Source organism: Cupriavidus gilardii, from assembly GCF_013347325.1.
Taxonomy (GTDB): domain Bacteria; phylum Pseudomonadota; class Gammaproteobacteria; order Burkholderiales; family Burkholderiaceae; genus Cupriavidus; species Cupriavidus gilardii.
In genome coordinates, this window is sequence record NZ_CP054624.1 from 322501 (window position 1) to 545764 (window position 223264).

A 223264-nucleotide genomic window follows, 5' to 3' on the forward strand; every position below is an offset into this window, starting at 1 on the left:
GGCGAACTGAAACATCTAAGTAGCTGCAGGAACAGAAATCAACCGAGATTCCCAAAGTAGTGGCGAACGAAATGGGATGAGCCTTGTACCTTTTAGCAGTGTGGTTAGCAAAACGGGATGGAAAGCCCGGCCATAGCAGGTGATAGCCCTGTATGCGAAAACCGCGTTGTGGAACTAGGGGTACGACAAGTAGGGCGGGACACGTGAAATCCTGTCTGAAGATGGGGGGACCATCCTCCAAGGCTAAATACTCGTGATCGACCGATAGTGAACCAGTACCGTGAGGGAAAGGCGAAAAGAACCCCGGGAGGGGAGTGAAATAGATCCTGAAACCGCATGCATACAAACAGTCGGAGCCTGGAAACGGGTGACGGCGTACCTTTTGTATAATGGGTCAGCGACTTACATTCAGTGGCAAGCTTAACCGGTTAGGGAAGGCGTAGCGAAAGCGAGTCCGAACAGGGCGATTGAGTCGCTGGGTGTAGACCCGAAACCAGACGATCTATCCATGGCCAGGTTGAAGGTGCGGTAACACGTACTGGAGGACCGAACCCACTAACGTTGAAAAGTTAGGGGATGAGCTGTGGATAGGGGTGAAAGGCTAAACAAGTCTGGAAATAGCTGGTTCTCTCCGAAAACTATTTAGGTAGTGCCTCGTGTCTCACCTTCGGGGGTAGAGCACTGTCATGGTTGGGGGGTCTATTGCTGATTACCCCGCCATAGCAAACTCCGAATACCGAAGAGTGCAATCACGGGAGACAGACATCGGGTGCTAACGTCCGGTGTCAAGAGGGAAACAACCCAGACCGCCAGCTAAGGTCCCCAAGATTGGCTAAGTGGGAAACGAAGTGGGAAGGCTAAAACAGTCAGGAGGTTGGCTTAGAAGCAGCCACCCTTTAAAGAAAGCGTAATAGCTCACTGATCGAGTCGTCCTGCGCGGAAGATGTAACGGGGCTAAGCCAGTCACCGAAGCTGCGGGCGCACCTTGTGTGCGCGGTAGGAGAGCGTTCCGTAAGCCTGTGAAGGTGTCTTGTAAAGGATGCTGGAGGTATCGGAAGTGCGAATGCTGACATGAGTAGCGATAAAGGGGGTGAAAGGCCCCCTCGCCGTAAGCCCAAGGTTTCCTACGCAACGTTCATCGGCGTAGGGTGAGTCGGCCCCTAAGGCGAGGCAGAGATGCGTAGCTGATGGGAAGCAGGTTAATATTCCTGCACCGTCGTATGATGCGATGGGGGGACGGATCGCGGAAGGTTGTCCGGGTGTTGGAAGTCCCGGTCCCTGCATTGGAGAAGGCGCTTAGGCAAATCCGGGCGCGTAATTCAAGGATGTGGGGCGAGCGGCCTAGTGCTGCGAAGCAATCGGAAGGGGTCCCAAGAAAAGCCTCTAAGCTTCAGTCATACGAGACCGTACCGCAAACCGACACAGGTGGGCGAGATGAGTATTCTAAGGCGCTTGAGAGAACTCGGGAGAAGGAACTCGGCAAATTGGTACCGTAACTTCGGGATAAGGTACGCCCTGGTAGCTTGACTGGCCTGCGCCAGAAGGGTGAAGGGGTTGCAATAAAATGGTGGCTGCGACTGTTTAATAAAAACACAGCACTCTGCAAACACGAAAGTGGACGTATAGGGTGTGACGCCTGCCCGGTGCCGGAAGATTAAATGATGGGGTGCAAGCTCTTGATTGAAGTCCCGGTAAACGGCGGCCGTAACTATAACGGTCCTAAGGTAGCGAAATTCCTTGTCGGGTAAGTTCCGACCTGCACGAATGGCGTAACGATGGCCACACTGTCTCCTCCCGAGACTCAGCGAAGTTGAAGTGTTTGTGATGATGCAATCTCCCCGCGGCTAGACGGAAAGACCCCATGAACCTTTACTGCAGCTTTGCATTGGACTTTGAACCGATCTGTGTAGGATAGGTGGGAGGCTTTGAAGCGAGGACGCCAGTTCTCGTGGAGCCGTCCTTGAAATACCACCCTGGTTTGTTTGAGGTTCTAACCTAGGCCCGTGAATCCGGGTCGGGGACAGTGCATGGTAGGCAGTTTGACTGGGGCGGTCTCCTCCCAAAGTGTAACGGAGGAGTTCGAAGGTACGCTTGGTACGGTCGGACATCGTACCTAAAGTGCAATGGCAAAAGCGTGCTTAACTGCGAGACCGACAAGTCGAGCAGGTGCGAAAGCAGGACATAGTGATCCGGTGGTTCTGAATGGAAGGGCCATCGCTCAACGGATAAAAGGTACTCTGGGGATAACAGGCTGATACCGCCCAAGAGTTCATATCGACGGCGGTGTTTGGCACCTCGATGTCGGCTCATCTCATCCTGGGGCTGTAGCCGGTCCCAAGGGTATGGCTGTTCGCCATTTAAAGAGGTACGTGAGCTGGGTTTAAAACGTCGTGAGACAGTTTGGTCCCTATCTGCCGTGGGCGTTGGAATCTTGACGGGGGCTGCTCCTAGTACGAGAGGACCGGAGTGGACGTACCGCTGGTGTACCTGTTGTCTCGCCAGAGGCATCGCAGGGTAGCTATGTACGGAAGAGATAACCGCTGAAAGCATCTAAGCGGGAAACTCGCCTGAAGATGAGGATTCCCTGGAGCCTCGAGCTCCTTGAAGGGTCGTTCAAGACCAGGACGTTGATAGGCTGGGTGTGGAAGCGCAGTAATGCGTTAAGCTAACCAGTACTAATTGCCCGTAAGGCTTGATCCTATAACCAGTGCGTTTAGCGCGTTCGACGCGCACCGCTGGTATCCGCATACGTGCCATACAGCACAACCCGACGCTACATCCCAATACGCCCGATTGGCCCAGCCAGTCCGGCAACCCTTTATGCCTGGTGACCATAGCAAGTCGGAACCACCCCTTCCCATCCCGAACAGGACCGTGAAACGACTTCGCGCCGATGATAGTGCGGACTACCCGTGTGAAAGTAGGTCATCGCCAGGCTCTCCTTTGAAAACGCCCCAGATCCTCAAGGTCTGGGGCGTTTTGCTTTGCGGCGGATTGAAATGGAGCAATATCGGCAGCACTTTCCCGCTCCCCGCAAGTGCCTCACAATGCCGGTTTCGCAACCGCGCGCTTCATTCCCCTCCGAAAGTGACCACGCCATCCGACCATTGCTGGTACCTGTACCTGCTCGAATGCGCCGATGGCAGCCTCTATACCGGCATCACCACCGATGTCGGCCGCCGTTTCGCCCAGCACCAGGCTGGCACGGGTGCCCGCTATACGCGCTCGCGCAAGCCGATCGCGATCGCCGCGCAGTTGCGATGCGCCGACCGGGCGGAAGCCTCCCGGCTGGAAGCGCTGGTCAAGCGTCTGCACGTGACGCGAAAACGCGAGTTTTGCGCGATGCTGGAGCTGGACCACGCCGATATGCCCGATTTGCTGGCGTGGCTTCGCGACGGCGGCCGTCCGTCCCTGCCCGCGGTATCGCCCGGAAAACCGTGATTTGGTGGCGACCGGTCGTCGCTTTCCTTCCTTTCTTTCCTTAAGGCTCGTTTAAGTCTCGGCCCCTAGCATGTCCTCGTCGCGCCTTCCTGGGCGCCGAACCAACGAGGAGAACCAGATGATTCGCCGAACTGTTGCTCGTACCGCCATCGCCATTGCCGCCTTGGGCGTGCTGGCAGGCGGGTACAACTATCTCCAGAAGGAAGCGGTGTCATCAAGCTATGCCGCGCCGACTCCGGTGGTCGCGCAGGTCAGTGCCGGGCCGGGCCGCGCGATGGCAACGCCGACCGATTTCTCGGGCATCGTCGACCGTTACGGTCCGGCCGTCGTCAATATCAGCGTGACGGCACGCGCGCAGCGCACTGCGGCGCAGATGCCGCCGGGCATGGATCCGGACGATCCGATGTTCCAGTTCTTCAAGCGCTTCGGCATTCCGTTCCCTTACGGGCCGCAGCCGGACCAGCCGCAATTGGCGCGCGGCCTGGGCTCGGGCTTTATCGTCAGCCCGGACGGCATGATCCTGACCAATGCGCACGTCGTCGATGGGGCGCAGGAGGTCGTCGTCAAGCTGACCGATCGTCGCGAGTTCAAGGCCAAGGTGCTGGGCGTCGACAAGCAGACCGATATCGCGGTGATCAAGATCGACGCGAAGGACCTGCCGACGGTGCAGCTGGGCGACCCGTCGCAGGTTCGCGTCGGCGAGCCGGTCGTCGCCATCGGTTCGCCGTACGGCTTCGAGAACACCGTGACCGCCGGCATCGTCAGCGCGAAGTCGCGCGCGCTGCCCGACGACACCTATGTTCCGTTCATTCAGACGGACGTCGCGGTGAACCCCGGCAATTCCGGCGGCCCGCTGTTCAATCAGCGCGGCGAAGTGATCGGCATCAACTCGCAGATCTACAGCCGCACCGGCGGTTATCAGGGCCTGTCGTTCGCGATCCCGATCGACGTTGCCACCAAGGTTCAGCAGCAGCTGGTTGCGCATGGCAAGGTCACGCGCGGCCGCCTCGGTATCGGCGTGCAGGAGGTCAACCAGGCGTTGGCACAGTCGTTCGGCTTGCCGAAGCCGGCCGGCGCGCTGGTCAATACGGTCGAGCCGGACGGCCCGGCGGCGAAGGCGGGCCTGAAGCCGGGCGACGTCATCGTGCAGATCGGCGACGACACCGTCGATCGTTCGACCGACCTGCCGGAACACGTCGCGGATCTGAAGCCCGGCACCGAAACGACGCTGAAGGTTGTTCGAGAAGGCAAGCCCGTTACGCTGACCGTCAAGGTGGGCGCGGCCAACGAGCAGAGCGTCGCGCAAAAGAGCGAGGGCGCCGAGTCCGGCGGCAAGCTTGGCCTCGCGGTGCGGCCGCTGTCGCCGGCGGAACAGCGCGAGAGCGGCATCGCCGGCGGCTTGGTAGTCGAGGGCGCGTCGGGTCCCGCGGCTCGCGTCGGCATTCAACCCGGCGACGTGATCCTGGCCTTCAACGGCACGCCGATCAAGTCAGTCGAGCAATTGCGCACGATGGTGTCGAAGGCCGGCAAGGAGGTGGCGCTGCTGGTGCAGCGTGACGACACGCAGCTGTTCGTGCCGATCGAACTTGGCTGATCGAACTGCGCGGATAGAGGCCGTGCAAGGGCGTCGCGAACGGGCATCGACAAGCCCGGGCGCGACGCCTTTTTTGTTCGCGGACTCTCGCCCTTCCCGGTGCGCGGCGAGGTGGCTGCCAGGCAGGCGAGCAGATATGCGCGGCAGGTATACGCCCACGTATACGACCCCGTATACCTGCCGTATACGCGCCCATGTATACGGCAGGTATACGTATACGTACCCACCCCGAAATCCTTGCCCAGAGCGGTTTTCCGGGCTGCATAGCCACACAGGAACGCAATCACGGCGTATCATCTCGACTGCGATGCATGACGAGGCATCGGTGCCATCGTCTTGTGGACTCGATCGAAAAGGAAGTCTATGCAGTTGGATCTCACGCGTGCATCTACGGTGACGGCGACCGACCGGGCGCGGCGCATGCCGCGCGCGACGCCGTCGCCCCGTCGTCGCAAGAAGGTAGAGGTCACCTATTGGGAGCGCGGTTATCGCTCCCACTACTACCGCAACGAGCGCGGCGACAAGCTGGGCGAAGTACATCTGTCCGAGCGTGGCGAAGTGCCCGTGGTCTATCGCTGGGCGGCCGGCAACTATTCGGGTGCCGAAGGTTCGCTGGCGCATGCGCGCATGCGCGTCGAAGAGACCGTCGGCTTCGGTATGCGCCAGCTGCCGCTGTTCTGACGACGGCAACGCAGCCGGGCAACACCCTCACACCGACCGCAGCCTCTGCCGCGGTCCCGCGCGGCGCGCTCAATCGAGCCGACGCTGCCACAGCATCGCTGCCGCCGCACACAGCGCGAGCAGCGCGATCCAGCGATACAGATCCTCGCAGGCGATCAGCCTGGCCTGTTGGTCGACCAGCCGCGCCAGCCATGTCAGCGCGAACTGATGCGCATGGGCGGCATCGAGCCCCCGCGCGGCCAGCGTGGCCTCCATCGTGCGCATCCATTGCGCTGTCTGGTCGGGACGATTACCGAGCGAATCGACGATGCCATGGTGAACCGCAAACTGCCGGTTCTGCAGCAGGATCGCGCCGAGCGCCGAGGCGAACGAGCTGGCAATCTGCCGCATCAGATTCTTGCTGCGATAGCCGTGCGCGAAGTCCTCGTGCGATAACGGGCGAAACGTCAGCCCCGCGATCGGGATGATCACCATCACACCGAACAGGCCCTTGCCGACCAGGCCCCAGGCGAGCGCGCCGATGTCGGCGTCGGGCGGCAACCGCCAGAACCACCACGCCGCGCCGGCCATCACGAGCAGGCCCGCGGTCATCAGCGGCTTCTTGCGTGACAAGCGCGGCGCGGCCTTCAGGTAGATCGCAATGCCGGCAAGGCTGACCGCGGCCGAGAACGTGTTGAGCCAGCCGGTCGTCTGCAGCGGCAGTCCCAGTGCCTGCTCGGCATAGATCGGAAACAGGTAGCCGCTCAGGTTGTTGATCAGGTAGTAGACGAAATACATCGCCAGGCCGGTCAGGTAAACCGGATGGCGCAGATTGCGCAGCGCCAGCAGGGGCTTGCCGTGATGCCACTGGTGCCACAGGAACAGCGCCAGCAGCGCGGCACCGCTGGCGGCCAGCGCCCCGAGCCGCAAGGGGTGCGACAGCACATCGAAGCGCGCTTCGCTCAATGCGGCCTGGAGCGCGACGATTGCAACGCCGAACAGCAGCAGCGGCCCGATGGCGGGTGCGTCCGCGGCGGCCGAGCGCTCGGCATCGGGCAACAGCCGCCACGCCGCGAACGCGGCCAGCGCGGCAAAGGGCACCACGCCGTAGAACACATCCTGCCAGACGCCATGCTCGATCAGCGCGGCCGCAAAGGCCGGGGCCAGCGCCGACGCGCCGAAGATCCCCAGCATGAAGATCCGCAAGGCCCGCGGCCGGTCTGCCGGCGAGAACATCAGGTTGACCAGGATGCGGCAGCTGGTAAACAGCGCCCCGCCGCCGAGCCCCTGCAGCAAGCGCGCCGCGGCAAGTTGCGTGACCGAATGGCTGGCCGCGGCGGCCAGCGCCCCGGCAATGAACAGCAGCAGCGCGCCGGTCAGATAGCGGCGATAGCCGAAGCGCTGTGCCAGCCAGGGCTGCTTCAGGATCGTCAGCATGCTGCCGACCGCGTAGGCGGCCTGTACCAGCGCGAAGCTGCGCGGATCGCCATCGATGCCGCCGACAATATGGCTGGCGGCGAAGACGAACATGATGTTCTCGAGGAACTCGACGGCGGTGGACAGCGCCAGCAGCAGCATCAGCAGGGTCTGGCGTTGCCGATGGCCGAGCGGCCGCAGACGGCGCAGGCTGCGATGCAGCGTGGACCTGTGCGGCGCAGCCTGCGGTTTCATGATTGCAGCGTGTCCAGATGCTGGTGCAGCTTCGCGAGCGCGCGAGTCGCACCCGCCAGCCCCGTTTCCCCCAACGGACCCCATGCTTCGCCGTACGCTGCGTGCACCACTGGTGCGGCGCGCTCGACCATGCTGCGCCCCGCCGCGGTCAGCCGCAGTTCGAGGCTGCGCCTGTCCTGGGTCGAGGCGCGCCGACGCAGCAGGCCACGCGCTTCGAGCCCGTCGAGCAGCCGCGTCATCTGCGTGCGCGTCGCATCGAGCGTGTTGCCCAGTTCCGATGGCATGCTGGGCTGGCCTTCGTCGGCGGCCAGCATGCTCAGGCACAGGTATTGCGACATGTCGAGCTCGAACGGCGCGAGCGCCCGGTCGATATGCGCGCGCAGCAGCCGGGCGGTACGCATCAGCAGCCGGGACGCGAGAATCAGGTCGCGTGGCGCTTCGGGATGGGCAGCGCAGAAGCGGTCGATACGGTCTTCAAAGGACATGGCGATGTTACCCAAATAATTACAAATGTAATTATATCGAATGGTATCAATCGCTGCTCGGTAGCGGGGCGCGTCTCGCCAACGTCGTCGCGGCGTGCTGCTTGCGCACGCCGCGCCCGCTTCTGGCATCATCCCGATATTGACGCGCGAAACCGCCCCCTTCGCGCCTGGCTGAACCCGCGGCAAAGCCCATCGCCTCGCCGCCTTGCCCGTCCCGCTGTCGCCATGACGACCCCTGCCGCTCCCCAGAAGCCCGATGCAAACGGCGATGCCGCCGCGCCGCCGGCCACCTCGTCCTTCGATGCACAAGAACTCGAGGCGCTCGCCGCGGCGTTTCACCGCGATGGATTCGTGGTGCTGCGCGGCCTGGCGGAGCCCGCATTGTGCGATGCGATGGAGCGCGTGGCACGAGCCCAGCTCGCCGAGGCGGTCGCGCCGGTCGAATACGAGGCCGAACTGGGCTATCCCGGCGCGCCGTCGAGCCGCGAGGCGGCCGGCGGGGCGACCGTACGGCGGCTGCGCCAGGCCTACGATCGCGATCCGGTATTCCAGCAATGGGCGACCGACCCGCGCGTGGCCACGCTGGTCACCGCGCTGCTGGGCGAACCGGCGCAGCTGACGCTGGCCCACCATAACTGCGTGATGACCAAGCATCCGACCTACGGCAGCCAGACCGGCTGGCATCGGGACACGCGCTATTGGTCGTTCGCCAGTCCGGAACTGGTGACGGTCTGGCTGGCGCTGGGCAACGAGGACGAGCGCAATGGCGCGTTGCGCGTGATACCCGGCTCGCACCGAGCCGCGCTCGAGGCGGGACAGCTCGATGCCGCGGAGTTTCTGGTGGACAGCCATCCGGCCAGCGCGGCGCTGCTGGCGGGAGCGACGCCGCTGTCATTGCAGCGCGGCGACGTGCTGTTCTTCGACAGCCGGCTGTTCCATAGCGCGGGGCAGAACCTGTCCGACGCGGTCAAGCTGTCGGTGGCCTTTGCCTATCTGGGGCTGAGCAACCGGCCGCTGCCCGGCACGCGCTCGGCGCAGCACGGCATGGTGCAACTGCCGGCGCCAATGGCGAGCTGAGCGAAGACAAGGCAACGACGTCGGACGCGCCCTTCAGGTGCGCAGGCTGACCAGGTTGGTGATCTTCTCGGACGCCTCCAGCAGCGGCGGCAGGAAACGGCGCACCATCTCCTCGGCACTGGTGCGATTGGCCTGGCCGCTGATGTTCATCGCGGCGATGACCTGGCCGGCGCGGTTGCGGATCGGCGCCGACAGCGACACCAGCCCTTCCTCGAGTTCCTGATCGTTCTGCGCCCATCCCTGGGCGCGGATGCGCGCGATGATCGCCTTCAGTTCGTCGATATCGGTGACCGTCCGCTGCGTGCGCTTGCGCAGGTCGCTGGCGTGCAGCACGCGGTCGAGCTCCTGGTCGGACAGTCCGGCCAGCAGCACGCGGCCCATCGACGAGCAATAGGCGGGCAGCCGGCTGCCGATCGACAGATTGATCGTCATGATCTTGCGCGCGGGGACGCGCAGCACGTAGACGATTTCCGTCCCGTCCAGCACCGACACCGAGCAGCTTTCGTGGACCTGCTGCGACAGCGCCTCCATGATCGGCTCGGCCAGGTTCCAGAACGGCATCGAGGTCAGATAGGCGAAGCCGAGGTCGAGAATCTTCGGCGTCAGCCGGAACAGCCGGCCGTCGGCCTCGACATAGCCCAGGCCCACCAGCGTCAGCAGGATGCGGCGCGCGCCGGCCCGGGTCAGTCCGCTGGCCTGCGCGATTTCCGTCAGCGTCTGCGCCGGACGCTGGGCGTTGAAGGCCCGGATCACCGACAGCCCGCGTGCGAAGGACTGGACGTAGCTGTCGCTGGGCTTCTCGGCTGCGGTGCCGGCGTTGGCGGCGCTGCCCGGGGTTTCGGCGGCGGACGGCGGGGAATCCTTGGAATCGTTCGGGGCGTGGCTGGCCATCGAGGTATACGGCTGGATGCCGAATGCGCACGGAAAGGCCGAAAGAGTAGTGGAAAAGGCCGCAAACCGCCAGAGGGGCATGCCGCAATGCCCCGTTGTGTCGCGTACCGCGGTGGCAGCGCCCAGCAGTGCCTGCGGCCCCTCTCGCCGCGGTGCGGCGCCTCAGCGGAAACTCTTCTGCACCAGCACGAAGACCGCGATCAGTACGCAGACCAGCGCGAAGCCGTGCAGCAGATCCATGCCGGCCAGCAGCGTGGCCTGGCGGTCCACCTCCTGAGACAGCCGCGCCAGATCGAAGCCAGAGAGCCCGCCGCCCTGCTGCAGCGCGGGCTCGAAGCGCGTCACGTGCTCGATCAGATGGGTGCGGTGCGTGGCCGCGCCTTCCTGCATCCACATGCTGGCCAGCCCGGTGCCCGTGGCCGAGGCGATCTGCTTGCAGACGTTCTTGAACTGGTAGGCGTGGGCGAAGTCCTCGACCGGCAGATCGAGGTAGGTCATCGAGGCGACCTGGATCATCAGCAGCACCGGCGTCAGTCCCTCCAGCAGCACCACCGGCACCAGCGCATAGTCGGGCGCGCCCGGCATCAGCCGCTGCGACAGCAGCATCGCGGCGCAGGCATAGACCACCAGGCCCGCCGCGATCACCCGCCGCTTGCGAAACACCATCGCCATGCACAGCGTCAGCACCACCGCGCCGATCGCCGACACGGTGCCGCTGACCGACAGCAGCATGCTGGTGGTGCGGAAGGTCAGGCCAAGGCCGCTCTGTGTCAGCGTCGGCAGCAGATAGGCCCAGATCGCCGACAGCAGGTAGTACAGCGTGTAGAAGCCGAGCCCGTACAGATAGCGCCGGCCGAGCAGCCGCGACGGATCGATCCACGGATCCTGGTGGCGATGCAGCCGCCAGGCGCAGAACAGCAACAGCGCCAAGCCGGCGGCGGCCATCAGCGGCATGTGCGGCGTGCTGAAGAAGCGCGTGTAGCGCATCTCCTGCAGCGTGTGCAGCAGCACCAGCGCGCCCGCGGCGGCGCTGAGCGCCGCGGGCCAGTCCAGCGTCGATACCGGCGGATGCGGGTCGCGCGGACCGCGGCGCGGGTAGGTCAGCGCCACCAGCGCCAGCACCGGCAGCGCGATCACGGCCTGGAACAGGAACACCGCGCGCCAGCCGATCTCGTCGAGGAAGATGCCGGTCAGCCATGGCGTCACCGCCAGCAGCCCGAACGATCCCAAACCGAAGCGCAGCAGCAGCGCGGCGCGCTCGGCGGGTGCCGTCAGCAACTGCACCAGGATGCGCGAGGCCGCGAACAGGCCGCCGGCGCCCAGGCCCTCGACGGTCTTGCCGACGATCAGGCCGGTGGGCGAGCCCGCCTCCGCGCACAGGATCGCGCCGAGCACGAACACCGCCAGCGACGCCATCGTGAAGCGCTTGTAGGTGATGCGCCGCGCGATCTGGTCGAGCAGCATGTTCATCAGCACGGCGGCGGCGGCATAGGCGCTGACCGCGTACAGGTAGTCGCTCGGCGTCGCATTGACGCCGCCCTGGATGTGCTGGCTTGCCACCGCCATCATCAGCGTCGAGGAGAAGTCGAGCCCGGTGACGAGCCCCAGCGTCAGCCCGAACGCCGACAGCTGCAGCGGTCCCATCTCGGGGTGCGAGGCGAGGCGCAGCGAAGGGGGCGGGGAGGGATTTGGCGCGGGCAGGCCGGCCGGCACAGGTTGGTGGGGCATGGGCGCCAGCTTAGCGGCGCGCGCGTGCGCGAAAAACCGGCTGTGCTGGAAACTTCGTCCGGCTGCCGGAACAATCGGCGCCGGGCGCACCCATGAAAAAACCGGCCCGCAGGCCGGTCTTCATTGGCACGCCGCAGCGCGCGAGGACGTCAGGCGCCCTGGCCGAAGCGGTCGCGGTTGTCCGACACGTGGTCGGCGCGGGCGCCGTCCGTGTAGGCATCGACGCTGCGGGCGCCGTCGGTGTAGGCGTCCACCGTGCGCGCGCCGTCGGTGTACGGGTCGGCCTTGCCGACGTGCATCGACGCGCCTTCGAGACGCAGCACGTCGCGATCGAGCGTGGTGGCGTGCAGCGCGGTGGCGGACAGGGACAGGCCGGCGGCGCAGAGCAGCGCGAAGGCCAGGCGACGGGGTTGTGCAAGAGTCTTCATGGTTTTTTTCCTTTGATCAAAGCGGTGTGGCCGGCATCAGCCGACCACACCGCCCAAATCTACGCCCGTCGATGGCGTGGAAAAAGAGGCTCTGCAGCAACACACTGTTCAGGCATGCGGACAATGGCGGCCAACCCTCGTCCGGACAAGACCGCGCCGGCAGCAGCGGGACAGCGGGGCCTCAGAGCAGATGCCGCAGGCCGAACAGATTGACGCTCAGTCCCGCGATCACCATCAGCAGCACCTGGGCGAGGATGAACAGCACCAGCGGCGAGATATCGAAGCCGCCCAGGCGCGGGACCACGCGGCGGATCGGATCGAGCAGCGGATCGGTCAGTTGCTGGATCACCGGCGTGATCGGCGAATGCGGATTGACCCAGGACAGGATCGCCATCAGCAGCGTGACCCACATCACCAGGCTGATGCCCCACTTGAGCACATTGAGCACCGCGATGCCGAGCACGGCGGGCAGCAGGCCGAGGGGGTTGCCGGCAGTCAGTCCGATGACGGCCAGCAGGAACACCACGGCGGTCAGCCAGGCCGCGACGACGGTGGCCCAGTCGATGCCGCCGACGCCCGGAATGATCCGCCGCAGCGGCCGCACCAGCCAGTCGGTGACCTGGAACACCGCATGCGAGATCGGGTTGCGCGCGGGCAGGCGCGTCAGTTGCATCCACAGCCGCAGCAGCAGCGCCATGCCGAAGAGCGTGAAAACGGTGTCGAGCAGAAAGATGGCGATTTGCGAGAGCATCGGATTTCCGTGGTCGTGACGCAGGTGTCTGCGGACGCACAGATTCTGCCATAGCCCGCATGCCCCGCGTAGCGCAACGGTGGCCCGGGCCGCAGAGGCATGCCGGGGCGCCGCATCGTGCCTGACTGCCTTGCCGCGCACCTATAATGACGGCCGACTCCAGATTGCGGCCGCGCTGCCACGCCGGCCGCGCCAATCGCACGCCATGACCCAGCCCCGTTCCCCGAGCGCCGCCGAGCTTGCCAAGCAGGACTTCGAGGCGTTGTCCGACTTCCGCTACCAGCTGCGGCGCTTCATGCGTTTCTCCGAAGACGCCGTGCGCGAGGAGGGCCTGACCGTGCAGCAGTATCTGTTGCTGCTGCATATCCGCGGCTTTCCCGGGCGCGACTGGGCCTCGATCGGCGAGCTGGCGGAGCGGCTGCAGGCCAAGCAGCACGGTGTGGTCGCGCTGGTCAATCGCTGCGAGGCGGCCGGGCTGGTCAAGCGCAAGACCAACGCGGCCGACCGCCGCGTGGTCCAGGTCCATCTGCAGCCCAAGGGGGAGCGTTGCCTGAATCGGCTGGCGCTGCTGCATCGGACCGAACTCGAATCGCTGCGCCACACCTTCCGCATCTCGCGGTTGACCGCCTTCAACGACGACGGCGTGGCGCGCGGCTAAGGCCAGCGCTCAGGCCAGCGCTCAGGCCGGCTGGGCCAGCGCCTGCGCGAGGAAGGTCAGCGCGCGGCCGTGGGCCAGCACCGCCGACGGCTGGTGATAGGAGCCGCGGGCCCAGCAGTTGAAGCCGTGGTCGGCACCGGGGTAGACGTGGACCTCGGCGCGTGGATTGCCAGCCATCGCGGCGCGCACCTGTTCGACTGCCTCGGGCGGAATATTGGCATCGTGCTCCCCATAGTGGAACTGGATCGGCACCCTTACCGCCCCCGCCTGGTCCAGCCGGCGCTGGATCCCGCCGCCGTAGTAGGGCACCGCCGCGTCGACCAGGCCACGTGCCGCGCCCAGATACGCCAGCAGACCGCCGAAGCAGTAGCCCACCGCGGCGATCCTGCCGTCCGCTCCGATCTGCGCGCGCAGCGCCTGCGCCGTCAGCGCGATGTCGTCGACGATCGCATCGGGGTCGGTGGCCTTGTACAGCGCCATCGCGCGCTCCTTGTCGGCGCCCGTATAGCCGAGCTCGATGCGCGGCGCCTCGCGCCAGAAGATGTCCGGCGCCATCACGACGTAGCCGTCCAGCGCGTACTGGTCGGCCACCGCGCGGATATGTTCGTTGACGCCGAAGATCTCCTGGATCAGCACGATGCCCGGCGTGCCCGGGCGCGTGCCGCCGGGCGGCAGGCTCAGGTAGGCATCGAATGCATGCGAGTCGGTGCCGACGCGGATCCAGCGGCGCCGCGCATCGTTTGCGGACAGGGTTGCGGTCATCGTTTTCCTCCATCGATAGGGCGGACAGGGTAAGGCAAGCGGCGCGCGCTTGCCAAGCGCGCGCGGGCGGTCCCAGCCCCATCGAGGACGCTGCCCACATCGCGTGTAGGCGGATTCCGACAAGCGCCGGGGCCGGCGGCGGACGGCGGTTCGGTGCAGGGGTTGCCATACTGCTGGCGGAGGTCCGCCGGACATCCTGGTCCCGCCGCGCCTCCTTTCGTTTCCGCAGGGATGTCGATGACCGCTGAAGACGCGCCTGAAGACCGGCATGGTGCAGCCGGCGTCGCTCGGACGGAGCGCCGCGATGGCGCGCCGCCCGCCGCCGCCGGACAACGTGCGCCGGCCGCCGCGGCCGAGCCGCTGCTGCAGCCCGGCCGCAATTGCTGGCGCATCGAACGCGCGTCGCGCTTCGCCATGCTGGTCGATGGCGAAGCGTACTTCCGCGCGCTGCGCTCGGCGCTGATCCAGGCGGAACACACGGTCTTCATCCTCGGCTGGGACATCGACAGCCGCTTCGAACTGGTGCCCGGCGGCGCCGACGACGGTTTTCCGCGCGGGCTGCGCGATTTCCTCGACGCGCTGGTGCGCCGCCGCCGCCGGCTGCGCATCTACGTGCTCAGCTGGGACTTCGCGATGGTCTACGCGATGGAGCGCGAATGGCTGCCGGCGGTCAAGCTGGACTGGCAGACCCATCGCCGGCTGTCGTTCCGGCTCGACGCCCGGCATCCGGTGGGCGCCTCGCATCATCAGAAGGTGGTCGTGATCGACCACAGCCTGGCCTTCGTCGGCGGGCTGGACCTGACGCGCTGCCGCTGGGATACGCCCTCGCATGCGCTGCAGGACCCGCGCCGCGTCGATCCGGACGGCAAGCCCTACGGCCCGTTCCACGACGTGCAGGCGGTCGTCGAGGGCGACGTGGCGCGTGCGCTCGGCGAGATGGCCGCGGAGCGATGGCGCCGCGGCACCCGGCGCGAGCCGCGCGCGCCCAACCCCGCCGATGCGCGCGGCCGGCGCTTGTGGCCCGACGGCGTCGCCCCGCTGCTGACCGATGTGCCGGTGGCGATCGCACGCACCGCGCCGGCGTTCGCCGGCGATCCAGGCGTCGGCGAGATCCGCGCGCTGCATCTGGACGCGATCGCCGCCGCGCGCCGGACCCTGTATCTGGAGAACCAGTATTTCAGCTCCGGCGTGCTGGCCGACGCGCTGGCCGCGCGGCTGGCCGAGCCCGACGGACCCGAGGTGGTGCTGGTCTCGCGCCGCAGCGAAAGCGGCTGGCTGGAGGAGCACAGCATGGGCGTGCTGCGCGCCCGCGCGCATCGCAAGCTGCGCAGCGTCGATGGCGGCCATCGCTATCGGCTGTACTACCCGCATCTGCCCGGCGAGGGGGAACCCGGTCCCGACGGCGCCCCGCTGCCCGGCATCAACGTGCACAGCAAGGTCATGGTGGTCGACGACACCTTGCTGACGATCGGCTCGGCCAATCTGAACAATCGCTCGATGGGGCTCGACACCGAATGCAATCTGGTGATCGAGGCGCGCGGGGATGCCCGCGTCGCGGCCGCGATCCGGGCAATGCGCGCGCGGCTGGTGGCCGAGCATCTGGCCTGCGATGCCGACGAACTGGCTGCCGCCCATGCACGCGGCGAGCCGCTGCACGACACCATCGCCCGATGTTATCGGGCCGGCCAGCGGACCCTGCAGGCGTTCGATCCGCCGCTGGTTCCAGAGGTCGACGCGGTGGTGCCGGACGAGCGGCTGCTGGACCCGATCGAGCCGATCGATCCGGACGGGCTGGTCGACGAATTCCTGACGCACGAGGCTCGTCCGCGGGTCATCGGACGGCTGGGCATGGCGATCCTGCTGCTGGTCGTGCTGGCGGGCCTGGCATTTGCATGGCGCTATACGCCGCTGCGCGAATGGGCGGATTTCCGCCGCGTGCTCGATGTGGTCGAGCGGATCCGCGACATGCCGCTGGCGCCGCTGGCGATGCTCGGCGCCTATGTTGCCGCGGGCCTGGTGATGGTGCCGGTGACGCTGCTGATCGTGGTCACGGTGATCGTGTTCGGCCCGCTCAAGGGCGCGCTGTGCGCGCTCGGCGGCGTGGTGCTCAGCGCCGCCACCGGCTACGGCATCGGCCGTTTCGTCGGCCGCGATGCGGTACGGCGCTATGGCGGCAAGCGCCTGAACGCGTTGAGCCAGCAGCTCGGCCAGCACGGCCTGCTGGCGATGGTGGTGCTCCGGCTGGTGCCGGTGGCGCCGTTCACGCTGGTCAATCTGGTGGTGGGGGCCTCGCGCATCCGTTTTCGCGACTGCCTGCTCGGCACGCTGATCGGCATGACGCCGGGCATCGTGATCTCGGCCTCGCTGGTGGACCGCATTGCCGCGGTGGCGCGCAACCCGAATCCGCTGACGGTGGCGCTGCTGCTGCTGGTGCTGCTGATCCCGCTGAGCGTGTTGTGGCTGCTGCGCCGGCGCCGGCGTGCGGATGCCGCCCAGGCGGCGCAGGCGGCCGAGGCCGCGCAGGCCGCCAGGGAGGCTCAGGTCGCGCAGGCGATGCAGCCGGCGCAGACCGCCCAGGCGGTGCACCGCGCTGCCATCGGCGAACCCCGCCATGGAGGGCATGCATGAGTCGGATCTATCCATTCCGTGCCGGCGACGTCGCGGAACCGATGCCGCAGACACCGAGGGAGGCAGCCGCCGCCGCGGCGCCGGCGCAGTTCCTGGTGGCCAGCTACAACATCCACGGCGGCATCGGCGTCGACGGGCGTTTCCTGCCGAAGCGGATCGCCGGCGTGCTGTCGGAACTGCAGGCGGACATCGTCGCGCTGCAGGAGGTCGAATCGCGCAGCACCGGCTTCGACATGCTGGCCTATCTGCGCGACGAAACGGGCTATCACGCGATTCCCGGACCGACGCTGACCCGGCACGACGGCGAATATGGCAACGCGCTGCTGACGCGCTTTCCGCCGAGCCGGGTCCGGCAGATCGATCTGAGCGTGGGCCGGCACGAACCGCGCGGCGCGATCGACGCGACGCTCAGCTGTCCCGACGGCGTCCATGCCGCGCCGCTGCGCGTGATCGCCACCCATCTGGGGCTATGGCCGGGCGAGCGCCGCATGCAGGTGCGCCGGCTGCTGACGTCGCTCGCAGAGCAGCCGGGCGTGCCCACCGTGCTGCTGGGCGACGTCAACGAATGGTTCCTGTGGGGCCGGCCGCTGCGCTGGCTGCACGCGTACTTCGACGGTGCGCCGCATGTGGCCACGTTCCCGTCCCGGATGCCGGTGCTGGCGCTGGACCGGCTCTGGTGCTGTCCGCGCTCGGTGCTGGCCTCGGTGTCGAGCCACCGCAGTCCGCTGGCGCGGATCGCATCGGATCATCTGCCGCTGCTGGCGCGGCTGCACGCGCGGCCGGCCGTGACGGCGGCCCCGTCTTCCGCCGCCGTGGCGGACGAGGAAGAGGACCTGGCCAGGCAGGCCGATCAGCCGTCGCGATAGGCGTCCAGGCGGTTGTACAGCGTCTTCAGGCTGATGCCGAGCGCCTGCGCCGCGCGGCGCTTGTCGCCGTCGAAGCGGGCCAGCGTGGCGAGAATCAGGCCGCGCTGCGCATCGGCCAGCGTGGTGCCGATGCGCACGTTCAGCACGCCGTCGGCCGCGGTGGGCAGCGGCGGCTGGGACGCGATGTTCGGGTTCGGCAGTTCGATCACGCGGTCGGCCAGGATGAAGGCGCGATAGACCGTGTTGCGCAGTTCGCGCACGTTGCCGGGCCAGCCGTACTGGCACAGCCGCTCCAGCGCGCTGGCCGAGAACACCTTGTCGGTGCCTTCGGCGGCGTTCAGCTCGGCCAGGAAGTGCCTGGCCAGCGGAACGATGTCCTCGCGCCGTTCGCGCAGCGGCGGGATATGCAGCGGCACCACGGCGAGCCGGTACAGCAGGTCTTCGCGCAGCACGCCGCTGCGCACGGCTTCGAGCGGATCGCGGTTGGTCGCCGAGACGATGCGCACGTCGCAGACCACCTGGGCGTCGCCGCCGACGCGATGGAAGGTGCGCGTCTCCAGCACCCGCAGCAGCTTGATCTGCATGTCGGGGGCCATCTCGGTGACCTCGTCCAGGAACAGCGTGCCGCCGTGCGCCTGTTCGAAATAGCCGGCCTTCTGCTGCATCGCGCCGGTGAAACCGCCCTTTTCGTGGCCGAACAGTTCCGATTCGATCAGCGTCGGCGCGATCGCGCCGCAATTGACGGCAACGAAGGGCTTGCCGCGCCGGTTGCTGCGCTCATGTATCGCGCGGGCCACCAGTTCCTTGCCAGTGCCGCTTTCGCCGACGGCCAGCATCGGCACATCGGTGGCGGCGACGCGCGGGATCTGCTCGAGCAGCCGGCGCATCGCCGGCGAGGTGCTGCGCCATAGCAGCGCAAAATCGTCGCGCGCGGGCCCGTGGCCGCCATCCTCGCGTGGGTGGTCGCGCGCGGATTCCCGATGACGGGAGCGCGTCGTGTCCGGCAGATCGTTCGAGGTGCTGGTCGACATGTAGCGAAAGGCGGAGCGGAAATAGAGACGACAGTGGAGCCGGGCGGCCGGCGTGCGGTGGACGGGGTGGTGGCAGGCGTCCACGCCTTCGCGAGCGCCGCATCGCGGCTCGCGTAACGCCATGCTAGCCTGCGATCGGGCCCGCCACCATTGCCGTTTGTCCGACAAGCCGGTCCGGCGCGCGCGGCGGCCGATGTCAGACTAACACCGGTATGGCGGCGCTTGCCGCTTGCATAGAATGGGGTCTATTCAGGGCAGCAACGCCCGCCGCGGCGGCAACGGCCGCGGCGCCTGTCTCATTTCCACCATTCCGGTCAAGGGTTTCAGCGGCCGGCATCAGTCAAGCCTATGCCTCACATCCTGATCGTCGACGACGACGAGAACACCTGTGCAGCGCTGGCCGAGATCGCCGCGGCGGAGGGCTTCACCGCAGCTACCGCAGGCGACCTGCGCGAAGCGTGCCTGCAGATCGGCTGGCAGATGCCCGATGCGGTGCTGGCCGACCTGAAGCTGCCCGACGGCGACGGCAAGGATCTGTTCAACGAAGTCGGCTCGGCCGGCGTCGACATCATCCTGATGACCGGCTACGCCAGCGTCGAAAGCGCCGTCGAGGCGCTGCGTCTGGGCGCGACCGACTATCTGGTCAAGCCGATCAACGTGGCCCGCCTGCAGACGGTGCTCAAGCGCATCGCCACCACGGGCGACCTGAAGGCGGAAGTGCGCTCGCTGCGCGGCGAACTGCGCCGCTACGGCCGCTTCGGCAGGCTGCTGGGCAGTTCGGAGGCAATGCAGGCGGTCTATGACCAGATCAGCAAGGTCGCGCCGACCGAGGCCACGGTGCTGCTGGTCGGCGAGAGCGGTACCGGCAAGGAGCTGGCCGCGCAGACCGTGCACGAGCTGTCGCCGCGCCGGCGCCAGCCTTTCCTTGCCGTCAACTGCGGCGCGATTTCGCCGAACCTGATCGAGTCCGAGATGTTCGGCCACGAGCGCGGCAGCTTCACCGGCGCCGAGCGCCAGCACAAGGGCTACTTCGAGCGCGCGGCCGGGGGCACGCTGTTCCTGGACGAAATCACCGAGATGCCGATCGAGCTGCAGGTCAAGCTGCTGCGCGTGCTCGAGGCCGGCACCTTCATGCGTGTGGGGACCAATCGCGAGTTGCGCGCTGACGTGCGCGTGGTTGCGGCGACCAACCGCAACCCGGAGGAGGCGGTCGCCGAGGGCAAGCTGCGCGCGGACCTGTACCACCGGCTCAACGTGTTCCCGATCGAACTGCCGCCGCTGCGCACGCGCGGCGACGATGTGGCGCAGCTGGCCGGGGCCTTCCTCGATCAGCTCAACGCGGAACACGGCACGCAGCGGCGCTTCGGGCCCGACGTGCTGGCCAATCTGCGGCTCCATTCGTGGCCGGGCAATGTGCGCGAGCTGCGCAATTTCGTGCAGCGCGCCTTCATCATGGCCGAGGACGACGTCATCGCCGAATCGCCGGTGCCGCTGCAGGCCGCCGCGTCGCAGGTGCCCGCTACGGCGATCGTCACGGTGCCGGTCGGCATGTCGCTGGCCGACGCGGACCGCGAGCTGATCTTCGCCACGCTCGAGCAATGCGCCGGCGTCAAGAAGCACGCGGCGGAAATCCTGGGCATCAGCCTGAAGACGCTGTACAACCGGCTCGAAGAATATGCGGCCGGCGGCAAGCTGCCGGAGTCGTTCAAGACCTCCGGCAACGGCGCCAGCAATGGGGCCGGCAGCGGCCCCAGCAACGGCCCCAACAACGGCCCCAGCAACGGCGCGCACGAGCGCCCGCCCGCCACCAGCTGACCACACACGAGACTGTCCTGCCCGCCCACCACGACCGAAGCCTCGGGCTGGCCCGAGGTATGCTTCGGCTCGGAAATCCGGCCCGCCGCAATGGCGCGGGCACCCTGAGATGACCCAAACCTTCATGTCCAAGCGACCTCTCCCCTCCAGCCGCGCCGATGCGGAAAACGGTGGCCAGTCCGGCGGGGCGGGCACCGAGCACTGGGTGCCGGCGACTGTCGATGCGACCTCCGAAGTCACGACGCTGATCGACCAGGTGTCGCACGATCTGCGCTCGGCGCTGAACGGCGTCCAGAGCTGGGCCTACGTGCTGGACCATTCGCTGGACGCGCCCAGCGCGCCGGTGCAACGGGCGCTGGCGGGCTTGCGTACCGCGATGCAGCAGCAGGTCACGCTGATCCAGCATATGGAAGAGGCCGTGCGGCTGCTGGCTGACGAAACCGAGCCGCAATGGCAGGCGGTCGATCTCGCGGCCGCGATGGCGCAGGCGATGGACTCGGTCAAGCCGGCCGCAGAATCGCGCCGCGTCACGCTGGCCGATGTGCTGGTGCACGAAGCCCGCGGCGGCCGCGGCGATGTCCTCGTGCAGGCCGACCCGCGCCGGCTCGAGCCGATGCTGCGCCATCTGGTGCTGCATTGCCTGAAGCAGGCGCGCAACGGCGACACCATCGACGCGCACCTGGAACCGATGGATGACCATGTGAAGCTGCGTCTGACCGAGAGCCGCGCGACTTCCGATCGCGTCAGGGAGCGCCTGTCGGTACTGTCCGAGTTCTTCCGGCGCGATGTGGGCAATGCGGGCGCCGCGCCGGCGCGCCAGAGTTCGGCGCTGCTGCTGGCGCGCCGCATGGCGGAGCTGCATGGCGCCACGCTGGGGGCCGAACCATCGACGCAATGCGAGCAGGACGGCGACAGCGCCTGCATCGCGGTGACCTTTCCGCGCCTGCCGCCGGCGGCGGCCGCGGCCGGTCATGACGCGCCGATCGGACCCGCTGCGGGGCCTGCCTGAGGCAGGCTGCAGGCCTGCTGACGCGCGCCGGTTCCCGCGCCGTCCTCGGCTGCCGGATCTGCCCGTTATTTCCGCCCTTCCATTCCTCCCTTCGTCCTCGTCTTCCCCGTCCTTTTCCCCCTTTTCACACGCGCGCGGCGGCCGATTGCGACGCTAGTACTTTTTACGTGCGATGCACTTTGTGCAACGCCGAGTGCTGTCGCATACGCCGCTTGCGCGCCGGTCCCGGCATCTTCGCTTCTGGCCCGTCGCTTGCATCTGTTCCGCTATTCCAAACGAGCAGGAGCCGATGATGCAGAAGGCCAAGACCGGGTCCGCATCCGCCCATGGATCCGCCGCGAAGTCTGCTTCCGCCAGCGCGGCAAAGCCGGGCAAGAAGGTCGACCGGCAGGACGACGTGAAGCAGAGCGACGCGTGTACGTATCAGCAGGCGGTCGACGAATCGGTGGAGATGACTTTCCCGGCGAGCGATCCGATTTCTCCGAGCGCCGCCATGCATGCGGAGAAGGAAACCAGCACCGACGTGGATGACACCGACTGGGAAATCGAACCGGGCAGCGCCCATCAGCCCGAAGGCGCGCGTCCCGCCGCCGAGCGCAAGGGCGCCGCCGACAAGGGGACTACCCGATCCGCAACGAAATCCCCGTCGAAGGCCAGGTCCTGATGCCAGCCTGGCTGGCGTCGCGACCGCGGAACGCCATGCCGAATCCGATTGCCGATCCATCGCTCGCCAGGCGGGTGTCTGCCAACCGATTCGAAGGAGCCAGCATGTCCCTGATCATCGCCGGACGCTTTGATACGTTCGCCCAGGCCGAGGCGGCGGCGGGCCAGTTGTTTGCCCGCGGGTTCGCCGAGGATGATGTGACCCTGTTCTTCGTCAATCCCCCGGGGCAGCATGGACGCTTCCCGATCGGCGGCGACGTCGCCGTCGATGCGGGTACGCGCAAGGCCGGCGCGGGCGCGGGCCGCGGCATCGTGTTCGGCGCCATTGCCGGGGCCGTGATCGGCGCGGTGGCGCTGGCCTTGATGCAGGCGTCCGTGCTGGTGCTGGCGCTGGCCACTGGCCTGGGCGCCTATCTGGGTTCGCTGGTCGGCGCGCTGTCGATGACGCGTGATCCCGACCGCGTATCGAATGCGCCCGATCCCAGTCGCCAGGTCAAGACCGAGCGCGATGCCGGCGTGCTGCTGGCCGTGCATGTCAATCCCGATACGCGCGAGACCGCCGCCGAGGTATTGCGGCAGGCCGGCGCCAAGGACGTCGAACGGGCCTATGGGCGCTGGAGCGAAGGCCGCTGGGTCGATTTCGACCCGCTCGCGCCGCCGGTGCCCGCCAGCCGTCCGTGAGGGGTGCCGTTCCAATGCGTGCCGCGGCGGCAGCGGCGATCAGGGGCGCGCGAGCGCCATTGTGTCAACCGACAACCGAAGCAGGAGTCGCCAATGAACCCACTGGACAGAGACCCGCGCGATCCGCGAGACATCAGAGACCCACGCGATCCCCGCGACCCGCGTGACCTGCGCGATCCCGCGGCGGCACGCGCGCCTGCCGGCGCCACCATCGTCGGCGATGTCGATGCCAATGCCAGCGGGCCCGGCCCCTTCGTGATGGCCGCCGATACGCTGGAAGGCAACAGCGTGATCGGGCCGGCCGGCGAAGACCTCGGCACCATCGACCACATCATGCTGGACGTGCAGGGCGGCCGGGTCGCCTATGCGGTGCTGTCGTTCGGCGGCTTCCTCGGCATCGGCGAGAAGCTGTTCGCGGTGCCGTGGTCGGCGCTGACGCTGGACACGCGGCGCAAGTGTTTCGTGCTGGGCGTCGACAAGGACAAGCTGAAGGCCGCGCCGGGCTTCGACAAGGACCACTGGCCGGCGATGGCGGACCCGCAATGGGCCACCAGCATTCACCAGTACTACGGGACCTCGCCGTATTGGAAGGAGGACTCGTACGATCCGTGGGCCTGATGACGGCTGAGCCCGCCGAGGCGTCCTGGATGCCTTGACCCCTTGATGATGCTGGTGACGCCCCTGACGGCCTTCCGAAGGCCGCCAGGCGGCGTCGAACGACGAGCGCTGAACCGGCAGCGTTGAAGGAAGCGCGTCGCGCTACGCCCGCTTGCGCTGCGGGCTGCGCGACCCGCTGTCGGCCGCGGCACGCTTGGCGGCGGTCTTCTTCGTTGAAGCCGACGCCTTGCCCGACTTGGCCGCGCTGTTGCGGCTGCTTGCCGGCTTGGCTTCCTTGCCGTCCTTGGCTCCGGCACGAGAGGCCGATTTGCGCGCCGTCTTGCGAGCGCCCGTGCTGCGCTTGCGCGGGGGCTCGCGCGGAGCCTCGTCTTCTTCCTGCTCGTCCGCTTCTCCGTCCCGGGCGTCCTCGCCAGCCTCCGCCCGCGCACCGCCGCGGCCGCCACGGCGTTTGATGCTCTCCTTCAGCAGCGCCATCATGTCGATCACCTCGGCGGACTTGCGCGGTTCCTCGCCGCCCGGCTCGGCCGGGGTCAGCAGGTGCGTCTTGCCTTCGGCGATCTTGCCCTCGATGCGCTCCATCAGGTCGTCGCGATAGGTATCGCGATAGGCCTCGGGGTTCCAGTCCTCCTGCATGTCCTCGACCAGCCGCGTCGCCATCTCGATCTCGCGCGCGCTGACTCCCTGCTGCTTGCCGCTGCTCTTGGGCAGCTTCAGCTCGTCCATCGGCAGCACTTCCTCGGCCCAGCGCATGGTGTTGAGCACCAGCGCATCGCCCAGTACCAGCACCGCCGCCAGATGCTGGCGGTTGTGGATCACCACCAGGGCCAGCGCGGCGCGCCCGGTGCGGCGCAGGGTCTCGCGCAGCAGCGCATAGCCCTTCTCGCCGCGCCGGTCCGGCTCGAGGTAGTAGGGCGTCTCGAAGTAGTACGGCGGGATCTGGTCGGCCTGCACGAAGCTGACGATATCGACGGTCTGCGTCGCCTCGACGTTGGCCTGGCGGAAGTCCTCCGGCGACAGCAGCACGTATTCGCCCTTTTCGTACTGGTAGCCCTTGACGATATGGTCCTTGTCGACCGGCTTGCCGGTCTTCTTGTTGATCCGCTGGTAGCCGACCGGCGCCATGTCGCGCTCGTCGAGCCAGTCGAAGTCGAGCGCGTTGTCGCGCGCGGCCGCCTTCAGCACGACCGGGATGTTGACCAGCCCAAACGAGATGGCGCCTTTCCAGATGATGCGCGGCACAGGGCGGCTCCGGTCAGGCGCGCTGCGGCGGAGGCGGCGGCACGTCGCCCGGCGGCGGGTCGATGACCGGCTCGTGCGGATCGATTGGCGGCACCTCCGGTTCGGGCGTCCTGGGCGGCTGGTCCGGGGTTTGATCCGGTTCTGGCGTGGTATGCATGCGTTTCTCCGTGGAAGCGTTCGGACTGGTGGCCGCGTCGGGTCCCGCCGGATGCGCCAATGGCGAATGCAGCGGCGGTGGAGCACCGGCGCCCGCCGTGGCATCCGCGCCGCCATCGCTGCGGCCATCGCCACGGCATTCGTCGAGCAGGCGCGACAGCACCTCCAGGTCGACCGGCTTGGTCAGGTGGTCGTCGAAACCGGCCGCCTGCGTGCGCAGCTTGTCGCCGGGCTGGCCGTAGCCGGTCAGCGCGACCACCTTCATCGCCTGCAGCTCCGGTATCGCCCGCAGCCGCTGCGCGATCTCGAAGCCGTCCATGCCCGGCATGCCCAGATCGAGCAGGACCAGTTCGGGCTTGTACTTGACCGCGCGCACGATCGCGGCGGCGCCGTCGAGCGCGGTGATCACGGTATGGCCCAGCGCTTCGAGCGTCATCGCCATCGCCTCCAGCGCGTCGACGTTGTCGTCGACCACCATCACCGTGCGCGGCTTGCCGGCCGGTGCCTGCCGTCCGCCCAGCGTCGGCTGCCAGCTGCGCCACGGCTGCATCGGCAGCTGCACGATGAAGCTGCTGCCGTGACCGGGTCCGTTGCTTTGCACCGACAGCTGGCCGCCATGCATGCTGACCAGCCGATGGACCAGCGACAGGCCGATGCCCGGGCCGTTGCCGCCGGCCACGGCGATATTGCCGTTGGCGCCGTCGCGCTCGAAGGTCTCGCGCAGGCCCTGCAGCCGTTCGGGCGACATCCCGGCACCGTTGTCGGTGATCTTGATGGTGACCATGCCTTGATCGGCCTGGGCCTCGATCGACAGCAGTCCATCGGGCGGCGTGTACTTGGCCGCGTTGTTCAGCAGGTTGCCGAAGATCTGCGTCAGGCGCACCAGGTCGCCGCGCACCGGCATCGGTCCCTCGGGTACCGACAGGCGCAGCTGATGGTTGCGCGACTCGATCAGCGGGCGGACGGTCTCCACCGCGGTGTTCAGCGCCGAACGCAGCTCGACCAGGTCGTCGCGCAGCGTGATGGTGCCGCGCGTGAAGCGCGAGATGTCGAGCAGATCGTCGACCAGCCGGGTCAGGTGATAGAGCTGGCGGGCGATGATGTCGCGCGCCTTGAAGCTGTCCTCGCGCGAGGGCGCGCAGTGCATCAGCAGATCGGCGGCGCTGCGCATCGGCGCCAGCGGGTTGCGCAGCTCGTGCACCAGCATTGCCAGGAAATCGTCCTTGCGGCGTTCTTCCTCGCGCAGCATCTTCTCGGCGCGCTTCTGCTGCGTGATGTCTTCGCACACGCCGACCACGCGATAAAACTCGCCGCTGGCGTTGTTGACCGGGAAGGCGCGCGCGCGGACGTCGCGCGTCTGGCCATCGGCGTGGATCAACGCGAATTCGAGATCCATATGGCCGTCGCGCAGCATCGCCTCGCAGGCCGTGCGCACGCGCTCGCGATCGGACTCGGCGATCCAGCCGAAACAGGCGCTGCCATGCTGATGCAGGTCTTCCACCGGGCGGCCGGTCAGCGTGACGAAGGCCGGTCCGACGAACAGGAACCTGCGCTCCTGCGGATCGAAGATCCACAGCACGTCGGACAGGTTGTCGGCCAGCTGGCGGAACAGGAACTCGTTGTCGCGCAGCGCCTGCGAGGTACGGTGGTAAGCCTCCTCGGCACGCCGCAGCCGCAGCAGCGCCTTGACGCTGGACACCAGTTCCTCCGGCTCGACCGGCTCGACCAGATAGCTGTCGGCGCCGTGGTCCAGCGCCTCGACCCGGTAGCGCGGGTCGCTGGTCGAGCCCGACGTATGCAGGATCAGCGTGCGGCAGCTTTGGGGGTCGTCCTTGATGATGCGGCAGACGTCGAGTCCGTCGATGTCCGGCAGCTTCAGGTCCAGCAGCACCAGGTCCGGCGCATAGCGGCGCACCAGCGACAGCGCCGACTCGCCGGTCGACGCCTCCAGCACCGCATAGTCGGCGCGGCGCAGGATGCGGCTCTTGATGTAGCGGGAGCCCTCGTTGTCGTCGACCACCAGCACCAGCGGCCGGTTGTCGCGCGAATCGGACGACGTTCTGGTTTCGATCGGACTCATGCTGTCCTCGCCATCGGCAGGCGTGCGGCGTGGTAACGGGGTGGCAGGTCGGTTTTTGCGTTCGGCGCGATGCTGCCGCCCTCGCGCTTTGTAATAATTACCAATCTAGCTCTCCAACACTTGTAGTTGATGCAAAGCCACTTTTGACGAGAAATTCGCCCTGATATGTGGCTTCAGCGGCGCTGCACTTGCCCCGAGTGGGCTTCCGCGCTGGGGGCGGTGCCGCCGTGCGGACCGCTGGGCCGCACCTCGGCCGCTTTCTGCGAGACCTCGCCCGGCGGCGTGGTGCCGGACGGCTGCGCGCCCTTGCCGAAGCGGGCGGCGATCTGGTCCTGCACGCGCGCAAGCGCGTCGGCCTGCTGTTTGGCGACTTCGGCCTCCTTGGCCTTGCGTTCGTCGGCGGCGCGCTGCTGTTCGGCGGTAGGGGCGGGCAGGCGGGCCTGCGCGGGCGCCCAGGCGAGTGCCGTCATCAGCGCCAGGGCGGCATAGTGGGCAATGCGGATCGTGGTCCGAGGGGTTGTCATGGTGGCTCCCGGTTCGTGCTTGCGTCGTCGTTCCGTCACGCGTCCGTCGCTGCAATGCGCGGACGCATGAGTCCGAAGTGGCAAGAACCATGCCCTCGTTTGTCCGACACGGAACCGCCGCATGATGCACGGCGGAGGCGAAGGAGGAGGGCGGGGCGCCGGTCGGGGGGCTTCAGCCGTTGCCGAGGCGCCGGATGGCGGCGGTCAGCGTCTGGCGCGTGCTGCCGTAGTCCGCCCAGGGATCGGCATGCTCGGTCTCTTCGATGCGCGCCAGCGCGTTGGCGATCGTCCATTGCGCGCCCGAGCGCAGCGCTGGCAGCTCGTCCCAGCTGCAGGGGATCGACACACCCAGGCCCGGCCGGGCGCGCGCCGAGAAAGCGGCCACCGTGGTGGCGCCGCGCCCGTTGCGCAGGTAGTCGATGAAAATCTTGCCGACGCGGTTGCGCGGCCCGCTCTTGGAGACGAAGCGCTGCGGGATGGTTTTCGCCATATGGACGACCAGCGCCTGGGCAAAGTCCTTGACCTCGTCCCAGCCGAGCCGGCGCGCGATCGGCACCACCACGTGCAGGCCCTTGCCGCCGCTGGTCTTCAGGAACGCCGTCAGCTCGAGCTCGTCGAGCATGCCCTTGGTCAGCGCGGCCGCCTCGACCACATGCTTCCAGGGCACGCCCTCGCCGGGGTCCAGGTCGAAGATCACGCGATCGGGCTTTTCGATCTGGCGCTTGTCGGCGTTCCACGTATGGAACTCGATCACGTTGAGCTGCGCCGCGGCGACGATGCCGGTCTCGCTGGCGACCTCGATCATCGGCGGGTGGCCCGGCCACAGCGACGGATCGAGGCGGTTGACGCCGGCGATGTTGAAGGTCTCGGCATGCTTCTGGAAGAACAGTTCGCCGCCGACGCCGGACGGGCCACGCAGCACCGCCAGCGGGCGGCCGCGCAATTCCGGCAGCATGCGGGGCGCGACCGCTTCGTAGTAGCGCACCAGGTCGCCCTTGGTCGCGCCGGTCGACGGATCGATGACGCGATCGGCATGGCTGACGCGAACGTTGCCGATCTGCTGGCGGCCGGAGGAGGACTTCGTCGCGGCAGCGGGTTTGGCCGACGGCGGCGTATCGGCGCTCTCAGCCCCGTCGGCGTGGGCCGCCTTCCTGGCGGACTTCGCCGGTTTGCCGCCGGCCTTGTCCTTCCCCTTGCGCGCTGTCGCCGCGGCTTTCGCCTCGCCCACGCTCTTGCCGGGGGCCGGCATCGCCTTTTCCTTGCCGATCGCGCTGGCGCTCTTGTCGGATCGCAAGCCATGGAACACCGCATGGCGGATCAGCCCGTCGCGCGTCCACGAGCCGAACGACACCTCGGCAACCGCCTTCGGCCGAACCCAGATGCCCTTCACGCCCTTGGCGATCGCCGGCATCTTGTCGAACGGCGAGGCATCGGTGCGCAGGGCGTCGAGCTTGGCGCGGATCGTATCGAGCGTCTTCGTATCGAAGCCGGTACCGACCTTGCCGGCATAGATCAGGCGGCCCGCTTCGTCGTGGATGCCGAGCAGCAGCGCGCCCAGGCCGTTGCGCGTGCCCTTGGGCTCGGTGAAGCCGCCGATCACGAACTCCTGCCGCTCGCTGCATTTGAGCTTGATCCAGCTTGGCGAGCGTGCCGAGACATAGGGCGCATCGACGCGCTTGCCGATCAGCCCCTCGAGCCGCAGCCGGCAGGCCGCGCTGAGAATCTCCTCGGGGCCGGCCTCGAAGCTCTCGCTGAAACGCAGGTGCGCCGACACGTTGTGTTCTTCGAAGAGTCGCCGCAGCAGGTCGCGGCGCTCGACCAGCGCGACCTGGCGCAGATCGTGGCCGGCATAGAAAGGGATGTCGAACACGAAGAACTGGATCGCATCGGTGCGCTCGCTGTCGAAGGCGTTCTGCAACGCCTGGAAATCGGTGCTGCCGTCCTTGTCGACGATGACGATCTCGCCGTCCAGCCACGCCGATGGCAGGTTCAGCGTGCCGAGCTCGCGCGCCAGCGTCTTCAGCTTCGATGTCCAGTCGTGCCCGTTGCGCGTGAACAGCTTGACGTCGCTGCCCTCGATGCGGGCCAGCACGCGATAGCCGTCGAACTTGAGCTCGTAGATCCAGTTCTGCGCATCGACGGGCGGGCCTTGCACCAGCGTCGCCAGTTGCGGCGCCAGCGTCAGCGGCAGCGCCGCGCGCCTCGCGGCGCTCGGCAGTTGGATTGCGCCGGCGGCGGACCGGCCTTTGCCGGCCGTCTTGCCGGCGCTCTTCCCAGCTGCCGCCCCCTTGCCCGAAGCCGATCCTGTCGCGGCTTTCGCCGCCGTCCGCGGCGCCTTCCTGGCCGCGGTGCTGGTCGCGCTCTTCGCCGATGCCTTGCGCGCGCCCTCGTCGTCGGCGCTCGGCGTGCCACCCCCGAGCACGCTGTCCGGCATCGCCTCGGTGATGTCGAACTCCGCCGCCGGCCGCGCCGCATCGTCGCGCTCCTTGATCAGCAGCCACGGTTCCTGCCGTTCGTCCCGGCCCCGCATCCGTACCAGCGTCCAGGCGCCATGCAGCTTCTCGCCTTGCAGCTCGAACTTCAGCTTGCCGTCGCGATAGCCCTGATGCGGATCGCCGATCGGTACCCAGGTGCCGCGGTCCCAGACGATCACGGTGCCGGCGCCGTACTGCCTTTCAGGGATCACGCCTTCGAAGTTCGCATATTCGAGCGGGTGGTCCTCGACGTGGACGCTCATCCGTTTGTCGGCCGGGTCCAGGCTTGGACCCTTCGGAATGGCCCAGCTCTTGAGCGTGCCGTCGAGTTCGAGGCGGAAGTCGTAGTGCAGGCGGCGCGCCGCGTGTTTCTGCACGACGAACGACAGCGCTTCGGCGGTTTTCGCCGCGGCACGCTGGGCGACCGCGCGGCCGGCCGGTTCCGCCGTCGTGCCAAAGTCGCGCATCGTGCGATAGCGCTGCAGCGGGTCGGGATTCGCGCCTCGCGCCGCGCGCGGTGCCGCCGGGCGCGCGGCGGCGCGCGACGTCGACCGTGTGGCCGCGCCTTTGGCCGCGGCTGCAGGGGTCTGCTTGCCGGTTCGCTTTGCTGCGGCCTTGGCCGGCTGCTTTGCTGCTCGCTTTGTCGCCATTGCGGCCGCTCCTCGATCGGAACACGCGGAATTGCGTGGCCCTGGTCCTTCGCGTCAAGCGCGGCATTTGAATTGCCGTGATTTCGCTTGAGATTTCGCTTGTTATTTCGCTTATAGGCAATCGGAATGCGGCGATCCATCGGCCACCGTCCTACATCCGGCAATGACCGGAACGATCGCCACCATGGCGGGATAGCGGGGGCGAGCGGATCCGCATGACGAACAGCGGGCATGTTGCCGCGCTATGGGCGCTGCCGCACAGACGCCGCCGTGCACATCCTGCATGGCCGAGTAAAAAGTACGAGCGAGACGCATCGCGAGGCGGGGTTTCGGGCCGCGGCAGCGTGTCGCCGTGGCGCGGCGTCAGGCACTTGCCGCGAGCCCTTGCGTCACCGTGGCGCGCGGCCGAATGTGTCGGCCTCGCGTGGAACGCCTCGCGTTTCTGGCATGTGTTTCGCGTCATCGAGATCGTAGGCCGGGTCCTGCGCGGGGCATCGCCGTGCCGGCAGGACCTGTTCGCGAACCCGCCTGGCGCGGTCGCCGGCGCGCCGCCAATGCGGGCGTTACGTGGCATGCGCGGGCCAGTCTCAGGAGTGAACAACATGACGAAACACCACCTCGTACGCAGCGCCGTCGCGGCGCTGGCGTTGACCGGTTCCTGCGTCGCGCTGGCGCAGGTGCCGGGTGACCGCGGCGCTGCCACCGGCACCGCGCCGGGTACCGCACCGGCGGGCCAATACGATCCCGCCAATCCGGCCGCGGCAGGCACGCGCGATCCGTACAGCAGCGGCGCCCGCGTGGGCGACAAGTTCGATCCGTACACGCAGGGCACCAACCAGCCGACGCAGCAGTATCTGGCGCCGGCGGGCACGCAGCCGATGCCGATGAGCGGCAGCTACGACGCGCGCATGGAGAATCACGACACGCACTATCACGACCTGTCGACGCTGGGCTCGCGCGTCGGCAAGCGCAGCCAGTTCCTCGACGGAGGTTGATCGGCCGGCTGCATCGATTCGAGTACCGGGGATAGCAAGGAGCGCGGCGGGCATCGGCCCGCCGCGCTCCTGTCGTTTCAACGAGGCCGCCACTAAATGCCGTCGATTCGGTGTCCCTCTATCGCAGCGGCGGAAACACGTACCACGAACCGTCGCGATGACGGAAGAACACGATCGACAGCCGTTTCCCCGCGCGTTCGAAGCCGATGCACGCATAGGGCACGCGGCGGCTGCCGGTATGTCCGAAACCGGTGACCCGGCATGGGTGGCTGGCCGACAGCGGCAGCCATTTCTGCGCGGCCTCGCGCAGCGACGTCGTCTTGCCTTGCATCGCACGCTCCCCTTGATGTTGGTCACGCCATGCCGCGCTCGCGAATGCAGCGCGGCGGCGCGATCTTGCGTTCCTGCTTACCAGCGTAGAAGCGACGGCGCGCGCGACACGTCGGCTTGACCCGCAGCGCGGCCTCGGCGATCGGCGGATTGCGTTGTCAGCGAATGACCACAGCGATGCCGTGCGGAATTTTCACGCGTCGTAAGAAGGGGAGGGAAGGGGAGAAAAAAGGGACGCATCCGCGTCCCTTTGCTGCCGACAGAAGGCAGTGCCGATCATCGGCAATTACCGCTCGCGGTTCTGGCCCGACTGTCCGCCCGAGGACTGCTGGCCGGGCTGGCCGCTGGTGCCGGACTGCTGCTGTTGCTGGCCGCCGCTCTGGCCGCCCATGCCGCTTTGCTGACCGCTCTGCCTGCCGCCTTGCTGCTGCTGGCCGCCTTGGCCACCCATGCCGCCCTGCTGGCCGGCCTGGCCGCCGCCTTGCTGCGACTGGCCGCCCATGCCACCCATGCCGCCTTCGCTTTGGCCCATGCCGCCCTGCTGACCGCCCTGGCGACCGCCTTGCTGTTGCTGACCGCCCTGGCCGCTTTGGTTGCCCATCCCGCCCTGTTGGCCGGTCTGGCTGCCGCTCTGCTGATGCTGCTGAGACGATTGGCCACCCTGGCCCATGCCACCCTTTTCGGTGCCGCCTTGCTGCGCCTGCGGTTGCTGTTGCTGTTTCATTGCTGGTCTCCATCAGCGGCGAAATGCCGCGCCTTGGTGCCGTGCAATGGGCGTGCCATCGCGTTGCAACATCAATGAACGCCGGCCGATCGGGCGCGACACGGCGCAGGTATGGCGTTTGCGTGTCATCGATGGTCAACATTCGGTCAGGGAGGGCATATGACCAAGCAACCGACGCATCCGGAACGCGAACCTCGGCAGGGCCAGTCCGGCGGACGGCCACAGGGCGAGACGACCGGAGTCAGGACGGCACAGGGAACCAGCGAGGGGCCGGGACCGCTGGCAGAGCAGTCGCGGCCGGACCCCGGCACGCTGCCGCAGAAGGGTGGCGGCGAACCGATGCCGCGCCTGCCGCACGAGCGCGACGAATCGCATCAGAGCCAGCACACCGGCAGCCGGCCGGTGGGTCGTCAGGCCGCGCGCGATATCGAGCGCGGACTCGAGGAAACCGATCTGTACGGTTCGCGCGGGCGCCGCGGCGGCACGGCCGCGGAGGACAACGATTGAGCCTAGTACGGCAATGACAGCCGATGCCGGCTCTGCCAATTGTCGACGTAGCGCTTGACCAGACGTGCATCGCCGCGAATCAGGATGCCGTTCTCGGTGTTGCGCTCCTCGGCCGATTTGGTGAAGTTGAACGAGCCGGTGAAGACCGCCTCGCCGTCGAAGATCATCACCTTGTTGTGCGCGATCGCGGGGCGCGAGTCGATCATCACCTCGATGCCCTGGTGCTTCAGAAACGTGGCACTGGTATAGCGCTCCGACACCTGGCTCTTGTCGAGGATCACGCGCACATCGACGCCGCGCTTGCGCGCCTGCATCAACGCCTCGGCAATCGGCTTGCTGGTGAACGAATACGCCTGCACCAGCACGCTGCGCCGTGCATGGCGGATTGCGTCGACCAGCATGGCCTGGCAGCTTTCGCCATCGGGCGTGAAGCACAGCGCGTACCTGGCGCCATCGGCGAAGCTGTGCGCGCCGTCAGGGACGGCCATCGGTGCTTCGCCGCTGCGGGGCAGGATGCGTGCGGACGCGGCGGGCGCCAGCACTGTAGAACAAAGCAGAACGGACAACAGGGCGCCGGCGACGATGGCGGGCGCGCGAAACACAAAGGACATGAGACCGCGTGAAGACATTGCCGCGGAGCGCGCCGCTCGCGACAACGGTAGCCAATTGAATAACGAATCGAAATGGAAACGTTGCGAGGCGGGGAAGTTAGCAGCGTGAGCATGCAAAGGCAAGGCGGTTGGAACGGCCCGGCACGGCTGCCTATGATGAAACGCGTGTCGGCACATGCCGACGCCGCTCGGTTATCCCAAACCTGGCGCCAGTAGCGCGGCGCCCAATCCTGGAGGCAAGCGATGTCGAATCACACCTACAAGCTCGTCGAAATCGTGGGCACGTCGCCCGACGGCACCGATGCCGCGATCCGCAGCGCGCTGGCCAAGGCGTCGGAGACCATCAAGAACATGGATTGGTTCGAGGTGGTCGAGATGCGCGGCCATATCGTCAATGGCCAGATTGCGCATTACCAGGTCACGTTGAAAGTCGGCTTCCGCGTCGAATGAGCGTGCCGCACGGTCGGCGCCGCGCATGCCGCGGTGGCCGCCGCCGTGTTCGGTTCTTTCCTTCCGTTCTTCCCTCCGTGCTCTTCGCTGCCGCGCGGCTGTCTTGTGGAAGCGGCGAGCGGCATCCGGTTTCCCGGCCTTTCTTGCGGGCGCCGGGCCACTGCCTTGACCCCACAACCGCACGGGTGTAACCTTTGCACTCGGTGTTCATTCTGCGAATTGCAGTTCGTATGGCGAACACCAGCAAGAACAAGAGTCCGCAAGACGGGCCACCGTTTGACTGCTAGGGCCTTTATGGGCGCCGCCACGGCGCGCCCGGAACCACGCCAGGCAGAACCCTCCGGAGACGACGCTTCCAGCGACCGCCCAATTCTCGGGCGGCGGGCTCCGGCCGGTCCGGCCAGGCCACCTCGACTGGAACGCAATTGATCAACAAGCTCTTCGACTCGGTGGAATCGGCGGTGGCCGACATCCATGACGGCGCGACCATCATGATCGGCGGCTTCGGCCTGGCCGGCATGCCGGCGCAACTCATCGATGCGCTGATCGCCCAGGGCGCGCGCGACCTGACCATCGTCAACAACAACGCCGGCAACGGCGAAACGGGCCTGGCCGCGCTGCTCAAGGCCAAGCGCGTGCGCAAGATCATTTGCTCGTTCCCGCGCCAGGTCGATTCCTACGTGTTCGATTCGCTGTACCACGCCGGCCAGATCGAGCTGGAACTGGTGCCGCAAGGCAACCTGGCCGAGCGCATCCGCGCCGCCGGCGCCGGCATCGGCGGTTTCTTCACCCGCACCGCCTACGGCACGCCGCTGGCCGAGGGCAAGGAAACCCGCATCATCGACGGCCAGGGCTATGTGTTCGAGTCGCCGATCCACGCCGACTTCGCGCTGATCAAGGCCGACACCGCCGACCGCTGGGGCAACCTGACCTACCGCAAGACCGCGCGCAACTTCGGCCCGATCATGGCGATGGCCGCCAAATGTGCGATCGTGCAGGTCAGCCGCGTGGTCGAACTGGGCGAACTGGATCCGGAGCACATCGTGACGCCGAGCCTGTTCGTCAAGCGCGTCGTCAAGGTCGACGCCGCTGCCGCCAACGCCGCCTGACGCGCGGACGCGCCCAACCCGCATCGAAGAGAGAAGCGATATGCAACGCCTGACCCGCGATCAGATGGCCGCCCGCGTGGCCCGAGACATTCCGGACGGTGCCGTGGTCAACCTCGGCATCGGCCTGCCCACCCTGGTCGGCAACCATCTGCCGGCCGACCGCGAAATCCTGCTGCACAGCGAGAACGGCCTGCTGGGCATGGGCCCCGCGCCCGCGCCCGGCGAGGAAGACGGCGACCTGATCAACGCCGGCAAGCAGCCGGTCACGATCAAGCCGGGCGCCTCGTATTTCCATCACGCCGATTCGTTCGCGATGATGCGCGGCGGCCATCTTGACTACTGCGTGCTGGGCGCGTTCCAGGTGTCCGCGACCGGCGACCTGGCCAACTGGCACACCGGCGCGCCGGGCGCGATTCCGGCTGTCGGCGGCGCGATGGATCTGGCGATCGGCGCCAAGCAGGTGTTCGTCATGATGGAACACCTGACCAAGCAGGGCGAGAGCAAGATCGTGCCCGAATGCACGTATCCTCTGACCGGCATCGGCTGCGTGACCCGCATCTACACCGATCTGGCCACCATCGACGTGACACCCGACGGCCTGGCCGCCCGCGACCTGGTCGAAGGCCTGTCGTTCGACGAGCTGCAGCGCCTGACCAGCGTGCCGCTGAAGCAGGCGCAGCCCGCTTGATCCTTCACCCGATGCCCGACCCGATGGCGGCGGATCGCACTGGCCGATACCGCTGCCGCCACCACTGAAACCAAGGACGAGACAACCATGACCGAAGCCTTTATCTGCGACGCGATCCGCACCCCCATCGGCCGCTACGGCGGCAGCCTGTCCGCGGTGCGCGCGGACGACCTGGGCGCGGTACCGCTGAAGGCGCTGATGGCGCGCAATCCGAACCTGGACTGGAGCGCCATCGACGACGTGATCTACGGCAACGCCAATCAGGCGGGCGAAGACAACCGCAACGTCGCGCGCATGTCGCTGCTGCTGGCAGGACTGCCGCAGAGCGTGCCCGGCGCGACCATCAACCGCCTGTGCGGCTCGGGCATGGACGCCACCGGCACCGCCGCGCGTGCGATCCGCGCCGGCGAAGCCGGGCTGATGATCGCCGGCGGCGTCGAGAGCATGAGCCGCGCCCCGTTCGTGATGGGCAAGGCCACCAGCGCGTTCTCGCGCGATGCGCAGATCTTCGACACCACCATCGGCTGGCGCTTCATCAACCCGGCGATGCGCGCGGCCTACGGCGTGGACTCGATGCCCGAGACCGCCGAGAACGTCGCCACCGACTACAAGATCAGCCGCGAAGACCAGGACCTGATGGCGCTGCGCAGCCAGGAAAAGGCATCGCGCGCGCAAGCCGACGGCACGCTGGCGCAGGAAATCACCGCGGTCACGATCCCGCAGAAGAAGGGCGATCCGATCGTCGTCGAGCGCGACGAGCACCCGCGCGCCACCAGCATGGAAGCGCTGGCCAGGCTCAAGGGCGTGGTGCGTCCGGACGGCACCGTGACCGCCGGCAACGCCTCGGGCGTCAATGACGGCGCCTGCGCGCTGCTGCTCGCCAGCGAGGCCGCCGCTCGCCAGCACGGCCTGACGCCGAAGGCCCGCATCGTCGGCATGGCAACCGCCGGCGTGGCGCCGCGTGTGATGGGCATCGGCCCGGCGCCGGCCACGCAGAAGCTGCTCAAGCAGCTGGGCATGACGATGGACCAGATCGACGTGATCGAGCTGAACGAAGCGTTCGCCGCGCAGGGCCTCGCGGTGCTGCGCGAGCTCGGCGTCGCCGACGACGATGCGCGCGTCAATCCGAACGGCGGCGCGATCGCGCTGGGCCATCCGCTCGGCATGAGCGGCGCGCGCCTGGTGACCACCGCGATGTACCAGCTGCACCGCACCGGCGGCCGCTTCGCGCTGTGCACGATGTGCATCGGCGTTGGCCAGGGTATCGCGATGGTGATCGAGCGCGTCTGAGCGGCGCCCGCATCCGCAGCGCCGAGAGGACGCTCGAGCTGCGCAAGCCGCTCGATCCGCTCAAGTTTTGCGGCGCGCCTGCCGTTGACCGAGGCAGGCGCCGACGCTCAGCGCTGCGACAGATTTCCCAACGCAGTTGGTGCGGCTGGGCCGACTGGCTCGCCGGTCCGCCGCACGCTTTCTTTGCGCCCGAATTCGCGCGGCAGTTCCGCGGCGGCATTCGATCGGTTTCCCGCCGCATGCGCTGCTGAACTTTCGCTCAATTCCTGCTGAACCTTCGCAGTACCGGTTCCGTACCGGCATGGAGTAATCGGATGTCTCTTCCCGTTGCCACGCTCGTCACCGGCGCCAGTTCCGGCATTGGCCGCGCCATCAGCGAAATGCTGCTGGCCGATGGCGTGACCCGCGTCGTCAATGTCGACTATGCCGCCCCGGACTGGTCGCATCCCAACATGACCTTTGTCCAGGCGGACCTGACCGATGCCGCGGCCACGCGCGCGGCAGCCGCCGAGGTGACGTCGCGTTTCGCCATCACGCGCCTGGTCAACAATGCCGGCGCAACGCGTCCCGGCACCGCCGATACCGCGACCGTCGAGGATCTGGATTACGTAGTGGGCCTGCACCTGCAGGCCAGCCTGCTGCTGACGCAGGCCTGCCTGCCCGCGATGCGCGCCGCGGGCTTCGGCCGCATCGTCAACATGGCCTCGCGCGCGGCGCTGGGCAAACCCGAGCGCGTGGTCTACTCCGCCACCAAGGCGGGCATGGTGGGCATGACGCGCACGCTGGCAATGGAACTCGGCGGCGACGGCATCACCGTCAACGCGGTCGCGCCCGGCCCGATCGCCACCGAACTGTTCCGCCGCAGCAACCCCGAGGGCAGCGAGCAGACCAGGCGCATCCTGGCCAGCATCGCGGTCAAGCGCATGGGCACGCCCGAGGACGTGGCGCGCGCCACGCTGTTCTTTCTCTCTCCCGAAAACGGTTTCGTCACCGGACAGGTGCTGTACGTCTGTGGCGGTACCACGCTGGGCGTCGCACCGGTCTAGGCGCGGCCCCTATTACAAGTCGTGGCCCGCATGGACGGCCACCGAGGAAACTCCCTGGAGCATACGATGAAGTTCAACTCGCAACCATCGCAGGCGCGCCGCCGCCTGCTGGCCGCCGGCGTCGCGCTGGCTACCACGTTCGCCGGCGTCTCCGGCGCTGCGTTCGCGGACACCTATCCGACCAAGCCGATCACGATGATCGTGCCGTTCTCGGCCGGTGGCACCACCGACATCCTGGCCCGCATCGTCGGCCTGCAGCTGGGCAAGGCGCTCGGCCAGCCGGTGGTCATCGAGAACCGTCCGGGCGCGGGCGGCAACATCGGCGCCTCGCTCGCCGCCAAGGCACCCGCCGACGGCTACACGCTGTTCATGGGCACCATCGGTACCCACGCGATCAACCAGTCGCTGTACTCGAAGCTGCCGTACGACCCGGTCAAGGACTTCGCGCCGATCACCCGGGTCGCGATGGTGCCGAACCTGGTGGTGGTCAACCCCAACGTGCCGGCCAAGAGCGTCAAGGAGTTGATCGCCTACGTGAAGGCGAATCCGAACAAGATCAGCTACGGCTCGTCGGGCAACGGCTCGTCGATGCACCTGTCGGGCGAACTGTTCAACTCGATGACCGGCCTGAACATCCAGCACGTGCCGTACAAGGGCAGCGCCCCGGCGGTCAACGATCTGCTGGGCAACCAGATCGGTCTGATGTTCGACAACCTGCCGTCGTCGTACCAGCACGTGAAGGCCGGCAAGCTGCGTCCGCTGGCCGTGACCTCGGCCAAGCGCTCGCCGGCGCTGCCGGACGTGCCGACCGTCGCCGAAGCCGGCGTGCCGGGCTATGAAGCGACTTCGTGGTTCGCGCTGTACGCCACCGGCGGCACGCCCAAGCCCATCATCGATCGCCTGAACGCCGAAGTGGTCAAGATCCTCGCCATGCCGGACGTCCAGAAGCAGATGGCGGGTCAGGGCGCCGAGCCCAACCCCGAGAAGCCCGAACAACTGGCTGCGTTCATGAAGAGCGAAGCGGCCAAGTGGGCGAAGGTGGTCAAGGCCTCGGGCGCGACCGTGGACTGATCGTCGCCAGGCTTCGCGCGCCAGACGCGCGGCGCCACGACAGAAAGCCGGCCTTCGGGCCGGCTTTTTTCATGGGCGGCACGGCATTCGGATAGATGCCGGCGGGACACTTCCGGGAATGCGGTGTTGACTGCCGGCGCTCGCTACCGGCGGACCGCGCCGGCAAAAAAAAGCTCGCGACTGGCAGCGAGCTCGAGTTCCGGCCCACCCGGGCAGGAGGAGACATCGTTGGCGCACGGGCAGCGGCTGCCGCGGCCTGGGCGTCGGGCGGGTTTGGGTTGGGTCTCGGCTCAGTTCAGGCTGACCTTGACCACCTGTTCCTCGACGCCGACAAAGCGAACCAGCTGGCGCAGCCCGCTGGGATACTCCTTGATGTGATGGCCTATCGGGGTATCCGGCAGGCGGTAATAAATGGCGCTGGACGGGGCGGCGATTCGGCCTTCCACTGCGGAGGGACCGTCGCCTTCCCAGGGAATATCCCGCTCCTCGGCGAGATCATGCGATCCGGGCATGGCGGCTGTTCCTGGTCAAATGCGGCTTTGTCTCCAATGTATTGCAGCACCAGCCGATTTGCTATTTCACCTTTTTTAATTCTGGCCTAGCCATCGGCTCGATTTGTCATATTGCGAGCAATAGGGTGCAGGGCCCAGCCGATGGCTTGCGCGCCGCCTCCATGCGCTAACATTGGCGCTTTGCGCGCACTCCGGCGCGCATTCCGCTCCCATCGCCCGCATGTCGATCCAGCACGCCCTTCTGACCTCGTTGATGGAGAAGCCCTCGTCAGGCTACGAACTGGCGCGGCGCTTCGACAAGTCGATCGGCTATTTCTGGCATGCCACCCACCAGCAGATCTATCGCGAACTCGGCCGCATGGCCGAACGCGGCTGGATTGCCGCGCAGGACGACGAAGGGGACGCGCGCAGCCGCAAGAAGGTCTATCGCGTGCTGCCGGCGGGGCGGGAGGAGCTGGTGCGCTGGGTGCTGTCGCCGACGGCCGGGCTGGACCAGCGCGACGAGATCCTGGTCAAGCTGCGCGCCGACGCGGTGGCCGGCCCGCTCGGACTGGGCGACGAGATGCGGCGGATGATCGCGCTGCACGAGGAAAGGCTGGCGACCTATCGCGCGATCGAGCAGCGCGACTTCGCCGCTCCGCACCCGGACCGCGCCCAACAGCTGCGGCATGCGCTGCTGCGGCGCGGGATCCGTTACGAAGAGGACTGGGTGGCGTGGGGCACGGCGGTGTTGCCGTTGCTGGAGCCGGAGGGCGGGCGGTAGCCCGCGCGGCGATGGCGTTGTTGCCCGCCATCGCCGCACCAGGATGTCGATATGGAATGGGACTCCGCTAACCGATACCGCAAATCGCTGCCACCCGCAGCCGAATCTCTTTGAGTTCCTGTTCGGTCGCGCATTGCCCATCATGGCGGGCACTTCGGGCGATCCAATCCAACGTGGTGATTTGATCCGGCAAGGCCGCGCATTCGCGCGGCATGCCCGATATACGCACTTGCATGCGGGCACGAGCGGTGCCGGCGGGCGCGAGAGAGGTCGTCAGCGGAACCCCGATAAAGCGCTTTGTCGGGCCGTTGATTCCTGCCGGCGACAACACCAGTATGGGCCGGAAGCCCGCTTGTTCATGTCCCTTCGTTGGATCGAGGCTGATCCACCAGATTTCACCCGCTTGGGGAACTCGATGCTGAACGTCGGCCGTTGCGAACGCGCCGATTGCCGTGCCGCTCGTCGTGGTTGATCGCATAGACAATCATCAGTCGTTATCAGGATTGCCCGCGGCACCAAATTCATTGCCTACCGGAGCTCCCCAATCAACGGTAGCCTCGACCTCATGCCCGGCTTGCAGTTCGAGGATGAACTCCTCCAGCGAGAAGGAAGGCTCGGCCTTCTTCTCCAGGACCAATTTCCCCTCAAGTACCGTCGCCTCTATCACCGCGTTCTCAGTGATATTTGCTTCTTCTGCCAAGTACGACGGAATGCGAAGAGCAAGACTGTTGCCCCAACGCTTCACTGTCAATGCGGTCATTAGCTGTTCCTCCACTTTCAAACTTCGCGCGTGAGGAGAGCCCCCCGTGATCTGGTCGTCATGTTCGGGGAGCGGGACCGCAGGCTATATCGCGGACAGCTCCATTCTTTAGCTCCACCGTCAACCAATTCATAACTTTGGTAACGGGACGGCTGCGGTGCGGCGTCCTCACGTATCTACAGTGTAGATACGTGAATAGGGGGTGTCAATCTGGCTCACTGCAATGGAGACGGGGGCCAGGACGGTCCCCCGTCCGGTTTCGCTTACACCAGATCCCTCACCCCAACGCCCGCGCCGACGTCAGCCAGCCCCAGCCGGCGGCGGGCCAGCGCGTATTCCTCGGCGAAGCGGTCGACCAGGTCGGCGGCGGGTACCACGCGCTTGATGGCGCCGACGCCCTGGCCGGCGCCCCAGATGTCCTTCCAAGGTTTGACCCGGTTCGAGCCGAAGTTCATCGCGGTCGGGTCGGAGGCGGGCAGTGCTTCCGGATCAAGGCCGGCGTTGACGATGCTCTGGCGCAGGTAGTTGCCGTGCACGCCGGTGAACAGGTTCGAATAGACGATATCGCCGGCGGTGCTGTCCACGATCATCTGCTTGTAGGCCGGCTGCGCGTTGGCTTCCTCGGTGGCGATAAAGGCCGAGCCGATATACGCGAGGTCGGCGCCCGCGGCCTGGGCCGCCAGGATGCCGTTGCCGCTGGCGATGGCGCCCGACAGCAGCAGCGGACCATCGAACCACTCGCGGATCTCATGCAGCAGCGCGAACGGCGACTGCGTGCCGGCATGGCCGCCGGCACCCGCGGCCACCGCGATCAGGCCATCGGCGCCCTTGTCGATCGCCTTGTGGGCAAACGTGTTGTTGATGATGTCGTGCAGCACGATGCCGCCATACGAGTGCACCGCCTGGTTGACCTCCACGCGCGCGCCCAGCGAGGTGATCACGATCGGCACCTTGTAGCGCACGCACAGCTCCAGGTCGTGCTCCAGCCGGTCGTTGGACTTGTGCACGATCTGGTTGACCGCGAACGGCGCAGAGGGCCGATCCGGATGCCTGGCGTCGTGCTCGGCCAGCTCCGTGGTAATGCGGTCCAGCCACTCCTCCAACAGCGAGGCCGGCCGTGCGTTCAGCGCGGGGAAGGAGCCGACCACGCCGGCCTTGCATTGCGCGATCACCAGATCGGGGTTGGAGATGATGAACAGCGGCGAGCACACCACCGGCAGGCGCAGGCGTTGCAGGAGCGGAGGAAGGGACATGGCGGCCTCGGTTCGAAAAGAAGGGTTGTGGTCGTTGGATGGCTGCGGTCGATGGCTGCATCGATATGCAACCAGTTGCATAGTGAGTCGAAAGTTAGCACGGCCTTCGCCGGCTTTCAATAGCGGCGACCACGGCAATGGCGCGCAGTGGCGCTTGCGCCGGGCGATTACCGTACGGTGCCGCGCATCCGCTGCGTGGGGACGCGGTGGCGCCTTGTCTACAATGTGCCCAATGAATCAGCAGGAGTGCAGGTGAGCGACGATCCTCGACCGGCAACCGGAACCCGCCGCGATCTGTTCGAAGGCAATCTGGCGGACTGGCATGCCGATCCCGAGCGGGCCTTCGATGGCTGGCTGGCGATCCATGGCTTCGGCCATGGCACCGCGGTCGTCTATCGCGCGATGTGGGGCAAGCTGCTGCGCTGGTCGCGCGAGCATGGCGTCGCGCCGCTGTCGTGGTCTGCCGCCCAGATCGGCGCCTTCCTGGATGCCGAGGGGCTGCACAAGCGCCATCGCTATCGCTATACGCGGCTGATCGAGCGCGTCTTTCATTACCTGTCGCTGCAGCAGGCCGGCCTGCATAACCCGGGCAGCCAGGCGGCAAGAGCCCATCTGGCGGATGGCGACAACGATCCGACGCCCTTTCTGTTGCCGGCCGAGCGCGACGCCGTGGTGGCGCGTGTGCTGGAACCGGTCACGATGCCGAACGCGGAGGCGACCCCGAGCCCGACCGCCTGGAAACGCGCGCGGGATGTCGCGGTGGTCGCCGCGATGCTGGGCGCCGGCCTCAAGGTGGGCGAGGTGCGGGCGCTGCGGCTCGACAGCATTGCGGCGGACGCCAGCGAGCTGCGGCTGACCCGTACCGACAACGGCCGCACCTATCGCGCGCCCGTGTTCGACTTTGCCCGCCGGCCGTTGCTGGCCTGGCTGGCGGTGCGAGAGGCGGGCGGCACGCTCGGCACGCTGGTGTTTCCGGCACAGCCCGCGGGGCGGCCGCTGCACGCCGCCTCGCTGTACCGGCGGGTCGAGCAGTTGCTGGACGAGGCCGGCGTGCTGGACGGACGCACCGAGCGCGCTTCGCCGCAGACGCTGCGCAACAGCTATGGCGCGCTGCATTTCGAGGCCGGCGCCGAGCCGGCCACCGTCGCGCAGTATCTGGGCATGCGCGATCTGGAGTCGGGCTGGCGGCTGCACGCGGCGTACACCGCCTGGCAGGCGCGCAGCGGCCAGCTTGCCGCGGCCCGGGCGGGATCGCCGGCCGGGTTACCATAACGCCCCTGACGGCGGCGGCTCGGCCCCGCCGTCCGCATGTTCAATCGATAAAGTTCACGATGCCAGACACTCTGCTGCTGACCGGTGCCACCGGCTATATCGCTTCGCATACCTGGGTTGCACTGCTCGCGGCCGGCTACGATGTGGTCGGGCTGGACAATCTGTCCAACAGCAACCGTGCGGTGGTCGACCGGATCGCCACCATTTCGGGCCAGACGCCGCGGTTCGTCGAGGGCGACGTGCGCGACCGCGCCCTGCTGGACCGGGTGTTCGCCGAGCACAGGATCGCCGGCGCGATCCATTTCGCCGCGCTGAAGGCCGTCGGCGAATCGGTGGCGCAGCCGCTGGCCTACTACGACAACAACCTGAACGGCCTGCTGACGCTGTGTGCGGCGATGCAGGCGGCCGGCGTCAAGACGCTGGTTTTCAGTTCCTCGGCCACCGTCTATGGCAATCCGCATGCGGTGCCGATCCGCGAGGAGTTTCCGCTGTCGGCCACCAATCCGTACGGCCAGACCAAGCTGATGGGCGAGCAGATCCTGCGCGATCTCGAACGCGCCGATCCGCACTGGCGTATCGCCTATCTGCGCTATTTCAATCCGGTTGGCGCGCACGAAAGCGGGCTGATCGGCGAGGATCCGGGCGGTGTGCCGAACAATCTGATGCCGTATGTGGCGCAGGTGGCGGCCGGCCGGCGCGAGCGCCTGATGGTGTTTGGCGGCGACTATCCGACTGCGGACGGCACCGGCGTGCGCGACTACATCCACGTCTGCGATCTGGCCGACGGCCATCTGGCGGCGCTGCGCTATCTGAACGAGCGCGGCGAGGGGATGACGGTCAATCTGGGAACCGGCCGCGGTTACAGCGTGCTCGAGGTGGTGGAGGCGTATCGGCGCGCCAGCGGCAAGCCGATCCCGTATGAAATCGTCGCGCGCCGCCCCGGCGATATTGCCTCGTGCTATGCGGACCCGGCATTGGCACAGCGCCTGCTGGGCTGGCAGGCGCGTCACGATCTGGACCGGATGTGCGCGGACTCCTGGCGCTGGCAGTCGATGAATCCGCTGGGGTTTGCGTCCTGATCTGGGATTGCGGCAACAATGGAAAACCGGGCCCGGTTTGGCCCGGTTTTTTATTGCCCCGCGCAGGCCCCGAATGCCCGGGGCCGCGGGTCGCCGGTGTAGTGACGCCGCAAGGCGTCCCGGCCGATGCTGCGTTTATCGCACCAGGAAGTCGTCGATCGATTTTCCGGAGGCCAGCGCCTGGGTCAGCCAGCCGGGGCGCTTGCCGCGGCCCGTCCAGGTATTGCCAGCGCTGTCGCGATAGCGCACGGGTACTTTGCGCGCGGTTTTCTTGCCGGGTACCGCCTTGCTGCCAAAACCGAGATCTTCGGCGGTCAAGCCATATTCTTCGATTTTCTTGCGGATATCGTCGATTACCGCTGCCTGCTCTCGAGCCTTGATCTCTTCGGCTTGCTTCTGCAATTCGTTGATTTTCTGAACGATTTCCTGATAGGTTGCCATTTTGAGACCTCTGATTACGGTGGGCGAGATGAACGGCATGAATTATAACGGCCTGCGATAGCGATGCAAATGCTGGCGCAGGTTGAAACCGATTTTTGACAAAATCGGTCACGAAACCTTTCATGATGAACTTTTCACACGCCGATCTGTCGCCTGCGTCATCTCTGGCGCCATTCCGGGCGATTGCAGCCTCGCCGGCGCGGTTTTGCGACGCCATCGGCCTGGCTCTTTCGTTTGTCGCATTCGTTTTGAGCAATATGGCGCGGTAAAACGGATGCGATGTTGCCCTCGTCGCGTTTCCATTGCCCGTCGGCGTCGCCGATCACCGCCACGGAGCTGCGCGCCGCCATTCCCCGATTCAAGTAATCCGCCCCGGCGGTCGATATCCCCACAGCATGGGCTGTCGCCCGGCAGGTTGGCAGACTGTCCGCCGCTATTGATCGATCCGAGTCGTCCCATGTCCTTGCGTCGCCCTGTTCCGTCTTCGTCATCGAATGTCCGCGCGCGGCCTGCCGCCGGCGCGAACGAAGCCGGGGGACGTGCGACGGCGGAGGGGCGCCTTCGTTGCAATAAGGTGACGCGGCGTGCACTACGCGCGGTGGCTATGCTAACGTCCCGGGCGGTGCGTGGCCGGCTGCCAACGGCAGTCGGCGCATGCGCTGTGCGCCGGGGTCCCGCACCACGATTCGCCGCGTTCGACGCGGTTCGGCAATACCCAGGGCGTCCCGTCGCCGGCCTTCGGGCCGGATCCTGACGGCGCGCCATCTACACGCATTCCGCAGCGCCCCCTTCGATATGAGTTTTAGCGTTCTGCTGCTCGCCATCCTGCTCGGCATCGCCGTCGGCCTTCGCGCTGCCGGCCGCGGCCGCGATGGGACGGGATGGTCCGGCCGCATGATGGCCCTGACCGCGGGGCTGGTGTCGCAGGCGTCGATCGGCCTGCCGGTCTGGGTCGTGTTGCTGTCCGGCTCGGTGCCGCGTTCGGGAGAGTGGTCGCAGGCGCTCGCCGCGCTGGTTGGCGGCATCGCCACGACGGTGCTGGCGCAATGGCTGCACCGGGCGCTGGCGTACTGGCGCGGTGCCGCGATGCTCGCGACGCTGGCCGGCGCGGGCGTGATCGCCGCGGCCGGGATCGGGCTTGGCCACCAGTGCGGCGGCGCCAGCTCGCGCAGCGCCTGCATCGATGCGGTGAACCTGCTGCATCCGGCCTGGTTCGGCCTTGGCCTGGCCGTGCTGGGCACGGCGGCGTTCGCGCTGTTGTCGTTGCTGGACCGCCGCCATGCGCCGCAGCGCGAGCGCGACGTGCTGCTCAGCGATGCCGGCGAGCCCGAGGGCGAGCGCAGTGGCAGTGCGCCGCCGGGTTTGCCGACGCGCATCGTGCGTCGGCTCAATGGCCGCATCCCCGGCCGGCTGACGGTCCGCCCGGTAGGCCGCGGCCAGGCGACGGTCGGCGAATACAGCGTGGCCACCGACGTGCCGGACCGCGCCGCGTTCGCCCGCTGGCTCGACCAGTCGATCGCCCATGCACGGCTGGCCGAGACCAGCTGTGCGGTGCTGCTGATCCATATCGCCGACTTCCGCGAGGTCGATGAAGTCTTCGAGGTGCGCGCCGACGACATCCTTGCGCAGGACGCCAGCGTGCTGGCCCAGGCCGCGCTCGAGCCGCACGACTTCCTGGCCCGCCTGGCGCGCGACGAGTTCGCCGTGGGCGTGCCGGCGCTGCTGAACTCCAATCGCGCGCACGAGCTCGGTTCGCGCGTGCTGGCATCGATTTCGGAGTTCGTCACCGCGCGCGGCCTGCAGATGCAGATCGGCGTCAATATCGGCATCGCGGTCTATCCGCGCGACGCGCAGAGCTCGGAAGGGCTGATGCAGGCGGCGCGGGTCAGCCTGTCCGAGGCGCGCGAATCCGGCTCGAACCAGGTGCGCACCTTCAACTCCGCCGCCGGCGAGCGCGCCCGCCGCATGCGGGTGATCCGCCGCGATCTGTGGCTGGCGATCCAGGATGACGGCCTGTCGCTCGAGTACCAGCCGAAGTTCGACGTCGACGCGCGCACCGTGGTGGGTGCCGAGGCGCTGTGCCGCTGGCGCCATCCGACGCTCGGTGCGGTCAATCCGGCCGAATTCATCATGGTGGCCGAGCAGTCCGGTCAGATCGACAAGCTCGACGACTGGGTCATCGCCAGCGTCTGCCGCCAGGTGCGCGAGTGGCAGGACGCCGGCCTGCCGGTGGTCCCGGTTGCCATCAACGTGTCGGGGCTGCGTTTTGCCAGCCGCGACTTCCCGCAGTACCTGCTCGAGCAGATCCACCAGCACGACATTCCGCCGTCGGCGATCACGCTCGAGATCACCGAGACGGCGGCGATGAAGGACATCGCGCAGTCGCTGGAGACGCTGACCGAACTGCAGGCGCTCGGCATCCACGTCGCGCTGGACGACTTCGGCAGCGGCTATTCCAGCCTCGGCTATCTGAAGCGGCTGCGGGTCGGCACGCTGAAGATCGACCGCACGCTGATCGGCGGCCTGGAGTCCGATCCGCAAGGCCGCGCCATCGTCGGCTCGATGGTCGCGCTGGCGCACGAGCTGCGCATGCGCGTGGTGGCCGAAGGCGTCGAATCGCAGGCGCAGCTCGACATCCTAGCGCGCATGGGTTGCGACGAGGTGCAGGGCTATCTGCTGGCCCGCCCGATGGAAGCGCCCGGCTTCGCCGACCTGCTGTCCAGCCCGCGCCGCTGAACGCCGCGCGCGGCCACACCGTGCCCTAAAGGAAGCGCGCCGGGCCGCCGATAAGCCTGATTGGCGCACAGCGCCGCGGTATGGGACCGAGCCCGGTCCGATATGGCGGCCCGCGCCGCAGCGATGCGCCGGCAGGGGCCGGCGCCGACCAGCATAGAACACGGATCGACCCGCGCCGGCCGATCCGCCGCCGTTTCGAGGTAGCCGCCATGCCAGCTCAACGCATTCTTGTCGTCGACGATTCGCCCTCCCTGCGCCGCATGATCGCCGCCTGCCTGCGCGCCGGCGGCTACGACGTCGCCGAGGCAGCGGACGGCGACGAGGCGCACGCGGCGGCCGAGGCCGCACCGCCAGCGCAGCCGTTCGACATGCTCGTCACCGACCAGGTGATGCCGGGCATGGACGGCCTGACGCTGATCCGCCGGCTGCGCGCCGCGCCGCGCTACGCGGCGATGCCGATCCTGATGCTGACCACCGAGGCCGACGGTCAGATCCGCGCCCAGGCCCGCGAGGCCGGCGCCAGCGGCTTCCTGCCCAAGCCCTTCGATCCCGACCAGCTGATGCAGTCGGTCGCCGCGCTGCTATCCCCCTCCGAAGAGGGGTAAAAGCGGCCGCTTCCGACCCTTCAGTCGCGCATCGGATCTGCCGATAACCAGCAAGGGGCGGGGCGCGCGGTCAGTGCGCGCCCCTGGAGCCGCGCCATCGCGGCGCCATCGCCATGCAGTTGCCAGGGCAGTGGCCACGCAGTGGTCGATAAAGGCGGTCGGGCCGGCTGGGGTGCACTCCGCCAGCGCGCAACGACGGCCACAACCGGGGAGCGGGAGCGCAAGATGAACGTCAGCAGCAAGACCGAAGGAAGCGGCGAGGAGTTTCTCGCCTTCACGCTGGGCCGCGAGGAATACGGCGTCGACATCCTCAAGGTCCAGGAAATCCGCGGCTACGAGGCGGTCACGCAGATTGCCAACGCGCCGGCCTATCTGAAGGGCGTGATCAACCTGCGCGGCACCATCGTGCCGATCGTCGATCTGCGCATCAAGTTCCAGCAGCAGACGGTCAGCTACGACCAGTACACGGTCGTCATCATCGTCGATCTGAACCACCGCACCACCGGCATCGTGGTCGACGGCGTCTCGGACGTACTGACGCTGACACCCGCCCAGATCAAGCCCACGCCGCAGTTCTCCGGCAATCTCGACACCGAATACATCCGCGGCCTCGGCTCGGTCGAAGACCGCATGCTGATCCTGGTCGATATCGAGAAGCTGCTGGCGACCGAGGAACTGGCCGCAATCGAAGCCGCCGCCGCGGCCTGAGGCGCGCCCCGAACGAATCGAGCAGCACAACGTCATGAGAAACAACCAGCCTGTCACCGCGCGCGAATACAAGCTCGCGCCCAACGATTACCTGATCTCGCGCACCGACCTGAAGGGCCGCATCACCTTCGCCAACCGCGCGTTCATCGAGGTCAGCGGCTTCACCGCCGAGGAACTGCTCGGCGCGCCGCACAACCTGGTGCGCCATCCCGACATGCCGCCAGAGGCGTTCGAGGATCTGTGGCGCACGCTGCAGGCGGGCCGCTCGTGGGTCGGGCTGGTCAAGAACCGCCGCAAGAACGGCGACTACTACTGGGTCAGCGCGACGGTGACGCCGACCCGCGTCGACGGACAGACCGTCGGCTACACGTCGGTTCGCTCGATGGCGAGCGCCGAGCAGATCGAGGCGGCGCAGGCCGCGTATGCGCGCATTCGCTCGGGCAACGCCGCCGGCATCCGCATCCGCGAAGGCGTGGTGGTCCGCCGCGGGCCGCTGGGCTGGGTCGACGGCTTGCGCCGGCTGGGCCTGCGCGGCCGCATCATGCTGTCGCAGGGCGTGGGCCTCGCATGGTTCCTGGCCGCGCTGGCCGCGTTCGAGCTGCTGGCCGAGCCGCAGACGCGCGCGGCACTGCGGCCGTGGCTGTGGGGCGGCTTCGTACTGGCCGGCCTGTCGGCGATGGCCACCGGCGCGGCGCTGATGGCGATGGTGCATCGCCCGATGCGCGAGATGCTGGACTTCGCGCTGCGCCTGGGCGCGGGGGATCTGGCCACGCGCTACGAGTTCTCCAGCAACGACGAGATCGGCGCGCTCGCCAAGGCGATGCAGACGATGCAGCGCAGCCTGCTGTCGGTCGTCCATGAAATCCAGGAAGGCATGAGCGCGATCGCCACGGCGACGCGCCAGGTCGCCGCGGGCAACAACGACCTGTCGCAGCGCACCGAGCAGCAGGCGGCCTCGCTGGAAGAGACCGCGTCGAGCATGGAAGAGCTGACCGGCACGGTGCGGCAGAACGCGGACAACGCGCGCCAGGCCAGCGGCCTGGCGGCCAACGCGTCGGAGACCGCGGTCAAGGGCGGCGAGGTGGTGGGCCGCGTGGTGCAGACGATGGACGAGATCAACGGTGCGTCGAAGAAGATCGTCGACATCATCGGGGTGATCGAGGGCATCGCGTTCCAGACCAACATCCTGGCGCTGAACGCGGCGGTGGAAGCGGCGCGTGCGGGCGAGCAGGGCCGCGGCTTCGCGGTGGTGGCCGGCGAGGTGCGCAGCCTGGCGCAGCGCAGCGCGAACGCGGCCAAGGAGATCAAGGGGCTGATCGGCGATACGGTGGCGCGGGTGGACAACGGCTCGGCGCTGGTGGGCCAGGCCGGCCAGACCATGGGCGAGATCGTGCAGGCGGTCAAGCGGGTGACGGACATCATGGGCGAGATCAGCGCGGCGTCGGCCGAGCAGAGCTCGGGCATCGAGCAGGTGAACCAGGCGGTGGCGCAGATGGACGAGGTCACGCAGCAGAACGCGGCGCTGGTCGAGCAGGCCGCCGCCGCGGCCGGCTCGCTCGAGGATCAGGCCGCGCGCCTGCGCGACGCGGTGGCGGTGTTCCGCGTCAGCCTGAACGCCGAGCCGCGCCCGCTGCGTCCGCGCGCGGGTGCGGCGGACGCGGCGCAGAAAGCAGCGGCGCCGCGACTGGCACGCGCATGAAGATCGGCATTTGACGGGCGATCGGGCACGGACGCCGGCAGGCGCCGGGCACCGATCGCAGCACGGACAGTAGTATCAACCGGCGCGACAACGAAGCCGGAAAGCAAGCCGGCAAGCGCACCGATCGCTGGCGATCGGCGCCGCATCCGGCCGGACGGTCATCCAGAAGAAGAGGTAGTTCTCATGCAATGGTTCAAGCAACTGCGAGTCGCGACGAAGCTGGTCGTCGGCTTTCTGATCGTTTCCGTCATCGGCATGGCGATGGGCCTGCTGGGGGTGGTCAATATGGGCCGGATGACCGAGTGGACCAGCCGGATATACAACACCGACCTGCAGGCGTTGAAGGCCGTGCAGGACGCCAACATCAATCTGCTGTACGCCAGCCGCGCGCAGATCGCGCTGCTGTCGGCCTCGACGATGGGTGAACGGACGACCGAGAAGACGCTGATCGAAAAATCGTTCGGCGTGGTCGACGAGCGCATCAAGCAGGCCCGCAATTCCTTCCAGACCGAACAAGGTCAGGCGCTGATCAAGCAATTCGACGCGATGCTGCCGGCCTATCGCGACCGCATGGCCAAGTACGTCGAGCTGGTCTCGCGTCAGCCGCTCGATACCTCGCAGTTCGAGAGCCAGGTGTTCGAGGAAAGCACGGCGCTGCTCAAGGATGGCCATGCGATCGAAGAACTGATGTTCAACATGGTCAAGCGCCGCGATGCCGGTGCCCGCGCCAACATGGAAGAGGCGCAGGGTGTCTACGAGAGCTCGCGCCTGTGGATGCTGGCGTTGGTGCTCGGCGGACTGGCGGTGTCGTTGCTGCTGGGCGTGTTGCTGGCCCGCGCGCTGTCGCGGCAGCTGGGCGGCGAACCGGCCTACGCGGCCTCGATCGCCTCGCGCATCGCGGATGGCGACTTCTCGACCGAGATCAAGCTGCGCGCCGGCGACCGCGGCAGCATGCTGTACGCGATGAAGCAGATGCAGCTGCAGCTGTCGGGCATGGTGCAGGAGTTCAAGGCCGCGGCCGAGTCGATCGCATCGGCCTCGCGGGAAATCGCCGCGGGCAACAACGACCTGTCGCAGCGCACCGAGCAGCAGGCGGCCTCGCTGGAAGAGACGGCCTCGAGCATGGAAGAGCTGACCGGCACGGTGCGGCAGAACGCCGACAACGCGCGCCAGGCCAGCGGCCTGGCGGCCAACGCGTCGGAGACCGCGGTCAAGGGCGGCGAGGTGGTGGGCCGGGTGGTGCAGACGATGGACGAGATCAACGGCGCGTCCAAGAAGATCGTCGACATCATCGGGGTGATCGAAGGCATTGCGTTCCAGACCAACATCCTGGCGCTGAACGCGGCGGTGGAAGCGGCGCGCGCGGGCGAGCAGGGCCGGGGCTTCGCGGTGGTGGCCGGCGAGGTGCGCAGCCTGGCGCAGCGCAGCGCGAACGCGGCCAAGGAGATCAAGGGGCTGATCGGCGATACGGTGGCGCGGGTGGACAACGGCTCGGCGCTGGTGGGCCAGGCCGGACAAACCATGGGCGAGATCGTGCAGGCGGTCAAGCGCGTGACGGACATCATGGGCGAGATCAGTGCGGCGTCGGCCGAGCAGAGCTCGGGCATCGAGCAGGTGAACCAGGCGGTGGCGCAGATGGACGAGGTCACGCAGCAGAACGCGGCGCTGGTCGAGCAGGCCGCCGCCGCGGCCGGTTCGCTCGAGGACCAGGCCGCCCGCCTGCAGGCGTCGCTGGCCCGCTTCCGTCTGGCGGCCGACGAGCTGTTCGCGCCGTCGCTGCAGGCGCCGCCGGTTGCCAGGCCGATCGCGGCCGCGCCGGCGGCAGCGGCATCGGGGGCGTCCGCCGCGAGCCGCCACGACGAACCGGCGACGGCCGATCGTGCGGCGCGCGACGATCGCGCCGAGCCGGCGCCGGCCAGGTCCGCGCCGCGCCTGTCGGGCCGCCCGGCTCCGCGCGCCGCTGCCGCTGCGGCCACCGCCGGTGCCGACAGCGACTGGAGCGCCTTCTGAACACCCGCCGCGGCGGGGCGGGCGCGGCCGGCATGGCGCGCCCCCGACCATGACAGACGATGAACAGCGAAATCACCCTGTCCCTGCCGCGTGAGGCCGCGGACAAGCTGCGCGGCGAGTTCGATCATTTCGTCCGGCTCTCCACGGGGCTGGACCGGCAGTTCGTGCCGCCGTCGTTCGAGGACTTCCTGCGTGCGCGCGTGATGCACCAGGACGGGCCGCTGACCGAGCGCGCGGTCACGCGCCTGCTGACCGGCGGCGAGTACGCCTGGGCCAAGCGCGTGTTCGACAAGCAGCTGCCGCATGCGCTGGCCAATCTGATGCGCGATGCCGAACGCTTCGGCTTCGGCCTTGCGGTGCGCTCGGAATGGTCGCAATCCGAACGGCTGGCGCAGGCGCGCAAGTGGGCGGTCGAGATTCTCGACCACGCGGGCGCCGATCCGGCGCTGGCCGACACGCTGGCCGAACACATCGCCAACGCGGCGATCGACGTGCGCACGATCGAAGAACAGATGCAGACGCCGGCCTGGCGCCTTGCCGACAGCCTGCGCCGGCGCGTCTACGACCTGCTGTACCTGGTGCAGACCGAGCGCGGCACCGCCGCCGCGCTGACCCGCCTGGGCGAACTGCGTGCGATGGTGGGCCTGGCGCTCGACTACGGCGCGATCGACGCGCAGGAAGCGGGCCGCGTGATGGAGCAGATCGAGCACGCCCGTCCGCATCTGTTCCGCGACGAACCCGACGATGTCTTCGCGCGGCTGGCCGCGTGGCTGCGCCGCGTCTTCAAGCCGATGCCGGCCGCGCCGTCAATGGTGGAAAGCGACAAGCGTTCGCCGTGAACGCGAAGCGTTTTCAGCCACACGGAAAACCCGCCCGAAAACTGCGCTGAATCGCCTTCCAAGTGATTCTCGCAGCATGTCTGCTGTTACAGATTTGATCCAGATCACGTTACAACGTTGTTACATCTGTCGGCGTCGTTTGGGCCATGTATCATCCGTACGACAATGTGCATCCCCAACGTAAGTAGGGATTGGCAGCGGCAGCCGATTGCCGATATAAAGCGGTCAGTCCATTTACATTCCGTAACATTTGTTACCAGATGTGAGTTTTGTAACTGGGCCGGAGTAGTTCCGATCAGATGTAGTACCCGTCGCACACGCACTGAAACGATCTGGACGCCGGAGGTCTGCCACCGGTAAGCGCTGGACAAGCGGGCGAGGGTTTCTTGGTAGCGGGGATAAATTGGAAAGCAGTGAACTTCTGCAGGAGATCAGGGAGGTCAATCTCGCCTATCTGCTGCTCGCGCAACGCCTGGTGCGCGAAAACCAACTCGAAGCCATGTTCCGCCTGGGCGTCAGCAAGGAAATCGCTGACATCCTGGCCAAGCTGACGCCTGCTCAGCTGGTCAAGCTGGCGGCCTCCAACATGGTCCTGTGCCGGTTCCGGTTCGACGATCACGCGTTGCTGTCCACGCTGACGCATACCGCCAAGAGCCACGACATGCAGCAGATCCACGCTGCCATCCTGCTCGCGCGGCAACCGGTGGAGTCGCTCAATTGAGCGCGCTGCTGCAGGTCCAACCGGCCCGGAGCTACACCGCCGCTCCGGCTGCCCCGCGCAAGAGCGTACTGCAGGATGCCAACCAGACCCAGCTCGCCATCGAGCTGATCGGCCTGGGCGCGCGTCTGCAGGTGCTCGAAGCCGAGACCACGCTGTCGCGCGACCGGCTGATCCGTCTGTACAAGGAACTGCGCGGCGTATCCCCGCCCAAGGGCATGCTGCCGTTCTCGACGGACTGGTTCACGACCTGGCTGCCGAACATCCACTCGTCGCTGTTCTTCTCGGCCTACCAGTTCATGGTCGAGCAGGGCGAGGCGAGCGGCATTCGTGCCGTGGTCGCCGCATACCGTCTCTACCTCGAGCACGTCTCGCTGCTCGGCGGCGAAATTGTCTTAAGTTTTACGCGTGCCTGGACGTTAGTACGGTTCTTCGAGAGCAATATGCTGCAGCTTTCCAGTTGCACATGCTGCGGAGGACAGTTCGTCACGCACGCCTACGAGCCGAACGCGAACTTCGTCTGCAGCCTGTGCCGGCCGCCATCGCGCGCGGGCAAGGCAAAGAAGCCCTCGAAGGACGCCACGCCAGCGCAACCCGCCTGATTCACGCCGGGCTTGCGCGGCGAGCCAGACCGAGGCGGCACGGCGCGCAGCTTGCCGTGTCCTTCCGAGGTCCGGCTCGCGCGTGTCCGACGCGTGTTTTTCTGACGGGGAATCGATCGTGCTAGTTGTTCTTGGCTATGTCGTCGTAGTGGCGGCGGTGCTTGGTGGTTACGCCATGACTGGCGGCCACATGGGCGCGCTATATCAACCGGCAGAACTGGTGATCATTGGCGGCGCCGCGGTCGGCGCCTTCATCAGCGCCAACAGCGGCAAGGCCATCAAGGCCACCTTGCGCGCGCTGCCGCAGCTGCTTCGCAGCAGCAAATACAACAAGGCGCTGTACATGGAAGTGATGGCGCTGCTGTACGTGCTGCTGTCGAGGGCGCGCCGCGAGGGCATCCTGTTCCTCGAGAAGGAAATCGCCGATCCGGCCGCCAGCAGCGTCTTCAGCCAGTATCCGCGCATCCTCGCCGATCCGGCGATGATGGAATTCCTGACCGACTATCTGCGCATGATGGTCAACGGCAACATGAATGCCTTCGAGATCGAGGCCCTGATGGACCACGAGATCGAGACCTTCAAGCACGAGGCCGAAGTGCCCGCCCACGCGCTGGCGCGGGTCGGCGATGCGCTGCCGGCGTTCGGCATCGTCGCCGCGGTGATGGGCGTGGTCCATGCGCTGGCCTCTGCCGACCTGCCGCCGTCGGTGCTGGGCGCGCTGATCGCGCATGCGATGGTCGGTACCTTCCTGGGCATCCTGCTGGCGTACGGCTTCGTCTCGCCGCTGGCCTCGCGCGTCGAGCACCAGGTTGCCGAGACGGTCAAGATGTACCAGTGCATCAAGGTCACGCTGCTGGCCTCGCTGAACGGCTATGCGCCGCTGGTCGCGGTCGAGTTCGGCCGCAAGGTGCTGTACTCGAGCGAGCGTCCGTCGTTCCTGGAACTGGACGACCACGTGCGCGAAGTCAAGAGCCTGACGTAAGCGCGTCGTCCAGGCAGTCCGCGAGCCAGTCCATTCGTCCGTCCAACGCAGGCCAAGCATGACCGATCACGCGCGCCCCATCGTCGTCCGACGCGTCGCCGCCCACGACAAGCCGCACGGCAACCACAGCTGGAAGATCGCCTACGCCGACTTCATGACGGCGATGATGGCCTTCTTCCTGGTGCTGTGGCTGCTGAGCACGTCGACGCCGAAGGATCTGGTGCAGGTGGCCGAGTACTTCCGCACGCCGCTGAAGGTCGCGATCGCCGGCGGCCAGAAGACCAGCGAATCGCCGAGCGTGATTCCTGGCGGCGGCATCGATCCGGCCAGCAAGGACGGCGAAACGCGGCGCATGCGCGAGGACGACCCCCAATCGCTGCAGAAGCGCCGCGACCAGCTCGAGACCGAGCGGCTGCGCGCGCTGAAGCAGCGGCTCGAACAGCTGATCGAGAACAACCCGGTGCTGCGCCAGTTCCGTCCGCAGCTGCTGCTGGACATCACCAGCGAAGGGCTGCGCATCCAGATCCTCGACACGCAGAACCGGCCGATGTTCCGCACCGGCAAGGCGGTGGTCGAGCCGTACATGCGCGACATCCTGCGCGAGATCGGCCCGGTGCTCAACGAGATGCCGAACAAGGTCAGCCTGTCGGGCCATACCGATTCGTCGACCTACATGAACGGCGAGCGGACCTATTCGAACTGGGAGCTGTCGGCCGACCGCGCCAACGCCTCGCGCCAGGAACTGGTCGCCGGCGGCATGCAGGAGGGCAAGGTGCTGCGCGTGCTGGGCCTGGCCGCGACCATGCCGCTGGACAAGAACGATTCGCTGGCCCCGGTCAACCGCCGCATCAGCATTGTCGTGCTGAACCAGCGCGCCCAGGCCCGTTTCGAGGCGGAGAACGCCAGCGCGGCCGACGTCGCGGTGCGCGCCAAGGCCGGCGAGTCGGCGCAGGCGCTGCAGCAGGGAATGGACGAGGCGACCGGTGCGTCGGCGGCCAGGGCGCGGCAGTAGCCGGCACTTAAATCAGTAACAAAATTTAATAAGACCGTCGGCGAGGTCGATAACCAGCTGGTAACGGCTCAATGCTTAGCAATCAGTGATTCAGGACGGTCATGTCTGTCGATATCGATATCACGCAGTTCTACCAGACCTTCTTCGAGGAAGCGGAAGAGCTGCTCGTTGAAATGGAGCAGTTGCTGCTCGGCCTCGACATCGAGGCGCCCGACGCGGAAGACCTCAATGCGATCTTCCGCGCGGCGCATTCGATCAAGGGCGGGGCGGCGACCTTCGGCTTCAGCGCGCTGACCGAAACCACCCACCTGCTCGAGAATCTGCTGGACCGCACGCGCCGCCACGAACTGGCGTTGTCCAGGGCCATCATCGATACCTTTCTGGAAACCAAGGACGTGTTGCAAGACCAGCTCAACGCCTACCGCAACGGTACCGAACCCGATCCGCAGACCCTTGCGCGCATCTGTGCGGTGCTGCAGCAGCTGGCGTACGAGACCGGTGGCGAAGCACCGGCCCCCGCGCCGGTAGCGGCCGCTCCGGCGGCGGCCCCGGCTGCCGCCACGGCCGCGCCCGGCGGCGCGCTGAAGGTGCGCCTGCTGAACGTGTCGAAGGACGACCAGGCGCTGCTGCGCGAGGAGCTCGGCAACCTCGGCGAGATCCTCGGCGAGACGCAGAACGACAGCGAGCTGGCGATCGAGCTGGCAACGCAGTGCAGTCCCGACGATATCGTCGCGGTCTGCTGCTTCGTGATCGACGCCGAGCAGATCGTGATCGAACCCGCCACCGGCGCAGCTGCCGCGGCGCCGGCCGCCACCGCCGCGACGGCCGTTGCCGAAACCGTGGCCGCGCCGGCTCCGGCCCCCGTTACCCCCGCACCGGCGGCGGCACCCGCAGCGAAGGACAAGGAGCGCGCCAAGGCCAGCGCCGCGGCCGCCCATCATCAGGAATCGGGCTCGATCCGCGTGCCGACCGAGAAGGTCGACCAGATCATCAACCTGGTCGGCGAACTGGTGATCACGCAGTCGATGCTGGCGCAGACCGCGTCGTCGCTGGACCCGGTGCTGTTCGACCGTCTGTTCTCGGGCATGGGGCAGCTCGAGCGCAACGCGCGCGATCTGCAGGAAGCCGTGATGTCGATCCGCATGATGCCGATGGACTATGTGTTCTCGCGCTTCCCGCGCCTGGTGCGCGACCTGGCCGCCAAGCTCGGCAAGCAGATCGACCTGGTGACCTTCGGAAAGGCGACCGAACTGGACAAGAGCCTGATCGAGCGGATCATCGACCCGCTGACCCACCTGGTGCGCAACAGCCTGGACCACGGCATCGAGACGCCGGACAAACGCGTCGCCGCGGGCAAGGACCCGACCGGCCAGCTGATCCTGTCGGCGCAGCACCATGGCGGCAACATCGTGATCGAGGTCAGCGACGATGGCGGCGGCCTGCGCCGCGACAAGATCCTGGCCAAGGCGATGCAGAACGGCCTGCCGGTGTCCGAGAGCATGAGCGACGAGGAAGTGTGGCAGCTGATCTTCGCGCCGGGCTTCTCGACCGCAGAGGCGGTCACCGACCTGTCCGGCCGCGGCGTCGGCATGGACGTGGTCAAGCGCAACATCCAGGAGATGGGGGGCCACGTCGAGATCAGCTCGCGCCCCGGCAACGGCACCACCACCCGCATCGTGCTGCCGCTGACGCTGGCGATCCTCGACGGCATGTCGGTCAAGGTTGGCGAGGAGACCTTCATCCTGCCGCTGAACTGCGTGATGGAATCGCTGCAGCCGAAGGCCGACGACGTGCGCACCGCCGCCAATACCGAGCGCGTGATGCACGTGCGCGGCGAATACCTGCCGCTGCTGGAGCTGCACCGCGTCTTCAACGTCGAGAACGCGGTGCAGGAGCCGACCCAGGGCATCGCCATCATCCTGCAGGCCGAGGGCAAGCGCTTCGCGCTGCTGGTCGACCAGCTGATCGGCCAGCACCAGGTCGTGCTGAAGAACCTCGAGACCAACTACCGCAAGGTGCCGGGCATCTCGGCCGCGACCATCCTGGGCGACGGCAGCGTGGCGCTGATCGTCGACGTCGCCGCGCTGCAGCGCACCGGCGTGCGGCGCCAGGAGCCGGCGCTGGCTTGAGGCGAAGGCAAGAATCAACAAGGAGCAACACATCATGGCCGGCATCGGACATAGCGACACCCCCGGAAGCGAGGCGGCGGGCCAGGAATTCCTGGTGTTCACGCTGGGCTCCGAGGAATACGGCATCGATATCCTGAAGGTGCAGGAGATCCGCAGCTACGACGGCGTGACGCGGATCGCCAACGCGCCGGACTTCATCAAGGGCGTGACCAATCTGCGCGGCGTGATCGTGCCGATCGTCGATCTGCGCATGAAGTTCCGCCTGGGCAACGTCAAGTACGACCACCAGACCGTCGTCATCATCCTGAACATCGCCGGCCGTGTGGTCGGCATCGTGGTCGATGGCGTGTCGGACGTGCTGACGCTGACCGGCGAGGCCATCAAGCCGGCGCCGGAGTTCGGCGTGTCGGTGTCGACCGAGCATCTGACGGGCCTGGCGACCGTCGAAGGCCGCATGCTGATCCTGCTCGATATCGAACGGATGATGACCAGCCCAGAGATGGAGCTGATCGAAGGCGAGACCGCCTGAGCGGGCGCGAGCCCCCAGCGGCCCGCCGCTCGCGATCGCCAGCCCCGCGCATCATCCTCACCCCGTCGCCACCCTCGCCGATCCACCCGCAGACATGACGCCGCAACGAACCCCCGCTCCCCGCGGCGCGGCCTCCGCCATGCCGCTCGCCACGCTGCGGGACGACGCGCGCGACTTCCTGCTGACCGACCGCGACTTCGACAAGGTGCGCGCGCTGATTCACCGCCGCGCCGGCATTTCGCTGGGCGCGCAGAAGCGCGAGATGGTCTACAGCCGGCTGGCGCGCCGCCTGCGCGCGCTGCATCTGAGCGACTTCGCCAGCTACCTGGCGCTGCTCGAAGCCGACGAGTACTCCGGCGAGTGGGAGTTCTTCACCAACGCGCTGACCACCAACCTGACCTCGTTCTTCCGCGAGGCGCACCACTTCCCGCTGCTGGCCGAACATGCCAAGCGGATCGGCCGGCCGTATTCGGTCTGGTGCGCGGCGGCATCGACCGGCGAGGAGCCGTATTCGATCGCGATCACGCTGGCCGAGGCGCTCGGCGAGCGCGCCGCGACCGTGCTGGCCACCGATATCGACACGCAGGTCCTGGCCAAGGCGCGGACCGGCGTCTATTCGGCCGACCAGGTCGCGCGGCTGTCGCAGGAACGGCTCAAGCGCTTCTTCCTGAAAGGCACCGGGCAGCGTGCCGGCCAGGTCAAGGTCAAGCCCGAGCTCGCCTCGACGATCACGTTCGAGCCGCTGAACCTGCTGGCGCCCGACTGGGGCATCCGCGAGCGCTTCGATGCGATCTTCTGCCGCAACGTGATGATCTATTTCGACAAGCCGACCCAGGGCCGCATCCTGGAGCGCTTCGTCCCGCTGCTCAAACCGCATGGCCTGCTGTTCGCCGGCCATTCGGAGAACTTTTCCTACGTGACGCGCGCCTTCCAGCTGCGCGGGCAGACCGTCTACGAACTGGCGCCGGGCGCGGCCAGGGCCGGAGCCGCCTGATGCAGACGCCGCACCTGCCGGAGGCGATCGCCACCCGCACCTACTTCGACCGCGAGTTCGGCAAGCAGGCGATCAAGCTGCTGCCCAACGAGTACTACGTGACGCGCGACGACGTGGTGCTGACCACGGTGCTCGGCTCCTGCGTGGCCGCCTGCATCCGCGACGAGAAGGCCGGTGTCGGCGGCATGAACCACTTCATGCTGCCGGACGACGAGAACGCCGGGCCCGACCGCGTGCTGTCGGCGTCCATGCGCTACGGCTGCTATGCGCTCGAGGTGCTGATCAACGAGCTGCTGAAGATGGGCGCGCGCCGCGAGCGGCTCGAGGCCAAGGTGTTCGGCGGCGGCGCGGTGCTGGCCAACATGACCACGCTGAACATCGGCGACCGCAACGCCGAGTTCGTGCTGCGCTATCTGAAGACCGAAGAGATCCGGGTCGCCGCGCGGGATCTGCGCGGACCGCACGCGCGCCGGGTCAGCTATTTCCCGCAGACGGGCCTGGCGCTGGTGCGCCGGCTGACGCGCCAGGACGACCAGGCGGTCGTCGAACGCAGCGAACGCGCGCTGGCGCGCGCCATTTCCGCGACGCCGGTACGCGGCGGCGTCGAGCTGTTCGGGCGGCGCGGCGCCGCTTCCACCGTTTCCTGAATTCGAAGGACCCGTTTTCGACATGACCGCCGCCGCCAAGATCAAGGTGCTCTGCGTGGACGACTCCGCGCTGATCCGCAGCCTGATGACGGAGATCATCAATAGCCAGCCCGACATGGAGGTGGTCGGCACCGCGCCGGACCCGCTGGTCGCGCGCGAGATGATCAAGCGCCTGAACCCCGATGTGTTGACGCTGGACGTCGAAATGCCGCGCATGGACGGGCTCGATTTCCTGGAACGGCTGATGCGGCTGCGGCCGATGCCGGTGCTGATGGTGTCGTCGCTGACCGAGCGCGGGTCCGAAATCACGATGCGCGCGCTCGAACTGGGCGCCGTCGACTTCATCACCAAGCCCAAGCTCGGCATCCGCGACGGCCTGCTCGAATACACCGACACCATCGCCGACAAGCTGCGCGCCGCCTCGCGCGCGCGCCTGCGGACGGCGGCGCCCGGCGCCGAGCCCGCGGCGCCGGCGCCGATGCTGCGCACGCCGCTGCTGTCGACCGAGAAGCTGATCATCGTCGGCGCTTCCACCGGCGGCACCGAGGCCATCAAGGAATTCCTGATGCCGCTGCCGCCCGATGCGCCGGCGGTGCTGATCGTCCAGCATATGCCGGCCGGCTTTACCCGCTCGTTCGCACAGCGGCTCGATGGCCTGTGCCGCATCAAGGTCAAGGAGGCCGAACATGGCGAGCGCGTACTGCCGGGCTATGCCTATATCGCACCGGGCGACCAGCACCTGCTGCTGGCGCGCAGCGGCGCCAACTATGTCGCGCACCTGTCGCAGGATCCGCCGGTCAACCGGCATCGGCCGTCGGTCGACGTGCTGTTCGACTCGGCCGCCGTGCATGCAGGCAAGAATGCCATCGGCGTGATCCTGACCGGCATGGGCCGCGACGGCGCGCGCGGCATGCTGCGGATGCGCGAGGCCGGCGCCTACAACCTGGCGCAGGACGAGCACAGCTGCATCGTGTTCGGCATGCCGAAGGAGGCGATCGCCGCCGGCGGCGCGCATGAGGTGGTGCCGCTGTCGGCGATGAGCCAGCGCGTGATGGCACGGCTGGCCACCTTCGGCACCCGCGCACAGCGCGTTTGAAAACCACACGGACGCGCCGCGGCTGCGCGGCGCGCCCCGATAGACGCAATCATCCACAACCGTAATGGAGCCGTAGAGTGGACAAGAACATGAAGATCCTGGTGGTCGACGACTTCCCGACCATGCGCCGTATCATCCGCAACCTGCTCAAGGAGCTGGGGTTCGCCAACGTCGAGGAAGCCGAAGACGGCGCCGCCGGCCTCGAGAAGGTCAAGGACGGCAGCTTCCAGTTCGTGGTTTCGGACTGGAACATGCCCAACATGGACGGCCTGACGATGCTGCAGGGCATTCGCGCCGATCCGGCGATTGCCAAGACCCCGGTGCTGATGGTGACCGCCGAGGCCAAGAAGGAAAACATCATCGCGGCGGCGCAGGCCGGCGCCAATGGCTATGTGGTCAAGCCGTTCACCGCGGCGACGCTGGACGAGAAGATCACCAAGATCTTCGAGAAGATCGCCAAGGAAGGGGCTTGAGGCAGCCGCTATGTCCACCACGTCGAATATCAATATCGAGTCCGCCGAGCAGATCATCCAGCGCATCGGCAGCCTGACCCGCATGCTGCGCGACAGCATGCGCGAGCTGGGCCTGGACAAGGAGATCGAGCGCGCGGCGCAGGCGATCCCCGACGCGCGCGACCGTCTGAGCTACATCGCCAACATGACCGAGAAGGCGGCCGAGCGCACGCTGAACGCGGTCGAGCTGGCGCAGCCGATCCAGTCCGGTCTGGAGAAGCAGGCCGAGGCGCTGGACAAGCGCTGGGAAGACTGGTTCGCGCGGCCGGTGGAACTGGCGGATGCGCGCGAGCTGGTGCTCGACACGCGGGCGTTCCTGACCGAGGTGCCGGCCCAGGCCCGCGCCACCGGCAGCCATCTGCTCGAGATCATGATGGCGCAGGACTTCCAGGATCTGACCGGCCAGGTCATCAAGAAGATGATGGACATGATCCACACGCTGGAGCAGGAGCTGCTGCAGATGCTGATCGACAATGTCCCGGCCGAGCGCCGCGTCGAGACCGGCCCGGCCACGCTGATGAACGGACCGCAGGTCAATCCGGAGGGCAAGCACGACGTGGTATCGGACCAGTCGCAGGTCGACGATCTGCTGGCGAGCCTGGGTTTCTGAGCTTTCGAACCTGTGACTGCCTGAGCGCCTGTACGCCTGTACGCGAACGGCGGTGCGTTCAGCCGATCGTCTTGTCGGCTGCCGGCAGCGTGTCGTACAGCGCCCAGACCCGTTCGCGCCACGCCGTTGCACCAATGCCGCGAAGCAGGCCATGCACGGCGCCGCCGCGCGCTTCGCGGTGCAGCGCTTCGATGGCGTTCAGCAGGGGCGGATACACCGCGTCGACGCCTGTTTCGTCCCGAGCGTCCGCGGCCCAGCGGGCCAGAGCGGTGACGATGACGATCTCGTGCCGCTGCTGGGCGGGCAGCTGGTGGTGCTCGAGCAGTTTGCGAACCTGTGCCAGCAGCCACAATGCGACCTCGGCGTTCCAGGTCCAACGGGTGTACGTGGCCGCTGAAGTGAGGTTGAGCAGGATGGCACCACGCTGTCCCGGCGTCAGCATGTCCAGCAGCCGCTCCAGTTGCTCGCGAACCGCGTCGATGGTGACGGGCTCCCCGTTCCGGACGGCATCGCGCCACATTTCGCCGCTGCCCGACATGACGCCGAACAAGCTCCTGGCCAGGGGCTCCATTGCCTTGTGTCGGACCGGCGCCGGCAAGGCCGACACGCGCGCGAGATGCAAGTTCCAATAGCGGGGATGGGCGCCAAGCGTCTTGATCGCGCCCGCCAGCGCGGACGCCTTGCCGCGGTCGGACACATCCGTGGCCAGCTGCAGATAAGCCGATACCGCGCCCTCCGGATCGGCATGCCATCGGCCCAGGTTGCACACCATCGACGGCAGCAGCGCTTCGCGGACACCCGGCGGCCAGTCCTTGATGAGCCCATGCACCAGGTTCCACCGGCGTGTCGAATCGGCCGGCCGTGTGTCCATCGCATCGACCCGGAAAGCCAGCAGCTTTGCCAATCTGGCCTTGACCGACATGTCGCGCGCCGCATCGGCCAGACGAAATACGGTGGACCAGACGCTCTCCAGCCGCTCAGCCTGGTCCGCGATCGACAGCAGGTGTTCACACAGCTCGACGCACAGCGATGCATCGAGACGCATGGCGCAATCCGCGAGGTAGGCAGCCATGCCGCTGTCCGCGATGGCGCATCGCTCCTCAGGCTCGACCACGTGGGCGACCATGCCGAGAAGCACGCGTGCGGTGTCGGCGGGCCGCAGCCGTTGTACCGCGATGTCGGCCAGCGATCGCCAGCGCGGCAGCGATGTCTCCGGCAGCGGATGCATGGCATCCATTCGCACGCTGCGACCTAGTGCCATCAATACCTCGGCGCATGACTGCGCCGGCAGCCCGGCGGCGCAATGGAGCAGCGCATCCCAGCGCGCCCGGCGATCGGATACCGTCACCCCAAGAAGATCGCCAGGATTCGCCTCCTCCAGGCCAAGCGCCGATGCGCACAGCAGCTTCGTACGAAGCGCGCACGCGGGCTCGCCTCGCGACGCCAGGGCTTGTTGTCGCTCGAACAGGCAGGCCTGCGTCTCGAGCCAGCGCGTGCCCGATGCGCGATCGGGAGCGCTGGCGTAGGTGCCGATGGCAGCCAGCAGCGCGATGGCGTCCTGCTCGTCCGGTGCATCGTCCGCGATGGCCAGCCATTGCCGCAGCGGCATTTCCGCCAGAACGCTGCCCTTGCTGTCGGACACGCAAGTGGCCAGTGCCCGGCTGCAATCGCTCGGCGGGAGGGTCAGCATCTCGGTCACGAAAGCGGGACGACCGGCATGCTGGATGCGGGTGCCAGCGGCCACGGCGGGGCGAAACGGTGCCAGTATGCGGCTGGCTTCGTCGTCCAGGATCCTCCATCGCGTCGTGACGCACTGGAACAGGCGCTCGTGGAGAGCCGCATGCCATGGCTTGGGCAGTGCCGCGATTTCCGCACAGCGCGCATGCAGCTGTGTCAGCGAGCGGGTCCATCGGATGCGGTCCTTGACCCGGGCGGGACCGGTGAACAGCCGCTCCATCACGGCATGGATATGGCGATTGACCCGGGCCAGCCGGACCTTGTCGGCCTTGTGCAGCCATGTGGCGACATGTTCGAGCACATGGTCGTTGGTGCCGAGGCCTTCAGGGTGTGCGGTGGCAGGGGAGGGGGGCGTAGCGGTCAGTGGCATGGCGGCAGACAGGGCGGTCAGAAGGGAAGGCATGGCGCCTGGGATGGGATTTCGCGCCGTTCACGCATCGGCTGGCCGGTCCCGTGCCTTGCGTTTGAGGCGGTTGCCGTTGGCGGCCGGCGGCTCATCCTCGACCGGCAGCGACGCATGGAAATGCGCCCATACCGGCGCGAAGAGGTGGATCATGTCGGCCCTCTGGCAAGCATCGTGCAGCCAGTACAGCGCGGAGGCGCACTGGTCCGGTTGCAATGTGCGAATCGCCGTGGCGAGCGCCGGCAGGATCTGCGCGGCGTCGCGCGGTTCGGTGAGCCGGGTGGCGCGTTCCGCCAGCGTCGTGAACAGCCTGACTTCGTGGCGTCCGCTGCGGGGCAAGCACAGTCCTTCGTCGATCAGCCAGGTAAATCGGTGGACGGAGGCGTAAGGCGCCATGGCCATCAATACGAAGCCGCGATCCGCCCACGTCAGCATGCCCAGCAGCTCGGTGAATTGTCGCCGCGCCTGACGCTCGCTGACGGGCCAGGCCGCGAGCGAGACATCGCCTGGTGCGGCCGCGGCAGTGTCGTCGGCTCGCTGCGGCGGTGGTGTGTCGGGCAACGGCTCGCGCGTGACCAGCAGCTTGTGCGCGATCGCGGCGAAGGGGTCGCGGCGCATGCGCCGCGGCAGATCGACCGCCGCATTGACCATATCGGACCAATGGCGGGGGTCGTCGTCATACACCTGGAGCAGGCCCGACAGCAACGTGGGCCGATCGTGCAGATCGAGTTCCTCAAGAAAGCCCATCAGGCGCGGTACGGCGAAGCCGGCCGGCACGTCGGTGCTCAGCTCGGCATCGACCATGGCCAGCAACGGCTCGCGCCGCAGCGCGCGTGGCAGGGCGGCAACGCGGTCGCTCAGCGCGAACCAGCGTTGCAGGCGACCGGCGGCGTCCGGCAAGCGCTGGCCGAGCGCGACCAGGACCTGCTGTTCCAGCGCGGGCTCGAGCCCGCGCGACGCCCCGAATACCGCCTCCCAGATCCGCTCGTAAACCGCTACGGAATTCATGCGGAACGCCTGCTCGACTACCCGGTTCATCACGGGGACGGCGAGCGGGTCGGGCAGCCGGCTTGCCGCTTCCATCAAGGCAATATAGGGCGCCGGCCTGGAGGTGATCTCGTCGAGCCCATCGATCCGGTCGAGCATGGCGACCAGGGCCTCATTGGCCTGGTCCGCCGGCATCTGGTTGCCGATCGCGCCGATGATGCGGTACCAACAGCTGTCGCGCGGCTCGGTGGGCATCTCTTGCTCCAACGCAGCGGCGAAGTCGCACGCCGCGCTTTGCGCCAACGCCATCCATATCGGCGGCCGCGCTGCCGGCGGCAGCACCCGGGCTTCGTCGAAGACCCGATGCCAAAGCGAGGGGCGGCACACTGCCCACACGACATAATGCGACGGGTCGGCCAGTGCCTCGGCGGCCGCCGTCAGCAGCTGCACACCTTCGGCCTGGCTGGTCACGCTGGCGCGTCCCTTGAGGCCCTGTGCCGTCGCGAGCATGCCCTCGAGCAGTTCCCGCCATCGCTCCTCGTTCCTCGATGCCCTGGCGGCCAGGCCGGTCAGCGCCGGGACGCGTGCGTCCGCGTCCAGGGCCAGCGCGATATCGAGCAGGGCCGGGACCGGCCGCTGCGCGATGTCAACAAGCGGCGCGCGATGGGCACTGCCGTTCGCCGGGCGTGCAGTTCGCGCCGGCGCGCCGGTGTGGAGCAGTGCGAACCGTGCCATATCGGCGCGCATCTGGATGGCCGGATGAAGCTGTTCGACCGGCATCCGGTTCAACAGCGAATGGCGAGCGGCCGGGGCCAGCTGGGCGATGTCGCCGAGCGCGCGCTGGAACGCCGAGTTCGAGACGATCCATTTCAACCGCTCGCGCAGGCGGACGGGGGCGACGAAGTCGCGATCGAGCTGGCCATGCATGCGCCTGGACGTCCGCGACAGCGCCACGATGGCCGCGCCGCGCAGCCGCTCGACGATCTGGCGCAGCATGCATTCGGGCAGGGTATCGAGCGCGATGCGCCCGGCGCCCTCGGCCAGGGTGTCGTTGCCGCCAGGTTGTCGCGCTGGTTGGCCATGGGCCTGTGCTGCGGCGATCGAGCCGCCGGACGAGCAGATCAGGAATTGAAAGGGCATGGTTGCCTCCGTCGTGTCGCCGCGCTGTCTCGCCGCGGTGGGGCCTGCCCAGGCCGGGCGAGGGATGGAGCGGGGCACCATAGCGGCATGCCATCACCGGCTCTTTCCGAATCGCCCCGGATTTACCGCAATCGCTCGCCGGCGCGCCGCCATCCCGAAAGAATCGCGCAGGACCGCCGTTAACCTCTGTGATCGAACCGTTCTCGCGGCGCTGCGCGCCCGCGCCCCCCGTGCCATCGGCCAAATAGCGTGGCAATCCCCCGCCTATTTCCCCTAATGGCGGTGCTTCCCCGCTCCGATAATCGACCCCGTCGAAGGGCGGCATGCCGCTTCGCCACGGAGCGGCCATGTCCGAAGAAAGCGATCTCGAGAAAACCGAACCCGCCTCACCCCGGCGCCTGGAAAAGGCGCGCGAGGAGGGGCAGGTGGTGCGTTCGCGCGAGCTCGGCACCTTCGTGATGCTGATGGCCGGCGTGGCCGGCCTGTGGGGCCTGGGGGGCATGCTCGGCCGCAAGCTCGATACCGTGATGCGGGCCGCGCTGTCGTTCGAGCCCGCCGTAGCGCACGATCCGGCCCGCATGCTGTCCGGCTTTGGGCAACTGGTGTGGGAATCGCTGCTCGGCGTGCTGCCCCTGTTGCTGCTGTTCGCCGTGGCCGCGCTGCTGGCGCCCATGGTGCTCGGCGGCTGGCTGTTCTCGACCAAGTCGCTGCTGCCCGATTTCTCCAGGCTGTCCCCGCTCAAGGGGTTGGGGCGGCTGTTCTCGGCGCAGTCTCTGGTCGAACTGACCAAGGCCGTCGCCAAGTCGCTGCTGGTCGGCGGCATCGGCTTCTGGGTGCTGTGGCGCCATCTGCCGGACGCCGTGGCGCTGATGAATGCGCCGGTGCACGAGGCGCTGCTGCGCCTGCTCGAGCTGGTGCTGCTGTGCTGCGCGCTGGCCGCCGGGTCGCTGCTGCTGGTGGCCGCGATCGACGTGCCCTGGCAATTCTGGGACTACTTCAAGAAGCTGCGCATGACCAAGGAAGAGGTCAAGCAGGAGCACAAGGAAAGCGAGGGCAACCCGCACGTCAAGGGCCGGATCCGCCAGCTGCAACGCCAGATGGCGCGGCGCCGGATGATGGCCGAGGTGCCGAAGGCCGACGTGGTGGTCACCAACCCGACCCATTTCGCCGTGGCGCTGCGCTACGAGGAAGGCCGCATGGGCGCCCCTCGCGTGGTTGCCAAGGGCACCGAGGAGGTCGCCGCGCGCATTCGCGAGCTGGCCGCCGAGCATCGCGTGCCGATCCTGTCCGCGCCGCCGCTGGCGCGTGCGCTGCACCGCCATGTCGAACTGGGCCACGAGATCCCTGCCGGGCTGTACACCGCGGTGGCGGAGGTGCTGGCCTGGGTCTACCAACTGAAACACTGGCACCACGCCAACGGGCCGCTGCCCGAGGCCCCGACCGGCCTGCCGGTGCCCGATGAACTTGCCGTACCGGAAAGCCGCGCATGAATGCATTGAACTCGCTGTTCCGACTGCCCGGCGGGCAGTCCGCCGGCCAGCTGAAGGCACTGGCCGGGCCGCTGCTGATCGTGATGATCCTCGGCATGATGGTGCTGCCGCTGCCGCCATTCCTGCTCGATCTGCTGTTCACCTTCAACATCGCGCTGTCGATCATGGTGCTGCTGGTCGGCATGTACACGCAGCGTCCGCTGGACTTCGCCGCGTTTCCGGCAGTGCTGCTGTTCTCGACGCTGCTGCGGCTGTCGCTGAACGTCGCCTCGACCCGCGTGGTGCTGCTCGAGGGCCATACCGGCCCCGACGCGGCCGGCAAGGTGATCGAGGCCTTCGGCCACTTCCTGGTCGGCGGCAACTTCGCGGTCGGCATCGTGGTGTTCGCGATCCTGGTGGTGATCAACTTCATGGTGATCACCAAGGGCGCGGGCCGGATCGCCGAGGTCGGCGCGCGCTTCATGCTGGACGCGATGCCCGGCAAGCAGATGGCGATCGACGCGGACCTGAACGCCGGCCTGATCAACGAGGAGGGCGCGCGCAAGCGCCGCGCCGAGGTCGCGCAGGAGTCGGATTTCTACGGGGCGATGGACGGGGCCAGCAAGTTCGTGCGCGGCGACGCGATCGCCGGCCTGCTGATCATGTTCATCAACGTATTTGCCGGCATGGTGGTCGGCATGGTCCAGCACGACCTCGACTTCTCGACGGCGGTGCGCAACTACACGCTGCTGACCATCGGCGACGGCCTGGTCGCGCAGATTCCGGCGCTGGTGATCTCGACCGCCGCCGGTGTCATCGTCTCGCGCGTGTCGAACGACCAGGACGTCGGCGAGCAGCTGACCGGCCAGCTGTTCTCCGATCCCCGCGTGCTGTATCTGACCGGCGGCATCATCGGCCTGCTGGGCATCATCCCGGGCATGCCGCACGTCGCCTTCCTGCTGCTGGCCGGCGGTCTGGTCTGGTTCGGCAGCTATGTCAGCAAGCGCAAGCTGGCCGCCAGGCAGACCGCCAAGCGGGAAGAGCGTGCGCCCGCGCTGGCCAACGAAAATACCGAGGCGACCTGGGATGACGTCACGCTGGTCGATCCGCTCGGCATGGAAGTCGGCTACCGGCTGATTCCGCTGGTCGACCGCGCGCAGAACGGCGAGCTGCTGGGCCGGATCAAGAGCATCCGCAAGAAGGTCGCGCAGGAGGTCGGCTTCCTGGTGCCGGTCGTCCATATCCGCGACAACCTGGAGCTGAAGCCCAACGCCTACCGGATCACGCTGAAGGGCGTCGAGATCGGCTACGGCGAGGCCGTGCCCGGCCAATGGATGGCGATCGATCCGGGCCAGGTCAGCGGCACGCTGCCCGGCACGCCGACGCGCGATCCGGCCTTCGGCCTGCCGGCGGTCTGGATCGACAGCGGCATCAAGGAACAGGCGCAGGCGCTGGGCTACACCGTGGTCGACGCCAGCACCGTGGTCGCCACGCACCTGAACCATCTGATCCATCAGCACGCGGCCGAGCTGCTGGGCCGGCAGGAAGTGCAGGCGCTGCTGGACCGTATCGCCAAGGACTCGCCGAAGCTGACCGAGGATCTGGTGCCGAAGACGATCACGCTGACGTCGCTGCAGAAGGTGCTGCAGAACCTGCTCGACGAAAGCGTGCCGATCCGCGACATGCGCACGATCCTCGATGTGATCGCCGAACATGCGCCGAAGATCAGCGACCCCAACGAGCTGACCGCGCTGGTGCGGATGGCGCTGGGCCGCGCGATCACGCAGCAGTGGTTCCCCAATGGCGCCGACCTGCAGGTGATCGGGCTCGACGCCGGCCTCGAGCGCGTGCTGTCGCAGGCGTTGAACTCGGGCGGCAGCATCGAGCCCGGCCTGGCCGATGCGCTGGTGCAGCAGGCGCAGGCCGCGGTGGCGCGCCAGGAGCAGATGGGTCTCGATCCGGTGCTGCTGGTCCCGCATGCGCTGCGGCCGTTGCTGTCCCGCTTCCTGCGGCGGACCATGCCGCAGCTCAGGGTGCTGTCGCACGCCGAGGTGCCGGACAACCGCAATATCCGTATTACCGCGATGATCGGCGGCGCGGGCTGAGTCCGATCGTCGGGGGGGGCGGCGCCGCAGCCGCGGTGCGATCGCAGGCGACAGGAGCACTCCCTGTCGCCTGTTTCTCATCAAGGGCCGAAATTATTGCCGGCCGCTGCCGTTAACCCGGAGACGAGGACGTGCGGCGCCGTCATCGCCCAAATAGCGCCGCAATCCCCCGCCTATTCAGCCCAATAGCACGACACCCCCGCTCGCATAATCGACACGTCGAAGAGGCCGGCTGCCGCTTCGCACGTGGTGCCGATGGCCGAGTGCGGCGATCCGCGCAACGTCCCGCTCTCTCCTCCCTGCGCGAGACGCCCGTCGCCACCACCTGACGACAGACCGGCCTGTGCCCGTCGGCCGCATGCCGACACCATCGCGGCCAGCGATGCCGCGGTGCCGGACAACCGAACATCGAATGATTGCCACGAGCGGCGGTGCCGCTGGATCCCGCTGAAACCAGGGTCGCGAAACATGAGCGTAGCCAAATTTGTGGCGGCCAACGGCCGCGAAGCCTTGCGCCAGGTGCGCGAAGCCATGGGGCCGGACGCCGTGGTGCTGTCCAACCGCACCGTCGACGGCGGCGTCGAGATCGTGGCGATGCGCGATACCGATCTGGGCGCGATCTCCGACAGCGCGCCCCGGTTCCAGCCACCGGTGCGCGAGCCGATCCAGGTCGCGGCCGTGGAGCATATCGACGGCATTCGTGGCGAACTGCAAACGATGCGCGCGCTGATCGAGCGGCAGCTGTCAGGCATCGCGGTCCCCGCCGTGCCGGCCGCCGCCGCGGATCCGCTGCGCGAGTCGCTGTTCGAATGGCTGGTGGGCGCGGGCTTTTCCGCGCAACTGGCACGCACGCTGCTGGCGCGGCTGCCGGCCGGCCATGACCGCCCCGCCGCGATGGGCTGGATCCGCCAGGAGATCGCCAGCAAGGTGCCGGTACTGGCCGACGAGGACGCGCTGTTCGGCCAGGGCGGCGTGCTGGCGCTGGTCGGCCCGACCGGGGTCGGCAAGACCACCACCACCGCCAAGCTGGCCGCGCGCTTCGTGCTGAAGCACGGCGCCGACAAGCTTGCGCTGCTGACCACCGACACCTTCCGGATCGGCGCGCACGAGCAGCTGCGCATCTACGGCGACATCCTCGGCGTGCCGGTGCACGCGGTCAAGGATGCGTCGGATCTGCGTCTCGCGCTGGGCGCGCTGTCGCAGAAGCATCTGGTGATCATCGATACCGTCGGCATGAGCCAGCGCGACCGCAATCTGTCCGAGCAGATCGCGATGCTGGCGGGTGCGCCGGCGCCGGTGCAGCGGGTGCTGCTGCTCAACGGCGCCAGCCACGGCGATACGCTCAACGAGGTTGTGCATGCCTACCGCCACGACGCCGCGCCAGGCGCCGGCATCGACGGCTGCATCATCAGCAAGCTCGACGAGGCCACCCATCTGGGCTCGGTGCTAGATGTCGTGATCCGGCACCGGCTGCCGGTGTTCTACGCGTCGACCGGCCAGCGCGTGCCGGAGCACCTTGAACTGGCGCGCGGCGACGCGCTGGTCGAGCGCGCCTTCCTGATGCCGCGGCGCGGCTCCGTCTTCGCCGATGCGCAGGCCGCGCGCCGCGCGCTGGCGGCGCCAGCAGGCGACGACGTGGTCGACGCGGGCCACGGCGCGCGCAACGAAGCGCACGACGTGCTGCGCTCGATCGCCGACAGCGGTCATGCCGTCGGCGCCTGCGTCAACGCGCTGCGCGACGGCCCCTATGGTTTTGCGCTGCTGCGCGAGCTGTGGGCGGGCCGTGGCCAGGGCCAGGCGGAGCCGGCCGAACTGCGTCCTCTGGTGCGCCAGGTCCGCGACGCGGTCTGCCAGGATGCCAGCCGGCATTGCGAACACTTCGTGCTGTCCGCGTCGGTGACGCTGCCCTGCGCCGTGCCGGGCCGCCGCGCGCCACAGCCGTGGCAGCACACGCTGTGGCTCGGCGACCGCGACGGCATGCCGCTGATGGCCACCGTGACGCCGCTGGCGCGCACGCCGCAGGCCGGCGGCTGGGACACCGAGATGGCGGATTGGCGCGCCGCGCTGGCCGCGCGCCGTACCGTCGTCCATCTGCTCGACACGATGCCGGCCGGCGCCACGCTGCAACGCTGGCAGTCGAGCGGCGAACGCTGGCTGGCGGCAGCACGCAAGAGCACGCGCGTGCTGTGCGACGGCACCGCATGGAAGCTCGATGCGCTGGCCGACACGCTGACTTTCCACGCGCAGGCCGAACTGCGCTGGCGCGACCGCGACGCCGTTCAATGGGTCGCGCAGACCAGGGTGCGCGTGATCGAAGGGCAGACCCGTGCCGCGCGCGGCACCGCCACCGAAGGCGGCATCGAGGCCGTGCTGCTGGTGGCGCGCACCATCGAGCGCGACAGCGGCCAGACGCTCGCCGTCGACTATCTGCTGGCCGATCCGGCGCTCGCCGGCGCCGGTGCGCAGCTCGCCCAGTGGGCACGCTGGGGCGAGGCCGCGGCGCTGCAATGCCGCACGCTGCGCCATGCGCTGGACCATCTCGGCCGCCCGGCCGGCACGTCGCAGCAAGCGTTCGACGTCGACGCGCTGGTCGCGCTGCAGGCCGGCATGACCGCGTTGCGGCTGGCCCATGCGCCGGCACAGGCGGCGATCGACTGTCTGGCGGGGCTGGCCGGCCAGGCAGGCCGGTCGGCCGCCAGGGATGCGGTACCGGGCGCCGCCGCGCTGCTCGAGGGACTGGGCCGCCTGCTGGCCCTGCTCGACGTGCTCGAGAACTTCCCGGGCCGCAACGCCGCCGCGGTCGGGTCGGCTCGCGCGTCGAACGACAAGCGCGGCGCAGGCGAGGCCATCGAGGCGATCCGCGCCGCGACCCCGGCCGCGAATCATGCCCTCACTGACGCCGAATTGCCGGCGCCGGCGCTGCCCGAATCCGCGCAGCATCTGGCCCAGCGGATGACGCAGAACGCCGCGGGCACACGAGAGAACGCGTCGGCGAAGTTCGACCTGGCCGCGCTTGGAGACTGATTGAACATGCTTGCCGTCGATCAGGCCGAAAGCCTGCGCCGCATGCTGGCGCCCCGCGCCACCCGCCGTATCGCCGTGTTCGGCTGCGAGCCGGGCGCCGGTGCGACCACGGTCGCGCTGGGCCTCGCTCATGCGCTGGCATTGCAGGGCGAGCGCGTGCTGCTGGTCGATGAAGACCTGTCGCACGCGCGCGCGACGCGCCTTGCCGGTGCCTCGCCGCCGGGCACGCTGGCCCAGGTGCTCGCCGGCGCCGTCGCGGTCGATGCCGCGGTCGGTCGCCGCGAAGCCGGCATGCCGGCGCTGCTGCCCGGCGATGCGTCGGCGTGGGGCCCGCTGCAGGCGCTGCATGACTTCCGCACCGTCGTCAGCGATGCGCGCCTCGGCGCCGATGGCGCGTTGTCGCGCTTTTCCGCCGCCGCGCACAACCTGGTGGTGGTGATGCGGCCCGAACGCGAATCGTTGACCGCCGCCTATGCCTGCATCAAGCGGCTGCATCATCGCTACGCCTGCCGGCATTTCGAACTGGTGGTCAACTGCGCCGCCAGCGAAGCGTCGGCGATGGCGATCGCCGGCAACCTGGCGCGCACCGCGGGCCAGTATCTCGGCGTGCAGGCGCGCTGCGCCGGCGTGCTGCCGGCCGACCCGCTGGTCGCGCGCGGCACGGCGCTGTCGCGGGGCGTCGTCGATGCTTTCCCTGGCGCGCCGGCCACCGCCATGCTGCGCCGACTTGCCGTCAGCATCGCTGGCTGGCCTCTTTCACCCGATCCCGAACCGATGCCCGCCGCTGGCGCCGCGACCGCCGTCGCCACCGCCGCGCTGCCCGCATCGGCGATGGCCTGCTAGCACTCGCGAGAATTCCACCATGTACACGATCCAGGGAAAGCTCGAACAGACCGACACCGTCCAGACCCATGCGCCGCTGGTACGGCGCATTGCCCTGCAACTGGCGGCGAAGCTGCCGGCCAGCGTGCAACTGGACGACCTGATCCAGGCTGGCATGATCGGCCTGCTCGACGCCGCCCGCCGCTATGAAGACACCCACGGCGCGCGCTTCGAGACCTATGCCAGCCAGCGTATCCGCGGCGCGATGCTCGACGAGGTACGCGCCAACGACTGGCAGTCCCGCAGCCTGCGCCAGTCGACGCGCCGGATCGAGCGGACCGTGCGCGCGCTGGAGCAGAAGCTCGGCCGCACGCCGCTGGATTCCGAGGTTGCCGAAGAACTGGAGATGCCGCTGGACGAATACCAGAGCATGCTCAACGAGGTCTATGGCTGCCAGCTGCTGCATTACGAGGACTTCGAGCGCTCCGGCGAGGAGGATTTCCTCGATCGCCACCTGACGGTCAGCGAGGACGGCAATCCGCTGACGCTGCTGATGGAAAGCGGCATGCGGGGCGCGCTGATCCGGGCGATCGAACGGTTGCCCGAGCGCGAAAAGCTGGTGCTGTCGCTGTGCTACGACCAGGAGCTGAACCTGCGCGAGATCGGCGCGGTGCTCGAGGTCACCGAATCGCGCGTCTGCCAGATCCGCAGCCAGGCCATCAACCGGCTGCGCAGCCAGTTGCGCGGGCTGCTGTGATGGCCCGCATGGCAGGTCGCGCGTTCGGGTCGATCGTGGCGATCGCCTCGGCGGCCGTGGCGGTGATCTCGCCTGCCGTCGCGGCCTCGCCGCTGATGCACACCAATTTCGGCGGCGACTCGCGCCATGCATGGACCGCATCGGTGTCCGCGCCGGCGCTGTACGGCCGCGGCGTGCGGGCCTTGTCGGCGCCTATCCTGCCCAGCGGCTATCTGGCGCAGGCCGAAGGGGTGATCACCGCAGTGCGCTGGCGTTACCGTTTTGCTCGCGTGCCACCGCCAAATCTGCAAGCCTATCTCTGTAATGCCAACCGTTGCGTGCTGCTGCCCGGGCCCGAGGGCAAGACCGATGCCTTCCGCGGCGACGATGCCGACAAGGGTTTCGTGTTTGCGTTCCGCATTCCGGGACAGGGGCCGTTGACGCCCGTGCTGCAAGGGCAGGCCAGCCAGATCACGGTCAGCTATCGCTGAATGGCGGGCGCCGCGAAGGCGGCAAGGTGACGGCGAAGCCGCCGTCGTGACGAGGTGATTGGCGGTGGACTTGCCGGCTCGCGGCGGGTGGCATTGAATGTGCTTGTTGCCATGGAGAATCTGGCAGCGAGACATCGAAATGAGCCCCAACCGAACCAGCGGTAATCGCATCCGCCTGCTGGAAAACGGCGACGAATATTTCCCGCGCGTCTTTGCCGCGATCGCCGCCGCGCAGACCAGCGTTCTGCTGGAAACCTTCATCCTGTTCGACGACCGCGTCGGCGTGGCGCTGCGCGAAGCGTTGATTGCCGCGGCCAAACGCGGCGTCCATGTGGCGATCACCGTCGACGGCTACGGCTCGCCCGATCTGCCGCCCGCGTTCGTTGCCGGCATGGTCGCGGCCGGCGTGCGTTTCCATATCTTCGCGCCGCGCCGGCGGCTGCTCGGTGTGCGGACCAATCTGTTCCGCCGGCTGCATCGCAAGCTGGTGGCGATCGACGGACGCATCGCCTTTATCGGCGGCATCAACTTCTCCGCGCAGCACCTGACCGACCATGGCCCGCAGGCCAAGCAGGATTATGCGGTCGAGGTCGAGGGACCGGTCGCCCACGAGGTGCATCGCTTCCTCGTGCAGACGCTGCCGCCGGGCGACGTCGACGTGCCCGCGGTCCCGCCGCCGGCGCCGGCCGGCAATATGGCCGCGTGGCTGGTCACACGCGACAACGACGCGCATCCGACCGATATCGAATGGGAGTACCTGCAGGCGATCCGCGCCGCGCGGCATCAGGTGGTGATCGCCAACGCCTATTTCCTGCCGGGCTATCGCGTGCTGCACGCGATCTGCGAGGCGGCCCAGCGCGGCGTCGACGTGCGCCTGATCCTGCAGGGCAATCCCGACATGCTGTGGGTCAAGCGGATGGCCGACATGCTGTATGCCCATCTGCAGGACGCCGGCGTGCGCATCTTCGAATACTGCGAGCGGCCGCTGCACGGCAAGGTCGCGGTGATCGACCGCGACTGGTCCACCGTCGGCTCCAGCAACCTGGATCCGCTGAGCCTGTCGCTGAATCTGGAAGCCAACCTGGTGATCCGGGACGCCGGCTTCGCGCGTGGCCTGCGCGAGAACCTCGACGCGCTGATGGCCAATGCCTGCCGCGAGATTCCGCCGAATCGCCAGACGCGGCGCGCGCCGCTGCAACTGGCGGCGACCACGCTGATGTTCCACTTCCTGCGCCGCTTCCCCGCATGGGCCGGCTGGCTGCCCGCCCACACGCCGAAGCTCGTGGTCGCTACCGCCGAGCCGCCGCGCCGGCCCTGGCGATTTCCGGTGCTGAAGCGGGGCGCCGGCGGAGCGGAATAGATGACAGCACAGGGATCACGCGGAAGGATGACGGCAATACGACGACGGCAATACGACGACGGCAAATCGATCACGGCGACCAGATGACGGCACGACAGGCGACTGACCACCACACGAGAACACGGCGGCGCAGCCGCTGGGCGCAGGTGCGCCGCATACTGGGCATCGCCTTTGTCGCGCTCGTGGTGGTGCTGGTGGTCAGGAAGCTGGCCGAGGTCGACTGGGCCGAGGTCTGGGTCACGCTGCAGGAATACGACTACCGGACGCTGACGCCGGCCGCGCTGCTGGTGGTGCTCAGCTATTTCTGGCATTCGGCGTTCGACCTGCTGGGCCGCTGGTATGCGCGGCATCGGCTGTCGTCGCCGCGGGTGCTGGTGATCGCCTTCGTCAGCTATGCCTTCAACCTGAACCTCGGCGCGCTGGTGGGCGGCCTGGGCATTCGCTACCGGCTCTATTCGGGAGCGGGACTGTCGGGCGCACAGATTGCGTCGGTCTATACCATCGGCGTGGTCAGCAACTGGATCGGCTACCTGGCGCTGCTCGGGGCGGTGCTGGCCGCTCGCACCGTGGTGCTGCCGCCCGAATGGGGGCTCAATGCCACCTTGCTGCAGATCGCGGGATTTGCGCTGCTGGCGGTGGTCGCCGCGTACCTGGTCGCCTGTGCGAGGGCCAGACGGCGCCGATGGACGGTGCGCGGCCATGCCTTTCATCTGCCGCCGCTGCGTTTCGCCGTGATGCAGTGCGCGCTGTCGATTACGAACTGGCTGACCATCTCGGCCATCATCCAGACGCTGCTGCCGTCGTCGGTGCCGCTGCTGGTCGTGCTGGGCGTGGTGCTGATCGGCAGCATCGCCGGCGCGGTCGCGCATATCCCTGCCGGTCTGGGTGTGCTCGAGACGGTGTTCGTGGTGCTGCTGGGCGATCGCGTGCCGCACCACGCGCTGCTGGCCGCGCTGCTGGCCTATCGGGCGATGTACTACCTGTTGCCGATGCTGCCGGCGGTGGTGGGGTATTTCCTGCTGGAGGCGCACGGAAGGCGCGCCAGCACGGTCGAGCCGACGGCGTAAGGTGTGTTGCTTCGCCGCAGAGAGAGAAATCAGCCGCTGGCCAGGCTGACGCCGCGCGGACCGGCCTGTGCCCGGCCATTGCGGCCGTAGACGGTGGCCGTGTCGCCGCGCTGGCGAAGCGTCTGCAACGCGTCCTGCGTGTATCCCAGATGCGCCGACACCACGGCGCCGTTCAGCGTATTGGCTTCGGCCGCGCCGCGCGCGGTCAGCACGAGGGTGCGCCATGCGGCGGCGACGCCTTCGTCGATATGCAGTCCCACCAGTTGCCGGCCGCTGCCCACGCGGATGCCGAGCGCGGCCATCTGGGCCTGGCGTGCGGTGCCCAACTGGGCGATCTGCTGCGCCAGCTCCTGCTTGCTCTGCACCAGTTCGCCCAGCGACTGGAAGTCGCCGGCGCGAATCGCGGTCCGTTCCTGCTGCAGCGCATCGACGAAGGCGGCGATGGCTTGCGTTTCCCGCTGCATGCTGGCGATCAGGGCTTGGCTCATGGGCGCGAAGTTGAAGGAATTCGGTTGGGGTAACGGCCGAGGGATCAGCGGCCGCCGTCCTGCGTCAATTCGCGCAGCGTGGCCAGCAGACCGTCGGCGATCTTGCTCGGGTCCATCTTCAGGCGCCCTTCGGCGATGGCCTGGCGGATCTCGTCCACCTTGGCTTGATCGATATCGCCGTCGGCCTCATGGGCCAGACGCGAGCCGATATCGCGCACCTGGCTGCCCAAGGGGCTCATGGTCAGGCCGCTCGCGGACGGTGCGGCGCCCGGCACGGGGCTCGACGCGGTGCGTCCAGTGCTTTCAGCGGCACCTTCGCCGGTGCGCGGCAGGGTCGATTGGTGGATCTTCACGGGATGTCCTTGCTGGGTTTGCTCAGCTTAACGGCGGGGCGTCGCCAAACTTTAGGACGCGAATTGTGACACGCTGTAACGACGCTGTGGCGATGGCTGGGGCTGAGGCCGGGGCCATGTCGGCGGCTATTGTTGCAGCACCACCGTGTCGGCGTCCCGCACCAGCCCGTTGACGACCTGGCCGCTCTTGAGCCGGATCTGCACCGTGTTGCCAGGAGCGGCGTCGGCCAGGATCTTGCCCTCGCTGCGGATCTGGAAGGCCTCGCCTTCGATGGTCACCGCGACCATCTGACCCTGCTTGACCGCGATCGCCTTCCGGACCATGTCCATCCGCAGCGGCGAGCCGGCCGCGATCCGGTTGGCCGTGACCGCGCCCTGGAGCTGCGCCGGGTCGGTCACGACCGCGCGCGGCAGGCCGGCAAGATCGCCCTCGCGCCGTTCCAGATCGGCCGGGCCGATCGGCTGGCCCGGCGCCAGCGCATGCGCGGCGACATAGTAATCAGCCACCACCGAGACGCGTGCCTGCACGTAACGGGTCCACGGCCGCTCGCCACCGCAGCGCACGCCAACCGAAACCCGGCCCCAGGCCGCCGCGCCGCCCGGCAGGAACGGCTGCGGCGCCACGCATTCGCGCGCGCGTCCGCCCGAGGGCGGCACCACCTGGATACTGGCCTTGCCCGGCAGCCCGGTGGTCTCGCGCAGCAGGAACTGCTCGACCGCGACGCGCACCGGATCGTCGGTGAACGGCGACGGCTGTGCAGCCTGGGGCGGCGAGGCAGATGTCGTGACCGATGTCGTGGCGGTCGCCGCCAGCGCGGCGGTGCATGGCAGCGCCGCGCAGAGCGCCAGCGAGGCGAGGCGGCGTGGTGCCGATCGGTGCGTGCGAAACATGGCGTGATCCCGGCAGGCGAAATGGAAAGTCAGGAAACAAGGCGGCGGGCCGGACGCAGGCGCGCGCGTGGGGGCAGGCGCGCGTGCAGGCAGTGGGCGTTCGGCAACGAGACCTCATTGTAGGCAGCGGCACGCGCGCCCTCCGCCTGAAATGCGCAGGTTTCCCCGTCCTATTCATCCGATTGCACTGGCCAGCCGCCACCTAAGATGGCACCCGTAAAGAAGGCCGGGCCCATTCCCGGCCGCCCTCACGCCTTTGCCGACGCAGGGGCGCGTGGTTTCGTCACACGTTCCTCGATAGCGAGAGATAGCGAGATACGGACATGATCGACAGACTCGATGCGTCGTTCCGTTTCCAGCAGGAAGCGTTGAACTTGCGCAATCAGCGGCAATCGGTGATCGCCGCCAATATCGCCAATGCCGATACGCCGGGCTTCAAGGCCCGCGACTTCGACTTTGCCAGCCAGCTGTCCGAATCGGTCGAGCGGGGGCGGCAGGCCAACGGCGTGTCGCTGTCCACCACGTCGACGCGCCATCTGCCGGGCCAGGCCTCGGTCGCCAGCGAGTTCGAGCTGGCGTACCGGATTCCGATGCAATCGAGCATCGACGGCAACACCGTCGAGATGGACACCGAGCGGGTGGCATTCGCCGACAACTCGGTCAAGTACGAGTTCGGCCTGACGGTGATGAACTCGAAGATCAAGGGCATGTTGGCCGCCATCCAGTCGTGAGGAAACCATGCCGGCAATGAATATCTTCGACGTGACGGGCTCGGCGATGGCCGCCCAGTCGCAACGCATGAACGTCACGGCCTCGAACCTGGCCAACGCGGACAGCGCGGTGGCGCCCAACGGCCAGCCGTATCGCGCCAAGCAGGTGGTGTTCGGCCTCGCGCCGACGCCCGGCCAGGCCGATATCGGCGGCGTGCAGGTGCGCGGCGTGATGGAAGATCCGTCGCCGCCCCGCATGGTGCACAACCCCACGCATCCGCTGGCCAATGCCGACGGCTACGTGGTGATGCCCAATGTCAATCCGGTGGAAGAGATGGTCAACATGATTTCGGCGTCGCGGTCCTACCAGGCCAATGTCGAGGTGTTGAACTCCGCCAAGAACATGATGCTCAAGACGCTGACCATCGGTCAGTGATTCCGCCATATCGACCGGACCAACCGGATCAACGGGACCAACGATGACCACCACGCCACCCGTCAACAACAGCAGCAACAGCGCCGCCAACCAGCTGGCCAACAGCGCGTCCAGCGCCGCGGACCTGCAGAACAACTTCCTGAAGATGCTCGTCACGCAGATGAACAATCAGGATCCGCTCAAGCCGATGGACAATGCCCAGCTGACTTCGCAGCTCGCGCAGATCAGCACGGTCAGCGGCATGCAGACGATGAACGCGACGCTGGCCCAGCTGCTGAACCAGGTCAGCGCCAGCCGCGCGATGGATTCGGCCGCGCTGATCGGCCGCACGGTGATGGTGCCGGGCAAGGAAGTCGCCGTCTCCGGCGGCAAGCCGAGCCAGTTCGGCATCGACCTGCCGGCCACCGCCGACGCGGTCACCGTCGACGTGCTCGACAAGGACGGCAACGTGGTGCGCACCATCGACCTGAAGGGCCAGACCGCCGGCGTGCACGACGTGAGCTGGGACGGCAAGAACAACGCCGGCGGCGTCGTGCCGGACGGCGACTACACGTTCAAGGTCAGCGCAACCGCGGACGGCAAGAGCGTGCAGCCAGTGGCGCTGGTCTACGGCAAGGTGCAGGCCATCAGCGGCGATGCCAATGGCGTGCTGGTCGATATCGGCGGCGGCCACACCGCGCTGGTCGACGACGTGCGCAAGATCCTTTAATCCGAATCATCGGCATTCAACAGAACGCCAGCGCGGCGGTGCCAAGGGCGCCGGCGCGGGCAAATTCGTACGACGCGTAACAAGGGGAAATCATGGGTTTCGGTCAAGGAGTCAGCGGCATCAATGCCGCGGCACAGAATCTGGACGTGATCGGCAACAACATCGCCAACGCGAACACCGTCGGCTTCAAGCAATCGACCGCGCAGTTCGCCGACGTCTACGCCGGCTCGAAGGTCGGCCTGGGCACGCGCGTGAACTCGGTGGTGCAGTCGTTCACGCAGGGCAATATCGAGGCGAGCGGCCGCTCGCTGGACGTCGCGATCACCGGCGGCAACGGCTTCTTCCGCATGGTCGGCACCGACGGCTCGGTGTTCTTCTCGCGCAACGGCCAGTTCCTGCGCACCGACGACGGCCGCATCACCAACGCGCAGGGCCTGCAGCTGACCGGTTATCCGGCCGGGGTGCAGCCGGGCGGCGGCGTGCAGCCGCAACCGCTGGTGGTGTCCAGCGCCCAGATGGCGCCGAAGGCCACCGACCGCATCACCGCGCAATACAACCTGGACTCGCGCGGCACCGCGCCGACCGTGCCGTTCACGACCTCGGCCGGCAACCCGCCCGCCGCCGCGATGTTCAACTACAGCAGCACCATCGAGGTGTTCGACTCGCTGGGCAACGCGCAGCAGGTCACGGCCTACTTCCGCAAGGGCGCGACCGACGCGACCGGCACCGACTGGCAGGTCTATGTGACCGACGCTACCGGCACGCAGCTGTCGGGTCCGAACGCGATGCGCTTCGACCTGAACGGCGCGCTGGTCACGCCGGCGCCGGGCGCGACGATTCCGGTCAATGTGCCGGCCGCCGGCGGCGCCGCCGCGATGAACATCCAGCTGGACCTGGCCGGCACGACCCAGTTCGGCGACGACAACGATCCGAAGTCGATCGTGCAGAACGGCTATACGTCGGGCTCGCTGCTGGGCTTCTCGATCGAAGCGGACGGCACCATCCTGGGCAGCTATTCGAACGAGCAGACCCAGTCGCTGGGCCAGGTCGTGATGGCCTCGTTCGGCAACGTCGAAGGGCTCAAGCCCGAGGGCGACAACGTCTGGAGCGCCACCGGCGCCTCGGGCCAGCCGCTGCTGGGCTCGCCGGGCGGCAGCATGGGCCAGCTGCAGTCGAACGCCGTGGAAGCGTCGAACGTCGATCTGTCGGGCCAGCTGGTCAACCTGATCATTGCCCAGCGCAACTACCAGGCCAATGCGCAGACCATCCAGGCGCAGGACCAGGTGCTGCAGACGCTGGTCAACATCTGACCGGCACGTCAGCGGTAACCGCAAGCATTGGATAGGAATCGCAGATGGATCGCCTGATCTACACCGCCCTGTCGGGCGCCAAACAGACGCTGGACCAGCAGGCCGCGGTGGCCAACAACCTGGCCAACGTGTCGACCACGGGCTTTCGCGCGCAGGTCAACATGTTCCGCGCGGTGCCGGTGGTCGGGCAGGAGACGCCCACCCGCGCCTTCACGCTGGCCAGCACGCCGGGCGCCGACATGAAGGCCGGACCCCTGACCTATACCGAGCGTCCGCTCGATATCGCGATCAAGGGCAACGGCTGGCTGGCGGTGCAGGGGCGCGACGGTGCGGAAGGCTATACCCGCGCCGGCTCGCTGCAGGTGGGCCCGGACGGCCAGCTGCTGACCTCGAACGGCCTGCAGGTGCTCGGCGACGGCGGCCCGATCGCGGTGCCGCCCGGCTCGACGGTGACGATCGGCAACGACGGCACCATCACCGCGCGCGGCCCTGGCGAGACCGCCAATGGCCTCGCGCAGGTGGGCCGGCTGCGGCTGGTCAATCCGCCGCCCGATGCGATCGCACGCGGCGACGACGGCCTGTTCCGGCTGCGGCCCGGCGCTGCGCCGCTGGAGACCGACCAGACCGTCCGCGTGATCGCCGGCGCGCTCGAAGGCAGCAACGTCAATCCGGTCGAGGCGATGGTCGACATGATCGCCAACGCGCGCCGCTTCGAGATGCAGATCAAGATGATCCAGGGCGCCGACGCCAACGAGCAGCGTGCCAACGCGCTGCTGTCGAACCGTTAAGCGCCGACGCCAAGCACCCACCAATGAATCGACAGGGCACGCCGGCGCGCGTGCCCGCCACCGAAGGAACACCATGAACCGCTCTCTCTGGATTGCGAAGACCGGCCTCGATGCGCAGCAGACGCAGATGGACGTGATCTCGAACAACCTGGCCAACGTGTCAACCACGGGCTTCAAGCGCAGCCGCGCGGTGTTCGAGGAACTGATGTACCAGACGATCCGCCAGCCCGGCGCGCTGTCGTCGGACCAGACCACGCTGCCGTCGGGCCTGCAGCTCGGTACCGGTGTGCGTCCGGTCGCCACCGAGCGCATCCACACGCAAGGCAATCCCCAGCAGACCGGCAATGCCAAGGACGTGGCCATCATCGGCCAGGGCTTCTTCCAGGTCACGCTGCCGGATGGCACCACCGCGTACACCCGCGACGGCTCGTTCCAGGTCGATCAGAACGGCCAGCTGGTGACCGCCAGCGGCTTCGTGATCGAGCCGGCCATCGCCATTCCGGCCAACTCGACCTCGCTGACGATCGCGCGCGACGGCACCGTGTCGGTGACGCAGCCGGGCAATGCCAACAACGTGCAGGTCGGCCAGCTGCAACTGGCCACCTTCATGAACCCGACCGGTCTGGAAAGCCTGGGCGAGAACCTGTACGTGCAGACCGACGCGTCGGGCGCACCGAACCCGACCGTCCCCGGCCTGAACGGCGCCGGCATCCTGCAGCAGAACTACGTCGAAGCGTCCAACGTCAACGTGGTGGAGGAGCTGGTCAGCATGATCCAGACCCAGCGCGCCTACGAAATCAACAGCAAGGCCGTACAGACGTCCGACCAGATGCTGCAACGCCTGACTCAGCTGGGTTGAACATGAACGCCATGCTGTTCCGTCTGGGCCGGTCGGCCTGCCGTCTGGCCTGCATTCTCGGGCCGCTGCTGGCCACCGGCTGCGCGCTGATGCCGCGCGAGCCGCTGGTGCAGATGCCGACCACGGCCCGGGCCGAGCAGCGGCCGATGATCGCGCCGACCGGCTCGATCTATCAGAACTCCTACGCCGGCAACCCGCTGTTCGAGGATCGCCGCCCGCGCAACGTCGGCGACATCCTGACCATCGTGATCAGCGAGAACGTCAACGCGTCGAAGAACTCGGGCACCAATGCCTCGCGCACCAGCAATGCGGCGCTGGCCTTCGACGCGGTGCCGCGCGCGCTCGGCGGCCTGTTCGGCGCCAGCCAGAACGCCAACATGAGCGGCGAGAATGGGATTCGCTCCAGCGGCGGTTCCAGCGCGGCCAATACGTTCAACGGCACCATCACGGTCACCGTGATCGAGGTGCTGGCCAACGGCAACCTGGTGGTGTCGGGCGAAAAGCAGATGGCCATCAACCAGGGCGCGGAATTCATCCGCTTCTCGGGCGTGGTCAATCCGCGCACGATCACCGGCGACAACGCGGTGCCGTCGACCCAGGTGGCCGACGCGCGCATCGAATACACCGCCAAGGGCTATATCGACGAAGCGCAGAACATGGGTTGGCTGCAGCGCTTCTTCCTCAACGTTTCACCGTTCTGATTCGCGTCATGTCTTTGCGCCTGGCTGATTGCCTCCGCGGTTGCCGCCGCCCTAGCCGTTCCGGCGTCTGCACGCCGGGCCTCCTGCCGCTGTTCGCGCTCGCCCTGGTGCTGGCGCTTGGCCTGCTGCTGCCCGCGGGCCCCGCCCATGCCGAACGCCTGAAGAACCTGGCGACCATCCAGGGCGTGCGTGACAACCCGCTGGTCGGCTACGGCCTGGTGGTCGGGCTGGACAACACCGGCGACCAGACCATGCAGACGCCGTTCACGACGCAGAGTCTGACCAACATGCTGTCGCAGCTGGGCATCACGCTGCCGGCCGGCCGCAACATGCAGCTGAAGAACGTGGCCGCGGTGATGGTCACCGCGACGCTGCCGCCGTTCGCGCAGCCGGGCAGCCAGCTCGACGTGGTGGTGTCGTCGATGGGAAATGCCAAGAGCCTGCGCGGCGGCACGCTCTTGATGACGCCGCTCAAGGGCGCCGACGGCCAGGTCTATGCGATCGCGCAGGGCAACCTGCTGGTCGGCGGCGCCGGTGCGTCCGCCAACGGCAGCAAGGTGCAGATCAACCAGCTGGCGGTCGGCCGCATCGCCAACGGTGCCATCGTCGAACGCGCGGTGCCGGCGTTCCAGGCGGACAACGGCATGCTGACGCTGGAGCTCAAGAGCTCCGACTATGGCACCGCCGAGCGCGTGGTCGACGCGATCAACCGCAATCTGGGCGGCGGCGTGGCCAGCGCACTCGACGCGCGCGTGGTGCAGGTGCGCGTGCCGCAGGCCTCGTCGCAGCGCGTGGCGATGCTGGCGCGCATCGAGAACATCGACGTGACGCCGGCCCGCGCCGCGGCCAAGGTCATCCTGAACGCCCGCACCGGCTCGATCGTGATGAACCAGGACGTCACCGTGCAGGACTGCGCGATCGCGCACGGCAATCTGTCGGTCGTCATCAATACGCAGCCGGTGATCAGCCAGCCGGCGCCGTTCAGCGGCGGCGAAACGGTGGTCGCGCCGGTGTCGGAGATCAACCTGAAGCGCGACGGCGGCTCGCTGCAGCTGGTCCGCGCCGGCGCCTCGCTGTCGGCGGTGGTCCGTGGCCTGAACTCGCTGGGCGCGACGCCGGCCGATCTGCAGACCATCCTGGAAGCGATGCGGGCGGCGGGCGCGCTGCGCGCCGAGCTCGAAATCATCTGATCGCGACGGGCCATCGCATGAGCCAACCGATCCACGCTCAAGCCGATCTGTCGCAGCGCTTCGCGCTCGACACGCAGGGATTCGAAGCGCTGAAGCAGGGCGCGCGCGACGGCAGCGCCGACACGCTGAAGGCCGCCGCCAGGCAGTTCGAGGCCGTCTTCACGCAGATGGTGCTCAAGAGCATGCGCGAGGCGACGCCGCAGGACGGGCTGTTCGACAACGAGCAGACCAAACTCTATATGTCGATGCTGGACCAGCAGCTGGCCCAGCATCTGTCGTCGAAGGGCATTGGCCTGGCCGAGGTGATGGCGCGCCAGCTGGCGCGTGCCAGCGGCCAGCCGCTGCCGCCGGAGGCCGCCGCCGCCAGCCGCATGGACGATGTGGCGGGCTCCCTCGGTCCGCTGCTGGACGGACGCACCACCGCCGCAGCCGGGGCCAACGAGGAACAGGTGCCGCGCGTCGGCACCGTGGTGCCGGGCGCCAACTGGAACCCGACCGCGGGCCTGCGCCAGTACCAGGCGCAACAGATCGGCCAGTGGCAGGGCGGCGCCGCCATGTCCGAAGACACGCCGTCCCATATCAGCGCCTTCGTCAGCCGCATGGCTGGCCCTGCCGTGGCCGCCTCGCGCGCCAGCGGCGTGCCGGCACGGCTGATCCTCGGCCAGGCCGCCCTCGAGTCCGGCTGGGGCCGCCGCGAAATCACCCATGCGGACGGCAGCACCACCCACAACGTGTTCGGCATCAAGGCCGGCGCCAACTGGAAGGGCCCGGTCGCGGAGATCACCACCACCGAATACGTCGACGGCCAGCCGCAGAAGATCAAGGCGAAGTTCCGCGCCTACGGCTCGTACGAGGAAGCCTTCTCCGACTATGCACGGCTGCTGACCAACAACCCGCGCTATGCCGGCGTGGTATCGGCTGGCTCGGCCGAGGAAGCCGCCCACGGTTTGCAGCGCGCCGGCTATGCGACCGACCCCGAATACGGAGCCAAGCTGGTCCGGATCATGCGGAAGGTGCCGGTCTGACGACTGGTACGCGATCGGTTTTCTTCCTCTCCCCCTGAGGGGGAGAGGAAGCGGCCATTAGGCGAGGCCGCGCCAGGAAGACTTGTACGCCGCCGGTTTTCTCCCCTCTCCCGCTTGCGGGTGAGGGGCGCGGGAGAGGGCATCCGGGGTTTGCATGCCACCGCTGCGCGAAACGATCCCCAACCCTAAAGTCCGCCGCCGAATCTGCCGTTACCACCCTCATCCACCGCCACGGTCGCGACTGCATCGCGCGGCCATGGCGACCAACAGAATCCGGGGCTAGTGCATGTCTCTCTTCAATATCGGCCTGTCCGGCCTGAACACGGCACAGAACGCGCTGACGACCATCGGCCATAACGTCAGCAACGCGGCGACCGCCGGCTATACGCGCCAGAACACCATCATCGCGTCGTCGGGCGGCCAGTACACCAGCCAGGGCTTCTTCGGCCAGGGCTCGACCACCACCACGGTGATGCGGGTCTACGACGAATTCCTGACCGGCCAGCTGCGCGCCGCGGAAACGTCGAGCGCGCACCTGTCGACGTACTCGGAACAGATCAAGCAGATCGACAGCCTGCTGGCCGACCAGAAGGGCGGCATCGCGCCGCTGATGCAGAAATTCTTCGCCGCGGTGCAAGGCGTGGCGGACAAGCCGGGCGACACCGCCGTCCGCCAGAACATGCTGAACGCCGCCCAGTCGCTGGCAGGCCAGCTGCGTTCCGCGGCCTCGTACTTCCAGAACCAGCAGGAAGGCATCAACAGCGAGATCCAGAGCTCGGTCGCCCAAGTGAACGCCTTCACCAAGGAGATCGCCTCGCTGAACAGCGAGATCGCCAAGGCCACCGCCGCCAGCGGCGGCCAGCCGCCCAACGATCTGCTGGACCAGCGCGACGAAATGGTCGCGCAGCTGAACAAGATCGTCGGCGTCAAGGTGGTCGCGCAGGACGGCGGCAGCTACAACGTGTTCGTCGGCAACGGCCAGCCGCTGGTCGTCGGCGCCAGCTCCTACGACCTGAAGGCCGTGCAGTCGGCGGCCGACCCGTCGCGGATGGGCATCGCCTATACGCTGCCGGACGGCACCGCGATCGAGATGGATGACGCGCTGTTCAGCGGCGGCAGCATCGGCGGCCTGATGCAGTTCCGCAGCGAGACGCTCGATGCCGCGCAGAACGCGATCGGCCGCCTGTCGCTGGCGATCGGCCAGACCTTCAACGCGCAGCACCGCCTGGGCATGGACCTGAAGGGCCAGATTGGCGGCGACATGTTCGCGATGGGCTCGCCGACGGTGATCGGCAACAGCCGCAACAACGGCACCGGCACGGTGGCGGCCACGGTGGCCGACGCCACCGCGCTGACCACCAGCGACTACACGGTGACCTACGACGGCACCAGCTACAGCCTGGTGCGGATGTCCGACAACGAAGTGGTCGCCACCGGCGCCGGCCCGACCTTCACGGCCGACGGCCTGAGCATCACGGTCGGCGGCACGATGGCCGCCGGCGACAGCTTCCAGATCCAGCCGACCCGCAATGTCGCCGGTTCGTTCGACTTGGCCATCACCGACCCGGCCAAGGTCGCGGCCGCCTCGCCGGTGCTGGCGGAAAGCGGTGCCTCGAATATCGGCAGCGGTACCGCCAAGGTCAGCAACGTGGCCCAGGGCTTCAGCGTGCCGGCCTCTAAGATCGTCGCGACCTTCAATGGCACGGAGTACACCTTCGCCGATGCGAATGGCCCGCTGTTGCCTCCGCCCAGCCCGGTCTTCAATGGTACTGCTCAGGAATACACCATCAATGGCGTGACAGTCAGCTTCGACGGCGCCCCCCGTGCCGGCGATACCTTCACGATCGGCTCCAACGTCGGCGGCTCGTCCGACAACGGCAATGCGCTGGTGCTGGCCAAGCTGCAGACCACCAAGACCATCAATGGTGTGTCCAGCTTCAACGACGCCTATGCCCAGCTGGTCAACGACATCGGCAGCCGTACCAAGTCGATCGATATCGCGTCGACCTCGCAGAACAGCATCACGACCCAGGTGCGTACCGCCCAGCAGTCGGTCTCCGGCGTCAACATGGACGAGGAAACCGTCAACCTGCTGCGCTTCCAGCAGCTCTATCAGGCCAGCGCGCAGGTGATCCAGACCGCCTCGTCGCTGTTCGACGCCATCATCAATATCCGCTGACGGGCCGCCCGCCTACCGAGACCAGGAAACCATCATGCGTGTCGCCACTTCCACGTTCTACCAGCTTGGCCTGTCCGCGATGAACGGCCAGCAGTCCTCGCTGCTGCACGTGCAGCAGCAGCTCGGCACCGGCCGCCGCGTGCTGAACCCGTCCGACGATCCGATCGCCGCCACGCGCGCACTCGGTGTATCGCAGTCCATCGGCGTCAACGAGCAATACGCCACCTCGCGTACCCAGGCCAACATCAGCCTGGCGCTCGAGGAAAAGACGCTGCAGAGCGTGATCACCACGATCCAGAACGTGCAGACGCTGATCGTCAACGGCGGCAACGGCACTATCAGCAACGCCGACCGCGCCTCGATCGCGTCCGAACTGCAGAGCAACTACGAGCAGCTGCTGGGCCTGGCCAACGCCGACGATGGCAACGGCCAGTACCTGTTTGCCGGCTTCAAGTCGGGCACCCCGCCGTTCGCGGCCAATGGCGGCACCGTGCAATACGTCGGCGACACCGGCTCGCAACTGCTGCAGGTGGACGTCGCCCGCCAGATGGCCGCCGGCGACAACGGCCGCGATGTATTCCTCAGCGTCACCGGCTCGGCGGACTACGTGATGACCGAAGGCGGCGGCAACACCGGCACGGCCCTCTACGGCGCGCTGTCTGTCACCGACCCGACCAACCCGCTGTACGGCCACGAATTCTCGATCGATTTCACCGTCGACGGCGCCGGCAATACCAGCTACACCGTCACCGACAACAGCGCCGTACCGCCCACGGCCATCGTGCCGTCCACGCCGTATGTCGCCGGCGACGCGATTCAGTTCGGCGGCGTGTCGTTTACCGTCAAGGGCGCGCCAGCCAACGGCGACTCGATGACGCTGGCCCCGGCCAAGCAGGCGGGCACCGACATCTTCGCGAACATCAAGGCGGCGATCGACGCGCTGAAGCAGCCGGTGACCACCGAAGCCGATCGCGCGCGGCTGGACAATGCGCTGGCAACCGCCAACCGCAAGATGTCGAACTCGCTCGACAACGTGCTGACGGTGCGCGCGTCGGTCGGCTCGCGGATGCAGGAACTCGATGCGCTCGACACCATCGGCGCCAACCGCGACCTGAACTACGAGCAGACGCTGTCGGGCCTGCAGGATCTGGACTACGCGTCGGCGATCGCCGAGTACTACCAGCGCCAGACCGCGCTGCAGGCGGCACAGCAGTCGTTCATGCAGATTCAGGGGATGAATCTGTTCAACTATCTGCGGTAAGCCTGGATAAGGCGGACAAGGCTGCCGACCTGCACCCCGGACCAGGGTGGGAGCCGGCGGCGTACCACCGGTCTCCACCCGAACATCTCGACTGCCTCAGCCTTCCGCCGCCACGCGCGATCATCGCGTCGAACGCCTCATTCGCGTCGTCACGGAAAACGTCTCGGCGGGATGGATCGTGACAGAGACTTCGAACGTGTCGCCCGCCTCGTCAAGGTAGCGGCGCACGACTTTCAGCACCGACGACCCGATTTCGATGCCGAGCGCGCGGGCCACGCGTTTGTCGGTCAGCGTCGAGGCACGTACGCTTTGTTCGATCTCGGCGATCTGCCGGCCGTGGCGCGACTCGATCAGCGAGCTGACGAGCACGTCCGGCGTATCTCGCACGATGGCGCCGATGTCCTCGTAGGCGGTATCGATATAGATGTCGGTCCACGCGATCGGCGTGGCGGCCGCATCGTCGTTCCATCGCACGCTTGAAATGCGCAGCCATTTCGTTGCCGGCGTGCCCCCCAACGCAGCAGCCACTTCGGCAGGCGCGACGGTCGTCTCCACGGCCTGCACCACGCGCCGATGCTGCTCCCCGAACTGCATCAGATCTTCGACCGACGCCAGCGTCGGCTTGAACACCGCCTTTGGCTCGGCGGCTTCGACACGTGTACCGACGTTCTTTCGGCGCGACACCAGCCCGAGGTCCTGCAGTTCCTGCAATACAGCGCGGATCGTGTAGCGGCTGGCGTGGAACTGCTCGCACAACTCGAACTCGGTGGGCAACAGCGCTCCGACCGGATAGCGGCCGCCCTTGATGCCATCCAACAGTTCGCGAGTGATCTCTGATGCGGTTCGTCTGCTCATTTCGCCATTGTCCCCGACTCAACGGAGCGCGATTCAAGGGTTAACACCAATTTCCCGGCATATGTTCGAACATATTTAATGCTGATATGTTCGAACATATCGAACGACCAGCCAATTGCCAGAAGGTCGCTCCATGCCCAACTCCAGCATCCCCGCCGCCAGTACCGTCGTCGATTCCGCGCTGTTCCGCGATGCTTTTGGAACCAGGAAGATGCGACAGATCTTCTCCGACGGTGCACTGGTACAGCGCTACATCGACGTCGAGGTTGCCCTTGCCAGGGCCGAAGCCCGCGTTGGCGTGATTCCGGCCGAAGCGGCCGAGACGATCGCACGCGAAGCGCGTATCGAGCGCATCGACTTCGATCACATGCGCGAGGAAACCGATATTGTCGGCTATCCCATCCTGCCGCTGGTGCACCAGCTGGTGCAGATCTGCGGGAATGCGGGACGGTACGTTCACTGGGGAGCCACCACGCAGGACATCATGGACACGGCGGTGGCTCTGCAGGTGCGCGACGCGCTGGACAGTATCGATGCCGACATTCGCGAACTGCGGGGCATCCTGGCCGATCTCGCCAAGGCGCATCGCGATACCCCGATGGCCGGCCGCACGCACCTGCAGCAAGCGCTACCCGTGACCTTCGGCTACAAGGTCGCGATCTGGCTGGCGATGTTCGACCGGCACCAGCAGCGCCTGGCCCAGCTACGCCCCAGGGTTGCGGTGGTGCAATTCGCCGGCGCCGCCGGCACGCTGGCATCGCTGGGCGACAAGGGCTTCCAGGTGCAGCGCGAGCTGGCCGAGGAGTTGGGCCTCGGGGTACCCGCGACGACCTGGCATGTCGCGCGCGACGGCCTTGCCGAAGCCGTCAATCTGCTCGCGCTGGTCACTGGCTCGCTCGGCAAGATCGCGTTGGACATCATGATCATGGCGTCCACCGAGTTTGCGGAAGTCTACGAGCCCTTCGTCAAGGGGCGCGGGGCGAGCAGCACGATGCCGCAGAAGCGCAATCCCATTTCCAGCGAGCTGATGCTGGCGGCATCGAAGGCGGTGCGTCAGCACGCCGGTTTGATGGTCGATGCGCTGGTGCAGGACTTCGAGCGCGCCACGGGGCCATGGCACGCGGAGTGGATCGCGATTCCCGAGAGCTTCATCCTGACGTCCGGCGCGCTGCACCAGGCAAAGTTCGCGCTCGGCGGACTGATCGTCGATGCGCCACGCATGGCTCACAACCTCGGCATCTCCAAGGGCCTGATCGTGGCCGAAGCCGTGATGATGCGGATGGCCCCGCATATCGGTCGCCAACAAGCGCATGACGTCGTCTACGACGCCTGCCGCACCGTCAACGAAGCCGGCGGCACGCTGGCCGAAGCCCTGCTCGCCTTGCCCGCTGTCACGCAGCACTTCGACCGTGCGGCGATCGAGCAGATGGTCGATCCCGCCAACTACCTCGGACTCGCGCCGCAGATGGTGGACCGCGCCGTCGCTCTATCGGCGGAAATCCCCTGAGCCAGCGCCGCCAGTACGGGACCGAGGCCGGTCAACGCGCATCGATCGCATCGAACGATTCAAGCGCATCCATTGCGGCGGCGGGCCGAAGCAGTCCGATCGCTGCAGCCTACCAAGGAGACAAATCATGAAAGCCATCCCAACCGTCGTGCGCGCCTCGATGACGATCGCCGCGCTGCTTGCCGCGGCGTCGGTACACGCGCAGAACTGGCCGACCCGGCCGATTACCTGGATCGTGCCCTTCGCCGCCGGCGGCCCCACCGACGCGCTGGCACGCACCATTGCCGACCGCGTGTCGCGCGAAGTCGGCCAGTCGATCATCATCGAAAACACGCCTGGCGCAGGCGGCACGATCGGGGCAGGGAAGGCAGCTCGCGCGCCCGCGGACGGCTACACGATGCTGGTGGGGCATATGGGCTATATGGGCGCCGCGCCGGCGCTCTACAAGAAGCTGCCCTACGACCCGGTCAAGGACTTTGCCCCGGTCTTCCGCTTTCCGGATACGCCAATGGTCTTGATGGTGCGCAAGGACCATCCCGCCAAGGATGTAAGGGCGCTGGTCGACTATGGCAAACAGAATCCGGGCAAGCTATTCATCAGCAATGCCGGCATGGGCTCGACCTCGCACTTGATCGCGGCGATGTTCGCCTCGTCCGCCGGCATCAAGGTCTCGCTGGTGCCGTACAAGGGTGCGGGTCCGGCGCTGATCGATGTCATCGGCGGGCAGGTCGATGGCATGTTCGACCAGACCAACACCGCGTTGCCGCAAATCACCGAGGCCAAGGTCAGGCCGCTGGCCGTCACGTCGGCCAGGCGGGTGGCACAGCTCAAGGACGTGCCGACGCTTGCCGAGACGGTCGCTCCCGCCTTCGAAGCGGCAACCTGGTATGGCATCTATGCGCCCAAGGGCACGGCACCGGCGGCAGTGGAAAAGATGCAGCAGGCCTATTTGAAAGTGATGAAGGACAAGGCGTTCACCGACCGGCTGTCGGCGCAGGCGATCCAGATGCTGCGCGAGGACCAGTACACGGCCAGCGCGCTGGGAAAGCACACCGAAGCGGAAGTCGCCCGCTGGAAGGTGCTGGCGGCCAAGGCCAATATCTCGCTGGACTGAGCGCGATGACGGCGACCCGCACCGAATACGACGCCTTCGGCCCGGTCGACATCCCGGCCGACCGCTACTGGGGCGCGCAGACCCAGCGTGCCCTGGCCGTCTTCGACATTGGCAGCGAGCGCTTCCCGCCCTGTCTGATCCGCGCGTTCGGCCTGCACAAGATGGCGGCGGCCACGGCCAATCTGCAGTGCGGCGCGCTGGATGCCGGCATTGCGGCCGCCATCATCGAGGCGAGCGCAGAGGTGTGGCACGGCGCCTTCGACGACCATTTTCCATTGACGGTCTGGCAGACGGGATCCGGTACGCAGACCAATATGAATGCGAACGAGGTCATCGCCAATCGCGCGAACGAGCGGCTAGGCCAACCGTTGGGGACCAAGCGGCCCGTTCATCCGAACGATCACGTCAATCGCTCGCAATCATCCAACGACAGCTTTCCGACGGTGATGCACCTTGGTGCGGTGCTGGAATTGCAAGGCACGCTGCTACCGGCACTGACGGCACTACGAGACAGTCTGCAGGCCCGCGCCAGGGACTTCGCCGATATCCTCAAGCTGGCCCGCACGCATCTGATGGATGCCGTGCCGACGACGCTGGGCCGCAGCTTCGAAGGCTTCGCCGCGCAGATGGATCACGCGGTGGCACGCATCGAATCGACGATGCCGCGGCTGCTGATGTTGCCGCAGGGCGGCACCGCCGCAGGGACCGGACTGAACGCGCCGGGCGGATTTGCGCAGGCATTCTGCGACGAGGCGAGCCGCCTGACCGGTCAGCCGTTTCGTACCAATCCATGCAAGGTCGAAGGCATGGCTGCTCACGACGCGCTGCTGGAGCTGTCTGGCGCGCTGAACGTCATCGCGGCATCGTTCATCAAGATCGCCAACGATCTGCGCTGGATGAGCTCGGGGCCGAACTGCGGCATCGGCGAAATCGTCATGCCGGAGGACGGGTTGACATCGTCGATCATGCCGGGCAAACGCAACCCGACGATCGCCGAGGTCATGGTGCAGGCTGGCATGCAGGTGGCCGGCAATCACGTGACCGTCACCATGGCAGCCGCCAGCGGCAATTTCGAGCTGAACGTCGCCAAGCCGGTGTTGATCCATAACGTGCTCCAGTCCATTCGACTGCTCGCAGACAGCGCGCGTACGCTGGCACAGCGGGTGATTCCGGGACTGGAGCCGAATCACACGACCATGGCGCGACAGCTCGAGAGTCCGCTTCTGGCGGCCACCGCGCTCAATCCAGTGATCGGCTACGACCAGGCAGCACGGATCGTGCGCCACGCCATGGCAATGGGAATGTCGCCACGTCAGGCGGCGGTCGACCTGGGGGTGCTCGGCGGCGAGGAGTACGACCGGCTCGTGAACCTCGAGAAGATGGGGCGTGGAGTCGCATAGTCCTTGCCCCATGCAGCGGTGAACGGTCCCGCGCCCTTTTGGCTGGAAGGCAAGCAAGCTTTGCCGTTGACCTGCCACTCGATCCGAAGCGATCAATGACGCGGCGGATTCGGATCGCTTCCTGCGGGGTTTCGCGTCTCCTGTACCTTCTGCTCGCCTACCGGCGCATTGCTGACCGGCGAGACCAGCGAGGACGGATCTATTGCGCCAGAGCCCGTCGGCGCCGTACTTCCCTGCGCCTGCGTCGCCGGGGCTTCCGATACACCGACCCTGCGGTCATCGTCACCACCGCACGCCGACACCGCAAGGGCTGCCAGCGCTGCGGCGAACGCTACGCCGGCGCAGCGGTTCATCGAATCCTGTTTCACCTTGCACCTCCTGATTCTCGGCAATCGCTGCATGGTGCGGCACGCTCGGCAGTGCGGCCCGGCCCTGCCTTCGTAGGGGCAGTCTTGTCGCAAATCGACGCGACGGAGAAGACGAAAGCTGTAACAGATCGTTACGCGTCTTCTCATTTGGAGCGCCCGAACTACCGTCTGCAATATGCGGCCCGCATGTCGATGTTCTGCCTTTGGTGATCATGCCAAGGAGGCAACAGATGGGTGCTCGAATTGCAGTGATATCGCTCGTCGGTGCGACTTTGCTGGCCGCACATCCCGCTCCGGCGCAAGCGCCTTCCACCGATGCACAGATCAACGCGATCGTGCAATCGATCCTCAACCAGATGACGCAAGCCGAGAAGCTCGACTACGTCAGCGGCACCGGCGCATGGGACGTCAAGCCGCTGCCTCGGCTGGGCGTGCCGCAGATCCGCGCGACGGACGGCGGCCTTGGCGTGCGGTTGAGCGATCCGCAAGGTGTCGCCTATCCGGCCGGCCCTGCGCTCGCATCGACATTCAGCGTCGATCGCGCCAAGCAGATGGGCGTCGGTCTCGGCCTGGACACGCGCAATCACGGGTTCCAGCAGGTGACCGGCCCTGGCCTGAACATGTATCGCACGCCTTTCGCCGGCCGCGCGTTCGAGTACCTGTCCGGTGAGGATCCCTTTCTCGGCGCGGTGCTGGGAGCCGCGCAGGTCAATGCGATCCAGTCGCAAGGCGTGTGGGCCGACGCGAAGCACTATCTCGCCAACGAGCAGGAGGTCAACCGCTTCAACCTGATGGAGACCATCAGCGAGCGCGCACTGCGCGAAATTTACATGGTGCCGTTCGAATCGGCTGTAAAGAACGCCAATGTCGCGGTGATCATGTGCGGATTCAATGGGCTCAATGGCGCCGATCCCGTTTGCGAGAGCGAGCATGCGATTCAGCGGGTGCTGAAGAACGAATGGGGATTCAAGGGCATCGTCGAGACCGACTATGCGACGCTGAAACATGGCCAGGCCGCGGCAGTGGCGGGCGTGGATATCGAACGGCCGTCAGCGCTGCATTTCACGCCAGCGGCGCTCAGTGCGATGCTGGCGAACGGCTCGCTGACCCAAGCCCAGCTCGACGACAAGGTGCGCCGGATTCTCGGACGCGTCGTGGCCTACGGGTTTATCGGCAGCGTGCCGCCAGCGACCGGCGAATCGCATCCGCCGTTCTCCGAGCGCGCCGCGCTGGACGTGGCGCGAGAGGGCATCGTGCTGCTGAAGAACGGCGGGCAACTGCTGCCGTTGCAGCGCGGCTCGGTGCGCAATATCGCTGTAATTGGGCGGCTGGCCACCGACGTGCCGCCGACCGGCTTCGGCAGCGCCTATGTCAGGGCATCACGCTTCATCAGCGAGATCGACGGCTTGCGGCAGATCGCGGGCCCGGGCACGAATATCGTGCTGCTCGACGCGCTGACGCTGGACCCGGCCCGCTCCGCCTGGACGACGCCGAATGGCCAGCCGGGGGCGCAGGCGCAGTACTTCGCCAATGCCACCTGGAGCGGTGCGCCGGTGTTGTCGCGCGTGGAGCCGGTGATCAACCTCGATACGTCGGGCAATGCGCCGCCGGGAAGTGCCTATACCACGCGCTACGGCAGCGACGGCTCGGCGCCACCGTCGTCGGTACGCTGGACGACCACGATCCGGCCCACGATCACCGGGCCCCATGTGTTCAAGGCCAGGGCCGATGGCGCGGTCCGTCTCTACGTCAACGGCCAGCTGATCATGGACAACGGCGAGGGGACGCCGCTTCCCAACAACGTGATTCCGCCTACCGTGCCACTGAGCGCGCGCATGCATCTGCAGGCGGGGCAGACCTATACTGTGCAGTTCGACTACTCGCGCCGCCCCGGTTATATCCCGGTGTTCGGCGGCTTCCTCGGCGCCCAATTGAGCTGGGCCTCGCTGCAGGCGCCGGCGGATCTGCGCAACTACGATGCGGTGGTGGTCGCTGCCGGCAACAGCGCGGAGTACGAGGGAGAAGGATTCGATCATCCCTTCACGCTGCCGGAATTCCAGGACGAGCTGATCGCCAACCTGTCGCGCGCGAACCCGCGCACGATTGCCGTGCTGCACGGTGGCACCGGACTCGACATGCGCAACTGGATCGATCAAGTAGGCGCGGTCCTGCACGCGTGGTATCCCGGCTCGAACGGCGGGCAGGCGCTGGCCGAGATCCTGTTCGGCGACGTCAATCCTTCCGGCAAGCTGCCCATCACGATCGAGCGGAACATCGCGGACAACCCGACCTATCCGAACTACCCGCAGTTCTCGCACGATCCCAACATCCGCGCGATGACCTACACCGAGGACATCTTCGTCGGCTATCGGGGATTCGAACGCAGCAACGTGGCACCGCTGTTCCCGTTCGGGTTCGGGCTCTCCTATACGACCTTTACCTACTCGTCGCTGAGCGTGTCGCCAGGGTTTGCCGCGGGGCAGGGCCGGATCGCCGTGTCCTTCGATATCACCAATTCGGGCCAGATGGCGGGTGCCGAAGCGGCACAGGTCTACGTGAGCCAGCGCGGATCCGCGGTGCCCAGACCGGTCAAGGAGCTCAAGGGTTTCACCAAGGTCTTCCTGCAACCGGGGCAAACGCAGCGGGTCACGGTGTACCTGGACCAGCGCTCGCTGTCGTATTTCGACCCGGCCCGCAATGCGTGGGTATCGGAAGCCGGCGCGGTCGATGTCCTGGTCGGCGCTTCGTCGCAGGACATCCGGCTGCGCGGCCAGCTGTTCAATATCCTGCCCTCGGTGGTGACGCCGCGCGCCAGCAATCCGCTGCCGGACCCGACGCTGGTGCAATTGGGGCCGGTGCATCCTTGATGCCGGCCGGATGGTCGCCTGACGCCCGGCCGGCGGGAAGGCCGCCAGCGACGTGAATCCGAACGCAGCGCCGCGTGGCCGGTTCGGCCACGCGTGCGGGCGGCCGGCGCGAGCCTTACGGGCCGAGCGTTCGGACTGCGGAGCCGACGCCCGCCATGAACGGTGCGTCAAGGCGGTGGTCCAGGTCAGAACAGCAGGATGCCCCCCAACGCGCCGCCGCGCTGCCTCGCCGACAGCCCGTCGAACGACTTCGAGCGCGTCTCGCCGATCTCGGCGACCAACGTGATGCTCTTGGTCAGGCTGTAATACAGGCCCGCGGTGAGATTGGCGTTGGATTTGAGTCCGGTCCCTGGGTTGTCGCGATTGCGGCTCTGGCCATAGCCCAGACCGAGCTTGATTCGATCCGTTGCCTTGTACGTGCCCTGCACAAGATAAGCGGAGGTCCGCACATCGCCCTGGTCCGCATCCGACAGAATGCCCAGGCCCTTGCCGGTCTGGTAGTTCGCCAGCAGGCCAAAGCGCCCGACGTTGACGGAGCCGCCGACTTCCACTGCCGCCATGTTCAGCGAATTTCCAGCGGTGTCCTCCATGCGCTGCGACTTGCCGCCCAGCCACAGCTTGTACTGGTCGGTGCCGAAATTGACGCGGCCCTGGAACTGCGGCGTGTTCTTCGCCGTGTAGTCGGGTACGCCGATCACCGGCTGCTGATCGACCGGGCTCATCACTGCCACATCGACGGACAAGCCACTGAACGACGGGGTGGTGTAGACGAACTGGCCGTAGGTGCCGACATAGGCGTAGCCCGCGCCAATATGACCGAGCGACACGCGACCGCGCTGCGTGGCGCGGGTTGCGGCACCGACACCGAGCAGCGTCATGTCGTTGATGATCGCGTTGTAGCCATACAACCCATAGTCGCGGCCGAGCTTGACCGTGCCCATGCTGCTGTTGCCGAACGTCAGGTAGGCCTGGCGCACGTCCACCACGTTGTTCTGCGAGATGGCGTCGCCGGTCGCGGCTGCCGCCCCGATACCGATCAGCGCGGCCACATCGTATTCGTCCTGACGCGACTTCGCGCCGACCGACAGATAGCTGGGCAGCAGGCCATTGCCGATCACCGTGCTGTTGTCCTTGCCACCGCAAGCGAGCGCGCGGCTGCCAAGCGCGAGGCCGCCGATGTTGTCGCCCGAGCACGAGTTCGTCGTATAGAAGGCATTGATATTGCCGCCCACCGTCAGCGTCCAGTCGCCGGCCTGGAACTCCGCGGCGCCTGCATGGCTCGTGCAGGCCAGCGCGGCGAGGACACAGGCGCGGCGGATGGATTGTCGGGGCGGTTTCGGTGTTGCGTGCTGCTTCTGCATGGATGTCTCCTCTTGTGTTGTTGATCTGATGCAGCCGGTTTGCCGGCCGGGCGCATTGCGCAAGCGGCGTGCCGGAGCAGTTGAAGAAGAGGAGCGGATCGAAGGGCTGTGGCGCGGTGAGGCACCGATGCGCACGCTTGACGCAGCGGTGTCGATCGATGCGGCAAAACGAAACAGGACGCTCGGCATGGGCGTCCCGAGGCGCCGCATTCAATGATCGGCCGATGCGCCGTACGAGGACAGTTGTTGCGGAATCGCTCACCGATGCGCCGGCATGCGGGATCGGCCGTTCGCGATGTGCCTTGTGTCATTTCCGCTCACTGCGTGCAGCAATGCGACAGGCCGGAACAGTGATACCAATCGGCCAATCGGGTTACAGTGCTCGAATAGTCCAGCGGAGGCGGAAATGACAGTCACCCGGCGTTCTTCGGGCTTGGTGGTGGTGCGTCGGACGCGAGCGCAATGGCGCTGCCTCGTCCTGCGTGCGTACGGCAATTGGGATCTTCCGAAGGGAACGCCGGAGCCCGGCGAAGAGCCGTTGCAGACCGCATTGCGCGAGACTGCCGAAGAGACGGGTTTGTCCGCGCTGACGATGCCTTGGGGCGATGACTATCGCGAAACCGAGCCATACGCCAAAGGCAAGGTCGCGCGCTTTTATATCGCCTTGTCCGACGAAGGGACGGTCAGCCTTCCGGTCAGCGCCGAGCTGGGCCGGCCGGAGCATCATGCATTCCGCTGGGTGTCGTTTGCCGCGGCACTCGAACTGCTGCCGCCGCGCTTTGGGCCGATTCTTCGGTGGGCGCAGAGCGTTGTGGCGGCAAGCGCAGAGGAACACCGACCGTAACCCAATATCTGGCATGACGGCAGTTCTGCGACAGGATGTCGCACGCACGATTGGTTGACTCGGTCATTTCGGGGCCGAAATGCCATCTCGTTTTCGTACCGATCCGGTCGATCGCATCGCTGCCAGCGTAGTCCCCTTATTCCCGATCAGGCCGGTCGCGATCACCAATTCGTTTTACCTGATTGCGGTGATATCCTTTCGATCGTTTCGATATTGGTCAATTCGTCTGGAGTCGTGAGTATGAACCGCCATTCTCGATTGCCCCATTGATTCTGGCGTCTATCAGGCATCCGCCAACTTCGAGACTCGTTCGAATAGTTCGCTGCCAAACGGACCGATCTTTGGCAGCGCATGGATGCAAAAGGGAACCTATGCTTCAGGAGCAAATAGACAGCGCCCAGCAAAGAGACCAAAGCCGCCGAAGCGCGACTGCGAAAATCGCCACGATATTGGGGGCGATTTTTTCCCTCATTGCAGCGGTGGTGATTGTCGCCGGCGGGAAGGACTGGCACATGGAGGAGACGACGATTCTCAACGGCTGGCTAGTACCCGGCACCCTGGCCCTGGCGTGTACCGCTGTCGCGTTCGTCATCACCAGGTGGAAGCTGGGGCCGCGTGGTTCTGCAAAGACGGTTCTGATTGCGATCTGCCTGTGGCTGCTGTGTGCGCTGTTTGCGTTCCGTTACCCGGTCTCCTTCTCGGTTTTGCATTCGAATACCCAGGAGGGTGAACGGATCGAAACAGATTATCGATTTGACCTCAGCTATCCCTCGGAGCCCATAAGGGCGATCCATTCCGATAAGGAAGGGGCTCCGGGCCTGTGGGGCAGCCGGACGGCGTATAGGCTGATGTCAATGCGCAGCGATGGCGCCAGGTGCTGGCGAAGCGAATACGGATGCCAGTACTTCGATTGCGAGGTTGCGAAAGTGTGGTGGTTCGCCGGTGCAGGGTACCGGAGAGAATGGCGAGAAGAGTGGAGTCCGGTGCCAAGGAGTCTCGACGAGAATTGCACGCCTGCTGGCCCCGCGCACATGGAGCAGTACAACGAGGAGGGCTTCCGGTTCGAGTGATCCGCCATGTCGTTGCTGCACGCGATTTTCTTCATCCTTGCCATTCTCATCTTGCCACCCCTGGGCGGCGGAGTTGTCCATCAGATCGGCAGGCTGATGGTTGCATGCTGGCGACGTGCACGAGCCCCGCGCGCAAGATCCGGTCAATACCGCCATGCGCTGGCTGCGGAACAACTGCAAGGCACCCGATTCACTGCCGTCTGGCGATGGGTGACGATCGCGGTGATCGTCGCCTTGGTGGTGGCGGTGATTGTGCTATTCCCGAAGGAATCGCAGCTGCAGCGCAACCTGACGGCACTGGTCGGCTACTCCGCTACCCGCGTCTCCGTGCGGCTGACGCATGACACGCCGGCGGACCGTGCGGCGGTGATGACGGCGCTGGAGCCGGTGCTGCGCGATGGTGGGCGAAAGTTCGTCTACCGCTCCGGCAGGCGCCGGACCGGCAGCTATTCGAATCGCGCCGTGATGCCCGCAAGATATCGGTTCGATGCCGCGACGTTGGAGATCGTCATGGGAGGAATCTTGCCCAACGATCGCCTGGCTCCGATGCACGCCGCGCTGACTGCGGTTGCGGCCCACCGGTCGCTCGATGCCCTCGAAGAGCGGTCTGCCGCAACGCTGCGGATCGGCGGGCAGATTTACTCACTGACCGTACTGCCGCGCACGGCCCGGCTCAGTGGTCTGGCGTACTTCGATCCGGAATGGGCAATGGACGAAAACGCGTGTCATCTGCGCATCCACGCCGAGATGCCGCCACAGGCTTCGGAGGCGTTCTTTTCCACGAGGGTCCACGACGGGTCTCCCGATCTCGTCAGCTTGAAGATCGGCGAAGAGCCCGGCGCGACGTTCTCGGTTATCCGCATGATCACCACGCCGACATGGATCCGACGACCACACGCGCGTTCGGTCGTTCTGGCGCTCGTTCCCGAGTCGTTCGACGCACGGTCGCAATCCTGCGCGCTCGATTTCATGTCCTTCATCGATTCGCGGCTGGTGTCCGCTGCAGCGTTGAATGCGATGCCCGGCCTGCAGGGTCGCATCGCCGCGGTACAGATGCCGCGGCATCGGATGTTCTGGCCCTGGTTCAATGGAAAGTTCGAACGATTCGACGAGGACGAGCGAGGTGTCGCTGGCGGTAAGGCATGCACGTACGAGGATCACGCACTGCTGCGAGCCGAGATCCAGTCGATCAAGGCTGGTTGCCAGAACAATCTGACGTCGGACGCCTGTGCCGCCGCGGAGGCTCGTCGCACGCAATTTGCCGCGCACCTGTCGCAGTGCTTGACGCGAATACGGGAAGACGGGGAACCCAGTCGCAATTGAAGCCGAATCGGTGCAGATAACCAATGACAGCCGATGTCGCTCCATACCTGGAACCTCTCGCACCCCGATATCGTCCAAGCCGGATTCGGACCGATATGGAAATCATCATGCGAAAAGCTTTCCTGAGTGCAATGAGTCTCGTCTTGCTGCTTGGAATGATGGCGGGATGCAGCAACACCGGCGCCCCGGGCGACCGGCAATCCGGCATCACGATGTACGGCACGGCCGACGCCGGCGTCAGTGTCACGCGGTAGGGCGCGGCTGCCTGTCCCGATCCATCTTCAACCGCACGACAGTTGGTCCAGCCATTCGCCGATAACGGCACGCGCGGCGAGCTCCAGCATCGCGCCATGCCGAGCGGCATCCGCGCGGATCGCCGCGATATCCAGCCGATGTGCCGCCAGCTCATGCGCATGGCCGATCAACCAACGCTCGATGTGCCGGTGGTCGGCCTCGAGATGAAATTGCAGGCCGAGAATGCGCGGCCCGCGCGAGAACGCCTGATTGGGAAATCCCTGTGTTTCGGCCAGGCGCGATGCGCCTTCCGGAATGGCGAATTGGTCGCCGTGCCAATGCAGTACCGGAATGGCAGCAATATGCCGCAGCGGCGAGGCTCGGCCGTCCTCGGTCAGCGTCAATTCGCCGTAGCCGATTTCCGCCTTGCCCGTCGGCGCCACCGTCGCGCCCAGCGCTTCGGCCATCAGTTGTGCGCCGAGACAGATGCCGAGAGTTGGCTTGTCCTGCCCGAGCCGCGCCGCGATGGCGGCCTTTTCCTCCGCGAGAAAGGGATAGCGATCCGTCTGGTACACACCGATCGGGCCGCCCAGCACCACCAACAGATCCGCCGCCGTCACCGTCGCACGGTCGATTGCGTCGACGCCGGCCTCCAGATAGCGGTCCGTATAGCCGCGTTCGATCAATAGCGGTTCAATGATGCCCAGATCTTCGAAGGCGACATGGCGGATTGCCAATGCGGTGCGATTCATGCGGTTCTGCTCCATTCCATCAATCAAACAATCGGTCGCGGTATTGGGTCCCGGTATTGGGTCGCGGTACTGGCCCGCATTTCGGTCGGCAGGACCGGCGGATGGAGGCTTCGCCCGTCCTGCCGCCATGACCAAAAACGGGCTTACGCCGCGGCCCGCAACTTCACCCCCGGAAAATCCACCGGCACGGCAAATGCCACATTGACGTAATTGGTGAACAGATTCAGCGCCACGTGTGCAACGATCTCGACGATTTCCTCGTCGTTGAAGCCGGCCTGTCGAACGGCCCGCACATTGGCGTCGTTGACCTGCCCACGCGCCTCGACGAGCTTCAACGCGAAGCGCAAGGCTGCCGCGGTTTTGGGATCGGTGGACTCGCCACCCTGCGCGGCCGACATTTCCTCGGCGCTGGCCCCCGCCTTGCGGCCCAGCGCGGTGTGGGCAGCGAGGCAATATTCGCAGGCATTGCGGTTGGCTATCGCCACGGCGATCTGCTCGCCGAGCCGGGCAGGGATGATGCCGCCGCCGAGCGCGCCGAAGCTGCCCCACATGCTTTGCAGCGCGGCAGGAGAATTGGCCACGGCCTTGAACATGTTCGGCGTGGCACCGAACGCGCCATGGATCTGCGCCAGCAGCGCCTGGCGGTCCGCGGTGGTGTGATTGGGATCGATCAACGGGACGCGGGACATGCGGTGACTCCTTGAAGTGGATGGCTGCCGTCCGAACGGAGCGGTCGAGTGGAATGGTAGGTAGAATGCCTGGACGCAAGGTGTGGAAGCGTCCATGAAACTTGTCCATTCATCCGAAATCGCCACCCAGCCGTCCGCCGACCCGCTGGATCGTCTGACCGCGCTGCTGGACCGGTTCCGTGTCCGCACCAGGCTGTTCCATACCGGCAAGCTGTGCGGGCGATCCACCTTCGAGCCGCTGCCGGGACGCGCCTTCCTGCATGTGCTGCGCCGAGGCGAGATGGAAGTGCGTCACCGCCCCGGCGAAACCGACGTGCCGCGCTTCCACCTTGCCGAGCCGACGCTGCTGCTCTATCCCCGCCCCGTGCATCACCAGTTCATCAATCCTCCCGAGGACGGCTCGGATTTCACCTGCGCGACGCTGGACTTCGACGGTGGGGAACGCAATCCGATCGTGCAATCGCTGCCCTCGCTGGTGCGGGTGCCGCTCGATGCGGTGGAAGGGCTCGGGCCCGCACTGGACCTGCTGTTTGCGGAGGCGGATCAGGTCCGCTGCGGCGCGCGCGTGCTGGCCGATCGCTTGTTCGAGGTTGTGCTGATCCAGCTGTTGCGCTGGATCATCGATCATCCCGCGGAGGTGGGCGTGACCAGCGGGCTGATCATGGGGCTGTCCGATCCGCGCCTGGCGAAGGCGCTCGTCGCGCTGCATCGTTCGCCGTATGAGGACTGGTCGCTGGCGCGGATGGCCTCGACCGCCGGCATGTCTCGCAGCGCGTTTGCCGCGGCGTTCAAGGAGGCGACCGGTACGACCCCGGCCGCTTATCTGACGGACTGGCGGCTCAGTCTCGGCGCGTCGATGATGCGCTCCGGGCGACCGGTGAACCTGATTGCCACGGAGCTCGGGTTTGCCAGCGCCTCGTCTTTCTCGAAGGCGTTCCGCCAGCGGATGGGCGTGTCGCCGCGCAAGTGGCTGGCGCAGTCCTGACTCAGCGAACCACGGCGGTGCGCCCCCGAATGGCCGCCAGCACCAGCACGGTCGCACACGCCTCGAGGAACGCGACGAAGTACAGGCCCGACGACAGCTGGCCGGTATTGGTCTTGAACCACCCGATCATGTACGGCGCCACGAAGCCCGCCAGGTTGCCGATCGAATTGATCAGCGCGATGCCGCCTGCGGCAGCGGTGCCGGCGAGGAAGGCGGAAGGCAGGGACCAGAACACCGGGAACGCGGCCAGGATGCCGATCGATGCGAGCGTCAAGGCGACCAGGGCCAGCATCGCACTGTGCAGCCACAGCCCCGTCAACGTCAGGCCGACCGCCGCGAGCAACGTCGCCATCGCGCAGTGCATCCGGCGTTCGCCGCTGCGGTCCGAGTGAATGCCGTTGAGAACCATGGCGATGGTGCCCGCGATAAATGGAATCGCCGATACCAGACCGATCTGCAGATTGCCCTGTACGCCCAGTTCCTTGATGATCGACGGCGACCAGAACGCAATGGTGGCGTTGCCGCTGACGACGCAGAAGTAGATCGCGGCGCAGATCCAGACGCGGGAATTGACGAACGCGGCCCGCAGCGTCGAATGCTTGGCGGGATCGCGATTCTCCGCCTCGATCGTCCGGGTCACCAGCTGCTTCTCGGTGTCGGACAGCCAACTGGCGTTCGCCGGCTTTTCCGGCAGGTACATCATCACGGCGATGCCGGCGAGCACCGAAGGAATGCCTTCGAGCACGAACAGCCATTGCCAGTTGGCGAGTCCATCGACCCCATCCATCGTCGTCATGATGAAGCCGGCCAGCGGGCCGCCGATCACGCCCGCGATGGCGAACGACGTCATGAACAGGCCATTGATGCGCGCGCGCCGTGCGGCGGGGAACCAGTACGTCAGGTACAGCACGACGCCGGGGAAGAAGCCGGCCTCGAACACGCCCAGCAGGAAGCGCAGCGCGTAGAACTGCATCGGCGTCGTGACGAAGATCATCGCCATCGACGCCAGCCCCCACAGGATCGTGATGCGCGCCAGCGTCTTGCGCGCGCCGATCTTCTCGAGCAACAGGTTGCTCGGCACCTCGAACAGGAAATAGCCGAGGAAGAAGATGCCGGCGCCGAAGCCGTACACCGCTTCGCTGAACTGCAGGTCCTGCAGCATCTGCAGCTTGGCGAAGCCGACGTTGACGCGGTCGATCCACGCGAGGATGAACAGGAAGACCAGGAAGGGAATCAGGCGGATGGCGATCTTGCGATACGCCACTTCGCATTGCCGCGCGACCTCGATGGGCTGCGCGTTCTCCAGGGCGCCAGCGGCGCCGCTCATCGCGGAAGACATGGGTGTTGCTCCTAGGGTGTGGTGGGCGGGGCCGCGCTGCATTGGCGCAGCCCTCGGAGGGTCGCTGTGCTGGGGGAACGCCAGCTGTGGCGGCGCGATCTTCTCTGTGCCGTACGGCTCGGCCCGATGACGGGTAGCGTTAGCGCAGCAGCGGCTCGATGGAACCGGCAACCTGCAGCACGCGCGCGTCCCTGCCATGCAGCCCGCAAACGCTCAGGCCAATACCCGGCGCGACCGGCAATGACACCGCGCAGCCGTCCAGGAAATTGATCACGCTGGGATTGCGCAGCACCAGCGCATTGGTCGCGAAGAAGTCCTCGTCCCGCTCGAGTGCATCGAGCCTCGGCGCCGGCACTGCGACCGTTGGCATCAGCCAGGCATCGGCATCGCGCAGCCGCTCGGCCGCGTGTTGCTGCATCGCGCGGCGCTCGGCCAGCAGCGTGATGTAGTCCGCGGCGCTCTGTTGCGCGCCGCGCCGGATGCGCTGTGCCACCCGCTGGTCGTAGCGTTCGCCATCGCGCGTCAGCCAGTCGCGATGCAGGGCCCAGGCCTCGGCCGCGGTCAGGCCACCTCCGGCGTTGATCTCCGGCAGGCGCCGCAACTCCGGAAAGTCGAACGGTACGATGCGCGCGCCTTGCGCCGACAGCCGCGACAGCATGTCTTCGAATGCCTGGGCGACCGTGGCATCGAGGCCATCGCAGACGAAATCGCGCGTTACGTAGAGTCGCAGCCCTGCCAGCGACGCCGGACGCGTGTCCAGCGTCTCACCGCTCAGCACGGCATCCACCGCAGCACAACAGGCCACCGACCGCGCCAGCGGACCCGCCGAATCGAGCGACGTCGACAATGGGACGGCGCCATCCAGCGACACGCGGCGCGCGGTCGGCTTGAAGCCGGTCAGGCCGCAGAAGGCCGACGGAATGCGGATCGACCCTCCGGTATCGGTGCCGAGCGCGGCCACCGCCATGCCTTCGGCCACGCTGACTGCGCCACCGGAGGTCGAGCCCCCGGCGATCCGCTCGGCATCGAACGGGGAGCGCGGCGTGCCGTAGTGCGGGTTCAGGCCAAGTCCCGAGAACGCGAACTCGCTCATGTTCGTGCGCCCGATCAGCACCGCACCGGCCGCCCGCAGGCGCGCCACGGCCGGCGAATCGGCGGCCGCCGGCGCATTGCCGTCGAGCACGCGCGAGCCGGCGCGGGTCACCTGCCCGCGCACGTCGAACAGGTCCTTGATCGACACCGGCAGCCCGGCGAGCGGGGAGGCCACCAGACCGGCGGCGCGGGCCTGGTCGGCGGCGCGGGCAGCGGCCAGCGCACCGGCTTCGTCCACCTCGACAAACGCCGCGCCGCCGGCGCTACGATGGCTGCCGATGCGCGCCAGCGCCTGCTCGGTCAACGCGACACTGGTGGTCTGTCCAGCGGCCAATTGGGCGGCCAGTGCAGCAATGGTCGGCTCGCTCATTCCGCCACCGCCAGCGTTTGCACGCGATAAGCGTGGCGCAGCGTGCGGTTGCGCACCGGGTCATGCAGCTCGACCTCGAAGGCCTCGCCGTGGCCCAGCTCGCCGATCACGGCCTGGGTGCCGCAGAACATCGCCGTGCCGGGCGGCAACGACGACTCGCCGGTCAGCCGCTGGATCAGCTCGCGCGGATCGAGCAGGCGCGTGACCTTGCCCTCCTGGTACAGCGCGCGCTCGCCGTCGCGCACACGCCAGCAGCGCATCTCGAGGCTGTCCCAGTGGTCGGCCACATCGTCGAAGCGCCAGACCTGCGTGCCGACCGGTTTGTCGCACATCTGCTTGGACACCGTCACGTCGTAGGCTTCAACCTTGCGGTCGGTGTGGTCCGAGCCGACGCCGACGTACAGTCCGTCGTTCGACTGCAGCAGCACGACTTCGATTTCGCCGGAGGAGTCGTCGCGCGGCACTTCGATGACCTCCGCCGTGGTCAGCAGCGACGCAGCCAGCGGATAGAAGGTCGGCACGCTGGCGGGCGGCTTCACGCCGATGGCCTGCAGCTCTTCGATATGGTGCTGGACGGCGGCCAGATCGCGGCCCGTCCATCCGGCAATGATCAAACGTTGAATGTCGAGGGCGAGTTCGCCCCCGCCGGCGACTTGGAAATGCAGTGTCGGCATTGCGTACTACCTTGATTGGGGAAAAGAGGGTGCTTAGAGCGTCCGGATGATGTTCTTCCGGAATTCGTCGATATGCGTGCGGACCGCTTCGCGCACCGCGGGCACATCCCTGCGCTCCAGCGCGTCGACGATCTCCAGGTGTTCCTGGTAGACGTTCTCGAGATGCTGCGGGTCGGACAACGACAGGAACCAGAAGCGCGCCTGCTTTTCATGCAGTCCGCGCAGCAATTCGGCCAGTACCCGGTTGCGCGAGGCGGCCGACATCGCGGTGTGGAACTTGAGGTCCAACGAGGCCAGCGCGGGGATGTCGCGACCGGCGATCAGCGGTGGCGAGCGGTCGACGATGTCGCGCATCGCCTTGAAATCGCTGTCGTGGCCGCGCTCGCAGGCCAGCGTGGCGCACAGCACCTCATTGGTGGCGCGCACCTCGATCATGTCCAGCACTTCGTTCAGCGACAGCGGCGTCACCAGCACGCCCTTGCGCGGCATGATCGACACCAGCCCTTCGACTTCCAGCCGATGCAGCGCCTGATGGACCGGGGTGCGCCCCAGGCCGAGCATGGTCGCGACCTGCGCTTCGTTCAAAGGCTCGCCGGGCCGGAATTCGCACGAAATGATGCGCCGCTTGATTTCCGTATAGGCCATTTCACGCATGGCCGCCCCCGTCTGGGAGGCGGTCTGCTTGCCGTTTTCGTCGTCGGTTCCTACCAGTCGGATGGATGTCGCCACGGTCCGCTCTCGTTCTCGTCTGAAGTTGGAGTGATACTAGTGTGATATTTCACTGAGAACAAGGGTCGGATTTATCAGGGTTTACACGGAGTCGTCCTCGGGCCGGTGGTTCACACCGTAGGGCGTGGTGCAGGCCAAGGTCGATGAAGACCTTTCCACCCTCGAGCAAGCGGTCGTTCTGCAGGGTCATCGAATCTCGCCATAGCGGCACGGAAATCCCCGCACTTCCTGGTTGCCTTACCATTCGGTCATTGCAAAGCGGACTCTTTCCGCTTCCAAACGATCGCAGACACACCATGGCATTGACAATCACTCCCGGAACGACGACCCGCACGCTGATTCGCGGCGAGGCAGGCGACATCGAGTTGCTGATCGACGCGCCGAAGGAAGCGATGCAGGGCATCGCCGTCGTTGGTCATCCTCATCCGATGCAGGGCGGTACGGCCGACCACAAGGTGCCGCACCAATTGGCCCGCGAGCTGACGGCGCACGGCTTTCTGGCGGTGAGGCCCAATTTTCGCGGCGTTGGCGGGACGCAGGGTGAGCACGATGCCGGTGTTGGAGAGACCAACGACATGCTGGCGGTGGTCGACCACTTGCGCGAGCAATATCCGGATCTGCCTCTGGCACTGGCTGGATTCTCGTTCGGGGCCTTCGTTGCCGCGCTGGCATCGGTGCAACTCGCCGAGCGCGGCATCACGATCGATCATCTGATATTGACCGGCATGCCCTCCGGCCCCGTTGCGAATCACCGCAGCTACGATACGCCGGCGGTGCAGGCCAATGCGCTGGTGATGCATGGGGAGAACGACGAGCGCGTCGCGCTGTCGGCCATCTTCGATTGGGCCCGCCCGCAGCAGTTGCCGGTCGTCGTGGTGCCCGGCGCGGACCACTTCTTCTCCGGCAAGCTGCCCGTACTCAGGCGCCAGGTCGCCAGCTATCTCGAACGTCCGGCCTCATCGGCCGAGGCGTGAATCCACTGTCGGGAAAAGGCTAGCCCGGCAAGGCGCCGCCGATCAGCCTGACTCCCTTCCACTGCCCGCTCTCGACCATCTGCGACACGATGGCCTGCAGCGCGGCCTCGACGCTGCGGCACGCCAGGCTCAGGCTGGCCGACGACGACAGGCACAGGCTGACGCGCCGCTCCAGCGTTGCGTCGGAGATGGACATCGCGGCGAGCTGGTCCTCTTCGTCGCCGGCCAGCGCCGACCACGGCAGGATGGTCCACCCCAGCCCTTCGCGCACCGCGGACAGCAGCACCGATACGGCGCTGGTTTCCGCGACGAGGCGGCACTGCAGTCCGGCGCTGACCAGCGCGCGATCGCACAGCACGCGGACCGAATTGGGAAAGCTCGGCAGCAGCAGCGGAAGCGCCGCGGCCTGCGCCAGCGTGATGGCGTGCGGATGCCCGGCAATCGGCCGGCCGACCAGCATCAACTGCTCGTCGAGCAGCGGGGTCGATTGCATGTTGGGGCGCTGCTGCACGTCCATCGCGACGGCGAGATCCAGCTTCTGCAGCGCCAACGATTCCGCCAGATCGGCGCTGGAGCCTTCGACGATTTCCAGCGTGATATCGGGGAAGTGCTCGGTCACATGCCGCAGCAGCGGCAACGCGAGCACACGCGAGGTGCTGGTCGGCAAGCCGACAGTGACGTGTCCACATGGCACGTCGCGGCCGTGCTGCACCGCGGCTTTCGCCTCTTCCATCTGCCGCAGCACCATCTTGGCGTGGCGGTACAGGATATGGCCGGTGTCGGTGGGCCTTGTGCCCGAGGGGCCGCGCACCAGCAGTCTGGCGTCGAGTTCGGCTTCGAGGTTGGCGACGTGCTGGCTCAGCGAGGGCTGGGCGATATGGAGGGCATCGGCCGCGGCGGTGATGCTCTCCAGTTCGACGATGCGCGCGAAATAGCGCAGCTGCTTCAAGTCCATATTCGGCGAGGCGGTAGCGTGGTGGCCCACGCCAATCGGTCGCGAATGCGGCCGAATCGATGGCGGGGCACGCCGGCAATGTAGCATCCGCCGGCGTCCCGCTGCCTGTTCCGACAGTGGGGACCTACCGCAGGACTAGCCGCGAATCGGCAGGTCGAGATACGACGCCAGTTCGCCGCCCAGCCGGATGGACAGCCGCGGGGGACGGCCGTACGGCACCTGCGGAAAATGCCCGCGGTCCGCGCCGGCAATCGACAGGCGCAGCCGGCTGCCGGCAGCAAGGGTCCAGGCGACGGGCAGCATCGCGAAGTGCAGGCGCTCGGTCTGCCCCGGTACCAGACGCGCCGCGTCGGCCTTTGCGAACGTGCGGTAGGGCCAGGTCGTGCGGTATTCCGGCGGGCACGGCGCGGTCTTGCGATGCAGCGCGCGCAGCATGCCTTCGGTGATGTAGCGCACTTCGCCGGACGCCTCGACCTCGGACAGGAACACATGCAGCGCGGCATCGGGCTGCGAGCTTGCGAGGCCGATGTTCAGTACGACATGGCCGGCGATCGACAGCGGCGCCGTCAGTACCGCGCCATCGAAGGACAGCAGATCCCGCTGCCGTTCGCTCCAGTCGGGGTAGTAGTCCTCGATATTGGCCGCGCCAAGCCGCTCATAGCGGGTTTGACGGCCGGTTGACCAATTGAAGCTGGCCATCGTGTCCCGGTCCGATTCCGTGGCGGGACACGCGGGCGACAGGCTTTCGGCATCGGCGGTCAAGTAAAGCCGCTGCGCGCGCTCGGCCGGCGGCCATGTCGGCGCTGCATGCCATTGCTCGTCGTGCACGCTGTAGTAGTGGACGCGTGCTTCCTGCTCGAGCCCGGTGGGCAATTGCATCAGGTGATGATCGAAGAAGCGCAATACCTCGGCCAGCATCGGGAAGTCCGACGCGGCGTGGCTGCGCCACGGCGAGATGTTGGTGCGCGCACCGTGGTCCCACGGGCCCAACAGCAGCCGGCTGTCGTGATTGGGCAGTGACAGGAAGCGCGTGATCGCGCCATTCGCATAGCCGCCGCCGTCGTACCAGCCCGAGACCGAATACACCGCGACATCCTGCGCAATGCCCTCGAGATAGCGGTAAGGACTGCAGCTGCCCGAATCGAGCGCCGGATCGTGCTGCGTGGCGCCATCGCGGAAGGCGAACTCCGGCGCCAGATCGGCCAGCGCGAAGTTGTTGCGATGCTGCTCGATGGCCGCCTGCACCAGGCTGCCGTCGGTGTCCGCGTCGACGCGTTCGGGGCCATCGAAGCGTGGATCGTTGAAGTAGGGATAGCGGGCCAGCAGCGCGCGGTCGTCCTGGTCGAGCGCGACCATCAGTTCGTCATAGGCCTGCACCCAGACCTTGGACAGCAAGCCGCCTGGGTACAGCTGCTCGCTGTAGATATCGGAGACCGCGAACAGCGGCGCGATCGCCTTGACCGCGGGATGGCCTGTGCTTGCCAGGAAGCAGGCGGCCGCGCCGAGGTACGAGATGCCGGTCGAACCGATGCGGCCGTTGGACCAGGGCTGCGCCACGATCCAGTCCGCGATCTCGAAATAGTCGTCGCGCTCTGTCGGCGAGCGCAGCGCATCGCGCGTGCCGAAGCTTGCACCGGTGCCGCGGACGTCGACCACCACCACCGCGTAGCCTTTGGGCACGAAGGCATCGCGGTACTTGGCGGTGTTGGGGCTCGGCTCGGCGCCGGGCTCGCGCAGCCGGAAACGGCGGAAATACGGCGTGAAGATAACGATGGTGGGATAGCGGGCCGGCGAATCTTCGGCCTCCAGCGGCTGCGGCACGAAGACATCGACGGCAAGCCGGCATCCGTCGCGCATCGTCACATGGCAGGACAGCGGGCTATCCGGGATGGCATAGCGCGAAGGGCGCGTTTCGAGATAAGCGCTGGCCGGCGTTTTCCAGGCATTGCCGCGGAGATCGATATCGGACATGAATCTTGCGTTGAAGTCAGTGGTTTGCGGCAATGGTAAGCAGCGGCCCCCGGGCCTCGGAAAGACGAAATGTCGATGGGGACATAGGGCTGGGCTATGGCATGCTGCGCCGCGGCACGCCTGCTCGTCCGGCCGCCGGGTCGGGATGCCCCATGACAGGGCCGAACGCTTGCCGAAAAACACACGACGTGCACCGTGGCGATTCGCCGTGCCCCCGGGCAGGGCAGCTGGCAATCCGCCATAGGCTGGCCCTATGCCGGCATCGAGATTCCGTATTGGTTCGTACCCACGCGAATTCTTACCATCGCTCTACGAGCCGGATCGAGGCGCGCCGTCGTGGACGCCGCCATCGAAGCCATTTCAATTCGCATGACTGGGGAGAACTGCAGATGTACCGTTCCTTGATGGGCGCCGCGATGGCGGCCCTGATGTCGCTGTCTGGTGCCGCCGTGGCGCAGGACGCCTATCCCAACCGTCCGGTCCGGCTGATCGTGCCGCAGTCGGCAGGCTCGGGCGGCGATGTGGTGGCGCGGATGCTGGGCGACAAGCTTGGCCAGGAGCTGGGCCAGTCCGTGGTGGTCGACAATCGCGCCGGCGCCAACGGCATCATCGGTACGTCGTTCGTGGCCAAGCAGCCGGCGGACGGCTATACGCTGCTGCTGACCGGTGTGTCGCAGGTCAGCTTCAATCAGCATCTGTACAAGTCGCTGCCCTACGATCCGCAGAAGGACTTCACCTTCATTGCGCCGGTGGTCGATACGCCGTTCGTGCTGGTGACCAGCAAGGCCAGCGGAATCACGTCGATCGCACAGTTCATCGAGAAGGCGAAGAGCAAGCCCGGTGGACTGACGTTCGGCAGCGCCGGGGTCGGCAATTCCACGCATCTGGCGATGGAGATGCTGGCCGACAAGGCCGGCATCAAGCTGACGCATGCCGCCTACAAGGGCTCGGGTCCGGCGCTGACCGGCGTGATCGCCGGCGAAGTCGATGCGATGGTCAGCGTGGTCGGTTCGGCGCTGCCGCAGATCACCGGTGGCAACGTGGTGCCGGTGGCGATCGTCGGGCAGAAGCGTGCGAAGGAGTTGCCCAATGTGCCGACCGTCAAGGAAGCGGGCCTGGACGTGCCGGTGATGCCGGGATGGTATGCGTTGCTCGGGCCGGCCAATATGGACGCCAAGGTCGTGGCTCGCCTGAACGCTTCGGTGCAGGCCTTCCTGTCCGATCCGCAGGTCAAGAGCAAGCTCGCCTCGCTCTATCTGGAGCCGCTGGCCGGTTCGGCCGATGCGATCAAGCAGCGCGCCGTCACGGATGCCAAGGTCTGGGGCGAGTTCATCAAGCGGCGCGGTATTCAGAACTCGTGATCGAAAGCCTGTGGCGTTGAGCCAGCAGGCTCGACGCAGCCTGTCGCCCTCGCGAGCGCGGGGACGACAGGAGCTTCTGCGATACCGCTAACTCTGCAGCTCCGGCACGTTGCTGGCTTCGTCGTGCACGGTCAGCCGATCGTCGATGTCCTGCACCCCGGCCACCCCGCGTACCGCGGCCAGCAGTGCCTCGTGCTCGGACGACAGGATGTGCCCGCTCAACCATACGCGTCCGCCGACTACCGCGACGTCGATGGCGCCGGGATGGCCGACCAGACGGCCCATTTCCGCGCGAACCCGCTCGGCAATGGTGTCGTCATCGGCCGCGTGTTTCCCCAGGCCGGTCGCGCTGCGTACCTTCGCCGCGATGCCCTGCATCCGGTCGGTGATCCGTTTGGCCTGCTTCTCCGCCAGATCCTGCATGTCGTGGCGGCTTGCTTCGGCCTTGTCGCGCAGCTCCGCGCGGCGCCGGCGACCCGACTGCGGATCGAACAGGTACATGATCGCCGCGCCAACCGCCGCCGCGACGGCAAACGGCAGCAGACCCGGCCTGTTGCCGTGCATGTCGCGCTGCGTGCCTTCCCGCCGCTCCTCGTGCATTCCGTCGTTCATTTGCGCCTCCTTGGGAACAATGGCTTCACGCCCCGCCCGGCGGCGGGGACGCGCTTAAAGCGCGGAGCATCAGCTGTGCCAGTCCCAGCGCGCGCGAGGAGGGCCGGGCAGGCCGCGTCCATCGCATGGCGAGCGGGATCGACAGGTCCGCGCAAATGCGAACTTACAGCGGCGTGTAATTCGGAAAGGCCAGCGAAACGGTAAACGACGTCGCCAATGCACGTGGCGCAATGGCGTCATGCAGCCGGCGTGATGCCAAGCGTTACGGCAACGGGTGAAGGGAACGGAAACGGCTGATTGGAAAACCGGGATGCGGAACGCGATCGCGGTGGGCAAGGTCGCCGCCGGCGCCGGATGGCTATGCCTCCGGCGCCGTCGTCGATTTGCGTTGGTAGGCTCGATTGGACTCGAACCAACGACCCCCACCATGTCAAGGTGGTGCTCTAACCAGCTGAGCTACGAGCCTGTGGAAGGCGCGGATTATAGAGAAGCTTTTGCGTACGCACAAGCCCGTCTGGAAAAAAATGGCGGCGCGGCGTTTTCCGCTGTGGGACGCCGCCCGATTGCTCGCACAGCGCGGCTCTCCTAAAAAGGGAGCATCGGCAAGCCAATTCGCCCATCGCCATGCTGAAAATCGCCACGTTCAATATCAATGGCATTCGCGCCCGCCTGCCGGCATTGCTGGAATGGCTGCAGCGCGAGGCGCCGGACGTCGTCTGCCTGCAGGAATTGAAGACCGCCGATGCCGGTTTTCCGGTCGATGCCATTCATGCCGCCGGATATGGCGCAATCTGGCACGGCGAGAAATCGTGGAACGGCGTCGCGATCCTGTCGCGCGGGACCGATCCGATCGAAAGCCGGCGTGGGCTGCCCGGCGACGACAGCGACAAGCAGAGCCGCTACATCGAGGCGGCGGTGCATGGCGTGCTGGTCGGCTGTCTGTATCTGCCCAACGGCAACCCGCAGCCGGGACCGAAATTCGAGTACAAGCTGGCCTGGTTCGAACGGCTGCTGAGGTATGCGGCCACGCTCTACGACAGCGGCCATCCGGTCGTGCTGGCCGGCGACTACAACGTGGTGCCGACCGACGAGGACATCTATAACCCGCGCTCCTGGCTCAAGGACGCCTTGCTGCAGCCCGAAAGCCGCGCCTGCTATCGGCGCCTGATCGAGCAGGGATGGGTCGATGCCTTGCGCGCCAAATATCCGGACGAACGGATCTACACGTTCTGGGACTATTTTCGGCAGCACTGGCAGACCAATTCGGGTCTGCGCATCGACCATCTGCTGTTGAATGCGACGCTGGCGCCGGCGCTGCGCGCGGCAGGCGTCGATCGCTGGGTCCGCGGCGCGCCCCAGGCGAGCGATCATGCGCCGGCCTGGATCGCGCTGGACGTTGGCGGCGCCGCGGGCCGGCGCAGGGTATCGGCGAAGACGGCGACGAAATCGCCGGGCGGCGCACCGGCTGCGAAGAAGGTGACCGCTGCAAAGAAGGTGAGCGCTGCGAAGAAGGTGAGCGCTGCGAAGAAGGTGACCACTGCGAAGAGGACGGCCGCCGTGCAGAAGACCATCGCGGCGAAGAAAACCACTGCTGCAAAGAGGCCTGTCGCCAGGAAGGTCACCGGCGCGAGGCAAAGCGCGACTAAGCGACAATGACGCCCGTCGCGGCCACGGGGCCGTGTCCATGTCATTTGTCGATTCACCTTCCGCTCGCTTTCCCCATGCTTCTGAAAGTCGGCACGCTCGCCAAGCAAACCGGCCTGACCGTCCGCGCCCTGCATCACTACGATCGCATCGGGCTGCTCAAGCCGTCGGGCCGCTCCGCGGCGGGCTATCGTCTCTACAACCGCGACGACGTGGCCCGCTTGCACGCAATCCAGGTGTTGCGGCAGTCAGGCCTGTCGCTGGCCGCGATCGGCGCGCTGCTGGCCGGCGACGGCCCGCCGCGGCATCGCATCGTCACGCAGCAGATCGAAGCCCTCGATCGCGAGATCGCGCGGGCGACAGAACTGCGCGGACGTCTGGTCCTGCTGCAGACCGTGCTGGCCGCGGGCGGCGAGCCCGAGCTCGAACACTGGCTGGCGGCCCTGCGCGAGATGCGTGCCTATCGGGAGTATTTCAGCGACGCCGAACTCGCAACGATCTTTCGCGAGTGGGTCGCCACCGAGGCGGAATGGCAGCCGTTGCTCGCCGAGATCCGCGGGGCGATGGCAAGGCAGTGGCCCGCGGACGCGATCGGCACGCAAGCGCTGGCCGCTCGCTGGATGCATCTGGCCATGCGATGGATGCAGGGCGATATGGAGCGGGCCGTCCGTTGGGGCGAAATGATCAAGCAGGCCACGCAACAGGGCTTTGGCGGCATCGACGCCGCGATGGTCGCTTATATGGAGTCGGCCGTCGCACTGCGGATGGCGGCGTGGCTACGGCATCTGTCGCCGGACGAACTGGCGCGGCTCGACAAGCGCCTGGAACCCGAATGGCAGGCCCTGGCGCAGCGGGCCCGCGCGCTGATCGCGGCCGGCACCGATCCTTCGGCGGCCGCGAGCCGCACGTTGCTGCACGATTGGGACGCGCTGGTCGATCGCATGGTTGGACACGAGGCGGGGCTACGCGAAAAGCTGCTGAAGGCCTATCGCGACGAGCCGCTGCTGCAGATCGGGCATATGGTCGATGCCGAGGTGCGGGAGTTTGTCGAGGCGGTGCGCGCGCACGCCGGCGAGGCGGGGCGGCGGCGCTGACGGGCGGCGCTGAAAATTGGCGCTGACAATCGGCGCTGAGAAGCAGTTCAAGCCATGACATGACGGCACCCGCCACGTGTGCGGGGGTTGACCCTGACGTGCACGTCAGGGTCTATGCTGCCCGGCTTTCGCAGCAGGAGCCGATCATGTCCCAAACCGAAACGACCGCGCTGGCTCAGGGCCGGCCCAGCACGACCGCCCTGATGATGGCCATCGCGCGCGCCGTTCACCAGTTGCTCGACGAGCCGATCGTGCTGCCCGATCCGGTCGCCTTGCCGATCCTCGGCCCCGAACTCGAACGTGCCGTCCGCGACGATCCCTATCGCTATAACGATCCAATGGCGCGCCCGATGCGGGCGGCCGTGGTGGCGCGCGCGATGGTGGCCGATGCCGAACTGGCCGAGGCATCGCGTGCCGGTGTGCGCCAATGCGTGGTGCTCGGCGCGGGCCTCGACACGCTGGCGTGGCGCGTGCCCGCCACGGACGACGGCATGCGGGTCTTCGAGGTAGACCATCCCGCGACGCAGGCGTGGAAGCAGGACTTGATGCGGCAAGCTGCACTCAGCCTGCCGGACTGGGCGAAGTCCGTGTCCGCCGACCTTCAGCATGCTTCGCTGCAAGGCGTGCTGGAAGAGGCCGGCTTTCGCGGTGACCGACCCGCCTGCTTCGTGTGGCTGGGCGTGACGCCGTATCTGACCGACTCCGCCATCGAAGCCACGCTGCGCTATGTCGCCAGCCTGCCGCCGGGCACCCGCATCGTGTTCGACTATCGGGTCGATGCCGGCGTGCTGCCGCCGTTTGAACGCGTGATGGCCGCGCACATGGCCGAGCAGGTGGCCGCGCTGGGCGAGCCCTGGCTGTCGGCATTCGTGCCGGAGCAACTGGTGCAGCGGCTGACTGCGATGGGCTTTGGCAGTGTGACGGATCTGGACGCACCGGCGCTGAATGCGCGCTACTTCCCGCGCCGCAAGGACGGCCTGCAGACCGCGGGCGGCGGCCTGCGCGTGCTGTGCGCCCGCGTCGGCGAAGGGCGGTAGCGCAGCGTCCTCGCGCCGGGACGCGCCGCCTTCAGCCGCGTGCGACCAGCGTGCGGCGCGCGTAGTACTCGAACGTCAGCTGCGAGCGGCGCGGCGTCAGGATCCAGTCGTGCGCCTCCGCGGCGAGCGCCTCGGGCAGCGGCTTGATCGTGCCGGCCGCCATCGCGGCCAGCTGCATGCGGGCCGCGCGCTCGAACAGCAGCGCCATCACGCAGGCCTCCTCGACCGAGGTCGCGGCGACCAGCAGGCCATGGTGGGCCAGCAGGATGGCGCGCTTGTCGCCCAGGGCCGCCGAAATGATCTCGCCCTCCTCGTTGCCGACCGGCACCCCGGGCCATTTCTCGAGGAAAGCGCAGTCGCCGTACAGCACGCAGGTGTCCATGTGCGAGACCATCAGCGGCACTTCCAGCATCGACAGCGTCGCCGCGTGGAACGGATGCGTGTGGATGATGCAGTTGACGTCGGGCCGGGCGCGATAGATCCATGAGTGGAAGCGGTTGGCCGGATTCGGCATGCCGCCGCCTTCCAGCACCCGCAGGTCTTCGTCGACCAGCAACAGATTCTCCGCGGTGATTTCGTCGAAGCCGAGCCCCAGCCGTTGCGTGTAGTAGCGGCCGGGTTCGTCGGCGCGCGCCGTGATCTGGCCGGCGAGGCCGGAGTCGTGGCCGCCGTCGAACAGGATGCGGCAGGTCAGCGCCACCTTTTCGCGCAGCGATCGTTCCGGCACGGTCAGCCGGGTTTGCATCTCGCCCTGTGCGCGGGCGATCAGCTCGTCTTTCTTCAGGTCGAAGGTGTCAGCCATATTGCAGGTTCCGTTGGATGTTGAAGGACGGCCGTGGGTCCGTTCTACTCGGCCTTGATCTTTGCCGCATCGACCACCGCCGCCCACTTCTTCTTTTCGGCGGCCATCATTGCAGCGTATTCCTGTTGCGTGCCGGCCAGCGCTTCGCTGCCTTGCGCTGCTAGGCGGCCGCGCAGGCCTGGACGGGCCAGCGTGGTACGCAGCGTCGAGGACAGTTTCTCGACCACGTCCGCGGGCGTGCCGGCCGGGACGTACAGCGCATTCCACGAGCTCGTCTCGAAAGACGGCAAGCCGGCTTCCTGACTCGTGGGCACGGTGGGCGCCGCGGTGGACCGCGTACCGTTGGCGATGGCCAGCGCGCGCAGCTTGCCCGCCTTGACCTGCGGCATGACGACGGGCACGGCATCGATCACCGCGGCCACGTGGCCGCCAATGGCCGCATTGACCGCTTCGGCGCCGCTTTTGTACGGCACGTGGTTGATCTTCGTGCCGCTCAACAGCTTGAGCAGCTCCATGCTCATGTGCGGCGCACTGGCGCTGCCCGCCGAGCCATAGTCAAGCCGGTCGGGATGGTTGCGCGCATAGGCCAGGAATTCCTTGAGGTCGCGCGCCGGTACGCCGGTCGCCACCGCCAGCATGAACGGCGACTTCGACACCATGCCGAGCGGCGTGAATTGGCTGTCCGGAGAGTAGGGAAGCTTGCCGGCCGGATAGATCAGCGGATTGACGATCTGCGTGCCCACCGTGCCCATGAACACGGTATAGCCGTCGGGCGCCGCCTTGGCGGCGGCCTGCGCGGCCAGCAGGCCGCCGGCTCCCGGCCGATTCTCGATCAGAACGGTCTGGCCCAGTGCACCGGACCATTCCTGCCCGACCAGACGGGCGATATTGTCGGTGATTCCGCCGGCGCCGAACGGCACCACCAGCCGGATCGGCTTGGCGGGGAAGGGTTCTGCGGCTGCGGCATTCACGGTCATCAGGCAGCAGCTGGCGACCGCCACCATCCATCGGGGCGCTTTCATCGGTAACTCTCCGTTGTGTGTCATGTGATTGCCGGCATGACACAATGTGTCCTATTGAGTGTGCTGTGTCAAGTAGGACATGCTGTACCCGCAGCGCCGATATAATGCCGCGGTCGCTTCGCTACCGTCCCTCTCAATGGTCAATCTGGCGCATCGCCTCCGCACGCTCCGCCGCCAACGCGGCTTTTCGCTGGAAACGCTGGCCGAGCAGACCGGCCTGACGCGCAGTTATCTGTCCAAGCTGGAGCGGGGCCTCAGTTCGCCATCGATCGCCACGATCCTGAAGATCGCCGATGCCTATGGCATGGGTACCGGTCAATTGCTCGGCGACGCACGCGACAGCGCGCACGAGGTGGTCTGCGTGTCGCGCGTCGGCGAGCGGGAGCCGCTGTCGCCATCGGCGCGCGAGGGCACCTATCGCTACGAGGCCATTGCCGCGCAGCGCAAGGTCAAGGCGATGGAGCCCTTCATCATGTATCCGCCGCGCGAGTTTCCCGACGAAGCGCGCTCGGCGCACAGCGGCGAGGAATTCCTGTTCGTGCTGAAAGGTCAGGTCGAGGTGATGCTGGGGGAGCAGACCATCGCGCTGTCGGTCGGCGATTCGCTGTACTTCGATGCCGATCTGCCGCATCGCATCCGCACGGTGGGACGCGCGCAGGCCGAGGTGCTGGTCACCACGGCGAAATAAGACTGGGGCCGCCAATGACAAAGCCGCCGGAGTGCATCGCACCCGGCGGCTTTGTCACGATGCAGACGGAGACGGCTGGCGCCGGGTTCCGCCGAACCGGCTTCAGGCCGTCTTGGCCTGCTGATAGGCCGCGTACAGGCGCTTGAATACCGGTCCGGGCGTACCGCTGCCGATCGTCTTGCCATCGATCGTCACGACCGGAAGGATCTCCTTGCTGGCCGACGACAGCAGGACCTCGTCGGCGGCAAATACCTCGTCGCGTGTGACCGGGCGGGACACCAGCGGAATCTCGAAGCGCGCGCACAGTTCTTCGATCAGGCCATAGCGGATCCCTTCGAGGATCAGATTGTCCTTTGGCGGTGCCGAGACGGTGCCATCCTTGACGACCCAGACGTTGGACGCCGAGGCCTCGGTCAGCATGCCGTCGCGGAACTGGATGGCTTCGGTGACGCCATGCTCGGCGGCATTCTGAGCGGCGAGCACATTGCCCAGCAGCGACGTCGACTTGATCTGGCAGTGCAGCCAGCGCTTGTCTTCCATCGTGACGCAGGCAACCCCCCGCTCGGTCGCGGCGGCCGGCGGCAGCGACATCGGGTTGGCCATGATGAAGACGGTCGGCGTGACCTCCTTCGGGAACGCATGCATGCGCTTGGCGACGCCGCGCGTGACCTGGATATAGATCATCTGGTCCGGCATCGGATTGGCCTGCATCACGCGCGCGATCAGTGCCGACCATTGGGTCTCGTCATGCGGATTTGGAATACCGATCGCGTCAAGGCTGCGCGACAGTCGCGCCAGATGCTGCGCCGCGCGGAACGGCTTGCCGGCATAGACCGGGATCACCTCGTAGACGCCATCGCCAAAGATAAAGCCGCGGTCGAGCACGGGAATGCGCGCTTCGGACAGTGGCGTCAATTCGCCGTTCAGATAGACGATGGCGTCGGAGCTGGAATTCATGGCTTGTATGGAATCAATGTGAGAGGAACAGCGATCAGGCATTGTTCCACAGCGGCTCGAACGGGGTCATGCCGAATGCGCATAACGTCGAAGCCGTGGCCTCGCCCTTGGCCGCCCCCGAAAGCAAGCTGCGCCTTGCTTGTAGGACGAATCCTTGCCGTAATCAGCCAAGCGCGGACGGCGCCGCCAGGTCCACTACGGAATACTCCGGGGAAAACGACTGACAGCGTGGCGCCGTGCTCACCTACGTGTTGCTGACCCTCGCCGCGATCGGCCTGATCGCGATCGTGATCTACCTGTCCAGATGACTGGCGGGTGGGCGACCGGCGTCATTCGTCTGCGCGCGGGCCAGGGCCCGGCGCGCCCGCGCCCTCGTTCAGCTGGCGCCGTCGGTACGCAGCGGCGCGGCCGCGACAGGCAGGCCCGGGGGCTCCAGGCCGCCGCCGCTGTCGTTGGCGGCGGTGTGCTCGGACGCAGGTGCGGGTTCAGGCGTGGGCGCAGGTGCAGGCGTTTCGTCGAGCCGATTGCCATGTGCGTCGAGATCGGGCCGGCGCGCAAAGAGCAGCGCGAACTCGCTCAGCGCTTGCCAGGTGCTCTGGTGCGCAATGATGTCCGAATGATTGCTGCCGGGGATGGTCTCCACCGCCACCGGTCCCGGCCACGCCGCCATCAGCCGCTCGGAGCATTCATGCGGAACCACATCGTCGACTTCGGCGAGCAGCACCTTGGTCCGCTGCACCACCTTCTTGCAGTGCGAAATCGAATCGAAGTGATGACGCATCAGCTGGCGCAGCGGCACCAGCGGAAAACGCTTGCGCACGAGCTCGAGCAGCGAATCGTAGGGCGTGATCAATTGCAGGCTCTCGAAGTCCTGAAGATCCGCCAATTGAATGGCGACGCCCGTGCCCAGGCTGCGCCCCACCACGTGCACGCGCGTGCCCGGCAACACGCGCCGAAGGTGCAGCAGGAACTGGCTGGCATCGGCCACCGCGGCCGCGTCCGACGGACTGCCGTCGGAATGACCCAGGCCGCGATAGTCGAACGTGGCGAAGCCGACTTCGGCCGGCAGCCAATGTAGAAATTGCATGGTCTCGAGCACGTCTTCGCCGCGACCTGGCAAATAGAACAACAGGTCGGTGACGGCACAGTGTGCATCGCCGCGATACACGTAGCCGCGCAGCATTCCGCCCGGAATGGTGTGCGAATAGGCGGTGATGCCTTCCGGCAGCTCGCGCGGCGGGCGGCGGCGCGCGTCGAACAGCAGGCGGCCCTGATTGATGCCGAGGTAGGTCCAGTAGCTCAGAAAGCCGGCCGCCGTCAGCACGGCGGCGGCACCGATGGTCTTGTAGGGCAGGTGCGCCAGGGCCTGCCGAAACAAGTTGCGATTCGCATTGCGGATTGGGTGGCGTTTCTGTTCTTCCATGAGGCGCACCTTATACGAATTCGACCCTGCGCGGCAAATCGGCGCCAGATGCCGGGCGGATAGCGGCAATTGCCGGCAGTACCTGAATAGAGCGGGCCCGCGCGTTGCAGCATCGCATCGGCATCGGCGCCGTGTCCTCGCGATAGGCAGATCGATTTCCTATGCTGCCTGTGTCCCCTCACCTGTCCCTGTCCTGACATGGAGAACAACATGGATCGTCGCCAGTTCTTGAAATGGGGAAGCTTCATCACCGTCTCGGTGGCCACCACGGGGTTGGCCGGCTGCGGCGGTGGCGATGACAATCCCGATCCGCCCGAACCGGACCTATTCGACTTCCGCCACGGTGTCGCGTCCGGCGATCCCCGCCCCGACAGCGTCGTGCTGTGGACGCGCGTCGAAGGCAACAACGGCAGGCGTCACGTCAATGTGCGCCTGCAGGTGTCGACACAGGAGGACTTCTCCACGCTGGTCGTCAACGACCATCTGCGCGCGCTGCCCGAGTGGGACTACACGCTGCGCACCAAGGTCACCGGCCTGAATGCCGCTACCACCTACTACTACCGCTTCCGCGTGGGCAGCCGCTTCAGCCCGGTGGGCCGGACCCGCACCGCCCCCGCGGCCGGCACGCCGCTGTCGCAGCTGAAGTTCGCCTTCGTCAGCTGCCAGGACTGGAGCATCAACCACTGGGCCGGCATGGAGGAGCTCGCCCAGCAGGACCTCGATTTCATTGTGCATACCGGCGACTACATCTACGAGGCGGTGGCCGACGGCGCACCGGTCAACCTGGTCGAAAGCCGCCATACGCCGCTGTCGCTGCCCGATGGCACGACGCTGCCAAGCGGCTTCCGCTACGCGACCACGCTGGAGGACTACCGCTATCTGTACAAGGCCTATCGCAGCGACGCGCGGCTGCAGGCGCTGCATGCGCGCTTCCCGATGATCGCGATCTGGGACGACCACGAGTTCTCCGACGACTGCTGGCAGGACCGCCAGAGCTATGACGCCGACGACGACCAGACGCCGCAGACGGCGCGGCGGCGCGCCGCCAATCAGGCCTGGTTCGAGTTCCTGCCGGCCGATGTCACGCTGGATCTGAACAACCCCTCGTTCCAGAACATCCAGATCTATCGCTCCTTCACCTTCGGCAATCTGGCGACACTGCTGATGACCGACGAGCGCTTGTATCGCGCCGATCATCTGATCTCGGAGGCCAATGCCGGCGGCGATGTCGGCAGCCGCTTCTTCATCCGGCGCGACACGCTGAAGGCGGCCGAGGACGCGAAGATCGCCGCGGCGGGCGGTGCGCTGACGCCGGTATCGATGCTGGGCGATGCACAGCGCGCGTGGTGGCAGGACCGTATCGGCGGCGCGGCGACGACGTGGAAGCTGTGGGGCAATCAGGTTTCCCTGCTGCGCATGCAGGCCGATCTGACCGAAGCCATCGCGGAGCTGATGGTGCTGCGGCTGATCGCGAGCAATACGGCGCTGACACCGCTGCGCGACCAGATGGAAACGGCGCTGACGGCGGACTTGCGCGCGGCGGTATCGTCGGGGACCTATCCGAACAACGTCGCCTACGCCAACCTGCGGCAACTGCTGTCGACGCAGGCCGGCATCGACGCCGCCAATTTCGACGCCAATATCAAGCCGACGCTCGACAGCCGCCTGCCGCCGGCCTCTCTGCTGGCCACCTACGTGCTGAACGCCGACCAGTGGGATGGCTACGACGCCGAGCGCCGCAACCTGATGGCCTTCCTGAAGACGAACAACGTGCGCAATGTGGTGGCGTTGACCGGGGACATCCACGCGTTCTTTGCCGGCGTGGTGATGGACGACTACGATGCGGCGACACCGACGCCGGTCATGGTCGACCTGGTCGGCGCGGGGCTGTCCAGCAATACGCTGATGAGCACGTACAAGAGCGTGGTCGACAACGATCCGCGCCTCGCCGAGATCAAGGCGTTGATCTACGAGGAGGTCAGCGGCGCCGTGGTCAACACGCTGAATCGCACGCTGCAGCATTTCAATCCGTGGATGCGCTATGTGGAGACCAACGTCACCGGCTATGCGATCGTCACGCTGACGCCGGACCGGCTCAATTGCGCTTTCCATATCCTGAAGGGGCTGGTCGACGGCAATGCGCCGCCGCAGCCGGCGACGGCAAGCGTCACGACGGTGGAGGTGCCGGCTGGCTCGGCCGTGGTCAACGTGGTGTAGCTCGCCGCGCGACGGCGCATCGGCCCCCTCTCCCGCTCGCGGGAGAGGGGGCCGGGGAGAGGGCGGCAATACCGCTGGACAATACGGCTGCGCATGTCCCGCGCCGCCCCCTTTGGTACGATGACCTCGTTGCCCGAGCCAACACGGAGTCCCCATGCGTCGCAGCGTTGCAGGCTGGGTTCTGCCCGCCGTCATAGTGGCCGCCTTGTGCGGCCCCAGCCTGGCGCCTGCCGCGCGCTTGTCGGCCGAGCCGGTCCACGTGCCAGCCGCCGCGCCGACCTCGCCCGTACCGGTCGCCACCGCTGAAGGCATCACCGAATACCGACTGCCGAACGGGCTGCGCGTGCTGCTGGCTCCCGATGCGGCGCAGCCGACCACCACCGTCAATATCACCTACCTGGTCGGCAGCCGGCACGAGAACTACGGCGAAAGCGGCATGGCGCATCTGCTCGAGCACCTGCTGTTCAAGGGTACCCCCAGCCTTCCCGATGGCGCGACCGGCAGGCAGATGGCCAGTCGGGGAATGCAGTTCAACGGCACCACCGCGTACGATCGCACCAACTACTTCGCCACCTTCGCGGCCAGCGAGGAAAATTTGGACTGGCTGCTGCGGATGGAAGCGGATCGGATGGTCAACAGCACGATCTCGCGCAGCGCGCTCGACAGCGAGATGACGGTGGTGCGCAACGAGCTGGAACGCGGCGAGAACAGTCCGACCGGCGTGCTGCTGCGGCAGCTCGCCGCCAGCGCCTATCACTGGCACAACTACGGCAAGGCGCCGATCGGCGCGCGCAGCGATATCGAGCACGTCGGCATCGACGCGCTGCAGGCCTTCTATCGCCGCTACTACCAGCCCGACAATGCGGTGCTGGTGATCACGGGGCAATTCGATCCGCAGCGCACGCTGGCCAGCGTGAGCCGCTATTTCGGCGCGATTCCCCGGCCCGCACGCGTGCTGACGGAGCAGTACACCGTCGAGCCGCCGCAGGAAGGGCCGCGCGAGATCCTGCTGCAGCGGCCCGGCGATATCCAGGTCGTGGCCGCGCAGTATCACATCGGCCCGGGCGCGCATCCGGATACTGCCGCGATGACGCTGCTGGTCGATATCCTGACTGCCATTCCAGGAGGACGCCTGTACCACGGGCTTGTCGAGCAGAGGAAGGCGGCGTCGCAGGCGGGCTTTGTGCGGGCGTTGAAGCAGCCGGGCAGCGTGGTGTTCCTGGCACAGGTCGGCAAGGCGCAGCCGCTGGAGCCGGCGCGTACCGGACTGCTCGAACTGGTCGAAGGCATCGCCGCGCGGCCCATCACGCAGGAGGAGCTCGACCGCGCACAGCGGCGTGCGCGCAACGGCTACGAAAGGATGCTCAACGATCCGGCCAGTTACGGCGTGGCGCTGTCGGAGGCCATTGCCAAGGGTGATTGGCGGCTGATGCTGATTGCCCGCGATCAGATCGAGCGGGTGACGGTCGACGACGTCAACCGCGTGGCGCGCCACTATCTGCAGCGGGCCAACCGTACGCTGGGCCAGTTCATTCCCGTCGATGTCCCCGGCTACGTCGCGATTCCACCGGCGCCCGATCTCACCGAGCTGACGCGCGACTATCGCGGCAAGCCGGGCGCGGCCTCGGTGGCGCCGTTTGCCCCCACGCCGGCCAATATCGAGGCGCATACGGTGCGTGCCACGCTGCCGAACGGCCTGGCCATGGCGATGTTGCCCAAGCCCGCCCGGGGTCAGCGTGTGCAGGGCCAACTGGTGCTGCGCATGGGCGATGTCAACAGCCTGCGCGGGCTGGACGCGGTCGGCACGCTGACTGCCGGCATGCTGATGCGCGGCGCGGGCGGGCGAGATCGGCAGCAACTGATCGATGCATTCGAGGCGTTGAGCGCCACGGTCGGCGTCTCCGGCGATGCCGAACGGGTGACCGTCAGCTTTCAGGCGCCGCGCGAGCATCTGCCGCAGGTGTTGACGCTGCTGCGCGATGTATTGCGCGAACCGAGCCTGCCCCCGGCCGAATTCGAGGTGCTGCGCACCACCGCAATCGCCGGCATCCAGAGCCAGGTACGGCAGCCCGAAGCGCTGGCGCCTGTCGTACTGGGCCGGCACGGCAATCCCTATCCGCGGGGCGATCCGCGCTATGTGTCCACGCTGGAGGAGTCGATCGCCGACCTGCGTGCGGTCCAGCTCGAGCAGGTACGGGATTTCCATCGGCTCTTCTACGGCGCCAGCCATGCGCAGTTCGCGCTGGTCGGCGATTTCGATGCCGCGGCCGTGCGTCGGCAGGTGGAGACGCTGTTCGGCGACTGGAACGCGCCGATGCCGTTCGTCCGCGTCGAGCGCGATTTCGTGCCGCTGCATCCGGCAAGCCTGGCCGTGCCGACGCCGCACAAGGCCAATGCCAGCTTCATCGCGGCGCTGCCGATCGGCATGACGATGGACCATCCCGACTATGCGGCGCTGGCGATCGCCAATCGGATCTTCGGCGGCAGCTCGATGAAGAGCCGGCTCGCCGATCGCCTGCGCCAGCAGGAAGGCATCAGCTATGGCGCTACCAGCTATCTGCGGATCGGCGCGCTCGATACCGCCGGGCGCTTCGGCGTCCAGGCGTCTTTCGCCCCGCAGAACCTGCCGCGGCTCAAGGCCGGCGTGCAGCGCGAGTTGCGGCGATTCCTGCGCGAAGGCGTGACCGAGGACGAACTGGCCGAGGCCAAGAGCGGGCTGCGGCAGCAGGGGCTGGTCACCCGCAGCCGCGACGAGGCGCTGGCCTCGATGCTGGCCTATCAGCTGTTCGTCGGCCAGACCATGGCGTTTACGGCGGAACTGGAGCGCCGTATCGAGCAGGCCACCGTCGAGCAGGTCAATGCCGCGATCCGGCGCTATCTGGACCCCGATCGCTTCGTCGAGGTCTATGCCGGCGCCTGGCCCGACGCCGGCGGCGCGGCCGATCCGGGCAAGGTGGCAGCGTCGCCGGAGAGTGGGCTATAGCTTTACCTAATGACGGTGGTTTAAACGATAAATTGTACAAATCGAGGGGGCATCGCCAGAATGGGGCCTTCGCTGCGACACACAACGCACGCGGCACAAAGCATCTACCCAGACACCGACCATCCAACCAAGGAGCGATCCCAATGCTGCAATCCCGTGAAGGCCAACGCGTCCCCAATGTCACGTTCCGCGTCCGCGAGAACAATGAATGGAAGAACCTGAACACCGCGGAGCTGTTCGACAACAAGACCGTCGTGGTCTTCTCGCTGCCCGGCGCGTTCACCCCGACCTGCTCGTCGACCCACCTGCCGCGCTACAACGAGCTCGCACCGGTTTTCGCCAGGCATGGCGTCGATGCGATCCTGTGCGTCTCGGTCAATGACACCTTCGTGATGAACGAGTGGGCCAAGGACCAGGAATCCGAGAACATCGTGATGATCCCCGACGGCAACGGCGAATTCACCGACGGCATGGGCATGCTGGTGGACAAGACCGACCTCGGCTTCGGCAAGCGCAGCTGGCGCTATTCGATGCTGGTCAAGAACGGCGTGGTCGACAAGATGTTCATCGAGCCGGAAGAGCCGGGCGACCCGTTCAAGGTTTCCGACGCCGACACGATGCTGGCCTATGTCGCTCCGAACGCCAAAAAGCCCGACCAGGTCGTGGTGTTCTCGAAGGAAGGCTGCCCGTTCTGCGCGAAGGCCAAGCAGCTGCTGGCGGACAACGGCTACCAGTACGTCGACGTGCCGCTGGAACACAAGATCCGCGGCAAGGTGCTCGGCGCGGTGTCCGGCACGATGACCGCTCCGCAGGTGTTCATCAACGGCAAGCTGATCGGCGGCGCCGAGCAGGTCGAGCAGTATCTGGCCGCCTGATTTTCCGCAGCGCCTTTTTTCCCGATTCCACTGATTTGTCCGTGGCGCGGTCCGGCAGTCGCCGGACCCGATGGCGGCGTGCCGCCCTCGGGTCCGTGGATTGAACCGCCCCGAATACAACGATCGTCTCTCCAACAGGAATTTCGCCATGCAAACCATCGACACCGACATCGCCGTGATCGGCGCAGGCACCGCCGGCCTCGCCGCCTATCGCGCCGCCAGGGCCGCCGGCAAGCGCGCCGTGATCATCGAGGGCGGGGAATACGGCACCACCTGTGCCCGCGTGGGTTGCATGCCGTCGAAGCTGCTGATCGCGGCGGCCGAGGCCGCGCACGAACTGCGCCATACCGCGCCGTTTGGCGTCCATGTCGATGGACAGATCCGCATCGATGGCCGCGAGGTGATGGACCGGGTGCGGCGCGAGCGCGATCGCTTTGTCGGCTTCGTCGTTCGCGGCGTCGACAATATTCCGGAGCAGGACCGCCTGCGCGGCTACGCCCGTTTCATCGACAACACGGTGCTGCAAGTCGGCGACGGCGCCAGCGGGACCGTGGTCCGCGCCAGCCGCGTGGTGATCGCCACCGGCTCGAGCCCCGCCGTGCCCGCGCCGTTCCGCGTGTTCGGCGACCGGCTGGTGGTCAACGACGACGTCTTCGACTGGCAGGACCTGCCGCGCCGCGTGGCGGTGTTCGGTCCCGGCGTGATCGGCCTCGAGCTGGGCCAGGCGCTGTCGCGATTGGGCGTGCACGTGCGCGTGTTCGGCGTGCGTGGCGGTGTCGGCCCGCTGACCGACCCGGCGATTCGCGCCTACGCCGCCCAGGCCTTCCAGCAGGAGTTCTATCTGGACCCGGATGCCAACGTCACCGACATGGCGCGCGAAGGCGACGAGGCCGTGATCTCGTTCATCGACCGCGATGGCAACGCGGTGACCGAGCGCTTCGATTATGTGCTGGCCGCCACCGGCCGCCAGCCGAATGTCCGTCATCTGGGCCTGGAAAACACCGGCCTGGAGCTCGACGCCCGCGGCGTGCCGGTATTCGACCCGGCCACGCTGCAGTGCGGCTCGGCGCCGATCTTCATCGCCGGCGACGCCAACGACGTACTGCCGCTGCTGCACGAGGCCGCCGACGAAGGCAAGAGCGCGGGCGAAAACGCCGCCAGCTGGCCGCGGGTTTCCCCGGTGCCGCGCCGCGCGCCGATCGCGGTGGTGTTCTCCGACCCGCAATTGGCGATGGTCGGCCAGCGCCATGCCGACCTGCCGGCGGACGGCTTCGTCACCGGGGAGGTCAGCTTCGAGGACCAGGGGCGCAGCCGCGTGATGCTGAAGAATCGCGGACTGATGCATGTCTATGCCGACAAGGCGAGCGGCCGTTTCCTCGGTGCGGAATGGATCGGCCCCCGCGCCGAACATATCGCGCATCTGCTGGCATGGGCATATCAACAGCAATTGACGATCGATCAGATGCTGGCGATGCCGTTCTATCACCCCGTGATCGAAGAGGGCTTGCGCACCGCGTTGCGCGATGCACAAGCCAAACTGCGGGCCTGAGCCGGGTAAATGCCGCCGTGGCGGCATTCCTTGTCATTGCCGTTATGCGTGTTGCCGCGCATCCCCGCCTCGACATCGCAGGTGTGCGGATTATTATGTAATTGCCGAATATTGTGATTCTGTCTTATTGGATTACATTTTTTATGGTGACGCGAACATAACCGTGAGCTAGCATAACGGCACCCTACAACTGGCAAGGAATGACGATGGCGACTTACAAACAATTGCTGGCAGAAAAGGAAAAACTCGAAGCGCAACTCGAGGAAGCCAGGCAAACCGAAGTGGCGACGGTGATCGCCCAGATCCAGCAACTGATGGAGGATTACGGTTTGACGGCCGAGGACCTCGCGCCGCGCCGCCGTGGCCGTCCTCGCAAATCGGCAGCCCGTTCCGGTACGCCGGCCCCGGCCAAATATCGCGATCCGAAGACCGGCAAGACCTGGTCCGGCCGCGGCCGCGCACCGGCATGGCTGGGCAAGAATCGGGATCGTTTCCTGATTACCGAGTAAGGTGGTGCGTGCAAGGCCGTGCGTGATTGCAATTCGCGAACGGTAATGCGCCGAATGGCAATATCCGGCCCGACCGATGTCCTGCCAGGGGACGCGATTGACGCGATTTGCCGCCGTGCTGCGCAGGATTCCGTGCGATAGCCGGTCCCGCGGGCGCTGCATACCCTTCCGTTTTTGCGGGAATTCCCGTTTTTTGCACAGTTGAGCCAAGCCCGCTTGCAACAAGACATTGACAAGACAATGCGCAAGCCATTGACGGCGCTCAATTAAGTATTTTCTTACAATCGAGCCGATCCTCCGTATTGCGACGGGTCAACGCAATACGGGCCGGCCGCCGCCGAATTGCCGAAACGATAACGGTAACGGCGCGCGGCGCATCGAAACGCTCGCCTCGCGCCAATACAATGTCCCGTGCCGCTTCGGTGCGATCGTCCGTTTCGCAGGTCAGCCATACCGATCCTTGCAGGCATAGCACGGTGTATCCTTGGCCGATCACCAGCCGAAGCGGCTCGGAGCCGATTCTGTCAACGCGAGCAATACGATCGATCCGGTCAATTCGGACAATGCCGTCGGGTCCGGCGAATGCATGCATGGCGATCTCCGTGCGTGCCCAGTAGCGGTGGGGCGCCATGTCATTGTGGTCGCACGTCCGATAGCCTGGCCGGATGTTTCGTCATCCCCGGCATTCCGGCGCATCATGACCGGCGCCAATGACGACCCCAGCGCTACCATGACCGCGCATATCCGCATCAACCAGCCATGACGAAGATCAGTCCGGCCGCTTCGCAAGCGCTGCGCGCGATGTCCCTCGACGCGCTGCGCGGATTCGACAGCGCGGCCCGCCATCTGAGCTTTACCGCGGCGGCCGACGAGCTGTGCCTGACGCAGTCGGCCATCAGCAAGCAGATCAAGAGCCTGGAGGACGCGCTCGGTGTGCCGCTGTTCCTGCGCGGCGCCAAGGGGCTGTCGCTGACGCCCGAGGGGCGTCTGCTGCAGCAGGCCGCCCGGGAGGCGATCGAACAGCTGGCCGGCATGGTCGAACGCCTGATCGCACCGGAGCGCGGCGCGATCTCGGTGACCACCACGCCGTCGTTCGCCTCGCTTTGGCTGGTGCCGCGACTGGCACGGTTCCAGGCGGAGGCGCCCGATATCGACGTCCGCATCGACGCCTCGGAGGCGGTCGCCAATCTGGACCGGGACGGCTTCGATCTGGCCATCCGGCTGAGCCCGCCCGGACAGGCCGCCACGGCGCTGCTGCGGGAGAGGCTGATGCTGGTCGCCGCGCCGCAGGTCGCCGCGCGCATCCGTCGCGCCGCCGATATTCGCGGCGCGACGCTGCTGGTCTATCACGATCCCAATGCGCGCTTTGGCTGGATGTCCTGGGGCGAGTGGTATCGGCGGCTCGGGCTGACGGCCGCCGCCAGTCAGCCCTGCCTGTATTTCTCGCGCTACGAGCACGTCGTCGCCGCGGCCGCGGAAGGGGCGGGCATTGCAATCGGCCGCACTCCGCTGATCCTGCCGCTGCTGGCTGGCGGCGAATTGCAGGTGGTACTGCCGGAGTTCGGCCTGGACGGCATGGAATATCGGATCGTGATCGCGGACCATGCAAAGACACGGCCCGCGGTGCACCGCTTCGAGGCGTGGTTGACGCGCGAACTGACGCGCGACGTCACCGGTTGACCAGAGGCCTTGCGGGCCCGAGCCGAAACCGGCAACGCCTGGCCATCAGAAGCGGTGGCGCACACCCACCCCGTAGTTGTTGCCGTGAGACAGGCCGCCGACCTTGTCGTAGTAATAGGCGACATAGACATCGGTGCGCTTGGACAGGTTGTAGTCGTAGGCCACCGCCGCGGTATTGCGCTCGATATCGGCGACCTCGTTCTTGATCTTGCCGTACGCATACGACAGCAGCAGGCTGCCGGCGCCGATCGGCACCGCCGCGCCGATCTGTCCGTTGCTGTGCTTGATGTCGCCGGTGGCGCTGTCGATATCCGATCGGATGTGCTGGCCCTGCACAAACAGCTTGACCACCTTGAAGTCGTAACTGAGGCCGGCCTGTACGGCGTTCTGCTTGCGAAAGCCGACCATCGCGGCGGGCGACGTCACGTCTCCCGGCGTGTTGTTGAACTTGACCTGCTGGAACGCGACGGTAGCGGCAAACGGCCCGTTGAAATACAGCACGTTGCCGCCCCACTTGTTCTTGCCGTTGTCGCCGGCCTGCTCCCCGAAGGCGTAGATCGCATTGAAGCTGAGCCCGCCGAACTTCGGCGACGAATAGACCAGCGAATTGCTCCACCCTGAATCGCCGACGATGCCCGGATCGTAGACCGTGCCGCCATTGCTGGCGACATAGGTGTGGAAGATCGTGGGCGAGAAATGGTACGAATCGACCAGCGGATTGAACAGGATCGTCGACAGGAAATAGGGGGTGGTATTGCGGCCAAGGCGGATGGTACCGGCCGATTCGCTCTGCAGCCCGACATAGGCGCTGCGCGTGAACATGCCATCGGCGTCGAACCGGCCCGCGCGGCCGCCGTCGGCCCGGTAGAAGCCATTCAGATCGAAGATTGCCTTCAGGCCGTTGCCAAGGTCCTCGGTGCCCTTGATGCCCCAATACGACGTCTGCATGCCGCCGGCGCCCAGCACATAGGCGCGATCGCCGCCGACCGCCTTGTTGCTGCCGACGTAGGTGTCGACCTGGCCGTACAGCGTCACGCTGGACTGCGCCAGCGCGCCCCCGCTTGCCAATGCCGCCATTGCGGCTGCCATCGCGGCCACCTGCACGCGTGCCGGCCTGAATTTCGTTGTTGTCATGCGAACCTCCATCGTTGACCCTGATTTCTCTCGTGCTGCCTTCTATTGAGGCGTTGTTGTCGTGATGTCCCGATCGGCTGGCTCGGCCGAATTGACGGGGCGTTCGGATCAGTGTGCGGAATTCGGCCGGGACCGACCACCATCATTTTTCGTGCGACGCGAGCACAAAATGTGTGCGGTGGCGGCGCGACGAATGCGGGGCCGGACGGTGGCGCGAACGGCGTCGAGCCGCTACGCGGCCAACGTCAGCGGCGGGTGCAGCGCGCCGATGGCGGTCTTCAGATGTTCGGCGAATGCGGCGGCGGCGGGCGGCAGCGCGCGGCCCTTGCGCGTGGCCAGCACAAGCCGGCCGAGCGCCAGTTCGGGATCGGCCAGCGGCACCGCGGTCAGCGTGCCCTGCCGCGTTTCGCGCAGCGTGCCGGCATGGAACTGGAAGCAGATCGCATCGGTCTGCCGGACGAAACCCTTCAGCGTCTCGACCGTGGTCGCCTCGAGCATCACCGACAGATGCAGCCGATTGCGCGCGGCTATGGCCTCGATCAGCCGGCGGCTGGCAAAGTTGGCCGGCCCGAGGGCGACCGGAAACGCCGCGCAGTCGACCAGCCGCAGCGTGCGCCGTGCGGCGAGCGGATGGTCGGGCCGCATCATCGCGCAGAACGGCTGTGGCGCCGCCGCGAGCTCCTGCAGCAGTGGACTGGCAGGCGGATCGTGCGCGAGCAGCAGATCGGCCTCGTCCCGCTTCAGCGCCTCCATCAACGCCTCGGTGCCGCCGATCTCCACATGGAATTGCACGCCGCGATGGCGCGTCTGATAGCGGCCGATCGCACCGGGCAGGAAATCGGTCGCCACCGACTCCGCCGAGGCGATCCGCACGGAACCGCGCACCAGCCCGCGCAACTGCGCCATCTGTGCCGCCGCGGCGTCCAGATCGGCCAGACTGCGCCGGATGGTGGCCACCAGCACTTCGCCGGCCGACGTCAGCCGCACGCCACGCGGCAGCCGTTCGAACAGCGGCGTGCCGATCTGCTGTTCGACCTCGAGAATCTTGCGGTTCAGCGCGGTCGACGCGACATGCAGCTGCTCGGCTGCCTTGCGGATCGAGCCGCAGCGAGCGACGGTGTCGAGATACAGATAGACGCGGGGAGGATGGAGCATCGGCTTGGGCAGCGGCAGCAGGAATCGGAACGATCACTGCCTAGCAAGGATCGTGCGCAGCTTGTGCTCCTGCGGACAACACGGAGGTGGGGGCCCTGCGCTGGCCGAACGCCTCTTCGCGTCCTATTGTGGGACGTGGTTGGGTCGGTCCGGACGTATCCGGGGCGGCCCGTGTCCTGTAACAACACCGACGGAGCGCATGGCTATGCAGAAGATTGGATCGGCAAGGTGGCAAGGCGGCATCAAGGACGGCGGCGGCACGATTTCGACGCAGAGCGGCGTGCTCAAGGATGCGCCATACGGCTTCAAGGCACGCTTCGAGGGCGGTCCCGGCACCAATCCGGAAGAACTGATCGGCGCCGCGCATGCCGGCTGCTTTTCGATGGCCCTGTCGCTGATCCTCGGCGAGGCGGGCATGGTGCCGGACAGCATCGACACGAAGGCCACGGTGACGCTGGAGAAGGACGGCGGCGGCTTCAGTATCACGGCCATCCATCTTGACGTGGCGGTGCGCATCCCCGGCGCGGACCAGGCCGCCTTCGACAAGTGCGCGCAGACCGCCAAGGAGAACTGCCCGGTGTCCAAGCTGATGAAGGCACCGATCACGATGAATGCCACCCTGAATGCCTGAGTACCGGATCGCCGCCGTGCCGCGCCCAGGCGGCCCGGCGGCGAGATTTCCCGGGAACCGGGCGCGCAATGCGCTTTCTATAATGGACAGGGCGCAGCGCCCCGCCATCCGGCGCTGCTGCCCGCCACCTCAGGAGGCAACATCATGCAGAGCAGCGAAGCGGTGCTCACGCAGGCCCGCGCGGCACTGGCCAATCTGCCGTTCCACGGCCAGCATCTCCATCCCACCATCAATTTGCGCCTGTCCGACGGCGCACTGATTCTCGAGGGCGACGTCCCGGATATCGTCGCCAAGACACGAGCCGCGGCCCGGATGCGCAAGATCGACGGCGTATCGTGCGTGATCGACCATCTGCGCGTGGCCAACGGTGCCGCGCCCGCCGGCGATGGCGAACTGCGCAACGCGGTCTGCGAGCGGCTGCTGCAGGCCGTGGATTTCCGCAGTTGCAAGATCTGCGTGCATGCCAAGGGCCGCCTGGAAACGCTGCGCGAGGCGGTCGGCGAGCGCAGCGGCTGGATCGAGGTCAATACGGTCGATGGCATCGTGACGCTGCGCGGACAGGTGATCAGCCTGTCCCATATGCGGCTCGCCGGCGTGCTGGCCTGGTGGTCCCCCGGCTGCCAGTGCGTGGTCAATGAACTCGAGATCGCGCCCGCCGAGCGCGACAACGACGAGGAGATCACCGAGGCGCTGCGTCTGGTGCTCGAGTCGGATCCGCTGGTCAATGCGGACCAGATCTCCATTCGCACCGAGAACCGCGTGGTCACGCTGGAGGGTTATGCGGGCGAAGGCGCACGCCGCCAGGCCGAGCGCGATGCCTGGTATCTGCACGGCGTCGAGGAGGTCATCAACCGGATCGAGCGCCGGCCCGACGCCGTCTGAACGCACGCAAGACGCGGCGCAAGGGCTCGCCTTGTTGCCGTTTCCGGCCCCGGTCCGTCGTCAGGCAGCGGATCCTTCGCGCAGCCCGTCCTCCACGCGCCAGTAACGGCGCCGCGCCCGCAACGCATAGCGGGCGCGATAGTCCGACATCGACATTCCCGTCGCGCGCTGGAACAGCCGCCGGAAGGTCGCCGCATCGCTGTAGCCGCACGCTTCGGCGACCGCCTGCGTGCCGTGCAGCGAGACCTCCAGCAGCGTCTTCGCACGCTCGATCCGCAGCGCATGCAGGTAGGCCAGCGGCGTCATGCCGGTAACCTGGCGGAAATGCCGCAGCAAGGTCCGCTCGCTGACCGCGGCTGCGCGCGCCACGTCGGCCAGCCGGTATGGCGCGCCGATATGGTCCCGCAGCCAGCGCCTGGCGCGGAATACCGGGCTGTCGGCGGTCGGGGTGAGCCAGCGTTGCGTCGTCAGCGCCGGCGTCAGCAGCTGGCGTTCGGCCTGCAACAGCAGTACGCGGGCACTGGCCTGGGCCAGATCGGGATCGTGCAGATGGCCGAGCACGCGCAGCATGAATTCGGTCTGCAGGGCCGGCGCCACGCTGTGGAAGACGCGACCGTGCACGCCCATCGGTTCGTCGTGGGTGAAGTCGCACAGCTGATAGCGGCGCGCCATCCAGCTCTGGTAAAGCCACGGCGCGCCGATGCGGGCGCCGTCAAGCAGTCCCAGTTCGGCTGCATAGGCGATGCCGTTGAAGGATGCCGCGATCCAGCCGCCCGCCTGCGCATGCCGCTCCACCAGCTTGAGCACAGGGCGTTGCTGTTCGAACAGCTCGCCCAGATGCGGCGCGTTGCGCGCCATGACGCCCGGAATCACCAGCAGTGAATGGGCTTCGCCATGCTTGTCGGCGCTGCGGTGCGCGCGCGGGCGCCGGCGTGACCGTGCGAGCCCCGGCACCGGCATCGCCAACGCCCGACCCGTTTCGCCGATCACCTGCCAGCTGAGCCCGCAGTCGCGGCCGGGGCGCTGCAATTGCGCGATGCCGCTGGCCGTGCGCAGGACGTCGAGCGCGGCGAACAGCAAGCCCGGCATGGCATGGGGCAGCCACAGCAGCCGCACATGCAGCGCCGGCGCGAGGCGGTCCGGCGCCGGCACCGGGTCCAGTCCGGGGTAATTCGGTGCGGACACGTCGTCGTCGGGGCAGGGGAGAGGCGGCGCGGACATGGCGGGATCGACATCGGAAATGGCGATATTGGTCCTCCCCGATGCGGCGGACAAGCCCTAGCATCCCGGATTGACTCCCGGCACAAGGCGGCCCTTGCCGCCAACAACATTCCCTTCCGGGCCTTTACCTCAGGAGACTTCATGCAGCCACGCCTGCAACCCGCCGTACGCCGCCTCGCCACGGCCGTCCTGCTCGTATGCGCCGCCGCTGGCACGGCCACCTTCGCCGGCCTCGCCCACGCCGCGCCCGATGCGACGCTGCTCGAAGCAGCGCGCGCCGCGCAGCCGAAGGTGATCGAATCGCTCAAGGAGATGGTGTCGATCGAATCGGGCAGCCGCAACGCGGCCGGATTGGCGCAGATGGCGGCGTATGCCGAAAAGCGGCTGGCGGCGCTGGGCGCAACCACCGAGCGCGTCAAGCCGAAAAGCGGGGACAGTCCGATCGTCAAAGGTACGCTGACGGGCAACGGCAAGGCGCGCATCATGCTGATCGCGCATATGGACACGATCTATCCGCCCAATACGCTGGCCACGCAGCCGATCCGTCAGGATGGCAACAAGCTGTACGGGCCGGGCATCGCCGATGACAAGGGCGGCATCGCGGTGATCCTGCACGCGCTGGAAATCCTGCAGGCGCGCGGCTGGCGCGACTACGCGCGGATCACGGTGCTGCTGAACGCGGACGAGGAGATCGGGTCCGATGGCTCGGGCGAGCTGATCGCCGCGCTGGGCGAGCAGCACGACGTCGTGCTGTCGTGTGAGCCGACCGCGGCCAAGGCCGTGGTCAAGGCCGAGGCGCTGCTGCTTGGCGCCAGCGGCACCGCCAGTGCGACGATGGAGGTCAAGGGACGCGCGGCGCATGCCGGCGCCGCGCCCGAGCACGGCCGCAACGCGCTGCTCGAGCTTGCGTACCAGCTGCAGCAGACGCGCGATATCGCCAAGTCGGTTCCCGGCACGCAGCTGAACTGGACCGGCGCGCAGGCCGGCGTCGTGCGCAACCAGATCCCCGAGGTCGCGGTGGCGACCGCCGACGTGCGCACCACCGTCAAGGACGGCCCGCAACAGCTGAAGGCCGCGCTCGAGCGCAAGGTCGCCGAGAACCGGCTGATTCCCGATACGCACACCACGGTGTCGATGGAAGAGGGCCGTCCGCCCTTCGTCGTCAACGAAAAGGGCCGCGCGCTGGCCAAGCGGGCGCAGCAGATCTACGCCGAACTGGACGGCCGTCAGCTTGCGCTGGCGGAAGGAACCGGCGGCGGCACCGACGCGGGCTACGCCGCGCTGTCGGGCAAGCCCGCGGTGGTCGAGAGTTTTGGACTGGCCGGCTTCGGCTACCACGCGCGAGACGAGTACATCGAAATCGACTCGATCGTGCCGCGGCTGTATCTGATGACGCGCATGCTGCAGGAGATCGGCAAGCAATAGCGCGGCAGTCTTCCACGGCATTGCCGTTTCGCAGTCGTTCCGTTCAAAACGCGCGCCATAGCTTTTTTCAAATGCGCCCGCCGGCCAAAACCGGCGGGCGCATTTTTTTGCGCAACGCTGCGCAAGCCGCCAACGCAAGTTTTGCAAGGCGTGCAGGGATTGTCTGTCGGATTCACAACGTGGGCACGCGCTGGCGCGGAATCGGATCGGCACGGCCGTTGCTAGAGCTACAGACGCGTCGCCGGCGGCTCGCCGTACGGCGTTTTCCGCTCACCCCACAATGGAGTTTCCATGGACACCTTGACCGATCTGCTGGATGCCAAGGGCTGCCCGCTGGGCCAGCAACATTTCACTTGGAAGGACCTGGTCCAGGCGCCGATCAGCAAGCTGGACGACGACGCATTTACCCGCGTCCGGATCATTTTGATGAATGGCATCGAATCCGATGCGCTGCGGCTCAAGCACATCATGTCCCGCTGCAATCGGGAATTGCGGATTCCGCTCGCGCAAATCCGCCGCGTCGAGCATCACCAGGCCACGATGATCAACTGGCTGATCGGCGCCGATCATTCCCCGCTGGAAACCACGATCGCCTACGAGCAGGTGGCCATCGAGGTCACCGCGGCGGTCGCGCAGACCGAGCCCGATCCGTACCAGGCGCAGGCCTATCGCTTCGGCCTGCTCGAGGACTTCGATCACCTGTACCGCTATAGCGCCCTGCTCGACCGGCTCGAAGGCAAGGACGCGAACTCGATCACGCAGGGCCATACCGACATCGTGCCGGGACGCTCGACCTGGGTCGAACACCGCGCGCCGCAGGACGATGTGCGCGAGAGCTACGACCGCGCCAACGCCGCGTTGATCACCAAGATCCACGCCGCGATGATTACCGCGGCCGAGTACCAGACCCACGACTACTACATGAACATCGGGCCGCTGTTCACCGACCCGCTGGCGCGACAGTTGTACGCCGAGATCGCTTCGATCGAGGAACAGCACGTGACCCAGTATGGCTCGCTGATGGACCCCGACGAAAGCCTGATCGAGAAATGGGTGATCCACGAAGCGATGGAGGCTTACAACTACTACAGCTGCGTGCAGCAGGAGAGCAACCCGCGCATCAAGGCGATCTGGGAACGCTTCCTCGACTACGAGCTGGGCCATCTGCATGTCGCGTGCGAAATGCTCAAGCGCCATGAGAATCGCGACCCGGCCGAGATTCTCGCGGGCCCGCTGCCCAAGCCGATCGACTTCGCCAGCCAGCGCGATTTCGTGCGCAAGGTGCTCGCGGACGAGGTGGACCTGCGTGCCAACGGCATGGACTTCGTGCCGCTCGACAAGGACAGCCCCGCGTCGATCGAATACCGCCGCGTGATGAACGCCGACGGCTCGCCGTCGCAGCTGGTATCCGCCGGCTATGTGTGGACGCCCGGCACCGAACTGGCCCGGATGCACACCGCCGCCTGAGGCGATCGCTGAAGCCGCCAACAGGCCATCACGCTGAACAAGCGGACTGGACAACTGAAATCGGAGAGAACGCATGCAACAGACTACCCAGATGGGCGTCAACCGTACCGGCGCGCAGATGTCGCCGATCGACACCGAGACCATGGAGCGTTATGCCGACAACATGGGACCGGACAGCGGTATCGACGATATGAACGTACCGGCCGAATCGCAGCCGGCCGCGGAGATGCGCGCCCAATATATCGACGAGGCAGACCCGGTCGGTTCGGTGCCGCTGCCCGGTACGCTCAAGGGCGCGATGAGCACGACGATGGACAAGCTGACCGGCAATCGTCCCGAGGTGCTGATCGACAAGCTAGGCGAGCGCCTGGCGTTCGAACGCACCGGCACGCGCCTCTACGAGCTGATGATCGCCAAGTGCAAAGAGATGGATACCAGCGCGGTCGATCCCGACGTGCTCGGCACGCTGATGCATTTCCATGATGAAGAGGCCGAGCACTTCGCGATGGTCGACGAGACCATGCGGGCGATCGGCGCAGACCCGACGGCGGTCACGCCTTGCGCCGACGTGGCGGGCGTCACCGCGATGGGAGTGCTGCAGACCATCGCCGATCCTCGCACGAACTTCGCGCAGTGCCTCAATGCGCTGCTGACCGCGGAAATGACCGACAACGCCGGTTGGGAACTGCTGATCAAGCTCGCGACCGAGACCGGCCATACCGAGATGGCACAGAAGTTCCAGCAGGCGCTGACGGAGGAGGAGCAGCATATGGGCACGATCCGGCAGTGGCTGGAGCGTGCAGTCATCACGGAAGCGACGTAAGACGAGGCGCACCAGCACCAGCACCAGCACCAGCACCAGCACCAGCACCAGCACCGGCGCCGGTTGCCGCGGCGAACCCGCGGCACCGCCGCCTCAAGGAGGGCGCATGAAAGAAATGTTCTATCGCGACCATCTGATCGCCGCGCACGCGGTGCCGGTCGGCGCCAGTTCGGGCGTGCGCTACGGCTACCAGGGCGAGATCCTGCCGGCCGGCGCGCGCGCGGCCACGACGCAGGAGGACTTGCCGGCGTCCTTCGCCTCCGATGTCGAGACGGCGTTCGACAACGCGGCCACCGCGATCGAGGCCTGCCTGCTCGAGGGCCGGCGGCTGATCGATATCCGGCTCGACGGCGCCGACACGCCGGCGGCATCGTCCGACCCGGCCCGGGCGCCTGGCTCGGGCAACAGCAACCAGAGGAGCATGCAATGACCCAGAAGCAGACCGACCAAGGCAAGAGCGGATCGAGCGGCAAGGGCGCCGCGCAGGGTGGCAAGGGCGGAGAAGGCGGACGCGAGGAGCCGAGCCCGATCGACGTGCAGAAGTCCCTGAAGGGCATCGACTTTCCCGCTACCAAGGACGACATCCTCTCGCGCGCCCGCGACGGCGGCGCCAGCGAAGAGATCATGGCCGAACTGGAGCAACTGCCCGAGCGCGACTACGATTCCCCGGCGGAGATCTCACGGGAGTTGGGCAAGCTGCATTGAAGCTGATGCGCTCGACGCGCGGCATGGGCGGTGGAGCGCGAAGGTGAAGCTCAGGTACACCTTCTGCTGCGACTTTTCGCAAAAGCGCGCTGCGGTCTTGCGGCGCGCTCATCGATTGTCTAGATTGGCCCGTCTACCGTGGAGGGGCCAGCATGCGCACGATCAACCTGGATGAAGCTTCCGCCGACTTGCCGCATCTCGTCGAGATGGCGGCGCAAGGGGAGTCGTTTGTCATCGCGAAAGGCGGCAAGCCAATGGTCAGGGTCGTTCCGGTCCAGGCCATCCATCGCTCCGGTGAAAAGCGGATCGGCATTCTGCAGGATCGGTTCAACGTTCCCGAGGATTTCGACCGGCTGTGCAGTGATGAAATCGAAGTACTCTTCACTGGCCGGATATGAAGCTGCTTTTCGATACGCATATCTTGCTGTGGGCGTTGATCAAGCCCGGACGTCTGCCGACCGGTGCGCGCCTGCTGATCGAAGACGAGTTCAATGAACCGGTGTTCAGCGCGGCAAGCATATGGGAGATCGCGATCAAGGCGTCTTTGTGTCGCCGCAGCTTCGATGTCGATCCCAGGATCATGCGGCGCGGTCTGCTCGAAAGCGGCTATCGAGAGTTGCCGATCATCTCCGAGCACGCCATAGTTTTAGAGGACCTGCCGCTGTTGCACAAGGATCCGTTCGATCGCGTGCTGGTTGCCCAGGCCATCGTGGAAGACATGGCCCTCATTACTGCGGATCCAGTGGTCGCACGTTATCCCGGCCCGGTGCGGCACGTGTGACACTGGACCGAAGAGAGGCCAGACGGGTCCTTACGACACCGCCTCCAACACCGGCGCCACTACCGGCCGCGGTCCGGGAAACGAATCGCGATAACCCATTTCCGGATCGCGCGCGAATATCTCGGCGGCCCAATCGACGAAGACGCGCACCTTGGCCGACAGGTTCCGGTTCTGCGGATACATGGCCGAGATCGGCATGACCTCTTCCTGCCAATCGCCCATGATTTCGACCAGTCGGCCGCTTTCCAGATACGGTTGCGCCATCACACGCGAGATGACGGCGATACCGTGTCCCTCCAGCGCGCAGCCGATATAGACTTCGGGGTCATTGGTCGAGATCGCCGATGGCAGCAGCAATTCGTGGCGCTCGTCGCCGCGCGTCAGAATCCATGGCATCTCGCGGCCGGTGCGCGTCGACAGATAATTGATTGCGCGATGCTGCATCAATTCTTCCGGCGTGGTCGGCGTGCCGTGCTGCTTCAAATAAATAGGCGAGGCGTAGAACGCCAGGCGCAATTGCCCGATGCGGCGCGCCACCATCGTATCGTCGACGGTATCGCCGACCCGAATGACCACGTCGACGCCTTCCTTCAGCAGATCGATCGGTTTGCCATTGATCGTCAGTTCGACCTTCAGGTCCGGATAGCGCGCGAAGAACTCATGCAGATTGGGCACCAAGGCCAGGCGCGCCAGCCCGCCGACCGTGTCGACCCGCAGCGTGCCGCGCGGGGTCTGGTTCTGATGCGTCAGCGATTGCTCGGCTTCGTCGACATCGGCCAGAATGCGGACGCACCGTTCGTAATAGGCGGCGCCTTCCGACGTCACGCTGATCCGGCGCGTGGTCCGGTGCAGCAGCTTGACGCCGAGATGCGTTTCCAGATTCTGGATCAGCCGGGTCAGCGTAGCCTTGGGCAAATCGAGCGATTCCGCCGCGCGCGCGAAACTACCGACATCGACGACGCGGGTAAAGGCTTGCATTGAGACGAAGCGGTCCATGGCGGCTGTCCAATAAGAAAGCCATAGCGAGCGGACAGTGCCGCGCGGCTGGCGAGGGCGAATGTTACTCACTCTGCGAGGCGTATGCACGGTAGGGTCTTTCATTGGCATAACCGCAACAGTGGAGCGGTTATTGGCCGAATGGGGACGATCTACCGGAACGAACTCGGGTCCGGCGCGATTATTCCATCCGCAGAATAGTGCGTTGGCAAACTGCGCCTTTATCCCGCCTACGTCAATCACCATAATTCGGTGCAACGCAACATGCAAACCATGCGTCGAGCCGTTTCCGGCGGCCGCGCAACGGAACCCAGACCATGACCAAGCCGACGCAAGATACCGCTTCCCAGCCCGCCCAGGCCGGCGCCGCGGCGCGCGTGGTGCGGCATGAGATCGCCAGCGGCGAGCGCACCATTGCTGTGCACGTGTGTTATCCCGCCGGATATCCGACCGCCTGGGCGCCGTCTCCGCTGCCATGGTTGCTCTATCTGCATGCCGGCAGCTTCGTCGACGGCGGCATCGAGAAGGCGGCCCATCTGACCCGCCAGCTTGCCGGCGCGGTGCCGGCGGTGGTGGTGGCGCCCGAATACTCGCTGGCTCCGGACCATCCGTTCCCGGCTGCACCGGAAGACGCCTTCAATACCGCCGAATGGGTATTGCGCCAGGCGCGCCGGCTCAAGGTCGACAAGATGCGTTTCTCGCTGGTCGGCGAGGAAGCCGGCGGCAATCTGGCGATTGCGGTGGCGCAGATGCTGCGCGATCGCGGTCTGCCGGCGCCGCGCGCGCAATGGCTGATCCGCCCGGTCACCGACCCCTGCCTGCAGCACGCCTCCTGCGCCGGCCAGGCGCACGTGCCGCTGGAAACGCTGCAGCGCATGGCGGTCTGCTATCGCGATTACCTGCCGACGCCCGCGGCGTCGGTCCATCCCTACGCCGCGCCGGCGCATGCGATGCGTCTGGCCGGCCTGCCGCCGACGCTGATCCAGGTGGCCGAGCTCGATGCCCTGCGGCCCGAAGGCGAGGCCTTCGGACGCAAGCTGCTCGACCGCGGCGTGGCGGCGGAAACCCGAATCATGCCCGGCGCTTGCGGCGCCGGTGTCGAAGCATCCCACGACCGATGTCAGGTATGGGTCGATGAAGGCGCGCGCTTTCTGCGAGAACGTTTCGCGGACAGCGACGAAGCCTCGCCACAGGCCGAACGCCGGCCGGCAGCCAAGCCTTCCGGTTGGGCGCCGTGACGTGCCCGCGGCCGCGCCGGTGCTGACACGCTAGCGCGGACCGCCATTCGAGAAGTCAGCCGCGTGTGAATGTCTCCGGACCCCGCGTCGGCGCCCCAGGGTTTGCATACCCGCAAGGCGTCGAACGGGCCCGGCGGGCGGCGTTCGTCCTTTTGCTTTTCCGGTTGAAGAAAACCCGAAACGGAGTGAAGAAATGAAGCTGCAATCCCGACGTAGCCTGATCGCCGTCGCCATCGTGATCGTGCTGGGCACCGGCCTGGCGACCACGGTGCTGCGCCCTTGGCATGCCGGCGAGGCACAAGCCGTGCCGAGCCCCGCCCCCAGCGCGGCCGCGGTTGATGTCGCCGCCGCCATCGGCAAGACCATCACCGAGTGGGACGAATTCTCGGGCCGCCTGGAGGCGATCGATCGCGTCGAGGTGCGGCCGCGCGTCGGCGGCACCATCGATGCGGTGCACTTCCGCGAAGGCGCGATGGTCAAGAAGGGCGATCTGCTGTTCACCATCGACCCGCGTCCGTACGCGGCCGAGGTGGCACGCGCCGAAGCCGCGCTGGCCGCCGCCCAGGTGCGCGCCAGCCATGCGCAGAGCGAGCAGGTGCGGGCGCAGCGGCTGCTGGACGACAACGCGATTTCGCGCCGCGAATTCGACGAACGGATCCACGCGGCGCGCGAGGCGAACGCCAACGTGCGCGCCGCGCAGGCGGCGCTCGATTCCGCCAGGCTGAACCTGGCCTACACCCGCATCACCTCGCCGGTGACCGGCCGCGTCTCGCGCGCCGAGATCACGGTGGGCAATCTGGTCGCGCCGGGCGCCAATTCCCCGGCGCTGACCACGGTGGTGTCGGTGTCGCCGGTGTACGCCAGCTTCGAGATCGACGAGCAGAGCTATCTGCGCTACACGGCGCCGGGCGCCGCGGGCGGCGCCAACGGCAAGGGCATGGCGGTCTATCTGGGCCTGGCCAACGAGGAAGGCCATCCGCACGAGGGCCGCATCCAGTCGGTCGACAACCGGCTCGATCCGCGCAGCGGCACGATCCGCGTACGGGCGGTGTTCGACAACCCGGACGGACGCCTGCTGCCGGGGTTGTACGCCAAGGTCAAGCTCGGCGGCAATGCGCCGCATGACGCGGTGCTGATCAACGACCGTGCGATCGGCACCGACCAGGGCAAGAAGTTCGTGCTGGTGGTCGACAAGGACAACAAGCTGAACTATCGCGAAGTCCAGATGGGGCCCAACTATGACGGTCTGCGCGTGATCCGGTCCGGCCTGAAGGCGGGCGAGGTCATCGTGGTCAATGGCCTGCAGCGCGTGCGGCCGGGCGACACCGTCGCGCCGACGCCGGTGCGCATGGCGCTCAAGCGCGAGCTCGAGCGTGGCAATGCCACCGAGAAGAGCGCGGACAACCAGCCCGAGCAGGCGAAGAAGGAGTCGGTCGGATGACGTTTGCCAGCCTGATCTTCTCGCCTCGCCCGCTTGCGGGGGAGGGAGAACCTCCGCCGCCTGCCGCGACATCCTGAGCTGATCTAGCCAGCTGCATCGCCCAAATGCGTTTCCATGGCGTCCACACGGACCGCCAGGGGGCTCCCTTTTTTATCGAGACCCGTCATGAACCTCTCGAAATTCTTTATCGACCGGCCGATTTTCGCCGGCGTGCTATCGGTGCTGATCTTCCTGATCGGCGCGATCGCCATGTTCAAGCTGCCGATTTCCGAGTACCCGGAAGTCGTGCCGCCGTCGGTCGTGGTGCGCGCGCAGTATCCGGGCGCCAACCCGAAGGTGATCGCTGAAACCGTCGCCTCGCCGCTGGAAGAGCAGATCAACGGCGTCGAGGACATGCTCTACATGTCGTCGCAGTCCAACAGCGACGGCCTGCTGACGCTGACCGTGACCTTCAAGCTGGGCACCGACCCGGACAAGGCACAGCAGCTGGTGCAGAACCGCGTGTCGCAGGCCGAGCCGCGCCTGCCCGAGGACGTGCGCCGGCTCGGCATCACGACCGTCAAGAGCTCGCCCGACCTGACCATGGTGGTCCACCTGGTCTCGCCGAACGATCGTTATGACATGACCTACCTGCGCAACTACGCGGTGATCAACGTCAAGGATCGTCTGGCCCGTATCCAGGGCGTGGGCCAGGTGCAGCTCTTCGGCTCGGGCGACTACGCGATGCGCGTCTGGCTCGACCCCGAGAAGATGGCCGAGCGCCAGCTCGCCGCCAGCGACGTGGTGCGCGCGATCCGCGAGCAGAACGTGCAGGTGGCGGCCGGCGTGATCGGCGCCTCGCCGTCGCTGCCGGGCACCGACCTGCAACTGTCGGTCAACGCCCAGGGCCGCCTGAACTCCGAGGAGGAGTTCGGCGGCATCATCGTGCGCACCTCGCCGGACGGCGGCGTGACCTATCTGCGCGATGTCGCCCGCATCGAGCTGGGCGCGTCCGAGTACGCGCTGCGCTCGCTGCTCGACAACAAGCCGGCGGTCGCGATTCCGATCTTCCAGGCGCCGGGCTCGAACGCGATCCAGATTTCGGACGACGTGCGCAAGACCATGGAAGAACTCAAGGAGAACTTCCCGGACGGCGTCGACTACAGCATCGTCTACGATCCGACGCAGTTCGTGCGGCACAGTATCGAGGCGGTCACGCACACGCTGTTCGAGGCGATCGCCCTGGTGGTGCTGGTCGTGATCCTGTTCCTGCAGACCTGGCGCGCGTCGATCATCCCGCTGCTGGCGGTGCCGGTGTCGATCGTCGGCACGTTCGGCCTGATGTATGCGTTCGGCTTCTCGATCAATGCGCTGTCGCTGTTCGGTCTCGTGCTGGCGATCGGTATCGTGGTCGACGACGCGATCGTGGTGGTCGAGAACGTCGAGCGCAATATCGAGCAGGGTCTGTCGCCGAAGGAAGCCACCTACCAGGCAATGCGCGAAGTCAGCGGTCCGATCATCGCGATCGCGCTGGTGCTGTGCGCCGTGTTCGTGCCGCTGGCCTTCATGACGGGCCTGACCGGCCAGTTCTACAAGCAGTTCGCGCTGACGATCTCGATCTCGACGATCATCTCGGCGTTCAACTCGCTGACGCTGTCGCCGGCGCTGTCCGCGCTGCTGCTGCGCAGCCATGACGCACCGAAGGACTGGCTGTCGCGCGCGATGGACCGCGTGCTGGGCGGCTTCTTCAAGCGCTTCAACCGCTTCTTCGGCGCCAGTTCCGAGCGCTACGGGAAGGGCGTCAAGGGCGTGGTCCGCCGCAAGGGTGCGGTGTTCGGCGTCTACGCGGTGATGCTGGTGCTGACCTGGGGCATCTTCCAGCTGGTGCCGAAGGGCTTCGTGCCGGCGCAGGACAAGCAGTACCTGGTCAGCTTCGCCAAGCTGCCCGACGGCGCGACGCTGGACCGCACCGAGGACGTGATTCGCCGCATGTCCGAGATCGCGCTGAAGCATCCGGGCGTGGAATCGGCGGTGGCGTTCCCGGGCCTGTCGATCAATGGCTTCACCAACAGCCCGAGCGCCGGCATCGTGTTCGCCACGCTAAAGCCGTTCGAGGAGCGCAAGTCCGAAGACCTGAGCGGCAACGCCATCGCGGCGCAGCTGAACCAGCAGTACGGAGCGATCCAGGACGCGTTCATCGCGGTGTTCCCGCCGCCCCCGGTGCAGGGCCTTGGCACCATCGGCGGCTTCAAGCTGATGATCGAGGACCGTGCCGCGCTCGGCTACGACGCGCTGTTCGCGGCGACGAACGCGTTTGCCACCAAGGCGCGCGCGACGCCCGAACTGGCCGGCATCTTCAGCAACTACCAGGTCAACGTGCCGCAGCTGGACGTCCAGCTCGACCGCGTCAAGGCCAAGCAGCTCGGCGTGCCGGTGACGGACGTGTTCGACACGCTGCAGACCTATCTCGGTTCGGCCTACGTCAACGACTTCAACAAGTTCGGCCGTACTTACCAGGTCAAGGTGCAGGCGGATGCCAGCTACCGCCAGCATGCCGAGGACATCCTGCAGCTGAAGACGCGCAACGCCGCCGGCGAGATGGTGCCGCTGTCGTCGCTGGTGCAGGTCAAGCAGAGCTTCGGCCCGGACAGCGTGGTGCGCTACAACGGCTTTACCGCCGCGGACATGAACGGCGGACCGGCGCCCGGCTTCTCGTCGGGCCAGGCGCAGGCCGCGGCCGAGCGCATCGCCGCGGAGACGCTGCCGAAGGGCATCAAGTTCGAATGGACCGAGCTGACCTATCAGGACATCCTGGCCGGCAATGCGGGCGTGTGGATCTTCCCGCTGTGCGTGCTGCTGGTGTTCCTGGTGCTGGCCGCGCAGTACGAAAGCCTGACGCTGCCGCTGGCGGTGATCCTGATCGTGCCGCTGTCGTTGCTGGCCGCGCTGACCGGGGTCTGGCTGACGCGGGGGGACAACAACATCTTCACGCAGATCGGCTTCATCGTGCTGGTCGGGTTGTCGGCGAAGAACTCGATCCTGATCGTGGAGTTTGCCCGCGAACTGGAGCATCAGGGCCGCACCATCGTGCAGGCCGCGATCGAGGCGAGCCGCCTGCGCCTGCGCCCGATCCTGATGACCTCGTTCGCTTTCATCATGGGTGTGGTGCCGCTGGTGGTGTCGACCGGTGCCGGCGCGGAGATGCGCCATGCGATGGGCGTGGCCGTATTCGCGGGCATGCTGGGCGTGACGTTCTTTGGCCTGTTCCTGACGCCGGCGTTCTATGTGGCGCTGCGCAAGCTCGCCACGCGCGGCAAGGCCGAGCCGGAGCCGGCGCCCGAGGCGCAACCGGAACGCGCGGTGGCATTGGCTGAACCGCAACACTGAGTACGAGGGTGGTGTGCTCCCCCCTCTCCCGCTTGCGGGGGAGGGGCTGGGGCGAGGGAAGCAGCAGTCGATGAACGACAACGCAACGATGAGCGCCGCTGTCCCTCTCCCCGACCCTCTCCCGCACGCGGGAGAGGGAGAACACCGCAGGCACATGCCAACGATATCGAATCAAGGAACAACGACATGACAGCAAACCTGCAATCGTGGATGCCGCGGCTGGCGACGCTGGCCGCCGCGCTGGTGCTGGCAGGCTGCTCGCTGGCGCCGACCTACAAGGTGCCGGAAACCGCGACCATGCCGGCCTTCAAGGAGGCCGAGGCCGCGCAGGCCGAAGGCGCGCAATGGAAAGTGGCCACACCGGCCGAGGGTGCCGAACGCGGCCAATGGTGGAAGCTGTTCGGCGATGCGGAGCTGGACCGCCTGATCGAAGCGGCCAACAGCAATAACCAGGACCTGGCCGCCGCCGCCGCGCGCGTCAAGCAGGCACGCGCCTTTACCGGCGTGGCCGAGGCCGACCTCTATCCGCAACTGAGCGTGGGTCTCGATCCGACCCGGTCGCAGCCGTCGGCAGCGTCGCTCGGCTTGCCCGACGGCACGCCGGTATCGCCGCGCACCGTGCTGCGTGCACGTGCCATCGCCAGCTACGAGGTCGACCTGTTCGGCCGCGTGGCCGACAGCGTGCGCGCCGCGCGTGCCGAGGGCGAGGCCGCCGAGGACCTGTTCCGCTCGGTGCAGCTGACGCTGCAGGCCGATGTCGCGCAGGCCTACTTCACGCTGCGCACGCTCGACGCCGAGCGTCAGCTGCTGCGCGCCACCATCGCGCTGCGCGAGGACGCGGTGCGCCTGCTCAAGCGCCGTTTCGATGCCGGCGAAACCACCGACCTGGACCCGGCACGCGCCGAGGCCGAACTCGGCACCGCGCGTGCCGATCTGGCCGACGTCGAACGCCGTCGCGCCAATCAGGAGCATGCGCTGGCCGTGCTGACCGGCGTGCCGCCGGCCCAGTTCGCGCTGGCCGAGCGGCCGTTCGATGCCGCGCCGGTCGCGATTCCGGCGGGCCTGCCGTCCGAATTGCTCGAGCGCCGGCCCGACATCGCACAGGCCGAGCGTCTGATGGCCGCGGCGAACGCACGCATCGGCGTCGCCAAGTCGGCCTTCTTCCCGCGCATCTCGTTGACCGGCGTGTTCGGCTTCGAATCCAGCGAGCTGTCCAACCTGTTCCGCTGGTCCTCGCGCGCCTGGCTGCTCGGTCCGCTGATCGGCTCGACCATTGCCGCGCCGATCTTCGACGGCGGCCGCAACCGCGCCAATCTGGCGGCGGCACGCGCCCAGCATGAGGAAGCGGTGGCAGCCTACCGGCAGACCGTGCTGGTGGCGTTCCGCGAGGTGGAGGACGGGCTGGCCGACGTCCGCTGGCTGTCGCAGCAGGCGAGCGCGCTCGACAGCGCGCTGGCCGGCGCGCGCCGCGCGCAGCGGATCTCGCGCAGCCGCTACGACGCCGGCGCGGTCGACTATCTGACCGTGATCGATGCGGACCGTACGGTGCTGCAATCGCAGCGCGCGGCCAATCAGGTGGCGGGCCTGCGCGCCGCCGCGACGGTGGCGCTGGTGCGGAGCCTGGGCGGCGGATGGGGTCCGGTGCAGGCGCCGAGCGACGCGGCGGCACGTTGATCGCGGCGAGGCAATAACGCAGAACGGCCGCTGCCTGCGTGAAGCAGGCAGCGGCCGTGCCGCAACAAGAGGCCGGTCTTTCACCGGCCTTTTTTTCATCAAAGCATCATGCCGCCCGAGGCCTCGACGCGTTGCGCGTTGATCCAGCCAGTACCGGGTGCGAACAATGCCGCCACGACGGCGCCGATATCGTCCGGCTTGCCGGGCCGGCCCAATGCGGTCACGGAGGATACGAAGGCATTGACCTCCGCGTTGTCGCGCACGGCGCCGCCGCTGAAGTCGGTCTCGATGGCACCGGGCGCCAGCGTGTTGACACTGATGCCGCGCTCGCCCAGCTCCCTGGCCAGATAGCGCGTCAGCACTTCGACGCCGCCCTTCATCGTCGCGTAGGCCGAGTAACCCGGCAGCGCAAAGCGGGCCAGGCCGGTCGACACATTGAGGATGCGCCCGCCGTCCGCAATCAGCGGCAGCAAGGCCTGCGTCAGGAAGAACGGTGCCTTCAGATGGATGCGCATCAGTTCGTCGAACTGGTCTTCGGTGGTTTCGGCAAAGCTCGCATGCAGGCCGATGCCGGCGTTGTTCAACAGGAAGTCGAAACGGTTGCGGCCCCAGCCGACCAGTACGGACTCGACCTGCGCGGCGAAGCCGGCGAAGGTCCGGCTGTCGCCGACGTCCAGTTGCAGCGCGGCGGCGCGCCGGCCCAGCCCCTCGATTTCCGCGACGGCACGCTCGGCCTCGGCACGTTGGCCCCGGTAGGTCAGGATCACGTCGGTGCCCTGGCGGGCGAGGTGGATCGCGGCATTGCGGCCGAGGCCGCGGCTGCCGCCGGTGATCACGGCGATGGTGGAGGTAGTGGTCATCAAGTGGACTCCGGTGGAAGTTCGGGTTTGCGTTTCGGATGCGGTCGCGCCGCATGTGCCCACTTTATTGATTCGACGGGACCGCATAAACTGCCGACATGTGGCAGCTATGTTTGCAATACGTAAACAATTGACCAACGATCCGCCCCATGGATTCCCTCGACACGCTGCGCATCGTTCTGCGCGTCGCCGAACTCGGCGGTTTCGCCCGGGCCGCCGACAGCCTCGCGCTGTCGAAGGCCGCGGTATCGATCGCCGTGCAGCGGCTGGAGGCCAGCCTTGGCACGCAACTCTTCCATCGGACCACGCGCCGGGTCCAGCTGACCGCGGACGGGCAGGCGTTCTGCGAGCGTGCGCGGGATCTGCTCGACGACATGGACGAGTTGCACGGCATGTTCCAGCGCGACGGTGGCGCGCTGAAGGGCCGCTTGCGTGTCGACATGCCGGCGGGCATGGCATCGCGCTTCGTGATTCCGCGACTGCCGGAATTCCTCGACCGGTATCCCGAGCTGTCGATCGAGATCAGCGGCACCGACCGTCGCGTCGATGTCGTGCGCGAAGGCTTCGACTGCGTGGTCCGCGTCGGCACGCTCGACGACAGCAGCCTGGTGGCGCGGCCCCTGGGGGCGATACGGCTGATCAACTGTGCCAGTCCGGACTATCTGCGTCGCTATGGCACGCCGCGCAGCATCGAGGACCTTCGCGATCATCGGCTGGTGCACTACGCCGGCACGTTGGGGCAGCGCCCGCTCGGATTCGAATATCCGGACGGCGGCGGCCATGCGGCATTGCCGATGGCGGGCAGCGTCACCGTCAACAACGGCGCCGCCTACGAAGCCGCGGCCATGGCAGGGCTTGGCATCATCCAGGTACCCGCCATGGCGATGCAGTCAAGGCTGGCCGCGGGGGAGCTGGTCGAAGTCCTGCCGGACTGTCCACCGCCGCCGATGCCCGTGACACTGCTCTATGCGCAGCGGCGCAATCTGCCGCGGCGCGTGCGCGTCTTCATGGACTGGATCGCGCAGGTCCTCGAACCGCATCTCGAACCGGTGCCGTCAAGCCCGCGCAGCGCCTTGCCGGCATGAACCGTTGATGTCCGGCGACGGCGGCCTGCTTGGTGAATTGCACACGCTGCTGCGGTACAGTCGAGGCCATGAGCAAGCCCCGTCCCACCGAGCCCGCCCACGACCATGGTGATGCCGCGCTGCGGCAGCGCGCCGCGCGCCGCAGCACGCTGGTCAGCGTGGCCGTCAATCTGGTCCTGACCGCGGCCCAGGCCATTGCCGGCGTCCTGGCTGGCTCGCAGGCGCTGCTGGCCGATGCGGTGCATTCGCTGTCGGACATGCTGTCCGATTTCATCGTGCTGTTCGCCGGCGTGCATAGCGGCAAGGGGCCCGACGAAGACCACCAGTACGGCCACCAACGCTTCGAGAACGCGGCTTCGCTGGCGCTCGGCGTGCTGCTGCTGGCGGTCGGCGTGGGCATGCTGTGGTCGGCTGCCGGCAAGGTGGACCCCGCCGCCGACACGCCGCCGGTCGGCATGGTGGCGCTGTGGGTGGCGCTCGGCACGCTGGTGTTGAAGGAATCGCTGTTCCGCTATCTGCTGGCGGTCGCGCACCGCGTTCGCTCGAGCATGCTGGCGGCGAACGCGTGGCATTCGCGCTCGGACGCCGCGTCGTCCCTGGTGGTCGCGCTCGGCATCGGCGGTAGCCTGCTCGGCTACCGCTGGCTCGACCCCGTCGCCGCGATGGTGGTCGGCCTGATGATCATCCGCATGGGCTGGCGTTTCGGCTGGAACGCGATGCAGGACCTGATGGACCGCGGCGCCGACGCGCAGACGGTCGAGGCGATCCGGCACAGCCTGTTGTCGACCCCCGGCGTACTGGGCGTGCACAACCTGCGCACCCGCAAGATGGGCGACCTGATCCTGGTCGACGTGCACTTGGAGATGGAGGCGATGCTGACCGTCGAGCAGGGCCACGCCATCGCGATGGAGGCCCGCCGGCGCGCGATGGAGAATCGCGACGTGCTCGACGTGATGACCCACATGGACCCGGTCCGCCGCGGCGGCGCCACGATGGACCGCGCGGCCGGCTAGCGCTTGCGCAGCGGCGCAAGCAGATGCGACAGGCCGTTGTGGTCGAGCTCCTGCATCAACGCCAGCAGCCGCCCGATTTCGCCGGGCGGAAATCCTTCGCGCGCAAACCAGTTCAGGTAGTTGCCCGGCAGGTCGGCGATCAGCCGGCCCTTGTATTTGCCGAACGGCATGGTGCGGGTAACGAGGAGTTGGAGGTCTTCGGGTTGCATGGCGGCTGCGAGCAGTTCGGCCGGGATGGGAACGCTTGTCGAACTGTTCGGGTGAGTCGGCGAAAACTACAATCGTATCCGACATGCCATCCATGGAACCGTCCACCACCTCGATCGCAGCCCAGCACGCGATGCGTGTCGCCCTGCTAGGCGCTCTCGGCCGCTGCCACGGCGCCATCGAGGCCGCCTTTGTATTCGGCTCGTTGGCACGCGGTGCTGCGGCTCCTGGCAGCGATGTCGACGTCTTCATCGTCGGCGACATCGATTTCAGAGAAGTCGTACGGCTTTTCTATCCGGTCGAAGGTACGCTCGGTCGTGATGTCAATCCCGTGGTATTGACAGCGCGGGCATGGCGGACCCGGGTAAGCGAGCGTGATCCCTTTCTCTCCGACGTGCTGACCAGGCCGAAGTTGTTCCTGATCGGAAGCGAGCATGTCCTTGCAGAACTTGGTGGGGATCAGTCCCGACGTGGTGGTCCCGGATCGGAGGCACATCCAGCGACTTCTGGCTGCGGTCAGGCGAAATCTCGCTGATGCCCATATCGAGGGTCTGAGCAACGAGAACCGCTTCGATGTCGCCTACAAGGCGATCATGCAACTCTCCATGCTTGTGTTGCATGCCTGCGGATACCGTACGCTGACTAGCCGCGCTGGGCATCATACGTCTTGCACTGGCTGCATGCCGAGAAGTCGGAATTGCTCTCCTGGGCCAGCAAGGACCCAAGGCGACTCTGCAGTGCCATCAACCAGCCTCGACCCCCGCCGCAGCCGTAGGCAGCGACGGACGGGTCCGCTCCAGCCGCACGCTCCAGGCTGCGACCGCCAGTGCCGATAGCGGGGCCAGCGCGGCGACCCAGGGCAGGGCGGTCAGGCCCGGTCCGTGGTCGATCACCATGCCGCCGAGCCAGGCGCCGAGTGCATTGCCGAGATTGAAGGCGGCGATGTTGAAGCTCGATGCCAGATTCTGGCCCGGGCCGCGCGCGTGCCGCAGCACGCGCAGTTGCAGCGGCGACACCGTGGCGAAGGCGGCGATGCCCAGGATGCCGACGAAGGCGACCACCGCGAACTGGTTGTGGATGGCGAAGGTCATCAGCGCCAGCACCGAGGCCAGCGACGTGAGCGTGGCGAGCACCGCGGCGACCGGACGGCGGTCGGCCAGCCGGCCGCCGAGCAGGTTGCCGACGATCATGCCGGCGCCGAACAGCAGCAGGATCGGCGACACCGCCGCCTCGCCATAGCCGGCCACCTTCGTCAGCAGCGGCTGCACGTAGGTGATCACCGCGAAGATGCCGATGGCCTGCAGGATCGTCATGGCAAGGCCCAGCATCACCTGCGGGCGCACCATGGTCGCCAGTTCGTCCTTCAGCGAGGCGGGCGCGCTGTGGTCGCGGCTGGCCTTGACCAGCATGCCGATCACCACCAGCGATACCAGCCCGATCAGCGTCATCGCCCAGAACGTCGAACGCCAGCCCAGATGCAGCCCGAGCCAGGCGCCGGCGGGCATGCCGAGCAGCGTCGCCAGCGTCAGGCCGGAGAACATCACCGAGATTGCCGAGGCGCGGCGGTCTTCCGGCACCAGCCCGGTCGCCACCACGGCGCCGACGCCAAAGAAGGTGCCATGCGTCAGCGACGTGATCACGCGGGCGATCATCAGCGTGGTGTAGTCCGGCGCCAGTGCGCAGGCCGCATTGCCGACGGTGTAGATCACCATCAGCGCCAGCAGCACCGCCTTGCGCGGCATGCGCCGGGTCAGCAGCGTCAGGATCGGCGCGCCGGCGGCGACGCCGAACGCGTAGCCGGACACCAGCATGCCGGCCGAGGCAATGGACACGTGCAGATCGGCGCTGACCTGCAGCAGCAGGCCCATGATCACGAATTCGGCGCAGCCGATGCCGAAGGAGCCGGCGGTCAGCGCGTAGAGCGCCAGCGGCATGCCGGCGCGCGCAGGCTTGGCAGTGGGGTTGTTAGTGGGCGGGATGGTGGCGGTAGGCGGGGCGGCCATGACAACTCTCCTATTGGAAGGCCCGCAGTTTGCCCGTCCCCATCTTTTTGAAAAACCGGCGGTATCATGAATCAGTTTCAATATTTGATTGATAGTCATGGACCGTATCGGCGATATCGCGCTGTTCCTGCGCGTGCTGGACCTCGGCTCGATCAGCGCAGCGGCGCGCAGTCTCGATCTGTCGGTGGCCGTGGCCAGCCAGCGCCTGAAGCGGCTGGAACAGGATCTGGGCGTGCGGCTGCTGCATCGGACCACCCGCAGGCTGCACGCGACGCCCGAAGGCGCGGCGCTTGCCGAGCAGGGCCGGGGGCTCGTCGAGGAACTGGAGGCGCTTGGCAGTTCGTTGCGACGGGCCGGTGGCGAGGTCACCGGTACGCTGCGGGTGACCACGGCGTCGTCGTTCGGGCGCCAGTACCTGTCGCCGTTGTTGCCCGAGTTCATGGCGCGGCATCCGCAACTGCGGCTGAACATCCATCTGGACGACCGCGTGGTGGATCTGGTCAGCGCCGGCTTCGATCTGGCGGTGCGCATCGGTGCGCTCGACGATTCGACGCTGGTGGCCCGCAAGCTCGCCAACAATCGGCGGCTGCTGTGCGCGTCCCCGGAATATCTGCGCCGTCATGGCACGCCGCGCACGCCCGACGACCTGTCCCGGCACGAGTGTCTGGTGCTGGTGGGAAGCCAGGGGCGGCAGGACCTGTGGCGGCTGGAGGACCCCGACGGCCGCGAGATCGCGGTACGGGTACGAGGCCGGATCGAGGCCAATACCGGCGAATTGCTGTCGGACGCGGCGCTGGGCGGGCTCGGCATCGCGCTGCATTCGTACTGGCATGTCTGCGCGATGTTGCGGGCCGGCCAGCTGGTGCAGGTGTTGCCGGACTATCAGATCGCCGACACCGGCATCTATGCGGTGATGCCGCAGAGACGGCTGGTGCCGCCCCGTGTGCGGGCACTGGTTGATTTCCTGGCCGAGCGCTTCGGCGATGTTCCGCCGTGGGAACGTGGCGACAGCCGCGGAGGCTGAACCGAAACGGATGCGCGCCCGCGATCCTTCAACAAAAGCCGGTGGCGCGCGGCGGCGGCCACGCCATGGACCGGACGAGCCGGTCGTGGGCTGGTCGCCACCGCCAACACACCTGTCACGATTTCAGTTTCGATTTGCCGCCCTTGTGCGCGCCGTCCGAATAGGGATTGCGCGGACCGCTCCTGGCGCCGTCGCTGTAAGGATTGCGCGCACCGGCCCTGGCACCCTGGCTGTACGGGTTGCGCGCGCCGGCCTTGGGCCCCTTGGCCTTGCCGTTCGATGCGAGCGTCGAGCGCTGCTCGGTACGGGCGCCCTGCGTGTACGGGTCGAATCGGTCCGAACGCGCGCCCTGCGAGTAGGGATCGCGTGCGCCGGTGGTCTGTGCGTTGGCCGATGACATTGCGCCGAACGTCACCATGGCGGCGATCGCCATGCCAACGAGTCCGCGCGTGGAAGCCGTCGAAATCGGCGCCGTCGTCTGCGAAGGGAAAGGTCTTTTCAGCATCATCTACCTCATCGTCTGGCGCCGCGATTGCCGGCGCGGATTGCATGGAACAGTGGATCCGTTCCACGTTGGGTCATGCGCGGGCCGCTGTCGCGGTCAGCGCATGGTCGCTCAGGAAGCGGTGAATCTGGGACACGACGGCGGCCCCCTCGCCAACGGCCGAGGCGACACGCTTGGTCGATCCAGAACGCACGTCGCCGATCGCAAAGACGCCTGCCGCACTGGTTTGCAGCGGCAGCTCCGCGCTCGAAGGCGATGGCAGGTCGGCGCCGGTCAGCACGAAGCCCTTGCTGTCCAGCGCGATGCCGCAGGGGCCCAGCCAGCCCGTCTTGGGATCGGCGCCGATGAAGACGAACAGATGGCGCGCAGAAATGGCACCTTCGATGCCGCCGGCGCCGCGGTAGTGCACGCGTTCGAGCCTTCCCTCGCCCTCGAGCTGCGTCAGCTCGGTCCGGGTATGCACGGTGACGTTCGGCAGCGAGCCGATGCGATCGACCAGGTAGCGCGACATGCCGAGCGCGAGACTCGCGCCCCGGATAAAGATGTGCACGTGTTCGGCGTGGCTGGCGAGGAAGACGGCGGCCTGCCCCGCGGAGTTGCCGCCTCCAAGCAGCAGCACCGGCTCCTTGCGGCAGAGCCTGGCTTCCACCGGCGTGGCCCAGTAGTAGACCCCCGAACATTCGAGGCTGGCCAGATTGCCCAGATCGGGACGCCGGTATTCGGCGCCGCTGGCGATCACCACGGTGCGCGCGCTGATGCGCCGGCCATCGGCGAGCTCGACACAGCGCGGATGCCGGTCACAGTGCAGCGACGTGACCTCGCACGGAATGCCGATATGCGCGCCGAACTTCTGCGCCTGCACGAACGCCCGGCCGGCCAGCGCCTGGCCCGTGATGCCGGTGGGAAAGCCCAGGTAGTTCTCGATGCGGGCGCTGGTGCCCGCCTGCCCGCCGGGCGCACGGCAATCGAGCACGGCGACCGACAGTCCTTCGGAAGCGGCGTAGACGGCCGCGGCCAATCCGCCGGGTCCGGCGCCGACGATGGCCACGTCATAGACATGGGCCGGGTCGAAGTCCGGAATCAGGCCCAGGCAGGAGGCCAGGTGGCGCTCGTCTGGATTGCGCAGCACCCGGCCATCGGGGCATACCACCAGAGGAAACTCGTCGTGTCTTGGCGTCAGCCGGGCCAGCAGCGCGATGGCGTCGGCATCCTGCTCGGCATCGAGCGTGGTATGCGGAAAGGCATTGCGCCGAAGGAAGTTCTGCAAGCCCCGGGTTCGCGCATCGCCCGGCCGACCGAGCAGGACGACGCCGTGGCCGCGCTCGAGCACCAGCACCCGTCGCAGGATCAGCGCCCGGATGATGGTCTCGCCGATGTCCGCCTCGTTGATCATCAGCTTGCTCAGTTCGTCGGGACGCAACAGCACCGCTTCGACATCCTCGACCACGCAGGCATCGACGACGGCCGGCTTGTTCGACAGCTGCGTGACATCCGAGGTGAACTCCCCGCGGCGGCTATAGACGTGGATGGTCTGCCCGGCGCGCAATCCATCGCGGCCGGAGATCCGCACCTTGCCCGACAACAGCAGGAACACGCCGGGGCATGGACTGCCGGCCCGGTACAGATAGTCACCGGCGGCGAAGTGGCACAGCGAGCCGAAGCGTCGCACCCGTTCGATGTCGGCGTCCGCCAGCACCGGAAACATCTGGTGAAAGCGCGGATGATCGCGCACGCCGCCATCGGCTACCAGCGCGCCGTCATCGTCTTGCGCTTCGACCTGCTGTCGCGCGCCTGCTGCGTCGGGCGGGACCGTCGGATCCATGCCTGCTCCTGGTTGGCCGCCCGCTACGCCCGGGCCGGCAGGTCCATCAGCTTTTCCATCGTGATCGGCAGATCGCGGATCCGTTTGCCGGTCGCATGGTGGACCGCGTTGGCAACCGCCGCCGCCAACCCCGTGATGCCGATTTCGCCGATTCCGCGCGCGCCGAACTCGTTGAACGCTAGGTCCGGATAGTCGAGCAGGATCACGTCGATCTCCGGCTGGTCCGCGTGCACCGGCATCACGTATTCCGCGCAGTTGTTGTTGCCCGGAATGCCGTTGCGCTCGTCGAATTCCGTCGCTTCGAACAGCGCCATGCCGACCCCCATCACGATCGCGCCCTCGACCTGATTGCGCGCCATGACGGGGTTGATGACGCGGCCGACATCGATCGCGCTGACGACCCGCGCGACGCGCAGCCGCGAAATGCCCGGGTCCCACCGCACTTCGACGAAATGGGCGCCGAAGGACATGAAGGACACCTTGTCGGTCGGCGTGCCGCCCGTATGCGCATGGCCTTCGGCATTGGCGAAGCGCCGGGCGCGAAGCACGTCGGCAAAGTCGATCGCCCGCTTGCCATCGGTCAGCTGCCCCTTGCGCATGCGCAGCGCTTCCGGCTTGACGCCGGCGAACTCGCCGCCGGGCTGCGTGGCGATGCCGCCCAGTTGCGCGATGGCGTTGCGCGTCGCCTCGGCGATCGCCGGCAATACGCTGGCGGTCGCCCACGACCCCCCGGAGACCGGCGCGGCGGGGAACGAGGAGTCGCCCAGCTTGACTTCGATCCTGTCCAGGCCGAGCCCCGTCAGCTCGCTGACGGTCTGCGCCGCAATCGTGTAGGTGCCGGTGCCGATGTCCTGGATCGCGCAGAAGGCGATCGCGGTACCGTCGTCACGCAGCTGCACGCGCGCCTGCGCCGGCGTACGCCACGCGTCCCAGTTGCAGACCGCGACTCCATATCCGGCGATCTCGTTGCCGACCCGCATCGAGCCGATGCGCGGATCGCGCCTGGTCCAGCCGATCTTGTCGGCGCCCTTGGCAATGGCCTCGCGCAAATGATTGCTGGACCATGGCAGATTCAGGCTTTCGTCGCGCGTGGACAGATTGGCGAGCCGGAACTGGACCGGGTCGGTGCCGCAGGCCAGCGCCAGTTCGTCGATCGCCGATTCGAGTGCGAACAGCCCCGGGGCCGCGCCGGGCGCCCGCATCGACGTGGGGGCGCCGCGGTGCACCTCGGCAGTGTGGTGGCTGACCAGGACGTTCGGGCACGCGTAAATGCTGCTTGTCATGCCGCCGCAGTTCTCGACGTACTGCTCGATGAAGGACGTGGTATTGATCGACTCGTGCCGGATCGACGTGATCCGGCCTTTCGCGTCGGCGGCCAGCCGCAGCCGCTGCTTCGTCTCCGGCCGGTGTCCCGTCGCGGTAAACATCTGCGCCCGCGGCACCACCAGCTTGACCGGCCGGCCCGTCATCCGGGCCGCCGCGCTGGCCGCCACCGAATGCGGCCACAGGAACAGCTTGCAGCCGAAGCCGGAGCCGATGAACGGCGCTTCGACCGTGACGTACTCGGGCGGCAGTCCGAAGATCTGCGCCAGCGTGTTGCGATGGACCGTGACGCCCTGGGATGCCTCGTAGACCCGCAGGCGGCCGCCGTCCCACCAGGCGACGGTGGCGTTCATCTCCATCGGATTGTGGCTCTCGACCGGCGTGTGGTAAGTCGCATCGACTCTGACCGGCGACTGCTCGAAGACCGCCGCCGCCGACCCGCGTGCGTGCCCCCGTCCGCCGTCCTGCGGCTTGCCGGCGGCGAGCGCCTGTTCGAGGTTCGCCAGCGCTTTCGTCTGCTGGTAGCTGACCTTTACCTTGTAGGCCGCTTCCCGCGCGTGCTCGAAGGTATCGGCGATGACCAGCGCGACAAACTGGCCGGCGTAGTGGATGGTCGCGTCCTCGAACGGCAGCCGATGCTCGTCGGTGATGGCCGTCGTCAGGATCGCCGTTGCCGAGATCGGATTCTTCGGAATGCGATGCAGCGGCAGGAAGCGATTGTGATGAAGGACATCGACCACACCTGGCGTGCGCATGGCTTCGCTGACGTCGATGTGTTCGATGCGGCCGCTGGCGATGGTGCTGAAGACGCCGTAGGCGTACAACATGCCCGGCAAGCGCCGGTCGGCGGTATAGGGGGCGGCGCCGGTCAGCTTGAGGCGGCCATCGATACGGCGCGGCGAGGCGCCAATGGCGTTGGTAGTCACGCGGATCTCCGGAAACAGGATGGGCTGCGGATCGATAGGTGGCAAACGGGCGCTACGCGAGCAGCGTCGACAGGTTGCGGGACACCGCCTGCTGGCCGAGCAGGATCTTGAAGCCGTTCTGCCCGTACGATTTGGCCCCGGTCATCGCCGCCGCCGCGGCCGACTGGATCAGCGCCGGCGTCGGCGTCTGGCCGCGCAATACCGCCTCGGCGCCTTCGGCGCGCCACGGCTTGGTGCTGACGCCGCCCAGCGCAATGCGGATATCGCGCACGGCGTTGCCGTCCATCACCAGCACGATGGCGCTCGATGCCAGCGCAAACTGATACGAGGTACGGTCGCGCAGCTTCAGGTAGGCGGACCGGCTTTGCGCCAGCGGCGGGTCGAGCGTGACGTGCGTAATCAGCTCGCCGGGCTGGATCGCATGCTCCTTCCACGGCTCGCTGCCCGGCAGCAGGTGGAACTGCGCGAACGGCACCTCGCGTCTTCCATTCGGACCCTGCAGCTGGATCGTCGCGCCGATCGCCACCATGGCCACGCACATGTCGGACGGATGAGCCGCAATGCAGTGTTCACTGCCGCCGAGCACGGCATGGACATTGCGATTCAGCCCTTCGATCGCCGGGCATCCCGACCCCGGCGTGCGCTTGTTGCACGGCGAGACGCCGTCGCGGAAGTAGCCGCAGCGCACGCGCTGCATGATGTTGCCCGCCGTGGTGGCCTTGTTGCGCAGCTGGGTACTGGCGCCGGACAGCAGGGCCTGGGACAGCACCGGGTAGTGGCGCTGGATGTGGGGGTGCCGCGCCAGTTCCGTATTGCTGACCATGGCGCCGATGCGCACGCGGCCGTCCGCGCCCACTTCGATCTGGTCGAGCCCGAGCCGGTGGATGTCGACCAGCCGGGCAGGTCGCGTGATGTCGAGCTTCATCAGGTCCAGCAGCGTGGTGCCGCCGGCAAGATAGACCGTGTCGCCGGCACCGGCATGCAGCGCGATCGCTTCGTCGATGCTGCCCGCGCGCGAGAATTCGAAGTTGCGCATCAGCTCTCTCCCCGCAGTTTGCCGCGCGCGTCCTGAATCGCCGTGACGATGTTGCGGTAGGCACCGCAGCGGCAGATGTTGCCGCTCATCGCTTCGCGCAGCGATGCGTCGTCGGCGGGGATACGCTTGTCGCCGATCACGCCGACGGCGCACATGATCTGGCCCGCCGTGCAGTAGCCGCACTGGTAGGCGTCGTGTTCCCAGAACGCCTGTTGCACCGGATGCAGCCGTTCGCCTTGCGACAGGCCCTCGATCGTGGTGATGTCGTCGCCCTGGTGCATCACGGCGAGGGACAGGCACGCATTGACGGGCACGCCGTTGACGTGCAGCGTGCAGGCGCCGCATTGGCCATGGTCGCAGCCCTTCTTGGTGCCAGTCAGGCCCAATTGATCGCGCAGTACGTCGAGCAGGATCGCGTTGTTGGCCACGGAAAGCGTGTGCGTTTTTCCGTTGACCTTCAGCGTCAGCGCACGCGCATCGGCGGCTTCGCGGCCGGCAGGGCCGCCGCTGGGCGCCGCGGATGCCGTCGGGATCCAGCCGACACTGGCTGCGCCGACGCCTGATGCGCCGACCGATTGCAGGAAACGTCGCCGCGTCAGTCGTGGTTTCAACGCGCCGGTCGCGTCGTCGAGCTGGTGCTCGCCGTCGTGGTTTGCTGTATCGCCCATGGGCCTGATCTCCGGGTGGGGGAAGGAGGAGATTTCATGGTAGTGGGCGGTCGGGCGTTGCGGACGCGGTCCGCGCGACAAGACCCAATGCATGCCGATTCGGGCCAAACCAGGCCGATACAAGCGCAATACAAGGCCAGCGCAACGAGTCTGCCGTGGACCCGTCGCCCGCCGGCTTCAGCGCGCCGGAACGAGGAAGCGGAACGTCGCGCCTCGCGGCGGATTCGGCAAGGCGCAGATCTGTCCGCCGAACGCTTCCACGATCGACCGGCATATCGCCAGGCCGACGCCGAGCCCGCGCGGCTTCGTCGTAAAGAAGGCTTCGAAGCAGTCCTTGCCATCGGCCGTCGGCAGCCCTGGTCCGGTGTCCCGAATCTCGACCACCACGCGGCCCATCGGATCGAGTCCGCTGACGACGCGCAGTTCGCGCGGATGTCCAGCGGCGTCGGCATCCATCGCTTCGACGGCATTGATCAGCAGATTCAGCACGACCTGCTGCAACTGCGTGCGCTCGGCGGCCGCGAACAGCGGGCCCGGATGCAGCGCCAGCACGATGCCGATGCCCTTGCTGTCGGCCTCGGCGGCGACCAGCGACAGCGTCTGGTCGATGACCGCGTTGATATCCACCGCTTCGACACGCGCCGGTGCCTTTCGCATCAGGGCCCGCGTGCGGTCCAGAATGTCGGTCGCCCTTGCGCTGTCGCGCATCACGCGCTCGAGCGCGCGTACGGTGGCCTCGATGTTCGGCGGGTTTGCCGCGAGCCAGCGCAATCCGGCATTGGCGCTGGTGACCAGTCCGGCCAGCGGCTGCTTGACGTCGTGCGCGATCCATGCCGACAGATGGCCCATCGTGACCAGCCGGTTGGTGTGGGCCAGCTCCGCATGCAGCATCCGATTGCGGCGTTCGATGGCGAGCGCCCGCGCCTCGGCCTGCTTCTGCTGGCTCAGGTCCAGCACGATGGCGATCCCTTGCTGAACGGACTCGTCGAAGGCGGTCGCGCCCATCAGGACCGGAAGCCGGGTGCCGTCCTTGCGAAAGTACTCTTTCTCGATGGGACGCAGCGCGCCGGTCCGCCGGATTTCGTCCATTTCAAGAACGACCTGGTCGCGCCATTCCGGCGGCGTCATCTCGAACCAGTTCATCGCGCCGTTTTCGACATCCTCGCGGCTGTAGCCGACCATGTTCAGGAAGGCCTGATTGGCGTCGAGCAGGCGGCCGTCGAGATCCCACAGCACGATGCCGATGACGTCCACCTCGAACAGCCGGCGCAGCCTGTATTCGCGGTTCTGCAGATCGGCGTACAGCCGCGCGTTCTCCAGCGACAAGGCGGCCAGCGTCGCAAGAAGTTCGAGCAGGTCCAGCCGGGCCTGCGCGAAGACGCGGGCCATCAGGTTGTTCTCCAGATACAGCGCCGCCTTCAGCCTGGCATGCGCGACGACCGGCAGGCACAGTACCGATCTGACGCGATGAAGGGCCACGTGGGGGTCGTGCTGAAAGCGGCTGTCGGCGGCGGCGTCGTCGACGAGGACCGTTTCACCGGTTCGCAATGCAAAGCGGATCAGGCCTTCCGGTACCGCGGCGCTCCATTTGCCGTCGTCGGGCAGGCTCACCCGGGTCCCTTCGCCGTCGATGGTGACTTCCGCAGCCAGCGAAAGGGTATCGTCCCTCGACAGCAGAAGCACCGCACGTGCTGCGCCCGCGTGCTGGGCCAGCGTCTGCATCAGGTTGATGGTCAGGCGCGCGGTCGTGCCGTCGCCATAGGCCGCGCCCGGCTCTATCCCGTCGCCTGTCTGCGGATCGGTCTGCCCGGACGCGCCTGCACGCGCCTGAGCCGCCAATCCGTCCGGCAGCCGGGCACGGGGCCGCGGATGGAACCGACGGAGCAGCCTGACCTTGGCCTCGGCGCCCCAGCGACCATAGCAGTCCAGCGCGTCGTCGATGTAGGCGGTGGCGATCCGGCCGAGCCCACGGGTTGCATAGAAGCGGCTGGCCAGTTCGCGTGCGAGTCCTTCGATCAGCAACGAGCCGTGCAGCCGGGCCGCGCGCGCGCTGTCGTCGTACAGCTTTTCCGCCGCCAGCCCGTCGCCATCGAGGTCCGCGATCTCGGCGCTCAGCAACAGATGGCGACAGGCGGCCATCGCCGTGCCCGTGGCCCGCGCCCAATCGCCGATCAGCGCCCGATGCCGGGCCAGGCGCGCGCGCAGGGGCTCGGCGTTCCGCGTGGTGACATTGCGCAGGGTCGCGCAGATCGCCAGCGCGGTGAAGAAGTGGCATTCGGCCTGTTCCGGGTGGTCGGCATCGAAGGCATCCGGATTGTGCCCGGATCGCTCGCCAAACACGGCTGCAGCGGCAGCCAGAGCGGCGTTGGGATCGCCCGCCAGGTAGTGGAGCATGACCTTGCTGGCCCAATAGGAATGAACCAGCAAGGTCATGCCCGAACCGGCGACGCTGCTTTCGAAGCGCCGGCCATCGAAGGCGCCATCGTTGAAGTCCGCAAGATGGCAGGACTTTCCCATCAGGCATGCAAACGTCCGCTCCGGGACCTCCACCAGCTTCGTGGACTCGGACGATCCCGAGGCCCGTGCCAGTTCGAGGTAAGCGAGGACTTCGTCGTAGTCCTGTTGCAGTGCGTGGCCGCGCATCAGTAGATACATGCCGATCCGGTTCGCCAGCCGGCAGGCAAGGCCGGCATCGCCGCTTGCCGCTGCTTGCCTTGTCGCCTGGCGCAGCAGGTCGACGGGCTCGTACTCTGGTACGGATGTCGAGGCGATCATCGTCTGGAGCCAATGGCGTGCTCGACGGCGCTCAACAACTGCTGGGCCTCGAATGGCTTGCGCAGTATCCGTACCGAATCCGGCGGCAGCGCATGCGTACCGCATTCGGCTGGATCGTGTGCCGTCATCAATATCACCTGCAGGCCCGGCCGCCTTTGCTGCAGGATCGCGGCAAGCTGCCATCCGTTGATCACCGGCATGCGAATGTCCGAGATCAGGCATGCGATGGCATCGAGATAGGGGCACTCCAGCAACGCGGTGGCCGTTGCAAAGCACAGCGTGGCGTGGCCTACGGAGGCAAGAAGGTCGGAAATCGACTCGACGATCGTCGGGTCGTCGTCGATCACGGCAACCACTGAGTCCGGCGCGAATACCATTGCCTTTACCTTTGCTTTTCCAGCCGGCCGCTATCCGCGGGAATGGTCCGCCTGCGGATTGCCGCGTCGAACCGGCGCGACGTCCTGGCAGCCGAAGGCATTGAGCTGTACCGACATGCGAACCAGCTCGGCGAAGGAGCCGGCGGCCATCTTGCGCATCACTTGCCGCCGATGGATTTGCAGCGTGACTTCGCTGATGCCCAGCTGCGCCGCCGCCTGCTTGTTCAGCAGGCCGCTGACCGCCAATGCGAAGACTTCGCGCTCGCGGGGTGTCAGCAGTGCATGGCGCCGGAGCAGGTCCGCCACTTCGGTGCGCTGTGCCAGCGTCTGCCGGTGTTTGGCGAGTGCGGCTGCCACGGCGGTAACCAGTTGATCGTCGCTGAACGGCTTGGACAGGAAGTCGATGGCACCGGCGCGCATCGCGCGCACCGTCATCGGGATGTCGCCATGGCCGGAGATGAATACGATCGGCGGATGCGCGCCGCCGGCCAGCTCGCATTGCAGGTCCAGGCCATTGATGTCCGGCAGCCTGACATCGAGAACCAGGCAGGACGGCGTCTGCGGCCGCTCGCAGGCGATGTACTCCTGCGCGGACCGGCATGCCACCACGCCCATCCCCATGGACTTCAACAGGTCCGTGGTGGCTTCCAGTACCGAGGGGTCGTCGTCGATGACGAATACTGTGCTGTCCCGATTCATGTCCGTTCCATGGCGGTTGTCATTGTGGCGGCGGCGCGCCCTGCGGCGCACCGGTCTCGGTGGCGGCCCGTGGCAGCACCACGCGCAGGATGGCGCCATGCGGCCGGTTCGACGTCGCCGCGATTTGGCCGCCGAACGCTTCCACGATCGATCGGCAGATCGACAGGCCCATGCCGAGCGCGCCGCGCTTGGTCGTGACGAAGGCGTCGAAGCAGTCGCGGCCGTTCAGCGACGGAAAGCCGGGGCCAGTATCGCGAACCTCGATCAGATAACCGTCCGGATGATCGCCGTCCGTCAGCACCGTCAATGTGCGGGCAGCCTCGGACGCGCCGCTCATGGCATCGATCGCGTTGACCAGCAGGTTCAGCATGACTTGCTGCAGCTGTACCCGGTCCGCGGTGGGCCGCATCGGCGAGCGGCCGAACGTGGTCTCGATCGCGATGCCCTTGCGGACCGCCTCCGGCGCGATCAATGAGATCGTCGTGGCAGCCACCTCATTGATATCGACCGCTTCCGCGGCGGGAGCGACCTTCCTGACCAGTTCCCGTGTCCGGTCAAGGACTTCGGCCGCATGCATGCCGCCGCCAACGATGCGCTGCAGCGCATCCCGCGCCTTGTCCAGGTGCGGCGTTTCTGCCGCCAGCTCGGCCAGTGCCGCCATGCCGCTGGCGGCGATGTCCGCGAGCGGACGCTTGACGTCGTGCGCGATCCAGTCGGACAGTTGGCCGATCGTGGCGAGGCGGTTGGCATGGGCCAGCTCGACATGCAGCTCGCGGCTGCGCCTTTCGCTGTCCAGCGCCCGCTGCTCCGCGGCCTTGCGGTCCGACAGGTCCAGCAAGAAGGCGACGCCGCTGCGCGCTTCGTCGAACATGGCCGCGCCGATCAGGATCGGGACGCGCGTGCCGTCCTTGCGGATGTACTGTTTCTCCCAAGGCGCCATCGCGCCTGTTTCCCGCAGCTGCTGCAGCTTTGCCGACATCTTGGTTCGCCATTCCGGCGGGGTCATCTCGCGCCAGCTGATGCCGCCCCGCTCGACATCGGACCGGTCATAGCCTGTCATCGCCAGAAACGCATCGTTGGCGTAGGTGACGTTGCCATTCAGGTCCCAGAACAGGATCCCGATGACGTCGGATTCCACCAGCAGCCGCAGCCGCGCTTCCCGCTTTTCCAGCTCGGCATACAGTCTGGCGTTCTCGATCGCGGCGGCAGCATGCGTGGCCAGTATCTCGAGGATGTCGAGCCGCGTCGAGCGGAATGCGCCCGGGGTGTCGTTGTGCGCGAGATAGAGCACGGTCATCTGCCCACCGAAGCCCGCTATCGGCAGGCACAGCACCGAGCGCAGGCCTTGGCGGGCCACGGCCGGCTCGCCCGCAAACCGCTCGTCGCCGCGGGCATCGTCCACGATCAACGTCTTGCCGCGCTTGACCAGATGCCGGAGGATCGCTTCGGGCCAGCGCCGCGGCGCGTCGCCATTGCCGAGGTCGACCGCCACGCCTTCCGCGGCGAAGCGGGCCGAAGCAATGGTCTCCACCTCGTTCGAATGATGCAGGCGAAGCAGCGCCCCGCATTGCGCCCCCGTGGACTCGAGCACGGCACGCATCACCGTCACCAGCAGCCTGTCGAGCGCGAAATCGTCGTTGACCGGCGACGGCCGCTTGACGAAATCGGCAAAGCTGAACTGGTGCAGCGGCATCATTGCCGTCGGAGCCGGCTCCGCTGCATCCGCCGTGAATCGACCGGCGATCGGATGGGCACGTTGCAATTGATCCGCCTTGGCCCGGGCGCCCCACTGCCAGTAGGCCTCGATGGCGTCGTGCTGGTAGATGGCCGCGATGCGTTCGAGCCCTCGCTCCTGGTAAAAGCGCGCGGCCAGCTCGGCCGCCAGCGCCAGGACATGCCTGAATCCGTTCTTGCCGGCGGCCCGTGCACTGCGTTCGTACAGCTGGCCGGCTTCCAGCGTGCGACCTTCGATCCGGGCGATCTCGGCGCCCAGCAGCAGGTGCTTGTCGGTGAAGGTGCGCGATTGCGATTCGGCGGCCCATTTGCGGATCGTCAGATAGTGCTCGTCGAGCTGCGCGCGCAGCGCCGGACGCCGCTCCTCGGGTGCCGAATTCCAGGCGGCCGCGGCGGCCAGCCCGGTATAGAACCGGTACTCGAGATGGCGGACCAGGTGGATCTGGCCGGGCGGCCCTTGCTGGAATCGCTTCGATGCCGCGAGCGCCGCGTCGTACTGGCCGGCCAGATAGAGCAGCATGGTCATCGACGTCCAGTAGAGTTGGGAGACGACATTCAGCCGCGGTCCGCGGACGTCGGCTTCGAACGCGGTGCCGTCGAAGTCGTCACCCGTAAAGTCAGTCAGGCTACGGGTCTGTCCGCGCAGGCAGGCAATGGTGCGCTCCAGTGTCGTCAGCAGCGCGATGCCGTCCTGGAATCCGGTTTCCCGCGCAAAACCGAGGTAGGCAAGGCACATCCGGGCGTCCTCCGCAAGATCGCGGCCCTGCATGAACCGATGGATGGCGCAGTGGAAGGCGGAGAAGCAGGCGAAATAGATGTCGCCCGCCTCGATGCCCTTCTGGTAGGCCAGGCGCGACCATTCGACGCTTTTCTCCAGCGGCTGCGTCCAGGCCGCCGTCAATGCCATCGTATTGAACGTCCTGGAAGTTTCACGGCTGGTGGCGGCCTGGGCGGCTTGCGCGGCCCGCTCGCATGCGTCCAGGGCCAGGCGATATCCCTCGCGGTAGCGCCCCAGCGCGGGGCCCATCAGCAATCCGAACAGCGCGAATCCCTGGTTGGACGAGCGGGCCGATCCATGGTCGAGGCTCAGCGTCACCATGTTGCAGACCACGACGATGGCCAGCCTGAAGTCGGTGAAGCTTGCCGCCGGCCACGTATCGGCGAGCAGCCGCATCGACACCAGCCGCAGCGGATCGGTCATGGCCGGCAAGCCGGCGATCGACCGCACGGCATGCTCGTCGAACCGGCGCCAGGCCGATTGGAGGGCGAGGTGCACGTCGTCGGCGCAGGGATGGGCGTCCAGCGGGATGCCGAGCCGGTTCAGTGCCGCGACCGCCGTGTCGACGGCCAGATCGTTCTCCGAGCTGACCATGTGCAACTCGATCTTCAGGCGATTGGCCGCGGCGATCTCCAGTTCGGTGCGGGCGAGCGTGAACAGCTCGCCGATCATGGCCTTCGCCTCGGCCACGCCGCCGGCAAGGAAGCGGCATTCGGCATGTTCGAGGGCGAGCTCGTATGCCAGGGCGCGCTGATCGCGTTCATCGGCGCTGGCCAGTTGAGCGCGGCCGGTCGCCAGGTAGTCGCATGCCGCCGCGTAGGCGGTGGAGGCCCTTGCCTTGCGGCCGGCGCGCAGATTCAGCGCCGCAACGTGCGGCCGTTGCGCCGCCGAGATCGGTCCGCCGCGATTCAGATGGCCGACGATCTCAAAAAGGTGGTCGTTGAGATCTCCGTCCGTCGTGTTGTTCAGCAGCAGCATCCCGATGCGCCGATGCATCTGGCTCCTGGCGGCATCCGGTTGCAGCGCATAGGCGGCCTCGTGGACGCGGTCGTGAGCGAAGGCGTACTCGCTCGAATACCGCAGCACCAGTCCGAGCGCGATCGCTTCCTCGAGATGGCGGCGGACGTCCTTCTCGCTGGCCGACAGTGCTATGGCCAGCTTGTACGCCGGCGTCCGGCTTCCCATGCAGGCCAGCACCGTGACCGCGTGGAGCGACGCCTCGGAAAGGCGTGTCAAACGCTCGACCATCAGACCGACGATGTTGTCGGCGATCTCGCGCCGGCGAATTCGCTCGAGGTCCCAGCCCCAGCCGCGGCTCGGGACGTCATAGACCAGCAGGCCATCGTCCGCCAGCGCGGCGACGAACTGCACGATGAAGAACGGATTGTCGCCAGTCTTGTCCAGGATGCACGCACTCAGTGCGGACACCGCGCTGACAGGACATTTCACCGCGTCGGCGATCATCTGCGCGACCTGCGCCTTGCCGATGCCGCGCAGCGAAATATCCAGCGGCGGGCTGGGCTGGGCGTGAAGTTCAGCGAGCAGGCTGGCGAGTTCCGGCCGGCCTTCCACTTCGTTGCTGCGGTACGAGCCGATCAGCAGCAGGTTGGCCATGTCGGGATGCGTTGCCAGGTCGCGAAACAGGTCCAGCGTCGCCGTGTCCAGCCACTGCAGATCGTCCAGGAACAGGACCAGCGGATGCCCGGGACGGGCGAATACCCCGATGAAGCTGCGGAACACGCGCAGGAAGCGCGCCCGCGCCTCGGTGCCGGAAAGCTCCGAGATCTCCGGCTGCGGGCCGAGCAGATGCTTCAAGTCGGGGATCAGGTCGACGATCAGGCCGCCATGGCCGCCCAGCGCCGCCTGCAGCGGCGCACGCCAGGCCTGCAGCTCATGCTCGGTCTTGCCGAGCAGCTCGCGAACCAGAGGCTGGAGTGCTTGCGCCACGGCTGTGTACGGCTCGGCGCGCTTGTACTGGTCGAACTTGCCGATCGCGAAGGGGGCGGTCGACGCCGCGAGGGTCTTGCGCAACGCGTCGATCAGCGCGGACTTGCCGATACCGGAATAGCCGGAGACCAGCACCACCCGGCGCCCGCCCGCATTGGCGACGTCGGCATAAGCGGCTTCGAGCTGCGCCAGCTCGGCGTCGCGGCCATAGAGTCCTTCGCGGAAGCGGAATCGTTCGGGCGATTCGCCCGCCCCGGGGGGAAACGGCCGAATCGTCCGGTCGGCCTCCCATTGCGCCAGGCAACGGGCAAGATCGGATGCCAGCCCGCTCGCGCTCTGGTAGCGGTCGCACGGGCTCTTGCCGAGCAGTTTCATCACGATGTCAGAGAGCTGCGCCGGCACCGATTCACGCCGGTGCATGGGCGGAGTGGGTTGCCTGGCCAGATGGCCATGGATCCATCCCGCCGGGCTCGATGCGGTCAGGGGCAACGTGCCCGTGAGCAGTTCGTAAAGCGTGACGCCCAGCGAGTACAGGTCGCTTCGTTGGTCGACGCGCCGATGGATGCGGCCGGTCTGCTCCGGTGCCATATAGGCGAACGTGCCGAACGTTGGGGCTTCGTCTCCCGGATCCTGGCCGGGCGGCACCGCGATGCCGAAGCCGGTCAGGCGGGCGGTGCCCGTCGCCGCATCGAACAGGACGTTTCCCGTACGGATATCCCGGTGAAGCCATCCCGCCTGGTGCATCTTCGAAACGGCGGTGGCCAGCGCGATCGCGATGGCCAGGAATCGCTCGATGGCCAGCGCCGGCCCGGCCAGCCGCGACGCGATGTCGCCGCCCGGATCGTGCAGCAGCAGTGCGCCGCTCTGCTCGACGAAGGCAAGCGGAACGACCGCCCATTCGCCATCGAGCCGCTCCTTCAGCCGGTCTTCGTGGCGCAGGCGGGCGCAATCCGGCTTGCGGCCGGGGCGGCCGACCGCTTCGACCACCAGCAGCGCAGATGCAAGGGGCTTCGCAGGGGAGGGGTGTCCGCGATAGATCCGGCGATCGGGCTCGTCGGACAGCAGTTCGATGTGGCCGCCGAACCAGCCGCCGGCTGGGCGCGGGTCATGCATCGCGACGATCTCCGTGCACGTCCTGTCTCCCTTGTCGGACTGGTCCGCGTAGTCGTGTAGCCGCGGCCAGCGCGGCCGTCGGGGTGCCATATGATCGCGCGAACCGTGCCGACTATCCAGCCCGCGGTATGCCGCTCGACATCATACAAAGCCATGATTTACGTGCGGGCCCAAATGCTGTTGCCTGCGGGCCCTTGGACAGGGGGCGGAGGCGCTGCCGCTGCGCCGAGACACCCGGCGGCGTCGATCCTGCCGCTGGCGATCGCCGTCGCGGCAAGGCGGTCGGTCCAGTGGCCGCTGACGATCAGGCCGCCACGATGCGCGAGCCGGACGCCCGCCGCGAACGGCTGGCAACAGGTGGCGTGGCCGGACCCTGTGGCCTGAAGGTGGACATAGGCCAGGGCTTCGGTGCCGACCGCGCGTACGGCCGCTTGCGCACGCGCCAGTTCCGCCGCCGTCGTCGGCAGGCTCAAGGTCAGCCCGACGCGGCCCGGCGGCCATGTGTTCAGCAGCGCCTGGACCGCGTCGCGCAGGAAGCCGCTGTCGGCCGACGTCCGGCCGATCCGATCCGGCCACGTACCGAGCGTCGCGGCAAGCTCGACCCCATCGAAGCCCGCGTCGATGGCCTGCTCCGCCGCGGTACGGTACGCGTCGAGCGCCGCATCGATCTGGTCCTCGTTCAGCGGCAAGCCGACCGCACCGGCCGATGCGCCGATGCGCGCCACGGCAATGCCGCCTGCCGCATGGATCGAACGCGTGGTCTCGAGCCAGCCATTGACCTCGCTGGCGCAGGCGATCCCCGTTGTCAGCGGATGACCCTGTCCGGCCAGCGCGCCGTCGGCCAGCGCGCAGACCCTCAATCGGCCTTCGGCGGTTCCGTGGCTGTCGGCCTGGCGGGCGCAGCGGACAGGGTCCGCCGGGGCGCCGACCATGAAGAGCCGGTGTCGCAGGCGTAGCGCGCCCAGGGTCAATGGCAGGAGCAGGACTCGAAATGGTTCGGCGGTCATGGTGGGGTGAGGCAGTTGCCGCGGGGACACCGTTGATGTTGGTCCAGCGGTGCGGCAGGGGCGAGTTATTCGTTGCTAAGAATCGCCCGGCATGGCCGCGGGCCGGCGGGAGTTGGGGCGGGCAGGGATCAGGCGCCCGCAGCGTTCTTAGCAAGTCTTAACTCGCGTTATGCGCAGGCGCCGACAAGAATGACCGCAATGCATTTCTGTCTCCACTGAGCTACAGATCCCCATGAATACGCCGCCAGCCGCCACGTTTGGCCTTGCCGCAAGGCGCGTTCCGCCGCCTCCGACCGCTCGCGCCGCGAGCTCGCTGCTCGAGCCCGGCGTCGCGCGACATGTGATGGACAACGGGGTGCCGGGGCGCGGCGCTCCGTTGTCACCGGGCGCCCGGGTTCAGGCACGGCGGGGGGCAAGCTGGCTGATGCCGGTCACGGTGTGGGAGTCGTCCGCGGATGGCGAGGCCGCGCCCGCACCGCCGCCTGTAGACGGCCATATCCTGGAGTGGCATTTGTCGGCCTCCACCGTGCAGCGGGTGTTGCCGTCCGGCCACATCATCGAAACGCTGCCGCCGAACGGCTTCCTGCTCCGCCCGATGGGGCTGTCGCTGCGGGTGAAGACGGCCGGCCCGACCTGCTACGTCCATTTCCATTTGGCCGACACCTTTCTGCGTACCGTCGCCGTGGACTGGCTCGGCGATGCGGCCGACTGCGACGGCTTGCTTTGCTGCGGGCAACTGATGAGAAGCGATGCTCAGCTTGTGTCGATGCTCGATGTGTATTTGCGCCGCGCGCTGGACCCTGACGAAGCGCCGACCCGGCTCGAAATGGACAGTCGCGCCCACCTGATTGCGTTGCAGGTCCTGCGGCGCCATTCCACGCTGGTCGAGGGGCAGCTCCGCGCCAGGCGCGGCGGCCTGGCGCCCCATCAGTTGAAGAAGGCCTGCGAGCTGATGACGCGCGATCTCGCCGAGGATATTCCGCTGAGCGTGCTGGCTGGCGAGATCGGCGTTTCGTACCATCACTTCTGCCACGCCTTCAAGATGTCCACCGGACAGCCGCCACGGCAATGGCTGGTCGAGCGCAGGGTCGAGGCCGCGTGCGAACTGTTGCGGACCACGCGCATGACGGTGACCGAGATTGCCGCTGCCGTCGGATATGACGACCAGAACCAGCTGCTGCGCGTGTTTCGCAGCAGGCGCGGGACCACTCCCGGCGCGTATCGGCGCGAATTCCAGGATGTCGCCGGCACCGCGGCCGTGGCCATGACCGTGGCCGCATGACGGCTTGAGGCCGAGCATGGAATCGGCTCGCCCGCCGCGAGCGCCCTGCAATGTGTCATACAATCGCCCGCTTTCGCCGGGCATGCCTTTGCCTCACCCGATTGGACTAATAGAAAGCTGTGATTCCGGCGCGCGCCCGCGTCACGGTATCTTCGCGCCGGAAGCCGTCATCGAGTCGGGGACGCAATGGTCGGGCGATTTCAATTCCTTGTTCCGGGAGCGAACGGCGCTGCCCTGATGGCGCGGCAGGGGCCATAGCCATGGCGCCCGAGGCGACGCTGAACTTCGGCCCTTTCAGCCTGCTCCCGCGTCAGCGCGTATTGCTGGAGGGCGGGGTGCCGGTACGGCTCGGCAGCCGCGCGTTCGATCTGCTGGTGACGCTGGTGGAGCGGGCTGGCGAAATCGTTCCGAACGCCGAACTGATGGCGCGCGTCTGGCCGAATGTGATCGTCGAATCCGGCGCGCTCAGGGTCCATCTGGCCGGCCTGCGCAAGGCGCTTGGCGATGGCCGGCAGGCACAGCGCTACATCGTCAACGTGCCGATGCAGGGCTACTGCTTCGTTGCTCAGGTCACGCCGGGAAGCGCGCCGGATTTGCCGGCAACGACTGCCTCCGAAGCAGGCGGAGCGGGCGGGATGGCCGGTGCAGGCGGCCCGATACCCACGGCAACAGGCACCGTGCCGGCCCCGCATGCGCCGATGGCGATGCCGCTGCCCGCGCAGGTAGCGCGCGTGATCGGCCGGGACGAGGTCGTCGCCGAACTGGTGCGGGAGCTGCCGCAGCGGCGGTGCGTCACGGTGACCGGACCGGCCGGAATGGGCAAGACCACGGTCGCACTCGCCGCGGCAAGGCAGCTTTCCCCTTCGTTTGGCCAGCACGCGGTATTCGTCAATCTGGCGCCGCTCAAGGACGCCTCGCTGGTCACCAACACCGTTACCGCCGCGCTCGGGATTTCCGCGCCCGGGGCGGCATCCTTGCACGTCCTGCTGACCCATCTGCGGGACCGTCGCGTCCTGATCGTGCTGGACAATTGCGAGCATGTGATCGAGTCCGCCGCGGAACTGGCCGAGGCGCTGCTGACAGGCGCGCCTGGCGTCCATTTGCTGATGACCAGCCGCGAGCCGCTGCGCATCCACGGCGAATGGGTCCAGCGGCTCGGCTCGCTCAGCGTACCTCCCATGCTGGAAAAGCTCAGCGTGCACCAGACACTCGGCTATGCGTCGGCGGACCTGTTCGTCGAGCGCGTCAGGGCCAGCCTAGATTCGTTCGAGCTATGCGAAGCCGATCTGCCGGCCCTTGGCCGGATTTGCCGCGCGCTCGACGGCATACCGCTGGCACTTGAACTGGCGGCCGCGGGGGTGGACCGGCTCGGCATGCGTGGCGTGGCTGCCCATCTCGACGATCGGCTCGGCCTGCTGACCCGTGGACGCCGCACCGCGCTGCCGCGCCACCAGACTCTTCGGGCGGCGCTGGACTGGAGCTATGCGCTGCTGCCCGAACCGGAGCGCTGCCTGCTGCGAAGCCTGTCGATCTTCCGTGGCCGGTTTACCGCGGAAGGGGCCAGGGCCCTGATGGACGGCTGCGCGATGGCCGGCGATGTCGACGAGCATCTGTACAACCTGGTCAGCAAGTCGCTGCTGATGTCGGACGTCAGTGGGGAGGTCGCGCAGTACTGGCTGCTGGAGACCACGCGCGAGTATGGGCTGGCGCAGATGGAAAGCCATGGCGAAACGGCCAGGGTGTCGCGCCTGCATGCCGGCCACATGGTGCAGCTCGCCGACGCGGCCGAACGCGCGAGGCCGCATCAGCCGCAGGGCGAATGGCTGGCGCGACATGCCTACCTGCTCGACGACTTTCGCTTCGCGCTGCACTGGAGCCTGTCCGAGCGCGGGGATCTGAACATCGGCGCCGCGCTGGCCGGCGCCTCCGCGCCGCTGTGGTACGCGCTGTCCCATATGGCCGAATACCTGTCGCTGGTCGAGCGACTGCTCGAACTGCTGCCCGGTACGGACGCGCTCGACCCCGCTCGCGAGATCGCGGTGCGCGAGGCCCACGGCCATGCACTGTGGAACAGCCGTGGTGCAGGACCCGCTGCCATCGCGACCTTCGAGCGTGCGCTGGAGCTTGCGCAGCGGACCAATTCGATTCCAGACCAGCTGCATGCGTTATGGGGCCTGTGGCTGGTCAGCAATTCGTTGGGGGACTATCCGCTGACCGTCCGCCGGGCCAATCAGTACGGGGAGCTGGCTCCGCTGACCGGCAATCCTGCCGATGCGGTGGTGCATGACAGGATGATGACGCTGAGCATGCATTTCACGGGCCAGCATGCCAGGGCGAACTTCCACGCGCGGCGGGTGCTGGCACAACCGTTGAACGTCAATGTCAGCGCGCGGCGCAGTGGCTTCCAGTTCGACCAGCGCGTGGCGGCGCTGATGACGCTGGCGCGCATCCTGTGGCTACAGGGTTTTCCGGATAGCGCGCTCGATCATGCGGAAGGAGCGGTCGAGCGGGCGCTGAACATCAACCATTCGCTGTCGCTGTGCTTTGCCATCTCGGTGGGGTGCGGGCCGGTGGCATTCTGGAGCGGCGACGGCGAGCGGGCCGAGCGCTATACCGCTCTGTTGCGCAAACGCGCGGCGGAGTATGCACTGACGTTCTGGGGCCATTTCGGCGAAGGCTATGCGCTGGTGCTCGGCCGTCGTCGCGGCGACGTCGACCACGCCGACGTTCCGGCAAATTGGCCGCGATCGCTTCGGGACACGCTCTGCACACTCGACGCGGACCTGGTCCAGACGGCGGATTTCGAACGCGGCCGGACCGAGGTGGTACCGTGGATCTCCCCCGAGCTGTTGCGGATCGAGGGCGAACGCCTGCGCCGTCTTGGCGATGCCGAGGCCGCGGAGCGATCGATGCGGGCGGGCCTGGCGATGGCCGACGAACAGGGCGCCCGGTCCCTGTCGCTGCGCTGCGCGATGAGTCTGGCGGACCTTCTGGCTGATGTCGGATCGCGCGGCCCGGCGATCGACGTGCTGGCGCCGGTGTATGAAGCCTTCACCGAGGGATTCGGCACGGCGGATCTGCAGGCAGCCTCGTGCCTGTTGAAGCGGCTGGCGTGAGGGCGCCGGTGGTCAGGCGATCGCGCTGGCGCCGATGCTGTCGAGCACGAAGCGGACGCGGGTGGCCACGTCGGCTCGCGGCAGTTCGATCAGCGTATAGCCGCAATCGCGATACGCCTGCGCGACGGCATCAAAGGTGCGCTCGGCTTCGTCCAGCGATTGCTTGCGCTCCGCGTCCTGCCGATAGATTTCCGGCCACGGCGGTGCGATGAAGACCTGTTGCCGATAGCGAAACGCGGCGGCGGCCCGCAGCAGATGCTCCGGCACCGGCAGTTCGCACAGCCGCAGATAGCCGATGACGTCCGGCACGCCGCGATCGAACAATACCGGGCCCGCTTGCCGCTGCCCCATGCGATAGGACCTCAGTTCCCAGCCGAGCATCGCCTCGGCGAAGGCCTGCCGGTCGCGCCACGGCAGCGCGGGGCCGTCGATCGCGACCTGATCCTGGATGATGCCGCGGCCCGCTTCTTCCGAGCGGGCGTAGCCTTGCTGCTCGAGCGCATCGATCAGCGTGCTCTTGCCCGAGCCCGGGCCGCCGGTGAAGACGATCAACCGGGCGGTATTGTCGGTGCCGCGGGCGGCGGCATGGCGGCCCGTCAGGCCCATGTCTTGTGCTGACATTGCTCCTTCCTCGAGTTGGGGAGTATGGGGTGCTTCGGTTTGGCGCACTCGCGCCGTGGCTACTTCGACGTGGCGATGCGCGCCGTCAACAGCGGGTAGGGATTGATGGCGCCGGCCGGCGTATAGATGCCGTAGTGCAGATGCGGCGGCGTACCGCGCGCGTTGCCGGTATTGCCGACATAGCCGAGCACGGTGCCCGGCATGACGCGATCGCCGGGCGCGATCTCGCCATAGCGGTCGAGGTGGGCGTAGTAGTGCATCTGCCGGCCCGGTCCCATGACCCACACGACCTGGCCGCCGAGATTGTTGGTGCCGACGCGGGACACGATGCCTTCTGTCGCCGATACGACTTCGCGTCCGCGCGGCGCGAAGATGTCGATGCCCTGATGCTGGCGGCCGCCCGAGCGCGCGGCATTCCAGGTATCGCGCAAGGCGTTGGCCGATACGCCGGCGACCGGTATCGGCAGCGCTTTGGGCGCTGGCATCGCGGCAAGGCGCATGCCGTAGAACAGGCGGTCCAGCACGGGCTGGACGCGCGGCCAGGCCCACCAGGCGGCTGCCGCGAAGACAGCGACCCACAACCACCCCGAACGCCTGCGCAGGATCGACACGGGGATCAGCCTGCCGCGGGGTTTGCCGATCCGCGCGGACTCAGGCTGTTGCCCTGGTGGTCGCGATCGACACGCCGGCTTGCAGTGTAAGCGTGACTGGCGTCTTGCCGGCGATTTCCAGCAACCGTTCCCATTGCGCGTCGCTCAAGGCCGCCGACGTGTGCAGCGTGCGCTCGATGCGCGTATCGCCGTCACGGTTCTTCAGCAGCGTCAGCTCCACGCGAAGATCGCCGAGGTCCCAGCCCTTGCGGTCCGCATACATCCGCAGCGTGATCGCGGTGCACGCGCCCAGCCCGGTCAGCACATAGTCGTACGGAGCCGGCCCGGCATCCTGTCCGCCGGCCCTGGCGGGCTCGTCGGACACCAGCTGATGCTTGCCGGTGGTGATCTCGTGCCGGTAATTCGGTCCGGAGGCGCGGACGCTGGCGTGGGAAACCGGGGTCATGAAGGGGCTCCTGTCGGCGACTTCGAACGGCGAAGGGTCTGCGCAATGCCGCACCGCGGCGGCGCATGGCAGTGCTGCCTACACTATCACTTCGGGCTGGACCCGTACACTGGAACGCCGAAAGCCTGCGCCGGAAATCCAGCGGATTGCCATCGCCTTACCATTGGCGGCCCTCGCATATGTACGTGCATCGGGTCCCATGGACGCCGACACATATGCGGATATTGCCAGCGACCCAGGAGGCTTCCCAATGCCCGAAGTCGAAACTGGAGTACGAATATTTGTCCCCCAATACGGCAGCGATCTCGGCTTCCACGTCGTTGAAGTCCTTGCCGAGATACTTGTCAGCCTGGCGTACGAACTCCCTTCCACGGTCTGCCCAGGCATCTTGCTCTACGCGTGCCAGCCGATGGCGTTTGCGCTGCCACAAGATCCAGGCGGCAAGGCATCCGAGCGCCGCAGCTTCGATCAATATCAATGACATCTGGATTCTGCCGGGCCCACTGCGGGATCCAGCGTCGCGTTGACGGTTACTGGCGCATCGACCCGCCAGGCACCCCGTTCCCAACGGTGTCGGACGGCGCGGGAACGAAGCGCTGCAGGGCTGGCATTGTTGTCCAGTCGAATGCCGGTGCAGCAGAAGCTCTCACCATCGGATGACCAGTGCAGCATGGGTTCGAACTTCCAACTGACCAAAAGGCCGGAGGGTCTGGAGTCGATCCACAGCTCGGCCAGGGGCTGAAGAATGAAGTCGTGCGGCTCTGCCTTGTCCGCCAACGACGCTGGTAGCCACAGTCGTCTGCCGACCGTGATTTGGCCCGGCGAGGGCGTGTCCCTTGGCGCCTCACTTCCCGCGCCTTCCAGCCACATGCTTTCGCGAACCCGGATATCGGCGACAGGGATGAATGGCTCAGGCATGACGATGGCTTTGACCGCGGAAACCGAAATTTTGACCCGCCTATTGGCGGCAGTACGTCCGTATACGTAGTAGCCGTCGACGTAGTCCACACAAGACAAAGCGCGCTTCCCCGCCAATGTATAGCTGCGCGCTTCTTCCCTGTCGTGGAGACAGATGCCGTCGTAAAAGGGCAGAGTGGTGACGAAATAGCGGCCGTCGTCCGAGAACCCGGCCCCCCGCCCCGCGTTATCGATCAGCGTTCCGTCCGGCAGTAGATAGGTGTAACTCAAGGGGCCGCCCATGCGAACCTCCTTGCATTCGATGCAGCGCGTTACGCCTCCTGTGGGGCATTGAAGATACTGTCCGTCGTGCCAAGCACGAGGGGGTCCCGTACGGTCGGACTCGAACGGGTTGGGGGGACGTCCCCAACTGGTCGCTGCGCGTATCCGGTTCTCCACTGCCAGGCAGCATACTGCCACCGCGACGCCGAGCGCCGCGCCAAACCACGGATTGGAGCTGGCCACGAATGCGGCGATTCCCAGCCCGATCGCCCAGCCCTGTAACAGTTCTCCCAGGGCGTCGAAGCTGTGGCGACGCTGGCGAACCCATGCAATCCAGTAGCCAAGGCAAAGGAACCCCCATACCGAGAATGCCAGCGGTAGCGGCAGAAGACTCGGCGCGACCAACGGAACGCCGATGCATGCGGCGTTGAACAGAATCGCAAGAAAGGTCGATAGCAGCGGCCGCATTCCGGGCGGTGATCTCCTGGCATGGCAAGCTGCCAGTTTATCGCGGCTGCGCGCCATCAGAGCACCGCGGAGCACCGCGCGCGGCCGTGCATCCTGCCATCGATGCCCGGCAACGACGCACCGTGTTCGGTTCAGGTGTGTGCCTCAATTCGTCGTCAACACCCGCACCGGGCCGCGCCGCTCCAGCATGTCCACGACGACATGCCGGCCCGAGCGCCGCAGCGCGACGTCGGCCGAGCCCCCGCCGACCGCGAGGTTGCGGAAGACCACCTCGTCGAGGAAAGCCGGCAGAGCCGGCTCGTCGAAGGTGATATGCACGCGTTCGGTGTCGAAGCCCAGCCCCAGGCTGGCCTGCAGCATGTACAGCGGTGCGGCCGCGGCCCAGGCCTGCGGGATGCAGGCGACCGGATAGAAGGTCGGGCCTTGTGTGCCCTGGCGCGGGAAGCCGCAGAACAGCTCGGGCAGGCGCCGCAGGTCGATATAGGTGGACGCCGCGAACAGGCCCTCGAAGATCCGTGCCGCCTCGCGATGGAAGCCGTAGCGCGCCATGCCTCCGGCGATCAGCGCATTGTCGTGCGGCCAGACCGAGCCGTTGTGATAGCTCATCGGGTTGTAGCGCGCCTCGTTCGACGCGACGGTACGCACGCCCCATCCGCAGAACGACGTTCCCGACATCAGCGTGCGGACCACCGCGGGCGCGCGTTCGGGAAACGCGATGCCGGTCAGCAGCGCATGACCCGCATTCGACGTGCGCACCCGGCAGGGGCGCTTGTCGCCGTCGAGCGCGAGCACATAGGTGCCAAGCGCTTCGTCGAAGAACTCCGCATCGAACGCCGCGCGCAGCGCCTCGGCGCGCGCCGCGCATTGGGTCGCACGCTCGGTCATGCCCAGTTGCGCGGCGATGTCGGCGCCGGCCTGCCAGGCGCCGTAGACATAAGCCTGGACCTCGGCCAGCGCGATGGGACCCTTGGCCAGCGTGCCGTCCGCATGGAAGACCGAGTCCTGACTGTCCTTCCAGCCCTGGTTGACCAGCCCTTCGGTGGTGCGCCTGCCGTACTCGACGAAGCCGTCGCCATCGCGGTCGCCATAGCGCTCGATCCACTGCAGGGCTGCCTCCAGGTTCGGCCACAGCCGCTGCAGCGTGCCGAGGTCTCCGGTGCGATGCAGATAGGCGCCGGCCAGCATCACGAACAGCGGCGTCGAGTCGATGCTGCCGTAGTAGCGGCGGAACGGCACCTCGCCCAGTTCGGCCATTTCCCCGTGCCGCACCTCGTGCAGGATCTTGCCGGGCTCGGCATCGGCGGCGGCATCGTTGTCGGTGGCCTGGTTGGCCGCCAGATAGCCGAGCACGCCGCGCGCGATATTCGGGTCCAGCCATAGCGTCTCGAGCGCGGTGATCAGCGCGTCGCGGCCGAACACGGTGCTGAACCACGGAATGCCCGCGTAGGGATAGGGACCTTGCGGCGTATCGGTGATCAGCATGTACAGGTCGGACACGCTGCGCCGGACCGCCTCGTTGAAGATCTCGTTCGACGTGACGATCGACGCCGCGCGCGAGGCCGAGTTGCGCAGGGCCCGCCGGGCATCGCGCAGCGCGCTGAAGAACGTGCAGCGCGTCTGCTGCGGAATCTCGCCGATGCCGCAGCGGATCTCGACAAACAGCAGCCGTGCTTCCTTCGGCTGCAGCTCCATCGTGAACCTGGCGCAATTGCCGGTCAGCCGGGTCGGCGCCGGATCGAACAGCAGCGCGGTGTGCCGGCTCTGCTGGTCCAATCCGGTATAGCCGAGAATGACCCAATTGTTCGTGATGCGGGGCGGGTGGTGTTCGCCGCGGCGTTCGCGCTTCGAGCCGCGGACTTCGAACAGGTCGGCGAAGTCCGCGGCAAACGCCAGTTCGAGCTGGATGCGGCGAGGCTTATCGTCGAAGTTGCGGATCAGCAGCCGCTCGTAGCACGTCGCATTCCACAGGAAGCGCGAGCGGCGCAGATGCAGCACGTCGTGTTCGACCGTCAACTGGCCATCGCCATCGAACAGATCGGGATTGGTCAGGTCGCAGGTCAGCGTCGCGTTGTCGTCGCGCAGCGTCGACGACAGCAGCATCGGCCGCGCGCCATCGATTGACAGGAACAGGTGCGACAGGTGGCGGCAATCCCGATGGAACACGCCCTCGGGACTGCCGGGACCGGACAGCGCATCGCCATTGTGGTCGAACACGGCGAAGGTATCGCCATGCTTGAGCGTGCGCGGCCTTCGTTCCTGCAGAGACGCGGCGGCCGGGATGAAGAACTGGGCGAGCTGGGTACCGCCGGGCCCGCTGGGCGCCGGCGCGTGGGTAGCGGCAACAGTGCTGGCGGTTGGCATCGTCGCGATCCTTTGCGGTTCAGGCGAGGGCGCGCAGACCGACGCGATCGCTGCCGATCGCGCCGCCCACCGTTGCACCCATGGCACGGCGCAGCAGCGCACCGGCGTTCAGGTCGGCCAGGCTGCGATAGATCTCGACATACCGCTGCGCCATTTGTTCCACGGTGAAGCGGCGCTCGAAGGTGGCGCGGATCCGGCCTCGGTCCAGATCGTCGATGCGTCCGACCGCTTCCGCCGCCTGCTCGATGTCGTCGACGATGAAGCCGGTCACGCCTTCGTCGATGACTTCGGGCACCGAGCCGCAGCGATAGGCGATCACCGGTGTGCCGCAGGCCATCGCCTCGATCATCACCAGGCCGAACGGCTCCGGCCAATCGATCGGAAACAGCAGCGCGCGCGCATTGCCGAGGAATTCGGCCTTCTGGTGCTCGTTGATTTCGCCGATGAACTTGACCTTCGGATGCGCGGCGATCATCGGCGCGATGACCTCGTCCCAATAGGCCTGGTCGGCCTTGTCGATCTTGGCGGCGATCTTCAGCGGCATGCCGGTGCGCGCGGCGATTTCGATCGCCCGGTCGGGCCGCTTTTCGGGCGAGATGCGGCCGAGGAAGGCCAGATAGCCGCCCTTGGGCTCGGCACTGAACGGCAACAGGTCGCGCGGCAGGCCATGGTGCACCGTGCCGACCCAGTTGACGGGCGGCATCGGCCGGCGCTGGTCGTCGGAGATCGACACCAGCGGGAATTCGGGAAATGCACGATAGAAGGGAACCAGATCGGGCAGGTCGAGCCGGCCATGCAGCGTCGTGACGGTGCGCTCGGCAATATCGCGGATCAGCGGGAAATGCAGCAGATCGATGTGGAAGTGCAGCACGTCGAAGTCATCGGCACGCCGACGGACCTCGTCCAGCATCATGATGTGATAGGGAATCGGGTCTTTCACCCGGGGATCGAGCCGTAGCGCGATGTCGGAGCCGCGTACCAGCTTCGCGGCGGTCCTGGAGTCGCCGCTGGCGAACAGGGTCACGTCGTGACCCTGGCGGACCAGCTCTTCGGTCAGATAGGACACGATGCGCTCGGTGCCGCCGTAGAGCTTGGGCGGGCAACGCTCGGCAAGCGGGGCGATCTGGGCAATCTTCATCAGCAAACCTCCTCTTCAAGCGAAGTTGACTGTCCGGAAGCCGCGTGGCCGCGATGGCCGACGCGGCGCGGGTGCCGTTCCAGAGAAGACGGGCCGACGCCAAAATAGGGGCGGCTGTGTGACCTTCAAGAGCCCGTCCCCCCAAATTTTTTGGCGGCGCGCAGCGGCGCCGCCCTTCTGAATCAGTTATATGCGATGCCGAAACGGTGTGAAGAGCGGGCCGCATGACGGCCCTTGCCGGAGGGTGTTCAGGGTTCAACGCTGGCCGTCGCCGAGACCATGGCGGGCATGCCATTGCGCCAGCGATTCCTCGGGCCATTGGCCGCAATGGACATGGCCCTTGCCGCGCGGCACGTCGACCCAGGGCGCCGCATAGTCCAGCGCCGCCTCGACGACCTCGGGCGGCCGCGGCAGCGGGGTATCGATCGCCGACGCATGCGGATGGACCAGCTCCGGCCAGCGCGGATCCCACAGCCACAGCGGGCTGCCGCACTTCAGGCAGAAATGGCGCGATGCCGGCGAGCGAGTCGCGCGCTTGCCTGGCTCACGCATCACGGCGTGATAGATGCCCAGATGCTTGCGGCCCCGTACGCGCAGCGTGTCGGCGTCGGCGCCCAGATTGATCGCATAACCGCCCGACCCCGCCGTCTTGCGGCAGATCGAGCAATGGCAATGCATGAACGGGTAATACGAAGACGACTCGACGCTGAAATGCACCGCGCCGCAATGACAGGAGCCTTCCAGATGCATGGCGACCTCATCTTCCAGAGTGGTGGATCGAGGTTCTTATTGTGAAAGCGGATCGGCGCAATACCAAACCAATGCCAATCCGCTTGACGGGCTGCAGGGAAGCCACTGCGCAAAACAAAAAGCCCGCCGATCTTGCGATCGGCGGGCTTTCTGCTTGTTGCTGGCGGAGTGGACGGGACTCGAACCCGCGACCCCCGGCGTGACAGGCCGGTATTCTAACCGACTGAACTACCACTCCTTGTCGGCATCCGGAGGCCATTGGCATCCGGTCAAGCTGGCGTCCCCTAGGGGATTCGAACCCCTGTACTCACCGTGAAAGGGTGATGTCCTAGGCCTCTAGACGAAGGGGACTGGAACCGTTTCGCTGGCGCTGTGTTTTGCGTAGCGAGGGGCGCAAGTATAACGCTGTTTTTTTCGGATGTGAAGCGTCTTCGATGCAATTGGCGAATCGGCGGACACGGCAGATGCCTATGGCATCATTCCGGCACGACAACATGAGGATGGACATGATTCAGGACACGCACAGCAAGCTGATCGGATACCTGCTCTGGATCTTCGGGTTCACGGGCTCGCATCGCTTCTACTATGGCAAACCGGTGACAGGCACGATCTGGTTCCTGACGCTGGGTCTGCTCGGCATCGGCTGGCTGATCGACCTGTTCCTGATTCCCGGCATGGACAGGGATGCCGACCGCCGTTTCACCTCGGGCCGCGTCGATTTCAATATCGCCTGGATTCTGCTGACCTTCCTCGGCATCTTCGGCGTGCATCGGATGTATATGGGCAAATGGCTGACCGGCCTGCTGTATCTGGTGACCGGCGGCTTTTTCCTGATTGGGGTGCTGTACGACTTCTGGACGCTCAACGATCAGGTGTCCGACAAGAATCGCGTGTTCTCCTGAGCGGTGGACCGTTTCGATTGCGCACGGAGCGCTGACCGATGGCAGGCAGGCAAGGCACGCTCGGCCTGAAAGGCATCGCGCTGCTGGAGGCGGCCAAGGGCGCGCTGGTGGTGCTGGCCGGCATCGGCCTGGCGGCGCTGCTGCATCGCGACGCGCAGGCACTGGCCGAGGCGATCGTCGCGCGGCTGCACCTGAATCCGGGCAGCCGCTATCCGACGATCTTCCTGTCGCTGGCCGCGCATCCGGACGATCCGCGCCTGTGGGCCATCGGCGCGTCGGCCGCGGTCTATGCGGCGATGCGCTTCGCCGAGGCCTACGGGCTTTGGCACGAGCGCGCCTGGGCGCAATGGCTGGGGGTCTGGTCCGGCGCGATCTATATTCCGGTGGAACTTTACGAAGCGGCGCGGCATCCGACTTGGATACACATCGGCGTGGCCGTCGCCAACATGGCGATCGTTGCCTATCTGGCCGCGAGCCTGGCTCGCCGTCGCGGCACACCGCGATGACGGGCGGCTGATCCCGGCATGATCCCTGCAACGGCTGCAACGGAGACGGCCAGGGTCGTCGACAGGGACCGCCGAAGGCCGACCACGCGAGGAGCCCGATATGCCTGAATCGAACGATCCGACCCGGCCATCGGCCGATCCATCGGCACGGCCGCGGCATTTCTCGATGATCCGCGAGCTGGCGCTGGCCGACGTCTTCACGCTGGCCAATGCGGGCTGCGGCATGGCGTCGGTGTTCTTCGCGATGTTCTACATCGACAGCCAGTCGCTGCGGCATTTCCTGATCGCGGCGGCCTTCGCGCCCGCGGCCTTCTTCTTCGACGTGATCGACGGCCGTGTCGCGCGCTGGCGCCATGCGCATTCGGCGCTGGGCCGCGAGCTCGATTCGCTGGCCGACATCATCTCGTTCGGCGTCGGCCCCGCGGCGCTGGCCTTTGCCGCCGGCATGCGCGGTGGCTGGGACCTGATTGCGCTGATCTATTTCGTCTGCTGCGGCGTCAGCCGGCTCGCGCGCTTCAATGTCACGGCCGAATCGCTGTCCGGGGCCAGCGGCAAGGTCGCCTATTTCGAGGGCACGCCGATCCCGACCAGCGTGGTGCTGACCGGCGTGCTCGCACTGTGCGCCTGGCAGGGGCGCATTGGCGACGCGCTGCTCGGCGGCGCCTGGACGCTGGGCCCCGCGGTGCTGCATCCGCTCGCGCTGCTGTTCGTGCTGTCGGGCTCGCTGATGATCAGCAAGACGCTGCGGATTCCGAAGTTCTAAGGCGGCGATCGTCTATCGCAGGCCCTTATTGCAGCCTTTATCGCAGTCGCTATCGCAGCGACAGCCATACGGTCTTCGGCTCGGTGAAGTTCTGCAGCGCCGCGTCGCCATGCTCGCGGCCCAGGCCCGAGTCGCCGGCCCCGCCCCAGGGCAGCCGGACATCGGTATAGCCATAGGTATTGATCCATACGGTGCCCGCCTTCAACTCGCCGGCGACGCGGTGCACGCGGCCGATGTCGGCGCTCCAGACGCCCGCCGCCAGGCTGAACGCGGTACCGTTGGCGATGCGGATCGCATCGGCTTCGTCGTCGAAGGGAATCACGCTGGCCACCGGGCCAAAGATCTCCTCCTGCGAAATGCGCATCTCGTGCGCAACGTTGGCGAACACCGTGGGCGCGACGAAATAGCCGCGCTCTCCGACACGCATGCCGCCGGCCACCGCCGACGCGCCTTCCTGCTTGCCGATCTCGATATAGTCGAGCACCGTCTTCAATTGCGCGGCCGACACCAACGGACCCATCGTCGTATCGGGCAAGGCCGGGTCGCCGACGCGGATCGCGCGGGCTCGTTCGGCGAGCCGCTCGACCACCTCGTCGTAGACGGCGCGGTGCGCGAGAATGCGCGAGCCCGCCGAGCAGACCTGGCCGGCGTTGAAGAAAATGCCTGACGCCGCGGCGCGTACCGCCGCGTCGAGATCCGCGTCGGCAAAGATGAGGTTGGCCGATTTGCCGCCCAGTTCGAGCGTGACGCGCTTGAAGTTGCCGGCCGCCCCCTGCATGATGCCGCGGCCCACGCCGGGCGAGCCGGTGAACGTCACCTTGTCGACGCCGGGATGTCCGACCAGCGCATCGCCTACCACGCTGCCCTTGCCGGTGACGATATTGAGCACGCCGGGCGGCAGGCCCGCTTCGAGCGCCAGTTCACCGATGCGCAGTGCCGACAGCGGCGTGATTTCCGCGGGTTTGACGATCACGGTGCAGCCGCAAGCCAGCGCCGGCGCGATCTTCCACATGCCGATCATCAGCGGGAAATTCCACGGCACGATCGCGGCCACCACGCCGACCGGCTCGCGCACCGTATAGGTCAGCGCATCGGGGCGGGCCGGTATCACGTCGCCGTGGATCTTGTCCGCCCAGCCGGCGTAGTAGCGCACGGTGTCGATCACCGCCGGCATATCCTGCCGCCGCACCGCAGCCAGCGGCTTGCCCGCGTCGAGGCTTTCCAGCGCGACCAGCTCGTCCTGATGGGCCTCGAGCAGATCGGCGAAGCGGTGCAGCATGCGGCCGCGCTCGGCGGCGCGCATCCGGCTCCAGCCTTTCAGCGCGCGGCGCGCGGTCTGCACCGCCAGCTCGACTTCGGCCGGGCCGCCTTGGGCAACCGTGGCGATCGGTGTCTCGGTGGCGGGATCGATATCGGTCGAATAGGCGCCGGAAACGGGCGCGACGCGCTCGGCGCCGATCACCAGGTCGTGGCGCGGTATCGAAGACGAATTGGGCCAGATCGGTGAATTCGGGGAGGGCAGCGGACTCGTTGGGGGCAAAGGCGACGGCATGATGGCTCCTCACGGGATCGACCCGATGCAGTGTCGATTCAGTGTCCGCAAGCGCGGAGCCAAAGTCCAATTAATAGACCGGATTGATTTATCAAAAAAACTTATCAAGCTGCAACGGCCGCGTTGTAGCCCGGTCGCGCCTAACCCGGCGCTGCGTTTTCCGGTGCGGCCAGCGCCACGATCGCCGCATGGAATTCCGCGGCCACCACGGGCTTGTGCAGCAGCACCGTGCCGCTCGCATGCACGCTGCGCAGCCGGTCAGCCGCGGTATCGCCGGTAATGATGATCGCCGGTACCGCTTCTCCCAGTTGCCTGCGCAGCGCGGCCATGGCCTGCAGGCCGTCCCGGTTTCCGCGCAGCCGATAGTCCGCGACGATCAGATTGGGCCGGAACGCCGGCAGGCAGGCCAGCGCATCGCGTTCGGACTCCGCTGCCCGGGATTCGCATTGCCAGCCCGACAGCAATTCGGTCATCGCCAGCCGGATATGCGGATCGTCGTCGATGACCAGCGCGCGCACGGCGGGCAGCGGCTTCAACCGGGCCGGGGTATCGCTCGGCCGCCGATGTACCAGCGTGTCCAGGCCGGCCGGCGGCAGCCAGACCCAGGGCAGCGCCATGCGGAACACCGAGCCGCGCCGCGGCGTCGAGGCCAGCGTGACTTCGGTCGACATCGTCCTTGCGAGCCCGCTGGCGATCGACAGTCCCAGCCCCAGGCCCTTGCGCTGATCGCGCTCGGGATTGCCGAGCTGATGGAACTCCTGAAAGATCGCCGCGTGCTGCGACGGCGGGATGCCGATCCCCGTGTCCCACACTTCCAGCACCGCGTGTTCGCCGCGCCGGCGGCAGCCCACCAGCACGCCGCCGCGTTCGGTATAGCGGATCGCATTGGCGATCAGATTGCGCAGCACCAGTTCGACCAGCGCCGGATCGGCAAAGACCGCGCAGGTCGTCTCGCGCGTGCGGTAGACCAGGCCGCGCGCCTCCGCCAGCGGCGCGAATTCATTCTCGAGCCGGTAGAGCAGCGGTTGCAGCCGGAACGCCATCGGGCGGGCCTGCACGACGCCCGCTTCGAGCTTGGAGAAGTCCAGCAAGGTGTTCAGCATTGCGCGCGCGGCATCCGAGGCCGATTCGATATGCGTCAGCAGCTGGCGCTGCTTGTCGTCGAGCGCGGTTCGGCTCAGCGAGACCAGGAACAGACCCAGCGCATGCAGCGGCTGGCGCAGATCGTGGCTGGCCGAGGCAAGAAACACCGATTTCGCGCGGCTGGCCTGTTCGGCCTCGCGCTGGGCCGATTCGGCGCGCGTGGTTTGTTCCCGCAGTTGCCCGATCAGTTCGATATTTTCGAAGCGCAGCGCAATCGAATGCCGCGCCACGCGGGCGTAGTTGCGCGCAAAGATGATCAGCACGATCAGATAGAGCGGTGTCGCCAGGAACATCGGCAGATAGTCGGGGTCGCCGGTGGCCAGAAAGCTGATCCATACCGGCAGGATCGCCGGCACGAAGAAGCCGACGGCGACCGGCAGGCAGGCCGAGAACACCGCGAGTGCCGCGGCGCTCATGCCGGCGATCAGACACAGCACCGAAATGACGATGGGCGGCTGGCGCACATCCAGATAGAGCAGGGCGATCAAGCCCCACAGCGAGCCGATGCAGGTCAGCAGCACCGTCATCCAGCGCGCGTAGTACGGCGCGCCGGCCTCGGTGGTGCGGGCCGGCATCCGATGGCGGCCGAGCACGCCGTAGGCGCAGGCCAGCGTCATCGCGGCCATCCATGGCCACGCCAGCGGACGATCGCCGGACAGCACCAGCCCCGCCGTCAGGAACCAGGATGCCAGCGCGCAGCCGACCATGGCGACGCTGAAGCTCTGGTCCAGCAGGTCCATCTGCGCCGCCAGCAGCCGGCCCTCGTCGAAGCGCGGCAGCAGGGGAAGGCGACGGCGGGCGCGGGCGGGCTTCACCGCACGGCCTGTATCAGGCCGCGCCGCTGCGCCTCGATGATGGCCTCGACACGGCTGACCACGCCAAGGTGATCGAGAATGGCGGCGACATGCACGCGCACCGTGTTCTCGGACAGGCCGAGATGGTGCGCAATGATCTTGTTGGACCGGCCCAGCGCCAGCTGCCCCAGCACCTCGAGCTGGCGCGGTGTCAGTTGGCTCGGCAGGTAGCGTGCCGCGCCGGTCGCGAACTGGCCCGGCACGACGGCGTCATCGGCCGCGCAGAAGAAGTAGCTGCCGCCCTGCAGGCAGCGGGCGATCGCCTGCTCGATCTGCCTGGCCTCCGCCGATTTCGGCAGGAATCCGGCCACGTCCTTGAGCACCTCGGCGGGAATCGCATCGCGGCCGGACGTGCCGGAGACGATCAGGATGCGCGCCGCGGGGAAATGCCGGCGCAGCACGCGCACCCCCTCGATGCCGTTCAGGCCGGGCAGCTGGATATCGAGCAGGATGATGTCGATCGCGGCACCGGCATGGTGCTGCACCGCCTCCATCACCGTGCCGGCCTCGGCGATCGCGGATACGCTCTGGCTGTCGGCCAGCAGCAGCCGCAGCCCGGTTCGGAACAGCGTATGGTCGTCGATCAGCAGCAGGCGGGCATCGGGCATGGCGGTCGGAGATGGGCCGGTCATCGGCATCGCACGACAGGGCCGATGCACGCCGATCGCGGCTGCCGGCCCTCGTCAGTGCTGGATTGGAATCGATTCCCGCCCGCTTGTCCATGCCCGCCGATCGGGCGCCGCCTAGTCCGGAAGGATTATTGGCGGGATGGGCGCATGGTGCGAGGATGCGCCGTGAGCGAAACCGCGACTCGCTCATACCACTTTGGAATACCCGCACCTCCCGGCTGCGGGTATTTTTTTGACTTGGCCTGGTCGATCGATATGGCCGCCGTGCATGGCAATCATTGACCGCCATGATCGCCATGACCGCGCGGCCATGCAGCAGACATCATGCCGCCTGGTCCAGCGGCCATACCCGCGTATCGCGCGGCGTATCGAAGCGATAGTCGCTGTAGGGCCGCGCAAACAGCTCGGCGCCGAGGCGCTCGGCCTGCGCCATCGCATCGGTCGGATCGCGCACCACCTCGCCGCGGCGATTGCCGGTGCCGCGCACCACGCCCGCCAGTTGCGAATCGGTATAGCGGGCATACTCCTGCAATTGATGGACGATGCCGAGCGCCGCGCCGGCATAGCTCTCCTCGGAGGCCAACACGAGCCCCAATCGCTTGCGGGCGAGCCTGGGCACCACATTGGCGGAATCCGGATGCGAGGCGGCGTAGTAGCAGAACATCCGGTCGAAGAAGGCCTTGGTCTGCGCCGACAGGCCATACCAATAGATCGGCGAGCAGAACACCACGCCGGCCGCGGGCAGGAAGTCCTGCAGCAACAGTTCGCGATAGCCGTCGTCGATGCCGCAGCTGCCATCGGGACGGCGGCATTGGCGGCAGTCGCGTAGCAGCCCGCCGATATGGTCGTCGAGAAAGCGCAGCTTGACCGAATGGCCGGCGCGCTCGGCGCCGCGCTGCACGGCCCGCGCCATCAGCGCGGAATTGCCGTCGCGCCGGGGGCTGCCGACCAGGATCAAGACCGGACGGGAAGAATGGGTTTGCGAGACAGTCGTGTCGGTCATCATGTTCATTGCAATGTGGGGTAGCGACACGGCGACTGTAGGATGGCGGCTGCGGCGCGACAAACGAGCAATTCTCGCGTCGGATCAATTGGATTCATCCCAGCGTTTTGTGCGCATTTTTCGGAGCGCATTGCATGTTCGCTTCCTTGCCGATCGCCGCCCTGCGGGTATTCGAGTCCGCGGCGCGGCATCTGAGCTTCAAGGCTGCGGCAGCCGAGCTGTCGGTGACGCCGGCCGCGGTATCGCATCAAGTGCGCGGACTGGAGTCCTGCCTGGGGGTGGCGCTGTTTACGCGCTTGCCGCGCGGCGTCGCGCTGACGGTCGAAGGCGAGCGGCTGTTCCATCGAATGCATGGCGCGCTGCTCGATGTGGCACAAGCGATCGACGAGCTGCTGCCGCAGCCTGCGGCCGGGTCGCTGACGGTGACCACCACCATGTCGTTCGCGGCGCTGTGGCTGGTGCCGCGGCTCGGACGCTTCTATCAGGCTCATCCCGATGTGCATGTACGGATCGACAGCGACGGCGCGCCGGTCGATCTGCATCAGGACGCGCGTATCGACGTGGCCATCCGCTATGGCACCAGCGCGTGGCCCTCGCTGCTGAACGCGTGCCGCCTGGGCGAAACCTTCGGCGTGTATGGCTCGCCGGCACGGATCGCAGCGGTCGGCGCAGGAGCCCCTGAACTGATTACCGTGCGTTGGACCGATTCCACGCTGTACGACGATGGCTGGCAGGCGTGGTGCGATGCCGCCGGGGTGGGCTGGCTGCAGGATGGCGCGACGATGCGGGCCTACGAGGAGGAAAGCTATGCGCTGCAGGCCGCCGTCGCGGGACAGGGGCTGGTGCTCGCCAGTTCGATCATGGTGTCCGACAGCGTGCGCAACGGAATGCTGGTGCCGTATCGGCCCGATATCACGCTGGCGGGCGCCGCCTATACCGCGCTGTGCGTGCCGGGGCGCGAGCGCCATCCGCCGGTGCGCGCATTTCTCGCGTGGCTGGCGCGCGAATGGGGCTGAATAGCGTCATATCATTCAGATCGCGGCGGTCCGCCAGCGGCCGTGGGGAGGAAAGCATGCCGATCGCAGCCCGACACAATGGTGCCCTTGCCGCCCGCCTCGCGAGCGTGGCGCTCGGCATGGCATGCATCGCCGGCATGGCCCCGACCGCATCGTTGGCCGCATTGCAGGATCACTTCCTGTACTTCCCGAGCAAGGCGCCGCTGGCTGCGCTGGTGTCCGGCGAATTGCGCGCCTGGCCGGGAGAGGACGACTTTCTGGGGCTGCTCGCTGAACCCGCTCGTGCGGCCCGCGCTACGGCCATCGTGTTTCATGGCAACGCCGGTCATGCCGGCCATCGCAAGATCTATGCGGACGCGCTGGTGGAGCAGGGCGTGCGTGTGATCCTCGCTGAATATCCGGGCTATGGTCCCCGCGATGGCCGGGTAGGCGAGACCAGCTTCGTCGCCGACGCACAGCGCACCATCGAACTGGCGCACGCCCGCTTCGGCGCGCCGCTGCTGTTGATCGGCGAATCGCTTGGCGCCGGCGTGGCTGCCGCGGCCGCGGCGCAGCAACGCGACAGGATCGCCGGTCTGATGCTGATCACGCCGTGGGACCGGCTTGCCCATCTCGCCGCGCATCACTACGCCTGGCTGCCGACCTCCTGGCTCTTGCGCGACCGCTACGACAGCGTCGCCAATCTGGCCGCATTCGATCGCCCGGTGCTTGTGGTGGTCGCCGAGCACGATCGGATCGTGCCGGCGCGCTTCGGCCGCGCACTGCACGACGCGCTCGGTACGCGCCGCGAATTGCGCATCGTGCCGGGCGCGGACCATAACGACTGGTTCGGCCGCGTCGATGGCGAGTGGTGGCGGCGGGCCGTTGAATTCCTGCTGGAATCGGGGCCAAAGGGCGCCGCCCGCTGAGCCGGTTCACCGGCATCGAAGCCAATTGCATTAATGTTGGAACTTACGGATCTGGCAAAGTATTGGTTATCCTTGCGCCATTGCATTGATTGAACCAATCCGATGAAACTGTCGCCCGCCATTCCAATTCTCCGTATCTTCTCGGTCGACAAGGCCAAGGAGTTCTATCTCGATTTCCTCGGATTTTCGGTCGACTGGGAGCATCGCTTCGAGGAAAGCCTGCCGCTGTACATGCAGATATCGCGCTCGGAATTGCTGCTGCATCTGAGCGAGCATCATGGCGACGGTACGCCCGGGACGGCCGTTTTCCTGCGGGTCGACGACATCGACGCGCTGCAGCGGGAGCTGGCCGCAAAACCGTACCGATATGCCCGGCCCGGTGTTGAAACGATGGACTGGGGAAAGGAAATGCAGGTGGTCGACCCCTTCGGTAATTCGCTTCGTTTCTGTCAGCTCATTGACGATTAATTATATTTCGAACACCTACCGTAGTAGGGGTTGCGAGGCGCCGCGCAAATTCCGTTGTGCGAAATCAATTACACTGGCGCAAAAAATAAGCTTTATTTCGGCAGGGGTCAGGAGCCAAAGCTTGGTGAAGAGTCGAATTGCGTCGGGCATGGCCCCGGCGCGCCAGTCGTATGCCATCGTCGTCGACGACCATCCGCTGGTGGCGCGCGGTATTGCGGGATATCTGACAACGCATTGCGACTACGCGGTGGCGCACTATGCCGCGAATGCGCAGGAGTGCTTTCAACGGATCGATGACGACGGTCCTCCCAGTCTGCTGGTGGTCGATTTCTGGCTGCCCGGCGGCACCGCCCTGGCGCTGCTGCGAGAGGCCGCCGCGAAGCTGCCATCGTGCCGCCTGCTCGTGATGAGCGGCGATGAGGACGCGCGCGTGCAGGTCAAGGCCATGGAGGCCGGCGCGCATGGTTTCCTGCGCAAGAGCGAGCCGCCGGAGACGTTCGCCCAGGCCGTCGCGACGCTGCGGCAGGGCGGTACCTGGTTTCCCGCGGTGCCGCCCGCGGAACTGACTCCGGCATTGCGGCGCGAACTGCCGCTGAGTGCCCGCGACCTCGGCCTGACCGACCGCCAGGGTCAGGTACTTGCATTGATGCTGCGCGGGCTGCCCAACAAGCAGATCGCCAAGGAACTGGCGATTTCCGAGCAGACCACCAAGGAACACGTGACGGCGATTCTCGGCAAGCTCGGTGTCAGCAATCGCGTCGAAGCCATCACGCTGCTGCACGGACGACGGCTGGAACCGTGAGCGAGCCGTCGTCGCAATCGCCGGGCATGCGTTCCTCCGCCGAATCGAGCGTCAGCCCGCGCGCGCGCGCGCGCCTGCTCGACATGACGTTCCGGCGGCTGGTCTTCAGCGTCAACGCGATTCCCTTCGTCGGCCTGCCGTTCGTCGCATGGCTTCATGCGGCCGGCAAGGACGCGCGTTCGCTGCTGGTCTGGACGCTCGCCTATTGCCTGGCCGCCGGGTGGATGCAGCTGGAGCGGCGGCACTATCAGCGCGAGCGGGCGCAGTCCGACGATGCGGTGATGGCCGAGCGCTGGCTGCCGGTAGTCAAGCGGATCGCGCTGGTCCATGGCCTCTGCCTGTCGATGGCGACGGTGTTGACTGCCGGCCAGGTGACGTTCGACTTCGCGCTGCTGCTGCACATCAGCCTTGCCGCCATCCTGGCCGCCAACGCCACGCACCAGACGCCGATCCTGGGCGCCTTCCAGCGCTTTTTTTTCGCGTGCTGGGGCGTGGTCACGGTCAACGTGCCGTGGAGCTTCCCCGATCACTGGCAGGTGGTGCTGCCGCTGACATTGCTGTATGCGGTCGCGATCTATCGGCACGCACTGATCGCCAATCAGTTCTTCCGCCAGCAGGTGCAGCTTGAAGATGATGGCATTCGGCTGGCGGAAAGCTACCGGCTCGCCAAGGAGGAGGCCGAGGATGCGCTGCGGGCGAAGAACCTGTTCCTGACCACCGCGAGCCACGACCTGCGCCAGCCGGTTCATGCGATGGGTTTCCTGATCGAAGCGATCGCGCAGCGCAATCGGGATCCGGCGCTGATTCCGCCGCTGGACGATCTGCGGCGCAGCGTGCGATCGGTTCATCTGATGTTCAACTCGCTGCTCGACCTGTCGAAGATCGAACAGGGCATGGCGATGCCGCGCAATGCGCCGGTGGCGCTCGCACCGATCATGGAGGAGGTTGCGGCGCTGTTCCGCGAGGAGGCGCATAGCCGCGATCTCGATCTGCGCGTGCGCGTGCCAAAGCAGGCTGCCGCGGTGCTGGCGGACGCCTCGCTGCTGCGCCAGTCGCTGGTGAACCTCGTCCACAACGCGCTGCGGTACACGCAGCGCGGCGGCGTGCTGTTGTCCGCCCGGCGTCGCGAGGCGGACTGGCTGCTGGAAGTCTGGGACACCGGCATTGGCGTGGCGAACGAGGACAAGAGCCGCATCTATTCGCCGTACTACCGCAACGAATATGCGTGGCGTATCGACAGCGCCGGCCATGGGCTGGGATTGGCGGTGGTGGCTCGCTGCGCGACCCTGATGGGTGCCGCATATGGGCTGAGCTCCGTGGAACGCCGCGGCTCGCGGTTCTGGCTGCGTTTTCCCGCCGCCGACCCCGCGCAGGCCCATGTGCACGCGATGGCGGCGGAATCGCAGGCGCGGCCGTCGAGCACGCTGCCCCCACTGAGCGGCTGCTGCCTGATCGTCGAGGACGATCCGGTTGTCGTCCGGGCGTGGATGAGCCTGATGCAGGCATGGCACGTCGATGTCCGCTTTGCGGCATCGGCCACGGAAGCGTTCGCACTGCTCGACGGTGGCCTGCGCCCGCAGGCAATCCTGTGCGACCAGCGGCTGCGTTCGGGCGAGAGCGGCTTCGAGGTGCTGAAAGATCTGCTGGAGCGCTGTCCCGACGCCAGCGGCGCGATGGTCAGCGGCGAATTCGATTCGCCGGCGTTGCTGCAGGCCGAACGCGAAGGCTATGTGGTGCTGCGCAAGCCGTTGGAGCCGGCGCAGTTGCACGCATTGCTGTATCAGTGGCTGCGGCGCGAAGAGGCGCTGCATCGTTCGTCGTGATTCGAGGGGGGCGATGCGGTGCCTGTATCGCCGTCCAATTCCTTGCAGGCGGTCAACATGCCGATTCAGATCCGTGACGAAGTACCAGCCGACATCCCGACGATCGAGGCAGTCGTTGGTGAAGCATTTCGCAGTGCGACCCACGCCAGCGGCACCGAGCCGCTGATCGTCAATGCGTTGCGCGCGCGGGGGCGGCTGTCGATTTCGCTGGTCGCCACCGACGCCGACCAGATCGTCGGCCATGTCGCGGTGTCCCCCGTCGCAATATCCGATGGCAGCGAGGGCTGGTATGGCCTTGGACCGATAGCCGTGCTGCCCGCATGGCAGGGAAAGGGCGTCGGCTCCCTGCTGATGAACGAAGCACTGGATACGCTGCGTCGGCGTAGTGCGCGAGGCTGCGTGGTGTTGGGCGAGCCCCGCTATTACGGACGCTTCGGCTTCGTTTGCCGGGCGGACCTGGTGTTGTCCGATGTGCCGCCCGAGTATTTTCAGGCGGTGCGCCTCGAGGGCGAGTGGCCGGTGGGGACGGTGCAGTATGACGAGGCGTTCTGGGTCACCGGGTAGGTGCTTCGAACGCTGTCGACCGTCGCGGCCAATTGGCCGCTGCCTTGTGAAAAGCCAATTCCCGCCGAATATGCCGGAACAGCACTGCGATTTGCCAAAGAGGCCGCTAGGGATAGACGATGTGCTGAAGTTGGACACGTTTACCGGCATGCATGGCGACTGTTTCGCGTTCTCGCCAGACGGCCAGCGTCTCGCCTTTTGTGTCCAGCGATCGCTTCAATCGGCAACACGACACACCGACGTCTTTCTCGCCGGTGTAGCGAGAAGCGAATTGTGGTGGATCGACCTTGCCTCAGGGCAAATAGAAGAGGTGACGGCCGAAGGAGACCGCTTTGCTCCTTGCTGGTCTCCAGACGGATCGATGCTGGCTTTTGGTGTGGCAACCTCGGAATCGGTCCGGCTGTCGATACTGAACGTGAGAGATGGCCGGCGCCTCACGCTGACCGGCAATCTGACGCTACGCGGCAAGCGCCCCTTCGACTGGATCGACGACACGCAAGTGGTATGCGCCATGGTTCCGGGCGGAGAATTGCCGCGCCTGTTCGACCTCGATCGACGCGCTTGCCGCAAGGCGCCCCAGACTTGGGCGCAGCTCGATCGCCTGGGGTCATCGACTGTCAGCGTGTTGGACAGCGGGACTGGAGAGCCGGTCGCTAGTGGTGGAGGCGAGGAACCGTGCCACTACCTGGTATTCGATGTCCGAAGCGGGGAGGCGGTAGCCGGGCTCGGACCAGACCAGCAGCAGGCCTTGTCGTCCTTCCAACAGCGGTTCGACGACCCCACATTCCACGAAGCAGGCAACCTGCAGGCCGAAGAACCGCCGGAATTGCCGCAGGGCGAGCCTGTCGCTTGCCATCGCGCCTCGGACCGGTGGTTGTTCCTGGTCGAGGACGCCGCCGGCAGCGGATTGGTGCTCGTCGATCGCGCCGGCGAACGTACCGTCGAGCTGTTCCGCACCAATCGGCATTTGGCTGAGATCGAGGCCGGTGTGGTCCGCGATGTGCAGTTCACCGACGACGAAGGAAGCGCGAAGACAGTCCGCCTGCTGTTGCCGCCGGGATCGCGCCACGACACCACGTATCCCGCCGTCGTCTGGGTTTATCCCGGCGCAAGAGTTGGCCCCAAATGCCGACATCTGCTGAAGCCGCACGAATCCGGGCAATTCTGCCTCCATCTGCTGGCCGCGCACGGTTATATCGTGATCGAGCCGGATCTTTCCATTCCTTCGGACCTCGGTTCCCGCAATCTTGCGCAGTGCATGGCGCTCAAGGTCCAGGAAGCCGTGCATGCCGCCGTGAGCACCGGTTTGATCGATCCTGGGCGATTGCACGTGATGGGCCATAGCATGGGCGGATGGGCCGCGATGGCGCTGTTGGCGGAAACCGATCTGTTCCGCAGCGGCATTGCGATGGCCGGCATATCAAATCTGGTTAGCTTTCACGGTACGTTTGACGCCCGCTTCCGATATGACGACGATGGCAGTGCGACTTCGATGACAGCGATGTGCGAGCGGGTGTTCTCGATGCCTGGCCCGCCGTGCGAAATGCCAGACCGCTATATCGCGCTCAGCCCTGTATTTGCCGCACACCGGATCAACGCGCCGTTGATAATTGTCCAGGGCGACCAGGACTACGTCAGCATCGGCCAGGGCGAGGAGATGTACTCCGCGCTGCGTCGCCTGGGCAAACCGGTCCGATTTGTTCGCTACTGGGGCGAAGGCCATGTGATCGCGGGCGCCGCGAATATCGCCGACATGTGGACGGAGGTAATGGAGTGGTTGGACGAGGCCGATCGAGCAGCGGCTGGAGTACAGTGACCGGTGGGCTGATCGCCTATTGCATGATGGAATGCCCAAGCGGGCGCGGACAGGAGCGAGACATGAAAGGAAGCTGCCTCTGCGGCGAGATCGAGTACGAGGCCCGCGCCTTGGCCGGCCAGATCGTCCATTGCCATTGCCGCAAATGCCGCAAGGCCCATGCCGCTTCCTACGCGACGACGGCGCGGGTGGATCGGCCCGATTTCCAGTGGCTGAAGGGAACATCCTCGCTGGGTTCGTACGAATCCTCACCGGGGAAGCTGCGCCACTTCTGCAAGCAATGTGGCAGCCAGCTGATGGCCGAGTGGGTGCATCAGGATCAGGTGATCATCCGCGTGGCGACACTGGATGAAGATCCGGGCCAGCGGCCGGCGGCCCATATCTGGGTGTCCGAACAGGCCGATTGGCTGATGGATACGGAACTGACCCGGTCGTTCGACAAGGCGCCGCACGGAGTTTTTTAGCGGCGGCTGTATCAATCCATCGAGAAGTCCGGCCACCTGCGAGGCGCCAGCACGGACCACCGCTGTCCACCTGCGTACAATGCCGGGCTCGACTCCTGAGATGACCCCGTGAAGAAAACCGACCTCGAAAAAAACAAAGGCCTGAAGATCGCCAACAGCATGAAGCAGGCAGGCGCCAAGCGCGGCGGCCCGGCGCCGAAGACCGACCATCGCGGCGCGGCGGCGGCCAAGACCGGCCTGCTTGGCAAATTGCTGGGAAAGGCGGTGCCACCAAAGAAAGAGCAGGATTGAGGCGTACCGCCCCGATGCCTCAACGCGTTGCCACTGGATTGCCGCTCTGCTGGCTTCCAGGCGCCTTGCCCGCCACCGGTTGGTTGCGCGTCCAGTTAATGAAGCCGTTCAGCATTGGGTGGAGCAGTGGATCGTCGAGGCCAGCCATATTGAAGGCCGAATTTTCGATCTGTAGCACCGTTTTCCCGGTTCGGGCGTCAATGGCCTTGAGCGTGCCGTCGACGCGGTAGCCGGGCTTGTAAATGGCATTTGGCTCGACGATCAGGAAGGGCCCAATTTCCTTGCTAAGACTGTTGAGGCCGACCAGATCGGACACGCTCGGCACCTTGCTCCCCAGATCACGGTCTATGATGATCTTTTCGAGGTCGCTCTTGGTCACGACCTTGTCGAAGGTCTGCATGTCCTTGAATGCGGATTCGAAGAACTCGACAAAGCGCGGGTTGGGTGTATCGGCGTTGATCTTGAGATACAACATCCTCTTGTAGGCGGGGTCAAACTTTTCCTCCACTCGCACCTCTTCAGCCTTTAGTGTAGTGGTGGTTGCGTACATGCCGGTGGTGGCGTCGGGCTTCTTGATCTGGAGTGTGGTGTTGCAGCCGGCGAGCAAAGCAGCAAAGAGCACGGGTATGGCAATTCGAAACATCGATCCCTCGCGAGATATTGTGGAATCGATAGTATCGGCAGCTTGTCCGACCGCTTTAGCTGTATTCGTCCATGCTTTGGAGGGGTTGCACGTCCGCGGGGCGCACCGTTAGCGCACCCCCCCGGTGTGCAGACGGCCATCGTAATATGGTGCCGCTCATTCCGCTCCAAAGGTCAGCGATCGATGTACGGCCACCCCCGCCATCACGCCATCGGAACACGCCCACGTCACGCTATGCGCGCCCCGCGTGATATCGCCCGCGGCATAGACGCCATCCACGGTAGTCGTCTTCAATTCATCGGTCCGAATGATCGACCCAAATGGCGTTTGCTCGATAACGCATCCAAGCTGATGAGCGATGTCGCTGTTCGGAAAATTGCGCGGACCGACAAACAGCGCATCGATCGGCGCCGTACCGCCGTCGGCAAACTCAATGGCGGATAGCTGTGTCCCTTCGCCATGCAATGCCTTGACCTTCGCCGGCTCGATGGCGACGCCCCGCTTCTGCAGCTCGGCCAGCACGCCGTCGTCCGGTTGCGGCTCGCCATTCAGATAAAGCGTAGTCGGTCCCCATTCGGCGATCAGCATGGCCTGATGGACCGACATCGGCGACATGCTCAGTACGCCCAGCCGTCGATCGCTGAATTCGAAGCCATGGCAGTAAGGGCAATGAATCACCGACTTGCCCCAGCGCTCTTTCAGTCCCGGCAGGTCGGGCAATTCGTCGGAGATGCCGTACGCGAGCACCAGCCGGGCGCCTTCCACTATCTCTCCATTTTCAAGACTCACCGAGAAGGCGCCCGATTCTCCGGACGCGCTGATGGCCTTGCCCTCGATAAACGTCGTGGTGGGATAGGCGGCGACCTGCTGCCGCGCGGTCGCGAGCAGGGTGCCGGGATTGCTGCCGTCGTGCGCGAGAAAGCCGTGCGAATGCGTGGCAAAGCGATTGCGCGGGGCGCCCGCGTCGATGATGCAGACGGACCGCCTTGCTCGCGCGATATACGTCGCTGCGGACAGGCCGGCGAAACTTCCGCCGATAACGATGGCGTCATACCGCATGGACGTGCTCCAGATCGTGGCGGCCGCCACGGGCGACCATCCGGTTGTGGAAATCGGCGCTCAGCATGGCCAGCGTGACCTCGCCCAGCCGCGCCAGCAATAGCGCTTCCGCATCGTGGAAGGCCTGGTCGAGCGCGGCATTGACAGCCTGCTCGACCAGGCAGCCGGGCGATTCCGTCCGGTTGCCGATGGCGAGAAGCGAGGGGCAGCCAAGCGCGGTGTAGACGTCCCGCAGCGTGATCCTGGACAGATCGCAGGCGAGCGTCCAGCCGCCGCCGTGGCCTTTTTCCGAGCGCACATAGCCATGCTCGCGCAGGCCGGCCATGACGCGGCGGATGACCACGGGATTGGTGTCCATCGCCTTCGCGAGGACTTCGGAGGTGACCGGGCCATCGTGCTCGGCCATGTGCAACAGGACGTGGAGTACGCCTGACAGTCTGCTATCGCGTTTCATGAAACTTATGGTGTTACATGAAACGCCGAATGTCAAGGTAAAGGTCCGTGAAGGCCGGCGAAGGCCGCGACGGGCCGCGAAGCCGCGAAGCCGCGAACGCCGCGAAGGCCCTCAAGGGCTGCCATGGCGGCGGTCGCGGCGTTCGCGATGATCGCGGCCCTCGCGCAGCGCCTCAGACCCAGATATCGTTCTGCACCGTTCGTTCGCCGCCTTCTTCACTGGTATTGCGCACGCCGCGCGGCTCGATCAGCAGCAATTTCACTTCTTTGGCCGCAAAGGGCTTGTGTTCGACGCCCTTGGGCACGACCGCCATCTGGCCGGCGCGCAGCACGATCGCGCCATCGCGAAGATCGATCCGCAATTCGCCCTCCAGCACGATGAACGTCTCGTCGGTATCGGCGTGCGTATGCCAGATGAAATCGCCTTCGAGCTTGACGACCTTGAACTGGTAGTCATTCATCTCGGCGACGACGCGCGGCTGCCAGTGGCCGTCGATTTGCCTGATCTTGTCAATCAAATCGATGGCGGTGCCCTGGCCGCGGGTGGCCGGGGCCGCGTGATTGTTGGCTTGCATGAGTGCTCTCCATGGATGCGGAGAGCACAGCGTAGGCGGACGCTGCGGCGGCGTCTTGAACGATTGTGCGAGCCGGATTGGCGCGCAGAATCAGCGCCCGTTGGCAGCGTGGACCATGCCGAGCCACCTGGCCGGGGAAATGCCGTACGCCCTGGTGAAGTGCCGTGTCATATGGCTTTGATCGGCAAAACCGGCGGCGGCCGCGCATTCAGCCAGCGCGACGCCGTTCTGCATCAGGCGGCGTGCGCTCTCCAGGCGCCGCATCGTCAGGTAATGGTAGGGACTGGTGCCGTAGAACGTGCGGAAATCGCGCGACAGGCTCCAGCGGTCGCGCCCGCAGGCCGCAGCCAGCTCATCGAGCGTGACGATGCGATGCGACGAGGCATGCAGATAGTCGCGCGCGAGCTGGGCCGCACGGAAGTCGCAGGAGGGACGCAGCGGCCTGGCGCCGGAGGCAGCGTCGAGCGCCAGCGCCAGCTCGACCATGCCGTCGTCCTGTTCCAGCGGGTCGAGCCGCGTATCCGGTTGCTGCAGCAGCGCCGCGGTGGCCGCGAACAAGCGCGGATCGTCGCTGATGCCGCCTTCGATGAACGGCAGCGGCTTGCCGCCGAGCACCGCCTGGAAGACCGCGGGCTCGATATAGAGCATCCGATAGCGAAAGCCCTCGTCGGTACCGGCCTGTCCGTCGTGCGGCTCGTCCGGATGCAGCACGATGGTCTTGCCCGGCAGGCTTGCGCGCAGGCTGCGCCGATACTGGAAGCATTGCACGCCAGCCAGCGTGCGCCCGATTGCGTAAGTATCGTGCCGGTGCATCGAATAGGCATTGCCGGTGAGGAAGGCCTCGATGCGTTCGATGCCTTGCGCCGGCTCGGCGCGATGCACCCAATCGGGGCGTTCGGCGCGGCGTGTTGTCATGACGGGAGATGGATTCAAGCGGCAATGATGCGCGATATTGTCTGCAGAATGTATAGCCTTGCGCCCGTACCAGCAATCGGCTGTAATCCCCGGGGCGCGTCACTATCCGCGTCGCCGAATGACAACCCAATAACGAGACAAGCGAATCCGCCGTGTTGAAAACCCGTATTGGCATTCTTGCCCTGGCGATTTCCGCCCATGCTGTACCTGCCTTTGCCCAATCCGCCGTCAATCGCGACGAATTCTATTGGCTCGGCGAAATCAACAAGGCCACCACCGTCATCAATACCGATGAAGGCCTATTGGACAAGTCGCTCGCGCCGCGCATCGCGTCGGGCATTGTCAAGGTGTTGGACGACGGCAATCGGCCGGGCGGGAAGCGGCCTTCCACGGTGATCACGTTCGAGCCCCTGCTGATCCAGGCGGCAGGCGTCGAGGTCACCCTGCTGCATGCGGGGCGCTCGAGCCAGGACATGCATGCGACCTACCGCGCGGCGATTCTGCGGGACAACCTGCTGAGCCTGGCAGACCAGTTGAACAAGACCAGCCGTTCGCTGGTGTCGCTGGCGGAGAAGCACGCCAATACCATCGTGCCGAACTACACCAATGGCGTGGCGGCGCAGCCCAATAGCCTCGGACACTATCTGCTCGGGCATGCTGCCGGGCTGGAGCGCGACGCGCAGCGAATCCGCGGGGCCTATGCGCGCATCGACCGATCGCCGATGGGCACGACGGTATTGAACGGCACCAGCTGGCCGCTGAATCGTGCGCGAATGGCCGACTATCTCGGCTTCTCGGCGATCGTCGACAACGCCTACGACGCCGCGCAGATCTCCTCGACGGAACAGCCGGTGGAAGTGGGGGCGATCGTCACCAGCATTGCGCTGCATGCGGGCAATTTCATCGAAGACGTGATGACGCAGTATGCGCAGTCGCGTCCGTGGATGCTGCTGCAGGAGGGCGGCAGCAATACCTACGTGTCCAGCGCGATGCCGCAAAAGCGCAACCCCGGCCTGCTCAATACGACGCGCCGGCATGCCTCGACGGCGGTCACGCTGGCGATGGGGCCGGTCATCCAGGCGCACAACATCACGCCGGGGATGGGCGACGCCAAGGAGGTCAAGCCCAACAGCGAAATGGTCCAGAGCGCGATCCGCGTGCTGCAGGGCTGGGACAAGATCCTGAACGCGCTGGTAATCAGCCCGGAGCGCGCGCTGGAAGAACTGAACAGCGACTGGACCGCTTCGCAGGAACTGGCCGACGTGCTGATGCGCAAATACAAGCTGCCGTTCCGCGTGGGTCATCATTTCGCATCGGAAGTGGTCGATTACGCGAAGGCGAACAATATCCGGCCCAGCGAATTTCCCTATGCGCAGGCGCAGCGCATCTATGCGGAGGCGGTCAAGGGCCAGGGGCCCGCGCAATTGCCGATGAGCGAAGCGGAATTCCGCGCCGCGCTGGATCCGGTGGCGATCGTTCGCCACCGCGCCACCGTTGGCGGTCCGCAGCCTGCCGAGATGGAAAGGATGCTGAAGGCGGCAAAGCAGTCGCTGGCGCAGCAGGATGCCTGGATCAAGGAAAAGCGTGGCCGGATCGATGCATCGCTGGCCCGGCTGGATCGGGATTTCGGCAAGCTGGTGAAGGCCGCGAACTAGCCTCGGGCGCGATGTTGATCTGATGAAAGCCGTTCGATCAGCCGCTGCGCGTCGAATGGCGCCTTGACCTTCATGTCGTTATCGAAATAGTAGAGCGCATCGACCGGAAAGCCGCATCTGGCCGTGGGGTGTTCACTACCTGTTCAAAACTCATTCAAAATAAGATCAACAGGAAACGCGCACCTTCATCGGCTCGATGCCTCTGCTGTTCGCGTAAATCGCCGCAGTTGCATCGCTCATATGCCCGAGGAGCGCCTTGGTGTCCACGCCGCCTTGCGCGTCATACAGCCGCTTGGAGAGGCTGCGGATTTCGTGAAATGTCGGCGCGTCATCGCCGGTGATGCCGGCCAGTTCCCGCGCCTTCTGGAAGCCCGTGGTCAAACTGCCGATGCGGATCTGCGAACCACGTTTGGCCGGGCCCCAAGTCTTCGTCTGGTGCAACAGATAGCGGCTGACGATGCCGGTTCCCTTGCAGCGCGCCAGGACGTCGGCCACGCTCATGCCGATGGCGTCCATGCGCAGCGATAGCGGGATGGCGATCTGAACGCCAGTCTTTGCGCGGGAGGCGATAATCACGTCGCCTTGGATCGCTGAACGCTCCCATCTGGCAATCGTGGATCGGTCTTGTCCCGTCACGAGCGCCAGTAACATGGCGTTCTCCAGATAATCCAGAACCTCCGGTGCCTTGGCGAGGACCGCTTGGAAAGTCTCCAACGTCAGGCGCCGCCGTCGCACCTTCACGCGGATTTTCTCGGTCACCTCAACGGGATTCGATTGCATCCAGCCCAGCGCTACGCCTTTGAGGCACACCTGCATGAGCCGCGAGCGGACCACCTGCGCCATCCGCTGAACTCCACGCGCCTTCATCTCCTCGAGGAGTGCTGCCACATCCTTGGCCGTGAGCTCATCGCAGCGGATATGGCCGAGACCATCGCTGATGATCTTTTGCGCGGACTTGATCGTGTAGAGGGACGACTTCTTGTAGCCTTCCAGAGGCATGCGGGCCACGAGGTCCGCGATGGTTTCCACCGACGAGCCGACACGCTCAGCTAGCGACTTGCGGGCCAACCCCTTCTCAGCCACCACGTTGGCTTCGATCGCCTCGTGAATGGCCTGTGCAGTTGGCACCCGACCGATAACATGCGTCTTGCCGTCGCGCGGGTCGCGCCAGGTGAAGTACCCCGGCCGCGGTTCATGCAGGTTGGGCGGGAAATGGGCGCGCTTGCGAATACGGGGGCGGGCTGCCATGGCTTATCGAGGAATCCGTTGTGCGAGGGTGGGGCGCGCGATGGCACCCTGGAATGTGGCATTCTGGTCCACATAGTAGGCCCGGCCGACTTTGACGGGCGGCGGGTAGATCTTGCCGTCCTTGATCCAGAGCCGCGCGGTGCGGATGGCCGGGGGCGGATCAAACTGGCTCTTCAGCCATTCATCGAGGCGCTTCTTCATGTGCCTTCTCCAGATTCCAATGCTTGCGGGTCAGTTCGATGATGCGTGCTGCGGTGTCGCTCATGCCCTGCGGAACTCCACCACCCACACCCAGGGGTTCGCTGCCCACGCGCCGGCGCCGTTCAGTTCCTCCCAGAGGATGGCGAAGCTCCGTTGCGGGTGGCTGAGCCTGCGGCCGAGCTGCTCCCCGGTCTCGCCTGTCAGCGGATACGTGCTCTCGATGGTGCCCGGGTTGAACATTCCCTCGGCAATGGCGTCTTCGTAGCTGATGTCCTGCAGGCGTTCGACCCGCACGCCGGTGACCTCAAGCACCAGCCGGCACGCCGCGCGCGGCATGTGGATGCTGGGGTTCCAACGGATGCCGTCGTGCTCGTGCCCCCGATCGGCGCGGTAGCAAGCCCGGCTGGGCATGCTAGGGAAGTCAGGGTTGAAACCCCACGTCTCCCGAACCCAAAGGCGGTCGCCGGGCTGGCCATAGGGGCAGTGTTCACGCAGATACTGGAAAAATGCGACCGGCGGAGCTGCGTCGATGTGGCGGTCCTTCACGACACGCCGCGTCTGTGTCTTTCTGCCGTCGAGAATGGCGCGCACCATGGCGCCGGAGAAGAGGATGGGGCGTTCTTTCATGCTGCCTCCCTCTCATCCAGCTCAATCCGAATCTGCGTCGTCCGGATCAGGTCGTTTGCGTACTGCAGCGTCATTTCCAGCGACTCGGCGCGCAGCACCTTGATCGCCTGGCGCACTGCCGTGATGTCGGCCATCTCCAGCGGCATCGCATAGCGCAGCTTCCGAGCCAGCAGCCGAAGCGGATCCAGCGGCATTGGCCTGTGCTGGCGCATGGCGTGCGTATGGAAGGCGTCGATGATTCCTTCCAGCGCCGGAGCGGTCTCGTAGTAGTGGCCATCGTTCAGGTCGCGGAAGATCGGCGTACCGTCGCGGGTGGCCATCACTTCGCCGTCGCGCTCGATAGCGTCGAGCATGGATTCGAGCGGGTTGAACACCGCGGCCACCCTCCAGGGTTCGGAGCGCAGCTTGACGCCTCCCGAGTTCCACTTGGGGCGGTACGGCTTGCGGGGCTTCTGGCTTCTGCTCATGGCATCACGGGAATAAAAAGGCGGTCGCGCTACGCGGGGGACGAAGCGCTCCGCGAAGGGGTCACGCAGACTTGCGTTCAAGCTCGGCCACCATCTGCTGCAGCTCGGCTTCGAACTGGAGCAGGGCGGCTTCGAGGTTCGCAATAAATCCTTCGTCGCGCTCGATGCGCTCGTGGTACAGGCGCAGTCGTTCGCAGGCTCGCGGGTCGTAGCTGGTGAACTCCCACCACTTGCGGCCAGTCACGAACATGCAGCCTTGCACCTGGGCCATGTGGTCGCGCGGCATGCCTTCGAGCCACGTCTGGATATGCACCGATTCGTCCATCGGGCATTTCGACTCGTAGCCGCCGTCCTTGCCGATCAGGCCGTCTGCGCTGCAGCCGATGAACGGGTAGTCGGGATGCGTGACGAACTGCGCCGGCTCGACAATCAGGCCGGTTTCGAGCTCGAACGCCTCTCGGGCGTACTGCTCGACCTCGGTGCCCCAGGTGAGCGCCTTGCCTCCGACCTCGTGCATTGGCTCGCCGGACAGGCGCTCGAAGGCCAGTTCGCGCATGTACTTCGCGCGCGCCGCAGTCGGTGCGCCGTCGCGCTTGATGGCGATGACGTCGACGAAGCGCGATGCAGTGATCTTTCCCGCGCGGGCCTTGCGCCAGTCCTCGGTGCGTTGGAGAGGTTCACTCATCGCCGTCTCCGCCTTCGTTGGCCCGACCTTCGCCGGCCAGTTCCTTGAGCCGCTTCAACTCGTCCTGACCGATGGCTTTGCGTTGGGCTGCGGTCAGTTGAGCGCCGCATGGCAGCACCGTCTTGCCCGACCAGGCATCGGCGAGGGAGTCCGCGCCCCCTTCCTGAGCGATGAACTCCAGGTCGCCGATGATGGTTGTCAGCATCTCGTCACGCTCCGCAGGCTGGGGCAGGGCAGCCGCGGCGATTTCGGCAGGCTTGCGCGGGGGCGGCATGCTTGCGATAGCCGAGCCATCCTGCAGTTCATCCGGCGTGTAGACGCCGAGGATGACGTCCGGCGCGTGGAGGCGTCCCCAGCGCTTGGCTGCGAGGTATGCCAACTGCTGACGCGGGTCGGTTGCCCAGTTCGGCGAGTTCCGGGTGTCACCGACTTGAGCCATGGACACCTCGAGCACGCGCGGCTCTGTCTCGCCCTTAAGCGTCGCCCACACACGGCACCAGCGGTCCGGGCTCTTGTCGGTCTTGCCGTTGACCCCGACCCAGTTGTCCGACCATTCAAAGTTCAAGCGCGTGGCGAGGGCCGGGGACGAATTCAGGACCGCGATCACCAGTTGAGCCTCGTATCCGAGCGTTCCGTTCACAAGGTGCGTCTTCTGCGCAACGGCAAACGGATTCATGCCCCACTGCATGGCCTGCAGGCTCACGGCAAAGCAATCGCCCTGGCTTCCCTGCAGGTGCTTCGGGATAGTGGTGCGTCCGCTCGCCATCAGATCAGCGATGCGGATCACGCTGTCCATCGCATCGTTGCTCAGGACGAGGGAGGCGGAGCTGAACCCCTCTGCCGCCGGCGGCATCTCGGTGATCGGCGTGATGTTCGAATTTTCGATGGTGGTCAGTTCAGACATATCTATCTCCAAGCCGAGACTCTGCCGGCCGTTGAGGGTTGGGAAATCAGGCGAGACGCGCGCCCGTCATCGCGTTGTACTGGCCCTTGCGCGGGGCATTGGCCAGCGACAGCACGTAGCGATCGCCCAGCGCGGCCTTTGCCTTCTCGCGCAGTCCGTCCTCGCGCGCCTGGCGCTTTTCTGCCTCGGTCAGCGGCGACTCGAAGTGCCGCAGGTCGAATCCTTTGGTCGGGGTCATCTCACACTCCCATTGCTTGTCTGATCGTCTCGGCCGTCAGCGCCACGATGAATGCCCATACGCCGTACTTGAGCCATCTGCAGTTCCGCGCGATCCGCTCGTCGCGCATGCGCTCGTTGAAGTCTTGGATGTCGTGGATCACAGCTTCGCCCTCCCGATCTCAGCAGCAGCACGGACGATGGCGCGGCGGGTGGCGGCCCGCGCAGAGGTCAGCTTCTTCTGTGCGTCCTGCGCCGGCTTCAGTAGCTCGTGATGGCGCGTCACGTCCTCCTGCTCGGCCTGTTCCACAGCAAACCATTCGCCCGTCTCGCGCTCATAGCTGTGGAGGAAGTCGCGGTGTTCCTTCCGTGCCTTGTTGCGTGCCACCCAGGCGGCGTGCTCAGCGACAGCACGCTTGCCGATCTCGGCCAGCTCCAGCAGTTCGCGGTCGTCCATCACAGCATCCCCACATAAGCGGCCACAGCGGCCGAAGTCAGGCCGAGCACCATTGCGCCGGCGCCGAGGAAAACGAGGGTGTCCAGCATTACTTGCACTCCCGCGCGGCGAGCATGGCGTCGGCCATGCCATACGCTTCGTTCGCAATGGTTGCTGGCGAGTGGTTGTTGTAGCCATCGTTCGCGCACAGGCCCTGCATCGCCTTCGCCGCGAAGTAGTCGCGCTGGGCCTTGCGGATCATGTCGTCCAGCCAGTCGGTGCCGCTGTCCGGCACGCGAAGGTGGATAGCGGCGTACTGGCGCGCGGTGAGGCCGCTTGCATCACTGCGGGTCCAGCCTTCTGCTTGGCACGGGAACGCCGGCTCACCGTCCTTTATCGTCGTCATGCCGCACCCCCGACGCGCATGGCAACGTAGTCGATAGCCTGCTGGACGGTTTGGATCTTCTCTGCGTCCTCGTCAGGGACTTCCATGCCAAACTCATCCTCGATGGTCATCACCAGCTCAATGGTGTCGAGTGAATCAGCCCCGAAGTCGTCGACGATTCGGTTATCGTTCGTCAGCTCGGCGTCGTCGATTGCAAACTGTTCGGCGATGATCTTGCGGACTCGTCCAGCGATGTTCGATTGGTGTTCCATCCCGTTCTCCTTCACATGGTTCAGCAGCCGCGCTAGGCCGGCGTCGGTCCATTGGGGCGTCATTGCGTGGTCCTCCGATCGAAGCTGCCGTAGAAGTCCGGGTCCGAAAGACCGTCGAACCAGAAGTGCAACAGCTGGTCCGAAGCGTTCTCGCTGACGGCACTTGCGGTGACTTGGATCTGGTTGCCGTGGTCGTCGGTGAGCACGCCGCAGACGAGCTTGAAATCGGGGGTCATTGCTGCTGCTCCTTGGCGTGGGCCAGTACTTGACGAGCACGCTCCAGCTGCTGATCAAAGGTCGCAGTCGTTTGCCAGGTCGACCAGAACGTCGCATCGAGAGCCAGCACAAGTTCGTCCAGCGCATGAAAGACATCAGCGGTCATGGCGACGTGCGCGGCCTGGCGCTTCACGGCTTCGTCGGTCGTCATTGCAGCGTCTCCCCACGCATGAAGGACACGAACTCGTCGTCGTCCATGTCCGTGCAGTCGATCCAGCCCGGCGTCTGCGTCGGCACTTCCAGCGGATGCACCCACGCTCCTTCGCCGCGATCAGGGCTGACCATGAAGCGGGCTTCGGTCATTGCTGGCTCCCGGCGGCTTTCGCGAGGGCGGTTCTGGCTCGCTCCATGAGCTCGATCTCCCCAGCGTCTGCCTCGTCAGTCGCAATGCCGGCCTCGGTGTACTCGACGTAGGCACGCAGCGCCTCGTACAGCGAAGGCGAGGCGGCGATCAGGCGGGCGTTGGCTTCCACCGGATAGCCAACTTCTCTCTCGCCATGCCATCCCTTGTGCACCGTCGCGATGGGCTTATCTCCCGCAACGCCGCCGCCGTTCTGACAGAGGTCGGATGGCGGTCGACGCCATACGTTTCCGTCGCGATCTGTGAACCACGGTCCCTTTGTGTAGCTCGGCCCGCTCTTGTCCTGTTGATCCATGTCTTTCCCCTGGCGTTGTCGTTGTTCAGAGCACCGCACCGTTGCGCGGCAGCAGATGGTCGAGCGTCCAGTCCAGGCGCTGCTGCCATTCGGCCTCGGCGTCCTCGACGGCCTGCTCTAGCTCGCGATCTGCGTCCTCGGCGTGGCCCTTCGTGTCCCGCAGGTACTGCTGCAGGACCTCACGAGCCATCGACGCCAGCGCCGCATCGCTCAGGTCGCCACGCAAGACGAGCGCAGCCACGGGTGCCATGTAGGCCCCGGCCTCGATGTCGTTGTCATTGGCGAAGTTGAGCGCGTCCTTCTGCACCTCAGCGGCGACAGCGCGCTCGCCTTCGGTGAAGTAGGACGGGATCGGGGTGGCTGGCATCTGCGTCTCCATCGGGTGGTGCGTTGATGGAGAGAACTATACTCGCATGAATAGGAATGTCAATACGCGAATGAATAATTCGCGACGGAGCTATCCGTGCTTGTCTCGTATCTCGATGGTCAGCTGGAGGAGGGCGTCCGCGAGGTGTTCAGCCGCAACCGGCGCCGACCGTGCGTAGATGCCCTTGTAGGTGATGCGATATGTGCCGTCGAGCTGGTGTTCGAACTCGATCGACCCATCGTTCGATGGCTGCTGGGCGCCTGTCTTCCCCCGGAAGCGCGCCAGCTCGATGATGTTTGACATGGGACCCCTCTCGTACTGCCGGTGCTTCTGCCGGCTCGTTGAGGGGCCAAAGTAAGTGATATGTGTCGCGTTCGCCTATACAGATTCCCCTGCCGGGGTGACAGGGGAAGTGCGAAGGAGAGGGTGATGGGGGGGCGTAAAAAAACCGCCGGAGGGCGGGCTAGGTGAGCGTCGCAAAGGGTCGGCTTCCCGTGCAAGGCTCTGGTTAGATCCAGTCAGCCTCGAACTCAGATCCTTCGGGGAAGGGGATTCCCATAAATGTAAGTAGGCCCGATGAGGCGAGCAGGACGGCGACAAACGCCGCCCATCCTTGCCAATTGCGCCCAGTTTTCTTGGCGACTGCGATTCCAGCCCAAGCGGATCCCGCCATTGCAGCGAGGTGAGATGCGAAGGCGAAAACAATGAAAACGAGAGTCTTGCTGCAGCGCGCGGGAGCGCTGGTAAAGCCGCACTTGAACAGCATGATGAGAAGTGGGAGCCCCACGAAAATGCCCAAGCATAGTGCCGCTATGCGCACGGATTCTTTCATAAGCTTGCTATCTTGTCCTCGGTCCAATTCTCACTCTGTGGTGCCGGTGCGCTTTGTATCACTGGTGGTCCGGCGACCGCCCGCCCCCTGTTTGATCTCTATCGCGGGGCTGGGCACAGCCGAAAAGTCCTGCAGCATGGCGAGCGCCCGGGAAAGGTCCGCGTCGTCCATGTCCTCTAGCAGTTGAACGGCACGATCGATTTGCGCGCTCCTGAGGGTCCCCCTAGCTCTCTCCGCCTCTTCTGGCGTTCCGCTCTTGCGCGAGCCGGCGTACTCCGGCGATTCATCTGGTCCATCAAGAAGCCATGTCGACGTCACGCCGAGCGCCGCGGCGATCTTGAGCACGGTCGAGGTTTCCGGCGTGTTCCGACCTGCCAAGATCCGGGCGATAGTCGGTTGTGGGACCCCAGATGCGCGTGAGAGAGCGCTTTGGCTCTTGAACTTGCGCTCACGCATCATGCGGTCGATTCGGTCAGCGATTCCCATACCAGGGATATACGCGCTCGGATAGATGGCAGTCAAAGAAGCATTCATTTGAGCATTGCCAAACTATTCAATCGTGTATAACATCCGGTCATCACCACAGGATGACCACTATGCCTACCCCTCGTGAACACCTCCAAGCACTGATCGACGCGGGCGTTAGCCAGAGCGAGATCGGGCGAAAGAGCGGCGTCCGGCAGGCGACGATCAGCCGAATTCTGAGCGGAGACGTCAAGGATCCGCTGTCCAGCACGGTCGAAAAGCTGCGTCGCGTGCGGGTCCCTCGCCAAAAGGCGAGAGCCACCGAACAGGCCGCCGCCTAGGCGACTGTCATGCCTTCCCGTTGCCTTTCTTCTCCGGCTCGTCCAGTGCGTCCGCCAGGCGTTCGAGCTGCGCGAGCAGGACGGCTGCCGTCTGCATCGCGTCCCGAAGCGCAGCGCGCTGATCGAATCGCGGCATGCCTTTCTGGTGCGGCTTCCCGCGGCCCGTGGCGAGCCATGTCGGCGAAACCCCAAGCGCTCGGGCAAGGGCTTCTGTGTGGCGGCTTCCTTTGGCATTTCGGCCCGGATCAACCAGGTATTGGACCGACTGGTATTGCAGGCCCACGCGCCGCGCGAGCTCGCGAAGGGAGACGGGAGGGTCTGCGTTTTCCATTGCCCAGCGGAGGCGTTCGCCAAAAGTTCGCATGCGGGGAAGTGTGTCATGGGGTCCATACAGAAGTGCCTGTCATCTGCCGGCAGGGGAATCTGTCACCCCCGGCGCGTGTACTCGACCGAAAGGTCGTGTGTTTCTCACAACAGTTTCAGTTTGCGTAGCAACCAGGAGTCCCAGATGGCACGCCGTGCTGAGTTTCGGAACGAGGTGAAGACGCGTCTTCGTGACCGCGCCTACGAAGCCCTCCAGCTCTACAAGGAGGTTCACGGGATCGATTCGGATTCCGCGGCTCTCGCCCGCATCGCCGAGCAGCATTTGTTCGGCGCTGTCGGAACTTTGCCCGTCGCGATCAGCGGCGTCAGTGACGGTTTGGGCCACAACGGCCCGCTGGTGGCGGCATGAGCCAGGTCAAGACGGAAGTGGTCGCGCTGATTCCGCCGGACGAGGCGAGGGACTTGGTGATGAAAGCCGCTGCGATGGGATGCAACACGCCCGATTTGCTCGGGATGCTGATCCTGGAAGCCGCCTATGGGTCGTTGCACCCCGAGGTCATCGCCTTCCATAAGCGGGCCAAGCAGGGACAAGTTGGGACGCAGGAGTAGTGCAGATGAAGCCGAACGAGCCAATCCGATTTGACGCAGCTCAGAAGAGCTTTGCGGATGCCCATCGCATCGCAAGGAAGATGGCTGCCGACGGAACCACCAAGCGCCGTGTCCATTCGTGGGCCGAGGCAATGAAGGCTGCGTTGCAGGCAGGCAGGGCAAAGTAAATGGCTCGCATCAGAACCATCAAGCCGGAGTTCCCGCAGTCGGAAAGCATGGGCAACGTGTCTCGCGACGCGCGCCTCTGCTTCATCCAGATGTGGACCCTTGCGGACGACGAAGGGAGGCTTCGCGGAAATTCGCGAATGCTCGCGAGCCTTCTTTTCCCCTATGACGACGATGCAAAAGACCTCATCGACGACTGGCTCGCCGAACTCGAGCAAGAGGGCTGCATCGTGCGTTATGTGGTCGACGGCGCCACCTACATCGAAATCCGTAACTGGTTGATTCATCAGAAGATTGACAAGCCGAGCAAGTCGAAATTGCCATCTTTCGATGAATCCTCGCGAATCCTCGCGAATCCTCGCGAACGTTCGTCGGAGGATCAAGGACCAAAGGACCAAAGAAAGGAAGAAATACCCCCCAACCCCCCATCGCCTGTCGGCGACGAGGGGGCTGAAAGCTCGGCTTCGCAAAAACCTGTCCGTGCTCGCAAGTCCCGGACTTCGTTCGCGACCTTCCTCGCTGACTGCAAGGCCAAGGGCGTGAAGCCCGTGACGAGCTATCGGCCGCTCATGGACTACGTCGACAAGGTCCGGCTTCCGCACGAATTCCTCGAACTCGCCTGGGACGTCTTTCGCCGCGAGCACAGCGATGGCGGCGCCAACGAACGGCGTTTGCAGGCCGATTGGCAGCGGCACTTCTGCAACTACGTGACCAAGGGCTACTACCGCCTGTGGGTCTGCAAGCCTGACGGGTCGTTCGAGCTGACGACGGTAGGGCAGCAGTCCCGGAAGTTCCTGGAGGCGGCATGAGCGCGCGCGACGACTTCACGGTGCCGCACAGCGTCGAGGCCGAGCAGGCCGTGCTGGGTGGCCTGCTGCTCGACAACGACGCGATCGACCGCGTTGGCGATCTGCAGGTCGATCACTTCTACCGCGGCGATCACCGGGCGATCTACGCACAGATTCGCGAGCTCCTGGCGACCGGTACCGGCGCTGACACGATCACGGTCTACGAGCGCCTGGCGGCCAAAGGCCAAGCCGCGGATTGCGGTGGTCTGGGTTACCTGAACGAGCTGACGCTGACGACGCCTAGCGCCGCCAACATCGGCCGCTATGCCGCTGTGGTGCGCGACCGCGCCGTCAAGCGCTCCCTGCTGGCGCTTGCCAACGAAGTCCCGGCGATGGTGGTCGGAGACGCTGAGGCTCGGATCGTCGTCGATCGAGTGCAGGCCAAGCTCGAGCAGCTGTCGCGGGAGCGCGTCAAGACGGAGCCCATCCGCGCATCGGAAGGGATGGCCGACTTCTGCGACCTGCTGACGGCTCAACTCGAAGGCAAGGTTCAGCCGCTGTCGACGGGCTTCCGCGATCTGGACGAAAAGCTGGGAGGCGGTTTCCGGCCCGGTGAGCTCGTGATCGTTGCCGGGCGCCCCGCCATGGGCAAGACGGCGTTCGCCTTGAATATCGCCGCCAACGTGGCGCGCCAGAGCGGCTCGCTTGTGCTCTCGATGGAAATGCCGCTTGCCCAACTGCACCAGCGCAACACGGCGATGCTGGGCCGCATTCCGATGGCTCGCCTGCGTCAGCCCGACCTCATGACGAACGAGGACTGGAACAACGTCACGGCAGCCGCTGCGCGCATCGCCGACCTGAGCCTGTTCCTGGACGACCAACCGGCTCTCACGCTGCTGGAGGTCCGCGCGAAGGCGAGGGCGGTCAAGCGCAAGCATGGCCTGGCGCTCCTGATCGTCGACTACCTCGGCCTCATGACCGGCGGTCCGAGCGAGAACCGCAACCAAGAGGTTGGCAGCTACTCGCGTGGCCTCAAGGCGCTCGCCAAGGAACTGGACATCACCGTCCTGGCACTGGCCCAGCTCAACCGGGATCTGGAGCGCCGTGCGGACAAGCGCCCCACGATGGCCGATCTGCGGGACTCGGGCGAAATCGAACAGGACGCCGACATCATCTGCTTCCTGTACCGAGATGAGGTCTACGACCCGGATTCGATGGCAAAGGGCGTCTGCGAGGTGCTGATCGAGAAGCAGCGCCAGGGCGAAACCGGGATGGTGCCGCTGGCTTACCGCGGTGAGTTCGTGCTGTTCAGCGATCTGGCCTATGGATTCCGCATGCCGGAGCCCAAGCGTCAAGGCCGCAAATTCAGGGACGACATGTGATGGATCGGAAGACCTTCGAGGAAATCATGACGTGCTGCGACCCGGAGCCTGTCGCCACTACGCGCGCGCGGATTCTGGCGATCGACCCCGGTACCGAGGAGTCGGGGTGGTGCGTGCTCGCCGATGGCCGCGTCACGCTCTCGGGCGTCATGAAGAACCGGGAAGTGCTGCGCATGCTGGAGAGCACCGCGGGCTATGACCCTCTGAACCACACGCTGGCCATCGAAATGATCGCTAGCTATGGGATGGCAGTAGGGCGCGAAGTGTTCGAGACCTGCCGCTGGATCGGTCGATTCCAACAGGCGTGGCACAAGCCCGAGGCAGTGCGCTTCGTCTACCGCAAGGACGTGAAGCTGCACCTGTGCGGCTCGCCCCGAGCGAAGGACGCAAACATTCGGCAGGCGCTGATCGACCTGCTGGGGCCGCAGGGCACGAAGAAGAATCCGGGGCCGACATACGGCGTGAAATCGCACGCATGGGCGGCTCTAGCAGTGGCAGTAACGGCAGCAGAGAACATCAACAAGGCATAGGGAGAACAGACATGGACAAGGAAGCGGTGGGGATGAGCGACGCGGTAACGCGAGAACAGATCGAGGCGTGGGCAAAGCGCGCCGGGATCGTCGGGTCTGGCGCCGATGGAGCATTGACCGAGCCCAATATCGTCCGCCTGGGTGACTTCGCAATTGCGGCCAGAGAGGGCTTGCTATCCGTCGGCGCCCTCGCGCAGCAGCCGTCGGCGACCGAGCGTGCCTCTGGTGAACGGAGATATCTGCAGATCGCGCGCGAAATTCTCCTTCGAGGCGGGAAAGTGGCCGGCTTGTCGGATGAGGAAGCTGCGCACCTGCTCGCCCGCTCGGACCTCGCGCAGCAGCCGGCAGCGCAGGCGGCGGGGCTGACGGAATGCCTGAACGCCCATATGTCGCGTT

Annotated in this window: 215 protein-coding genes, 3 tRNA genes, 2 rRNA genes and 1 pseudogene (2 of these 221 running past the window's edge); 124 read left to right on the plus strand and 97 right to left on the minus strand. The window is 66.6% G+C overall.

Annotated features, from left to right (window positions below; translation table 11 throughout):
- From FOB47_RS01500 to FOB47_RS01520, 5 genes are all read left to right on the plus strand, one after another.
- Positions 1–2700 (plus strand): 23S ribosomal RNA (locus FOB47_RS01500) (it extends 181 nt beyond the left edge of the window).
- A gap of 123 nt (positions 2701–2823) precedes the next feature.
- Positions 2824–2937 (plus strand): 5S ribosomal RNA (rrf, locus tag FOB47_RS01505).
- Between the two features lie 6 nt (positions 2938–2943).
- Positions 2944–3441: a GIY-YIG nuclease family protein gene (locus FOB47_RS01510; protein WP_244959248.1), complete on the plus strand. Its 498-nt coding sequence runs from the start codon at positions 2944–2946 to the stop codon at positions 3439–3441.
- A 118-nt stretch (positions 3442–3559) separates the two neighbouring features.
- Entirely contained in the window at positions 3560–5035 is a 1476-nt protein-coding gene (locus tag FOB47_RS01515; protein ID WP_174779745.1) for a DegQ family serine endoprotease, read from the plus strand.
- A gap of 363 nt (positions 5036–5398) precedes the next feature.
- Complete coding sequence (locus tag FOB47_RS01520; protein WP_006577865.1) at positions 5399–5716, plus strand: hypothetical protein; 318 nt, start codon at positions 5399–5401, stop codon at positions 5714–5716.
- A gap of 69 nt (positions 5717–5785) precedes the next feature.
- On the opposite strand, the gene FOB47_RS01525 is transcribed toward FOB47_RS01520, so the two are convergent.
- Positions 5786–7366, minus strand: a complete 1581-nt coding sequence (locus tag FOB47_RS01525) for an MFS transporter (protein ID WP_174779746.1) — start codon at positions 7364–7366, stop codon at positions 5786–5788.
- Positions 7363–7851 carry a MarR family winged helix-turn-helix transcriptional regulator gene (locus FOB47_RS01530; protein ID WP_053824438.1) on the minus strand — a complete coding sequence of 163 codons (489 nt, stop codon included), beginning with the start codon at positions 7849–7851 and terminating at the stop codon, positions 7363–7365. Before FOB47_RS01530 ends, FOB47_RS01525 begins: the two co-directional genes overlap by 4 nt.
- Positions 7852–8076: 225 nt before the next feature.
- Here FOB47_RS01530 and FOB47_RS01535 point away from each other — a divergent pair, with 225 nt between their 5' ends.
- Positions 8077–8928, plus strand: coding sequence for a phytanoyl-CoA dioxygenase family protein (locus FOB47_RS01535; protein ID WP_053824437.1), 852 nt, complete (start codon positions 8077–8079; stop codon positions 8926–8928).
- Between the two features lie 33 nt (positions 8929–8961).
- Here the strand turns inward: FOB47_RS01535 and FOB47_RS01540 are convergent, their stop codons facing one another.
- The 4 genes from FOB47_RS01540 to FOB47_RS01555 form a co-directional block, all read right to left on the minus strand.
- Positions 8962–9819 (minus strand): IclR family transcriptional regulator, encoded by an 858-nt coding sequence (locus FOB47_RS01540; protein ID WP_053824436.1) that lies wholly within the window; start codon positions 9817–9819, stop codon positions 8962–8964.
- A 162-nt stretch (positions 9820–9981) separates the two neighbouring features.
- Positions 9982–11547, minus strand: a complete 1566-nt coding sequence (locus tag FOB47_RS01545; protein WP_390884858.1) for an MFS transporter — start codon at positions 11545–11547, stop codon at positions 9982–9984.
- A gap of 149 nt (positions 11548–11696) precedes the next feature.
- Positions 11697–11975: a hypothetical protein gene (locus tag FOB47_RS01550; RefSeq protein WP_053824434.1), complete on the minus strand. Its 279-nt coding sequence runs from the start codon at positions 11973–11975 to the stop codon at positions 11697–11699.
- A gap of 181 nt (positions 11976–12156) precedes the next feature.
- Positions 12157–12726, minus strand: coding sequence for a YggT family protein (locus tag FOB47_RS01555; RefSeq protein ID WP_151023378.1), 570 nt, complete (start codon positions 12724–12726; stop codon positions 12157–12159).
- A 205-nt stretch (positions 12727–12931) separates the two neighbouring features.
- On the opposite strand from FOB47_RS01555, the gene FOB47_RS01560 reads away from it, so the two are divergent.
- Positions 12932–13384 (plus strand): MarR family winged helix-turn-helix transcriptional regulator, encoded by a 453-nt coding sequence (locus FOB47_RS01560; RefSeq protein WP_053824721.1) that lies wholly within the window; start codon positions 12932–12934, stop codon positions 13382–13384.
- A 21-nt stretch (positions 13385–13405) separates the two neighbouring features.
- Here FOB47_RS01560 and FOB47_RS01565 read toward each other — a convergent pair whose 3' ends face one another.
- Positions 13406–14146: a dienelactone hydrolase family protein gene (locus tag FOB47_RS01565; RefSeq protein WP_174779747.1), complete on the minus strand. Its 741-nt coding sequence runs from the start codon at positions 14144–14146 to the stop codon at positions 13406–13408.
- Between the two features lie 237 nt (positions 14147–14383).
- Here FOB47_RS01565 and FOB47_RS01570 point away from each other — a divergent pair, with 237 nt between their 5' ends.
- Positions 14384–16774 (plus strand): VTT domain-containing protein, encoded by a 2391-nt coding sequence (locus FOB47_RS01570; RefSeq protein WP_174779748.1) that lies wholly within the window; start codon positions 14384–14386, stop codon positions 16772–16774.
- On the plus strand, positions 16771–17640 hold the full coding sequence (locus FOB47_RS01575; RefSeq protein WP_174779749.1) for an endonuclease/exonuclease/phosphatase family protein: 870 nt from the start codon (positions 16771–16773) through the stop codon (positions 17638–17640). Before FOB47_RS01570 ends, FOB47_RS01575 begins: the two co-directional genes overlap by 4 nt.
- Here FOB47_RS01575 and FOB47_RS01580 read toward each other — a convergent pair.
- Complete coding sequence (locus FOB47_RS01580) at positions 17625–18671, minus strand: sigma-54 interaction domain-containing protein (protein ID WP_082371827.1); 1047 nt, start codon at positions 18669–18671, stop codon at positions 17625–17627. The two genes, FOB47_RS01575 and FOB47_RS01580, sit on opposite strands and share 16 nt — an antisense overlap.
- A gap of 348 nt (positions 18672–19019) precedes the next feature.
- Here FOB47_RS01580 and FOB47_RS01585 point away from each other — a divergent pair, with 348 nt between their 5' ends.
- The 5 genes from FOB47_RS01585 to FOB47_RS01605 all read left to right on the plus strand — a co-directional run bounded on the left by FOB47_RS01585 (position 19020) and on the right by FOB47_RS01605 (position 23457).
- A complete protein-coding gene (locus FOB47_RS01585; RefSeq protein ID WP_174779750.1) occupies positions 19020–20486 on the plus strand; it encodes a sigma-54-dependent transcriptional regulator in 1467 nt (488 codons plus the stop codon).
- Positions 20487–20610: 124 nt separating this feature from the next.
- Positions 20611–21495, plus strand: a complete 885-nt coding sequence (locus FOB47_RS01590; protein ID WP_244959249.1) for a sensor histidine kinase — start codon at positions 20611–20613, stop codon at positions 21493–21495.
- Between the two features lie 289 nt (positions 21496–21784).
- Positions 21785–22159, plus strand: coding sequence for a hypothetical protein (locus FOB47_RS01595; RefSeq protein WP_053824431.1), 375 nt, complete (start codon positions 21785–21787; stop codon positions 22157–22159).
- A gap of 104 nt (positions 22160–22263) precedes the next feature.
- Positions 22264–22839, plus strand: coding sequence for a hypothetical protein (locus FOB47_RS01600; RefSeq protein ID WP_053824719.1), 576 nt, complete (start codon positions 22264–22266; stop codon positions 22837–22839).
- A gap of 93 nt (positions 22840–22932) precedes the next feature.
- Positions 22933–23457 (plus strand): PRC-barrel domain-containing protein, encoded by a 525-nt coding sequence (locus FOB47_RS01605; protein WP_226994987.1) that lies wholly within the window; start codon positions 22933–22935, stop codon positions 23455–23457.
- Between the two features lie 141 nt (positions 23458–23598).
- Here the strand turns inward: FOB47_RS01605 and ku are convergent, their stop codons facing one another.
- The 4 genes from ku to ligD all read right to left on the minus strand — a co-directional run bounded on the left by ku (position 23599) and on the right by ligD (position 30580).
- Positions 23599–24696, minus strand: coding sequence for a non-homologous end joining protein Ku (gene ku, locus FOB47_RS01610; RefSeq protein ID WP_174779751.1), 1098 nt, complete (start codon positions 24694–24696; stop codon positions 23599–23601).
- Between the two features lie 13 nt (positions 24697–24709).
- A complete protein-coding gene (locus FOB47_RS01615; protein WP_082371826.1) occupies positions 24710–26932 on the minus strand; it encodes a hybrid sensor histidine kinase/response regulator in 2223 nt (740 codons plus the stop codon).
- A 173-nt stretch (positions 26933–27105) separates the two neighbouring features.
- Positions 27106–27456, minus strand: coding sequence for a hypothetical protein (locus tag FOB47_RS01620; protein WP_151023382.1), 351 nt, complete (start codon positions 27454–27456; stop codon positions 27106–27108).
- A 172-nt stretch (positions 27457–27628) separates the two neighbouring features.
- A complete protein-coding gene (ligD, locus tag FOB47_RS01625; protein ID WP_174779752.1) occupies positions 27629–30580 on the minus strand; it encodes a DNA ligase D in 2952 nt (983 codons plus the stop codon).
- 602 nt (positions 30581–31182) lie between these two features.
- Between ligD and FOB47_RS01630 the strand changes: the two genes are divergently transcribed.
- Positions 31183–31575: an endonuclease gene (locus FOB47_RS01630; protein WP_174779753.1), complete on the plus strand. Its 393-nt coding sequence runs from the start codon at positions 31183–31185 to the stop codon at positions 31573–31575.
- 118 nt (positions 31576–31693) lie between these two features.
- On the opposite strand, the gene FOB47_RS01635 is transcribed toward FOB47_RS01630, so the two are convergent.
- Positions 31694–31906, minus strand: coding sequence for a hypothetical protein (locus FOB47_RS01635; protein WP_053824427.1), 213 nt, complete (start codon positions 31904–31906; stop codon positions 31694–31696).
- A 249-nt stretch (positions 31907–32155) separates the two neighbouring features.
- On the opposite strand from FOB47_RS01635, the gene FOB47_RS01640 reads away from it, so the two are divergent.
- On the plus strand, positions 32156–32707 hold the full coding sequence (locus tag FOB47_RS01640) for a hypothetical protein (protein WP_174779754.1): 552 nt from the start codon (positions 32156–32158) through the stop codon (positions 32705–32707).
- 81 nt (positions 32708–32788) lie between these two features.
- Entirely contained in the window at positions 32789–33136 is a 348-nt protein-coding gene (locus tag FOB47_RS01645) for a hypothetical protein (protein WP_174779755.1), read from the plus strand.
- 2 nt (positions 33137–33138) lie between these two features.
- Here FOB47_RS01645 and FOB47_RS01650 read toward each other — a convergent pair whose 3' ends face one another.
- Positions 33139–33747: a phospholipase D family nuclease gene (locus tag FOB47_RS01650; protein ID WP_244959250.1), complete on the minus strand. Its 609-nt coding sequence runs from the start codon at positions 33745–33747 to the stop codon at positions 33139–33141.
- A gap of 243 nt (positions 33748–33990) precedes the next feature.
- Between FOB47_RS01650 and FOB47_RS01655 the strand changes: the two genes are divergently transcribed.
- The 6 genes from FOB47_RS01655 (at position 33991) to FOB47_RS01680 (ending at position 39401) form a co-directional block, all read left to right on the plus strand.
- Entirely contained in the window at positions 33991–34197 is a 207-nt protein-coding gene (locus FOB47_RS01655; protein WP_053824425.1) for a dodecin, read from the plus strand.
- Positions 34198–34622: 425 nt separating this feature from the next.
- Positions 34623–35306 (plus strand): 3-oxoacid CoA-transferase subunit A, encoded by a 684-nt coding sequence (locus FOB47_RS01660; RefSeq protein WP_053824424.1) that lies wholly within the window; start codon positions 34623–34625, stop codon positions 35304–35306.
- A 40-nt stretch (positions 35307–35346) separates the two neighbouring features.
- Positions 35347–35994 (plus strand): CoA transferase subunit B, encoded by a 648-nt coding sequence (locus tag FOB47_RS01665; protein ID WP_174779757.1) that lies wholly within the window; start codon positions 35347–35349, stop codon positions 35992–35994.
- 87 nt (positions 35995–36081) lie between these two features.
- The gene (gene pcaF, locus FOB47_RS01670; protein WP_053824422.1) at positions 36082–37284 is read left to right on the plus strand and encodes a 3-oxoadipyl-CoA thiolase; all 1203 of its coding nucleotides are present in this window, start codon (positions 36082–36084) and stop codon (positions 37282–37284) included.
- A gap of 314 nt (positions 37285–37598) precedes the next feature.
- The gene (locus tag FOB47_RS01675; protein WP_053824421.1) at positions 37599–38330 is read left to right on the plus strand and encodes an SDR family NAD(P)-dependent oxidoreductase; all 732 of its coding nucleotides are present in this window, start codon (positions 37599–37601) and stop codon (positions 38328–38330) included.
- Between the two features lie 66 nt (positions 38331–38396).
- Entirely contained in the window at positions 38397–39401 is a 1005-nt protein-coding gene (locus FOB47_RS01680; RefSeq protein ID WP_174779758.1) for a Bug family tripartite tricarboxylate transporter substrate binding protein, read from the plus strand.
- A 290-nt stretch (positions 39402–39691) separates the two neighbouring features.
- Here FOB47_RS01680 and FOB47_RS01685 read toward each other — a convergent pair whose 3' ends face one another.
- Complete coding sequence (locus tag FOB47_RS01685) at positions 39692–39913, minus strand: hypothetical protein (protein WP_053824419.1); 222 nt, start codon at positions 39911–39913, stop codon at positions 39692–39694.
- A gap of 220 nt (positions 39914–40133) precedes the next feature.
- Here FOB47_RS01685 and FOB47_RS01690 point away from each other — a divergent pair, with 220 nt between their 5' ends.
- Complete coding sequence (locus FOB47_RS01690; protein WP_174779759.1) at positions 40134–40676, plus strand: PadR family transcriptional regulator; 543 nt, start codon at positions 40134–40136, stop codon at positions 40674–40676.
- Positions 40677–40743: 67 nt separating this feature from the next.
- Here FOB47_RS01690 and FOB47_RS01695 read toward each other — a convergent pair whose 3' ends face one another.
- From FOB47_RS01695 to FOB47_RS01705, 3 genes are all read right to left on the minus strand, one after another.
- The gene (locus FOB47_RS01695; RefSeq protein WP_174779760.1) at positions 40744–41154 is read right to left on the minus strand and encodes a type II toxin-antitoxin system PemK/MazF family toxin; all 411 of its coding nucleotides are present in this window, start codon (positions 41152–41154) and stop codon (positions 40744–40746) included.
- A gap of 9 nt (positions 41155–41163) precedes the next feature.
- Positions 41164–41436 carry an AbrB/MazE/SpoVT family DNA-binding domain-containing protein gene (locus FOB47_RS01700; RefSeq protein ID WP_053824417.1) on the minus strand — a complete coding sequence of 91 codons (273 nt, stop codon included), beginning with the start codon at positions 41434–41436 and terminating at the stop codon, positions 41164–41166.
- 263 nt (positions 41437–41699) lie between these two features.
- Complete coding sequence (locus tag FOB47_RS01705) at positions 41700–42689, minus strand: NAD(P)H-dependent flavin oxidoreductase (RefSeq protein WP_006577756.1); 990 nt, start codon at positions 42687–42689, stop codon at positions 41700–41702.
- A 252-nt stretch (positions 42690–42941) separates the two neighbouring features.
- Here FOB47_RS01705 and FOB47_RS01710 point away from each other — a divergent pair, with 252 nt between their 5' ends.
- Together FOB47_RS01710 and galE are read left to right on the plus strand one after the other, a co-directional pair.
- A complete protein-coding gene (locus FOB47_RS01710) occupies positions 42942–43961 on the plus strand; it encodes a tyrosine-type recombinase/integrase (protein WP_174779761.1) in 1020 nt (339 codons plus the stop codon).
- Positions 43962–44020: 59 nt separating this feature from the next.
- A complete protein-coding gene (gene galE / locus FOB47_RS01715) occupies positions 44021–45040 on the plus strand; it encodes a UDP-glucose 4-epimerase GalE (RefSeq protein ID WP_174779762.1) in 1020 nt (339 codons plus the stop codon).
- A 135-nt stretch (positions 45041–45175) separates the two neighbouring features.
- Here the strand turns inward: galE and FOB47_RS01720 are convergent, their stop codons facing one another.
- Positions 45176–45481 carry an H-NS histone family protein gene (locus FOB47_RS01720; protein WP_006577758.1) on the minus strand — a complete coding sequence of 102 codons (306 nt, stop codon included), beginning with the start codon at positions 45479–45481 and terminating at the stop codon, positions 45176–45178.
- Between the two features lie 158 nt (positions 45482–45639).
- Positions 45640–45972 carry a hypothetical protein gene (locus tag FOB47_RS01725; RefSeq protein WP_174779763.1) on the minus strand — a complete coding sequence of 111 codons (333 nt, stop codon included), beginning with the start codon at positions 45970–45972 and terminating at the stop codon, positions 45640–45642.
- Between the two features lie 304 nt (positions 45973–46276).
- Here FOB47_RS01725 and FOB47_RS01730 point away from each other — a divergent pair, with 304 nt between their 5' ends.
- From FOB47_RS01730 to cheZ, 17 genes are all read left to right on the plus strand, one after another.
- Complete coding sequence (locus tag FOB47_RS01730; protein WP_174779764.1) at positions 46277–48217, plus strand: putative bifunctional diguanylate cyclase/phosphodiesterase; 1941 nt, start codon at positions 46277–46279, stop codon at positions 48215–48217.
- A gap of 209 nt (positions 48218–48426) precedes the next feature.
- Complete coding sequence (locus tag FOB47_RS01735; protein ID WP_174779765.1) at positions 48427–48822, plus strand: response regulator; 396 nt, start codon at positions 48427–48429, stop codon at positions 48820–48822.
- A gap of 225 nt (positions 48823–49047) precedes the next feature.
- On the plus strand, positions 49048–49530 hold the full coding sequence (locus tag FOB47_RS01740) for a chemotaxis protein CheW (RefSeq protein ID WP_053824413.1): 483 nt from the start codon (positions 49048–49050) through the stop codon (positions 49528–49530).
- A 34-nt stretch (positions 49531–49564) separates the two neighbouring features.
- A complete protein-coding gene (locus FOB47_RS01745) occupies positions 49565–51229 on the plus strand; it encodes a methyl-accepting chemotaxis protein (RefSeq protein WP_174779766.1) in 1665 nt (554 codons plus the stop codon).
- A 183-nt stretch (positions 51230–51412) separates the two neighbouring features.
- Positions 51413–53239 carry a methyl-accepting chemotaxis protein gene (locus tag FOB47_RS01750; protein WP_174779767.1) on the plus strand — a complete coding sequence of 609 codons (1827 nt, stop codon included), beginning with the start codon at positions 51413–51415 and terminating at the stop codon, positions 53237–53239.
- Positions 53240–53298: 59 nt separating this feature from the next.
- Positions 53299–54078, plus strand: coding sequence for a DUF4088 family protein (locus tag FOB47_RS01755; RefSeq protein WP_174779768.1), 780 nt, complete (start codon positions 53299–53301; stop codon positions 54076–54078).
- A gap of 403 nt (positions 54079–54481) precedes the next feature.
- Positions 54482–54799: a flagellar transcriptional regulator FlhD gene (gene flhD / locus FOB47_RS01760; protein ID WP_006579236.1), complete on the plus strand. Its 318-nt coding sequence runs from the start codon at positions 54482–54484 to the stop codon at positions 54797–54799.
- Complete coding sequence (gene flhC / locus FOB47_RS01765) at positions 54796–55398, plus strand: flagellar transcriptional regulator FlhC (protein WP_053824409.1); 603 nt, start codon at positions 54796–54798, stop codon at positions 55396–55398. Before flhD ends, flhC begins: the two co-directional genes overlap by 4 nt.
- A gap of 118 nt (positions 55399–55516) precedes the next feature.
- The gene (motA, locus tag FOB47_RS01770) at positions 55517–56380 is read left to right on the plus strand and encodes a flagellar motor stator protein MotA (protein ID WP_174779769.1); all 864 of its coding nucleotides are present in this window, start codon (positions 55517–55519) and stop codon (positions 56378–56380) included.
- Between the two features lie 58 nt (positions 56381–56438).
- Positions 56439–57392 (plus strand): flagellar motor protein MotB, encoded by a 954-nt coding sequence (gene motB, locus FOB47_RS01775; protein WP_053824408.1) that lies wholly within the window; start codon positions 56439–56441, stop codon positions 57390–57392.
- A 101-nt stretch (positions 57393–57493) separates the two neighbouring features.
- Entirely contained in the window at positions 57494–59521 is a 2028-nt protein-coding gene (cheA, locus tag FOB47_RS01780) for a chemotaxis protein CheA (RefSeq protein ID WP_053824407.1), read from the plus strand.
- 34 nt (positions 59522–59555) lie between these two features.
- Positions 59556–60050, plus strand: a complete 495-nt coding sequence (locus FOB47_RS01785; protein ID WP_053824406.1) for a chemotaxis protein CheW — start codon at positions 59556–59558, stop codon at positions 60048–60050.
- 94 nt (positions 60051–60144) lie between these two features.
- Positions 60145–61044, plus strand: a complete 900-nt coding sequence (locus FOB47_RS01790) for a CheR family methyltransferase (RefSeq protein WP_217488900.1) — start codon at positions 60145–60147, stop codon at positions 61042–61044.
- Positions 61044–61691: a chemoreceptor glutamine deamidase CheD gene (cheD, locus tag FOB47_RS01795; RefSeq protein ID WP_174779770.1), complete on the plus strand. Its 648-nt coding sequence runs from the start codon at positions 61044–61046 to the stop codon at positions 61689–61691. Before FOB47_RS01790 ends, cheD begins: the two co-directional genes overlap by 1 nt.
- A 22-nt stretch (positions 61692–61713) precedes the next feature.
- Entirely contained in the window at positions 61714–62787 is a 1074-nt protein-coding gene (locus FOB47_RS01800; RefSeq protein ID WP_053824404.1) for a protein-glutamate methylesterase/protein-glutamine glutaminase, read from the plus strand.
- A 77-nt stretch (positions 62788–62864) separates the two neighbouring features.
- Positions 62865–63260, plus strand: a complete 396-nt coding sequence (gene cheY / locus FOB47_RS01805; protein WP_006577576.1) for a chemotaxis response regulator CheY — start codon at positions 62865–62867, stop codon at positions 63258–63260.
- A 10-nt stretch (positions 63261–63270) separates the two neighbouring features.
- Positions 63271–63909, plus strand: coding sequence for a protein phosphatase CheZ (gene cheZ, locus FOB47_RS01810; protein ID WP_053824403.1), 639 nt, complete (start codon positions 63271–63273; stop codon positions 63907–63909).
- Positions 63910–63967: 58 nt separating this feature from the next.
- Here cheZ and FOB47_RS01815 read toward each other — a convergent pair whose 3' ends face one another.
- Together FOB47_RS01815 and FOB47_RS01820 are read right to left on the minus strand one after the other, a co-directional pair.
- Positions 63968–66049 (minus strand): hypothetical protein, encoded by a 2082-nt coding sequence (locus FOB47_RS01815; protein ID WP_174779771.1) that lies wholly within the window; start codon positions 66047–66049, stop codon positions 63968–63970.
- A 27-nt stretch (positions 66050–66076) separates the two neighbouring features.
- On the minus strand, positions 66077–68176 hold the full coding sequence (locus FOB47_RS01820) for a thioesterase domain-containing protein (protein WP_174779772.1): 2100 nt from the start codon (positions 68174–68176) through the stop codon (positions 66077–66079).
- A 347-nt stretch (positions 68177–68523) separates the two neighbouring features.
- On the opposite strand from FOB47_RS01820, the gene flhB reads away from it, so the two are divergent.
- From flhB to FOB47_RS01860, 8 genes are all read left to right on the plus strand, one after another.
- On the plus strand, positions 68524–69666 hold the full coding sequence (gene flhB, locus FOB47_RS01825; RefSeq protein ID WP_174779773.1) for a flagellar biosynthesis protein FlhB: 1143 nt from the start codon (positions 68524–68526) through the stop codon (positions 69664–69666).
- Positions 69663–71750 (plus strand): flagellar biosynthesis protein FlhA, encoded by a 2088-nt coding sequence (gene flhA / locus FOB47_RS01830; protein ID WP_053824399.1) that lies wholly within the window; start codon positions 69663–69665, stop codon positions 71748–71750. Before flhB ends, flhA begins: the two co-directional genes overlap by 4 nt.
- A gap of 468 nt (positions 71751–72218) precedes the next feature.
- Positions 72219–74774, plus strand: coding sequence for a flagellar biosynthesis GTPase FlhF (gene flhF, locus FOB47_RS01835; protein WP_174779774.1), 2556 nt, complete (start codon positions 72219–72221; stop codon positions 74772–74774).
- A gap of 6 nt (positions 74775–74780) precedes the next feature.
- On the plus strand, positions 74781–75617 hold the full coding sequence (locus FOB47_RS01840; RefSeq protein WP_053824715.1) for a P-loop NTPase family protein: 837 nt from the start codon (positions 74781–74783) through the stop codon (positions 75615–75617).
- A 19-nt stretch (positions 75618–75636) separates the two neighbouring features.
- Positions 75637–76353 (plus strand): RNA polymerase sigma factor FliA, encoded by a 717-nt coding sequence (locus FOB47_RS01845; RefSeq protein WP_053824398.1) that lies wholly within the window; start codon positions 75637–75639, stop codon positions 76351–76353.
- Positions 76354–76448: 95 nt separating this feature from the next.
- A complete protein-coding gene (locus FOB47_RS01850; protein ID WP_226995088.1) occupies positions 76449–76823 on the plus strand; it encodes a flagellar protein FlhE in 375 nt (124 codons plus the stop codon).
- Between the two features lie 139 nt (positions 76824–76962).
- Positions 76963–78183: a cardiolipin synthase ClsB gene (gene clsB / locus FOB47_RS01855; protein ID WP_174779775.1), complete on the plus strand. Its 1221-nt coding sequence runs from the start codon at positions 76963–76965 to the stop codon at positions 78181–78183.
- An 83-nt stretch (positions 78184–78266) separates the two neighbouring features.
- Positions 78267–79250, plus strand: coding sequence for a lysylphosphatidylglycerol synthase domain-containing protein (locus FOB47_RS01860; protein WP_315904295.1), 984 nt, complete (start codon positions 78267–78269; stop codon positions 79248–79250).
- A 29-nt stretch (positions 79251–79279) separates the two neighbouring features.
- Here FOB47_RS01860 and FOB47_RS01865 read toward each other — a convergent pair whose 3' ends face one another.
- The 3 genes from FOB47_RS01865 to flgA all read right to left on the minus strand — a co-directional run bounded on the left by FOB47_RS01865 (position 79280) and on the right by flgA (position 80982).
- Entirely contained in the window at positions 79280–79738 is a 459-nt protein-coding gene (locus FOB47_RS01865) for a flagella synthesis protein FlgN (protein ID WP_174779776.1), read from the minus strand.
- Positions 79739–79782: 44 nt separating this feature from the next.
- Entirely contained in the window at positions 79783–80091 is a 309-nt protein-coding gene (gene flgM / locus FOB47_RS01870) for a flagellar biosynthesis anti-sigma factor FlgM (RefSeq protein WP_006579136.1), read from the minus strand.
- A 126-nt stretch (positions 80092–80217) separates the two neighbouring features.
- Positions 80218–80982, minus strand: a complete 765-nt coding sequence (gene flgA / locus FOB47_RS01875; protein ID WP_174779777.1) for a flagellar basal body P-ring formation chaperone FlgA — start codon at positions 80980–80982, stop codon at positions 80218–80220.
- 323 nt (positions 80983–81305) lie between these two features.
- Here flgA and flgB point away from each other — a divergent pair, with 323 nt between their 5' ends.
- The 11 genes from flgB to flgL all read left to right on the plus strand — a co-directional run bounded on the left by flgB (position 81306) and on the right by flgL (position 92150).
- Positions 81306–81713: a flagellar basal body rod protein FlgB gene (flgB, locus tag FOB47_RS01880; RefSeq protein ID WP_053824393.1), complete on the plus strand. Its 408-nt coding sequence runs from the start codon at positions 81306–81308 to the stop codon at positions 81711–81713.
- 7 nt (positions 81714–81720) lie between these two features.
- Positions 81721–82128, plus strand: coding sequence for a flagellar basal body rod protein FlgC (gene flgC, locus FOB47_RS01885; protein WP_006579133.1), 408 nt, complete (start codon positions 81721–81723; stop codon positions 82126–82128).
- Between the two features lie 43 nt (positions 82129–82171).
- Positions 82172–82837 carry a flagellar hook assembly protein FlgD gene (flgD, locus tag FOB47_RS01890; protein ID WP_174779778.1) on the plus strand — a complete coding sequence of 222 codons (666 nt, stop codon included), beginning with the start codon at positions 82172–82174 and terminating at the stop codon, positions 82835–82837.
- A gap of 92 nt (positions 82838–82929) precedes the next feature.
- Positions 82930–84147, plus strand: a complete 1218-nt coding sequence (gene flgE, locus FOB47_RS01895; protein ID WP_174779779.1) for a flagellar hook protein FlgE — start codon at positions 82930–82932, stop codon at positions 84145–84147.
- Between the two features lie 44 nt (positions 84148–84191).
- Positions 84192–84935 carry a flagellar basal-body rod protein FlgF gene (flgF, locus tag FOB47_RS01900; protein WP_006579130.1) on the plus strand — a complete coding sequence of 248 codons (744 nt, stop codon included), beginning with the start codon at positions 84192–84194 and terminating at the stop codon, positions 84933–84935.
- A gap of 73 nt (positions 84936–85008) precedes the next feature.
- Entirely contained in the window at positions 85009–85794 is a 786-nt protein-coding gene (flgG, locus tag FOB47_RS01905; RefSeq protein ID WP_023264122.1) for a flagellar basal-body rod protein FlgG, read from the plus strand.
- A gap of 11 nt (positions 85795–85805) precedes the next feature.
- On the plus strand, positions 85806–86495 hold the full coding sequence (gene flgH, locus FOB47_RS01910; RefSeq protein ID WP_052511343.1) for a flagellar basal body L-ring protein FlgH: 690 nt from the start codon (positions 85806–85808) through the stop codon (positions 86493–86495).
- Positions 86496–86503: 8 nt separating this feature from the next.
- The gene (locus FOB47_RS01915) at positions 86504–87685 is read left to right on the plus strand and encodes a flagellar basal body P-ring protein FlgI (protein ID WP_244959251.1); all 1182 of its coding nucleotides are present in this window, start codon (positions 86504–86506) and stop codon (positions 87683–87685) included.
- A gap of 17 nt (positions 87686–87702) precedes the next feature.
- Complete coding sequence (flgJ, locus tag FOB47_RS01920; RefSeq protein ID WP_174779780.1) at positions 87703–88710, plus strand: flagellar assembly peptidoglycan hydrolase FlgJ; 1008 nt, start codon at positions 87703–87705, stop codon at positions 88708–88710.
- A gap of 286 nt (positions 88711–88996) precedes the next feature.
- A complete protein-coding gene (gene flgK / locus FOB47_RS01925; protein WP_053824390.1) occupies positions 88997–90889 on the plus strand; it encodes a flagellar hook-associated protein FlgK in 1893 nt (630 codons plus the stop codon).
- A gap of 34 nt (positions 90890–90923) precedes the next feature.
- Entirely contained in the window at positions 90924–92150 is a 1227-nt protein-coding gene (flgL, locus tag FOB47_RS01930) for a flagellar hook-associated protein FlgL (protein WP_053824389.1), read from the plus strand.
- 120 nt (positions 92151–92270) lie between these two features.
- Here the strand turns inward: flgL and FOB47_RS01935 are convergent, their stop codons facing one another.
- Entirely contained in the window at positions 92271–93005 is a 735-nt protein-coding gene (locus FOB47_RS01935; RefSeq protein WP_053824388.1) for a GntR family transcriptional regulator, read from the minus strand.
- 133 nt (positions 93006–93138) lie between these two features.
- Here FOB47_RS01935 and pcaB point away from each other — a divergent pair, with 133 nt between their 5' ends.
- The 3 genes from pcaB (at position 93139) to FOB47_RS01950 (ending at position 97026) form a co-directional block, all read left to right on the plus strand.
- Positions 93139–94512 carry a 3-carboxy-cis,cis-muconate cycloisomerase gene (pcaB, locus tag FOB47_RS01940; protein WP_174779781.1) on the plus strand — a complete coding sequence of 458 codons (1374 nt, stop codon included), beginning with the start codon at positions 93139–93141 and terminating at the stop codon, positions 94510–94512.
- Positions 94513–94639: 127 nt separating this feature from the next.
- Complete coding sequence (locus FOB47_RS01945) at positions 94640–95626, plus strand: tripartite tricarboxylate transporter substrate-binding protein (RefSeq protein WP_174779782.1); 987 nt, start codon at positions 94640–94642, stop codon at positions 95624–95626.
- Between the two features lie 5 nt (positions 95627–95631).
- Positions 95632–97026: a class II fumarate hydratase gene (locus tag FOB47_RS01950; RefSeq protein ID WP_174779783.1), complete on the plus strand. Its 1395-nt coding sequence runs from the start codon at positions 95632–95634 to the stop codon at positions 97024–97026.
- A 92-nt stretch (positions 97027–97118) separates the two neighbouring features.
- On the opposite strand, the gene FOB47_RS01955 is transcribed toward FOB47_RS01950, so the two are convergent.
- Positions 97119–97394 carry a hypothetical protein gene (locus FOB47_RS01955; RefSeq protein ID WP_174779784.1) on the minus strand — a complete coding sequence of 92 codons (276 nt, stop codon included), beginning with the start codon at positions 97392–97394 and terminating at the stop codon, positions 97119–97121.
- Between the two features lie 248 nt (positions 97395–97642).
- On the opposite strand from FOB47_RS01955, the gene FOB47_RS01960 reads away from it, so the two are divergent.
- Complete coding sequence (locus FOB47_RS01960; protein WP_244959252.1) at positions 97643–100261, plus strand: beta-glucosidase; 2619 nt, start codon at positions 97643–97645, stop codon at positions 100259–100261.
- A 185-nt stretch (positions 100262–100446) separates the two neighbouring features.
- Here FOB47_RS01960 and FOB47_RS01965 read toward each other — a convergent pair whose 3' ends face one another.
- Positions 100447–101832 (minus strand): porin, encoded by a 1386-nt coding sequence (locus tag FOB47_RS01965; RefSeq protein WP_244959253.1) that lies wholly within the window; start codon positions 101830–101832, stop codon positions 100447–100449.
- 196 nt (positions 101833–102028) lie between these two features.
- Here FOB47_RS01965 and FOB47_RS01970 point away from each other — a divergent pair, with 196 nt between their 5' ends.
- The 4 genes from FOB47_RS01970 to FOB47_RS01985 all read left to right on the plus strand — a co-directional run bounded on the left by FOB47_RS01970 (position 102029) and on the right by FOB47_RS01985 (position 105113).
- Entirely contained in the window at positions 102029–102466 is a 438-nt protein-coding gene (locus FOB47_RS01970; RefSeq protein ID WP_053824382.1) for an NUDIX domain-containing protein, read from the plus strand.
- A gap of 371 nt (positions 102467–102837) precedes the next feature.
- Positions 102838–103536 carry a hypothetical protein gene (locus tag FOB47_RS01975; protein ID WP_174779786.1) on the plus strand — a complete coding sequence of 233 codons (699 nt, stop codon included), beginning with the start codon at positions 102838–102840 and terminating at the stop codon, positions 103534–103536.
- Between the two features lie 6 nt (positions 103537–103542).
- Complete coding sequence (locus FOB47_RS01980; protein WP_174779787.1) at positions 103543–104859, plus strand: hypothetical protein; 1317 nt, start codon at positions 103543–103545, stop codon at positions 104857–104859.
- A gap of 95 nt (positions 104860–104954) precedes the next feature.
- Positions 104955–105113, plus strand: a complete 159-nt coding sequence (locus FOB47_RS01985; RefSeq protein ID WP_174779609.1) for a hypothetical protein — start codon at positions 104955–104957, stop codon at positions 105111–105113.
- Positions 105114–105140: 27 nt separating this feature from the next.
- Here FOB47_RS01985 and FOB47_RS01990 read toward each other — a convergent pair whose 3' ends face one another.
- Together FOB47_RS01990 and FOB47_RS01995 are read right to left on the minus strand one after the other, a co-directional pair.
- Complete coding sequence (locus FOB47_RS01990) at positions 105141–105845, minus strand: glutamine amidotransferase (RefSeq protein ID WP_174779788.1); 705 nt, start codon at positions 105843–105845, stop codon at positions 105141–105143.
- Positions 105846–105988: 143 nt separating this feature from the next.
- On the minus strand, positions 105989–106534 hold the full coding sequence (locus FOB47_RS01995) for a carboxymuconolactone decarboxylase family protein (protein ID WP_174780817.1): 546 nt from the start codon (positions 106532–106534) through the stop codon (positions 105989–105991).
- A 145-nt stretch (positions 106535–106679) separates the two neighbouring features.
- Here FOB47_RS01995 and FOB47_RS02000 point away from each other — a divergent pair, with 145 nt between their 5' ends.
- The gene (locus tag FOB47_RS02000) at positions 106680–107519 is read left to right on the plus strand and encodes an AraC family transcriptional regulator (protein ID WP_174780818.1); all 840 of its coding nucleotides are present in this window, start codon (positions 106680–106682) and stop codon (positions 107517–107519) included.
- A gap of 1 nt (position 107520) precedes the next feature.
- Here the strand turns inward: FOB47_RS02000 and FOB47_RS02005 are convergent, their stop codons facing one another.
- The 4 genes from FOB47_RS02005 to FOB47_RS02020 all read right to left on the minus strand — a co-directional run bounded on the left by FOB47_RS02005 (position 107521) and on the right by FOB47_RS02020 (position 111723).
- On the minus strand, positions 107521–108858 hold the full coding sequence (locus FOB47_RS02005) for an MFS transporter (protein WP_174779789.1): 1338 nt from the start codon (positions 108856–108858) through the stop codon (positions 107521–107523).
- Positions 108859–108997: 139 nt separating this feature from the next.
- Positions 108998–110320 carry an amidase gene (locus tag FOB47_RS02010; RefSeq protein WP_174779790.1) on the minus strand — a complete coding sequence of 441 codons (1323 nt, stop codon included), beginning with the start codon at positions 110318–110320 and terminating at the stop codon, positions 108998–109000.
- Positions 110317–110994, minus strand: coding sequence for a DUF2848 domain-containing protein (locus FOB47_RS02015; RefSeq protein WP_174779791.1), 678 nt, complete (start codon positions 110992–110994; stop codon positions 110317–110319). The genes FOB47_RS02010 and FOB47_RS02015 overlap by 4 nt, the downstream gene beginning before the upstream one ends.
- Before the next feature lie 33 nt (positions 110995–111027).
- Entirely contained in the window at positions 111028–111723 is a 696-nt protein-coding gene (locus tag FOB47_RS02020) for a GntR family transcriptional regulator (RefSeq protein ID WP_144425991.1), read from the minus strand.
- 296 nt (positions 111724–112019) lie between these two features.
- Between FOB47_RS02020 and FOB47_RS02025 the strand changes: the two genes are divergently transcribed.
- The gene (locus tag FOB47_RS02025) at positions 112020–112697 is read left to right on the plus strand and encodes an alpha/beta hydrolase (protein WP_174780819.1); all 678 of its coding nucleotides are present in this window, start codon (positions 112020–112022) and stop codon (positions 112695–112697) included.
- Between the two features lie 19 nt (positions 112698–112716).
- On the opposite strand, the gene FOB47_RS02030 is transcribed toward FOB47_RS02025, so the two are convergent.
- Both FOB47_RS02030 and FOB47_RS02035 read right to left on the minus strand, forming a co-directional pair.
- Complete coding sequence (locus FOB47_RS02030) at positions 112717–113652, minus strand: LysR substrate-binding domain-containing protein (protein WP_174779792.1); 936 nt, start codon at positions 113650–113652, stop codon at positions 112717–112719.
- A 135-nt stretch (positions 113653–113787) separates the two neighbouring features.
- Complete coding sequence (locus FOB47_RS02035) at positions 113788–115623, minus strand: CocE/NonD family hydrolase (RefSeq protein WP_174779793.1); 1836 nt, start codon at positions 115621–115623, stop codon at positions 113788–113790.
- 389 nt (positions 115624–116012) lie between these two features.
- Here FOB47_RS02035 and FOB47_RS02040 point away from each other — a divergent pair, with 389 nt between their 5' ends.
- On the plus strand, positions 116013–116984 hold the full coding sequence (locus FOB47_RS02040) for a Bug family tripartite tricarboxylate transporter substrate binding protein (RefSeq protein WP_174779794.1): 972 nt from the start codon (positions 116013–116015) through the stop codon (positions 116982–116984).
- A gap of 87 nt (positions 116985–117071) precedes the next feature.
- On the opposite strand, the gene FOB47_RS02045 is transcribed toward FOB47_RS02040, so the two are convergent.
- Both FOB47_RS02045 and FOB47_RS02050 read right to left on the minus strand, forming a co-directional pair.
- Positions 117072–117596 (minus strand): YtxH domain-containing protein, encoded by a 525-nt coding sequence (locus FOB47_RS02045; RefSeq protein ID WP_174779795.1) that lies wholly within the window; start codon positions 117594–117596, stop codon positions 117072–117074.
- Positions 117597–117985: 389 nt separating this feature from the next.
- Positions 117986–118062 (minus strand) — tRNA-Val (locus FOB47_RS02050).
- Positions 118063–118214: 152 nt separating this feature from the next.
- Between FOB47_RS02050 and xth the strand changes: the two are divergent.
- From xth to FOB47_RS02065, 3 genes and pseudogenes are all read left to right on the plus strand, one after another.
- Positions 118215–119024: pseudogene (xth, locus tag FOB47_RS02055) on the plus strand (exodeoxyribonuclease III); the annotation flags it as partial.
- A gap of 293 nt (positions 119025–119317) precedes the next feature.
- A complete protein-coding gene (locus tag FOB47_RS02060) occupies positions 119318–120334 on the plus strand; it encodes a MerR family transcriptional regulator (RefSeq protein ID WP_174779797.1) in 1017 nt (338 codons plus the stop codon).
- A gap of 146 nt (positions 120335–120480) precedes the next feature.
- Complete coding sequence (locus tag FOB47_RS02065; RefSeq protein ID WP_174779798.1) at positions 120481–121371, plus strand: class I SAM-dependent methyltransferase; 891 nt, start codon at positions 120481–120483, stop codon at positions 121369–121371.
- Positions 121372–121402: 31 nt separating this feature from the next.
- Here the strand turns inward: FOB47_RS02065 and FOB47_RS02070 are convergent, their stop codons facing one another.
- Positions 121403–122173, minus strand: a complete 771-nt coding sequence (locus tag FOB47_RS02070) for an aldolase (protein WP_174779799.1) — start codon at positions 122171–122173, stop codon at positions 121403–121405.
- 44 nt (positions 122174–122217) lie between these two features.
- Positions 122218–123195 (minus strand): Bug family tripartite tricarboxylate transporter substrate binding protein, encoded by a 978-nt coding sequence (locus FOB47_RS02075; protein WP_053824368.1) that lies wholly within the window; start codon positions 123193–123195, stop codon positions 122218–122220.
- Between the two features lie 136 nt (positions 123196–123331).
- Here FOB47_RS02075 and FOB47_RS02080 point away from each other — a divergent pair, with 136 nt between their 5' ends.
- Positions 123332–123883, plus strand: coding sequence for a helix-turn-helix domain-containing protein (locus FOB47_RS02080; protein WP_174779800.1), 552 nt, complete (start codon positions 123332–123334; stop codon positions 123881–123883).
- A gap of 102 nt (positions 123884–123985) precedes the next feature.
- On the opposite strand, the gene FOB47_RS02085 is transcribed toward FOB47_RS02080, so the two are convergent.
- Positions 123986–124840 (minus strand): D-amino acid aminotransferase, encoded by an 855-nt coding sequence (locus tag FOB47_RS02085; RefSeq protein WP_053824366.1) that lies wholly within the window; start codon positions 124838–124840, stop codon positions 123986–123988.
- Positions 124841–125216: 376 nt separating this feature from the next.
- Complete coding sequence (locus tag FOB47_RS02090; protein ID WP_174780820.1) at positions 125217–126263, minus strand: alpha/beta hydrolase; 1047 nt, start codon at positions 126261–126263, stop codon at positions 125217–125219.
- 210 nt (positions 126264–126473) lie between these two features.
- On the opposite strand from FOB47_RS02090, the gene FOB47_RS02095 reads away from it, so the two are divergent.
- The 5 genes from FOB47_RS02095 to FOB47_RS02115 all read left to right on the plus strand — a co-directional run bounded on the left by FOB47_RS02095 (position 126474) and on the right by FOB47_RS02115 (position 134396).
- Positions 126474–128480: an alkaline phosphatase D family protein gene (locus tag FOB47_RS02095; protein ID WP_174779801.1), complete on the plus strand. Its 2007-nt coding sequence runs from the start codon at positions 126474–126476 to the stop codon at positions 128478–128480.
- Positions 128481–128634: 154 nt separating this feature from the next.
- Positions 128635–131463 carry a M16 family metallopeptidase gene (locus tag FOB47_RS02100; protein ID WP_244959254.1) on the plus strand — a complete coding sequence of 943 codons (2829 nt, stop codon included), beginning with the start codon at positions 128635–128637 and terminating at the stop codon, positions 131461–131463.
- Positions 131464–131606: 143 nt separating this feature from the next.
- Positions 131607–132338: a glutathione peroxidase gene (locus FOB47_RS02105; RefSeq protein WP_053824364.1), complete on the plus strand. Its 732-nt coding sequence runs from the start codon at positions 131607–131609 to the stop codon at positions 132336–132338.
- A 148-nt stretch (positions 132339–132486) separates the two neighbouring features.
- On the plus strand, positions 132487–133887 hold the full coding sequence (locus tag FOB47_RS02110) for a dihydrolipoyl dehydrogenase (RefSeq protein WP_174779802.1): 1401 nt from the start codon (positions 132487–132489) through the stop codon (positions 133885–133887).
- A 206-nt stretch (positions 133888–134093) separates the two neighbouring features.
- A complete protein-coding gene (locus FOB47_RS02115) occupies positions 134094–134396 on the plus strand; it encodes an H-NS histone family protein (RefSeq protein WP_006575547.1) in 303 nt (100 codons plus the stop codon).
- Between the two features lie 262 nt (positions 134397–134658).
- Here the strand turns inward: FOB47_RS02115 and FOB47_RS02120 are convergent, their stop codons facing one another.
- Entirely contained in the window at positions 134659–134988 is a 330-nt protein-coding gene (locus FOB47_RS02120; protein ID WP_158507307.1) for a DUF2917 domain-containing protein, read from the minus strand.
- A gap of 167 nt (positions 134989–135155) precedes the next feature.
- Between FOB47_RS02120 and FOB47_RS02125 the strand changes: the two genes are divergently transcribed.
- Positions 135156–136076, plus strand: coding sequence for a LysR substrate-binding domain-containing protein (locus tag FOB47_RS02125; protein ID WP_174779803.1), 921 nt, complete (start codon positions 135156–135158; stop codon positions 136074–136076).
- A gap of 45 nt (positions 136077–136121) precedes the next feature.
- On the opposite strand, the gene FOB47_RS02130 is transcribed toward FOB47_RS02125, so the two are convergent.
- Complete coding sequence (locus FOB47_RS02130) at positions 136122–137210, minus strand: porin (protein WP_174779804.1); 1089 nt, start codon at positions 137208–137210, stop codon at positions 136122–136124.
- 231 nt (positions 137211–137441) lie between these two features.
- Positions 137442–138365: a LysR family transcriptional regulator gene (locus FOB47_RS02135; RefSeq protein WP_053824360.1), complete on the minus strand. Its 924-nt coding sequence runs from the start codon at positions 138363–138365 to the stop codon at positions 137442–137444.
- Between the two features lie 205 nt (positions 138366–138570).
- Here FOB47_RS02135 and FOB47_RS02140 point away from each other — a divergent pair, with 205 nt between their 5' ends.
- Both FOB47_RS02140 and FOB47_RS02145 read left to right on the plus strand, forming a co-directional pair.
- On the plus strand, positions 138571–138996 hold the full coding sequence (locus tag FOB47_RS02140; RefSeq protein WP_053824359.1) for an OsmC family protein: 426 nt from the start codon (positions 138571–138573) through the stop codon (positions 138994–138996).
- Between the two features lie 144 nt (positions 138997–139140).
- A complete protein-coding gene (locus tag FOB47_RS02145; protein WP_053824358.1) occupies positions 139141–139878 on the plus strand; it encodes a BON domain-containing protein in 738 nt (245 codons plus the stop codon).
- Between the two features lie 60 nt (positions 139879–139938).
- Here FOB47_RS02145 and FOB47_RS02150 read toward each other — a convergent pair whose 3' ends face one another.
- Positions 139939–141099: a GlxA family transcriptional regulator gene (locus tag FOB47_RS02150; protein WP_390884821.1), complete on the minus strand. Its 1161-nt coding sequence runs from the start codon at positions 141097–141099 to the stop codon at positions 139939–139941.
- Positions 141100–141252: 153 nt separating this feature from the next.
- On the opposite strand from FOB47_RS02150, the gene FOB47_RS02155 reads away from it, so the two are divergent.
- The 7 genes from FOB47_RS02155 (at position 141253) to FOB47_RS02185 (ending at position 146300) form a co-directional block, all read left to right on the plus strand.
- Positions 141253–142524: a M20/M25/M40 family metallo-hydrolase gene (locus FOB47_RS02155; protein ID WP_174780823.1), complete on the plus strand. Its 1272-nt coding sequence runs from the start codon at positions 141253–141255 to the stop codon at positions 142522–142524.
- Positions 142525–142815: 291 nt separating this feature from the next.
- Positions 142816–143991, plus strand: coding sequence for a hypothetical protein (locus FOB47_RS02160; protein WP_174779805.1), 1176 nt, complete (start codon positions 142816–142818; stop codon positions 143989–143991).
- Between the two features lie 73 nt (positions 143992–144064).
- Positions 144065–144814, plus strand: coding sequence for a DUF892 family protein (locus tag FOB47_RS02165; protein ID WP_174779806.1), 750 nt, complete (start codon positions 144065–144067; stop codon positions 144812–144814).
- Between the two features lie 106 nt (positions 144815–144920).
- The gene (locus tag FOB47_RS02170) at positions 144921–145244 is read left to right on the plus strand and encodes a hypothetical protein (protein ID WP_174779807.1); all 324 of its coding nucleotides are present in this window, start codon (positions 144921–144923) and stop codon (positions 145242–145244) included.
- Positions 145241–145519: a DUF2795 domain-containing protein gene (locus FOB47_RS02175; RefSeq protein ID WP_174779808.1), complete on the plus strand. Its 279-nt coding sequence runs from the start codon at positions 145241–145243 to the stop codon at positions 145517–145519. The genes FOB47_RS02170 and FOB47_RS02175 overlap by 4 nt, the downstream gene beginning before the upstream one ends.
- 152 nt (positions 145520–145671) lie before the next feature.
- Positions 145672–145917 carry a type II toxin-antitoxin system Phd/YefM family antitoxin gene (locus FOB47_RS02180; RefSeq protein WP_174779809.1) on the plus strand — a complete coding sequence of 82 codons (246 nt, stop codon included), beginning with the start codon at positions 145672–145674 and terminating at the stop codon, positions 145915–145917.
- Positions 145914–146300 carry a type II toxin-antitoxin system VapC family toxin gene (locus FOB47_RS02185; RefSeq protein WP_174779810.1) on the plus strand — a complete coding sequence of 129 codons (387 nt, stop codon included), beginning with the start codon at positions 145914–145916 and terminating at the stop codon, positions 146298–146300. The genes FOB47_RS02180 and FOB47_RS02185 overlap by 4 nt, the downstream gene beginning before the upstream one ends.
- 30 nt (positions 146301–146330) lie before the next feature.
- On the opposite strand, the gene FOB47_RS02190 is transcribed toward FOB47_RS02185, so the two are convergent.
- Positions 146331–147296 carry a LysR family transcriptional regulator gene (locus tag FOB47_RS02190; RefSeq protein ID WP_053824353.1) on the minus strand — a complete coding sequence of 322 codons (966 nt, stop codon included), beginning with the start codon at positions 147294–147296 and terminating at the stop codon, positions 146331–146333.
- Positions 147297–147613: 317 nt separating this feature from the next.
- On the opposite strand from FOB47_RS02190, the gene FOB47_RS02195 reads away from it, so the two are divergent.
- The 4 genes from FOB47_RS02195 (at position 147614) to FOB47_RS02210 (ending at position 155015) form a co-directional block, all read left to right on the plus strand.
- Positions 147614–148534, plus strand: coding sequence for an alpha/beta hydrolase (locus FOB47_RS02195; protein WP_053824352.1), 921 nt, complete (start codon positions 147614–147616; stop codon positions 148532–148534).
- Positions 148535–148727: 193 nt separating this feature from the next.
- Positions 148728–149975 carry an efflux RND transporter periplasmic adaptor subunit gene (locus tag FOB47_RS02200; protein WP_006575563.1) on the plus strand — a complete coding sequence of 416 codons (1248 nt, stop codon included), beginning with the start codon at positions 148728–148730 and terminating at the stop codon, positions 149973–149975.
- Between the two features lie 165 nt (positions 149976–150140).
- Entirely contained in the window at positions 150141–153341 is a 3201-nt protein-coding gene (locus FOB47_RS02205; protein WP_174779811.1) for an efflux RND transporter permease subunit, read from the plus strand.
- A 186-nt stretch (positions 153342–153527) separates the two neighbouring features.
- Positions 153528–155015 carry an efflux transporter outer membrane subunit gene (locus FOB47_RS02210; RefSeq protein ID WP_053824351.1) on the plus strand — a complete coding sequence of 496 codons (1488 nt, stop codon included), beginning with the start codon at positions 153528–153530 and terminating at the stop codon, positions 155013–155015.
- 98 nt (positions 155016–155113) lie between these two features.
- Here the strand turns inward: FOB47_RS02210 and FOB47_RS02215 are convergent, their stop codons facing one another.
- Entirely contained in the window at positions 155114–155875 is a 762-nt protein-coding gene (locus tag FOB47_RS02215) for an SDR family NAD(P)-dependent oxidoreductase (RefSeq protein ID WP_174779812.1), read from the minus strand.
- Positions 155876–156024: 149 nt separating this feature from the next.
- Here FOB47_RS02215 and FOB47_RS02220 point away from each other — a divergent pair, with 149 nt between their 5' ends.
- A complete protein-coding gene (locus FOB47_RS02220; RefSeq protein WP_174779813.1) occupies positions 156025–156960 on the plus strand; it encodes a LysR family transcriptional regulator in 936 nt (311 codons plus the stop codon).
- Positions 156961–157028: 68 nt separating this feature from the next.
- On the plus strand, positions 157029–157973 hold the full coding sequence (locus FOB47_RS02225; RefSeq protein WP_174779814.1) for a cation diffusion facilitator family transporter: 945 nt from the start codon (positions 157029–157031) through the stop codon (positions 157971–157973).
- Here the strand turns inward: FOB47_RS02225 and FOB47_RS02230 are convergent.
- Entirely contained in the window at positions 157970–158182 is a 213-nt protein-coding gene (locus FOB47_RS02230; RefSeq protein ID WP_006576618.1) for a DUF3820 family protein, read from the minus strand. The two genes, FOB47_RS02225 and FOB47_RS02230, sit on opposite strands and share 4 nt — an antisense overlap.
- 92 nt (positions 158183–158274) lie before the next feature.
- On the opposite strand from FOB47_RS02230, the gene FOB47_RS02235 reads away from it, so the two are divergent.
- Positions 158275–158715 (plus strand): nucleotidyltransferase domain-containing protein, encoded by a 441-nt coding sequence (locus FOB47_RS02235; protein WP_174779815.1) that lies wholly within the window; start codon positions 158275–158277, stop codon positions 158713–158715.
- A gap of 208 nt (positions 158716–158923) precedes the next feature.
- On the opposite strand, the gene FOB47_RS02240 is transcribed toward FOB47_RS02235, so the two are convergent.
- Positions 158924–160114, minus strand: coding sequence for an MFS transporter (locus FOB47_RS02240; protein ID WP_053824345.1), 1191 nt, complete (start codon positions 160112–160114; stop codon positions 158924–158926).
- 166 nt (positions 160115–160280) lie between these two features.
- Here FOB47_RS02240 and FOB47_RS02245 point away from each other — a divergent pair, with 166 nt between their 5' ends.
- Complete coding sequence (locus FOB47_RS02245) at positions 160281–161207, plus strand: LysR family transcriptional regulator (RefSeq protein ID WP_174779816.1); 927 nt, start codon at positions 160281–160283, stop codon at positions 161205–161207.
- Between the two features lie 115 nt (positions 161208–161322).
- Here FOB47_RS02245 and FOB47_RS02250 read toward each other — a convergent pair whose 3' ends face one another.
- The 10 genes from FOB47_RS02250 to FOB47_RS02295 all read right to left on the minus strand — a co-directional run bounded on the left by FOB47_RS02250 (position 161323) and on the right by FOB47_RS02295 (position 177917).
- Positions 161323–161640 (minus strand): hypothetical protein, encoded by a 318-nt coding sequence (locus FOB47_RS02250; RefSeq protein ID WP_174779817.1) that lies wholly within the window; start codon positions 161638–161640, stop codon positions 161323–161325.
- A gap of 145 nt (positions 161641–161785) precedes the next feature.
- Positions 161786–163534, minus strand: a complete 1749-nt coding sequence (locus tag FOB47_RS02255; protein ID WP_174779818.1) for an FAD-dependent oxidoreductase — start codon at positions 163532–163534, stop codon at positions 161786–161788.
- 23 nt (positions 163535–163557) lie between these two features.
- Positions 163558–165783 carry a xanthine dehydrogenase family protein molybdopterin-binding subunit gene (locus FOB47_RS02260; RefSeq protein ID WP_174779819.1) on the minus strand — a complete coding sequence of 742 codons (2226 nt, stop codon included), beginning with the start codon at positions 165781–165783 and terminating at the stop codon, positions 163558–163560.
- Between the two features lie 52 nt (positions 165784–165835).
- On the minus strand, positions 165836–166819 hold the full coding sequence (locus FOB47_RS02265; protein ID WP_174779820.1) for an FAD binding domain-containing protein: 984 nt from the start codon (positions 166817–166819) through the stop codon (positions 165836–165838).
- Positions 166819–167487 (minus strand): (2Fe-2S)-binding protein, encoded by a 669-nt coding sequence (locus FOB47_RS02270; protein ID WP_064576271.1) that lies wholly within the window; start codon positions 167485–167487, stop codon positions 166819–166821. Before FOB47_RS02270 ends, FOB47_RS02265 begins: the two co-directional genes overlap by 1 nt.
- A gap of 177 nt (positions 167488–167664) precedes the next feature.
- Positions 167665–170367: an ATP-binding protein gene (locus FOB47_RS02275; protein WP_420839242.1), complete on the minus strand. Its 2703-nt coding sequence runs from the start codon at positions 170365–170367 to the stop codon at positions 167665–167667.
- On the minus strand, positions 170259–170639 hold the full coding sequence (locus tag FOB47_RS26345) for a response regulator transcription factor (protein ID WP_174779822.1): 381 nt from the start codon (positions 170637–170639) through the stop codon (positions 170259–170261). Before FOB47_RS26345 ends, FOB47_RS02275 begins: the two co-directional genes overlap by 109 nt.
- A gap of 30 nt (positions 170640–170669) precedes the next feature.
- Positions 170670–171338, minus strand: coding sequence for a response regulator transcription factor (locus FOB47_RS02285; RefSeq protein WP_174779823.1), 669 nt, complete (start codon positions 171336–171338; stop codon positions 170670–170672).
- A 19-nt stretch (positions 171339–171357) separates the two neighbouring features.
- Positions 171358–176910: a trifunctional serine/threonine-protein kinase/ATP-binding protein/sensor histidine kinase gene (locus FOB47_RS02290; RefSeq protein ID WP_174779824.1), complete on the minus strand. Its 5553-nt coding sequence runs from the start codon at positions 176908–176910 to the stop codon at positions 171358–171360.
- Between the two features lie 158 nt (positions 176911–177068).
- Positions 177069–177917 carry a beta/alpha barrel domain-containing protein gene (locus tag FOB47_RS02295; protein WP_174779825.1) on the minus strand — a complete coding sequence of 283 codons (849 nt, stop codon included), beginning with the start codon at positions 177915–177917 and terminating at the stop codon, positions 177069–177071.
- Between the two features lie 232 nt (positions 177918–178149).
- Between FOB47_RS02295 and FOB47_RS02300 the strand changes: the two genes are divergently transcribed.
- Both FOB47_RS02300 and FOB47_RS02305 read left to right on the plus strand, forming a co-directional pair.
- Entirely contained in the window at positions 178150–179199 is a 1050-nt protein-coding gene (locus tag FOB47_RS02300) for an AraC family transcriptional regulator (RefSeq protein WP_174779826.1), read from the plus strand.
- 119 nt (positions 179200–179318) lie between these two features.
- Positions 179319–182315 carry an ATP-binding protein gene (locus FOB47_RS02305; RefSeq protein WP_174779827.1) on the plus strand — a complete coding sequence of 999 codons (2997 nt, stop codon included), beginning with the start codon at positions 179319–179321 and terminating at the stop codon, positions 182313–182315.
- Between the two features lie 12 nt (positions 182316–182327).
- Here FOB47_RS02305 and FOB47_RS02310 read toward each other — a convergent pair whose 3' ends face one another.
- The 3 genes from FOB47_RS02310 to FOB47_RS02320 form a co-directional block, all read right to left on the minus strand.
- Positions 182328–182921, minus strand: a complete 594-nt coding sequence (locus tag FOB47_RS02310; RefSeq protein WP_174780824.1) for an AAA family ATPase — start codon at positions 182919–182921, stop codon at positions 182328–182330.
- Between the two features lie 74 nt (positions 182922–182995).
- A complete protein-coding gene (locus FOB47_RS02315) occupies positions 182996–183517 on the minus strand; it encodes a M23 family metallopeptidase (RefSeq protein WP_053824342.1) in 522 nt (173 codons plus the stop codon).
- A 70-nt stretch (positions 183518–183587) separates the two neighbouring features.
- Positions 183588–183992 carry an OsmC family protein gene (locus FOB47_RS02320; protein WP_174779828.1) on the minus strand — a complete coding sequence of 135 codons (405 nt, stop codon included), beginning with the start codon at positions 183990–183992 and terminating at the stop codon, positions 183588–183590.
- Here FOB47_RS02320 and FOB47_RS02325 point away from each other — a divergent pair.
- Positions 183991–184473 (plus strand): hypothetical protein, encoded by a 483-nt coding sequence (locus tag FOB47_RS02325; RefSeq protein ID WP_174779829.1) that lies wholly within the window; start codon positions 183991–183993, stop codon positions 184471–184473. The two genes, FOB47_RS02320 and FOB47_RS02325, sit on opposite strands and share 2 nt — an antisense overlap.
- On the opposite strand, the gene FOB47_RS02330 is transcribed toward FOB47_RS02325, so the two are convergent.
- The 6 genes from FOB47_RS02330 to FOB47_RS02355 form a co-directional block, all read right to left on the minus strand.
- Complete coding sequence (locus FOB47_RS02330; protein ID WP_174779830.1) at positions 184467–185639, minus strand: hypothetical protein; 1173 nt, start codon at positions 185637–185639, stop codon at positions 184467–184469. The genes FOB47_RS02325 and FOB47_RS02330 overlap by 7 nt on opposite strands.
- 144 nt (positions 185640–185783) lie before the next feature.
- Positions 185784–188000 carry an amylo-alpha-1,6-glucosidase gene (locus FOB47_RS02335; RefSeq protein ID WP_174779831.1) on the minus strand — a complete coding sequence of 739 codons (2217 nt, stop codon included), beginning with the start codon at positions 187998–188000 and terminating at the stop codon, positions 185784–185786.
- A 19-nt stretch (positions 188001–188019) separates the two neighbouring features.
- Positions 188020–189138, minus strand: a complete 1119-nt coding sequence (locus tag FOB47_RS02340; protein WP_174779832.1) for a glycosyltransferase family 4 protein — start codon at positions 189136–189138, stop codon at positions 188020–188022.
- Positions 189139–189393: 255 nt separating this feature from the next.
- Entirely contained in the window at positions 189394–189888 is a 495-nt protein-coding gene (locus FOB47_RS02345) for a GFA family protein (protein ID WP_053824340.1), read from the minus strand.
- A 161-nt stretch (positions 189889–190049) separates the two neighbouring features.
- Positions 190050–190126, minus strand: a tRNA-Asp gene (locus FOB47_RS02350).
- 37 nt (positions 190127–190163) lie between these two features.
- Positions 190164–190239: transfer RNA gene (locus FOB47_RS02355), tRNA-Glu, on the minus strand.
- 155 nt (positions 190240–190394) lie between these two features.
- Between FOB47_RS02355 and FOB47_RS02360 the strand changes: the two genes are divergently transcribed.
- From FOB47_RS02360 to FOB47_RS02370, 3 genes are all read left to right on the plus strand, one after another.
- A complete protein-coding gene (locus FOB47_RS02360) occupies positions 190395–190790 on the plus strand; it encodes an NINE protein (protein WP_198752617.1) in 396 nt (131 codons plus the stop codon).
- 38 nt (positions 190791–190828) lie between these two features.
- A complete protein-coding gene (locus FOB47_RS02365; protein WP_053824338.1) occupies positions 190829–191296 on the plus strand; it encodes a DUF2127 domain-containing protein in 468 nt (155 codons plus the stop codon).
- Positions 191297–191462: 166 nt separating this feature from the next.
- Positions 191463–192059 (plus strand): CDP-alcohol phosphatidyltransferase family protein, encoded by a 597-nt coding sequence (locus FOB47_RS02370; RefSeq protein ID WP_174780825.1) that lies wholly within the window; start codon positions 191463–191465, stop codon positions 192057–192059.
- Between the two features lie 49 nt (positions 192060–192108).
- Here the strand turns inward: FOB47_RS02370 and FOB47_RS02375 are convergent, their stop codons facing one another.
- From FOB47_RS02375 to FOB47_RS02390, 4 genes are all read right to left on the minus strand, one after another.
- Positions 192109–193611: an aldehyde dehydrogenase family protein gene (locus tag FOB47_RS02375; protein WP_174779833.1), complete on the minus strand. Its 1503-nt coding sequence runs from the start codon at positions 193609–193611 to the stop codon at positions 192109–192111.
- 140 nt (positions 193612–193751) lie between these two features.
- A complete protein-coding gene (locus FOB47_RS02380) occupies positions 193752–195494 on the minus strand; it encodes an ATP-binding response regulator (RefSeq protein ID WP_390884827.1) in 1743 nt (580 codons plus the stop codon).
- A gap of 71 nt (positions 195495–195565) precedes the next feature.
- Complete coding sequence (locus FOB47_RS02385; protein ID WP_174780826.1) at positions 195566–196216, minus strand: response regulator transcription factor; 651 nt, start codon at positions 196214–196216, stop codon at positions 195566–195568.
- Positions 196217–196559: 343 nt separating this feature from the next.
- Complete coding sequence (locus FOB47_RS02390; RefSeq protein ID WP_244959256.1) at positions 196560–197243, minus strand: flavodoxin family protein; 684 nt, start codon at positions 197241–197243, stop codon at positions 196560–196562.
- Positions 197244–197374: 131 nt separating this feature from the next.
- On the opposite strand from FOB47_RS02390, the gene FOB47_RS02395 reads away from it, so the two are divergent.
- From FOB47_RS02395 to FOB47_RS02435, 9 genes are all read left to right on the plus strand, one after another.
- A complete protein-coding gene (locus FOB47_RS02395; RefSeq protein WP_174779835.1) occupies positions 197375–198256 on the plus strand; it encodes a LysR substrate-binding domain-containing protein in 882 nt (293 codons plus the stop codon).
- Between the two features lie 119 nt (positions 198257–198375).
- Positions 198376–199164, plus strand: a complete 789-nt coding sequence (locus FOB47_RS02400) for an alpha/beta hydrolase (RefSeq protein WP_174780828.1) — start codon at positions 198376–198378, stop codon at positions 199162–199164.
- 102 nt (positions 199165–199266) lie between these two features.
- Positions 199267–199632 carry a glyoxalase superfamily protein gene (locus tag FOB47_RS02405; protein ID WP_053824335.1) on the plus strand — a complete coding sequence of 122 codons (366 nt, stop codon included), beginning with the start codon at positions 199267–199269 and terminating at the stop codon, positions 199630–199632.
- A 124-nt stretch (positions 199633–199756) separates the two neighbouring features.
- Complete coding sequence (locus FOB47_RS02410; protein WP_244959257.1) at positions 199757–200434, plus strand: LuxR C-terminal-related transcriptional regulator; 678 nt, start codon at positions 199757–199759, stop codon at positions 200432–200434.
- A gap of 26 nt (positions 200435–200460) precedes the next feature.
- A complete protein-coding gene (locus FOB47_RS02415) occupies positions 200461–202257 on the plus strand; it encodes a hybrid sensor histidine kinase/response regulator (RefSeq protein ID WP_174779836.1) in 1797 nt (598 codons plus the stop codon).
- A 57-nt stretch (positions 202258–202314) separates the two neighbouring features.
- Positions 202315–202821 carry a GNAT family N-acetyltransferase gene (locus tag FOB47_RS02420; protein WP_174779837.1) on the plus strand — a complete coding sequence of 169 codons (507 nt, stop codon included), beginning with the start codon at positions 202315–202317 and terminating at the stop codon, positions 202819–202821.
- Between the two features lie 121 nt (positions 202822–202942).
- Positions 202943–204637, plus strand: coding sequence for an alpha/beta fold hydrolase (locus tag FOB47_RS25995; RefSeq protein ID WP_217488901.1), 1695 nt, complete (start codon positions 202943–202945; stop codon positions 204635–204637).
- Positions 204634–205101 carry a GFA family protein gene (locus tag FOB47_RS02430; RefSeq protein ID WP_244959258.1) on the plus strand — a complete coding sequence of 156 codons (468 nt, stop codon included), beginning with the start codon at positions 204634–204636 and terminating at the stop codon, positions 205099–205101. Before FOB47_RS25995 ends, FOB47_RS02430 begins: the two co-directional genes overlap by 4 nt.
- 108 nt (positions 205102–205209) lie before the next feature.
- The gene (locus FOB47_RS02435) at positions 205210–205392 is read left to right on the plus strand and encodes a hypothetical protein (protein WP_053824331.1); all 183 of its coding nucleotides are present in this window, start codon (positions 205210–205212) and stop codon (positions 205390–205392) included.
- A gap of 19 nt (positions 205393–205411) precedes the next feature.
- Here the strand turns inward: FOB47_RS02435 and FOB47_RS02440 are convergent, their stop codons facing one another.
- The 5 genes from FOB47_RS02440 to FOB47_RS02460 all read right to left on the minus strand — a co-directional run bounded on the left by FOB47_RS02440 (position 205412) and on the right by FOB47_RS02460 (position 209037).
- Positions 205412–206035 (minus strand): hypothetical protein, encoded by a 624-nt coding sequence (locus FOB47_RS02440; RefSeq protein ID WP_174779838.1) that lies wholly within the window; start codon positions 206033–206035, stop codon positions 205412–205414.
- 156 nt (positions 206036–206191) lie between these two features.
- A complete protein-coding gene (locus FOB47_RS02445) occupies positions 206192–207094 on the minus strand; it encodes an NAD(P)/FAD-dependent oxidoreductase (protein WP_174779839.1) in 903 nt (300 codons plus the stop codon).
- Complete coding sequence (locus FOB47_RS02450; protein ID WP_174780830.1) at positions 207084–207548, minus strand: Rrf2 family transcriptional regulator; 465 nt, start codon at positions 207546–207548, stop codon at positions 207084–207086. The genes FOB47_RS02445 and FOB47_RS02450 overlap by 11 nt, the downstream gene beginning before the upstream one ends.
- Positions 207549–207720: 172 nt before the next feature.
- Entirely contained in the window at positions 207721–208122 is a 402-nt protein-coding gene (locus FOB47_RS02455; RefSeq protein ID WP_174779840.1) for a cupin domain-containing protein, read from the minus strand.
- A gap of 90 nt (positions 208123–208212) precedes the next feature.
- Positions 208213–209037 (minus strand): AraC family transcriptional regulator, encoded by an 825-nt coding sequence (locus FOB47_RS02460; protein WP_174779841.1) that lies wholly within the window; start codon positions 209035–209037, stop codon positions 208213–208215.
- Between the two features lie 152 nt (positions 209038–209189).
- Between FOB47_RS02460 and FOB47_RS02465 the strand changes: the two genes are divergently transcribed.
- The gene (locus tag FOB47_RS02465) at positions 209190–210692 is read left to right on the plus strand and encodes an argininosuccinate lyase (protein ID WP_174779842.1); all 1503 of its coding nucleotides are present in this window, start codon (positions 209190–209192) and stop codon (positions 210690–210692) included.
- Positions 210693–210857: 165 nt separating this feature from the next.
- On the opposite strand, the gene FOB47_RS02470 is transcribed toward FOB47_RS02465, so the two are convergent.
- The 18 genes from FOB47_RS02470 to FOB47_RS02555 form a co-directional block, all read right to left on the minus strand.
- Positions 210858–211940 (minus strand): tyrosine-type recombinase/integrase, encoded by a 1083-nt coding sequence (locus tag FOB47_RS02470; protein ID WP_053824324.1) that lies wholly within the window; start codon positions 211938–211940, stop codon positions 210858–210860.
- 3 nt (positions 211941–211943) lie between these two features.
- Complete coding sequence (locus FOB47_RS02475) at positions 211944–212141, minus strand: excisionase (RefSeq protein ID WP_053824323.1); 198 nt, start codon at positions 212139–212141, stop codon at positions 211944–211946.
- Positions 212142–212201: 60 nt separating this feature from the next.
- A complete protein-coding gene (locus tag FOB47_RS02480) occupies positions 212202–212768 on the minus strand; it encodes an ASCH domain-containing protein (RefSeq protein ID WP_151022999.1) in 567 nt (188 codons plus the stop codon).
- Positions 212765–213316, minus strand: coding sequence for a hypothetical protein (locus FOB47_RS02485; protein WP_174779843.1), 552 nt, complete (start codon positions 213314–213316; stop codon positions 212765–212767). Before FOB47_RS02485 ends, FOB47_RS02480 begins: the two co-directional genes overlap by 4 nt.
- Positions 213297–213920 carry a lambda exonuclease family protein gene (locus tag FOB47_RS02490; RefSeq protein WP_053821595.1) on the minus strand — a complete coding sequence of 208 codons (624 nt, stop codon included), beginning with the start codon at positions 213918–213920 and terminating at the stop codon, positions 213297–213299. The genes FOB47_RS02485 and FOB47_RS02490 overlap by 20 nt, the downstream gene beginning before the upstream one ends.
- Positions 213913–214824, minus strand: coding sequence for a RecT family recombinase (locus FOB47_RS02495; RefSeq protein ID WP_217488902.1), 912 nt, complete (start codon positions 214822–214824; stop codon positions 213913–213915). Before FOB47_RS02495 ends, FOB47_RS02490 begins: the two co-directional genes overlap by 8 nt.
- A gap of 46 nt (positions 214825–214870) precedes the next feature.
- Complete coding sequence (locus FOB47_RS02500) at positions 214871–215062, minus strand: hypothetical protein (RefSeq protein ID WP_174779844.1); 192 nt, start codon at positions 215060–215062, stop codon at positions 214871–214873.
- Between the two features lies 1 nt (position 215063).
- A complete protein-coding gene (locus FOB47_RS02505; RefSeq protein ID WP_174779845.1) occupies positions 215064–215204 on the minus strand; it encodes a hypothetical protein in 141 nt (46 codons plus the stop codon).
- Positions 215201–215497 carry a hypothetical protein gene (locus FOB47_RS02510; protein WP_174779846.1) on the minus strand — a complete coding sequence of 99 codons (297 nt, stop codon included), beginning with the start codon at positions 215495–215497 and terminating at the stop codon, positions 215201–215203. Before FOB47_RS02510 ends, FOB47_RS02505 begins: the two co-directional genes overlap by 4 nt.
- Before the next feature lie 88 nt (positions 215498–215585).
- Positions 215586–215882, minus strand: a complete 297-nt coding sequence (locus tag FOB47_RS02515; RefSeq protein ID WP_174779610.1) for a hypothetical protein — start codon at positions 215880–215882, stop codon at positions 215586–215588.
- A complete protein-coding gene (gene acpP, locus FOB47_RS02520; RefSeq protein ID WP_151022466.1) occupies positions 215879–216133 on the minus strand; it encodes an acyl carrier protein in 255 nt (84 codons plus the stop codon). Before acpP ends, FOB47_RS02515 begins: the two co-directional genes overlap by 4 nt.
- Positions 216134–216192: 59 nt before the next feature.
- Positions 216193–216369, minus strand: coding sequence for a hypothetical protein (locus FOB47_RS02525; protein ID WP_174779847.1), 177 nt, complete (start codon positions 216367–216369; stop codon positions 216193–216195).
- Positions 216366–216560 carry a hypothetical protein gene (locus FOB47_RS02530; protein WP_174779848.1) on the minus strand — a complete coding sequence of 65 codons (195 nt, stop codon included), beginning with the start codon at positions 216558–216560 and terminating at the stop codon, positions 216366–216368. The genes FOB47_RS02525 and FOB47_RS02530 overlap by 4 nt, the downstream gene beginning before the upstream one ends.
- The gene (locus FOB47_RS02535) at positions 216557–216712 is read right to left on the minus strand and encodes a hypothetical protein (RefSeq protein WP_174779849.1); all 156 of its coding nucleotides are present in this window, start codon (positions 216710–216712) and stop codon (positions 216557–216559) included. Before FOB47_RS02535 ends, FOB47_RS02530 begins: the two co-directional genes overlap by 4 nt.
- Positions 216709–217065 (minus strand): hypothetical protein, encoded by a 357-nt coding sequence (locus tag FOB47_RS02540; RefSeq protein WP_174779611.1) that lies wholly within the window; start codon positions 217063–217065, stop codon positions 216709–216711. The genes FOB47_RS02535 and FOB47_RS02540 overlap by 4 nt, the downstream gene beginning before the upstream one ends.
- 25 nt (positions 217066–217090) lie before the next feature.
- Positions 217091–217432 carry a hypothetical protein gene (locus tag FOB47_RS02545; RefSeq protein ID WP_174779850.1) on the minus strand — a complete coding sequence of 114 codons (342 nt, stop codon included), beginning with the start codon at positions 217430–217432 and terminating at the stop codon, positions 217091–217093.
- A 90-nt stretch (positions 217433–217522) separates the two neighbouring features.
- Positions 217523–217735, minus strand: a complete 213-nt coding sequence (locus FOB47_RS02550; protein WP_174779851.1) for a hypothetical protein — start codon at positions 217733–217735, stop codon at positions 217523–217525.
- A 559-nt stretch (positions 217736–218294) separates the two neighbouring features.
- Positions 218295–218798, minus strand: a complete 504-nt coding sequence (locus FOB47_RS02555) for a helix-turn-helix domain-containing protein (RefSeq protein ID WP_174779852.1) — start codon at positions 218796–218798, stop codon at positions 218295–218297.
- A 62-nt stretch (positions 218799–218860) separates the two neighbouring features.
- On the opposite strand from FOB47_RS02555, the gene FOB47_RS02560 reads away from it, so the two are divergent.
- Positions 218861–219070: a helix-turn-helix domain-containing protein gene (locus FOB47_RS02560; RefSeq protein ID WP_174779853.1), complete on the plus strand. Its 210-nt coding sequence runs from the start codon at positions 218861–218863 to the stop codon at positions 219068–219070.
- A gap of 7 nt (positions 219071–219077) precedes the next feature.
- On the opposite strand, the gene FOB47_RS02565 is transcribed toward FOB47_RS02560, so the two are convergent.
- On the minus strand, positions 219078–219401 hold the full coding sequence (locus FOB47_RS02565; protein ID WP_174779854.1) for a hypothetical protein: 324 nt from the start codon (positions 219399–219401) through the stop codon (positions 219078–219080).
- Positions 219402–219578: 177 nt separating this feature from the next.
- Between FOB47_RS02565 and FOB47_RS02570 the strand changes: the two genes are divergently transcribed.
- The 7 genes in view from FOB47_RS02570 to FOB47_RS26065 are tightly spaced (at most 11 nt apart) and all read left to right on the plus strand, a layout consistent with a single transcriptional unit that may run on beyond the window.
- Positions 219579–219803: a hypothetical protein gene (locus tag FOB47_RS02570; RefSeq protein WP_151023591.1), complete on the plus strand. Its 225-nt coding sequence runs from the start codon at positions 219579–219581 to the stop codon at positions 219801–219803.
- On the plus strand, positions 219800–220003 hold the full coding sequence (locus tag FOB47_RS02575; protein WP_151023593.1) for a hypothetical protein: 204 nt from the start codon (positions 219800–219802) through the stop codon (positions 220001–220003). Before FOB47_RS02570 ends, FOB47_RS02575 begins: the two co-directional genes overlap by 4 nt.
- 5 nt (positions 220004–220008) lie before the next feature.
- A complete protein-coding gene (locus FOB47_RS02580; protein ID WP_158507298.1) occupies positions 220009–220170 on the plus strand; it encodes a hypothetical protein in 162 nt (53 codons plus the stop codon).
- Entirely contained in the window at positions 220171–220977 is an 807-nt protein-coding gene (locus tag FOB47_RS02585; protein WP_174779855.1) for a hypothetical protein, read from the plus strand.
- A complete protein-coding gene (gene dnaB / locus FOB47_RS02590) occupies positions 220974–222338 on the plus strand; it encodes a replicative DNA helicase (RefSeq protein ID WP_053824308.1) in 1365 nt (454 codons plus the stop codon). Before FOB47_RS02585 ends, dnaB begins: the two co-directional genes overlap by 4 nt.
- Positions 222338–222868 carry a hypothetical protein gene (locus tag FOB47_RS02595; RefSeq protein WP_244959259.1) on the plus strand — a complete coding sequence of 177 codons (531 nt, stop codon included), beginning with the start codon at positions 222338–222340 and terminating at the stop codon, positions 222866–222868. The genes dnaB and FOB47_RS02595 overlap by 1 nt, the downstream gene beginning before the upstream one ends.
- Positions 222869–222879: 11 nt before the next feature.
- A protein-coding gene (locus FOB47_RS26065; protein ID WP_244959260.1) for a DUF551 domain-containing protein crosses the window boundary here: on the plus strand, positions 222880–223264 show its 5' portion. The gene runs 911 nt beyond the window's last position; only the first 385 of its 1296 coding nucleotides appear in the window; it begins with the start codon at positions 222880–222882; its stop codon lies off the right edge, out of view.

Coding starts and splice junctions, on each gene's coding strand:
- FOB47_RS01515 (WP_174779745.1), top strand. CDS start 3,560: ATGATTCGCCGAACTGTTGCTCGTACCGCCATCGCCATTGCCGCCTTG.
- FOB47_RS01520 (WP_006577865.1), top strand. CDS start 5,399: ATGCAGTTGGATCTCACGCGTGCATCTACGGTGACGGCGACCGACCGG.
- FOB47_RS01525 (WP_174779746.1), bottom strand. CDS start 7,366: ATGAAACCGCAGGCTGCGCCGCACAGGTCCACGCTGCATCGCAGCCTG.
- FOB47_RS01530 (WP_053824438.1), bottom strand. CDS start 7,851: ATGTCCTTTGAAGACCGTATCGACCGCTTCTGCGCTGCCCATCCCGAA.
- FOB47_RS01535 (WP_053824437.1), top strand. CDS start 8,077: ATGACGACCCCTGCCGCTCCCCAGAAGCCCGATGCAAACGGCGATGCC.
- FOB47_RS01540 (WP_053824436.1), bottom strand. CDS start 9,819: ATGGCCAGCCACGCCCCGAACGATTCCAAGGATTCCCCGCCGTCCGCC.
- FOB47_RS01545 (WP_390884858.1), bottom strand. CDS start 11,547: ATGCCCCACCAACCTGTGCCGGCCGGCCTGCCCGCGCCAAATCCCTCC.
- FOB47_RS01550 (WP_053824434.1), bottom strand. CDS start 11,975: ATGAAGACTCTTGCACAACCCCGTCGCCTGGCCTTCGCGCTGCTCTGC.
- FOB47_RS01555 (WP_151023378.1), bottom strand. CDS start 12,726: ATGCTCTCGCAAATCGCCATCTTTCTGCTCGACACCGTTTTCACGCTC.
- FOB47_RS01560 (WP_053824721.1), top strand. CDS start 12,932: ATGACCCAGCCCCGTTCCCCGAGCGCCGCCGAGCTTGCCAAGCAGGAC.
- FOB47_RS01565 (WP_174779747.1), bottom strand. CDS start 14,146: ATGACCGCAACCCTGTCCGCAAACGATGCGCGGCGCCGCTGGATCCGC.
- FOB47_RS01570 (WP_174779748.1), top strand. CDS start 14,384: ATGACCGCTGAAGACGCGCCTGAAGACCGGCATGGTGCAGCCGGCGTC.
- FOB47_RS01575 (WP_174779749.1), top strand. CDS start 16,771: ATGAGTCGGATCTATCCATTCCGTGCCGGCGACGTCGCGGAACCGATG.
- FOB47_RS01580 (WP_082371827.1), bottom strand. CDS start 18,671: ATGTCGACCAGCACCTCGAACGATCTGCCGGACACGACGCGCTCCCGT.
- FOB47_RS01585 (WP_174779750.1), top strand. CDS start 19,020: ATGCCTCACATCCTGATCGTCGACGACGACGAGAACACCTGTGCAGCG.
- FOB47_RS01590 (WP_244959249.1), top strand. CDS start 20,611: ATGTCCAAGCGACCTCTCCCCTCCAGCCGCGCCGATGCGGAAAACGGT.
- FOB47_RS01595 (WP_053824431.1), top strand. CDS start 21,785: ATGATGCAGAAGGCCAAGACCGGGTCCGCATCCGCCCATGGATCCGCC.
- FOB47_RS01600 (WP_053824719.1), top strand. CDS start 22,264: ATGTCCCTGATCATCGCCGGACGCTTTGATACGTTCGCCCAGGCCGAG.
- FOB47_RS01605 (WP_226994987.1), top strand. CDS start 22,933: ATGAACCCACTGGACAGAGACCCGCGCGATCCGCGAGACATCAGAGAC.
- FOB47_RS01615 (WP_082371826.1), bottom strand. CDS start 26,932: ATGAGTCCGATCGAAACCAGAACGTCGTCCGATTCGCGCGACAACCGG.
- FOB47_RS01620 (WP_151023382.1), bottom strand. CDS start 27,456: ATGACAACCCCTCGGACCACGATCCGCATTGCCCACTATGCCGCCCTG.
- ligD (WP_174779752.1), bottom strand. CDS start 30,580: ATGGCGACAAAGCGAGCAGCAAAGCAGCCGGCCAAGGCCGCAGCAAAG.
- FOB47_RS01630 (WP_174779753.1), top strand. CDS start 31,183: ATGACGAAACACCACCTCGTACGCAGCGCCGTCGCGGCGCTGGCGTTG.
- FOB47_RS01635 (WP_053824427.1), bottom strand. CDS start 31,906: ATGCAAGGCAAGACGACGTCGCTGCGCGAGGCCGCGCAGAAATGGCTG.
- FOB47_RS01645 (WP_174779755.1), top strand. CDS start 32,789: ATGACCAAGCAACCGACGCATCCGGAACGCGAACCTCGGCAGGGCCAG.
- FOB47_RS01650 (WP_244959250.1), bottom strand. CDS start 33,747: ATGTCCTTTGTGTTTCGCGCGCCCGCCATCGTCGCCGGCGCCCTGTTG.
- FOB47_RS01655 (WP_053824425.1), top strand. CDS start 33,991: ATGTCGAATCACACCTACAAGCTCGTCGAAATCGTGGGCACGTCGCCC.
- FOB47_RS01665 (WP_174779757.1), top strand. CDS start 35,347: ATGCAACGCCTGACCCGCGATCAGATGGCCGCCCGCGTGGCCCGAGAC.
- pcaF (WP_053824422.1), top strand. CDS start 36,082: ATGACCGAAGCCTTTATCTGCGACGCGATCCGCACCCCCATCGGCCGC.
- FOB47_RS01675 (WP_053824421.1), top strand. CDS start 37,599: ATGTCTCTTCCCGTTGCCACGCTCGTCACCGGCGCCAGTTCCGGCATT.
- FOB47_RS01680 (WP_174779758.1), top strand. CDS start 38,397: ATGAAGTTCAACTCGCAACCATCGCAGGCGCGCCGCCGCCTGCTGGCC.
- FOB47_RS01685 (WP_053824419.1), bottom strand. CDS start 39,913: ATGCCCGGATCGCATGATCTCGCCGAGGAGCGGGATATTCCCTGGGAA.
- FOB47_RS01690 (WP_174779759.1), top strand. CDS start 40,134: ATGTCGATCCAGCACGCCCTTCTGACCTCGTTGATGGAGAAGCCCTCG.
- FOB47_RS01695 (WP_174779760.1), bottom strand. CDS start 41,154: ATGCGATCAACCACGACGAGCGGCACGGCAATCGGCGCGTTCGCAACG.
- FOB47_RS01700 (WP_053824417.1), bottom strand. CDS start 41,436: ATGACCGCATTGACAGTGAAGCGTTGGGGCAACAGTCTTGCTCTTCGC.
- FOB47_RS01705 (WP_006577756.1), bottom strand. CDS start 42,689: ATGTCCCTTCCTCCGCTCCTGCAACGCCTGCGCCTGCCGGTGGTGTGC.
- galE (WP_174779762.1), top strand. CDS start 44,021: ATGCCAGACACTCTGCTGCTGACCGGTGCCACCGGCTATATCGCTTCG.
- FOB47_RS01720 (WP_006577758.1), bottom strand. CDS start 45,481: ATGGCAACCTATCAGGAAATCGTTCAGAAAATCAACGAATTGCAGAAG.
- FOB47_RS01725 (WP_174779763.1), bottom strand. CDS start 45,972: ATGACGAAGACGGAACAGGGCGACGCAAGGACATGGGACGACTCGGAT.
- FOB47_RS01730 (WP_174779764.1), top strand. CDS start 46,277: ATGAGTTTTAGCGTTCTGCTGCTCGCCATCCTGCTCGGCATCGCCGTC.
- FOB47_RS01735 (WP_174779765.1), top strand. CDS start 48,427: ATGCCAGCTCAACGCATTCTTGTCGTCGACGATTCGCCCTCCCTGCGC.
- FOB47_RS01740 (WP_053824413.1), top strand. CDS start 49,048: ATGAACGTCAGCAGCAAGACCGAAGGAAGCGGCGAGGAGTTTCTCGCC.
- FOB47_RS01745 (WP_174779766.1), top strand. CDS start 49,565: ATGAGAAACAACCAGCCTGTCACCGCGCGCGAATACAAGCTCGCGCCC.
- FOB47_RS01750 (WP_174779767.1), top strand. CDS start 51,413: ATGCAATGGTTCAAGCAACTGCGAGTCGCGACGAAGCTGGTCGTCGGC.
- FOB47_RS01755 (WP_174779768.1), top strand. CDS start 53,299: ATGAACAGCGAAATCACCCTGTCCCTGCCGCGTGAGGCCGCGGACAAG.
- motB (WP_053824408.1), top strand. CDS start 56,439: ATGACCGATCACGCGCGCCCCATCGTCGTCCGACGCGTCGCCGCCCAC.
- cheA (WP_053824407.1), top strand. CDS start 57,494: ATGTCTGTCGATATCGATATCACGCAGTTCTACCAGACCTTCTTCGAG.
- FOB47_RS01785 (WP_053824406.1), top strand. CDS start 59,556: ATGGCCGGCATCGGACATAGCGACACCCCCGGAAGCGAGGCGGCGGGC.
- FOB47_RS01790 (WP_217488900.1), top strand. CDS start 60,145: ATGACGCCGCAACGAACCCCCGCTCCCCGCGGCGCGGCCTCCGCCATG.
- cheD (WP_174779770.1), top strand. CDS start 61,044: ATGCAGACGCCGCACCTGCCGGAGGCGATCGCCACCCGCACCTACTTC.
- FOB47_RS01800 (WP_053824404.1), top strand. CDS start 61,714: ATGACCGCCGCCGCCAAGATCAAGGTGCTCTGCGTGGACGACTCCGCG.
- cheZ (WP_053824403.1), top strand. CDS start 63,271: ATGTCCACCACGTCGAATATCAATATCGAGTCCGCCGAGCAGATCATC.
- FOB47_RS01815 (WP_174779771.1), bottom strand. CDS start 66,049: ATGCCTTCCCTTCTGACCGCCCTGTCTGCCGCCATGCCACTGACCGCT.
- FOB47_RS01820 (WP_174779772.1), bottom strand. CDS start 68,176: ATGCCCTTTCAATTCCTGATCTGCTCGTCCGGCGGCTCGATCGCCGCA.
- flhB (WP_174779773.1), top strand. CDS start 68,524: ATGTCCGAAGAAAGCGATCTCGAGAAAACCGAACCCGCCTCACCCCGG.
- flhA (WP_053824399.1), top strand. CDS start 69,663: ATGAATGCATTGAACTCGCTGTTCCGACTGCCCGGCGGGCAGTCCGCC.
- flhF (WP_174779774.1), top strand. CDS start 72,219: ATGAGCGTAGCCAAATTTGTGGCGGCCAACGGCCGCGAAGCCTTGCGC.
- FOB47_RS01840 (WP_053824715.1), top strand. CDS start 74,781: ATGCTTGCCGTCGATCAGGCCGAAAGCCTGCGCCGCATGCTGGCGCCC.
- FOB47_RS01845 (WP_053824398.1), top strand. CDS start 75,637: ATGTACACGATCCAGGGAAAGCTCGAACAGACCGACACCGTCCAGACC.
- FOB47_RS01850 (WP_226995088.1), top strand. CDS start 76,449: ATGCACACCAATTTCGGCGGCGACTCGCGCCATGCATGGACCGCATCG.
- clsB (WP_174779775.1), top strand. CDS start 76,963: ATGAGCCCCAACCGAACCAGCGGTAATCGCATCCGCCTGCTGGAAAAC.
- FOB47_RS01860 (WP_315904295.1), top strand. CDS start 78,267: ATGACGGCACGACAGGCGACTGACCACCACACGAGAACACGGCGGCGC.
- FOB47_RS01865 (WP_174779776.1), bottom strand. CDS start 79,738: ATGAGCCAAGCCCTGATCGCCAGCATGCAGCGGGAAACGCAAGCCATC.
- flgA (WP_174779777.1), bottom strand. CDS start 80,982: ATGTTTCGCACGCACCGATCGGCACCACGCCGCCTCGCCTCGCTGGCG.
- flgB (WP_053824393.1), top strand. CDS start 81,306: ATGATCGACAGACTCGATGCGTCGTTCCGTTTCCAGCAGGAAGCGTTG.
- flgC (WP_006579133.1), top strand. CDS start 81,721: ATGCCGGCAATGAATATCTTCGACGTGACGGGCTCGGCGATGGCCGCC.
- flgD (WP_174779778.1), top strand. CDS start 82,172: ATGACCACCACGCCACCCGTCAACAACAGCAGCAACAGCGCCGCCAAC.
- flgE (WP_174779779.1), top strand. CDS start 82,930: ATGGGTTTCGGTCAAGGAGTCAGCGGCATCAATGCCGCGGCACAGAAT.
- flgF (WP_006579130.1), top strand. CDS start 84,192: ATGGATCGCCTGATCTACACCGCCCTGTCGGGCGCCAAACAGACGCTG.
- flgG (WP_023264122.1), top strand. CDS start 85,009: ATGAACCGCTCTCTCTGGATTGCGAAGACCGGCCTCGATGCGCAGCAG.
- flgH (WP_052511343.1), top strand. CDS start 85,806: ATGCTGTTCCGTCTGGGCCGGTCGGCCTGCCGTCTGGCCTGCATTCTC.
- FOB47_RS01915 (WP_244959251.1), top strand. CDS start 86,504: ATGTCTTTGCGCCTGGCTGATTGCCTCCGCGGTTGCCGCCGCCCTAGC.
- flgJ (WP_174779780.1), top strand. CDS start 87,703: ATGAGCCAACCGATCCACGCTCAAGCCGATCTGTCGCAGCGCTTCGCG.
- flgK (WP_053824390.1), top strand. CDS start 88,997: ATGTCTCTCTTCAATATCGGCCTGTCCGGCCTGAACACGGCACAGAAC.
- flgL (WP_053824389.1), top strand. CDS start 90,924: ATGCGTGTCGCCACTTCCACGTTCTACCAGCTTGGCCTGTCCGCGATG.
- FOB47_RS01935 (WP_053824388.1), bottom strand. CDS start 93,005: ATGAGCAGACGAACCGCATCAGAGATCACTCGCGAACTGTTGGATGGC.
- pcaB (WP_174779781.1), top strand. CDS start 93,139: ATGCCCAACTCCAGCATCCCCGCCGCCAGTACCGTCGTCGATTCCGCG.
- FOB47_RS01945 (WP_174779782.1), top strand. CDS start 94,640: ATGAAAGCCATCCCAACCGTCGTGCGCGCCTCGATGACGATCGCCGCG.
- FOB47_RS01950 (WP_174779783.1), top strand. CDS start 95,632: ATGACGGCGACCCGCACCGAATACGACGCCTTCGGCCCGGTCGACATC.
- FOB47_RS01965 (WP_244959253.1), bottom strand. CDS start 101,832: ATGCGGCGCCTCGGGACGCCCATGCCGAGCGTCCTGTTTCGTTTTGCC.
- FOB47_RS01970 (WP_053824382.1), top strand. CDS start 102,029: ATGACAGTCACCCGGCGTTCTTCGGGCTTGGTGGTGGTGCGTCGGACG.
- FOB47_RS01975 (WP_174779786.1), top strand. CDS start 102,838: ATGCTTCAGGAGCAAATAGACAGCGCCCAGCAAAGAGACCAAAGCCGC.
- FOB47_RS01980 (WP_174779787.1), top strand. CDS start 103,543: ATGTCGTTGCTGCACGCGATTTTCTTCATCCTTGCCATTCTCATCTTG.
- FOB47_RS01985 (WP_174779609.1), top strand. CDS start 104,955: ATGGAAATCATCATGCGAAAAGCTTTCCTGAGTGCAATGAGTCTCGTC.
- FOB47_RS01990 (WP_174779788.1), bottom strand. CDS start 105,845: ATGAATCGCACCGCATTGGCAATCCGCCATGTCGCCTTCGAAGATCTG.
- FOB47_RS01995 (WP_174780817.1), bottom strand. CDS start 106,534: ATGTCCCGCGTCCCGTTGATCGATCCCAATCACACCACCGCGGACCGC.
- FOB47_RS02005 (WP_174779789.1), bottom strand. CDS start 108,858: ATGTCTTCCGCGATGAGCGGCGCCGCTGGCGCCCTGGAGAACGCGCAG.
- FOB47_RS02010 (WP_174779790.1), bottom strand. CDS start 110,320: ATGAGCGAGCCGACCATTGCTGCACTGGCCGCCCAATTGGCCGCTGGA.
- FOB47_RS02015 (WP_174779791.1), bottom strand. CDS start 110,994: ATGCCGACACTGCATTTCCAAGTCGCCGGCGGGGGCGAACTCGCCCTC.
- FOB47_RS02025 (WP_174780819.1), top strand. CDS start 112,020: ATGGCATTGACAATCACTCCCGGAACGACGACCCGCACGCTGATTCGC.
- FOB47_RS02030 (WP_174779792.1), bottom strand. CDS start 113,652: ATGGACTTGAAGCAGCTGCGCTATTTCGCGCGCATCGTCGAACTGGAG.
- FOB47_RS02035 (WP_174779793.1), bottom strand. CDS start 115,623: ATGTCCGATATCGATCTCCGCGGCAATGCCTGGAAAACGCCGGCCAGC.
- FOB47_RS02040 (WP_174779794.1), top strand. CDS start 116,013: ATGTACCGTTCCTTGATGGGCGCCGCGATGGCGGCCCTGATGTCGCTG.
- FOB47_RS02045 (WP_174779795.1), bottom strand. CDS start 117,596: ATGAACGACGGAATGCACGAGGAGCGGCGGGAAGGCACGCAGCGCGAC.
- FOB47_RS02060 (WP_174779797.1), top strand. CDS start 119,318: ATGCTTCTGAAAGTCGGCACGCTCGCCAAGCAAACCGGCCTGACCGTC.
- FOB47_RS02065 (WP_174779798.1), top strand. CDS start 120,481: ATGTCCCAAACCGAAACGACCGCGCTGGCTCAGGGCCGGCCCAGCACG.
- FOB47_RS02070 (WP_174779799.1), bottom strand. CDS start 122,173: ATGGCTGACACCTTCGACCTGAAGAAAGACGAGCTGATCGCCCGCGCA.
- FOB47_RS02075 (WP_053824368.1), bottom strand. CDS start 123,195: ATGAAAGCGCCCCGATGGATGGTGGCGGTCGCCAGCTGCTGCCTGATG.
- FOB47_RS02080 (WP_174779800.1), top strand. CDS start 123,332: ATGGTCAATCTGGCGCATCGCCTCCGCACGCTCCGCCGCCAACGCGGC.
- FOB47_RS02085 (WP_053824366.1), bottom strand. CDS start 124,840: ATGAATTCCAGCTCCGACGCCATCGTCTATCTGAACGGCGAATTGACG.
- FOB47_RS02090 (WP_174780820.1), bottom strand. CDS start 126,263: ATGGAAGAACAGAAACGCCACCCAATCCGCAATGCGAATCGCAACTTG.
- FOB47_RS02095 (WP_174779801.1), top strand. CDS start 126,474: ATGGATCGTCGCCAGTTCTTGAAATGGGGAAGCTTCATCACCGTCTCG.
- FOB47_RS02100 (WP_244959254.1), top strand. CDS start 128,635: ATGCGTCGCAGCGTTGCAGGCTGGGTTCTGCCCGCCGTCATAGTGGCC.
- FOB47_RS02105 (WP_053824364.1), top strand. CDS start 131,607: ATGCTGCAATCCCGTGAAGGCCAACGCGTCCCCAATGTCACGTTCCGC.
- FOB47_RS02110 (WP_174779802.1), top strand. CDS start 132,487: ATGCAAACCATCGACACCGACATCGCCGTGATCGGCGCAGGCACCGCC.
- FOB47_RS02115 (WP_006575547.1), top strand. CDS start 134,094: ATGGCGACTTACAAACAATTGCTGGCAGAAAAGGAAAAACTCGAAGCG.
- FOB47_RS02120 (WP_158507307.1), bottom strand. CDS start 134,988: ATGCATGCATTCGCCGGACCCGACGGCATTGTCCGAATTGACCGGATC.
- FOB47_RS02125 (WP_174779803.1), top strand. CDS start 135,156: ATGACGAAGATCAGTCCGGCCGCTTCGCAAGCGCTGCGCGCGATGTCC.
- FOB47_RS02130 (WP_174779804.1), bottom strand. CDS start 137,210: ATGACAACAACGAAATTCAGGCCGGCACGCGTGCAGGTGGCCGCGATG.
- FOB47_RS02135 (WP_053824360.1), bottom strand. CDS start 138,365: ATGCTCCATCCTCCCCGCGTCTATCTGTATCTCGACACCGTCGCTCGC.
- FOB47_RS02140 (WP_053824359.1), top strand. CDS start 138,571: ATGCAGAAGATTGGATCGGCAAGGTGGCAAGGCGGCATCAAGGACGGC.
- FOB47_RS02145 (WP_053824358.1), top strand. CDS start 139,141: ATGCAGAGCAGCGAAGCGGTGCTCACGCAGGCCCGCGCGGCACTGGCC.
- FOB47_RS02150 (WP_390884821.1), bottom strand. CDS start 141,099: ATGTCCGCGCCGCCTCTCCCCTGCCCCGACGACGACGTGTCCGCACCG.
- FOB47_RS02160 (WP_174779805.1), top strand. CDS start 142,816: ATGGACACCTTGACCGATCTGCTGGATGCCAAGGGCTGCCCGCTGGGC.
- FOB47_RS02165 (WP_174779806.1), top strand. CDS start 144,065: ATGCAACAGACTACCCAGATGGGCGTCAACCGTACCGGCGCGCAGATG.
- FOB47_RS02170 (WP_174779807.1), top strand. CDS start 144,921: ATGAAAGAAATGTTCTATCGCGACCATCTGATCGCCGCGCACGCGGTG.
- FOB47_RS02175 (WP_174779808.1), top strand. CDS start 145,241: ATGACCCAGAAGCAGACCGACCAAGGCAAGAGCGGATCGAGCGGCAAG.
- FOB47_RS02180 (WP_174779809.1), top strand. CDS start 145,672: ATGCGCACGATCAACCTGGATGAAGCTTCCGCCGACTTGCCGCATCTC.
- FOB47_RS02185 (WP_174779810.1), top strand. CDS start 145,914: ATGAAGCTGCTTTTCGATACGCATATCTTGCTGTGGGCGTTGATCAAG.
- FOB47_RS02190 (WP_053824353.1), bottom strand. CDS start 147,296: ATGGACCGCTTCGTCTCAATGCAAGCCTTTACCCGCGTCGTCGATGTC.
- FOB47_RS02195 (WP_053824352.1), top strand. CDS start 147,614: ATGACCAAGCCGACGCAAGATACCGCTTCCCAGCCCGCCCAGGCCGGC.
- FOB47_RS02200 (WP_006575563.1), top strand. CDS start 148,728: ATGAAGCTGCAATCCCGACGTAGCCTGATCGCCGTCGCCATCGTGATC.
- FOB47_RS02205 (WP_174779811.1), top strand. CDS start 150,141: ATGAACCTCTCGAAATTCTTTATCGACCGGCCGATTTTCGCCGGCGTG.
- FOB47_RS02210 (WP_053824351.1), top strand. CDS start 153,528: ATGACAGCAAACCTGCAATCGTGGATGCCGCGGCTGGCGACGCTGGCC.
- FOB47_RS02215 (WP_174779812.1), bottom strand. CDS start 155,875: ATGACCACTACCTCCACCATCGCCGTGATCACCGGCGGCAGCCGCGGC.
- FOB47_RS02220 (WP_174779813.1), top strand. CDS start 156,025: ATGGATTCCCTCGACACGCTGCGCATCGTTCTGCGCGTCGCCGAACTC.
- FOB47_RS02225 (WP_174779814.1), top strand. CDS start 157,029: ATGAGCAAGCCCCGTCCCACCGAGCCCGCCCACGACCATGGTGATGCC.
- FOB47_RS02230 (WP_006576618.1), bottom strand. CDS start 158,182: ATGCAACCCGAAGACCTCCAACTCCTCGTTACCCGCACCATGCCGTTC.
- FOB47_RS02235 (WP_174779815.1), top strand. CDS start 158,275: ATGGAACCGTCCACCACCTCGATCGCAGCCCAGCACGCGATGCGTGTC.
- FOB47_RS02240 (WP_053824345.1), bottom strand. CDS start 160,114: ATGCCGCTGGCGCTCTACGCGCTGACCGCCGGCTCCTTCGGCATCGGC.
- FOB47_RS02245 (WP_174779816.1), top strand. CDS start 160,281: ATGGACCGTATCGGCGATATCGCGCTGTTCCTGCGCGTGCTGGACCTC.
- FOB47_RS02250 (WP_174779817.1), bottom strand. CDS start 161,640: ATGGCGATCGCCGCCATGGTGACGTTCGGCGCAATGTCATCGGCCAAC.
- FOB47_RS02255 (WP_174779818.1), bottom strand. CDS start 163,534: ATGGATCCGACGGTCCCGCCCGACGCAGCAGGCGCGCGACAGCAGGTC.
- FOB47_RS02265 (WP_174779820.1), bottom strand. CDS start 166,819: ATGCGCAACTTCGAATTCTCGCGCGCGGGCAGCATCGACGAAGCGATC.
- FOB47_RS02270 (WP_064576271.1), bottom strand. CDS start 167,487: ATGGGCGATACAGCAAACCACGACGGCGAGCACCAGCTCGACGACGCG.
- FOB47_RS02275 (WP_420839242.1), bottom strand. CDS start 170,367: ATGCGGTACGCATGCGCTGCCGCCGGATTCGGTACGGATACTGCGCAA.
- FOB47_RS26345 (WP_174779822.1), bottom strand. CDS start 170,639: ATGGTATTCGCGCCGGACTCAGTGGTTGCCGTGATCGACGACGACCCG.
- FOB47_RS02285 (WP_174779823.1), bottom strand. CDS start 171,338: ATGAATCGGGACAGCACAGTATTCGTCATCGACGACGACCCCTCGGTA.
- FOB47_RS02290 (WP_174779824.1), bottom strand. CDS start 176,910: ATGCATGACCCGCGCCCAGCCGGCGGCTGGTTCGGCGGCCACATCGAA.
- FOB47_RS02295 (WP_174779825.1), bottom strand. CDS start 177,917: ATGACCGCCGAACCATTTCGAGTCCTGCTCCTGCCATTGACCCTGGGC.
- FOB47_RS02300 (WP_174779826.1), top strand. CDS start 178,150: ATGAATACGCCGCCAGCCGCCACGTTTGGCCTTGCCGCAAGGCGCGTT.
- FOB47_RS02310 (WP_174780824.1), bottom strand. CDS start 182,921: ATGGGCCTGACGGGCCGCCATGCCGCCGCCCGCGGCACCGACAATACC.
- FOB47_RS02325 (WP_174779829.1), top strand. CDS start 183,991: ATGAAGGGGCTCCTGTCGGCGACTTCGAACGGCGAAGGGTCTGCGCAA.
- FOB47_RS02320 (WP_174779828.1), bottom strand. CDS start 183,992: ATGACCCCGGTTTCCCACGCCAGCGTCCGCGCCTCCGGACCGAATTAC.
- FOB47_RS02330 (WP_174779830.1), bottom strand. CDS start 185,639: ATGCGGCCGCTGCTATCGACCTTTCTTGCGATTCTGTTCAACGCCGCA.
- FOB47_RS02335 (WP_174779831.1), bottom strand. CDS start 188,000: ATGCCAACCGCCAGCACTGTTGCCGCTACCCACGCGCCGGCGCCCAGC.
- FOB47_RS02340 (WP_174779832.1), bottom strand. CDS start 189,138: ATGAAGATTGCCCAGATCGCCCCGCTTGCCGAGCGTTGCCCGCCCAAG.
- FOB47_RS02345 (WP_053824340.1), bottom strand. CDS start 189,888: ATGCATCTGGAAGGCTCCTGTCATTGCGGCGCGGTGCATTTCAGCGTC.
- FOB47_RS02360 (WP_198752617.1), top strand. CDS start 190,395: ATGATTCAGGACACGCACAGCAAGCTGATCGGATACCTGCTCTGGATC.
- FOB47_RS02365 (WP_053824338.1), top strand. CDS start 190,829: ATGGCAGGCAGGCAAGGCACGCTCGGCCTGAAAGGCATCGCGCTGCTG.
- FOB47_RS02370 (WP_174780825.1), top strand. CDS start 191,463: ATGATCCGCGAGCTGGCGCTGGCCGACGTCTTCACGCTGGCCAATGCG.
- FOB47_RS02375 (WP_174779833.1), bottom strand. CDS start 193,611: ATGCCGTCGCCTTTGCCCCCAACGAGTCCGCTGCCCTCCCCGAATTCA.
- FOB47_RS02380 (WP_390884827.1), bottom strand. CDS start 195,494: ATGGACCTGCTGGACCAGAGCTTCAGCGTCGCCATGGTCGGCTGCGCG.
- FOB47_RS02385 (WP_174780826.1), bottom strand. CDS start 196,216: ATGCCCGATGCCCGCCTGCTGCTGATCGACGACCATACGCTGTTCCGA.
- FOB47_RS02390 (WP_244959256.1), bottom strand. CDS start 197,243: ATGATGACCGACACGACTGTCTCGCAAACCCATTCTTCCCGTCCGGTC.
- FOB47_RS02395 (WP_174779835.1), top strand. CDS start 197,375: ATGTTCGCTTCCTTGCCGATCGCCGCCCTGCGGGTATTCGAGTCCGCG.
- FOB47_RS02400 (WP_174780828.1), top strand. CDS start 198,376: ATGGCATGCATCGCCGGCATGGCCCCGACCGCATCGTTGGCCGCATTG.
- FOB47_RS02405 (WP_053824335.1), top strand. CDS start 199,267: ATGAAACTGTCGCCCGCCATTCCAATTCTCCGTATCTTCTCGGTCGAC.
- FOB47_RS02415 (WP_174779836.1), top strand. CDS start 200,461: ATGCGTTCCTCCGCCGAATCGAGCGTCAGCCCGCGCGCGCGCGCGCGC.
- FOB47_RS02420 (WP_174779837.1), top strand. CDS start 202,315: ATGCCGATTCAGATCCGTGACGAAGTACCAGCCGACATCCCGACGATC.
- FOB47_RS02440 (WP_174779838.1), bottom strand. CDS start 206,035: ATGTTTCGAATTGCCATACCCGTGCTCTTTGCTGCTTTGCTCGCCGGC.
- FOB47_RS02445 (WP_174779839.1), bottom strand. CDS start 207,094: ATGCGGTATGACGCCATCGTTATCGGCGGAAGTTTCGCCGGCCTGTCC.
- FOB47_RS02450 (WP_174780830.1), bottom strand. CDS start 207,548: ATGAAACGCGATAGCAGACTGTCAGGCGTACTCCACGTCCTGTTGCAC.
- FOB47_RS02455 (WP_174779840.1), bottom strand. CDS start 208,122: ATGCAAGCCAACAATCACGCGGCCCCGGCCACCCGCGGCCAGGGCACC.
- FOB47_RS02460 (WP_174779841.1), bottom strand. CDS start 209,037: ATGACAACACGCCGCGCCGAACGCCCCGATTGGGTGCATCGCGCCGAG.
- FOB47_RS02470 (WP_053824324.1), bottom strand. CDS start 211,940: ATGGCAGCCCGCCCCCGTATTCGCAAGCGCGCCCATTTCCCGCCCAAC.
- FOB47_RS02475 (WP_053824323.1), bottom strand. CDS start 212,141: ATGAAGAAGCGCCTCGATGAATGGCTGAAGAGCCAGTTTGATCCGCCC.
- FOB47_RS02480 (WP_151022999.1), bottom strand. CDS start 212,768: ATGAAAGAACGCCCCATCCTCTTCTCCGGCGCCATGGTGCGCGCCATT.
- FOB47_RS02490 (WP_053821595.1), bottom strand. CDS start 213,920: ATGAGTGAACCTCTCCAACGCACCGAGGACTGGCGCAAGGCCCGCGCG.
- FOB47_RS02495 (WP_217488902.1), bottom strand. CDS start 214,824: ATGTCTGAACTGACCACCATCGAAAATTCGAACATCACGCCGATCACC.
- FOB47_RS02500 (WP_174779844.1), bottom strand. CDS start 215,062: ATGACCCCGACCAAAGGATTCGACCTGCGGCACTTCGAGTCGCCGCTG.
- FOB47_RS02510 (WP_174779846.1), bottom strand. CDS start 215,497: ATGGACGACCGCGAACTGCTGGAGCTGGCCGAGATCGGCAAGCGTGCT.
- FOB47_RS02515 (WP_174779610.1), bottom strand. CDS start 215,882: ATGACGACGATAAAGGACGGTGAGCCGGCGTTCCCGTGCCAAGCAGAA.
- acpP (WP_151022466.1), bottom strand. CDS start 216,133: ATGGAACACCAATCGAACATCGCTGGACGAGTCCGCAAGATCATCGCC.
- FOB47_RS02525 (WP_174779847.1), bottom strand. CDS start 216,369: ATGACCCCCGATTTCAAGCTCGTCTGCGGCGTGCTCACCGACGACCAC.
- FOB47_RS02530 (WP_174779848.1), bottom strand. CDS start 216,560: ATGACGACCGACGAAGCCGTGAAGCGCCAGGCCGCGCACGTCGCCATG.
- FOB47_RS02535 (WP_174779849.1), bottom strand. CDS start 216,712: ATGACCGAAGCCCGCTTCATGGTCAGCCCTGATCGCGGCGAAGGAGCG.
- FOB47_RS02540 (WP_174779611.1), bottom strand. CDS start 217,065: ATGGATCAACAGGACAAGAGCGGGCCGAGCTACACAAAGGGACCGTGG.
- FOB47_RS02545 (WP_174779850.1), bottom strand. CDS start 217,432: ATGCCAGCCACCCCGATCCCGTCCTACTTCACCGAAGGCGAGCGCGCT.
- FOB47_RS02550 (WP_174779851.1), bottom strand. CDS start 217,735: ATGTCAAACATCATCGAGCTGGCGCGCTTCCGGGGGAAGACAGGCGCC.
- FOB47_RS02555 (WP_174779852.1), bottom strand. CDS start 218,798: ATGAATGCTTCTTTGACTGCCATCTATCCGAGCGCGTATATCCCTGGT.
- FOB47_RS02560 (WP_174779853.1), top strand. CDS start 218,861: ATGCCTACCCCTCGTGAACACCTCCAAGCACTGATCGACGCGGGCGTT.
- FOB47_RS02565 (WP_174779854.1), bottom strand. CDS start 219,401: ATGGAAAACGCAGACCCTCCCGTCTCCCTTCGCGAGCTCGCGCGGCGC.
- FOB47_RS02570 (WP_151023591.1), top strand. CDS start 219,579: ATGGCACGCCGTGCTGAGTTTCGGAACGAGGTGAAGACGCGTCTTCGT.
- FOB47_RS02575 (WP_151023593.1), top strand. CDS start 219,800: ATGAGCCAGGTCAAGACGGAAGTGGTCGCGCTGATTCCGCCGGACGAG.
- FOB47_RS02580 (WP_158507298.1), top strand. CDS start 220,009: ATGAAGCCGAACGAGCCAATCCGATTTGACGCAGCTCAGAAGAGCTTT.
- FOB47_RS02585 (WP_174779855.1), top strand. CDS start 220,171: ATGGCTCGCATCAGAACCATCAAGCCGGAGTTCCCGCAGTCGGAAAGC.
- dnaB (WP_053824308.1), top strand. CDS start 220,974: ATGAGCGCGCGCGACGACTTCACGGTGCCGCACAGCGTCGAGGCCGAG.
- FOB47_RS02595 (WP_244959259.1), top strand. CDS start 222,338: ATGGATCGGAAGACCTTCGAGGAAATCATGACGTGCTGCGACCCGGAG.